A 230686-nucleotide genomic window follows, 5' to 3' on the forward strand; every position below is an offset into this window, starting at 1 on the left:
GCCCGGAATCGCCATCATCCTCATCGTGCTCGCCTTCAACTTCATGGGCGACGGGCTGAGGGACGCCTTCGAGGTCCGGCTCCGGCGCCGCTAGGGGAGTGGGGAAATGAGCGCACCGATCAACTCGACCGCCGCAACCGTGCAGGCGTCCGGCCGGTCCGGTCCGCTGCTGGAACTGCGGCACCTGCGTACCGACATCGCGCTGCGGCGCGGCACGGTGCACGCCCTGGACGACGTCAGCCTGGCGGTCCGGCCGGGGGAGACCCTCGGCATCGTGGGCGAGTCGGGCAGCGGCAAGACGATGACCGCGCTGTCGGTGATGGGCCTGCTGCCCTCCGGCGGCGAGGTGGTCGGCGGGGAGATCCTCTTCGAGGGCCGCGACCTGCGTTCGCTGCCACCCGAGGAGGTACGCCGGATTCGGGGCGTCCGGATGGGCATGGTCTTCCAGGATCCGTTGACCTCGCTGAACCCGACGATGCGGATCGGTGTGCAGGTTGCCGAGCCGCTCCGGGTGCACCAGCGGGTCGGCAAGGCACAGGCCCGGGAACAGGCGATCGACATCCTGCGCCGGGTCGGGATGCCCCGCCCGGACCGGGTGGTCGACAACTATCCGCACGAACTCTCCGGCGGGATGCGCCAGCGGGTCGCCATCGCCATGGCGCTGGTCTGCTCGCCCAAGCTGCTGATCGCGGACGAGCCGACCACCGCGCTCGACGTGACCACCCAGCGGCAGATCCTCGAACTCATCGACGACCTGCGCGAAGAGTTCGGCATGGCGGTCGTGCTGGTCACCCACGACCTGGGCGTGATCGCCGGCCGGGCCGACCGGGTCGCGGTGATGTACGCCGGCCGGGTGGTCGAGACCGCCGCGACGCGGGAGTTGTTCCGGTCGCCCCGGCACCGCTACACCGAGGCGTTGATGGAGGCGCTGCCGGAGTCGGCGACCCGGGAGGAGGGCTCGCGGCTCTACAGCATTCCCGGGCTGCCGCCGGACCTGTCCCGGCCGTTGACCGGCTGCCGGTTCGCCGCCCGCTGCCGGTACGCCACCGACGACTGCCGGACCACCGACGTGACGCTGACCGCCGGCCGCCACCAGTACGCCTGCCTGCACCCGGTCCCCGCCCCGGCAGCCGGCACCTCCGCCGAGCCGGTGCAGCCGGTCGAGGCGATGCGGCCGACCGGGCCGGCGGAGCCGGTTGCGGCGGCGGAGCGGATCGGGCCGGACGAGTCGATCGGGCCGGACGAGGGGGCCGGTCCGGTCGAGGTGGTGACGCTCCGGGCGGGCGAGCCGGCACCGGCGCCGCGTCCGGGCGGGCCGGTCGGGACAACGAAGTCCCGGCCGGTCTCACCGGCACCGGTCCCGTCGGTCCCGGAGCCGAATCCGGTCCTGTCGGGCCGTGAGCCGGCGCCGATTCTGTCGGTCCGGGAGCCCGCGCCGATCCTGTCGGTCCGGGAGCTGGTCAAGGACTATCCGGCGGGCGGGGGTGGGCTGCTGCGCCGCGCCGCCGGGCAGGTGAGCGCGGTCGCCGGGGTGTCGTTGGACGTCCACCCCGGAGAGACGTTCGGGTTGGTGGGCGAATCCGGGTGCGGCAAGTCCACCGTGGGCCGGCTGGTGGTCGGGCTGGAGCGGCCGACGGCCGGCCGGATCGTGCTGGACGGTACCGACATCTCCACCCTGGACCGGCGGGAACGCCGCCGGATGCACCGGCAGGTCCAGTTGATGTTCCAGGACAGCTACGCGGCGATGAACCCGAGGATGCGGGTCGACGCCATCCTCGCCGAGCCGCTGGAGATCCAGCAGGTCGGCGACGGGTCGGCGCGACGGGCCCGGATCGCGACGCTGCTCGACCAGGTGGGGCTCTCCCGACGGGTACTGGAACGCTATCCGCACGAGTTCTCCGGCGGCCAGTTGCAGCGCATCGGCCTGGCCCGGTCACTGGCGCTGCAACCCCGGCTGATCGTCGGCGACGAGCCGGTGAGCGCACTCGACGTGTCGATCCAGGCACAGGTGCTGAACCTGATGCGGGACCTGCAACGCGAACTCGGCCTGGCGTACGTCTTCATCAGCCACGACCTCTCGGTCGTCGACTACATGTCGGACCGGATCGGGGTGATGTACCTGGGCAAGCTCGTCGAGGTCGGTCCGGCGCACGACGTGGTCCGGTCCGCCCGGCATCCGTACACCCAGGCGCTGATCGACGCGGTGCCGTCGGCCAGCCCCGATGCGGCGGCGGAGCGGGAGAGCGTGACGATCCGGGGCGAGCTGCCGAGTGCGGTCAACCCGCCCACCGGGTGCCGGTTCCGTACCCGGTGCCCGATCGCGGCCGAGATCTGCCGGACGGAGCCGCCGCTGGCCGGCGCCGTGCACCAGGTGGCCTGCCACTTCCCACTACGTCCGGAGTCGAGCGCGGCGAGCGTACCGGCCGGGGCGGCCGGATAGCCCTGGCCGGGTACGTCGGTGCGCCGGGTCAGGGCGTCGGGAAGCCGTACCGGGCGGCGTGCTCGGGGTCGGCCGGGTCGATCTGCCGGATCCCCTCGTCGGCGAGTCGCTTGTTGACCTCGTCGAGTTGGTCGCGGACCAGTCGTGCCTCCTCTTCGGTGACCCGCCCCCGGTGCGGCTTGCCGGCGTGCTCCAGGCTGCTGTAGTCGATCCGTTCCCGACTCGTCTTCGCCGGGCGTACCCGTTCGGCGGTGCGCAGCAGTTGCGCCATCGGCACGTCGGTGGCGAGCGCGTCGAACTCGCTGGCGGTGAGGACGACCCGGCGCGGAGCCTCGCCCGGCTGTCCGTCGTGGATCTCCACGACCGCGACGTCCAACGCCGCGTCGTCGATGTTCTCGACCTCGGTCGGCTCGGCCTCCAACTGCACCGGCCCGGCGACCAGGTCGGGATGGTCCAGCACCACGATCCGGACCACCTTGTCGGCGGAGTGCACCACCTTGCCACTGAAGTCGGAGACGTGAACCGTCCGCTTACCCATGCCTGCGCTATCTCCTGTCCGGGCGGGGCCGCCGGGCGCCGGCTCTTCGGCCGGCGACGGCCAGCATCAGAAATTACCCGACAGGTGTGCGAACCGCCCGGGTGGGGGCGGGCGTGTCCGGGGGCAAACCGTCCGGGCCCGACGCTGCGGCGCCCGGCGTCCCCGGCGGATCTCCCCGGCCTCCCGGGAATATCCGTACACCCTACGTTGTACGATGTAAGGAGTTTAGTTCTACGCCAGGGAGCCGCTTGTGAAGATCACCTCGTCCGCCGTCTCGCTGAACGTGGCGGACGTCGCCGCCTCCAGCCGTTTCCTCAGCCAGCACTTCGGGTTCCGCGAGGAGATGTCCGCCGACGGCTTCTCGTCACTGACCCGCGACGACGCCGGCATGAACGTCATCTTCCTGCGCCAGGGCCTGCCGTCGCTGCCGGCCGACCAGCGCGACGAGCACGCCCGTGGCCTCAGCCTGGCCTTCGTCGTCGACGACCTGGAGGGCGAACTCGCCCGGCTGCGGTCCGAGGGCGTGACCATCACCATGCCGCTCACCGTCGAGGAGTGGGGGGAGCGGGCCTTCCAGGTACGCGACCCCAACGGCGTCATCGTGCAACTCGTCGACTGGAACGGCCCCCGCCAGTAGGCGGTTCCGTCGGCATCCTGGGTGCCGGCGGGGCAACTCGGCCGTGGCCCGCCGGCACCCACGTCGGCGGGCCACGCCGCCCGGCCACTCGTCGGGCCGGCCCCCGTCCCTCAGTCGTCAGCCGCGCGCCGGTGCGGGACGAGCCGGGTGCTGTACAGCCCGCCGCTGGTCAGCCCGTAGAACGGCGGCAGGAGGATGAAGATCGCCAGACCGGCGAGCGGGTTGACCAGGAAGCCGAGCAGCCCGCCCAGCGCGTACAGCACCAGCCCGATCAGGGCGCGGAGCCGTTCGGAGGGGAAGAACCCCGGGGCGACCCCCTCCACCAGCAGTTCACGGTGCGTGGCGAGGTAGTGGTACAGCATCAGCCAACTGATGCAGACCACCACGCCGACCAGCGCGTACAGCACGGTGGCGACGCGTTGGTCCGGCAGGTCGTGTTCCTGGAGCGTCCGGGAGAGTACGGAGGTCGGGAACGGCAGCAGCGCCGTGCTGAACAGCACGAGCAGGTTCGCCCAGTGCAGCCCACGGTCGGCCTCCCGGACCCGGCTGAACGTAGCCTTGTGGTTGAGCCAGATGACGGCGACGTAGAGGTACGACGCGACGTACGCCGCGTAGCTGGGCCACTGCTTCACCAGCCCGGACAGCAGCTCGCCCGGCTCGCCCTCCGGTACCCGCAGCTCCAGTACCAGCAGGGTGATGACGATCGCCAGAACACCGTCGCTGAAGCCCTCGGCACGACCGGTGTCCGTCCGTGCGCCGATCTCGTCGGTTGGCCCACTCACGGCTGCCGGCTACCCGACGGCGGCATGGGTAATCGCGCGGGCCGGGCTACCAGTACGACGGCGGGGCGGACGGCGCGGCGGCCGGTCCGGGCGGGACCGGCCGCCGACTACCGAGCCGGGGTCAGTTGAGCCCGCGCGGGATCCGCCAGAAGGCGAACCCGGCCAGCAACCCGGCGAGTACCAGGTAGAAGCCGAACTCCAGCCACTGGAAGGTCCAGTACCGGTCGGCGGGCTGGTACGACAGCGTCATGTGGAAGCCCTTCGTCTCGATGCACGCCTTGTGCACGCTGGGCTCGCTGTGCGGGCAGCTCTCGATCTGCTCCTGGGTCGCCGGGTTGCCAGCGGCGTCGAACATCTGGGGATTGCTGGTCAGCACCCAGGCGCCCGGTACGGCGAAATTCTCGGTCCGAACCTCGCCCGTCCCATTGATCATCAGGCCCCTGGCGTTGGCGGCGGTCCAGGCGACCGTCTCGGTGACGGCCGGTTGCAGGTGCGGGCGGACCATGGTGGGGACCAGGATCTGTAGCAGGACGAACCCGGCGAGCAGGATGGCCATCGCGGGAACGGTCCGGCGGACCAGCAACCCGACGGTGACCCCGGCGACGACCGCGAAGACGGCGTAGCCGAGCGGGGCGATGTTGCGGGCGGGGAAGAGCAACGGGTCGAACCGGCCGTCGAACAGCTTGTCGTAGGGACTGGCGGCCCAGGTCAGCAGCAGACTGAGCGCGCCGGTGAGGGTCGCGCCGGCCAGCGTGACGAGGCCCAGTTTGACGGCCAGCCAGCGGGTACGGCTGATGCTCTGGTTCCAGACCAGACGGTGGGTACCGGCCTCGAACTCGCGGGCGAGCAGCGGCGCGCCCCAGAACGCCCCGACGATGCCGGGCACCAGTACGACCAGGAATCCGGTCAGCAGCAGTGGGGTGAAATAGGCGTTCTCGAAGACGTCCTTGGCCGTCTCGACGGAGCAGCCGGCGCAGTCGACGTTCACCTCGTACGCGGTGCGGATCCGCAGTCCGAGTACGACAAGGTACGTGGCGAGGGTGGCCAGCACCGCCACGGCGACCAGGGCCTGGCCGCGGAACTGACGCCAGGTCAGCCAGATCATCGGGAGACCTCCAGGGGCTGTCCGGCGTTGGCGGTGGGGACGGGCTCGGCGGCCCGGCCCAGGTAGGCGAGGACCATCTCCTCCAGGTCGAGATGTTCCGCGGCGGGCATGTGGTCGCGGAGCGTACCGGTGGTGTCCCGGACGATCAGCGTGGTCTGCCGGGCGGTGTGGGTCGCCTGGATGACCTCGATCCCCGGCGGCGGCGGATCGAGGTCGCCGCGCGCGGCGACCAGCCGGTAGTGGGCGGTGAGCAGCTCCTCCACGTCCCCGGCGAGCTGGGTCCGGGAGGCGGCCAGCACGATCAGGTGGTCGCAGACCCGTTCCAGGTCGCCGAGCAGGTGGGAGGAGAGCAGGACGCTGACCTCCAGTTCGGCGACGAACTCCATCAGGCTCTGTAGGAAGGTCCGCCGGGCGAGCGGGTCGAGGGCGGCCACCGGCTCGTCGAAGATCAGTAGCTCCGGCCGTTTGGCGGCGGCCAGGGTCAGGGCGAGCTGGGCGCGCTGGCCGCCGGAGAGCCGCCCCGCCTTCTGTGTCGGGTCGAGGCCGACCTGGTTGATCCGCTGCTGCGCCAGCCGGTCGTCCCAACCGGGGTTCAGCCGGGCGCCCAGCCGCAGGTGGTCGCCGACGGAGAGGTTCGGGTAGACGGGGGTGTCCTGCGCGACGAAACCGACCCTGGCCAGTTGTGTCGCGTCGGCGGCGGGCCGGGAACCGAGCACCTCGATGGTGCCGGTGGTCGGCGCGATCATGCCCGAGGCGAGGTTCAGCAGGGTGGACTTGCCGGCGCCGTTCGGCCCGACCAGCCCGACCACCCGTCGGGCGGGGATGCTCAGGGTCACGTTCGTGAGGGCCTGGCGCCGGCCGTAGCGCTTGCCGAGTGCGTCGGTCCGCAGGACCGGGGTCATGGTGTCACCTCTGTGGCCTTTCGAAATGTGGTCATGAAGAGGGCTTCGATGCTGTCGGGATCGAGGCCGGCGTGCTGCGCCCTGGCGAGCCAGGCGACCAGTTCGGTGCGGAGCGACTCGTGCGCGGCGAGAGAGTCGTCGGTCAACGTCCGGGTCACGAACGTCCCCACACCCGGGCGCGGGGAGACCAGACCCTGGTGCTCCAGCTCCCGATACGCCTTGAGGACCGTGTTGGGGTTGATCGCCAACCGCGCCACGACCTCCTTGACCGTCGGGAGCTGGTCGCCGGTGGCCAGCAGGCCGAGCCGCAGCGCCTGCTGGACCTGTTGGACCAGCTGGAGGTACGGAGCGAGGCCCGAGCGGGCGTCCAGGTGGAAATCGATCACTGCTACCTCTATTTATCTAGTCTCCTAGCACTATAGGGGTGCAGCACTACCGGCTGTCAAGAAATGGGGTGGCCGCCGGGCACCGCCGGCCGATGCTCGGGACCGGACGTCCGGAAACCGCCGTTGGTCCGATAGTCACATCTACCAAGGCTGATCTAAGTTCGACGGCAAGTTGCCGCCGCATCCGGATCGTCCTGCTTCGCGGCGGCGGTGGACGGACGCCGGGGGGCGCTCTTGCGGATTCAGCTGCTCGGTCCGGTGCGGGCCTGGCGCGACGGTGAACCGCTCGACCTGGGGCCGGCGGCCCGACGGGTGGTACTGGGACTGCTGGCGCTCGCCGGAGGCAAGCCGCTGCTGCGCGCCGACCTGATGGGTGGACTCTGGTACGACCGGGAGCCGCCGACCAGCGCCGCCAACGTCATCCAGACCCACGTCAAGCACCTGCGCCGGCTGCTGGAGCCGGACCGACGACCCCGGGACGGGGGTACCGTGCTGCGGCTGGTCGGCGACGGCTACGCGCTGCACCTGCCCGCCGCCGGGCTCGACGTCACGCAGTTCCGGCAACGGACGGAGGCGGCCACGACCGCACAGCGGTGCGGGCAACTCGACGTTGCCGCAGAACTGCTCGGCGAGGCGCTGGCGCTCTGGCACGGTCCACCGCTCGCCGACGTACCCGCGCTGGCGACCCATCCGAAGGTGGTCGCGTTGGGCGGCGAGCGGCAGGCCGCCCTCGGCCGGTACGGCGAGGTGATGATCGCCGCCGGTCGGGCCGCCGAGGGGTTGCCGATCCTGGCGGAGGCGGCCGTCGCCGCGCCGCTGGACGAGGCGGCGCACGCCCGGCTGATCCGGGCGTACCACGCGGCGGGGCGGCGGGGGCAGGCGTTCGCCGCGTACCACGAGGTGCGCCGCCGGCTCGCCGACGACCTGGGCGTCGCCCCCGGGCCGGCGCTGGCCGCCGCGCACCGCGCGCTGCTGCACGAGGAGGAACCGCCCAGCCGGCCGGCCGCCCCGGTCACCTCACCCGCACGCCCGGCGGTTCAAGCGGTTTCAGCCCGTCCAGCGGGTCCAGCGGGTCCAGCGGGTTGGTCCGGTCCTGCGGGTCCGTCGGGTCCAGGGAGTCCGTCCGGTCCGGCGGTTCCGGCCCGGGGCTTGCCGAGGCCCGCGCAACTGCCGGCGGATCTGGCGGAGTTCACCGGCCGGACGGCGGAACTGGCCCGGCTCGACGGTCTGCTGGACCGGGCGGGCCGACCCTCGGGGCGGGCCGCGACGGTGATCGCCGTGGTCTCCGGGACGGCCGGGGTCGGCAAGACCACCCTGGCGGTGCACTGGGCGCACCAGGTGGCCCACCGGTTTCCCGACGGCCAGCTCTACGTCAACCTGCGCGGCTTCGACCCGGCCGGCGCGGCGGTGGACCCGGCCGAGGCGGTACGGCAGCTCCTCGACGCCCTCCAGGTGCCCGCCGAGCGGATTCCCGCCGAACTCGACGCCCAGGCCGCGCTGTACCGCAGCGAGATGTTCCACCGGCGGATGCTGGTGCTGCTGGACAACGCCCGGGACGCCGCCCAACTCCGTCCGCTGCTGCCCGGCGGCCCGGGCTGCCTGGTCGTGGCGACCAGCCGGGCCCGGCTGGCGGACCTGGTCGCCATCGAAGGCGCTGCGCCGGTACCCGTCGACCCGCTGCCGGCCCGGGAGGCCCGGGAACTGCTGGTCCGGCGAATCGGCGGGCGCCGGACCGTCGAGGAGCCGCAGGCGACGGCCGAGATCCTGGCCCGGTGCGCCGGACTGCCGTTGGCGCTGGCGATCGTGGCCGCCCGGATCGCCACCAGCCGGAACCTGTCACTGGCCGATCTGGCCGGGCAGCTCCGTCGGGGCGCCGATCGACTCGACGCGTTGAGCACCGGCGACCCGACAACCGACCTGCGGGCGGTCTTCTCCTGGTCGTACCGCAGCCTGAGCCGGGCCGGTGCCCGGCTGTTCCGGCTGCTCGGCCTGCATCCGGGGCCGGACTTCTCGGCTGCGGCGGCGGCCAGTCTCGCCGGACGGCCGGTGACCGAGGTACGGGAGACGCTTACCGAACTCGCCCGGGCGAACCTGCTCGGGCAGCGCCCCGACGGCCGGTACGCCCCGCACGACCTGCTGCGGGCGTACGCCGTCGAACTCGCCGAGCGGAGCGATCCGGAACGGCGGCGCCGGGCTGCCACCGACCGGCTGCTCGACCACTACCTGCACAGCGCATCAGCCGCTGACGCGCTGCTGCGCACCGAAAGCAGTCCGGTCCCGCTCGACCGACCGCGTGCCGGGGTCACCCCGGAGCGTCCCGTCGACCACCAGCGGGCCTTCGAGTGGTTCGCCGCCGAACGCGTGGTGCTGCTGGCCGTGCTGGAAGACGCCGGCAACTCCGGACGGGACGTCCAGACCTGGCAGCTCGGCTGGGCCGTCGGCACCTACCTGGACCGGGCCAGCCACTGGTACGACCTGGTCGCCGCCCAGCGTGCCGCGGTGGCTGCCGCCCGGCGGATGGCCGACCCGGCGGCACAGGCCAGCGCGCACCGCTTCCTCGCCCGCGCCTACACCCGGCTGGCCCGGCTCGACGACGCCGACGCCCAGCTCCGGTACGCCCTGGAGCTGTACCGGACCTCGGGCGACCAGGCCGGGCAGGGCCACACCCACCTCAACCTGTCGCTGATGTGGGAGCGGCGGGGCCGGCTCGCCGATGCACTCGACCACGCCCGACAGGCGCTCGGGCTGTTCGAGACTGCCGGGAACCGGCACGGGCAGGCACGGGCGCTGAACGCGGTCGGCTGGTACCACACCCTGCTGGAGGACCACTCGTCGGCGTTGACCTACTGCGAGCAGGCCCTGGTGTACCTCCAGGAACTCGACGACCGGATGGGCCAGGCCAGCACCTGGGAGAGTCTGGGGCGGGCGCACCACCATCTCGGCGACCGGTCCCGCTCGGTGGGTTGCTACCAGCACGCCCTGCGGCTGTTCCGGGCGGTCGGCGACCGCCACCTGGAGGGGATCACGCTGTCGCACGTCGGCGACACCCACCACGCCTTCGGCGACTCCCGGGCCGCCCAGGACGTCTGGCGGGAGGCGTTGGAACTGCTCAGCGAGGTCGACCAGGTCGAGGCGGGGAAGGTGCGGACGAAACTCGCCACGCTCGAACAGCCGGTCCAGGTGGTCGGGACCGGAATCGGCGCCGACACATCCGCGTCACGTCGCTGGTGAGCGGCCATTCGACGTAGGCCGTCGCTGTCGGGGTGCGGGGGGCCGGGTCCGGCGACGAGCCGGCCCGGCCCCCTGGACGATCTCGCTACCGTCCGGTCAGCGGGGCGCCGGCAGGGTGGTCGTCCACAGTGAACGGCCGTCCTGGTCCCGTAGGTGCACGGTCAGCGCTCCGGAGGGTCCGTCGATGGCCACCTCGCCGAAGTGCTGGAACCCGTCGGCCGGCGAGGTGTTCGCCTGCGGCGGGGCGTGCACGAAGACGGCCCGGGGGCCGAACGTGCCGTCCAGGGCGTTCGGCCCGAACGCACCGGCGTGCGCCGGCCCGGAGACGAACTCCCAGAACGGGGTGAAGTCGGCGACCGCGGCCCGGGCCGGGTCGTAGTGGTGGGCCGCCGTGTAGTGCACGTCGGCGGTGAGGAAGACGATGCCGCGTACGCCGGCCCGGTGCGTGGCGCGGAGGATCTCGGCGAACTCCAGTTCACGCCCGGCCGGGGCCCCGCCGTCGCCCTGGGCGATGCCCTCCTGCGCGGTCGCCCCGTCCGGCACCACCAACCCGATCGGCAGGTCGGCGGCGATCACCTTCCAGGTCGCCTTCGACCGCTTCAGTTCCCGGACCAGCCACTCCCGTTGCTCGCGGCCGAGCAGTCCACGCTTCGGGTCGGCGTACGTGTTGCCGTCGTTGGGGTCTTTGTGGGTCCGCATGTCCAGCAGGAACAGGTCCAGCAGCGGCCCGTACGGCAGCCGCCGGTAGAGCCGCCCGTCGGACGGGGTCGGCACCCACTCGTGGAACGCCTGTCGCGCCCTGGCGGCGAGTACGTCGACCCGCCGCTCGGTGTAACGCGCGTCTTCCAGGATCTCGCCCGGGTACCAGTTGTTCGTCACCTCGTGGTCGTCCCACTGGTTGACCTGCGGCACCTCGGCGACGAACGCCCGGAAGTGCTCGTCGAGCAGGTTGTAGGCGAACTGTCCCCGGTATTCGGTAAGCGTCTCGGCGACCTTGCTCTTCTCCGGAGTGACGATGTTGCGCCAGATCCGCCCGTCGGGCAGCGTCACCGTCTCGGCGAGCGGGCCGTCGGCGTAGACGGTGTCGCCGCTGCACAGGTAGAAGTCGGGGCGTACCTGCCGCATGGCCCGGAAGATGCCCATGCCGCCGAGGTCGGGGGCGATGCCCCAGCCCTGGCCGGCGATGTCACCGGTCCAGACGAACCGGATGTCGTCGCGCCGGTCACCGGGGCCGGGGGCGGTGCGCAGGATGCCGTCGACCGGCTCGCTGAACAGGCCGGGCCGGTCCAGGCTCTCCACCCTGGCCCGGTAGTAGAGCCGTTCTCCGGCGGGCAGGTCGGTCAGGCGTACCTTGCCGGTGAAGTCGCCGCGCGGGTCCAGCACCGGGCCGCGGACCCGGCGGGCCCCGCGCAGGTCGGGACGGCGGCCGATCTCCAGGTGCAGCCGTCCGGACCGGTCGGCCCGGGTCCAGACCACGGCGGAGTGCGCCGTCGCGTCGCCGCTCTGCAGCCCGTGGGTCAGCACCGGGCGTCCGCCGGGCCGCCAACCGGGCGCACCGGACCGCACGGCCCGGTCGGGGGCGGCGGACGCGGCGGCACCGCCGAGCAGGACACCGCCGGCCAGTCCGGCTCCGGTGGTCAGGCCGGCGCGAAGCAGGGTACGCCGATCAAGTGCGGTCATCGGTCCTCCTGAGCTGGGTCAGAACTGATCGCCCCGAGGTCTACCGACCGGACGTTGCCTGACCACCCGGTTTCGGTGACCGCCGGCTCAACCGCACACGAACGACTGCCGGACCGCGTGACCGGCGGGTGTGCCCGGCACGGCGGCGAAGTTTCCGGCAGCGCAGGCCGGGTACGGACTTGCGGCTCTGCCGCCCGCGCGACCGACGCCCACGCGACCGGTGCCTGCGGCAGTGGTGCCGACCGCGTGTGCGGCGCGGTGCCCGGCGCATCCCGTCGGGCCGATCCGGGCAAGGAGGACCGGTGGTGTCGAAGGAGTACCGCAAGGACCCGGAGGCCGTTTCCCGGCTGTCCGAGCAGCAGTACCACGTCACCCAGGAGAGCGGCACGGAACCGCCGTTCCGGAACGCCTACTGGGACAGCAAGGAGCCGGGCATCTACGTCGACGTCGTCTCCGGCGAACCGCTGTTCGCCTCGATCGACAAGTACGACAGCGGTACCGGCTGGCCGAGTTTCACCGCGCCGATCGAACCCGCGAACGTGGTGCAGATCGACGACGTGAGTCTCGGGATGGTCCGTACCGAGGTGCGGTCCGCGCACGGGGACAGTCACCTCGGCCACCTCTTCGACGACGGCCCACGGGACCGGGGCGGGATGCGGTACTGCATGAACTCCGCCGCGATGCGCTTCGTCCCGGTGGCCGACCTCGAACGCGAGGGCTACGGGCAGTACCGCCGACTCTTCGACGGTGCCAAGGGGAGTTGAACCCCGTGGTCAGTGGGTGAGGCTGCTGGCCTTCAGTTCGGCGACGAAGGCGGACCAGGCGTACGGCGGGAACGCGAGTACCGGTCCGCCCTGGTCCTTGCTGTCGCGTACGGCGACGAGGCCGGCCAGGTTGTCGGCGACCTCGACGCACTCGCCCCCGTTGCCTCCGCTGCGAGCGCTCTTGCGCCAGCGCGCGTTGGGCAGGTTAGCCATGCTGCATCTCCCCGATGATTTTGTTGATCAAGCTTCTTGATTGTCCCTCATCAAGTGCGAGTGCATCCAGGCTCGCCCAGACCTTTTTGTAGGCGGCGTATTCGACAGGCCGGTCGAGGTAGAGCGCCCCCGTGAGCGACTCGCAGTAGACGATCGGTGGTTCGGGAGTGCTCCGGTTGCTGGGCGGGAAGTCGAGCATGATGAACGAGCCGGCCAGTGCGCCCCGGTGCTGTCCGGCCGCAAGTGGCAGGACTCGGATGACGACGTTCGGTAGCGCGGAGAGTGTAAGCAGGTGTTCAAGCTGCTCGATCATGACCTGGCGCGCGGAGACGGGCCGGAGCAAGGCGGCCTCGGACAGCACGATCTCCACGTTCGGCGCCGGGGGCAGACGACGGACCAACAGAGCCTGTCGTTGCAGACGCGCCTCGACAGCCCTTTCCCGGCCGTCCTCGTCCATCTCCGGCTGGTCCGTGCGGTACAGCCCGAGCGCGTAGTCACGCGTCTGCACCATGCCGGGAAGCAACGCGTCCTTGAAGAAACGAAGTCGAGATGCGGCCGACTCCAAGCCGACGTACAGCTCGAACCATTCGGGGATGGCGTCGCCGTAGGCGTGCCACCAGCCCTTGGCCTTGGTCTGGCTGGTCAGCCCGACCAGCGCGCCGACCAGGTCCGGCCGGACGTCGTAGAGTCCGCACATCGCCTTGACGTCGAGCGAGCGCACAACACCGAGTCCACTTTCGATCCGCCAGACCTTCTGTCGGCTGCACTCCAGAGCGACGGCCGCCGCGTCCAGGGTCACCCCGGCCTCGGTACGGAGCTGCTTGAGGGTTCGGCCGAGCTGGCGGCGGGGCACTGTCGAACCCATGTCCTCGGTCATCCGGTCACTCCCACGTTCGATTCTGCAACATCCGGCCGTCCCCGCTGAAACGTTCATCTGTTCGCCGGAAGTCAATTCCAGCCCTTTCCTATTTCACAGAAGCCATTTACCGCAATTCATCGAACGCTACAAGACTGCTCCCGGATTGCGATCGTCCCGCGCGGTTCCCGACCGGGCGACCGGCGGCGGAAGTGGCGGACCTGGTAGTGTGCGCCGCCGTGACTCTGCCGAGCGACATGAACCTGGCCTGGTCGGACCCGGTGCTGCAACACGCGGTCGACGCCCTGGCCTCCGGCGATCCGATCCCCGGCTACCAGGCACTGGCAGACAGCGCCGCCGACTTCGACCGCCGTGAGCTGTACACCGACGTGCTCGGCGACCTCGGCGCCCTGCACCTCGGCAGGCTGCGGGCCGAGGCGGAGCAGGCCGCCGACGACCCGCACCGGGCGCTGCTGCTCGGTGCCGCACTGGCCGCCGCCGCGTTCACCGCACGCGGCGCGGCACAGATGAAGGACACCTCGGAGCAACAGGTACGCGGACTGGTCGTGCTGTCCCGGGAGTCCCGCGAGGTGTTGCAACGGGCGGCGGAGCTGACGCCGGACGATCCGGTGGTGTGGACCGTGTGGCAGAGCATCGCCAAGGCGGCTCCGGTCCGCCCCGACGAGCCGCACATGGTCTGGAACAAGCTGCTCGCACTCGCCCCGGACTCGTTTCTCGGCAACCACCAGCGGTTGAGCATCCTGTGCCGCAAGTGGTACGGCAGCACCGACCAGATGCTCGGGTTCGTACGCGAGCGTTCCGCCGTACTGCCGGACGGGCATCCGCTGTGGTCGCTCGTGCCGCAGGCGTACATCGAGGTCTGGGTCGACGGCTGGATGGTCGGCAACCTGCTGGGCCGGCTGTACCGGTTCACTTCCGCCAGTGCGTTGAAGAAGCGTGCCGCCCGGGCCGAGGTCGACGCGGCCTCTGACCGGATCCTCGCCGACCCGGCCGGGTACGCCGATCATCCCTGGCTGATGGTGGCGCACCAGATGTTCGGCGCGTACTACAGCAAGGCGGGGGTGTCCGACCGGGCCCGGATTCACCTGGAGCGCGGCGGCGACCGGGCATCGTCATGGCCCTGGGGTTACTTCGCTGGCGAGGAGCAGGCCGCGTTGATCAGTGCGAGGCGGTCGGCGGGACTCGGCTAGCCCGCGCACGGCGGCGCCGTGGCGGTGACCGACCGGCCACCGCCACGGCGCACGACGGACGTACGCGGGTTGCGCCGCTACTCAGTTCGGGATGCTCGTGAGCACCAGACGGTTCTCACTCCAGCTGTACCTGGGGTTGCCGCCGGAGTTCCAGAAGACGACCACGTCGCCGTTGCTGCGGATCTGCATGAGGTCGTCGCGCCCGTCGGCGTCGAGGTCGGCCATCCGGACCTCGCCGGGGTTCCCCTGGCCGGTCAGCACGACCGCGTTGGTGCTCCAGTTGAAGTTGGGGTTGGCGTTGGTGTTGACGAAGACGACGACGTTGCCGTTGCTGCGCGTCTGCACGATGTCGTCGAGCCCGTCCCCGGTGACGTCACCGACCTGCACCCGGGCCGCCTCCATGGCGGTCAGGACGAGCCGGTTGTTCGACCACGAGAAGCCGCCGTTTCCGGCGTTCCAGAACACGACCGTGTCGCCGTTGTCGCGTACCTGGACGATGTCGTCGAGGCCGTCCGCGTTGAGGTCACCGACCTTGATCTCGTTGGCCGGCACCGCCGTCAGCGCGAGGTGGTTGTTCGACCACGAGAAGGTGCCGCTGCCGTTGTTCCAGAAGATCACGGCGTTGTTGTTCGGACGCAGCTCCAGGATGTCGTCCCGGTTGTCGCCGTTGAAGTCGCCGACCCGGATGGGGTTGCTGATGGCGGTCAGTGCGGCGTGGTTGTAGGAGTACGCGTAGTTGGGGTTGGCGTTGCGGTTCCAGTAGACGACGACCCGCTTGTCCGACCGGCGCTCGACGAGGTCGTCGAGTCCGTCGCCGTTGAGGTCCCCGAACTGCACGACATCCTCGGTAGACCCCCCGCTGCCTCCGCAGTTCGCGCTGGTGACCCGCCGTGCCGGCGATGTGCCGTCGTCGGTGATGCCGGACGCGACGCCGTTGAAGTACGCCTCCGACTTGGCGCCGTCCCGTAGCTGCTCGTAGTGCAGGTGCGGGCCGCTGGAGTCACCGGTGCTGCCGACGCGGCCGATCTGCTGGCCCTGGACGACCCGCTGGCCGGCGGAGACCGGCGGGTTCTCGATCATGTGCAGGTAGAGCGTCTGCCATCCGCTGCCGTGGTCGATCCGGACGCGGTAGCCGCCGCCTTCCGACCAGCCCGCCGCAGCGACGGTACCGCCGTAGGCCGCGAGGATCGGCCGACCCGAGGCCGCGCCGCTGACCGGCGTCATGTCGATGTCGTAGTCGTCGTGCCCGGGGTAGGTCGCGAGCACCCACTGTTCGCCACAGGGGAACGGCAACTGGAACAGGGGACGCGGTCCGGCTGCCTGAGCCGCCGGCGCGGCACCGGCGAGCGTGGCCGCCCCGCCGCCGGTAAGGCCGGCCGCGACTGCGGCAGCCACCCCGGTCAACGCGACGAACACCCGTCGGAAACGGTTCACGAAGGCCTCCAAAAGAGGGGAAGGTCACCGCGTGCTGCGGTGCCTTCCAGAGAGGCTTCGGTATGCCGCTCTATGGATGCCATCCGAACGTCATCTATGGATGATCTTCAAAACGGCGCTGCCACCGGACATTCAGCAATCGGAAGACATACCGCCGTCCACAGTGGCCAAAGGAGCTGAGTCTTCGACGCCGGGAACCCCCACGGGCTAGCGCGGGCGCGGTCCACGGTGGTCGCCCGGCTCTGGATTCCACAGTGTCCACAGGAGCTCGGATGTCGTGCCGGGCGTTCGTCGGCACCGCCGCCGACCGGGCATCGTCGTGGTCCGGGAACGTGGTCCGAGGCTTGCTCGGGGGGTGTGGGCGGGGGGCTTACGTCGGTACGCCGCAGGTCGCGTCGAGCCGGCCGAAGCAGTCGGTGGAGCTGGGGGCGGCCGACCTACCGTGGCCCGGCAGCCCGCTCGCGGGCGTGCTGGCTATCGAACTCCGCCGGACTCGCGGCGGCGGGCTCGCCGGACGGCGAATCCGGCGATCGCCACGAGGGCCAGCAGGATCCCCGCCACCGCACCGACGAAGTTGCCGCTGATCTCCCGGCTCGACTCCGCCGGCCGTTCCCCGTTGACCGCCGTGCCGCCCGGGACGGAGCGAGGAACGGTGCTCGGGGTGGCGGAGGGCTCCGGCCTCGGCTGGTGCGCCGTCGGATAGCGCAACAGCACCGGATCGGCGGCCGAGTCCCCGTCCCCCTTCTCCGAGAGCGTCAGCAGAGTCCTGCCGTCCGGGCTGTAGGCGATCGACTCGCCCTGCGGCTCGTCGGGCAGCGGGACGGTCCTCGGCGTACCCTCGGTGATCGCGCGGACCACGTCGCCGCCGGAGACGTCGAACTCCAGGGCATCGGCGTAGGTGCGTAGTACCACCCGGCTGCCGTCCGGAGCGACCGCGCCGCCGGTGACGAGCTGCCGGCCGAAGATGGAGAACGGGTTGCTGGTCGTGCTCCTGGGCAGGCTGAACTGGCCGACCTTGCGCAGCGGGGTCGTCTGCCCGGTCCGCAGTGCCCGGCTCGGAATGTAGAGACCGGGTGTGCCGGGGTCCTTGGTGACGATGATCGGGGTGCCGTCGGCGGCGAGCAGCAGCGCCTCCGCGTCGTGTGCGCCGTCCGGGTAGCTGACCCGGTGCAGCACGGGAGAATCCGCACCCGGGGCCAGTTTCCAGAGCGCGACAGTCTCGCGTACCCGATCGTTGTCGCCGATGTCGCCGATCCAGATCGTGCCGTCCGGGGCCCGGGTCAGGTCCTCGGTGTCCCGGGGCCGGGACGGGTAGCGGACGGTGCGGTCGACCGCGCAGTCCCGGTCGAGGAAGAAGATCCGCCGCCGGTTGTCCACGTCGGAGCTGTCGTTGACCACGACGTAGCCGTCGTCGGTGGCGGCCAGCCCGGAGACCTCCGGCAGCCGCTTGTCGTCGACGGTGCAGACCGGGGTCCCGGCGGCGGCGCGGAGGCCGGCGGGCACCTGCCCGGGGGGCGGAGCAGCGGCCGGCTCGCCTGCCGACCCGCCCACCGGGAGCGCCAGCACCGCCGCCGCCACGAGGGTCACCAGGCGCCGCATCCGGCAAGTGTGGCACGGGGTTTCACGTTTGCCGGCCGGTACCCGGCGGGAGTCAGCCCATAGCGGGACGCCCGGCCATCACGCCGCCTGCCCTCGACACCGGAGGCATCTCCTCCGCCAGCGCGGGACGCCGGGGCTCCGCGTCGGTCCCGGTTTCTCGGACGAAGTCGACCGCCCGGCGTACGACCTCGGGGTCGGCCAGGATGCGGTTGTGCCCGAGCCCGGTGGTGCGGTGCAGCCGGCCCGGCCAGGCGGTCGCCATGGTGGCGCCGTCGGCGGGGTCGACCTCTCGGTCGTTGCGGTCCTGGAGCACCAGCAGCGGCGGTAGTTCCCCGGCCGGTCGGGCGGCGGCCCGGGTGCCCAGGTCGAAGTCGGCGATCGACCGGCCGACCAGCGACTCCATCATCGTGACGAGCCGGTCGCCGACCACCGGGCCGATGCCGAGCGCCCGTCGGAACGCCCCGATGTAGGGGAGCGGGTCGGCCAGCGGGGCGATCATCACGAGTCGGTTCACCGGCAGCCCGTCGAGGACGGCGAGCCCGGTCGCGCTGGCGCCGAGCGAGTGGGCGATCACGGCGTGCGCGGGGCCGTGCTTCCGGACCACCGCCGTCAGCACGTCGGCGAACTCGCTGAGCGTGGCGCGGTGCGGGCCGAGCGCGCCCGGCCCGGAGCGGCCGTGGCTGAGGGCGTCCCAGGTGACCACCCGGTAGCCGGCGGCCACCAGCGGCGGGACGAATCCGTGCAGTTGGCCGGCGGTGCCGCCCCAGCCGTGGGCCAGGTAGACGAGTGGGCCGCTGCCCCAGGCCCGGCCGTGGACCGTGCCGCCGTCGACGGCGACGGTGAACGCGGCGCCGTCGTACGGGCCGGTGAAGGTGGCGGCGCCACCCGGCCCGGCCGGCGGGGTGGGGGCGGTGGCGCGCCGACGGGGCGGGGTGCACCAGAGCCGTAGCGCGAGCTGGCCGCCGGCTTCGGGGGCGAGGTGTTCGAGGGTACGGAAGACGACTCGCAACGTACCGGTGACGGCGGCGCGGCGAAAAGAACGAACGATCGTGCTTTTTTTGGATCGGGTGTGTCGGCTGGTCATGACGGCTCCTCGGGTTGGGGTGCGCTCAGGCGGACCTATGGTCGGGCAGTGTCCGGCTTCGGTCGAGCGGCGTCGGGCTTCGGTCTGGCAGTGTCCGGCTTCGGGTGGACGGTGTCCGGCTGCGCGCGGATGGCGTCGGGCTTCGGGCGAGCGGCGTCCAATAGGGCCTCGAAGGCCCGCCGGGTCCAGGTCTCGGCGCGCGGGTCGGCCAGCAGGCGTGCCGCGTGGAAGGCGCCGAGCATGACGCTGTGCAGGTCGTGGGCGAACTGATCGGGGTCGGCCGCCTCGTCGAACTGCCCCTCCGCGATCCCGGTGCGGAAGATCTGCGCGATCACGTCGGAGAGGTCCTTGTGGTCGGACACCAGTTGGTCCCGGACCGGGCCGGGCTGGTCGTCGAACTCGGTGGACGCCGAGACGAACAGGCAGGCGGAGGCGAGGCTGACGCTGCGGTACCAGTTCTCGAAGAGCGCCCGCATCCGGGCCTCGCCCCGGGGTGCGCGCAGCGCCGGGCGGACCACCTCGGCGGTGAAGGCGTCCCGGGCGTAGCCGAGCACCTGGAGGTGCAGTGCCTCCTTGGACCGGAAGTGTGCGAAGAGGCCGCTCTTGGACATGTCGACCCGGGCCGCCAGGGAGCCGATGGTGAGGCCGCCGAGACCGAGCCGGCTGGCGATCTCGGTCGCCTCCGCCAGCACCGCCTGCCGGGTGGCCTCACCCTTGCTCACACCGCATTGATAGCACGACCGTTCGCATATCGCCAGGGTCGGTGCCGCGCGTCGGGCGTGACCGCGCGGGGGTCGGGTGCCGGCCGAGTAACCCATAAATCCTACCGTAAAAGTAGGTATTAGGTCAACGAAATCACGTCCCGACGTGCGAAGAACGACATCGAAGGGACCAAACATTGACGCTGCACCCGCCGCCGGGTGAACTCGACTCATGTCCAGCGAGCTGCGGCTGACGATCCGCGGCCACATCGACTTCGGTCGGGTGTGGTCGAGTTCCTGTCTGAGCTGACCGGCTGCCACCACCCTCGCCGTCGCTCCCTACCGGACGCGCGTCGGCCGTGGGGCCCGTTCCGGGCCGTCCGCCGCTCCACCTCATCTTTACCGCCGCCGTAGCGGCTCCGTACGCCACCGTCGACGCCGACCGTGGCGTACCCGTGCATCCCCCTGCTGGACGGGAGACCTCGCCATGCCCGCTACCCGTCGTACCCGGTCGGCCGTGCTGGCCACCCTGACCGCCCTGCTCCTCGGCTCCGCCGGCTGCTCCTCGGGGGCCAGCGGTGAACCCGTCGACGCCGCCGGCCCGCCCCGCTCCGGCGGCACGCTGACCTGGGCGATCGAGACCGAGCCGATCACCCTCAACCCGCACCAGTACGCCCAGGCCAAAGCGCGGCTGCTGGTCTGGAACAGCTTCGAGGCGCTGCTCACGCACGACCGGGACGGCAACCTGGTGCCGTGGCTGGCGACCGGCTACCAGGTCGCGCCGGACGGGCTCTCCTACACCGTCGCGCTGCGCACCGACGTCACCTTTCACGACGGCGAGAAGTTCGACGCCGCAGCGGTGAAGGCCAACGTCGACCAGCTCCGCCAACCCGGCTACGCCCCGGCGGTCGCCGCCGTGCAGCTACGCAACCTCAAGGACGTCGAGGTGGTCGACCCGGCCACCGTACGGTTCGTGCTCACCCGGCCGGACGTGCTGATCCTGGATTTCCTCGCCTCCCCGCAGGGCGCGCAGGTCTCGCCGAGGTCGCTGCGTACCGCCGCCAACCTCAAGGCCGGCGGGACCGACGTGGTCGGCACCGGACCGTTCGTCCTGGACGGCTACGCCCCCGGCCAGGAACTGCGCTACCGGAAGAACCCGGCCTACGACTGGGCACCGCCGACCGCCGGGCACACCGGACCGGCCCACCTGGACCGGATCACCTACCGCTTCCTCAAGGAGTCGTCGGTCCGGGTCGGGGCACTCACCTCCGGCCAGGTCCAGCTTGTCGAGGGCGTACCCGCGACCGACCAGCCGCTGATCGCCGGCAACCCGACGTTGCGGCTGCACCGGGAACTCAACTCCGGCTCGGCGTACTCGTACTACTTCAACGTCTCGCATCCGCCCTTCGACGACGTACGGGTCCGGCGGGCGTTCCGGGACGCGGTGGACGTCGACGCCGTGCTCAGAGCCGTCTACCAGGACACCGCCACCCGGGCCTGGAGTGTGGTCAGCCCGGCCAGCCGCTTCTACGACAAGCGGTTCGAGGGCAGCTACGGCGGCAACCCGGAGCGGGCCAACGCACTCCTCGACCAGGCCGGCTGGACCGGCCGGGACGCCGCCGGCTACCGGACGAAGGACGGCAGGCGGCTCACCGTACGGCTGGTCCAGTCGGCGCCGTTCGTCCGGGACCGGCGGGACATCCTGGCCCAGGCGGTGCAGGCGGCGGTCCGGCAGAGCGCCGGCATCGACCTCGCCGTCTCCGTGGTCGACCAGGGCACCGCGACCGAGGCGCTGAACGGCAACCGGTACGAGGTCTTCGACAACTCCCGCGCCGACACCGACGCCGGAGCGGCCCTCAACCTGCTGCTGCACTCGCAGGGCGCGATCAACCGGGTCCGGAGCCGGGACGCGGAACTCGACCGGCTGCTCGACACCGGCCAGGCGACCGGCGACCCGCAGCGGCGGACCGGCATCTACGCCGACCTCCAGCAGCGGGTGGTGGCCGACCAGGCGTTCGTGCTGCCGCTCTACGCCCCGGCCGACCAGGTCGCCGCCAGCAACCGGGTCGGCGGGGTCGGCTTCGAGCCCACCGCCGGGGTACCGGCCAGCGCCTACGACCTCTGGATCGGGGGCTGAGATGGGACGGGACCCCGCCGACGGCCGGGGCGACCGGGACGGTACCCGGCTGCGGCCGGAGCCGCCCGCCCGGCTACGACGAGTGCCGCGCAACCGGCTGCGGCGAGTGCCGGGTACCCGGCTGCGGCCGGTGCTGCGCCGGCTGGGTACCGGCGCGGTGGTGCTCTGGGCCGCCGCCACCGCGGCGTACCTGGCGCTGCTGGCGGCGCCCGGCGACACCGTGGACAGCATCGTCGGCGACGGTGCGGACAGTCCTCAGATCCGGGCCCAGGTGGTCGCCGAGTGGGGACTCGACCGGCCGGAGGTGGTGCAGTACCTCGACTACCTGTGGCGGCTGGCGCACGGCGACCTCGGCCGGTCGTACCTGTTGCAGCGGCCGGTGGCGGAGGTGGTCGGCGACCAACTCCTGCCGACCCTGAAGCTGGCGCTGGCCGCCGCCGTCCTCGGCGTGGCACTGGCCCTGCTCGCCTCGGCCGGTACCGCCGGAAGCCGCCGGCCGTGGCTGCGCCGGGTCACCTCCACCACCGAACTGGTGCTGGTCTCCACCCCGCCGTTCCTGATCGGCATCGTGCTGCTCAGCCTGCTGTCGTTCCGGTTCGGACTCTTCCCGGTCGCCGGTGACCGGGGGTTCGCCGCCCTGGTGCTGCCGGCGGTGACCCTGGCACTGCCGATCGCCGGCCTGCTCGGCCAGGTACTCCGGGACGGGCTGGACCGGGCCCTGGACGAGCCGTTCGTGGTCACCGCCCGGTCCCGAGGACTGCACGAACGCGCGGTGCTGGTCCGGCACGCGCTGCGGCACGCCCTGCTGCCGGCGGTGACCCTGGCCGGCTGGCTCTTCGGCGTACTGCTGGGCGGGTCGGTGATCGTCGAGCAGGTGTTCGGCCGGCCCGGCCTGGGCCAGGTGACGTTGACGGCGGTGACCGGCAAGGACATGCCAGTGGTACTGGCCGTGGTGGTGCTCTCCGCCGCCGGTTACGTGCTGGTCAGCACCGCCGCCGACCTGGCGTACCTGCTGATCGATCCCCGACTGCGGAGGAGTTGACGATGAGTCTGCTGGTCGACGGCACCTCGGCGGCACCGACCGGAGCACCCGGGCAGCCGGGCGTACTCGCCGCACCGGTCGTCGCCGGGACACGCCGGGGCCGGACGACGTCCGGTCGGCGTACCCGGATCCGGCCCGGCCTGGTCGCTGCCGGCGGCTTCCTGGCGGTGGTGCTGCTCGCGGTGCTCTGGCCGGCAGCGCTTACCGACGTGGACCCGCTCGCTGCCGACCCGTTCGCGGTGCTCCGCCCACCGGACGGGGCACACTGGTTCGGCACCGACCACCTCGGCCGGGACGTCTTCGCCCGGGTCGTGTACGGCGCCCGGCACTCGCTGGCGATCGGGCTGGCGGCGACCGGGCTCGCGGTCACCGCCGGTGTGCTGCTCGGACTGCTCGCCGGCCTGGCGCACCGGATTGCCGACGAGGCGCTGAGCCGGACCTTCGACGCGCTCTCCGCGTTCCCGATGCTGCTGCTGGCGCTGCTCTTCGTCGCGGTCGCCGGGCCGGGCACGGCGAGCCTGATCGTCGCGATCGGCATCGCCACGCTGCCGCACTACGCCCGGGTGGCCCGGGCACAGACCCTGCTCGTCCGGCGGGCCGGGTACGTCCGCCAGGCGGTCGCCTTCGGCTCGTCCCGGTTCCGGCTGGTGCTCCGGCACGTGCTGCCGAACGTGGTCGGGCCGGTGCCGGTGCTCGCGGTGATCGGGCTGGGCGAGGCGATCCTGGTCGCCTCCGGGCTGAGTTTCCTCGGCATGGGACCGCAGCCGCCGTCGCCGGAGTGGGGCGCGATGCTCTCCGAGGCCCGCAACTACCTGCGGGTGGCCTGGTGGGGCGCGATCCTGCCGGGGGTGGCGGTGACGCTGACCGTCGTGTCGCTGACCGTGCTCGGCCGGCATCTACAGCGGCGCTTCGACGGGCGGGACGGCTGATGACAGCGCCGTTCGACCCATCGGACCGGCTCGCGGCGCCGTCGACGTCACCGGCCCGGCCGCCGGTGCTCGCGGTCGAGGACCTGCACGTCACGTTCCGGACCGGCCGGCGGGAGGTGCCGGCGGTCCGCGGGATCAGCTTCGAGGTCGGCCCGGGGGAGTGCCTGGCGATCGTCGGCGAGTCCGGTTCGGGCAAGAGCGTCACCGCCCGGACCCTAGTCGGGCTGGCCGGGCCGGGCGCCGAGGTCCGGGCGGAACGACTCGACCTGGCCGGCGCCGACGTGCGGCGGTACCGCGACCGGGACTGGCGACGGGTACGCGGCCGGCTGGCCGGACTGGTCCTCCAGGACGCACTGGTGTCGCTGGATCCACTCCGGACGGTCGGTGCCGAGATCGGCGAGGTGCTGCGTACCCACGGGATGGTGCGGGCGGGCGAGCGGGCCGGGCGGACGGAGTACCTGCTGGAGCAGGTACACGTGCCCGAGCCGGCGTTGCGGGCCCGGCAGTACCCGCACCAGCTCTCCGGCGGGCTGCGCCAGCGGGCACTGATCGCCAGCGCCATCGCCGGGGAACCGGGACTGCTGATCGCCGACGAGCCGACCACCGCGCTGGACGTGACGGTGCAGGCCCAGATCCTGCGACTGCTCGCCGAGCGTCGGGCGGCCGGTACCAGCCTGCTGCTGATCAGCCACGACCTGGCGGTGGTGGCCCAGCTCGCCGACCGGGTGCTGGTGATGCGGGACGGCGAGATCGTCGAGCGGGGGCGGACGGACCGGCTGCTGCGGGCGCCGGAGCATCCGTACACCCGGGGGTTGCTCGCCGCCGTGCCGTCGGCGCGGTCGCGCGGGCGCCGCCTGGCCACGGAGGTCCGGGACCGGACGGGCGGGTCACCGGCGCTCCGGGCCGAGCTGCCGGCCCGGACCGTGGCGCCGACCGGGACCGTGCTGGAGGCGACCGGCCTGCACAAGCGGTACGGCTCCCGCGAGGTCGTCCGGGACGTGTCGTTGCGGATCGCCCGGGGCGAGACCGTCGGCCTGGTCGGCGAGTCCGGCTCCGGCAAGACCACCGTCGCGCAGCTCCTCTTCGGACTGCTCGACCCGGACGCCGGTACGGTCCGATTCGCCGACCGGCCGTGGTCCAGGGTGCCGGAGCGGGCCCGCCGTCCACTGCGGCGACGGCTTCAACTCATCTCCCAGGACCCACTCGGCTCCTTCGACCCCCGGTACGGCGTCGGCCGGATCGTCGGGGAGGCCCTGGACCCGGCGGTCGACCGGGCCGACCGCCGGGACCGGGTCGTCGCCCTGCTCGACCGGGTCGGACTCGGCGCCGACCTGCTGGACCGGCATCCCCGGCAGCTCTCCGGCGGCCAGCGCCAGCGGGTGGCGATCGCCCGCGCCCTCGCGCCCCGGCCCGACCTGATCGTCTGCGACGAGCCGGTCTCCGCGCTGGACGTCTCGGTGCAGGCCCAGGTGCTCGACCTGCTGGCCGACATCCGGGCCGCCGACGGGACCGCGCTGCTGTTCATCTCGCACGACCTCGGGGTGGTGCACCACCTCAGCGACCGGGTGCTGGTGATGCACGACGGCGCCGTGGTCGAGCAGGGGCCGGTCGGCGACGTCTTCAGCTATCCGCGCCACCCGCACACCCGGGCGCTGCTCGACGCGCTGCCCACCCTCGTCACCGGCTGACCGGCGGAAGGAACCCGATGCCCCACCCACCTCTGCACCTCGCCGTCGCCCTGGACGGCGCCGGCTGGCATCCGGCCGCCTGGCGGGTCGCCGCCGTCGAACCCGGGACGCTCTTCTCCGCCGGCTACTGGGCCGGACTGGTCGCCGAGGCGGAACGCGGGCTGCTCGACTTCGTCACCATCGAGGACTCCCTCGACCTCCAGTCGACCCGGCCGGACGGCCCGGACGGGCGTACCGACCAGGTGCGGGGACGGCTCGACGCGGTGCTGCTGGCCGCCCGGATCGCGCCGCTGACCAGCCACATCGGGCTGATCCCGACCACCAGTACCACGCACACCGAGCCGTTCCACGTCTCGACCGGGATAGCCACCCTCGACCACGTCAGCTCCGGTCGGGCCGGCTGGCGGCCCCGGGTCTCCGCCCGGCGCTCCGAGGCGGCCCACTTCGGCCGCCGCGAGCTGCCCGAACTGCGCCCGGACCGGCTCGACGAGCCCGGGTACGTCCAGCTCGTCGGCGACCTCTTCGCCGAGGCGGCCGACGCGGTGGAGGTGGTGCGGCGGCTCTGGGACAGTTGGCAGGACGACGCGGTGATCCGGGACGTGTCGACGGGGCGCTTCGTCGACCGGGACCGGTTGCACTACGCCGACTTCCGGGGCCGCTGGTTCAGCGTCAAGGGACCGTCGATCGTGCCCCGGCCGCCGCAGGGGCAGCCGGTGGTCGCCGCGCTGGCCCACTCCTCGGTGCCGTACGCCTTCGCGGCCGGCAGCGCGGACGTCGTCTTCGTCACCCCGTCCGACGCGGCGCAGGCCGAGGCGATCGTGACCGAGGTACGGGCGGCGGAGGAGACCGTCGGGCGTACCGGTGCGCCGCTGCGGATCCTGGCCGACCTGACGGTGCTGCTCGACGAGGACGACTCGACGGCCCGACGGTTGCGGGACCGGTTGACCGGGCTGCACGGCGGCGAGTTCGACTCCGACGCGGCGAGCTTCACCGGTACTCCGGGCAGGCTCGCCGAGCAACTCGGGCAGTGGCGGCGGGTCGGCCTGGACGGCTTCCGGCTCCGGCCGGCAGTGCTGCCGCACGACCTCACCGCGATCACCCGGCAACTGGTGCCGGCGCTGCGGGACCGGGGGCTGTTCCGCGACGCGTACCCCGGTGGCACCCTGCGGGACCTGCTGGGCCTGCCCCGACCCGCCAACCGGTACGCCGCCGTGGCGTCCGCCTGACCGTGGAGGAAGCCATGCCCAAGCAGATCATCCTCGCCGCGCACTTTCCCGGGGTGAACAACCAGACGGTGTGGAGCGACCCGGAGTCCGGCAGTCAGATCGACTTCGCCTCCTTCGTGCACCTGGCCCGGACGGCGGAGCGGGGGAAGTTCGACTTCTTCTTCCTGGCCGAGGGGCTGCGGCTGCGGGAACAGCACGGGCAGATCTACGACCTGGACGTGGTCGGCCGGCCGGACAGCCTGACCGTGCTGGCCGCGCTGGCGGCGGTGACCAGCCGGCTCGGGCTGGCCGGGACGATGAACGCGACCTTTCGGGAGCCGTACGAGCTGGCCCGGCAGTTGGCCACCCTGGACCACCTCTCCGCCGGTCGGGCCGGCTGGAACGTGGTGACCTCGTCGGACGCCTTCACCGGGGAGAACTTCCGCCGGGGCGGCTTCCTGGACCATGGGCTGCGCTACGAGCGGGCCGCCGAGTTCGTCCGGGTGGCCCGCCGGCTCTGGGACTCGTGGCCGGCCGGCGCGGTGCTCGGCGACCAGCTCACCGGCCGGTTCGTCCGGGAGCCTGACCCGGGGGCGTTCGCGCACCACGGCGAGCAGTTCGACATCGCCGGGCACTTCACGGTGCCGCGCAGCCCGCAGGGGCATCCGGTGGTGATCCAGGCCGGCGACTCCCCGCAGGGGCGGGAGTTCGCCGCCGCCGAGGCGGACGCGATCTTCTCCCGGCACGGCACCCTGGAGGCCGGTCAGGCGTTCTACGCCGACGTGAAGTCCCGGCTGGTCCGGTACGGCCGCTCGCCCGACGATCTGAAGATCATCCCTGGCGTGACCTTCGTACTCGGCGACACCGACGCCGAGGCGCAGGAGCGGGCCCGGCACATCCGGCGCCAGCAGGTCAGTCCGCAGACCGCGATCCGGCTGCTGGAGCAGGTGTGGAACCGGGACCTCTCCGGGTACGACCCGGACGGGCCGCTGCCGGCCGAGGACCCCGACGTCTCGGACCGGTCCGTCATCGCCGGCCGCACCCGGATGCACGCCGACCCGGTGGACACCGCCCGGAAGTGGCGGGAACTGGCCGAGGCGAAGGGGCTCGGCATCCGGGAGCTGGTCATCGAGGTGACCGGCCGGCAGTCGTTCATCGGCAGCCCGGAGCGGGTGGCCGGGGAACTGGACCACTTCGTGCAGTCCGACGCGGCCGACGGCTTCATCCTGGTGCCGCACCTGACCCCGGGCGGGTTGGACGAGTTCGTCGACCGGGTGGTGCCGTTGCTCCAGGAGCGCGGGGTGTTCCGGACCGAGTACACGACGACGACCCTGCGCGGGCATCTCGGGCTCGGCCCGCCGCGCGCCGGTCGCGTCACCCCCGGCCACGTCGACGCCGCCGGGGCGGCGGCCGGTGCGGGCCGACCGGCGGTGCCGGCATGAAGTTCCTGCTGATCACCCTGATCACCCACCTGCCCGATCCGGTGACGGGGGAGCGGAAGTCGACCACCGACCGGCTCCGCGAGGTGGTCGAGGGCGCGGTGCGGGCCGAGGAGTTGGGCTTCGACGGGTACGGCGTCGGCGAGCGCCACGAGCGGCCGTTCATCTCCTCGTCGCCGCCCGTGGTACTCAGCCACATCGCCGCCCGGACGACCAGGATCCGGCTCTTCACCGCCGTCACCACGCTCAGCCTGCTCGACCCGGTGCGGGCGTACGAGGACTACGCCACCCTGGACCACCTTTCCGGCGGCCGGCTCGAACTGATCATCGGCAAGGGGAACGGTGCGGCGCAGGCGCAGTTGTTCCACGTCACGCCGGAGGACCAGTGGGACCGCAACCGGGAGAGCTACGAGCTGTTCCGACGGCTCTGGCGGGAGGAGAAGGTCACCTGGTCGGGACGGTTCCGCCCGTCGTTGACCGACGCCGAGACCTGGCCCCGGCCACTGCAACGGCCGATCCGGGTCTGGCACGGCAGCGCCACCAGCCGGGACTCGGTCGAGCTGGCGGCACGCTTCGGCGATCCGCTCTTCTCCGCGAACGTGACCAACCCGATCGAGCCGTACGCCGAACTGGTCCGGTACTACCGGGAGCGCTGGGAACACCACGGGCACGATCCGGCCGACGCGCTGGTCGGGGCGGGCAGTGCCGGCTTCTACGCGGCGCGGACCTCGCAGGAGGCGGTGGCGACGTACCGGCCGATCTTCGCGGCGCGGACGGCCGCCTTCCGCCGGCTGGGCGTCGAGCCGGTCTTCACCGATCTCGAGGACGCGATCGCCCGCAGTTCGATCCTGGTCGGCAGCCCGGACCAGATCGTCGAGAAGGTGCTCCGCTACCACCGGCGGTTCGGGCACGAGGTGATGCACCTGCCGGCGGACGGTGACGGGCTGACCGAGCGCCAGCACCGGCGGGCCCTCGAACTGTTCCAGACCGAGATCGCCCCGGTGCTGCGTCGGGAGATCCCCAGCCGTCCCCTGCACCAGCCGTCCGCCGCCACGGTGGCGGCCTGACCGATCCGGAGCACCCATGTCACCGACCCCGCTCTCCGTCCTCGACCTCTCCCCGGTACCGTCCGGCGGCACGGTCGGCGACGCCCTGCGCAACACCGTCGACCTGGCCCGCCGGGCCGAACAGTTCGGCTACCGGCGCTACTGGCTCGCCGAGCACCACTTCGCCGCCGGGGTGGCCAGCGCGGCGCCGGCCGTCCTGATCGGACAGGTGGCCGCCGCCACCAGTGCGCTCCGGGTCGGCTCGGGCGCGGTGCAGCTCGGCCACCAGACGGCGCTGGCGGTGGTCGAGCAGTTCGGCACGCTGGACGCGCTCTTTCCCGGCCGGATCGACCTCGGTCTCGGCCGGTCCGGCCAGCGTCGGGTCGAGGCGGTCCGGGAACTGGCGGCGGGCGGGCCGGAGCCGGCGCACCGGGCCGGGCCGCAGGTCGTCGACGGGCTGCTGATCCCGGCGCCGTTCTCCTTCGCCAAGCTGCTCACCTCGCCGAGGTTCGCGCTCTACTCCGCGCTGTTGCAGCAGCCCGGTGCCGAGTCGCCGGACTTCGCCGACCAGGTCGGCGACATCCTCGCGCTGCTGCGTGGGGAGTACCGCGACGAGTCCGGGCTGGACGCGCACGCGGTGCCGGGGGAGGGGGCCGACCTCCAGGTGTGGCTGCTCGGCAGCAGTGGCGGGCAGAGCGCGCAGCTCGCCGGGGCGCTCGGGTTGCCCTTCGCGGCGAACTACCACGTCAGCCCGGCGACGGTGCTGGAGGCGGTGCGGGCCTACCGGGCGGCGTTCCGGCCGTCGGCGGCGCTGGCCGAGCCGTACGTGGTGGTCTCCGCCGACGTGGTGGTGGCGGCGAAGAACGAGACGGCCCGGGAGTTGGCGGCGCCGTACGGGCTCTGGGTACGCGGTATCCGTACCGGGCAGGGCGCGATTCCGTTCCCCAGCCCGGAGCAGGCTGCCGGGTACGAGTGGAGTGCCGAGGAGCGGGAACTGGTGGCCGATCGGGTGGCGACCCAGTTCGTCGGCGCCCCGGCGACGGTGGCGGCGAAACTGCGCGTCCTGCGGGACGTCACCGGTGCCGACGAGCTGCTGGTCACCACCATCACGCACGAGCACGCGGCCCGGGTCGACTCGTACGCGCTGCTCGCCAAGGAGTGGTTCGGATGAGCCGGTCGGCGCGGCGCCGGCGGCGTCGTACGGCCGGAACGGTGCCGCCGAGATATTTCTTAAACCCCATAGGTCTGATGGGTTATTCCCGGATCGGGGAAAGATCTTGTGCTGCTGGATGTAAACACTCCGCTGACCTGCTGTCGAGTTCAAAATTCGTCGAGCGGGGCCGGCGTTTTCGGAGGTGTGGAACGGGTCGATCTGATCGGAAGAACGCCATGTTCTCACACTGTGGAAGGACGTTGACCTGCTCCGACGAGCCGCCGAGGATGGATCATATGCAGCGGCGATACGAACTCCACCTGGTCAGCCGCCTGCACATCGATCTGGTGCGCCACGCCAGCGCAGGCTGTCCCCGCTGACCTCGACCGCCCGGCCTCCCGCCGGCCGCGTCGTCGGGCCGACGCCCGCTGATCCGCCACACGTCATCCCGCCGCACACCGTCGTGCGGGCGACCTCACCCTGCTGACCCATCCCGCCGGTGCCGGCAACTCCACCCTCCACGGTGGACCGGCAGCGGGGGTGGGCGCTGCCCACCTGCCGCCGTCCGCGGTAGGTCCCGGACGGTTAGGAGAGACGTCATGACCATCACGGACGTGACCCCGATCGACACCCCGGCCGACACCCCGATCGACGCGACCCGGTTCCGGGCGCTGCTGCGCCGGCAGGCCGCCGCGGTGACCGTGGTGACCGCCGCCGGGCAGCCGCCGGTCGGCTTCACCGCGACCTCGTTCACCTCGGTCTCGCTTGACCCGCCGCTGGTCTCCTTCTGCCTGTCCCGGACGTCGTCGAGCTGGCCGACCGTGGCCCGTACCGGGCACGTCGCCGTACACCTGCTGGCGCAGGGGCAGCACGAGGTCGCCCGGACCTTCGCGACCAGCGGCATCGACCGGTTCGCCAGCCACCCCGGATGGCGCCCCGGCCCGTACGGGGTGCCGCTGCTGGACGGTCCGGTCGCCTGGCTCGTCTGCCGGGTCGTCGAACGGGTGGTCGCCGGTGACCACGCGATCGTGCTGGCCGAGCCGTTGACCGGTGAGCACACCGAGGACGGCGACGCGCCACTGCTCTACCACATGGGCCGGTACGCCTCCCTGGCTGCCTGACCCCACTGCCTTCCCCTGATCCGTTCCGCCGGCCCCGCCGGTCCTGTCGTGCAGGAGTCCGCCATGTCACCCTCACCCCCTTCCGCCCGTTCCCGATCGGGACCGCCGCTGCTCCGGCGGCGTACCCTCCTCGGCGCCGCCCTCAGTGTCGCGGCAGCCGGACTCGCCGGCTGTGCCGGCGACGACACCCCCACGGTCCGGCTGGCCTTCGACGCGCCACTTCCGGCGGAGGTGCCGGGCGGCACGGTGCTGCGGGTCGGCGACAAGGAACTCCAGAAGGCGATCGAGTTCTCCGGCGAGGCGGAGAAATTCACCTTCGAGGTCTCCTGGGCGAACATCAGCGGCGGCCCGCAGACCCTGGAGGCGTTCCGGGCCGACGCCCTGGACATCGGCTCGGTCGCCGACATCCCGCCGATCCACGCCGCCTGGACCGGACTGCCCACCCGGATCGTCGCGGCCAAGTTCCGGCAGGACCCGATCAACCACCCGATCTACCAGCTCGGCATCGCACCCGGTGCCGGCGTCGCCAGCCTGGCCGACCTGCGCGGCAAGCGGATCGCCTACAGCCCGGGACAGGCGCAGGGCGCGCTGGTGCTCCGGGTACTGCACCAGGCCGGCCTGACCAAGGGCGACGTCAAGCTGGTCGAACTGGCCAGCACCGGCGACGTGTACCCGACCGCGCTGGCCAGCCGCCAGGTCGACGTGGCGCCGATCGGCGGCATCAACATCAAGCGCTACCTGGCCAAGTACGGCCGGGACGGCGGCACCGCCATCTCGCACGGCCTGCGGGACGACCCCGGCCACCTGTACGCGCCGGAGCGGATTCTCCAGGACTCCGCGAAGGCGGCGGCGATCCGGGAGTACGTGCAGCGCTGGGCGCGGGCCTGGGTGTGGATCGAGCAGAACCCGGACGAGTGGATCGAGCGGTACTACGTCAAGGACCAGGGACTGTCCCGTGAGGACGGTCAGTGGCTGGTCGACAACGCCGGAGTGCCGGACATCCCGGCGGACTGGTCGGAAGTGATCACCCGACACCAGCAGACCATCGACCTGCTCGCCAAGGAGACCGGTAACAAGCCGCTGAACGCGGCCGACCTCTACGACCGGCGCTACGAGCCGCTCGGCGCCGCCGCGTTCGGGGAGGGACCGAAGTGACCACCCAGGTCGATCCGATCACCACCCGACTGACCCCGGCCGCCGCGCGCACCCCGGACCGCGAGCCGCCGAAGCCCGGCGTACGCCGTCCGGACGCCCGCCGCCGACGGCGCCTCGGGCCGGGCCGGCCGATCCCGTTCGGCGCGGCGGTCGGGCCGCTGCTGCTGCTCGCGGTCTGGTCGCTCGGCTCGCTCACCGGTCTGCTCGACGAGCGGACCCTGTCGGCGCCGTGGACCGTGCTGACCACCACCGGGGACCTGATCGCCAGCGGACGGCTCCAGGAGAGCCTGCTGATCTCCACCCAGCGGGCCGGGCTCGGCCTCGCCTTCGGCGTGCTGATCGGCACCGTGCTGGCCCTGGTCGCCGGGCTGAGCCGGTGGGGCGAGGCGATCATCGACGGCCCGGTGCAGATCAAGCGGGCGATTCCCGCGTTGGCGCTGCTCCCGCTGCTGATCCTCTGGCTCGGCATCGACGAGCGGATGAAGGTGGTCACCATCGTGCTCGGCGTCTTCGTACCGGTCTACATCCACACGCACAACGGCCTGCGCAGCATCGACTCGCGCTACGTCGAGCTGGCCGAGTCGCTGCGGCTGAGCCCCGCCCAGTTCGTCCGCCGGGTGGTGCTGCCCGGCGCGCTCCCCGGCTTCCTGCTCGGGCTGCGCTTCGCGGTCGTCTCCGCCTGGCTCGCCCTGGTGGTGGTCGAGCAGATCAACTCGACCAGCGGGATCGGCTACATGATGGAGCTGGCCCGCCAGTACGGCCAGACCGACATCATCATCGTCGGCCTGGTGCTCTACGGCATCCTCGGACTGCTCTCCGACGGCGCCGTCCGGCTCGTGCAGAGGAGGGCACTGTCATGGCGACGCACCCTGGCGGACTGACCGTCGACACCGTGGCCGAGGTCGACACCCGCCCGGTGGTCCGGGTGCGGGAGCTGACCCGGCGGTTCGGCGGGCGTACCGTGCTCGACGGGCTGGACCTGGAGATCCGGGAGAACGAGTTCGTCGCCCTGCTCGGCCGGAGCGGCTCGGGCAAGAGCACCCTGCTGCGGGCGCTGGCCGGACTCGACCCGGACGTGGCCGGGGAGGGCGAGATCGACGTACCGGCGAACTCGTCGGTGATCTTCCAGGACGCCCGGCTGCTGCCCTGGCAGCGGGTACTCGCCAACGTCGTACTCGGTTCGACCGGCGCGGCGGCGTTCCGGCGCGGCGCCGAACGGCTCGCCGAGGTCGGGCTGGCCGGACGGGAGCGGGCCTGGCCCAACCAGCTCTCCGGCGGCGAGCAGCAGCGGGTGGCGCTGGCCCGAGCGCTGGTGAGCGAGCCCCGGTTGCTGCTCGCCGACGAGCCGTTCGGCGCGCTGGACGCACTGACCCGGATCCGGATGCACGGCCTGCTCCGCGAGCTGTGCCAGCGGCACCGGCCGGCGGTACTGCTGGTCACCCACGACGTGGACGAGGCGATCGCGCTCGCCGACCGGGTGCTGGTACTCGACGAGGGCCGGATCACCGTCGACACCGCCATCACGCTGCCGACCCCGCGCGAGCACCGGCACCCGCGTTTCCTGGCGTACCGCGAACGGCTGCTCGCCGCACTCGGCGTCGACCAGCCACCGACGGCGGCCGGCGTCGGTCCGGCATCGGCGTCGCTCGGCGTCGGTCCGGCATCGGCGTCGCTCGGCGTCGGTCCGGCATCGGCGTCGCCCGACGGGCGTATCGCGACCGAGGAGGTTTCCCGATGAGCCGACGACCCGGCACCCTGCACCTGAACGCGTTCCTGATGGGGGTGGGGCACCACGAGGCGGCCTGGCGGCTGCCGGAGAGCGACGCGTTCGCGCACACCGACGTCGGGCACTTCCAGGAGTTGGCCCGGATCGCCGAGCGGGGCAGGCTCGACTCGCTGTTCCTGGCCGACAGCCCGGTGCTGTGGAACAACATCGGCCGCCGCCCGTCCGGCGCGCTGGAGCCGACCGTGCTGCTCACCGCGTTGGCCGGGGTGACCCAGCACATCGGACTGATCGCGACCGCGTCGACCACCTACAACGAGCCGTTCAACCTGGCCCGCCGGTTCGCCTCGGTGGACCACGTCAGCGGCGGCCGGGCCGGCTGGAACATCGTCACCACCGCCGGCGCGGACGCGGCCCGCAACTTCAACCTCGACGACCTGCCGGCACACCGCGACCGGTACGAGCGGGCCGCCGAGTTCATCGAGGTCTCGCGCAAGCTCTGGGACAGTTGGGCCGACGACGCGGCGCTCGGGGACAAGGCGGCCGGAGTCTGGGGCGACCAGAACCGGATCTTCCCGCCCCGGCACGCCGGCCGGCACTTCAAGGTGGCCGGCGCGCTGAACGTGCCCCGGCCACCGCAGGGCTATCCGCTGCTGGTGCAGGCCGGGTCCTCGGAGGACGGCAAGGAGCTGGCCGCCCGGTACGCCGAGGCGGTCTTCACCGCCCAGCAGACGCTGGCCGAGGCGCAGGCGTTCTACACCGACCTGAAGGCGCGTACGGCGGCGCTGGGGCGGGACCCGGACGGGATCAAGATCCTGCCCGGCATCGTGCCGGTGCTCGGCGCAACCGAGGCGGAGGCGCACGCCCTGGCGGACGAGTTGGACCGGCTGATCGTCCCGGAGTACGCCAAACGCCAGCTCGCCACCACGCTCGGCATCTCGCCCGACGACCTCGATCTCGACCGGGAACTGCCGGCCGAACTGCCCGACGAGGAGCAGATCGAGGGGGCGAAGAGCCGCCGTACCCTGATCGTCACGCTGGCCCGCCGGGAGCGGCTGACCGTACGGCAACTCATCGGGCGGCTCGGCGGCGGTCGCGGGCACCGCACCTTCGCCGGTACCCCCGAGCAGGTCGCCGACGCCATCGAGGACTGGTGGGACAACGGGGCCGCCGACGGCTTCAACGTGATGCCGCCGGTGCTCCCCTCCGGCCTGGTCGCCTTCGTCGACCACGTGGTGCCGATCCTGCAACGGCGCGGGCTGTTCCGCACCGAGTACACCGGCCGTACCCTGCGGGACAACTACGGCCTGGCCCGCCCCGCCAACCAGTTCACCGCCGATGCCGTCGAGCCGCCGTCGAGGTCCCGACGACTGCCCGCGGCGTCCGTCTCATAGGAGCGACATGGTCGACTACCGGCCCTTCGGCCGTACCGGAGTCCTGGTCAGCCCGCTGACCCTGGGCGCGATGAACTTCGGTGCCCGGGGCAACCCGGACCACGACGACAGCATCCGGATCATCCACCGGGCGCTGGACGAGGGCATCAACGTGATCGACACCGCCGACGTCTACTCGCAGGGCGAGTCGGAGGAGATCGTCGGCAGGGCGCTCGCCGACGGCCGCCGGGACGAGGTGTTCCTGGCCACCAAGTTCCACGGCCAGATCGGCGACAGCCCGCACCACCGGGGCAACTCGCGGCGGTGGATCGTCCGGGAGGTGGAGCAGAGCCTGCGTCGGCTGCGTACCGACTGGATCGACCTCTACCAGGTGCACCGGCCGGAGCCGGACACCGACTTCGACGAGACCCTCGGCGCGCTCAGCGACCTGGTGCACCAGGGCAAGGTGCGCTACATCGGCACCTCCACCTTCGAGCCGTCGGCGATCGTGGAGGGGCAGTGGATCGCGCAGCGGCGGGGGCGGGAGCGGGTGGTCAGCGAGCAGCCGCCGTACTCGATCCTGGCCCGTGGCGTGGAGCGTGAGGTGCTGCCGGTGGCCCAGCGGTACGGCCTGGCGGTGATCCCGTGGAGTCCGCTGGCCGGCGGCTGGCTGGCCGGCGGGTACCACCCGGGGCTGACCGAGCCGATCTCCCGGCGGGCGGAGCGCTTCCCGGGCCGGTTCGATCCCCGGCTGCCGGCGAACGTGCGCAAGCTGGCGGCGGTGGAGGCGCTCGGCGCGCTCGCCGCCGAGGCCGGGCTATCGCTGATCCACCTGGCCATCGCGTTCGTGCTGGAGCATCCGGCGGTCAGTTCGGCGATCATCGGCCCCCGGACGCTGGAGCATCTGGAGTCCCAGCTCGGTGCCGCGAAGGTGACGCTGTCCCGGGACGTCCTGGACCGGATCGACGAGATCGTGCCGCCCGGCACCACGCTGAACCCGGCCGACGCCGGATACCAGCCACCCTCGCTGGCCGACGCCTCGGCCCGCCGCCGCACGTCCGGCTGATCCCGGTCATCGTGCCTGGACCGGCCCGCCCGGCGCTGTCCGGCCGGGCCGGTCGGCCGGGGCGTGCCAGTCCGGCACCGCCGCGCCGGGCACCGTGAACGAACCGAAGTCGGTGGTCCGGCGGAAGGCCGGCAGGGTGTAGAGGTCCCGCGCGTACGCCCACAGGTGCGGGTAGGTGGCCAGGCCGGGGCAGATCGCCCGGCCGGCGTTGGGGCCGACGTCGAAGCGGACCAGGGTCACCCAGAGCCGGACGTCCGCCTCGGTCAGGCGCGGGCCGAGCAGGTAGCGCCGGTCCGCCAGTCGTTCGTCGAGCCGACCGAACGCGTCGAGCAGGGCGGCACGGGCGGCGGCCCCCGCCGCTCCCGGTCGGCCGGCAGCGTGCACGCCGTGGTTCACCGCCGGGCCGAGCCAGGCGTCGAGTTCCTCGATCTCGTCGCGGTGCTCCTCCGGGTACGTCTCCACGACCGGGACGGCGTGCCGGTGGAACCTGGTGGCGAGGTCGATGCCGATGGTCCGGAAGTCGTTGCTCACCACTGCGGCGGTGGCCCGGTCCCACAGCACCGGCACCGACACGTGGCCGTCGAAGCCCTCCTCGGTCGCCTCGTACGCCTCGCGGAGCAGGGTGAACCCGTTGACGGGATCCGGGCCGTGCGGTTCGCGGAAGGCCCAACCGCGCCCGTCCCGGACATTGTCCACGTAGGAGACGCTGACCACGTCGTCGAGGCCGGCCAGGGCCCGGGTGATGGTGACCCGCTGCGACCAGGGGCAGAACCAGCCGGCGTAGAGGTGGTAACGGCCGGGGCGGGGGGTGAAGCCGGCCCAGCTCTCCTCGGTGACGCGTCCGGTGAACCGGTAGCGCGGGCGGGGGTCGTCGGCCCGCGTGACGACGCGGTACTCGCCGTAGGTGGCGGTGTCGACCGGGCTGGCCAGCCGACTGAAGCGCGACAGTCTCGGCATCGGAGACCTCCGGTGGCTCGGCGTGGGGCCTCGATATATCCTATCGAGTTAATAGGATATGGTCCAGAGTGGCCGGTGCGGCGGCATAATGCGGGGGTGCGAGCTGACCTGGACGCGCTACGGAGCCGACATCCGGTGGCGGTCGCGGCGCCGCGCGGACTGAGACGGTCGACCGCCCGGAATGACCACGCCGCCCGAGCGCCGTCGGCGCGGCGAGCCGCCCGGCGTACGGTGCCGGCGACGGCCGGCCTGCTGACCTGCCTGCTGGTCGCGGCCGGCGGCCCGGTCGCGGCGGCCCCGCCGATCGGGTACGCGGCGGCGGCGCGCTGCGGTCCGTCGGTCACCGACCCCCTCGCCGCCGCACCCTGGCCGCTGACCCGGCTCCGCCCCGACCTCGCCTGGCCACTGAGCACCGGAGTGGGAGTCAGGGTTGCGGTCGTCGACTCCGGCGTCTCCGCCGACCACCCGACCCTGGACGGCAAGGTGCTCCCCGGCCGGGACCTGGTCCCGCCCGACGACGGTGGGGACGACGACGGCGACGGCCAGTGCGACGAGAACGGCCACGGCACCCTGATCGCCGGCATTATCGCCGGCCGGGAGGCGGTGAGCGCCGGATTCCGGTTCTACGGCGTCGCACCCGGCGCCCAGGTCGTGCCGGTACGGGTGCTGCGGGACCAGCGCCGGTCGACCGAGTCCGACCTCTCCGGGCGAATCGCCGAGGCGATCCGGTGGGCGGTGGACCAGGGCGACGCCGACGTCGTCAACCTGTCGCTGACCACGCCACCGACCCGACAGTTGCAGTCGGCCATCGAACACGCCCTCGACCGCCGGGTGGTGGTCGTCGCCGCCGCCGGCAACTCCGGAGAGTCGGGTGTGGAGGCGGGCCAACCCACCTATCCGGCGGCCTATCCGGGCGTGATCGCGGTCGCCGGGGTGAACGCCCAGGACGCGCACGTACAGAGTTCGACTGCCGGGAACTTCGTGGACGTCGCGGCACCGGGCGAGCGGATCGCCGGCCCGGCGGCAGCCGGTGGTGGCTACCTGTTCACCGCCGAGGGCGGTACCAGCTTCGCCACCGGGTACGTCTCCGGGCTCGCCGCGCTGATCCGGGCGTACGACCCGACACTGTCCCCGGACCAGGTGGCGGAACGGATCACCCAGACCGCCGACCACCCCGACGGACTGTGGAACGCGCAGGTCGGCCACGGCGTGGTCAACCCGGTACGGGCGGTCGGCGCACTGCGCCCGGCCGGTGCCGGAGAAGCCGGAGCGGCCGTCAGCGTGCCGCGTCCGGCCGACCGCCCGTCGCCGCTGCGCGGGGTCAGCGCCGCCTCGGGAGTGATCGCCGTGGTCGGAGTCGCGCTCGCACTGCTGCTCCTGGCGGCGGTACCGGTCGTCCGGCGGGGCCGCCGCCGAGGCTGGCGTACGGCCCGGAAGTGACGGGCGGGCCAGCCGGAGCACAGTCCACTTCCGACGGACCGGCTCCGGTCGTCGCGGTGGTGTGCGGGTGTGTCCACGGCCGCCCGTCGCGGTGATAATGTCCCGGCATCGTCGACACGGAGGTTGAGACGTGGCCAGTGGGTTCAGCCGGGTCACGGTGGTAGCGCCGCGCAGTCGCGTCGATCTGGCCCTCCCCTCGGACGTACCCCTGGCCGACCTGCTGCCGACGGTGCTCGGCTACGCGGGCGACCAGTTGGCCGACGATCCGGCGGCCCGTAACGGCTGGACGCTGTCCCGGCTCGGCGGTACGGCGCTGGACAGTTCGCGCAGCCCCGCCCAGCTCGAGGTACGCGACGGCGAGCTGCTCTACCTGCGGCCCCGGGGCGAGGAGGCCCCGCTGCCGGTCTTCGACGACGTGGTGGACGCCGTCGCCACGGCCGCCCGGGAACGCACCGGCCGGTGGAGCCCGGCGGCCACCCGGGCGCTCGGCCTCACCCTCGGAGTGGTGGCCCTGCTCGGTGGCGCGGTCGCGGTGCTGCTGGCCGGCCCACCACAACTGCCCGGCGGCCTGGTCGGGCTGAGCCTCTCCGCCGCGCTGCTGCTCGGCGCGGTGGTGCTGGCCCGCGCGGTCGGCGACGCCCAGAGCGCCACCGTGTTCGCCCTGGTGGCGCTCTGCTACGCGGCCGTGGGCGGCCTGCTGGTGCTGGCCGGCGACCGGACCGTCGATCAGCTCGCCCCGCCGCACGTACTGGTCGCCGCGACCACGGTGGTGCTGGTGGCGGCAGCCGCCGCGATCGGGGTCGGCGACGCCGGGCCGGTCTTCGTCTGCGGCGCCGCCTGCGCGGTGGCGCTGCTGGTCGCCGCGGCGATCCGGGTGCTCTTCGACGTGCGTACCCCGGCTGCGGCGGCGATCACCGTGACGCTGGTCTTCGCCATGCTTCCGCTGCTGCCGATGTTCGCCTACCGGCTCGGCCGGCTGCCCGACCCGTCGGTGCCGACCGAACCCGAACACCTCCGCAAGGACGAGCAGGCGGTCGACGGCCTCCAGACGTTCACCCGCTCCGACCGGGCCGACGCGTTCCTGGCCGGCATGCTGAGCGCGTTGGCGATCATCGGTGCGGCGGCGGCCGTCGCGGTCGCCACCGACGGTGTCCGGGGCCTGGCCCTCTGCGTCGTGCTGGGGCTGACGATGATGGCCCGGGCCCGCTGGTTCCTCAGCCGGACCCAGCGGCTGCCGCTGCTGGGTGCCGGCGCCGTGGCCCTCGCCGCCGCCGCGGTCGCCGCCTACGACGACCTCGGACTGGTGTGGCGACTGACGGCGCTGCTCGGCGTGCTGCTGCTGGTCGCCGCGATCAGCGTCGGCCTCGCGCTCGCTGGCGGACGCCGGCCGAGTTCGCCGGTCTGGGGACGCACCCTCGACATCGTCGAGGTGGTGCTGGTGCTGGCCATCTTCCCGCTGGCGGTCTGGGTCAGCGGCCTGCTCGGCTGGATCCGCGCCATCCGAGGCTGAACCCGCGACGCCACCGGGTGCTGCGCTCCGTTCCCCGGCTGCGGTCCCGGGGCTGTCGCTCGCGGCGGCGCCGCCCGGACCGTACCCGGGAGTCAGCCGAAGAGCTGGCGTTCGACGTGCGTCGGCGCCAGCCAGAAGTACCGGGCGGAGCCGCCGCCGAACGCGGCCACCATCTCGTTGTTCATCGAGGTCAGCGCCATCCAGCGCGCCCTGGGCAGGGCCAGCGTCGAACCGACCAGCGCCGCCTCCGGCTGGGTCAGCCGCTGCACCAGCACCACGTCGGCGGCGGCCAGCACGGGTACGCCGGCCGTCGTCAGCCGGGGCAGCACGGTGAGCTGGGTCTCCCAGGCCCGGGTCGGCGGTCGCCGCTCCGGCCCGTGCACGCCGACGTCACGCAGCCGCAGCAGCGGTCTCCTCGGGTCGGCCGGCTCGTCGCCGCCGGGATAGGCCGAGCGCCACACCCGGTCACCGGCGCCACCGGCGGCCTGGTCCAGCGCGAGCCAGTGCGCCATCGTGGCGATCGTGCCGGCCGCCGCCGGGTTGACCGCGTCCACGGCGTCGACCGCGACCCGCGCGCCGTGGCCGAGACAGCGGAACAGCAGCACCTGGGCGGTCCACCAGTCGCCGACGAACGCCACGGTCAGCGGTTCGGGGCGGAACAGGCGCAGCACCACCGGCTGGTTCGCCCCGGTCCGACCCAACAGCACGCCGATCGCGTCGACGTCGACGGCGAGCCGGTCGAGCAGGTCGCCGACGAGTCGCCGCTCCGGTGCGACGGTCTTCGGATCACCGGTCGGCATCGCTCGCTCCCGTTCGTGCGGGGCCCGGGCGGGCCGGTCGGCGGGCCGGGCTCACCGGGGGACCAGTCCCAGCGTCGCCCCGGTCGGCGCGGTCGCGTACACCCCGGTGGCGTGCTCGCCGTTGAGCCGGACCAGTCGGACCCCGGCAGCGGCGGCGGCAGCCCGCAACTCGCGTACGCACGCGTCGACCGACTCCGGCACGGTGGCGACCCGGACCAGGGTCCGGGCCCTGGCCCGGTCGTCCCGGGGGCGGGACTCGCCGCGCCGGCCGAACACCACCGCGACACTCACGTCGAGCGCGGACGGGACCTGCGTCAGCGCCCGCAACGGATCCACTGTGGTGTTCGCCGGCCAGGCCCGTACCGCGAAGCAGACCTGCACCCGGTGCTGGCCCCGCCAGTGCGACCACCGTTCGTGGCCCGGCCCGGCCGCCGAGCCCCCGTCGACGCCGCACGAGTACGCCAACGCCTGCCGCAGGCCGTCCCCGTCCAGCACGGTGTGTTCGACGTCCAGGTTGGCCAGCCCGGTGCCGACCCGGGTGATCGCGGCGGTCAACGCCCGGTGTACCCCGGCCAGCCCGCCCCCACGGTCCGCCGCCACCGTCGCCGCGTCCCGGGCCGAGAGCCGGGCGGCGATCCAGACGTCGTGGTGCACCGGCACCGACAGCCCCCGGCACAGTTCCAGGTACGACTGCGCGGCGGCGGTACGCGGGTCGACGGCGGCGATCGGCAGTGCCGAGTGCCGCAGCACGATCTGTACGGTGCTGGCCGGCAGCGCCGGGTCGGCGGCCAGTTCGGCGAGCCAGTCCAGCCGCAGCGGTGTGGGGGAGAGCCCGGACAACCCGTCCGGATGCTGCACGGCGATCGCCGCGAACCAGCCCAGCGCGTCCTGGCCCACCCCGATCGTGCCGGACCGGTCGGTGACGGTGCTGGTGCTCGGGCTCGGCGACAGCACCGCCAGCAGCGGGTCGTACCCCCCGGCCCGGCGCAGCGCGCGCAGCCCGGCCCGGCGGCGACGGGCCAGCCGCAGCCGGGCGCCCAGCGCCTCGTACCACCAGCGGCCACCGGACCGGCCGAACGTGCCGACCAGCAGCACGGCGGCGGCGGTGCCGGCCAGCGCACCCGGCAGCGGGGACAGTGCGTAGACGGCGGCGCCGGCCGCGAACAGTCCCAGCTCGACGGCGACGAGTTGGACCGTGCCGAACCGGCCGGTGGGTCGACCGACAGCCATCAACTCCGGCATGGTCCACACCCTACGTGCCGACGCTATGATGTCGCATCGGGCGAGGGCGGGGTGGGGGATGCGCAGCCGTCGGGAACAGGTCCAGGCATACCGGTTCCTCATCCGACGGATCGTCTCCGCGTTGCTGGCCGGCGAGCCCGAGACGAACGAGCTGCCGATGCGGCGGTTCGCCGTCGCGATGCTCGGCGGACTGCTGGCTGCGGTGCTGCTCTTCGCCGGCTTCGCCGTCTACGGGCTGCTCCGGCCCGGCGGCCGGCAGCCGGTGGAGAACGCGATCATCGTGGAGCGCGGCACCGGGGCGAAGTTCGTCTACACCCAGGGCCGACTGCATCCGGTACTGAACTGGACGTCCGCGCTGCTCATCATCGGGCAGCCGAATCCGGCCGTACGGAACATGTCGGAGAGTTCGCTGCGTGCGGTGCCGCGCGGGCTGCCGATCGGGATCCCCGACGCGCCCGATTCGCTGCCGTCGAGGTCGGCCCTGCTGGGCCTGCCGATGACGGTGTGCAGCGCGCCCCGGTCGCTGACCTCGGTCGCCCGGGCCACCCACGTGTTGCTGGGCTGGGCGCCGACCGGTGGCGCGCCGGTCGGCCGGCAGGGGCTGCTGGTGAGTGTGGACGGTGGCGACCGCTATCTGCTGTGGGACGAGCACCGGCTGCGGATCCGGGGCAACGGAGTACTCGCCGCGCTCGGTTGGGCGGGTATTCCACCGGTCGCGGTCGGCGAGGCGTTCCTCAACTCCGTACCACCCGGTCCGGACCTGGTGGCGCTGGCGCTGCCCGGCGCCGGCTCGACCGCCCGGCCGAGGATCGACGGCGAGCGGACCCGGATCGGGCAGTTGTTCCGGGCGGCGGGCAAGTCGTACGTGATGCTGCCGGACGGGCTGGCCCCGGTCGGCGCGGTCAGCGCCCGGCTGCTGGAGGCCGCCGGACGTGCGGTCAACGAGATCTCCGCCCAGCAGGCCGGCCGGTTGATCGTGGACACCCCGGCCGAGCCGCCCGGTTTCCCCGACGAGGTGCCGCAGGTACGCGGCGCGCAGACCCCGACCCCGATGGTGTGCGCGAGTTACCGCGACGACGGCGGCGCGGCGGAGCACCCGGTGACGATCGAAACCTTCGGCGCCGTACCCGGGCAGGTGCCGCCGGTCGAGGAGCAGGCGGCGGGGGCCGGCGCCGACGGCGTACGGCCGGCGGACCGGGTGGCCCTGCCCGGCGGGCACGCGGCCCTGGTCCGCGCCGCGAACCCGATCGGCGCGAACGCCGCCGGCAACGTCTATCTCGTCACCGACCAGGGGCTCAAGTTCCCGCTGTCCCGGCCCAACCTGGAGAAGGTGCAGACGTCGCTCGGCTACGGGGGCGTCCGGCCGGTGCAGGTGCCGGCGAGCATCCTGGCGCTGGTGCCGACGGGAGTGGCCCTCGATCCGGAGGCCGCACTGCGGCTCTCCCCGCTGCCGACGGTCGCCCCGGCCGGCCCCGACGCCGGTCTCGGCGGCCAGGTGCCGGGCCAGACCTCCGGGCCACGCTGACCCGGAGGTGGCCGAGGCGGGCCGGACCGGCTACGCCCCTGGTCGGCGTGGCGGCGTGGTGCGCAGGACCAGCCGGTCGCACTCGGCCACCTCGGGCGGGGTGAGTTCGGCGGCGGCCTGCTCGTACGCCGCACGGGCCCGCTGCTGGGTGGCCTGCAACACCCGGGTCACCACCTCGCCGAGCTTCACGTGGTGGTACTGCTGCAACGCCGCTCCGCGCAGCCGAACCTCGGTGACGACGCCGGCACCGGTCACCCGGACGCTGATCCGGCCGTCCCGGCTGTGCCCCTCGACCTGCGCCGCCGCCAGGCGCTGGAGCGGACCGTCCATGTCGTCCAGTGCGGCGAGCGCCCGGCGGGACAGCTCCTCGTAGCCGGCCTCGTCGTGCGGCGAGTACGCCAACGGTTCGAGGTCCTCGGGATCGTCGTGTCCGGTCACCGGTCGTCCCTTCCCAACACCCCGCCGGTCAACTCCGCTCCGCCGGGCGCCGATCCGGCGGTACGCCAGCCCTCCGCACCGGTCTGCTCTCCGAGCCGTGCCGGTACGGGCGGCAGCACCTCGGCGGCGATCGCGGCGATCGCGTCGCCGAGACGCTGCTGGGCGGCGGCCACCGCGGCCAGCACCGCCTCCTCCACCACGGCGGGGTCGTGCCGAGCGACAGTCTTCACGAAGGTCACCCGGACCACGGTGCCCTGGCCGTCGACCACAGCGGTGACCAGCCGGGCCGGATCACTGCCCTGGTAGGTGTCGGCCGACAGCCGCTGCCACTGCGCCTCGGTGCGGGCGATCGATGCCTCCAGCGCGGCCAGTGCGGCGGCGCCGGACGCGGCGTCGGCCGGGTCGGGATCGTCCGCGGGCATCGCCACCTCCGCAACGTTGGGACCTCGGCCCGACAGGCACTATATTTTACGGAGACCGACTCGATGTTCCTCCATGCCAGGCAGAAGCGACAAACTGGGGAGACGGCGTTGAGCATCCCGGACGATTCCACTTCCGCTGGCGCACCGCTGTTCCAGGCGCAACTGCCGGAGATGCGGGCGGCGGCCAACCAGATCGCGGGCCTGGCCTCCGACTACCGCAGCTCCTTCAAGCCGATTACTGGCGCGGTCGAGGGCACGGTGGCCAGCAATGCGGGTCTGCCGAGCTTCAGCATGCTGGCACAGTTCTTCGCCGTCGCCCTCTCGGCGGCGATCCAGAAGGTCGCCGACGAACTCGACACCCAGGCGGTGAACGTGCGCCAGGCGGCGCAACAGTTCGAGGAGGAGGACCTGGCCCAGCGGCAGCGGGTCGGCACCCTGCACTTCGACGACCGCCTGTTGCCGAGCCGAGGGGTGGCCTGATGGGCACGGTGAGCTTCATGGGCCTGAAGCTGTCGGATCCGGGGGTGGCCCAGGCCATTCTCCTGCCGGTCGTGCAGTCCTTCGTCAGCAGCATGACGAAGACGCAGAGCAACTTCGGCACCGCCGCCGCCCTGCCGAACCTCACCGGCGCGGCCGGAACCGCGCAGCAGGATCGCCGGAGCATCGCGTTGAACGCGCTCCAGCAGGTCATCGGTGGGGTCGTCGGGGCACAGCAGACCACCAGCACCGGCAGCGCCCAGTTGCAGGCCAGCAAGGCCCAACTCGACGCGATCGTCGCCAGCGCGGTCGCGGGCGGCTACCAGGTGCTGCCGACCGGGCAGGTGACGCCGAGCGCGTGGCAGCGGGCGTACTGCAAGGCGACCTGGTCGCACGGCGGTGCCGCCCGATGGGCGATGTACGAGATGCGGGCGGCGCAGTACACGGCGCAGATCGCCGCCACCACCGGGCAGGCGTCGACATTGGACGCCCAACTCACCACCGCGCTGGTGAAGCTGGCCACCGACTACCTAAGCAGCCTGTTCCAGAAGGACTCCGACGCGGGCACCACCTCGGTACCCGCGCTTCCGGACATGCCGCCGCTGTCCCCGTTGCCGGCGCCGACAATCCCGGCACCCGTCGGCAGTGACCTGGGCGGATCGACGCCGAGGCCGTTGCCGACCGGGGTCGGGGTGGATCTCGGCGCCGGTGCGGAGTTGACCGGCACGACGGCACTGGCCGGCGCGGGTGCCGGAGGTCCGCTCGGTGGCGCCGGTGCCCTCGGGGCCGGCCCGGGTGGACTGGGGCTCAGCGGGGCGTCGGCAGGTAGTCCCGCCGTCGCGCTGCCGGGCGGCGTGGCGGGTGTGGGTATGGCCGGGGCCGCTGCGGCCGGCGCAGCCGGTGCGGCGGGTGCCGGCCGGGCCGGCGTCGGCTCGTCCATGATGGGCGTCGGCGGATTCGGCGGTCACGGCGGCGGGGCGGGCGACTCGGGCGAGCACGAGGTCGCGGACTGGCTGGTCGAGGATGGCGAGCCGTTCAGGTCCGGCGACGCGCCGGACGGTGTGATCGGCTGAGGGGGACCACACCCGCCTGGTCACCGGCGACGCGGTCACCGAGATCACTCGGCTCAAGACAGCGGACGCCGCCTCACCGCTACCGCGTCGCTCTCACCTAGCGGTTGGACCGGGGAGAGATGCGTTGCTGGACCGGACGTGGTCCCGGTCCAGCCTGGGATCTCCAGAGAGTCGATCCGCGACAGTCCCACGCCGGGGCGAGGACGGCACCGAAGCCGTCACGCCGGGGCGGGTAGCCAGGGGACACCCTCCCGGCTACCCGAAGACGAGCCGGTGCGACCCGCGCACCGATCACCCACCCGTTGCTGTCAGCGCTTGCTCATCAGTGCCGCCGCCTTGCGGTCGACTTCCTTGAGCGACTCGCTCGCGTCGCTGACGACGGTGCCGGCCTTCAGGACCACCTGGTGGAACTCGTTCCACAGTTGCTCCATCTGCCGCTTCCAGACCTCGAACTCGGCCCGGGCGTCGCTGTCCCACGGGATCTTCGCGAGATCCGCGACGAAGTTCTTGGTGGTGACCTCGATGTTGATGCCGTGCTTCTTGAGCTTCATGGCCGCGGCCTCTGCCTCACCGTGGACCATCCGGATCTGGCTGCTCATGCTTCCTCCGTCTCGAACGGTGCCGAAGTCCAGATGGGCTTCCCCGACCGGGGACCACCCGCCGTTTCGACCGGGCCGGGCTAGCCGGTGCGGGTGATGTCGTACTTGATCGCGTTGACCGACTCGCCCATCGAGGCGTTCGCGTCGGCGAACGAGCGGTTGACCGTCGCCAGGTCGTCCCGCATTTCGGCCATCTTGTCCTGGAGCCGGCGCGCTCCGTCGACCATCTCGCTCGCCACGGCGTAGAACTTGCTGGCCGCCTCGCCCTCCCAGCCTCGGGTCCGGAGCTGGTTCACCGCGAGTTCGATGTTCCTGATCTGCATGTTGATGACCCCGTGCGCCTGATCCACGAGATTAGAGGCGCCCTTGGCGTTGCCCTCTTGGTGGTCGAAGACCTGTGCCACGCTACCCTCCGGAAACTGAGCAGAGGTGGGACGCCCACTCGTCGGCGTCTCTATCCGGCCAGGGTAGCCGATGCCCGCATCGAAAAGCACCGTCGACGATTACCGACCGACGAACCGACGGTTTCGATTCGCCCGGAACCGTCGGCCGACGGCAGTACGGCGTGGTTCACTGTGGATCGAGCCAGGCCGTCTGCACCAGGTTCACCCCGTCGCTGCGCCGGATCAGGGTGCCCCGGCCGGGTGGCTGGGCACTCGGCCGGAGGTGTCCGAGTACGGCGCCCTCGTCCGGGTTGCCGGACATCAGCAGCCCCGGGGTGTTCAGGTCGGTGAGGGTTTGCAGGACCGACTCGTACATCGCCCGGCCGACGCCGCCACACCGCCGGGCCAGGATCAGGTGCAGCCCGATGTCCCGGGCCGCCGGAAGCAGGTCGACCAGCGCGTCCAGCGGGTTTCCGCTGCTGGTGGCGACCATGTCGTAGTCGTCGACCAGGACGTAGATCTCCGGGCCCTGCCACCAGGAGCGGCTGCGGAGCTGCTCGGTGGTCACGTCCGGGCCGGGCAGCCGGGCGGTCATCGCCTGGGCGATCCCGCCCGCCATCCCCGCCGTGGTCTGCGCCGACGGCGTGTAGTCGAGCAGGTGCTCGCCCTCGACCACGCCGAGCAGGGTGCGCCGATAGTCGACGATCACCAGCTTCGCCTCGCCCGGCGAATGACGCTCCACGATGGTCCGTGCGATCAGCCGGAGCAGGTTCGTCTTGCCGCACTCGGCGTCGCCGAGCACGATCAGGTGCGGTTCGGTGTCGAACGCCAGGCGTACCGGGGCCAGGTAGGTCTCGTTTAGGCCGATCGGGATGCCCGGCTCGGCCGTCCCGGCAGCCTCGGACAACTGCGCGGCGGCCAGCATCCGGGGAAGCAGCCGTACCGCCGGGGCCGGCTCGTGCCGCCAGCCGGCCCGGACCCGCGCCACCAGGTCGGCGGCCCCGGCCGGCAGGTCGTCGGCACCGGCCTTGCCGTCGATCCGCGGCACCGCCGCCAGGAACTGGAGCTTGTCGCGGGTCACGCCACGGCCAGGGGTGTTCTCGGGTACGTTCGCCGCGGCCCGCCGGTCGATCTCGGAGTCGCTCGGGTCGCCCAGCCGCAGTTCGAGCCGGGTGCCGAACAGATCCCGCATGTTGTAGCGGACTTCGGACCAGCGGGTCGCGGTGATCACCACGTGGATGCCGAAGCCGAGGCAGCGGGCGGCGAGCTTGGTGATGGTCTCCTCCTGCTGCTCGAACTCCTCCCGCACCGTGCCCCAGCCGTCGACGACGAGGAAGACGTCCCCGAACGGGTCGTCGGTGATCTCGCCGCTGGCCCGCAGCGTCCGGTACGCGTCGATCGACTCGACGCCGAGTTCGGCGAAGCGCGCCTCCCGCTCGTCCAGCAGTACGCTCACCTCGGCGACGGTGCGCCGGATCGCCTCCAGGTTGCGGCGTACCGCGACTCCGGACAGGTGCGGCAGGCCCTCCAGCGAGCGCAGCGTGCCGCCGCCGAAGTCCAGACAGAAGAACTGCACCTCACGCGGGCTGTGGGTGAGCGCGAGCGCGCAGAGCATCGAGCGGAGCAGGGTGCTCTTGCCGGTACGCGGCCCGCCGACGATCACCACGTTTCCGCCGGCTCCGGCCAGGTCGACGAGGAACGGGTCGCGGCGCTGCTCGTACGGGCGGTCCTCGATGCCGACCGGCACGACCAGTCGCCCGACGCCGGGCCAGGTCGCGGTGACCAGGCCCCGGTGCTCGTCGACGACCGGCTCGCCGAGGAGTGCGTCGAGGCTCGGCGCCACGTCCAGCGGGGGCAGCCAGACCTGGTGCGCCGGTGGGCCGTGCCGCAGCCTGTCCACGATCACGTCGAGCATGGTGGTCTGCCGGCCGACGTCGGCGGCGTCCCCGGTCGACCCGGCCGGATCGTCGGGCACCGCCGGCAGCTCCGGCGGGATCGGTACGTGCCCGATGCCGAACGGCACGATCCGACGGCGTACCAGGGCCTGGGCCACCGGGCCGGAGAGCATGGCCGCGCGGTACGGGCCGGAGACGTACGCGGCCCGGAAGCGGAGCATGGTCAACGTGCCGGCCTTCAGGTAGCCGTGCCCGGGAGCGTTCGGCAGTTCGTACGCGTCCGGCACGCCGAGCACCACCCGGCTCTCCATCGCGGAGAAGGTCCGCAACCCGATCCGGTACGACAGGTGGGTGTCCAGCCCGCGCAGCCGTCCCTCCTCCAGCCGTTGACTGGCCAGCAGCAGGTGTACCCCGAGCGAGCGGCCGAGCCGGCCGATGGTGACGAACAGGTCGATGAAGTCGGGCTTGGCCGCCAGCAGTTCGCTGAACTCGTCGCAGATGATCAACAGGCTGGGCAGCGGTGCGAGCGGTTCACCCGCCCGGCGGGCCTTCTCGTACTCGTACCGGGAGACGTAGTTGCCGGCCGCCCGCAACAGCTCCTGCCGGCGGACCAGCTCGCCCGCGACGGCGTCCTCCATCCGGTCCACCATGGCCAGTTCGTCGGCCAGGTTGGTGATCACCGCACTGGTGTGCGGCAGCACGTCCAGCGAGGCGAAGGTGGCGCCGCCCTTGAAGTCGACCAGGACGAGGTTCAGCTCCTCGGAGGAGTGCGTGACGGCCAGCGAGACCACGATCGTGCGGAGCAGTTCGCTCTTGCCGGATCCGGTGGCGCCGATGATCAGCCCGTGCGGGCCCATGCCGTCCTGGGCGGCCTCCTTGAAGTCCAGCTCGACCACCGAGCCGTCGACGCCGATGCCGAGCGGGATGCGCAGCCGGTCCCGGTCCGGGCGGGGCCGCCAGCTCCGGGCCGGGTCGACCGCACCGGCGTCGCCGAAGCCGAGCAGCTCGGGCAGCTCGGTGACCCGTGCGGTGGCCTCCTCGGTCTCCACGTGCCGGGACAGCCGGTGCGGGGCGAGCTGGCGGGCCAGTCCGTTGGCCTGCTCGACACCGAGCCGGTCCGGTACGCCCAGCGGCATGCTCCGGTCGCCCCGGTCGGCCGAGAGCGTCTCCGGGGTGACGTCGAGGCAGAGCAGCCACCGGCCGGCGTCCCGGGGCACCATCCCGGACAGGTCCAACACGGTCGTGCCGAGTACGCCCGCGCCGTGTAGCTGCGAGGTCGCCGGCACCTCGCCGCCGTCGAGTACCACCAGCAGGTGTGCCGCCGTGGTCAGCGGTCGGGCGTCCGGCGAGTGTCGCGGCCGGACGGTGAACTCCTCCTGGAACGCCTCCTCCAGCGCGGCCGTCGACTCGAAGACCAGCCGGGTCGCCCCGGCGCCGTCGCTGATCCGGTCGTCCTGGGCGTGCGGCAGCCACTTGACCCAGTCCCAGTCCGGCTGCCGCTCCGGCGCCGTCACCACGGCGATCCGGACGTCGTCCGGCGAGTGGAACGTCGCGAGCTGGCCGAGCAGCGCCCGGGCGAGGCCGAGCACCGGATCCCGGTCGCCGCGCAGCACCAGCCGGCTGAACGAGCGGAGCTGGATGGCCAGCGGCAGGTCCGGTACCACGGACTGGGCCCGGACGAAACGGCGTAACGCGATCGCGGTCAACGGTTCCAGGTCCTCGATCGGCCTGGTGTCCGGCGGCTTGATCGTCACCGACAGCTTCTGGGTGCCGGACGCGACCCGTACCTCGGCGAAGTCGTCGTCGGTGCTCCGCCGCTCCCACATCCGTCGGGACGCGCCGATCGACCAGAGCGCGTTCGGGGCGGGATGCCGCCACAGCAGGGCGGTGCGCTGCTGTGCCGCCGCGTTGTGGGCCTTTCGCCGGGCCTGCGTCAGATAACGCAGGTAGTCGCGGCGCTGTGCGTCCACCTCGGCCCGGCTGTTGCCGTGTCCGCCGCCCATCGAGGTTGCCGCCATGCCCAGCATGGAGAGTCCGAACAGGCCACCGACCACGTAGGTGAGCGGGCCGCCGCCCCGACCGGAGTAGAGCACGGCCATCGCGGCGACGCCGGCCACCATCGGCACCAGCATCAGCACCTGGGCGAGGCTGCGGGGCAGCGGTTCCGACAGTTCGGGCGGCGACTCCAGCGGGAGTTCCCCCCGGGGCAGCGGTGGTGACGGCTGGCGGGGTGGCCGGCGGAACAGGACGGTGCCCGCGGCACCTTCGCGGGCGCCGGGAAGGCGAGACTGGGCCTCGGTGACCTCCACGAACCGGGATACTATACGGAGAGCTTCCCGATACTCTCCGCTTCGTTGGCTAGACTTGCCGTCACCCCCGTCTCGGCGCTTGGAAGGGCTGCGATGGCCGCCGATGAGTTCGCCGTCAATCTCCTGTCGCTGCAAGACTTCCAACACCGGCTTCAGCCCCGGATCGAGTCGGCGTACGCCGCGCTCACCGCGTTGACCACCGCGCCCGGCAACGAACGGCCCGCGCTGGGCGGGTTCCACGACGCGCAGCGCACCGCCGACCGGCACCAGGAACTGCACGACGAGTACGTCGCCCGGCTGCGCCGCCTGGTCACCGCGTTGACGGTGGCGCAGGCCGCCACCGCCCAGGTCATCGAGATCTACCGGACCGTCGACGAGATCAGCGGCAGGAACGCCGGACAGATCGCAGGCGCCCTCGGCGCGGTGAGTGAGGCTCTGCATGGTGGCCGACGCGATGGTTGACGAGTACCACGAGCGCTACCGGCAGCAGACCCACGAGGAGCTCTACCGACTGCTGATGGAGGGGAAGCCGGCGCAGGTCGACGGCATCGCCGACACCTGGCACGCCGTCGAGGGGCGGCTCGGGGCGATCGCGACGGGGCTGCACGAGGACCTCTCCCGGATACTTCCGGAGTGGACCGGGCCGGGCAGCCGGGATTTCCAGTACCGGTTGGGTCTGATCATCAGTTACGCCGGGAAGCTGGCCGAGGAGGCAGCGGCGCTGCGTACCGGGCTGACCGTGATGTCGGGCTCGCTTGCCGAGGCGCAGCGCCAGGTGGAGGCGGACCGCCCCGAGCTGGCGCAGGCGGGGTACGACGACTTCTCCCCGGTACTCGGCCACACGCTGTCCGAAGAGGAGCGTGCCAAGGCGCGCGAGCGGGTCTCCGCCCAGGTGGCCCGGCTCGCCGCCGAGTACGCGGTCACCGACCACCGGAGCTGGCCGGCGACGATCCCGGTCGAGCCCGGCGACCTGCCGGTGGTCGGCGGACTGGTCGGCAACCTGGACCTGCCGGCGGGGGTCACGGTCACCGATCCGTCGCCGATCGCCACGGAGGTGCCGGCCGCCGGCACCGCGCTCGCCGGTGCGGGTTCCTTCGGCGACGCGCCGCCGGGGGTCGGCCCGCTGGCCGCCGCTCCGTTGTCGTCGCCGTCGACCCAGCCGACCGGTTCGCTGAGCGGAGCCGGGCCGGTGCTGGCCGGCGGCGGCAGCCACCTGATCAGTCGCGCGGGCAGTGTCGAGGGCCGCCCCGGTGCCGGCGTCGCGGCTTCGGGGGCGGCTGCCGGCGCGGGCGCGATGCCGATGATGGGTGGGGCGGGCGCCGTCGGCGCCGGGGCTCCCGGCGGCGGCTATCCGATGACCGATCCCCGGCTCGCCAGCGACGGCACGGCATGGTCCGACGACGGCACGCTGGAGTGGAGCGACGAGGCGGACGCGCCGCCGTCGATCCTCGGTCACGACGGCTAGCCGGTGGTCCGACGGCCCGGCCCGGTGGGGTCAGGGCCGTCGGGTCTCGGGCGCCGACGATACCTCCACGTCCCCGCAACCTGTCACGTCGGGTAAGGGGACGGTTGCTGTCCGCCCGGCCGATCGGAGCGGATCGCCCGGATCCGGGCTCCGGCGCAGGTCGCGGCGGTGAGATCCGTCATCCCGGTTAGGTGCGGCGAAACACGAACCGTAAGGTTAGCCGAACCTAATTCGAGGGGTACGGAGAAACGACGTGACGACGGTAGCGGCCGGGGTGACCAGCCCCGGCACCCGACCGGGTCGCCGGGGCGGCCGGCGCGTCGCGGTCACCGGCGCGGTGGCCGTACTGCTGGTGCTGACGGTGCTGGCCAGCCTCGCACTCGGCAGCAAGCCGCTCGCGCCCGCCCAGGTGTGGTACGCGCTGGTCGCGCCGGACGGCGGCGAGGCGAGCACCATCGTCCGGGAACTGCGGGTGCCGCGTACCCTGCTCGGGCTCGTCGTCGGCCCGGCACTCGCACTGGCCGGGGTACTCCTCCAGGCGCTGACCCGCAACCCGCTGGCCGAGCCGCGCATCCTCGGGATCAGTGCCGGTGCCTCCCTCGGCGTGGTACTCGCGATCGCGGTGTTCGGGGTCGGCACGCTGGCCGGGTACGTCTGGTTCGGTGTCGTCGGCGCCCTCCTCGCCGGCCTGCTCGTCTTCGGCATCGCCAACCGGGCCCGCGAGGGTGCCAGTCCGGTGACGCTGGCGCTGGTCGGCGTGGCCCTGGACGCCAGCCTCGGCGCGATGGTCATCGCCCTGCTCACCACCGACGCCCGCACCTTCGAGGAGTACCGGTTCTGGGTGGTCGGCGGTCTGACCGGCCGGGACACCGCCGTCGCCGGCCAGGTCGCGCCGTTCGTGATCGCCGGCATCCTGCTGGCCGCCTTCGCCGCCCGTGGCCTGGACGCGCTCGCCCTCGGCGACGACGTCGCCCAGGGGTTGGGCCACCGGATCGGGCTGGTCCGGCTCTCCGGGGGCGCGGGTGCCGTGCTGCTCGTCGGGGCGGCCGTCGCGGCGGCCGGGCCGATCGCGTTCGTCGGGCTCGCCGTGCCGCACCTGGCCCGGGCCCTGGTCGGCACCGACCACCGCTGGACGCTCGGGCTGGCGGCGCTGCTCGGGCCGGTACTGCTGCTCGCCGCCGACATCATCGGCCGGCTGGTCGCGCCGCCCGGAGAGGTGCCGGCCGGCATCGTCACCGCGCTGCTCGGCGCACCGCTGCTGGTCCTGCTGATCCGGCGCGCCCGGGTGGTGACCGCATGACCGGGCGGCGAGCGGCCGTGACCGGGCGACGTGCGGCCGTGGTGGCCGGGCGAGGCGTCGCCGTGGCCGGGCTATCTGCGGCGCTGACCGGGCGACGCGGGCGAGGTGCGCCCGTCGGCGGGGGTACGGAGGAGGTGCGATGACCTCGGTGCCGATGGGCCGTACCCTGGTCCGGCTCGGCCCCACCCGGCTGGTCGTCCGGCACCGGCCGGTGATGGTCGGCGCGGTACTCGTCGTCCTGCTCGCCGCCGCCGTGGTGCTGGCCCTCTGCGTCGGCACCCCGTACGTCGCACCGCAGGACGTGCTCCGGTCGCTCACCGGCGCCGGCACCCGGTACGACCTGGTCGTGCTCGACCTGCGGCTGCCCCGGGTCGTGCTGGCGGTGGCGGTCGGGGCGGTCTTCGGCATCGCCGGCACACTGATCCAGAGCGTCGCCCGCAACCCGCTGGCCAGTCCCGACGTGGTCGGCGTGAGCCAGGGGGCGGGACTGGCCGCCACGGTGGCGCTGACCAGCGGGGCGAGTGCCGCGCTGATCGCCCCGGCCGCGCTCGCCGGCGGCCTGCTCGCGGCGGTCGCGGTGCTGCTGCTCGGCCTGCGACACGGACTGGCCGCGCAGCGGTTCGTGCTGGCCGGTGTCGCCGTCGCGGTGGCGCTGCGGGCGCTGACCGAGGTGGTGATGCTCTCCGCCGACCCGATCGAGGGGGTCCGGGCACAGATCTGGCTGGTCGGCACGCTGGCCGGCAAGGGCTGGCAGGAGGCGGCGTACCTCGGCGCGACCCTGCTGGTGCTGCTGCCGGTGCTGCTCTGGGCCGGCTGGGCGCTGAACGGCAGCGCGCTCGACGACGACACCGCCCGGGGGATCGGGCTGCGTCCGGTGGCCCGCCGGATCGGCCTGGCCACCACCGGGGTACTGGCCGCCGCGATGGTGACCGCGCAGGTCGGGGCGGTGGACTTCGTGGCGCTCGCCGCCCCGCAACTGGCCCGTCGGCTGGTCCGGGCGGAACGCCCGCCGCTGTTCTGCGCCGCCCTGGTCGGTGCGCTGCTGGTGGTCCTGGCCGACCTGGCCGGGCGCCGGCTGTTCGCCCCCACCCAGCTACCGGCCGGGGTACTCACCGCCGCGCTCGGCGGGCCGTACCTGATCTACCTGCTGCTCCGTGGCCGACGGAAGGTCTCCTAGATGCTCTCCACGCGCGATCTCGCGGTCGGGTACGAGGACCGCACGGTCATCGACGGGCTCGACCTGGAGTTGCCGGCCGACGCGTTCACCGTCATCGTCGGGCCGAACGCCTGCGGCAAGTCGACCCTGCTCCGGACCATGGCCCGGCTGCTCACCCCGCGCCGGGGCACCGTACTCCTCGACGGGGCGGCGATCCGGGACCTGCCGACCCGCGCGGTCGCCCGCCGGCTCGGCGTACTGCCGCAGAGCCCGCTGGTGCCCGAAGGAGTGACCGTCGTCGACCTGGTCGGCCGGGGGCGGCAGCCGTACCAGCGGTGGTGGCGGCAGTGGTCGCCGGAGGACGAGGTCGCGGTCCGCGAGGCGATGACGCTGGCCGACGTCGAGACGCTGGCCGAGCGGCCCGTCGACACCCTCTCCGGCGGGCAGCGGCAGCGGGTCTGGATCGCCATGACGCTGGCCCAGGACACCGAGGCGCTGCTGCTCGACGAGCCGACCACCTTCCTCGACCTGGCCCACCAGGTGGAGGTGCTCGACCTGCTGCACCGGCTGCGTGCCGAGCGCGGCCGGACCGTCGTCGCCGTCCTGCACGACCTGAACCAGGCCGCCCGGTACGCCGACCACCTGATCGCGATGCGGGACGGCGCGGTGGTCGCCGCCGGGCCGCCCCGCGAGATCCTCACCGCGGACCTGGTCCGCGACGTGTTCGGGCTCGACTGCGTCGTCGTGCCCTGTCCGGTGACCGGGGCGCCGCTGGTGGTCCCGGCATTCGGCACGCTGTCCCTGAAGAAAGGTTCGTCATGCGCCGCACAGTCATAACCCTTCTCGCCGTCACCGCGCTCGGCGCCGGCCTGGCCGGCTGCACCAGCAGTGATCCGGTGGCCGGGGAGGGCGCCGGGGAGCAGACCCGGACGATCACCCACGCGATGGGTACCACCGAGGTCCCGGCGCAGCCGAAGCGGGTGGTGGTGCTCGACTCCGACAAGATCGACAGCGCGCTGTCGCTCGGCGTCGTACCCGTCGGGGCCGCGCAGGCCGGCGAGGTCGCCGGCTGGCCGTCGTACTTCGGTGCGGACAGGGTCGCCGGGATCAAGCAGGTCGGCCTGCTCACCGAGCCCGACCTGGAGGCGATCACCGCGCTCCAGCCGGACCTGATCCTGGGCAGCAAGTTCCGCCAGGAGAAGTTCTACGACGAGCTGTCCGCTATCGCCCCCACCGTCTTCACCGAGCGGGTCGGCATCACCTGGAAGGAGAACTTCCTCCTCGACGGCCAGGCGCTCGGCAAGGAGCAGGAGGCCAAGGACCTGCTGGCCGGGTACGAGAAGCGGGCCAAGGACCTCGGCACCAGGCTCGGCGACGCCGCCGCCCGGAAGATCTCGATCGTCCGCTTCCGGCCCACCGAGATCCGGGTGTACGGCCCGGATTCCTTCTCCGGTCTCGTCCTCGGTGACGTCGGGCTGGGCCGGCCGGAGCGCCAGTTGCTGGCGAACAAGGAGGACAAGCGGTTCGACAAGGTGAGCCCGGAGCGGATCTCCGAGGTCGACGGGGACATCATCTTCGTCACCGCGTTCGGCGAGAAGGCCGCCGCCGAGCAGGCCAAGGTGACCGGCGGCAACCTGTGGAAGAACCTCTCGGCGGTCAAGGCCGGCAAGGCGTACGTGGTCGCCGACGAGACCTGGATGACCGGGATCGGCGTCACCGCCGCCGGCAAGATCCTCGACGACCTGGAGAAGTTCGTCCCGACCGCCTGACGGCACCGGCTCCGCCGCCCGGGCGGGCTCGCGACCGGCGAGCCGCCCGGGCGGCGCCTTCGGCGGGGGCCGGTGCGGTCAGCAGTTCCGCGATCGAAGCAGTCGGAGCCTTCCGTTCGGCTTCACCGGCCCGCGCCCGTACGTCGTCCTCGTGCGACCCGGGCGCGACAGGTCAGCGCTTGCGGGCGATGCCGCCGGCCATCAGGCGCTCGGCCACGGTCAGCTCGTGGCCGAGCGGAGTCTCCGGCCGCCATTCCGGCAGGGACACCAGGCCCGGCTCGACCATTTCGAGGTCTCCGAAGAACCCCTGAAGTTCGTCCAGGGTACGGAACCGGCCGGTGCCCAGCACGCTCAGGTAGGTCTCCTCGAGCGCGGCGGCCTCGGGGAAGGACGCGCAGAAGCTGGTCATGAACAGATGACTGCCGGAGGGCACCGCGTCCATGTACGCCTTGGCGACGCCCTGCGGGTCCTCGCTGTCGTGCAGGTGGTGCAGGATGCCGACGAGCAGTACCCCGACCGGCTGGGAGAAGTCGATGAAGCTCCGCACCTCGGGGTTGGCGAGCACGGCCTCCGGGTCCCGCAGGTCGGCGGTGACCACGGTGGTGTTCTCGTTCTCGACCAGCAGCGCCCGGCCGTGTGCCAGCACGATCGGGTCGTTGTCGACGTAGACGACCCGGGCCTCGGGCGCCGACCGCTGCGCCACCTGGTGGGTGTTCTCCCGGGTCGGCAGTCCGGAGCCCAGATCCATGAACTGGCGGATGCCCGCCTCTTCGACCAGGTAGCGGACACCTCGGCTGAGGATCTGCCGGTTGTAGGCCGCCACCTCGGGAAGCTGCGGCACGATCTTGAGCATCTCGCCGACGACGGCGCGGTCGATCGCGAAGTTGTCCTTACCGCCGAGGACGACGTCGTAGGCGCGCGCGATGCTCGGTTTCGAGGTGTCGATACCGACGGGAGTCGGTCGGTCCTGCTCCGTCATTGATCCTTCTTCCGGAGGGTCTCACCCGTGTCCCGGTGGATCCTATAGGACATCTCGGGCCGGCACGGACGGGCGTCCGGCCATCATGGACGGTGGACGGGCTGCGGGGCGCCGGGGCTGGGAGATCACCGACGGGTCGCCTCCGCCGGCCGGTCCCAACGCCTGGCCAGCCGCCGAAGCCTCGGAACTCGAAGCCGGGTGATGTGGGGCCGGCACGCCCGCCGACGGACCGCTCCGGACCGACGCGGCGCGGCTGGCGGGCCGGGGCGCTCTGTCCGCCGGGACGGGCGTCGGCTCGGCGGGGGCGGTGTGCTCTGTCCGCCGAGGTGTCGGCCTGAACTCGCCAGGGCGGGGCGCAGCCGTGGAAGGAGTTCCGAAGTTTTCCGGTCGGCGGATGTCACATCCGGCGGGCCGGCGGTGCTTGAAAGATGTGGAGGAAGATGTGGAACTCGTCGGGCACGGTGTGACGGCACTGGCCGCCGTCGCCAGCGCGCTGCCGTCCCGGGGCGGCAGCAGGGCGGCCGGGCGAGCCGGACGGAAGGATGCCGTGGCAGTGTCGACTCCTGCGGGACGGAACGCCATCCGACCTGATCTCGAACGGGTCTTCCGGGCCGCCTATCCACGGGTGGTCGGGGTCGCCGCCCGGGTACTCGGCTCCCGGGACCAGGCCGACGACGTGGCGCAGGAGGTGTTCCTGGCGTTCGGCCGCTCCTCGGTGCCGGCGGCGGAGGCGGTCGGGTGGCTCTGTGTCGCCGCTGCGCACACCGCGCTCAACCATCTCCGTACCGGCCGGCGTCGCGCCTCCCGGGAGGAGGCGGTAAGTGGCGCTGCCCCTGTCAGTCCTGACGTCGCCGACCTGGTGGTGACCCTCGACGAACGGCGCCGGGTGCGGGCGGCACTGGCCCGGTTACCCCGCCGGCAGGCCGTAGCCCTGGTACTGCGGCACAGCGGCCTGAGCTACGCCGAGGTGGCCGCCGCTCTCGATCTGTCCCCCGGCAGCGTGGGCACCGTGGTGCGCCGCGCCGAGTCCGCCCTACGCAAGGAGTTGAACCGGCATGCGTCATCCGACTGACGGCACGCTGCGCCGGCTGGTGGACGAGCCAGCCGGCGTCGCCGACGCCGACCGCGAGCACGTCACGGGCTGCCCGCAGTGCCTGTCCGGGCTCGCCACCGCCCGCCGGGACGCGGCGGTCACCAGCGCGGTACTCGACGTCGAGGTCACCGCCGACGTCGAGGCCGGCTGGCAGCGCCTGTCCCACGCCGTCGCCACGGCCGAGCCCCGGCGAACGGCGATCACCGCCCGCGTCCCGCGCTGGGGTACGGCACTGCGCCGCCCGGTGATCGCCGGTGTCGCCGTCGTCGCGCTGCTGACCGGGGCCACCGCCGCCGCTGCCGCGAACTGGCTGCCGATTTTCCGTACCGAGCGGATCGCCCCGATCACCGTCACCCATGCCGACCTGCTGAGCCTGCCCGACCTCTCCGCCTACGGCGAGGCCAAGGTGACCGAGGTCGCCGACGTCCGCGCCGTCGCCGACGCCGCTGCGGCGCAGAAGGTCACCGGTCTCACCGCCCCGAGGGTGGCCAAGCTGCCCCGTGGCGTGACCGGGCAGCCGACGTACCACGTCGGCAACCGGGTGAGCGCCACGTTCACCTTCTCGACGGCGACGGCGGCGCAAACTGCGGCGTCCGCCGGCAAGCCGCTGCCGCCGCCCCCGCCGGGCCTCGACGGCAGCCCGTTCCGGATGACCGCCGGTCCGGGCCTCGCCGCGGTCTGGTCGCAGTCGCAGGGCAGGCCCGCCATGATCGTCGGCCGGGTGGTCGCGCCGACCGTCTACTCCTCGGGCATCCCGTTCGAGACGGCCCGCGACTACCTGCTCTCGCTGCCCGGCCTGCCGGCGGACGTGGCGTCGCAACTGCGCGGCTTCACCGACACCGGTACGACGCTGCCCCTGATCGTGAAGACCGGTCGGGAGACCAGCTTCTCCGCCGAGGTCGACGGCGCACCGGCCACCGTACTGCACACCCGGGACGGCGCCCTCGCGGCCGTGTTCTGGGTCAAGGACGGCATCGTCAACGCGGTGGCCGGCTCGCTGAGCACTGACGAGGTGCTGTCGGTGGCCCGGGGGCTGCGGTGGGACCGATGATGACCGGCCCCACCGCCCGGCCGGGCGGCACCCCTTCCCCCGACGTCTCCTCCCGGGGCCGCTCTTCCGCCGACGTCTCCTCCTCCGACGTCCCGTCCCGTGCCGTCTCCTCCTCCGACGTCCCGTCCCGTGACATCCCCTCCTCCGACGTCCCGTCGCGTGACACCCCCTCCTCCGACGTCCCGTCGCGTGACACCCCTGCGGCTGAGGTCTCGGCTCTCGACTCCGCGCAGCGGCTCGTCGCCGACCTGTCCCCGTCACCGGCGGTCTGGTGCTCGGGTCTGCGCAAGCGGTACCGGCGACGGACGGCGGTCGACGACGTGTCGCTCACCGTCGGTCGGGGCGAGGTGGTGGGCCTGCTCGGGCCCAACGGAGCCGGCAAGACCTCCGTGATCAAGATGCTGCTCGGCCTCGTCCGGCCGGACGCCGGCGAAGTGCTGCTGCTCGGGCGACCGGGGCGGGACCCGTCCTCCCGGGCCCGCGTCGGCTACCTGCCGGAACTCTTCCGTTACCAGCCATGGCTGTCCGCCGCCGAGGTGCTGGCGCTGCACGTCCGGCTCACCGGTCTCACCGTGCCGGCCGAGGAGCGGCAGGAATGCCTGGCCACGGTCGGCCTCGCCGACCGCGCCACCGACCGGGTCGGCGGCTTCTCCAAGGGCATGCAGCAGCGCCTCGGGCTGGCCGTCGCGCTCGTGGCCCGCCCCGAACTCGTCATCCTCGACGAGCCGACGAGCGCCCTCGACCCGGTCGGTCGGGCCGACGTGCGGGACCTGGTGCTCGCCCTCAAGGCCCGTGGGGTCGCGGTCCTGCTCAACTCGCACCTCATCGGCGAGGTCGAGCGGGTCTGCGACCGGGTCGTCATCCTCGACAAGGGCCGGGTCGTCGCCTCCGGCACCCTTGCCGAGCTGCTCGGTCAGCGCGAACTGCGGCTCCGCCTGGACGGGGTGGACGCGCAGGCGGAAGCCCGGCTGGCCGCCGCCGGCCCGCTCACCCGTACCGGGGACACGTTCACCGTCACGCTCCCCGGTGAGCAGGACGGCGGCATCGTACCCGAGCTGGTGGCGGACCTGGTCCGGCTCGGGGTACGCGTACACGCCGTCGAGCCGGGGCGGATCAGCCTCGAGGAGCGGCTGCTCGACATCCTCCGTACCGGTCCCACCGAGGAGCACCGATGACCGCCCGTACCGTGTTCACCGTCGCCGCGCTCACCATCCGGGAGGCCGCACGTCGCCGGGTACTGCTGGCGCTCGTCGCCCTGACGGTCGTGCTGCTCGGGCTCAGCGCCTTCGGTTTCTCCCGGATCGACGCCGAGTTCGGCGGGCTCACCAGCGGCGAGGCCCGGTTGGTCGCCGCCCTGGTCCTCAACCTGGTGATGTTCGGCCTGAGCCTGACCGCCGCGCTCGGCACGGCGTTCCTCGCCGGCCCCACCCTGGCCGGCGAGACCGAGACCGGGATCGCGCTGGCGGTGCTGGCCCGTCCGGTCCGCCGCGCGGCGGTACTGGTGGGCAAGTGGCTGGGCCTGGTGACCTTCGGCTGCGGCTTCGTGGCCGTGGCCGGACTCACCCAGCTCCTGATCGTCGTGGTCACCACGGGCTACTGGCCACCACGGCCGGTGACCGGTCTGGGGCTGCTGGCCGCGCAGACCGCCGTCCTGCTCACCCTCGGCCTGCTGCTCTCCACCGCCGTCTCGCCGATGGCGTCGGGCATCGTGGCGGTCGGTCTCTTCGGCGCCACCTGGATCAGCGGGGTGGTCGGCGCGTTCGGCGAGGCGCTCGGCAACGACAGTGTCGCCCGGATCGGCACCGTCTCCCGGATGCTGCTGCCGACCGACGGCCTGTGGCGCGGAGCCATGAACGCCTTCCAGGACCCGAGCCTGCTGGTCCAGTTCCAGGAGGCGTTCAAGGGACACCCGTTCCTGAGCGAGTCGGCGCTCACTCCCACCTACCTCGCCTGGACCGGTCTCTGGGTCGTGCTCGCCCTCGGGCTGGCGGCAATCTCCTTCCAGCGCCGGGACCTCTGACCGGACCGTCCCGACCCTGCCGAGAGACCTTTGGACGACCCTGCCGGGACCTGGGAGTCGCCTGTTCCTACCTCGCCGGCAGACCTGTGGACCACCCGTTCCCACCCTTCCGGCAGGTCGCGCCGGCGCCCACCCGGCAGACTTGTCGACGGGATACCCGGCGGGCGGGGAGGGATCTGGCATGTGGGAGAACAAGGCGGAGCTGGACGCGGCGCAGCGCCGGGTGGGTGCCTGGCAGGCGTCGTTCGCCGACCGTGCCGACCGGACGGCCGAGCTGTCCCGCCAACTGACCGGGTTGCGGGTGACCACGTGCAACCCGGACGGGCTGGTGGAGGTGACGCTCGACCCGTCCGGGATCCTCGTCGACCTCCGGTTGGACGAGCGGACCCGGCAATGGCCGGCGGCCCGGGTGGCGGCGGAGATCCTGGCCACCGTCCGGGCCGCCGGGACGGAGTTGCTGCGCGAGGTGACCGAGGCGACGGTACGGTCGCTCGGCGCCGAGGACCCGGCCGGCCAGGCGCTCATCGACTCGTACCGCAGCCGGCTGGCGCCGCCGGACGCCGGCCGGGACGGTCCGGTCGACTGAGGTGACCGCACGGGTCCCGGGCTCACCCCGGCGATCCGCGTTGACGGGCGGGCGGTCAGGCTTCGAGCGCCGGTCGGGCTCGGGCCGCCGCGACCAGGCGGTTCAGTTGGTTGGGCGGTAGTGGCCGGTGAGCCGGCCGAGTTTCAGCGCCAGGTGCAGGCAGAGCCGTTCGTTGCCGTCCTTGAGATCGGTCTCGGCGAGCTGCTCCACCCGGTGCAGCCGGTAGTAGAGCGTGGTGCGGTGCAGCCGGAGCTGCTCGGCCGTGGCGTGCGCGTTCCCGGCCAGGTCGAGGTACGCCTCCAGGGTCTCCAACAGCACCTGGTTGGAGTCGTCGCGCAGCAGCCGGTCCAGCCCCGGATGCACGCCCGCGACGTCGAGGTGCTGGCCGTTCATCCGGGACAGCATCCGGTAGATGCCGAGGTTGGACCAGGAGATGATCGGGCCGAGCGCGGAGAGCTGCCCACCCACCCGGGCCGACTGGAGCGCCTCGTCGTAGGCGTGCACGACGTCGGCAAGCCGGGAGCGGGGCTCGCCGATGCCGACCACCACCCGGGCCACCGAGGGCAGGCTCCGGGTCGCCTTGTGCAGCGCGTCGCTCAGGTGCTTGGCGGTCGCCTCGGCGGACGGACGGCCGGCGCCCTGGCCGCCGCAGATCAGGAGTACGCCCTGGTCGTGCCGGATCAGGTGCAGCGCCTCGCGGATCCCGACCCAACGGCGGGTGGCCACCAGCATCTGCTCCAGGGCGATCCGGGCCACCTCGTCGAGTACCTGTCCCCGGGCCGGGACGAGCTGCGCCACCACCGCGTTCGCCGACCCGTCGGCGGCGACCACCCCCTCGGCGAGCAGTGAACGGACCGCCTCGGTGCGGATCTCGGGACTGTCCACAAGCAGCGCCCGGGCCGCCTCCGCCTCCCGCTGCGAGGCCAGCTCGCCGAGCAGGTTCTCCCGGTACAGGGCAAGGGACAGGTCGGACATCGCCCTGGTCACGGTCTCGATGTCGCCGTCGGTCATGCCGCCGTCGGCGTCGATGAACCAGACGAACCCGAGCAGCAGGTCGTGGTGGGTGATCGGCACGCAGAGCCGGGGCAGCAGGTCCAGTTCGGGGCAGGCCGGGGTGCGGACCGGAGTCCGGGCCTTCATGATGCCGACGTCGTGGAACCACGAGATGACCTCGGGCGTGGTGTGCCGGCGCAGGATGGAGGTCCGGCGTACGTCGTCCATCAGGCCGGTGTGCTCGCTGTACACGACCACCCGCTGCCGGCGGTCCTCGATCAGCGCCGGCCGGCCCACCCGGGCCGCCACCGCGTCGACGATGCGTTGCAGCTCCGCGTGCATGCCTTCCCCTGATCCTCCTCGTGGCCGGTGGGCGGCCCGCACCGCCGGGGCACCGACGTCGGGCACCGCCGGTCCTTACCCTCCGACGGCACCGGCCCGGTACGCAAGAGGTTCGGGGCGTACGGCACAAGTCCCGACAGAAGTCCTGATCCACCCAGCGGGCTTCCTGCATCTGTCCGAAGACCTGGAAACGTCGATGTCCTTACCGTGCTTGCGACATGCCGCGACCGTGGCGCCACCCCCGCGCCCCCGGACCGCGCACGTTCCCGAGCAGTCGAGCCCCCTCGAACACCCGAACACCAGAGCAGTCGAGCCCCCCGAACACCAGAGCAGTCGAGCGGTCGAGCCGATCAGCACCCCGAGCGGTCGAGCACCGCAGCACCGCAGCACCGCAGCACCGCAGCACCGACCCGAGTTTCCGACCCGAAGGAGATGCGTTGCGCCGCGCTAACCGCACACACCAGCTCCGCAGGGCGTTCACCGCGGCCGTCGCGGTCGTCGCCGCGACCGCCCTGCTCAGCGGACCCGGGATCGGACCGGCGCAGGCCGGACCGGGCACCCGGGCCGCGGCACTGGACCCGGTCGACCCGCAGACCTGGCAGGACCAGGAGACGATGACCTGGGACGACTACCGGGCGGTACCCGGCGCGAACTGGGCCGACCCGACCCGGCAGCCGAGCCAGCGCAAGCTCCGGATCGCCCTGGTCGCCGCCGACTATCCCGACCAGCCGTTCGTGATCACCCAGAACCGTGGCTCCGACCTGTTCCGCAACCCGCAGGTCGCGCCGGTCGCCCGGGCCGACGTGTCCCGGTTCTACGCCGACTTCTGGGGCAGGCCGAGCACGCTCAACCACGGGCACACCGTGCACGAGTACTGGATGGAGCAGACCAACGGGCGGATCGGGGCCGAGTTCACCCCGTTCGGGCCGTACCGGCTGCCGCGCAAGCAGTTCGAGTACGGGCTCAACGACATCGGGCAGAACGGTGGCGGCTGCCCGGCCGGCTCCACCTGCAACGGCAACCTGGACGCGGACGTGGACACGCTCTGGCGGGCCGCCGAGGGCTCCGACGTGCGCAACCGGTTCGACCTGGTGCTGCGGGTCTACGCCGGTTACGACGAGACGTCGGTCTGGCAGGAGTTCGGCGAGATGATGTTCCAGACCAAGGAGGACGTACCGGACGCCTGGGGGCCGCCGGACCCGAACCTGCCGAACTGGGTACGGTCCCGCTACGTCGACTGGACCTCCTGGAAGGCCGGCTCCCAGCTCTGGGGCTCGTCCAGCATGCGGCAGGGCGAAAGCTCCGGCACCATCACGCACGAGATCGCGCACACCTTCGGGATCGCCGACAACAACAACAATCCGTACGTGTCGCCGTACCGGCGGGTGGGTTCGGGCACCTGGGACGTGATGGACCGGGGCTCGTTCAACGGGCCGGGTGGCCCGCACAACCGCTGGGTGGTACCGGCCGCCCAGGGCGCGGCGATGCCGGCCGGGCAGACCCTGCGCAGCAAGCTGAAGCTCGGGCACATCGCCGAGGCGCAGGTGCTCCGGCTCTCCCGGGAGGCGCTGCGGACCTCCGGCGTCGCGGTGGTGACCGTGAAGGCGCGTACGGCGGTGCCGGCGGCCCGGGACATCCAGGGTGTCCGGATCGGCATGGACCGGGACCTCACCCCGGCCTGTGACATCAACACCAACCCGCTCTGTCCGGGCAGCCCGGTCTACAACTGGTACAGCCTGGAGACCGTGCAGCGGATCGGCGCGGACTCGTTCACCCCGGACAACGGGGTGCTGCTGGCCAAGAACAAGGACGCCGAGACGAACACCTGCGGCTACACCTGCTTCACCTGGGTCGTCGACGCCAACCCGCAGGACATCGACATGGTCGACTACTACCGGCCGGACGGCACCCCGGTGAAGCGGACGATCGCCGACTACCGGCAGCTCAACGACGCGCTGTTCCACGCCGGCACCCGCTCCGGCAGCGAGTACGAGTACGTCGACACCGCCAACCGGCTGCACTTCTACGTGATCGACCGGCGGGTCGGCGCCGACGGGGTGCTGTCGTACACCCTGGGGGTGCGGCACCTGGACGGGTCCGGAAACTCGGTACGCGGCGTCACGGCGGCCACCTCCGGCAGCCCCACCGGCAGCCCGACCAACGGGGGCGCGACCTGCACCTTCGCCGTCAACAACACCGGCCGGTACGTGGCCGGCGGCCAGGCCCACCCGGAGGACGCGTCGGCGTACCTGCGTGCGGACGTCTACCGGCTCTCCGCCACGGTCGCCGGGCAGGGCTGGACGGTCACCCTGCCCAACGCGCTGACCACGGCCGAGTTCGGCCGGACCGTGAACGTCAGGGCGGTGGCCACGGCCACCAGCGGTGCGACCCAGACCGGCCGGGTCACCCTGACCGCGAGGTCGGAGAGCGATCCGAGCCGGACGGCGACGGCCACCTGCCAGGTGGCCCGGTAGCGGAACGGACCGCTGGACCACCTCCACGCGCCGGCCGGTGCGCGGAGGTGGTCCAGCCGGCTGAAGGAGGGAAGGGCATGGCGGGCAGTTTCGACGTGGTGGTGGTCGGCGCCGGCATCGTCGGTGCGGCCTGCGCGTACGCCTGTGCCCGCCGGGGGTTGACGGTGGCGGTACTGGAGCGGGCCGGCCTGGTCGCCGGGGCCACCGGGTCCGGCGAGGGGAACCTGCTGGTGTCGGACAAACTGCCCGGCCCGGAGCTGGAGCTGGCGCTGTTCAGCAACGGACTCTGGCGGCGCTGGGCGACCGAACTCGGCGACCGGTACGGCGACATCGAGCTGGAGGCCAAGGGCGGCCTGGTGGTCACCGGCGTCGGCCCCGGCGCCGACGGCGCGGCCGGGCTGGCCGGGCTGCGGGCGACCGCCCGGGCACAGGCGGCGGCCGGCGTACTGGTCGAGTCGCTGGATCCGGCCGGCGTGCGTGAGCGCGAGCCGGCGATCACCCCGGAGCTGGCCGGCGGCCTCTTCTATCCGCAGGACATGCAGCTCATGCCGGCCAAGGCCACCGCCGCCCTACTGGCCGCCGCCCGGGCCGACGGCGCCGAGGTGCGGCTGCGGACCGAGGTCACCGGGCTGAGCCGGGACGCCGGCGGCCGGGTGGTCGGGGTGCGGACCGGTGCCGGCCCGGTCGCCGCCGGGCACGTGGTGAACGCGGCCGGCGCCTGGGCCGGCGCGCTCGCCGGACTGGCCGGCGCCGACACCCCGGTCGCGCCGCGCCGGGGCTTCATCCTGGTCACCGAGCCGGTACCGCCGCTGGTCCGGCACAAGGTCTACTCGGCCGACTACCTGGACAACGTGGCCAGCGGCGACGCCGGGTTGCAGAGTTCGACAGTCGTCGAGGGCACCCCGGCCGGCACCATCCTGATCGGTGCGACCCGGGAGCTGGTGGACTTCGACCACCGGTACAACGCCGAGGCGGTACGCCGGCTCGCCGAGGGCGCCGTACGGCTCTTCCCACCGCTGGCGGCGGTCCGGGCGATGCGCGTCTACCACGGTTTCCGGCCGTTCTCCCCGGACCACCTGCCGGTGATCGGCGCCGACTCGCGGGTACCGGGGCTGGTGCACGCGCACGGGCACGAGGGGGCCGGGATCGGGCTCGCACCGGCCACCGCGCACCTGGTGGCGCAGGTGGTGAGCGGTGAGCGGCCCGACCTGGCGCTGGGCCCGTTCGACCCGGCCCGGTTCCGTACCGAGGTGGAGGCCGCCCGTGCCGCCGCCTGAGCCCGGTACCGCCGACGGCTTCACCATCACCGTCGACGGTGCAGCGGTGCCCGTGCGGGCCGGGCAGACCCTGGCGGCGGCACTGTTGGCCGCCGGTCGACGGTCGACCCGGCGTACCCGGTTCGCCGGTTCGTCGCGCGGCGTCTTCTGCGGCATCGGGATCTGCTTCGACTGCCTGGTGGTCTGCAACGGCGAGCCGAACGTGCGGGCCTGCCTGCGCCCGGCCGCGGCCGGCGACACCGTCGAGACCGGTCAGCGGCCCGGGACGACCGCCGACTCCGGCCGTGGTGGGGCCGGGGTCGGCGGTCCGGACGCCGGCGAGGGAGTCCGATGAGCAGCGGTGCGCCGGACCGCCGGTCGGAGCACCGCCGAGGCGCGGCGCGGCTGGCCGTGGTCGGTGCCGGCCCGGCCGGACTCGCCGCCGCCGTAGCGGCGGCGGAGACCGGGGCCGAGGTCACCGTGGTCGACCTCGGCCAGCGGCCCGGCGGGCAGTACCTGCGCCAGCCCACCGTGGCCGGCGTCCGGCCGGACCCGCATCCCGGTCGGGCCGGCGACCTGCTGCGCCAGGCCGGCGGGCATCCCCGGATCACCTTCCGGTCCGGGCACCAGGTCTGGTCGGCCGAGCCGGCCGGCGACGACCCGAGCGAGACGTGGCCTTCGAGCCGTCGGCACTCGTCCAGCGGCGGGCCCGCCGGTGCGGTGACGCTGCGGCTGTTCGGTCCGGCCGGCCCGGACACCCTGACGGCGCCCGTCGTGGTGCTGGCCCCCGGCGGGTACGACCGCGTGGTGCCGTTTCCCGGCTGGGACCTGCCGGGAGTGGTCACCGCCGGGGGCGCCCAGGCGCTCGCCAAGGGCCAGGGCGTGCTGGTCGGCCGGCGGGTACTGGTGGCCGGCACCGGCCCGTTCCTGCTCGTCGTCGCGGCCGGACTGGCCTCGGCCGGCGCCCAGGTCGCCGGGGTGGTGGAGGCCGCACCGCTGCACCGCTGGTCCCGCCATCCGCTGGCGGTCGCAGGTCAGCCGGGCAAGCTCGCCGAGGCGGCCCGGCACTTCGCGGCGCTGCGCCGACACCGGATCCCGCTCTGGCGTGCCCAGGCGGTGACCGAGGTGGTCGAGGACGGCGCCGGACTGCGTGCCACGGTGCGCCGGGTCGACGCCGACTGGCGGCCCGGCGAGGTGACCCGGACCGTTCCGGTCGACGCCGTCTGCGTCGGGTACGGCTTCACCCCGTCGGTCGAGTTGGCCGTCGCGCTCGGCTGCGCCACCCGGATCGACCCGGCCGACGGCAGCCTGGTGGTCACCGTGGACGAGCTGGGTCGCAGCAGCGTACCGGGGGTGCTGGTGGCGGGCGAGGCGACCGGGGTCGGTGGGGCGGGGCTGGCCGTCGACGAGGGGCGGCTGGCCGGACTCGCCGCCGCGCACCGGCTGGGGCTGCTCGACGACGCCGGGCTGGGCCGGGCCGCCGCGCCGGTGTTGCGCCGGGCCGCCCGGCAACGCCGGTTCGCCGCCGCCATGCACCGGGTGCACCGGGTGCCGGACGGCTGGACGGAGTGGCTGCGCCCCGACACCGTGGTCTGCCGGTGCGAGGAGGTCACCGCCGGCCGGCTCCGCGCCGACGTGACCGGGTACGGCCTCGACGACATCCGGGCGCTGAAACTCGTCACCCGGGTCGGGATGGGGCTGTGCCAGGGCCGGGTCTGCGGCCGGGCCGCCGCCTGCCTGCTCGCCGCCGCGTCCGGCCGGGACCAGCCGCTCGAAGACTTCGCCAAGCGTCAGATCGTCATGCCGGTGCCGCTGGGTGCCGTCGCCGAGGAAGGACCACCCCAGTGAACTCTCGCAAACCATGGCAGGGTGTCGTCGTCGCCATCCCCACGCCGTTCCGCGACGACCTCTCCGTCGACTTCGACCGGCTCCAGGAGCACGTCCGGTGGCTGGCCGAGGAGGGCTGCCACGGGGTGACCCCGTGCGGTTCGCTGGGGGAGTACCAGAACCTCTCCGACACCGAGCGGGCCGACGTGGTGCGGGCCACCGCCGAGGCGGCCCCGGAGGGCTTCTCGGTGGTGCCGGGTGTCGGCGGGTACGGCAGCCGGCAGTCCCGGCACTGGGCCGAGCAGGCGCAGGCGGCCGGCGCGCACGCCGTACTGGCGCTGCCGCCGAACACCTACGCGGCCCGGGACATCGACGTGCTCGCGCACTACCGGGAGGTGGCCGCGGTCGGACTGCCGGTGGTGGCGTACAACAACCCGTTCGACACCAAGGTGGACCTCACCCCGGAACTGCTGGCCACGGTCGCCGAGACCGACGGGGTGGTGGCGGTGAAGGAGTTCAGCGGGGACGTACGCCGACTGCACCGCATCCGCGACCTCGCCCCGCACCTGGACGTGCTGGCCGGCGCCGACGACGTACTCCTGGAACTGGTGGTCTGCGGGGCGACCGGCTGGATCGCCGGCTTCCCGAACGCGCTGCCCAAGCTCTCGGTACGCCTCTACGAGCTGTGCCGGGCCGGCGACCTGGCGGCGGCGCTGCCGCTCTACACCGAACTGCACCCGATCTTCGGCTGGGACTCGAAGCCGGAGTTCGTCCAGGCCATCAAGCTCGGCATGGAACTCGCCGGCCGGTACGGCGGTCCGTGCCGGCCGCCCCGGGGTGCCCTCGCCGAGCCGGTCCGGATCCAGGTGACCAAGGACATGGAGCGGGCGTTGAAGGCCGACGCCGATGCGTAGCCGGCTCGTCCTTTCCGCCGTCGACTCGCACACCGAGGGAATGCCGACCCGGGTGATCACCGGCGGCGTCGGCGTGCTGCCCGGCGACACGATGCTGGACCGCAAGCGGCTCTTCGAGCGGGACCGGGACGGGCTGCGCCGGCTGCTGATGTTCGAGCCGCGCGGCCACTCGGCGATGTCCGGGGCGATCCTCCAGCCGCCCACCCGACCGGACGCCGACGTCGGGGTGCTGTTCATCGAGGTCTCCGGCTGCCTGCCGATGTGCGGGCACGGCACCATCGGGGTGGCGACGGTGCTGGTCGAGACCGGGATGGTGCCGGTGGTGGAGCCGGTCACCACCATCCGGCTGGACACCCCGGCCGGGCTGGTCAGCGTCGACGTGGCGGTCCGGGACGGCCGGGCCACCGGGGTGACGCTACGCAACGTGCCGTCGTTCCTGCTCGCCGCCGACCGGAAAGTCGAGGTGGGCGGGGAGATCGGCACCATCCGCTACGACATGGCGTTCGGCGGCAACTTCTACGCCATCGTGGACGCCACCGACCTCGGGTTGCCGGTCGAGCCGGCGGCGGTGCCGGAGCTGATCCGGCGCGGGCTGCGGGTGATGGACGCGATCAACGAGCAGGCGCCGCCCCGGCACCCGACGATCCCGGCGATCGACGACTGCCGGCACGTGCAGGTGGTGCAGGACGGCACCGACGGCGCCGACGCCCGCAACGCCGTGGTGATCCACCCCGGCTGGGTGGACCGTTCGCCGTGCGGCACCGGCACGTCGGCCCGGATGGCCCAGCGGTACGCCCGGGGCCTGCTCGACCTGGACACGCCGTTCGTGAACGAGTCGGTGATCGGGACCAGGTTCACCGGTCGGCTGGTCGAGACCACTGTGGTCGGCGACCTGCCGGCGGTGGTACCGACGGTGACCGGCCGGGCCTGGATCACCGGCACCGCCCAGTACCTGCTCGACCCCGAGGACCCGTTTCCCGAGGGCTTCCAGATCTGAATCTTCGCGGTCCGGGCCGTTGGCTTCGGGTGGCTCGTCCGGTCCGGGGCGTCCGATCTGGTCGGTCCGGGGCGGAGGGCTTCGGCAGGTGTCGGAACCGGTCGGGGTACCGGCCGACATCTGTAGGGTGACGCCGCGGGTCGTGCCGCATAGATTCGCGTCGGCGTGATCATGGATGATCATGCCGAGGTGTCGGGACAGGCTTCCCTGCTGGCCCACCGACCGGACGGAGCCGGCCCGCGCACCGCTGTGGAAGCGCCGCCGGCGTTCCCGAACCGAACGAGAGGTGACTGGATGCACCTACTGTCCAATAGACGCGTGGCCTGGCGCTCGGCGCTGGCCGCGACCCTCGCGGCGGCGCTGGTCGCCGGCGTCGCCACGACCCCGGCCGCCGCCGCACCCGGCAACCCGGCCGGCGGTACCGGCCCGTTCGACGTACTCGACCCGCAGTCCTGGGTGAACCCGGACGGGATGACCTGGGACGACTACGTCACGCCGCCGAACACGAACTGGGCCGACCCGACCGTCTCCGGATCGGTCCGCAACTTCAAGATCGCTCTGGTCACCCTCGACTACCCGGACCAGCCGTTCGTGGTCACCCAGCGGGCCCGTTCGACGGTCTTCGGCAACCCCCAGTCGACGGCGGCGAACATCCCGCGTGACCAGGTCTCGACCTTCTACACCGACTTCCTCAACAGGCCGAACGACCTGAACAAGGGTCACACCCTGCACGAGTACTGGATGCAGGACTCGAACGGCCGGTACGGGGTGGACCTGACCGGCTTCGGCCCGTACGAGATGCCGGCCAAGTCCTACCAGTACGGCATCGACAACGGCTTCAACCCGGGCGCCTGCCCGAGCGGCGAGCAGTGCGCCAAGAACATCCGTACCGACGGGCTGGGCGCCTGGCGGGCGGCGGTCGGCGAGGAGGTGGCCAACTCGTTCGAGCTGGTCTTCATCCTCTCCGCCGGGCAGGACGAGTCGTCCACCTGGCAGGAGTTCGGCCAGATGATGTTCCAGACCAAGGAGGACGTGCCGGACGCGTGGGGTCCGCCGGACCCGAACCTGCCGAACTACGCGAGTACCCGGTACGTCCCGTGGACCTCCTGGAAGGCGGCGTCGACCATCTGGCCGAACGCCGGAGGCGGCTCCTCGACCCAGGCCGAGAGTTCCGGCATGGGCGTGTACGCGCACGAGCTGAGCCACCTGCTCAGCATCGGCGACAACTACAACAACCCGTACGGCACCCCGTTGCGGCGGGCGTACACCGGCATCTGGAGCATGATGTCGCGTGGCTCGTTCAACGGGCCCGGCGGTCCGCACACCCGGTGGCAGATCCCGCCGGTCAACGGCGGCTCGATGGGTTCGCTGCACACCGTGCGGGACAAGATGAAGATCGGTCTGCTCGGTGAGGAGCACCTGCTCCGGCTGAGCCGGGAGGCGCTGGCCACCTCCGGCATGGTGGTGGCGACGGTGACCGCCCGGGCGGTGGACGCCGGTCCGAAGGGGCTCACCGGGATCAACATCGCGATGAACCGGGACCGGTCGCCGGCCTGCGACACCAGCACCGACCCGCTCTGCGACGGCGGCAGCTACAACAACTACACCGTCGAGGTCGTGGACCGGATGGGTGCGGACTCGTTCACCCCGGACAGCGGCGTGCTGGTGTCCAAGACGAAGAACGCCGACAGCGCTCCCTTCGTCTGGGTGGTCGACGCCAACCCGCAGGACATCGACATGATCGACTTCTACCAGCCGAACGGCACCCCGCAGAAGATCACCATGGGGGACTACCGGCAGCTCTCCGACGCGCTGTTCCACGCCGGCACCCGGTCGGGCAGCGAGTACGAGTACGTGGACGAGGCCAACCGGCTGCACTTCTACGTACTCGACCTGAAGCGCAACGCCGACGGTGAGCTGTCGTACACGGTGGCGGTGCGCTCGCTCGACGGCGCCGGCCAGAGCAGCCGAGGCGTTGCCCTGTCCAACGGCGAGGTGAGCACCGCGACCCGGCCCACCAACCGGGGCGTGACCTGCTCGTTCACCCTGACCAACACGGGCGCGTACGCGGCCGGCGGTCAGGCGCACCCGGAGAACGCGACGGCCTACCTCAAGTCCGACGTGTACCGGCTCTCCGCCGAGGTGAACGGCAGCGGCTGGCGGGTGGAGGTGCCGAACGCGCTGGCCACGGCCGGGTTCGGCAAGTCCACCACGGTACGGGTCTCGGTCGGGGCCACCCCGTCCGCGACCCAGACGGGCGTCGTCAAGCTCACCGCGAAGTCGGAGAGCGACCCGACGAAGACCGTGACCAAGCAGTGCCGCGTCCAGAAGTCCTGACGCGCTCGGCGGGACGCCCGGGAGGTGGCGCGCACGGCGCCGCCTCCCGGGCACCTCGCTCCGACCACCCCGGAGGGAAGATGCGGCAGGTCCGCCACGGCCGCCTGATCGCGGTACTGCCGCTGCTGCTGCTCGGGCCGCTGGCCGGCTGCGGCGGCGACGAGGAGCCGCGCGCCGCGATGACCGTCCGGGTGCTGGTGCGGGACATCAACATCCGGCCCGAGGGCGTCGAGTGCGCCGGCACCGGGCCGTACACCTACTTCCACAACAAGGCCGGGTACCGGGTGGTGGACGGCGACGGCGAGACGCTTGCCGAGGGAGAACTGCCGCCCGGCAAGTCGGTCCGCACCTTCGAGGAGGACCTGGAAGTGCCGCGCATCCCGACCTTCTGCGAGTTCGCCGTACCGGTCTCGGTGGCCGACCGGAAGGCGTACCGGCTGATCGTGGACGACCGCCGGCCGATCCCGCTGACCAGGGACGACAGCGAAGGACCCGCGCTGGTCGCGGTGGTGCCGTCGTGACCGCCGCATCCTCGGCCGACGGGTCGACGCCCGGGCGGACGTACCGGCCGGCTCCGGTGTGGCCTGGCGCCGACGCATGCGCCGAGGAGGCGTGATGGGCCGACGACCGCTCGCCGTACTGGCCGCCGGGATCGCCGTGGCGGTCGCGCTGGGTACCGCCGGCTGCACCGGCGACGGCGGGGACGGCGGGGACGCGCGACCGGCGGCCCCGGTGGCCGGTGGTGCGGAGGTACTGCCCGGACCGGTGCCGAGCGGCCTCGCCCTGCGACCCGCGCCGACCGACTCGCCGGCCGCGCCGAAGGTCACCGGTACGCTCACCGACGGCAGTTCGCTCGCCGTGGCGGAGCTGTGGGGCGACCGGCCGGTGGTGCTGACCTTCTTCACCTCCTGGTGCAACACCTGCGCCGAGCGGCAGGACGGTTTCAGCGAGCTGTCCCGGAGCTACCGTGACAGGGTGGTCTTCGTCGGGGTGGCCGGCGAGGACGAGCCGGACGGCCTACAGGAGTACCTGCGCCAGCACCGGGTGGAATATCCGGTACTGGTCGACGCCGGCCAGCAGATCGCGCGGTCGTACGCGGTCCGCGAGCCACCGGCGGTGATCCTGGTCGCCAAGGGCGGCTCGCTGCTGCGCGGCTGGCCCGGCGGAGTGGACGCCGCCACCCTCGACGACGCGCTGCGGAAACTGGTAATCGCCCCGTGACCCCGATCGCACCCGTGGAGACTGGCATGGACGTCGACCAGCCGATGAACCCCTACACCGGTGAGCCGGTCGGTGATCCGGTGCCGCACACCGGCACCGACGGGTTGGACGCGGTCTGCCGGGTGGTGGCCGCCGCCGCCCCGGCGTACGCGGCACTGCCGTTGGGCACCCGGGCCGACCTGCTGCGCCGGATCGGCGCCGCGCTTGAGGGTTCCCGGGCGGAGATCGTCGCGCTCGGCGACGCCGAGACCGGACTCGGGGTACCCCGGCTGAACACCGAGCTGACCCGGACCCGGGTGCAGTTGGAGATGTTCGCGGACGCCGTACTCGAAGGATCGTTCCTGGAGGCGGTGATCGACCTGCCCGATCCGGACGCGTTGCCGGCACCCCGGCCGGACCTGCGCCGGATGCTGGTCCCGGTCGGTCCGGTGGCGGTCTACGCCGCGTCGAACTTTCCGCTCGCCTTCTCGGTGCCCGGCGGCGACACGGCGAGCGCGCTGGCCGCCGGCTGCCCGGTGGTGGTGAAGGCGCACCCCGGTCATCCGGGACTCTCCGACCTGTGCGGTGCGCTGGTCACCAACGCGCTCGCCGAGGGCGGCGCACCGGTCGGCACGTTCGCGGTGGTCCGGGGCATGGCGGCCGGTCGGGCCCTGATCACCCATCCGGCCATCGCGGCCGGGGCGTTCACCGGCTCCGCCGCCGGTGGCGCGGCCCTGGCCGAACTGGCCGCGGGCCGCCCCGACCCGATCCCGTTCTACGGCGAACTCGGCTCTCTGAACCCGACAGTGGTCACCCCGGCGGCGCTCGCCGCCCGGGGCAACGCGATCGCCGAGGCGTTCGTCGGCTCGGTCACCCTCGGCTCCGGCCAGTTCTGCACCAAGCCCGGCCTGCTCTTCGTGCCCGCCGGACACCACCTGGACGGGGTACTCGGCAAGGCGGTCGGCGCCGCCTCCTTCGGCCCGCTGCTGAACGCCCGGATCCGGGACGCCTACCAGGAGGGTGCGGCCACCCTGGCGGCGGTGCCCGGGGTACGGACCGTCGTCCCGCCCGCCCCGGTCGACCAGCCCGGCTACCGGGCCGGCGCCCAGTTGCTGGCGGTCTCGGCCGGTGACCTCGTCCGGCACGCCGACCAGTTGCTGGAGGAGTGCTTCGGCCCGGCCGCCCTGCTGGTCGAGTACGCCGACCAGGCGGAACTGCTGGCGGCGCTGGCCGTCGTACCCGGAGCGTTGACCGCCACCGTGCACGGCGAGGGGGCCGACGACCCGGTGGCGGCCCGGGTGGTCGACCTCGTCGCCCGGCGGGCCGGCCGGGTGATCTGGAACGGCTGGCCGACCGGGGTGGCGGTGACCTGGGCGATGCAGCACGGCGGGCCGTGGCCGGCGACCACCGGTTCGCTGCACACCTCGGTCGGGGTCACCGCGCTGCGCCGGTTCCTGCGCCCGGTCGCCTACCAGGGACTTCCCGACGAACTACTGCCGGCGGCGCTGCGCGCGGCCAACCCCCTCGGCATCCCCCGCCGGGTCAACGGCGAGCTGCGGGCCTGACCGGCCGCCGCACACCGTGCCCCGCCGACGGCGGGCTGTGGGTCCGACCGGACCGGCAGCTCGCCGTCCCCGACGGAACCCGGCTGCCGGGTCTCCCGTTCGACCCGGCAGCCCGCCGGCACTGTCACCTACCGCGCGTCGTCACTGTCACCTACCGCGTCGTCACTTCGACCTACCCCGCGTCGGCACCGTCACCTACCGCGTGTCGTCACCGCGCGGCGGCGGGGGACTGGACGGCCCCGAGCGCCGCCCGGAGATTGGGCAGCGGTCCGATCCGCTGTGCGGTGTTGCCGCCCTGCGGGGTACCGGTGCTCTTCAACAGGTTGCTCACCGCCGTGGCGGTCAGCACCGGCCGGCCGGTCGCCTTCAGGTACGACTGGATCGCCACCACGGCGCCGGTGACGATCGGGCCGGCGCCGGAGGTACCGCCGAACGACCGGGTGTACCGGATGTTGCGGTTGGCGGCGCTGGTACCACCCTGGAGGTTGCCGTTGCTGCCGGTGGTGGTGATGTTGTTGCCCCAGCCCTGCACGTCCACCCGGGAGCCGTAGACCGAGAAGCTCAGCCGGGACCGGTCGGTACTGGCGCCGGCGCCGACCACGATCGCCCCGGAGTCGCGTACCGACCGGTTGAAGCGACCCTGGAACTCGGGGGCGTCGAGGTTCTCGCCGCCGTTGCCGCCGGTGGCGACCACCACCACGCCGAGCTGGGTGAGCAGCCGGGTCGCGTCGAAGACCGACTGCACCCACTCCGCCGGGACGTACCGGGTGCCGCCGTTCGGGCCCGTCGTCTGCTGCTCGATCAGCAGCGCGTCACCGGCGCCGAGGAACTGGGCGACGTGCGTCATCGCCGCCGCCGGCCGGTAGCTGGCCCCGCCGCTGCTGGTCCGCTGCATCGGCGAGATGCCGAACATGTCGGCGTCCGGTACGCCGCCGGTCACCCCGTAGCCGTTCGGCTGGGCGACCAGTTCGCCGAAGACCGCCGTGCCGTGTTCGTCGGCGAAGCTGGTGTTCCGGGGAAACTGGGTGCCGCCGAGGTCGCTGGTCCAGTCGAGCTGGAGGTCCTCGTGGAACGGGTTCCAGTCGTATTCGAGGTCGACGATGCGGATCCCGGCACCCCGGGCGCGCGGGTCCTGCCGGGCGAAGTCGGCGTCGACGCCCTGCGGTGCCGGCCGCTGGTAGCCCTGCATCGAGGTGAAGTCGGGGGTGGCCGGCGGTGGCGCCGCCTCGGGCGCCGGATAGGCGTACGCCACGTCGGGCAGGGCCCGGAGGTCGCGCAGCGCGGCCGACACGTCCGCCCCGGCGGGCAGGGTCAGGTGATACCAGGAGGCCATGTCGGGGACGGCCCGGCCGGCCCGGGCGGTCGCGGTCGCGGCGAGCCCGGAGAGCCGGGACAGCGTCTGCTCGGGCAGCAGCGGTTCGAGCCGTACGGCGCGGTGCCGGTCGAGGACGCTCCGGACCGGGCCCAGGTCCCGGCCACGGTCGCTGCGCAGCGCGCGGTCCGCGCCGCGTACCGCCGAGGTCTCGGCGAACTTCACTTCGAGTACGACGTCGGGCGTCACCGCGTCCGAGCCGCGTACCAGCCGGCCGTCGGGCAGTTGGCCGGAGACGGTCAGTCCGGTGGTGGCGGCGTCGAGGTGGCCGGCGGTGCGCAGCGCCTCCTTGTCGAAGTACAGCCGCAGGTCCGACCGGCCGTCGGAGTTCGCGTCGGTGACGGTGCTGAGTAGTCCGCCGCCGACCCATCGGGCGACCGGGGCACCGTTGCGGGCGTCGGCCATCGTGTTCCGGCCGAGCCGGACGGTGTCGGGGTCGATTCTGCTGGCGTCCACCGTGGCCGTGCTGAACAGTGTTACCGCCAATTGCCCCTGACCGGCGAGATTGGGGGCGTCGGGTGCGTCCAACGGAATGCCGACGGTGCTGGCGGGGAGTGTTCCGGCGGATGCCGGAGCGGTGCCGACCACGGAACCTGTGGTGACGAGGGCGCCCAGTGCGAGTAGGGCGGTTAACCGCCTGGACATGTCTGACCTCCAGAGTAGACCGACGGTGGGGCGGCAGTGAACCTTTTCCAACCTGAACCGCGGCGCTCAGGCGAAGCGTCCGACCCTGCGGCCCGTCGGACCGCGAGGGGAGGTTGAGAAAGGTTCAGTGGAAAGCTACTGATCCCAGTGAAACCGGTCTATCTGCATGTGTCGTGAAAACGACGATCCGGCGTCGAACTCCTGTTGTACGTACCCGCTTCCGACCTCAGGCGGTCCCGGCCGGTGCCGGTCCGGTCGACTCGCGGACCGTGAGGTGGGTGGGCAGCACCACGCAGCGGCGGGGCGGATGCGGCGTGCTCCGCTCGGCTAGCCCGGAGAGCAGCATCGCCACCGCGACCCGGCCGGCCTGGTCGATCGGGGCGGTGAGGGTGGTCAGCGGCGGATTGCAGAAGTCGGCGCCGAAGATGTCGTCGCAGCCGACGACGCTGAGGTCCTCGGGCACCCGGACGCCCCGGTCCCGCAGTCGGGTGAGCATGCCGATGGCGAGCAGGTCGTTGAAGGCGATGCAGGCGGTCGCCCCGGTGTTGACCACCGCGTCGGCGGCGGCGGTTCCGGAGGGCCGCTCCGGCGGGAAGGGCCCGACCCGGCGTACCTGGAGGCCGTGGCTTGCCGCCGTGGCCCGCATCCGGTGCCACCGGGCCTCGTTGGGCCAGGACCGCTCCGGGCCGGAGACGTAGACGATGTCGCGGTGGCCGAGCGAGATCAGGTGCTCGACGGCCTGACCGATCCCGGCCGGGGTGTCGATCACCACGCTCGGTACGCCACGCGCGTCCCGGTTGATGGTGACCAGCGGGATCTCGGCGGCGAGGCCGACCAGTTCCCGCTCGGAGAGCCGGGACGCGGCCAGGATGGCGCCGTCGAGGGACTGCCGCATCCGGTGCAGCATCTGGGTTTCGAGTTCGCCGGAGTCCTCGACGTCGATGAGCAGGTGGGCGTAGCCGGCGGCCTTCAACTCCTGCTGGGTACCGCGGATGATGCCGAAGTAGAACGGGTTGGTGACGCCGGAGACGAGTACGGCGATCGTCCTGGTCCGGCCGGAGGTCAGCGCCCGGGCCTGCGAGTTCGGTACGTAGTTGAGCTCCCGGGCGGCGGCCTCGATCCGCTCCCGGGTGGCCTGGTTGACCCGGGCCGGCCGGGTGAGCGCCCGGGAGACGGTGGACGGTGCCACTCCGGTGAGTGCGGCGATGTCGGTGATGGTGACCGGGCGGGGGCGGTCGGGTTGCCGAGGGCTGTCCACGAGGCACAGAGAAGCACAGGTGGCAAAAGTTGGCAAACGATTGCCACCAGATTGCCAGACTGTTACGGTCCCCCTTAGTCCGCGATCAATGTGATGCCTGAATGCCAACCGTTCGCCCCACCCGGCATTCGCTATCTGCATTTCCTCCCGAGGAGCAGGCACATGACAGCGAAACGAGTCGTCAGCGCGCTGTCCGGCGCGATTCTCCTTGCCTCGACGCTGGCCGGCTGTGGTTCCGACAGCGGTTCGACCGGTGGGGGAGAGACCCTCAACGTCCTCATCGGAGCCAACACGATCTACCCCGAAGAGCAGCGGAAATGGTTCGACGACATCTCCGCCCGGTTCGAGCGGGAGTCCGGAGCCACGGTGCGCTTCGAGACATTCGCCACGCCCAATGACGAACTGACGAAGATACAGACGTCGGTGCTCTCGGGTCAGGGTCCGGACATCTACGCCATCGGCACCACCTTCACCCCGACCGTCTACGCCACCGGCGCGTTCCTCGAACTGACCCCGGACGACTGGACCAAGCTCGGCGGCCGGGACAGGTTCCTGCCGGCGACGCTCGGCATCTCCGGCCCGGACCGGGAGCACGAGGTCGGGGTACCGTTCACCACCCGGCCGTTCGTGATGGCGTACAACCGGGAACTGCTGGCGGCGGCCGGGATCGACAAGCCGGCCGAGAGTTGGGACGGGCTGCGCGAGCAGGCGAAGCGGCTCACCACCGGCGGCCGGTACGGGATGGCGGTCGCCTACGCCGACAGCTTCGACCCGTGGAAGTTCGTCTGGGCGATGAGCCTCCAGGCGGGCAACCCGCTGGTCAGCGACGGCAAGGCCCGACTCGACGAGCCGACGGTGCGGGACGCGTACCGGACGTACCTGGGCTGGCTGGCGACCGACAGGGTGGTCGACCCGGCCGCCGTCGGCTGGAAGAACGCCCAGGCGATCGCGGCCTTCGGCGCCGGCCGGGCGGCGTACCTGCCGATGGTCTCGGCGACCTCGAAGGTCACCCTCGACGCCTCCGCCGTCGCCGGCAAGTACGGCTACGCCGTCATGCCGACCGTCCCGCCCGGCGCCACCGCCCGACCCGCCGGCGGCCAGGACGCCACCAGCATCCTCTCCGGGGACAACCTGGTGGTGGCGAAGTACACCAAGCACCGCGACCTCGCCCTCGTGCTGGTCAAGCTGCTCACCAGCCCGGACCAGCAGCGGACCTACTACGAGACGTTCGGCGAGCTGCCCACCGACGCGAGCGCGGCCACCGCACTCCAGGCCGACCCGGCGCTGGCCGCGATGGTCGACTCGTCCGCGCGGTCGGTGGCGACGCCGTTCAGCGGGGCGTGGAGCCAGGTGCAGTTGGCGCTGGTCAACGTCGTGGTGCAGTCCGTGCCGGGGCTGTCGGCCGGCCGGGTCGACGAGTCCCGACTGTCGACACTGCTGGCGCAGGCGCAGTCGTCCGCCCAGGCGGCCCTCGACAAGGCGAAGTGATGCCCGGACGACACCGTCCGCTGTGGCTGCTCGCGCCCGGCGCGGTGCTCACCGTACTGGTGATCGTGGTGCCGCTGGCGGTGGCCCTGCACATCTCGCTGCTCGACCTCGACCAGTACTCGTTCCGGCAGTGGGTGCGGGCGCCCTTCGTCGGGCTGGCCAACTACACCGAGGCGGTACGCGCCTCCGGGGCGGTGCACGCGATCGTGCTCAGCACCTCGTACGCGGCCATCGTCACGGTGGTGACCCTGCCGATCGGGGTCGCCGCCGCGCTCGCCACCCAGGACCGGTTCCGGGGGCGGGGACTCGTCCGCTCGGTCTTCCTCGTCCCGTACGTGCTGCCGGCGTTCGTCGTCGGCACCGTCTGGCGGATCATCCTCCAACCCGACGGGGTGGCGAACGGGCTGCTGGCCCGGCTCGGCATCGACGGCGGGTTGTGGCTGAACGGCCGGCAGAGCTTCTGGGCGCTGGTCGTGGTGCAGATCTGGGCCAGTTGGCCACTGCTCTACCTGCTCGCCCTCGCCGGCCTACAGTCGGTCGACCCGGTGTTGCACGAGGCCGCCGCCCTGGACGGCGCCGGCTGGTGGGACAAGCTGCGCTACGTGATCTTCCCGCACCTGCGCGGACCGGTCGGCCTAGCCGTGATCATCGCCTTCCTGCACAACATCAACAACTTCACCCTGCCGTTCGTGCTCTTCGGGGTGCCGAGTCCCCGGGACGTGGAGGTGCTGCCGGTGCTGACCTACGTGGAGAGCTTCCAGAACTTCCGGTTCGGGCTGAGTGCGGCGATGGCGGTGCTGTCCCTGGTGCTGATCGCCATCCCGCTCGCCGGCTACCTGCGCGCGGTCCGGCTCGACGTGGGCCAGGACGGCGTGGACCAGGGCAGCCGGGCATGACCGGGTCGACGCGCCGACGCACCGGGAGTGGGACCGGCCCGGTCACCCGGCTGCTGCCGGGCCCGCTGCGGGTGCTCGTCATCGGCGTACTCCTGGTGGTGGTCCTCGCCCCGGTGCTCTACATGGTCTTCGCCTCGGTCAACTCCGACCTCTCCGTCGCCGAGGGCGCGTTCCTGCCCACCAGCCTCGATCTCGGCAACTACCTGCGGATCTGGTCGACAGTCGAGCTGGGCCGGGGACTGGCGAACAGCCTGCTGGTCGCCGGCACGGTGGCGGCCGGGTGCGCGTTCGTCGCGCTCGGCAGCGCGTACGTCCTGGTCCGGTACGCCTTCCGGGGCCGGCTGGCCATCCTGCGCGGGCTGCTCGCGCTACAGAGCATCCCGGGCACCCTGATGCTGCTGCCGGTCTTCGTGCTCTTCGCCAGTGCGGCGCAACTGCTCGGGATACCGGTCATCGGCACCCGGTGGGCGCTCTTCGTCACCTACCTGACCTTCGCGCTGCCGTTCTCCACCTGGGTCATGGTGACCTACCTGCGCGGCCTGCCACCCGAACTGGACGAGGCCGCCCGGGTCGACGGCGCGTCCGCCTGGCAGGTGCTGACCCGGGTGATCCTGCCGCTGAGCTGGCCCGGTCTCGTCGTCGCCGGCATCTTCGCCCTGCTGCTCGGCTGGAACGACGTGCTCTTCGCGTCGGTGCTGACCAACCCGGACAGCCGGACGGCGGCGGTGGCGTTGCAGGTGTTCGGGGCGACCCAGGAGGGCGGCGCCATCCCGGTGTACGGCCAGCTCATGGCCGCCGCGCTGGTCTGCGCCGCCCCGGTCGTCGTGCTCTACCTCGTCTTCCAGCGCTACCTGATCAGCGGACTCACGGCAGGAGGCGTCAAGTGACGAGCAGGCGTACCGGGAACGACCCGGAACCGACCCCGGGCGCCGCGCCGATCCCGGTCGCCATCGTCGGCGGCGGCGTCATCGGCCAGCACCACGCCACCGCCGTCCTCCGGCATCCCCGGCTCCGGCTCGGCTGCGTCGTCGACCCGGCCCCGCTGGCCGCCCGGGACCTCGCCGAACGGGTGGCGGCGCAGACCGGCGCCCCGCCACCGGCCCGGTACGAGACCCTGACCGACGCCCTCGCCAAGCAGGAGATCGGCCTGGTCGTCATCTGCACCCCCAGCGGTACGCACGCCGGCCTCACCGAGGAGGCGCTGCACGCGGGGCGGCACGTCGTCGTCGAGAAGCCGCTGGACGTCTCGCTGACCCGGGCCCGGGAACTCGCGCGGCTGGCCGCCGACGCCGAAGCCCGGGGCATCGTCTGCTCGGTGATCAGCCAACACCGCTTCGACCCGGCCAGCCTCGCGGTGCACCGGGCCGTGACGGCGGGCCGGCTCGGCCGGATCACCTCCGCCGTCGCCTCCGTCGCCTGGTGGCGCAGCCAGCGCTACTACGACTCCGCCGACTGGCGCGGCAGTTGGGCGCTGGACGGCGGCGGCGCGCTGATGAACCAGGCGGTGCACACCGTGGACCTGCTGCTCTGGCTGCTCGGTCGGCCGACCGAGGTGTTCGGGTACACGTCGCGGCTGGCGCACGAGCGGATCGAGGTGGAGGACGTGGCGGTCGCCACCGTCCGGTTCGCCTCCGGTGCGCTGGCGGTGCTGCACGCCAGCACGGGCGCCTATCCGGGGCTGTCGGCCCGGCTCCAGATCCACGGCACCCGGGGCTCGGCGATCCTCGACGACGACCAGTTGGAGTACCTGCACGCGGCCGGCGGGACCGGCGCGGACGACCCGACCGATCCGGCCAACCAGGCGGCCGAGGTGTTGCCGGCGGCGGAACTGCGCGGCGCGGCGAAGCCGCCGGACAGCTTCCTCCTCGGCCACCTGCGCCAGTACGCCGACATCGTGACCGCCATCGACGCCGGGCGCCCGCCGAGCATCCGGGTCGAGGACGGGTTCGCCGCGCTCGCCCTCGTCAGGGCGGTCTACCTGGCCGCCACCCTGGGCCGGCCGATCTCCGTCGACGAGGTCCGGCGGGGCGCCTTCGACGACGTGTCGGTGCTGACGGGACCGCCGGGCGGGCCGGTGGCGAAAGAGCAGGAGCGGGAGAGCCGGCGATGAGGTTTTCGGTCTTCACCGCCTCGACGCCGGAGTGGACGCCGGCCGAGGTGACGGCGATCCTGGCGTACCAGGGCTGGGACGGCGTCGAGTGGCGGATCACGGACCAGGAGGAGGCGCCCGACCCCGGCTTCTGGGCCGGCAACCGGGCGACCTGGCCGCTGACCGGACTGGAGGAGAGCCTGCCGGCGATCGCCCGGCTCACCCGGGAGGCGGGGCTGGACTTCTCCGGCATCGGCGGGTACGTCCCCTGTCACGACCGGCCCGGCGTCGAGCGGATGTTGGCCGCGACCGCGCGGCTCGGAGCAGGGCGGGTCCGGGTGACCATGCCCGCGCTGTCCCGGGGCGACTACCGCGAGCTGTTCGAGACCACCCGACGGGACCTGGAGTGGGTCGCCGGGCGGGCGGCCCGGCACGGCGTGACCGCGCTCGTCGAACTGCACCACCGCACCCTGGTCGCCTCGGCCTCCGCCGCGATCCGGCTGGTCGACGGGCTCGATCCGGCCGCCGTCGGCGTGATCCACGACGTCGGCAACCTGGTCGTCGAGGGCCGCGAGGACTATCTCGCCGGCTTCCAGATGCTCGGCCCCTACCTCGCGCACGTACACGTGAAGAACGCCGCCTGGCACCGTACCGGCTACACCCCGGACGGTTCGTCGATCTGGACCGAGGAGTGGGCGACGCTGCGCGACGGGCAGGCGGACGTCGAGGCGTACCTGCGGGCGCTGCACCGACACGGCTACGACGGCTGGGTGACCGTGGAGGACTTCTCCACCGTGCTGCCGCTGGAGGACCGGCTGCGGGACAACCTCGCCTACCTGCAAGCGATCCGACAGCGTCTCGGCTGACCACACCCGACCCGGCGGCGCGCTCCTATTAGGATCGACAGTCGGGTTCTTCCCCGGCCCCACGTCCTCGATGCGGGCCGTTTTCGCGTGTCGACGTCCCCGACGAATCCGATCGATCCTTCCAGGCACCGCCACAACGGCCCGATCGGGCATTTCACCGATTCCTGGGACATCTACCGAGATGGACATCTACCATCTTTGTCACCGGCTCGGCGCCGCCCTGGCCGCCGGCCGAACCCCTCGGCACAACGACTCACCTGACCGCGCTGTCAGGCTCGACGAGGGGTTCCCGATGCAGTCCACTACAACGACCGAACCGCGCATGCCCGTACTGCGGGACCGCTACCTACCGGAACGCAACGCGTTCGGGCTGCTCCGGCTGGCCCTGGCGGTCGGGGTCCTGGTGGCACACGCCTGGCCGCTCGGGCTCGGGCAGCCGAGCCCCGGCTGGTACGCCACCTCCGGGCAGAGCAACCTCGGCATGTTCTCGATGCAGGGCCTGTTCGTCATCTCCGGCTTCCTGGTCGCCGGCAGCGGACTGCGCCACTCCGCCGTCCGGTTCGGCTGGCACCGGGCCCTGCGGATCTTCCCAGCCCTGTGGGCCTGTCTGCTGGTCACCGCACTCGTCTTCGCGCCGCTGGCGGCGTACCGGGAGCGCGGCAGCCTCGACGGCTTCTGGAGCCACCCGGACGGCCCGCTGGACTACCTGCTGACCAACTGGTTCGGCTCGATGGAGCAGTACCCGATCTCCGGCCTGCTCGCCGACACCCCGTTCGGGCGGATGGTCGGTGCACCGGCCGCCTTCGACGGCTCACTGTGGAGCCTGCGGTACGAGCTGGCCTGCTACGCCGTGGTCGGTACGCTGGCCGCGACCGCAGTGCTCCGTCGGGCACCCCGGGCGGTGCTCCTGCTGCTGCTGGGCCTCTACGCGATCATCCTCCGGGACCTGCTGACCGCACCGGACTGGACGGTCTGGCCCCCGCAGCACGGCGTGGTGGGTCCGTTCCCGCTGATCGGGTCCTTCGCCGCCGACCACGTCGTCTATCTCGGGTTCCTCTTCCTGCTGGGCACGGCGGCCCGGCTCTACCTGCACCGGGTACCGATGACCGGCGCGATGGCCTCGCTGGCCGCCGTACTGGTCGTCGGGTCGCTGTGGCAGGGCGGGTACATCGCCGTCGGGCTCCCCGCGTACGCCTACCTGCTGCTCTATCTCGGCGTCGCGTTGCCGGGCCGGCTGGCGGTACTCGGTCCGCACCGCGACTACTCCTACGGCACCTACCTGTACGCCTTCCCCCTGCAACAGCTGATCGCCCTGTTCGGCGGCGCCCGGTACGGCCTGCTCGGCTACCTGCTGCTGTCGCTGGCCAGCACCCTCCTCTTCGCCGTCGCCTCGTGGCACCTGGTCGAGCGACCCGCCCTGCGACTCAGGCAGTACGGTGGCTGGCCGCCCCGGTACACCGGCCCGACCCGGTGGCGTCCGAGCCACCGCGCCTCCGCCCGCTCGCCGCGCAGCCCTCTGCCGCCGGCAACGCCCGCCGCTCCCGCGCAGCTCGCCAGCCCGGCGTTCATGCGGATCCGGTCCATCGCGGCGGCAGGTGGCCGGCCCGCCGGCCCGGCCACCTGCCCGCCGGAGCCGCAGGACGCCGGAGACACGCCGGGGGTGGCCGCACCGGCGCTGTCCTGACCGGCTTCGCGGTGCGCGAGCACCCGGCCGGCCCTCCGGACCACCGCGCGATTCTCCAGCCCACCGCGCGATCCTCCGGCAAACGCCCGATGCACCGGCATACCACCCGATGCACCGGCTAACGCCCGATCCTCCGGCTCGACCCTCCGGTCTACCGCCCGATGCTCCGGCCTACCGCTGTTCGGCGGTAGGCCGGAGGCGCATCCACCAGGGATCGGATCAGTGGAGTCCCTGTTCGGGCGGGGCGATCCGTGGCGCGCCCGGCCCGGTTCGGCGGGCGCGGTGTGCACCCACCGGGCGCCGCCCGCGCCGCCGCAACCGCAGGCCGAGCAGCACGAGTACGCCGAGCAGCGCCCCCGTCGCCGCCAGAATCAGGATCATCGACGGCCCGTCGTCCTTCGTGACCACCAGCGAGCTGGGCCGGGGTTCGGGCAGGCTGAGCGTCGCCTTGGACTCCCGCAGTACCGCCCCGTCGGCGACGGCGAGTTCGGCGTTCCACGGTCCGGCCGGCAGCCGCCCGTAGAGCGGTACCGTCATCGACCCGGAGCTCTGCGGGGCGATGGTGACCCCGCCCAGCGCGGTGAACGGGCCGAGCGCCGCCGGGCTGGACGCCGTCGACAGCCGGAGGGTGCCGTGCGGATCGAGGGCCCGGGGACCGGTGTTGCGGACCTGGGCGACCACCACCGGGACGCCCCGGGCGGTCTGTTCGGCCCGCATGCCGACGATCTCGAAGGCGGGCTGGGGTTCCGCTCCGGTGCCGACGTTCAGGTAGACCCGCAGGCCGGTACGGCGGGCCGGCGGCGCCTTGCCGGCCCGTTTCGGCGACTTCGGTGCCGCTGCGGCGATCTGCGCCCAGATCACGGCGTACCGCTCGCCCGGTGCGGCCGATGCCGGAACGGTGAGCCTGATCCGCACCGGCTTCTTCGCCCTCGGCTCCAGCCGGAAGGTCGACGACGGGACGCGGGTCCAGCGGCTCAGTTCGTTGCCGGTGCGCCCCTCGGCATAGCTGAAGGTGTCGTTGCGGATGGTCGCCCCGGCCGGATAGACGGTGACGTGTTGCCGGAGCCGGGACGGGTTGACCACCTCGATCCAACGGTCGACGACGTCGCCCGGCCGGGCGTGCGCCGCCAGCCGGGTCAGGTCGGCATCGCTCGGCTTGTCGCCCGGTGGGACGGCGACGCGTACCTCCAGCGCGCCGCCGCTGTCGACGGCGGCCGATGCCGCCACCGTCGCCGGGGTCAGTTGCAGGGTCAGGCCGGCGGTGACGGCGACGAGGCCCAGCCGGCGCAGTGATGTGTGCACGCGCATTGCGATCGGAACTTTCTGTCGACACCCGTGACCCGGGTACCCCCGTCGCCGGGGTCACGAGCACTCGCGGCCGGCGGCGTCGGACAGCGCTGACGAGCCGGCCGCGAGTGTTGGTGGTTGCGGACTTATCGGGTCGGTGAGAGCACCGGCCGGGGCGGGCCGGCCCGTTGCACGAGCCGGCGGACCAGGTCGAGGTCGTCGACCTCGGAGCCGTTGGGGTCCACCGCGACGGGGTCGACTTCGACGCCCGTCGTCGCCGGCAGGTCGGCCCGGGCGGCCGACGGCTCCGGCCGGGACACCGGGATGAGCAGGTCGGCCAGGGCCGCGACGGCGCGGGTGGCCGACCGGCCGTCCCCGAACGGGGAGGACATCGTCGGTACCGGTTCCGAGCGGAGATGTTCGACGACCGCCTGGGCGATCCGCTCCGGGCGGGTACCGACCAGCCGACCCCGGCCGGCGGCGAGTACCTCCGGACGTTCGGTCCGGTCCCGGGTCACCAGTACCGGCGCCCCGATCGTCACCGCCTCCTCCTGGATGCCGCCGGAGTCGGTCAGTACGACGTCGGCGACGAGCAGCAGGCCGATCATCTCCGGGTACGGCAGTGCGGGCAGGACCCGCACGGACGGTACGCCGGTCAGTGCGGTCCTGATCTCCGCCCCGAGCGCCGGGTTGGGGTGCAGGACCACGATCACCTGCGCGTCGGGGCGTACCTCGCCGAGCTTCACCAGTCCCGCGCAGATGTCGCGTACTCCCTGGCCCCAGTTCTCCCGGCGGTGCATCGTCGCGACCACGACCGGTCGGCCGTGGTCCAGCCAGTCCGGCGGCCGGGCCAGGTCGTGGTCGACCAGGTGGTCGAGGGCGTCGACCACGGTGTTCCCGGTGAGCACGATGCGCTCCGCTGCCACCCCCTCGGCGAGCAGGTGGCGTCGCGCGGTGTCGGTCGGTGCGAGGTGGAGGTCGGCGATCCGGGCCAGGAGGGCCCGGTTCGCCTCCTCCGGGAACGGTTCCCGCAGGTTGTGTGTGCGCAGGCCGGCTTCCAGGTGTACGACGGGGATGCCGCGCCAGAACGCGACCAGTCCGCCGGCCAGTGCGGTCAGGGTGTCGCCCTGCACCACCACGGCGGCCGGGTTCCGCCGGCCGAGCGCGGCGTCCACGGCGGACAGCAGTGCGACGGCGAGTTCGGCGAGCGAGCCGTCCCGGCGGACCGGGATCAACACCTCGTCGGGGGCCAGACCGAAGGGAGCCAGGGTTTCGGCCACCTGGTCGGGCTGTTGCCCGCTGTCGATCAGCGTCGTCGTGAAGCGACCGTCCCGACCCAGTTCCAACGCCAGCGGCGCCAGTTTTATCCCCTCCGGACGGGTACCCGCCAGCAGGACGATCTCCGGTTGGTCGAAGTTCCTGTCTCCCATGCTGGCTCCCTAGGACCGGATCGCGGCTTCGCGGCGGCTGCGGTGGCGCAGGAACCCACCGACGGCGACGAGCCCGAGCGTGCCGGCGGCGATCGGCGCACCGGCGAGCGGGATGACCGGGATCGGCGGCGCGATCGCGTTCGGTCCGCAGACCACGTTGCCCACGTCGAGCGAGACCAGCAGCCCGGAGATCGCCTCGATCTGCAACGCCGTCACGTCGATCTGGCCCGGCCCGGAGCTGGTCTGCGCGTTGAGCACGACGTTGAGCAGTCCCGGCAGGGTGAGCCCGGTGTTCTGTGCCGGGTTGGGCGACAGGTTGAGCAGGGTGGTCTCGATGCCCAGGACGGTCGAGGTGATCCGCGCGTTCACCAGGGAGGCGGCGCCGTCGGCGGTCGGCGCGCTGGTCGCCTCGCAGGTGGCGTAGATCGCGTCCGCGGTCAGCGCGATGGTCGCACCGGCCACGACACCCAGCACCAGGTCGACCTCGGCGCCGTTGTCGACGGTGCAGGTGCCGTCGGCACCGACCACGAACTCGCCACCGGTGCCGAGCAGTCCGGCACAGCCACGGGAGACGCCGCCGAACAGCGCGGTACCGTACTGGCCGAGTACGCCGGCCGTGATGACGTTCTGACTGCCCAACACGCTCAGCAGTGGACTCGAGTCCCCGGTGGTGGTCTCGCTGCCGCCGTCGGTGTTGTTGGCGGTGAACGTGCCCGAACTGGCCACCGAGCCGCCGAGCAGGGTGATGTTCAGCGCGGACGCCGAGACCTGCGAGGTGTCGGCCAGCGCCGGCGATGCGGCGAGTAGGGCGGCGGTGCAGCCCGCGGCCGCCGCCACAGCCAACCGCCCGAACGGTAAGCACTTTTTCGTCATGTTTGAACCGCTCCTTGTTTTTCTTGGATCTGGACTGGGGGTGGAACCCTGCACGGAGTTCCGCACCGGGGGAGGTTCAGGGATGCGGCGTTGCCGCGCCGCGCGTCAACACGACCCGGACGAGGTCCTGGGAGCGCGCGGTCTTCTGCCAGTCGGACCGGGCGGTGAGCAGGCGGAGGAACGCCCACCAGACGGCCACGCACTGGACGTAGCTGTTCAGCCAGTGGCCGAGGCCGAGCCCGATTGCGGCCGGCACGCTCAGGCTCCGGTCGCAGCGGGCCCGGTAGATCAGCCCCCAGGCGGCGAACGGGAGGATGCCGAAGACCACGATCAGCGGCAGTACGCCCCAGCCGCCGTGCGACCACCAGCCGACCAGGCCGGACGGGGTCTGCCAGATGTAGTAGCCGAGCACTGCCGAGCAGGCCAGGTAGACCAGGGTTCCGCCGAGCTGGGTCCACGGCGCGGAGAGGAAGTGGGCGATCTCCACGGCGGCGGTGTTCCGGATGTGTCGGGAGGTCAGCACGGCCCAGGCGTACCGGGCGCACTGCATGGAGCCCTGTGCCCAGCGGGTACGCTGCCGGATCAGCAGTCGGAGCCTGACCAGCGCCTCCTGGGCGACCCAGGTCTCCGGGCAGTACTCGGTCCGGCCGCCGGCGAGCAGCACGTGCAGGCCGAGTTCGAAGTCCTCCAGCAGCGCGCCGTGCCAGGGCGTGCCCTGGGACTCGGCGATCCGGTCCAGCATGTCCAGCCGGGTGAACTGCCCGTTGCCGCCCATGCCCACGCTGCCGGTCCGGCGCCGCAGTTCCTGCATCGCGGCGATCGGGCCCCGGAACTCCATGTCCTGCAACCGGATGAGCAGTTGGCTCCACCGCCGCCGGCCGACCCGGGAGCGGGCCCGCCCACAGTCGAGCATCCGTACCTCGATCTGCACGGCGGAGATCCGGGACCGGCCGAAGTAGCGCCGGCCGGCGAGCGCGGTCAGGCAGTTCGGGTCGAGGCGGCTGTCGGCGTCGACCACCCCGACGAGGATCCGGCTCCGGTCGGCGTCGGCCGGTACGCCGGCCCGGATCGCCCGCCAGCCTGCGTTGAGGGCGGCACCCTTGCCCTGCCGCGCCTCCGGCAGCACCCGGTGCACCACCCGGACGCGCGGGTCGGCCGCGAGAGTGTGGAGCAGTTCGCCGGTGCCGTCCGTGGACGCGTCGTCGACGCACCAGATCGTCGCCTCCGGGCAGGCACGCCGTAGGGCGCGTACCGTCTCGGCGATCACCGAGGATTCGTCGCGGCAGGGTACGAGGAGGTGCCATTCGAATCCGGCGGGATCGCCGCCGGTGCTCCGGTCGTTCCGCAGGAAGATGACCATGATGCCGACCACGTAGGCGCAGAAGGTCACGCAGAGCAGGAACGCCAGGGTGTTCAGCAGTTCCAGGGCGCTGAGTTCAAGTGACATGATCGGCGTTCCGAACTGCTCGGCCCCGGGTCAGCAGCACGACGAACAGGATCGCGCTGCCGACCACCCCGAGGGTGGTGATCACCGATCCGATCAGTACGTGGCTGCGTTCGTAGCCCTGCTCGAATCCCCAGAGCCGCATCGAGCCGACGACCGCGGCGAGCCGGAGCTGGTTGACGGCGACCAGCAGGACCGCGGTGACCGCGCAGCACACGGTCGCCCGGGACACGCTGACCCGTCCGACGAACATGAGGAAGGCGGCCAGGGCCACCGGCGGGATCAGCAGCAGCCCGACCGAGCAGCCGAGCGTCACCATGAAGCCGACCCACCGCTCGTCCAGCGGAAAGATCACGGTCGAGTAGCTGGAGCGCGCCTCGGCGAGTCCGAGCCCGTCCACGAAGCGTGCGCTCAACCAGGCTTCGCCGCCGGCGATCCAGCGGAGGTTCGCGGCCACCGCACCGGCCGCACCGACGCCGACCAGGGCGGCGAGCACGAGGCGGAGCCGGGAGGGCCGGCCGGCCGGCGGGCGGGCATTCGGCCGCCGGGCCGCCACGGGACTCCGGTGGATGCTCCGCAGGTGGGTACCGGTCACTGGGACCGCTTCTGCAACACCAGCAGCACCATCGCCGCACCCAGGATGACCAGGCCCAACCCGGCCAGTAGCCAGGACTGCAACGCCACCCCGGTCAGGGCCAGCCCGCCGCCGGTCGGTGGCCCCTTGGGACCGTACATGACCATCACCCCCGTCTTGCTTCGCTCCGGTCAGCAGTAACATTAGGGGCGAAACACCCCAGTGTTCGCAGCTATCCCTAAAAACCCCTTATCGGTCATAATTCATCGAGTACCGGCGATGGCCGTGCGCAAGGACTCTCGCGTTCGGTGGTGGCGCCACGCCGGACCGTCGGGCGGGAGGTGTCGGTGGGTATTTACGTCGTTTATCGGTATTAGTCCTTTTAGGGCGTTTAAGGTATGTCCAACCATGAATCGAATGTGTTGAGCGATTCAGATTTGTCCACCACCCGAAACCGGAAGCCCCACGACGTTGAGCATCGACCAGACGCAACTCGTCCCGTCCGCGCCGCCCGGCGCCGAGGCCGGCGCGGACCGCCGTACCGGCACCGGAGCGCGCCGGACCGGTGCGCGACACGCCGTCGTCCCGAGCCCGCCCCGCCGGCCCGGGCGGCACCGACGCGGCCGGAACAGCACCGCCGGCCGCCGGTCCGCGCCGGCCCGCAGGGGCGTCCGGGCACTGGTACTGGAGCCGCGTACCGGCGACGCCACCCCCGACCGACTGGCCGACGAGTTCCACGTCGCCGCCCGCCTGCCACTGCCGGAGCGGATGGAACAGCTCGACGAGGCACTGCTGCGGTGGCGGCCGAAGCTGCTGCTCTGCAAGCACCCGCTGGACAGCCTCGACGCCCGGCTCGCCGCCGTCTGCCTGGCCCACGACGTCGAGATCTTCGTACTCGCCCACCCGGTCTACGGGCTGCTGCAACCCGCCCGGCTGCGTCGGTTCGGCGGACTGCCGTGGCTGCGGCTCCGGCCCGGCCGGTCGGGGGAGGAGAAGGTGAAGCGCGCCCTCGACGTGGCGGTGACCCTGCTCGGCGCCCCGCTGGTGGTACCACTCATGCTGGTCGTCGCGGCGGCGGTGAGCCTCAGCGGGCCGCCGCTCTACCGCCAGGAACGGGTGGGTGCCGGCGGGCACCGGTTCCACATGGTCAAGTTCAGGACCATGCGTGCCGACGCCGAGCGGCACACCGGACCGGCGCTGGCCAGCGTGGACGACGCCCGGGTGACCCGGGTCGGCCGGGTGCTGCGGCGGTTCCGGCTCGACGAACTCCCGCAACTGTGGAACGTGGTCCGCGGCGACATGAGCCTGGTCGGCCCGCGCCCGGAGCGCCCCGAGTTCGTCGCCACCTTCCGGGAACTTCCGCACTACGAGCTGCGGCACCGGATCCGGCCCGGGATGACCGGGATCGCCCAGCTCACCGGCGGCTACGCCGCGACGGTCGAGGAGAAGCTCCGCTGCGACCTGCTCTATCTGCACTGCCGGTCGCTGCGGCTGGACCTGCTGCTGGTGGTGCTGACCATCGTCGAGCTGTTCCGGGGGTTCCCCCGTGGCTAGCTCTGCCTCCGGCTCCTCCACCGGCCGCCGGCTGACCCGCAACTCCGCCAGCCTGATCACCGCCCGGATCGTGATGGCCGTGGCCGGACTGGGCTCTTTGCCGGTTCTCTACGACCAGCTCGGCGCGGCGCGCTTCGGGGTGTGGGCACTGCTCGGCGGCCTGGTGGCGATCGTCGCCCTGGTCGACCTCGGACTCGGGTCCGCGCTGGTACGACAGGTCGCCGGAGCGCTGACCGAGCCGCTGCACCGGTCGGCGCGTACGGCGCTCGGTGTCGGCCTGGTCTGGGGCGTACTCCTCTGGTTGCTCGCCTCCGCCGGCACCCTGGTCGGCTGGCCGTGGCTGGCCCGGCTGCTCCAGTTGGGCGAGCTGGCCGGCGAGGCCCGCCAGGCGGCGCTCACTCTGCTGCTCGGGCTGCTCTGCGACGGTGTCGCGCTGCCCTGGCGGGCGGTGCTGGAAGGTACCCAGCGGTACACCGCGTTGGCCTGGGCCAGCGGCGGTACGGCGGTGCTCGGCGCGGCGCTGGCGGTACTCGTCGTACGCCTCGGCGGTGGCCTGCTGGCGCTGGCCGCCTCCATGGCCGCGACCTGTGCGGTCCGGGCCGCCCTGGTGGTGGCCGCCGCCAGCCGCTGGCAGCCCCGACTGCGCCCGAGCCTGCGCGCCCCCGGCCCCGGCGAGCTGCGCCACCTTCTCGGGTACGGGCTGCAGGTGCAGGGCACCGGTGCGGCCGGGGCGACGAACCTGGAACTGGACCGCTTCATCCTGAGCGGCACTGCCGGACCCACCGTGGCCGGTGGCTTCGAACTCGGCAACCGGCTGCTCAACATGCTGCGGCTGCCGCCCACCATCGTGCTGCTGACGATGTTCCCGATGGCGGTGTCCCGGGCGGCGACCGAGGGGCCGGCCTGGCTCGACCGGTTCCACCTCACCGCGACGAAGCATCTCACCGCGTTCGCCGCGGTCAGCAGCGCGCTGCTGGTGGTCTGCGCCGACCCGCTCGTCCGGCTCTGGCTCGGTCAGCCGGTCTGGTGGGCGACGGTCGGCATCGTCGTGCTGGCCCCGAGCTACGCGCTGAACCTCGCCGCCGGGGCGACCGCGATCGTGCTCCGGGTCGAGGGCCGGCCCGGGCAGGAGACCGGGTACGCGCTGCTCTCCGTCCTGCTCAACCTCGCCCTGACCTGGCCGCTGCTGCACCTGGTCGGCCCGGCCGGCGTTCCGCTGGCCACCTCGATCGGGGTCGCCCTCGGCACCGCCTACTTCATCGCGCGCTTCCACCGCACCAGCGCACGCCCGATCGGTCCGGTACTGCGGGCCGTCCGGCCCTCCGTACTGGCCGGCGCGGTCGCCGGTCTCGGCGGTGGACTCGCGGCCCGACTGCTGCCGGACGGCCCCGGGCGGCTGGACGCCGCCCTCGCGGTGCTGACCCGCTCCGGCGTGGTACTGCTGCTCGCCGTCGGCGTGCTGCTGGCCGCCGGTTTCCTGGCCCCGGCCGACCGGACCCGGCTCGCCCGACTGCTCCGGCGGCCCGGGTCACCGGCCCTGGCTCCGGACGGTGTCGTCCGGTGAGCGTCTCGGTGGACTGCGACCGCTGCCTGCTCTGTGGTCGGGTCGGTGGGCACGGTGTGGCGTTCGCAGGTGTGGTGCGGCGTTGTGGGGGGTGTGGTTTTTCGTGGACGGTCGGTGAGTTTCCGTCGCTGTCGGAGTTGTATGACGAGTCGTATTTCTCCGGTGCGGGTTACGAGGATTACTTCCTGCCGGCGCCTCGGCGGTTCGAGTCGGGTCGTCGGTTGCGGTGGTTGTTGTCGGTGACGCGGCCGGGTTCGTTGGTGGAGGCGGGTTCGGCGGGCGGGTTTTTCGTCGAGGCGGCGTTGCGGGCGGGTATTGCGGCGGAGGGTGTGGAGGTTTCGGCTGCGGCGGCGCGGTTTGCCCGGGAGCGGTTGGGTGTGCCGGTGCGGCACGGGTTTTTCGAGTCGGATGTTTCGTCTCGTCTGGTGGACGCGGTGTGTGCGTTCCATGTGTTGGAGCACGTGGAGGATCCGCGTGTGTTCCTGTCGGCGGCGCGGGAGCGGTTGGCGCCCCGGGGTTGGCTGGCGTTGGAGGTCCCGAACATCGCCTCCGGGGCCGCCGGCCGGCTGGGGCAGGCGTGGCCGGGACTGCAACCCCGCTACCACCGCTGGCACTTCGACCCGGACTCGCTGATCCGACTCGTCACCCGGAGCGGATTCGACGTCGTGCGCTGCGACACGGCGGTCTTCCGTTACTACATGCCGGTGACGTACCGGCTTCGACACGTACGTCGACTGTTGCCGTCCGACTGGCGGGGAACCGGCTCGCTCCGGCTGACCCAGCCCAGGCGGGGCGATCTGCTGCGGCTGATCGCGCGCCTGCCTCGGGGCGTTCGAAGGGAGGAATCGTGACCGCTCAACTGGAGGCCACCACCTGCCCGCGACGGAGGCAGCGATGAACCGGCCCACCCTGTCGGTGCTGCTGGTGAGCTGGAACACCCGGGACGAGACCCGCCGGTGCCTGGCCGCACTGCGTACCGCCGGGAACGTCGACTACGAGGTGGTGGCCGTCGACAACGCCTCGGCGGACGGCTCCGCCGAACTGCTCGCCGCCGACTCCCGGGTACGACTGATCCGCAATCCGCGCAACGTCGGGTTCGCCGCAGCGGTGAACCAGGCGTACCGGCAGGCGACCGGGGAGCTGGTCCTGCTGCTCAACAGCGACGTCAGGTTCCATCCCGGCGCCCTGGACACCATGGTCGAGTTTCTCCGGGACCGGCCGGACGCCGCCGGGGTGAGCCCGCTGTACCTCAACCCGGACGGCAGCTTCCAACAGCACTACGTGCAACTGCCGACCTTTCCGGCCGCACTCACCATGTACACCGCGCTGCGCCGGCTGCCCGGGTTCCGGTCCGCGCTGCACCGGTTCCAGTTACGTGGCGAGGACTTCTCCCGGCCCCGGGAACTCGCCTCGGGAAGCTGCATGCTGCTCCGGCGTCGGGTGCTCGAACCGGAGCGGATCTTCGACGAGCGCCTCCCGATCTACTGGAACGACGCCGTGCTCACCCGTACGTTGCAGGCCGCCGGGCACCGGCTCTGGATGATCCCGCAGGCCGTGGTCACCCACACCCGGGGCGCGTCGTGCCGGCTGCTCGGCACCCCGTCCCGGACCCGACACCTCGTCGGCGGGCTGGTCTGCTATCTCCGGCTCACCCAGCCCCGATACCGGCTTGGCGTGTTCCGGCTGGTACTCCTCGCGGACCACGCCGTCAAGCGGCTCTTCCGGCGTACGACCGGCATCGGCCTGCGGGACCTGACCGCCGCGCTGCGCGGCGACGTCGGCGCGCTGCCCGACGGAGACCTGCGGGAATGGTCGGTACTCTCCGGCGACGGCCAGTGGGCCGCCGAGCACTACTTCCGGACCCTGGTCGGCGAGCGCGTCGACGACCAGCGGATCCTGCTGGTGGACCGGCCACGCCGGCTGCGCGGCCGACGACTGCGGGTCCGGTTCGACGGCGGGTCGGTCTGGCGGGCCACCCCGCCGGCACTGCTGCCGGTCGGCTGGCGGCTGCCTCCGGTACGCGCGCTGAACGCCTGGTTCGCCGCTGCCGCCGTACGACGCTGGCTGGACGACCGGCCCGGTGTCCGGGTGCTGCGGCTCGACGACACCAGCCGTTACCTGGTCGGCCGGATCGACGAGGACGAGGTCGTGCCGGTGGCGACCGGCACGCCCTCCCTGGAGCTGTCCCGTGGCTAGCACCGCCCCTCCCCGGACGGGCTCCCGAAGTGGTCCGGTCGCGGCCGTCGGCGGCGTCGGGCGTACCGGACCGGGCTGGGTGCTGATGTTCAGCGGCAGCCCGTGGCGGGCCGCCGCACACCGGCAGCACGCGCTGGCCCGGGAGTTGGCCGCCGACTGGCGGGTGGTCTTCGTCGACCCGCCCGGGAACCGGCCGCGCTGGCGGTGGACGGTACGCCGGGTCGACGACTCGCTCTGGCACGCCGTGCCGCCGGCCGTCCTCCCGTTCGGCCGGCACCTGCCGGCGGTCAACCGGCTGACCCGCCGGGTCGAGGCGGCGCTGCTGGACCACTGGCTGCGGCATCGGGCCCACGGCCCGGCCGGCGAGCCGTCCGGCGCCCGGATCGTCTGGCTCGACGAGGACCTGGCCTGGCCGGTACCGGCCCGGCTCGACCCGACGGTGGTGGTCTACGACGCCACCGACCTGGACTGGACCTTCACCCGACGGTGGAACCGCGCGCACCTGCATCGGGCGTTGCGGGCCGCGGTCGGCGCCGCCGACCTGGTCCTGGCCTCCTCCTCGGCGCTCCCCGAACGGCTGCCGGCGGCCCGCCGCCCGCCCGTGGTGATCGCCAACGGCTGCGATCCGCACCGGTTCACCGCCGACGGGCCGGTCGCGGCCGGGCTGACCGGGCTGCCCCGGCCGATCCTCGGCTACCTCGGTGCGGTGGACACCCGGGCGTTCGACGCCGAGCTGGTCGCCACCGTCGCACGGCGCCGTCCGGAGTGGACGTTCGCGCTCGTCGGTCCGTCGACCCGGGCCGGCCGGGCACCGCTGGCCGGACTGCCCAACGTCCGGCTGAGCCCGCCGGTGCCGTTCGCCGACGCCCCGGCGCTGGTCCGGGGCTTCGACGTCGGCATCATCCCGTACCGGACCGGTGGGCTGGTCGACTACGTGCATCCCAAGAAGTGCTTCGAGTACCTGTCCGCCGGTCGGCCGGTGGTCGCCACCGCGCTGCCGGCGCTGCGGGACCTCGGTGCGCCGATCCGACTGGCGGCGACCGCCGGGCAGTTCGAGGCGGCCGTCGAGGACGAACTCCGTACCGCCTGGTGCCCGGAGGCGGTCGACCTGCGGCGTGCCGTCGCCGCCCGGCACAGTTGGGCCGCCCGTGGTACGCGGCTGCGGAAACTGCTCGCGGAAGTGCCGGCCCTCCGGTGAGCGCGGTGTCGGTGTCGACCGTCGCGATCGCGGCCGTGGCCGGCACCACGGTGGCGGTGTCGGCGGCTGTCCTGCCGGGCCAGCTCGGCATCGCCGCCGCCGGTACGGTGCTGTGCGGGCTGGGTTTCGTCGTCTGGCCGTGGGCGGTGCTGCCGATGGGCATCATCGGCGGGTCGATCGCCAGCGGTCTGCTCGGGGTGGCCGACGTGCAGACCTTCGTCCTCCTGCACACCCTGCCGCTGGTGGCCGGCTGCGCGGCGCTGGTCGTACGGCGGATGCTGCTGCCGGCCGTGGCCGTGGGCCGGCCGTCGACCAGCACCGTCGCGATGGCGGGACTCTCCGTCGCCACCGCCGTCGCCGCCGTCTACGGCCTCGCCCTCGGCAACCAGCCCTGGAACGTCCTCGTCGCCGCCTACCAGGTGGCGGTGATCCCGGCGTACTACTTCCTCGCCACCTACACCCTGGACACCCCCCGACGACTACGGGCCGGTGCGGTCTGCTACCTCTCCGTCGTCGGCGTACTCACCGCCATCGAGATCGCCACCCCGGGCCGGCACGGTGGACTGCTCTCCGCACTGGCGGTACCCCCGCTGATGGTCCTCGCCGGCCGCGCCCACGGCTGGTACCGAGCCGGCCTGATCCTCCTGACCGCTCTGTTCCTCACCGACGTCGTGCTCGCCTCCTACCGGGGAATCTGGCTCGCCGCCGGCACCGCCATGCTGATCATGCTCGTCCGGGGCGGGCGCGTCGTCCGGTACGGAGTACTCGCCGCCGTGGCCGGCGCGATCCTGGTCCTCGGCGCGAGCAGCCTGCACTCCGGAGTACGCGAACGCTCCTCCGTCGTCAGCCTGGCGTTCCAGCGCGACTCCGGACACCGTGTCCCGGAGAGCACCGTCGGACTCGACGCGTTCGCCGCCGCGCCCCTACTCGGCGCCGGACTCGGCCAGTCCAGCCCGCAGGTCTACGTCAAGGGCTTCACCGTCACCGACGTCGGACCCGTCTACCACGCCTTCTGGGTGATGATCCTGGCCAACCTCGGCCTGCTCGGACTCGTCGCCGTGCTCTGGCCGGTGGCCCGGACGCTGCGCGCCGGACTCACCCGACACAACGACCTCGCCCTGGCCTTCGCCGCGCTCACCTGCGGCTTCCTCGCCGCCGCCTTCTTCGCCGGCCCGACCGACGGGCACTGGGAACTCGGCCTGCTCCCGGCGCTGACCATGCTCGCCGCCCGGATACCGGCGGAGGTGCGGTCATGACCGCGCGGACACCGGCGGAGGTGGGGTCGTGACCGCGCGGGCGGGCTACGGCGCGACCAGGCCGAGCGGGCCGGGGCCGGCCGGCGCGGCGGTGCCGCCCAGCGGCACGGTGGCGACCGCCGTGCTGGTGACGTACAACTCGGCCCGGCACATCGCCGCCGCGCTGACCCCGCTGCTCCGGGCCGGCCTGGCCGTCCGGGTCGTCGACAACGCCTCCCAGGACGGCACGGTCGCGCTGCTGGCCCGGGAGTTCCCCGACGTCGAGGTGACCGCCAACCGGCGCAACGTCGGCTTCGCCGCTGCGGTCAACCAGGCGCTCGCCGGCTGCGAGTCGGAGGTCGTGCTGCTGGTCAACCCGGACTGCGTACTGCCGGTCGGCGCCGCGTGGGCACTGCTCGGCTACCTCGACGGCCACCCCGAGGTGGGCGTCGTCGGGCCGCGACTCGTCGACGCCGCCGGACGGGTGGCGATCAGTGCCCACCCCTTCGAGAACCTGACCAGCGTCCTGCTGTCCCGGTTCGGCGGCAGTCTGGTCCCGGTACCGCTGCGCCGGCTGGTCAGCGGGGGCCGGCGCCGGTCGGCGTACGACGCGTGCCGGGCACCGTCCGGGCCGGTCAGCGTCGACTGGCTCTCCGGCGCCTGCCTCGCGGTCCGGCGTTCCCTGCTGACCGAGGTCGGCGGCCTCGACGAGAACTACTTCATGTACTACGAGGACGAGGAGCTGTGCCTCCAGGTGCATCGGCGGGGTGCCGACGTGGTCCTGCTGCCGGCCGTGTCGGCGACGCACACCGGTGGCGGCAGCAGCGCCGATCCGAACTGGATCTGGCCGCACCTCTACCGGAGCATGCTGCACTTCTTCGCCCGGCACCGCCGCTCGACGTACCAGGCGGTCCGGTTGGCGGTGCTGCTCCGGGCACTGCTCGGGATCGGCCTGGCCGCCGTACGCCTGACCGTGTCACCCCGGTCCGGCACCGCCCGGGCCCGCGCCTGGTACTCCGTCGCCCGGACTGCGGCCACCGCCACCTCGACGGCCCCGGAAAGGCAACCCGCATGCACATCCTGATCACGGCGGTGGGCCAGCGCACCGAGCACTGGACCGACCTGTTCACCCTGTTCTGCGCCCGGCCCGAGCTGTCCCTGACCATCGTCGCCGCCGACGTCTCGGCCGGCACCGACAGCACTTTGCGGGCGCTGGCCGAAGAGGTGCCACGGCTGCGGTACCACCGGGTGCCGCACCTGCTGGGCGAGGACCGGACCGGGCACATGGCGTCGGTGCTGTTCCGGCGCCGACAGCTACGGCAGGTCCTGCCGGCCCGGCCCGACGTACTGCACGTGATCGGCGAGGCCGCCTATCTGAGCACCTGGCAGGCGCTCGGCGTACGGCGCCGGCGCTGGCCCCGGCTGCCGGTGACGCTGTACGCCGCGCAGAACGTCGTCACCCGGTTCCCGACACCGTTCCCGCAGCTCGAACGGCGGGCGTTCGACACCGTCACGCACGCCTTCCCGATCACCCCGGCGGCGCTCGGAGTCCTGCGGACGAAGGGGTACCGGGGACCGGCGACGGTCGTACCGCTGGGTGTGGACACCCGGCTGTTCGCGCCCGCGTCGCGGCCACGGCGCCGGCAGCCCTTCACCGTCGGCTTCGTCGGCCGGCTGGAGCCGCACAAGGGCGTCGCGGACCTGCTGCGCGCGGTCGAACTCGTCGACGCCGACCTGCTGGCCGTCGGCCGGGGCAGCCTGGCCGACGCGGTGACCCGGGCGGCGGCCCGCCGCCCCGGCCGGGTACGGCTGCACGACTGGGCCGACCACGCCGCGCTGCCCGGCCTGCTCCGCCGGATGGACGTGCTGGTCCTGCCGTCGATCGAGGTCGTGCAACGGAACGTGCTGCCCTGGGTGGGCATACCGCTGCGGGAACAGTTCGGCCGGGTACTCGTCGAGGCGATGGCCTGCGGCGTACCGGTCGTCGGCAGCGACGTGGGGGAGATCCCGCACATCCTCGGGGACGCCGGGCTGAGCTATCCGGCCGGCAACGTGCTGGCCCTGGCCGACCGGTTGACCCGGCTGCGGAACGACGCCGGCCTGTCCGGCCGGCTCCGGGAGCGGGGCCTGCGCCGCGCCGCGGAGTTCGGCTGGGACCGGGCGGCCGACACGATGTGCGAGGTCTGGCAGCGGCTGCTGTGGTCCAGCCGCGCCGACAATCCGGCCTGGTGCGCGGCACCCCGGCCGGCAATGGCGGAGATGTCCGATCCGGACACGGGGAAGGCGAGAACGACATGAGGACCCGGACCAGGGTACGGAAGGCGCTGCGCACCGTACGGCAGCACGCGGCGATCCCGGTGCTCGCCCTGCTGGCCGGCGCGGCCGGTGCCTATGCGGTGACCATCTCGGTGCCACCGACGTACGAGGCGGTCGCCTCGGTGATGGTGGTACCCGCGAAGGCGGCCGACGGCGGGGCCCCGAACGGCGTCGACATCAGCGTCGCGCAGAACCTCGCCCCCACGATCGCCCGGCTGGCGGAGTCCCGGCAGGTGGCCACCGACGCGGCGGCCGCGCTCGGGCTCGCCGAGGAACTGGTGGTGGGGCGGGTGAGCGGTGCCTCCGAACCCGGTCTCCAGATCGTGACGATCCGTGCGACGGCCCGTACCGGCGCCCAGGCGGCGGCGATCACGAACGCGGTGACCGAGGCGCTGAGCCGCGAGGTCGGTGCGATGCGGATCGGCGGCGACTCCCCGGTTACCGCCGAGCCCTTCGACCGGGCGGCGCCGCCGCTCACCCCGGAAACGCCGAAGCCGCAGCTCAACCTGTTGCTCGGCGGGTTCGCCGGGCTGCTCGCCGGACTGGCTCTCGCCTCGCTGCGCAACCGGCTCGACGACCGGCTGCGCCGGCTCGGTCAGACCGAGGAGTACCTCCGCCTGCCGGTGGTCGGCGTGCTGCCGCAACTGCCGCGCCGGGGCACGGCCAGGGCCGGCGAGACGTACGCCCGCCCGGACGTCGCCGGCACCGTCAAGGGAGCCGTGGCGGCGCTGAGTGTGCTGACCGCGCCCAGCCCCCGCTGCCGGGTTCTGGTCGTCGGGGTGCACGACACCACCACCGTCGACCTGGTCGCCGGGATCCTGGCACTCGGCCTGGCCGAGCAACTGCACCGGGCGACCCTGCTGGAGGGCGAGATCGGCCAGCCGACCCTGGCCGAGGTCTTTCCCGGTTCGGAGCGGTGCACCGTGCAACAGGTAATCGCCGGGGAGCGCCGACCGGAGCCGCTGGCCGGCTGCGGGTCGCTGTCGGTCGTCCCGGCGGACCCGATCCGGCGTACCTTCGGCGCGGCGCCGCCCCGTGCGGAGCGGATCGGCACGCTGCTGGACGAACTCGCGGAGGGCGGCGGCGCCGTGGTGGCGACCGCCCCGCCGGTGCTGACCGGTGCCGACCTGCCGGCGCTCGCCCGGCACGCCGACGCGGTACTGCTGGTCGTGCACGCCAACCGGACCCGCAAGAGCGCGGCGAAGCGGGCGACGCTGCTGCTGCAACGGCTCGACGTACCCCTGGTCGGAGTGCTCCTGGTGGGCGGTGCCGACGAGTCGGACAACCCGGTCTCCTCGGCCTGGCCGGCGGTGCGGGCGGCGCGGCCGGTACCGCACCACGACCCTGCCCCCGATCCGGCGGGCACGCCGACCCGCCGGCCACGCCCGGCCCGCACGCCGCTCGCGCCGGTACCGGCGCCGGCCGGTCGGACGGCTTCCGTCGCACGCCCGGCCGCGCCGGCCGGTGGCCCGGCTCCGGGCACCACTCGCCCGGTCGTACCGGCCGGCGGGCGCGATCCGGCCGTCACCGGTCCGGACCGGGTTGCCCCGGTTCCGGTCGGAACTGCCATCGGTCCGGATGGGGTTGCCCCGGTTCCGGTCGGAGCTCCCGCCGGTTCGGGCCGGGTTGCCCCGGTTCCGGTCGGAGCTTCCGCCGGCCCCGACGATCACATGCCGGACCAGGGCTGGCCGGAACCCTCGTCCGCCTTCGACGCGGACCTGCCGATCCTGGCCAGGTTCCGGGCGGCCATGCAGCGGCAACCGTCGTCAGCGGTGCTTCCGTGGGTCGGCTCCCCGGGGCCGACCGTGCCGCACACGTCCCGACGTCCCAACCGAGATCTGGAGAAACCATGAGCGAGACCCTGGTGCCGACCCAACCGTCGGGCCGTACCCTCGACGATCCGCGAGAGCTCTACAGCGACCTGTTGAAGAAGGCCCTCACCAGGTACGCCTTCGGCGAGACGTGGCAGCCGTTCACGCCCCGCCCCGGCCGGCTGCGAAGCGTGCTGTTCCGCCAGGGACAGCGGCTGCTGCGTCGACGCGGACTGGATCTGGTGTGCCGGTTCCCGTTCGACCCGGAGGCCCGGGCCAACGGCCGCGACTGGCCGCCGGACGCGGAGACCATGGTCGGGCTGCGCCGCCTCGACAACGTCGAACGGTGCGTCCTGGACGTCCTCCGGCAGCAGGTGCCCGGTGACCTGATCGAGACCGGGGTCTGGCGGGGCGGCACCACCATCTTCATGCGTGCGCTGCTGGCCGCGTACGGCGACCGGGAGCGGGTGGTGTGGGTCGCCGACTCGTTCCGGGGCCTGCCCCGGCCGCAGGCGCACCGGACCGAGGACGTCGAGGACGCGTTGTGGCAGGTGCCCTTCCTCGCGGTACCGCTGCACCAGGTGCAGGAGAACTTCCGCCGCTACGGACTCCTCGACGACCAGGTCAGGTTCCTGCCGGGGTGGTTCGAGGACACCCTGCCGGACGCACCGGTCCAGCGGATCGCGGTGATGCGGCTCGACGGGGACCTCTACGACTCCACAAGCGTGGCGCTGCGGTCCCTGTATCCCAAGCTGTCGGTCGGCGGGTACGTGATCGTCGACGACTACCACGCCGTACGCGGCTGCCGGCAGGCGGTCGACGACTTCCGGGCCGAGTACGGCATCACCGACGAACTGGTCTCGGTGGACTGGACCTGCCGCTACTGGCAGCGCACCCGCTGACGGCCCCCGTATTGCTGGGCGGCAGCGCCGACCGGTGCCGCCGCCCAGGCTCCGTGCGGTCCGGCCAGTCCTGATCCGGCTGCCGGTCCGTCGAGTCCCTTTTCAGCCGTCCGGCGCACCCGCACCGACCACCGTGTCACCTCTACCACCACGTCGCACTGTATGGTTTGCAGATCTGGCCGGCGGTCCCGCGTCGGCGGGCCGAGACGTCGAGGGTGACATGGAGTTCTTGAGCAGTCCCGAGCTGTGGGTCGCGTTCGCGACGCTGCTGCTGCTGGAAGTCGTGCTGGGCATCGACAACGTCGTGTTCATCTCGATCCTGGCCGGCCGGCTGCCCGAGCACCAGCAGGCCCGGGCCCGCACCATCGGCCTGTCGTTGGCCCTGATAACCCGGCTGCTGTTGCTGGCGTCACTGTCCTGGGTGATCGGGCTGACCGCGCCGCTGTTCACGGTCTGGGGACAGGAGATCTCCGGCCGTGACCTGATCCTGTTACTGGGCGGCCTGTTCCTGCTCGGCAAGGCGACCTACGAGATCCACGAGCATCTGGAGGGCGCCGAACATGGCTCCTCCGGCCGGGCGACGGCGTCGTTCGCCGGGGTGATCGCCCAGATCCTCGTCCTCGACATCGTCTTCTCGCTCGACTCCGTGATCACTGCCGTGGGCATGGTGGACGAGCTGTTCATCATGGTGGCCGCCGTCGTGGTGGCGATGGTGATCATGCTGGTGTCGGCCGGTACGGTGAGCCGGTTCGTCAACACACATCCGACGGTCAAGATGCTGGCCCTGTCGTTCCTGCTCCTCATCGGCGCCAGCCTGATCGCCGAGGGCTTCGACCAGCACATCCCCAAGGGCTACGTGTACGGCCCGATCGCGTTCTCGATCTTCGTCGAGTTCCTCAACCTCCGGGTACGGGCCCGCCAGCAGCGGCGCGCGGCGCAGCCCGTGCACCTGCACCCCACGTACGTCAAGTCCCGGCAGACGACGACCGACACCCCGGCCGAGCCGCCGACCGAGAACCCCACCGAGAGCGCGGCCGAGCCGCCGACCGAGAGCGCGACCGCTTCGCGCGACTGAGTCCGCCACAGCCGCACCGAAGCCCGGTCCCGGCCCGGCGGACGCTGTCCGGCGAGCCGGGTTCCGGCTCGCCGGACCGGTGGTCGAAGGACGCGGGACAGCGGTACGTGCGGCTGTAAAGTTCCGGGAGGGGAGCCCGGCCGAGGCAGGGAGGTGGACCATCGACCAGACCGTGCTGCGCATCGGGGAGGTGGCCGCCCAGGCGGGCGTGTCGCCGCGCACCGTCGACTTCTACACCAGTCTCGGCCTGATCACCCCGGCGGCCCGCACCGGCGGCAACTACCGGCTCTACAGCCCCGAGGTGGTCGAGCGGATCGCCACGATCCGTACCTTGGAGAGCCACGGCGTGCCGTTGCAGGAGATCGCGGCGGCGCTGCGGCAACCGGTCGGCGAGGATCTCGACGCCAAGCTCGGCCAGCTCGACGACGCCCTGCACGCACTCCAGGCCGCCGCCCGGCACAGTGACGAGCACGCCAACGGCCTGCTGACCGCGATCACCGCCCGGGCCCACGCGCTCATCACCACCGCCCTGGACCTCACCGCCGGACTACCGCCACCCGGCTGACAACGGCTCCGTGCTTCCGCGCACCTCGGGACGAACGGATGCCCATCCGCGCGCCGAGACCGAAGGGTGCGGTCCGGCCCGCAGCAGGGCCGGACCGGGGAGGACAGCGTCGGGCTCAGTCTCCTGGCTGGGCCGAGCCGGCCTCCCAGTCGGTGTACGTGTAGGGGTCTTCGCCCACCTTCGTCTCTGGCACGTGCGGGTTCATGCCCTTCGTCCAGACGTCCCGGCCCATCGTCTCGACCAGGTACTCGGCGGTCCGTTCCACCTCGCGGCGGGCCCGTCCCAGGTCGACGCCGACCAGCCGGTGCTCGTGCTTGACCAGTCGGCCGTCGACCAGGACGGTCTGCACGTCGGCGCGCTGCGCCTGGAAAGCCACGTGGCGGAATTGTGAGTGACGCTTCGTCCGTCCAACGGACGGTGCCGGGACGCAGATCCGAGCGGTGCCGTGCGTGGGCCGGTTCCTCCGGGAAGCTACAGCGGACATTCCGGAGCTGGAAGGTCAAGCCACGGCCTGCGGCGTGCTGGCCGTGTACGCTGCCCCCAGCCTTCGAATCATCGCGCACCACCGCCGTCGGCCTATCGCCATGGAGGCATGATCTTGCAAACGAAAGTGAATAAAATCGTCGTACTTGATCTCTAGGGCCGCAGGTCAAGAAGTCTGCTCCCCGCGCACGCGGGGGTGATCCCCGCCCGGGACAGGCTTCGGGACATCTGCTTGCCCTGCTCCCCGCGCACGCGGGGGTGATCCCGGCGTCTGCCTCCTGGAGCTGCCCGAGGCGGACTGCTCCCCGCGCACGCGGGGGTGATCCGGCTGGGCGCTTCACCCGGTGGTCTGCGGCCCCCTGCTCCCCGCGCACGCGGGGTTGATCCGTCCCCCTCTGCACCCTCGGCCAGCAGCCAGCGCTGCTCCCCGCGCACGCGGGGTTGATCCGAGGCGTCCACGTCTCGGCTGGCCGCGACCGCCCTGCTCCCCGCGCACGCGGGGTTGATCCTGCCGAGCGTCCGGAAGACCGCGCGGACCTGCTCTGCTCCCCGCGCACGCGGGGTTGATCCGATTCAGAAGGGGGCGCGCGTTGGCAACCACCGCTCGCGGGGTTGATCCTCGTGCTCGGCACACCCCTGGAGGCAGACGACACTGCTCCCCGCGCACGCGGGGTTGATCCGTAGTGCGCGCTGACTTCGCGCGGGCTAACGAACTGCTCCCCGCGCACGCGGGGTTGATCCCTGTACGAGCGCACCTCAGCCTGTTGGTGCTGGCTGTTCCCCGCGCACGCGGGGTTGATCCCGAAACCCGAACCGAGGAGACGGACACCGTCACCTGCTCCCCGCGCACGCGGGGTTGATCCCAACAGCATGTTGGACTGCCACCAGGTGGTGGACTGCTCCCCGCGCACGCGGGGTTGATCCGATCGGCTGGTCGCGACGGATCTCCCGCGCCGCCTGCTCCCCGCGCACGCGGGGTTGATCCCCGGGATCCGCAGACCGGGCACCAGTGCCGGTCCTGCTCCCCGCGCACGCGGGGTTGATCCCTGCCGACCGTGGTCACCGGCGCGGCCGTCGTCCTGCTCCCCGCGCACGCGGGGTTGATCCCGGCGGCAGCGGCGCGGACATCGCCGCTGGCGTCTGCTCCCCGCGCACGCGGGGTTGATCCCCGGGTGCGACAGTCGCATGAGGACTGGGTGCACTGCTCCCCGCGCACGCGGGAATGATCCAGGGTGCCCCGGACCTGTCGAAGCTGCTCCGCTCGTGCGCCCGTGTCCGTGGGGATGATCCGGTGGCGGAGTACGGGGCGGCGAGGCATCCGGCGTGCTTCCCGCCAATACCAGGATCGTCGCCCGCCCCGGATCGGGGAGGCGATCCGGGGCGGGTGGGGGCGATAAGGCAAGTCAGCGACGGCGGGGAAGCCAGTACAGGATCTGTCCGGCGATCAGCGCTGCATGGGTGTCGGGCAGTTCTTCCAGCGCGCGGGCCAGGTGCGCGCCGAGGTAGACCATCAGCCCAACCCGGTCACCCCGGAAAGAGGTCAGGAGTGCCAGGCGGGCGTGCCGGCACGGCCAGGGGGCGGCGCAGGCGTGGCAGGCGTACGCCCGCGTCGGGAGATGGTGTGCGCTCCGGGCGTGCTTCCGCCGTACGTGTCGGTACCAACGCTCCTGTGGGCCTATCACCAGTCATGCCCGTTCACCATGCCGGGCGCGGTGCGTCTGCGCCGAGGCGAGTGTTCCCGCACGCGCGTTCGCCAGATGTGGGCGGGTCGACGCGTCCCAACTGAGTCGTTGATTGGTCACAGCCGCGCGGGTCGGCAGGGGAGGGGCCTCCGGCGCCAGCGTTTGGATCTCGGCTCGCTCCTTCTCGGTCAGTTCCACCGGCGGCGTCGCGCGGGTAGCGACCCGGTACTTCCGGCGGGTGAGCCGTGGCACGGGCGATGGCTGGTAGGGCATGGGTATGCGCCCGACCGAGTCCGGACAGCGCCAGCGAAAACCGCAGCGACAGTACCGCCAGAGCCGCCACCACGCGCGGCGATGGTGAGATTTGGCCTTGCGGCTGAGTTTCATGATGCCTCCCTTCGACGAACGAACGTGGTCGGCGCAGCAACCCAGACTCGGGCTCGGGTGGCTCCGCCCGATGGGCGCCTCCGGTAGCGGTGGAGGGTCGGCCTGTCGGGGCGCCCGAGTCCACTCTGCTCAGAGTTGTGTTCCAAACACACTCCGTTGCAATATGGATTAGGGACGTTCTGGATGTTCTGATGGGAGCAAATGATGAATCGGGCGTTTTTGGAAGCGATGACCGAGGCAGGTGAGACCCCCGAGAGTCTGGCCGAGCAAGTTGGTGTGGACCCGAAAACGGCAGCCCGGTGGGTGAGCCCCGGACGAATCCCGCAGTCGCGGCACAGGGCGAAGATCGCTGACTTGGTGGGCCGGGACGTTGCAGATCTCTGGCCGGACGTATTGAAACGACGGGATCCTGTTTGGTTTCGACCGTGGGCCGACACCGAGCACGAAGCCGTGTCGCTCCGCTGGTACGAACCGGCGTGGGTACCGGGTGTTCTCCAGACCGAGGCGTACGCGCGGGCGACCCTCGCAGGCGAGATGCTGACCGCCGAGGAGGTCGACCGCCTCGTGGCCGCACGTCTCCGGCGGCAGTCCATCCTGACCGGGGACCGTCCGCCGCTGCTCGTGGCGGTCTTGGACGAAGCCGTCATACGGCGGCTTCGTGAAGGTCCGGCCGGGCTCTGCGCCGAACAACTAGAGCGGCTGATCGAGCGTGCTGCGCTGCCCAACGTGGAAATCCACATTGTTCCGACCGGCATCGGCCTGTATCCGGGGCTGGGCGGCCAGTTCATCATTGCCGAACTGAGCGATGGGCTACGCGCCGGGTACGCCGACAGTCAGGTGGCTGCGCACATCGTTGAGGGAGTCGAGGACGTTGCTACGCTGGCGGGTAGATGGGAGAGAATCCGCAGCTTTGCGCTCCCGAGCTCCGCCTCACTGGCACTCATAAAGGAAGCAGCCCAGCATGGATGACCTGGCCGGCGCCCACTGGCGCAAGAGCACCCGCAGTGGCAACAACGGCGGCGCCTGTGTCGAGGTTGCCGATAACCTTCCCGGCAGAGTGCTAGTTCGGGACAGTAAGGACCGCGAGGGCGGCTCCCTCGCATTCGACTCGGGCGCGTGGCGGGCGTTCGTGGACGGCGTGGCTCGCCGCCAGTAGTCGGGCCAAACGATGTGTCGCGCCCTTGCTCGCGAGCTCGGAATGATCTTGGGGACACTAGTGAACAAGATTGACGTACTTGATCTATAGGGCCGCAGGTCAAGAAGTCTGCTCCCCGCGCACGCGGGGGTGATCCCGCTAGTCGGCTCGGTAGTGCCGACCGGAGCCACTGCTCCCCGCGCACGCGGGGGTGATCCCGGTTCGCGCAGCCAGCAGAGAGCCGACCCACCCTGCTCCCCGCGCACGCGGGGGTGATCCGTCCTGCGAGGCGAGTAGTCGAGGGGGTGCATGCTGCTCCCCGCGCACGCGGGGGTGATCCCTGGAAGGCGCTCGGCTACGACTCGTGGGACTCCTGCTCCCCGCGCACGCGGGGGTGATCCCCCACACCCGGCCGTCGAGTCGAACGCCTACGCCTGCTCGCCGCGCACGCGGGGGTGATCCCGAGGTGTCGGTGACGGCGATCGAGTAGCCGGCCTGCTCCCCGCGCACGCGGGGGTGATCCCGCGTGCGCAGCCGACCCCGACGACGATCCGTGCTGCTCCCCGTGCACGCGGGGTGATCCCCTCGGTCCAGCTGTACGCAACCTCAAGCCCGGACTGCTCCCAGCGCACGCGCAGGTGATCCGATTCATCACGTCACCCTTGACATCCTGGCCGGACGGGCACGGCAAGTCAGGCTTCTACTCTCCGCGCGCCGATGGGGTAATCCCGCCGTACAGACTGGTTATCTCGTCATCGACGCCAGGTCGCCTCGCCATCGGTCACTGACCAACCGCCGACCCCGACCTGGGCGCCGGTCGCCAGACGGGTGGCAAGCTCGTGCCCGGCAGCCCCCGTCACCAGCAACAGGACGAGCGCGACCGCGACCAGTAGATCGACGCATGCGACGGTGTCTACTCCGCTCAAGCAACGGGGCGGCGTAGCAGGTACGTGTCCATGATCCAGCCTTTACGCTCCCGCGCGGCCCGGCGTACCTCGACGATCTCGGGGCCGACCTCGGCGAGCGGTCCAGCGACCAGGATTTCGTCCGGGGTACCCAGGTAGGCGCCCCAGTAGATCAGCACGTCCGGCTCGGTCACGGTGGTGAACGTGCAGTGCGCGTCGAGCATCACCACCAAATCGTCCACTCCGGACGGCCAGCCCTCGGCCAGTAGCCGTCCCGTGGTCACCTGGAACGGCCGGCCGACCCGGTTCAGTCCGATCCGGTGCCGGGCGGCAAGCGTCGACACACTGCTCACCCCGGGAATCACCGCGTACTCGAAGTCGACCGTTCCGTCCGCCAGCATCTCCTCCAGCACCCCGAGCGTGCTGTCGTACAGGGCAGGATCGCCCCAGACCAGCATGGCGCCGCAACCGTCCGCCGGAACTTCGTCCCGGACCAGGTCCCGCAGCAGCTCGGCGCGGCGCCGACGCCACTGGTCCACCGCGTCCACATAGGCCGCCGCACTCCGGTCCCGGTCCGGATCCCGTAACTCCACCACCCGGTGACCCGGCTTCGTCGGGTGTCGGCGCAGGATCTCCTGCCGCAGCCCGACCAGATCCTGCTTCACGCTGCCCTTGTCGAGTACGAAGAAGACGTCGACCTCGGCGATCGCCCGTACCGCCTCCAGGGTCAACTGCTCGGGGTCGCCCGCCCCGATCCCGATGACCAGGATCTTCCGCATGCTCAGCCGTCCCGTTTCGCCGACCGGTCCCGGCCGGCCGAGTAGAGGTAACTGTCCGGAAAGCCTTCGGCAGCCAGTACCCGCCCGACGACGATCACTGCGGTCCGGCGTACCCCGGCCTGTTCGACCTGGTCGGCGATGTCGGCGAGGGTGCCGCGCAGCACCACCTCGTCGGGGCGGCTGGCCCTGGCGACCACCGCGACGGGGCAGTCGGCGCCGTAGTGCGGTACGAGCTGTTCGGCCAGTTCCCGGGTCCGGCCGACCGCCAGGTGCAGCACCAGCGTCGCCCGGCTCGCCCCGAGTACGGCGAGGTCCTCGGTCTCCGGCATCACCGTCGAGCGGGCCCGAGCCCGGGTCAGGATGACCGTCTGGCCGACCGTCGGCACGGTCAGTTCCCGACCCAGCGTCGCGGCGGCGGCGGCAAACGCCGGAACACCGGGCACGATCTCGTACGGCACGCCGGCCTCGTCGAGCCGGCGCAACTGCTCGGCCACCGCGCTGTAGATCGACGGGTCGCCGGAGCAGAGCCGGGCCACCTCGTGCCCGGCCCGGTGCGCGTCGACCATCCGGGCGACGATTTCGTCCAACGTCAGGTCGGCGGTGTCCACCAGGTCAGCATCGGGCGGACACGATTCGAGCAGCTCCGCCGGGACCAGACTGCCGGCGTAGAGGCAGACCTGGGCGCGGGCCAGCACCCGCTGGCCGCGTACCGTGATCAGGTCGGCGGCGCCCGGTCCGGCGCCGATGAAGGTCACCGGCACGGCTTGCTCACCGCCCACTGCACCAGGGCCCGGGCCGGCTTCCACGAAGTGAAGCCGCCGAGCGGCGCGGCCCGCTCGACGCCGAGCCGGGTCAGGTCACCGCCGAGCTGCGCGGCACGGATGGTCAACTCGCGTTCCCCCTCGATCGTCACCGCGTGCGCCACCAGCCGGCCGCCCGGGGCCAGCGCCGCCCAGCACGCGTCCAACACGCCCTCGGTGGCCAGGCCGCCGCCGACGAAAACCGCGTCCGGCGCCGGCAGCCCGGCCAACACTGCCGGAGCCCGACCGACCACCACATCCAATTCGGGTACGCCGAGCGTGCTCGCATTGCCGGCGATCCGCTCGGCCCGGTCCGGTCGGGCCTCGACCGCCACCGCCCGGCAGGTCGGCTCGGCCCGCAGCCACTCGATCCCGATGCTGCCCGAACCGGCGCCGACGTCCCAGAGCAGCTCGTCAGGCGCCGGGGCGAGCCTGGCCAGCGCCAGTGCCCGGGCCTCCCGCTTGGTCAGCGCCCCGTCGTGCTCGTACGCCTCGTCGGGCAAGCCTGGCACGCTCGACCGGAGTACGGCGTCCGGTCCGGCGGTGGCGTGCACCGCGACGACGTTCAACGGGTCACCGGGCGGGTGCGGCCAGTTCCCGGCGGTGCCGTCGCGCCGCTGCTCCTGCCCGGAGCCGAGTGACTCCAGAACGGTCAGTGAACTCGCCGAATAGCCGGCGTCGGTGAGCAGGCCGGCGAGTGCCGACGGTGTCGACGCGTCGACGCTGAGTACCAGAATCCGCCGGTTGGGGGCGAGCACCCGGCGTACCCGGGCCAGGTCGCGGCCGACGGCGCTGACCACGGTGACCCGCTCGACCGGCCAGCCGAGTCGGGCACAGGCCAGCGCGATCGACGACGGGTGCGGCAGCACCTCCACCCGGTCCGGGCCGACGAGTTCGACGATCCGGCCTCCGATCCCGAACCACATCGGATCGCCACTGGCGAGTACGCAGAGCCGCCGGTCGGCATGCGTGTCGAGCAGGCCGGGCAGCGCCGGGAGCAGCGGGGACGGCCAGCTCATCCGCTGCGCGGGCAGGTCTTCGGGTAGGAGGTCGAGCTGTCGGCGACCGGCGACGACGACCTCGGCCGCGCGCAGTGCCCGCCGGCCGGCCTCGCCGAGCCCGGCCCAACCGTCCGCGCCGATGCCGACCACGGTCAGCCCTGGTCTGGCACTCGTCCCAGGTCGGGCACTCGTCGCGGTCACGAGCCGGAACGTTAGCCGACCTGCCGCCGCCGATGCCCGTCCGGGTGAGCCGAGTCATCGGCAGCCTCGTGCCCTGCCTCGGCGGACTGCCGACGCCGGCGCAGCCGCACTCGGACCAGATGGCGCGTCCAAGCCAACCGCGTCGGCGCCGGCCGGGTGGGCTGAGTCGGCGCCGGTCGGGTCGGCTGTGTCATCATCGGCGGCGACGGTGCGGCGAGGAACACCGGTGGGTCGGTCCGACAGGACCGGCGACTCCGGGGCGGTCCCGCCACTGTGACCGGCCGACGACGGCCGGGAGCCAGACACTCCGCCCCCGTCCCGGGTCGGCCCTCCGGGCGGCCCGGTACCGGACCGGTCGCGGGCGTGGACACCCGCGGGGTAGGAGGTTGACCCGTGCGGTCGTACCCGTTCTCCGCCGTCGTCGGGATGGACGACATGGCACTCGCGCTCACCCTCAGCGCCGTCTCGCCGGGCATCGGCGGGGTGCTGATCCGGGGCGAGAAGGGCACCGCGAAGTCCACCATCGTCCGGGCGCTGACCGGACTCCTGCCACCGGTGACCGTCGTCACCGACTGCCGGTTCTCCTGTGACCCGGCTACCCCCGACCCCGACTGCCCGGACGGGCCGCACGATCCGGCCGCGCCAACGACGACCCGAGCCGCCCGGCTGGTCGAGCTGCCGGTCGGCGCGACCGAGGATCGGGTACTCGGCGCCATGCACCTGGAACGGGCGCTGCGCGACGGCGTGACCGCGTACGAGCCGGGGCTGCTCGCCTCGGCACACCGTGGACTGCTCTACGTCGACGAGGTCAACCTGCTGCACGACCACCTGGTCGACGTACTGCTCGACGCGGCGGCGATGGGTCGGGCCACGGTGGAGCGGGAGGGCGTCTCGGTCGCACACGCGGCCCGGTTCGTACTCGTCGGCACGATGAACCCGGAGGAGGGTGAACTCCGCCCGCAACTGCTGGACCGGTTCGGGCTGACCGTCGAGGTGGCGGCCAGCCGGGACCCGGCGGTACGGGCCGAGGTGACCCGGCGCCGGCTCGGTTACGAGGCCGACCCGGACGGGTTCGCCGCCCGGTACGCGGCGACGGATGCCGAGCGCGCCGCGCGGATCGCCGCCGCCCGTCGACTGTTGCCCGAGGTCCGGCTCGACGACGACACCCTGTACCGGATCGCCACCGTCTGCGCCTCGTTCGAGGTCGACGGGATGCGTGCCGACCTGGTGACGGCGCGTACCGCGATGGCGCATGCCGCCTGGTGCGGACGTACCACGGTCACCGCGACGGACATCCGGGCGGCGGCCCGGCTCGCGTTGCCGCACCGGCGTCGGCGCGACCCGTTCGATCCGCCCGGCATCGAACAGGACCGGCTCGACCAGGCGCTCGCCGACGCCGGCCTGGACCAGCCCGAGCCACCGCCGGGCAGCGGTCCGGGGCCGGACGGCGCCGGCCCGGACGAGCCCGATCCGGGCGGGCCGGGCGGCGGAGCGCCAGCACCCGACGACAGCGGCCCCGTGCCGGGACAGACCCCTTCGGCGACCGACACCGATCCCGGCAACGGCGGGTCGCGGCCAAACGGCACGGGCGACAAAGCCGGCACGGAGGGCACGGACGGCACGGACCAGATGCCGGTACCGGCCGCACCGCACGGCTCGGCGGACCCGGGGCCGGTCGGTCCGGACACCACCTCCGGCAGCGGGAGCCGGACGTTGACCGCCGACCGGCCGTACCGGGCGCGGTTGCTGGTGGTGCCGGGGATCGGGGCGGGCGTCGCGGGTCGCCGGTCACCGGCGGTCACCACCGTCGGGCAGACGATCCGGACCACTGCGCCCGGGGCGGGGCCGGGAAACCGGCCGCATCTGGTCGCCACGCTCTGGGCGGCAGCCCCGCACCAGCGGGCCCGTGGCCGGCGGGGCGTCGGGCTGGAGCTGCGGGCGCAGGACGTACGGGTGCCGGTCCGGCAGGGCCGGGAGGGCAACCTGATCCTGTTCTGCGTCGACGCGTCCGGCTCGATGGCCGCCCGGCAGCGGATGCGGGAGGTGAAGACGGCCGTACTCTCGCTGCTGCTCGACGCGTACCAGCGGCGGGACAAGGTCGGCCTGGTCACCTTCCGGGGCACTGCCGCCGAACTCGTGCTGCCGCCGACGTCCAGTGTGGACGTTGCCGCGACCCGGCTCGCCGAGTTGCCGACCGGTGGGCGTACCCCGCTGGCCGAGGGGCTGGTGCGGGCCGGCGCGGTGCTGCGGGTGGAACGGATCCGGGATCCGCGCCGCCGTCCGCTGCTGGTGGTGCTGACCGACGGTCGGGCCACCGCCGGCCCGGACGCGGTGTCCCGCTCCCGGTACGCCGCCCGACTGCTCGCCGCCGACGGGGTCCGGTCGGTGGTGGTCGACTGCGAGGCGGGACGGATTCGGCTCGGTCTGGCCGTCGAGCTGGCCGCCGCACTCGGTGCCGAACACCTGCCACTGGAGCAGGTCGCCGCCGGCACCCTGACCAGCGCGGTACGCACCCGCACCGACAGCCGTACCCGCAGCGGCCCCGACCCGGCCGCCCGGACCGGCACGGCGATCCAGGCCACGGGCACCGGTCACCGTACCGGCGCGGTCGGGTCGAGCACGGGGTCGAACAGCTCCGGCCGCAGCCTCGTACGCCGGGGGAGGGCCGCCTGATGCCGCAGGGACAGCCGGAGGTCGTACCCGAGGACGGGCTGACCACCCGGCAGCGCCGCAACCGGCCGCTGCTGATGGTGCACACCGGCCCGATGAAGGGCAAGTCGACCGCCGCGTTCGGGCTGGCCATGCGCGGCTGGAACCAGGGCTGGTCGATCGCCGTCTTCCAGTTCGTCAAGTCGGCCCGGTGGCGGGTCGGCGAGGAGGCCGGGCTGCTCGCGCTCGGCCGGCTGCACGAGCAGACCGGCGAGGGCGGTCCGGTCGAGTGGCACAAGATGGGCTCCGGCTGGAGCTGGAGCCGCAAGTCGGGCAGCGAGGCCGACCACGCCGCCGACGCCCTGGAAGGCTGGCGGGAGATCCAGCGTCGGCTCGCCGGGCGGCGGCACCAGCTCTACGTACTCGACGAGTTCACCTATCCGATGAAGTGGGGCTGGGTCGACGTGGCCGAGGTCGTCGACACCCTGCGGAACCGGCCCGACGGCCAGCACGTGGTGGTCACCGGCCGGGACGCCGACCCCCGGCTGGTCGAGGCCGCCGACCTGGTGGTCGAGATGACCAAGGTGAAGCACCCGATGGACTCTGGCCAGAAGGGACAGCGGGGGATCGAGTGGTGAGCCGGCTGCCCCGGGTGGTGATCGCCGCGCCCGGCTCCGGACAGGGCAAGACCACCGTGGCGACCGGGCTGATGGCGGCACTGCGGGCCCGGGGCCTGACGGTCAGCGGGCACAAGGTCGGCCCGGACTACATCGACCCCGGCTACCACGCCCTGGCGACCGGTCGACCGGGGCGCAACCTCGACCCGCACCTACAGGGCGAGGAGCGGATCGTCCCGTTGCTGCGGCACGGCGCGACGGTGCCGTCCCCGGCCGACGTCGCGGTGGTCGAGGGCGTGATGGGGCTGCACGACGGTGCCGTCGGTCGGGAGGGCTTCGCCTCCACCGCGCACGTCGCCCGGCTCACCCGCAGTCCGGTGCTGCTGGTGGTGGACGTCTCCGGCAGCTCCCGGAGCGTCGGCGCGCTGGTGCACGGGTTCGCCAACTTCGACCCGGAGCTGACCCTGGCCGGGGTGATCCTGAACAAGGTCGGCTCGGAGACCCACGAGTCGGAGGTGCGGCAGGCGGTCGCCCGAACCGGCGTACCGGTGCTCGGGGCGCTGCGCCGGGACGCGTCGCTGGACACCCCGAGCCGGCACCTCGGGCTCGTGCCGGCCGCCGAGCGTGGGGCCGACGCCCGGCGTACCGTCGAATCGCTCGCCGGGCACCTGGCCCGGGCGGTGGACCTGGACGCGGTGCTCGCCGTCGCCCGCCGGGCGCCGGAACTGCCCGCCGGGCAGTGGCGTCCCTCCGACGAGGTGCCCCGGCTCGCTCCGACGACGGTCGCGGTCGCCGGTGGGTCGGCCTTCACCTTCCGGTACGCCGAGACCGACGAACTCCTCGCGGCTTCCGGCGCGCACGTCGTACCCGTCGATCCGCTGCACGACGAGGAGCTGCCGCCCGACTGCGCGGGTCTCTACCTCGGCGGCGGCTTCCCGGAGGTGTATGCGGCGCAACTCTCCGCCAACGCCCGGCTGCGCGGCGCGGTCGCCCGGGCGGCCCGGGCCGGGATGCCGATCGTCGCCGAGTGCGCGGGGCTGCTCTACCTCTGCCGCGACCTCGACGGGCATCCGATGAGCGGGGTGTTGGACGCCTCGGCTCGGATGACCGGAAAGCTCACCCTCGGCTACCGGGAGGGGGTCGCGGTCGGCGCCGGCCCGCTGGTCGAGCCCGGCATGGCGGTGACCGGGCACGAGTTCCACCGCACCCAGGTCGAGTATGCCGACGGCCGCCTGTCGGCGTGGCGCTTCCGCCCCCGGCCGTCCCGCCCGCACGGGCTGGACGCGGCGGTCGAGGAGGGCGTGGTCGCCGGGGTCGGCGGCAGCGTGCACGCCTCCTACCTGCACGTGCACTGGGCCGGTCATCCCGGTCTGGCCAGCCGGTTCACCGCCTCGGCCTCCCGCTACTCCGCCGGGGTGCGGTGTTAGCGGAGAACCCGGGCAGGCGGCACCGAGACCGGCCCGTGCGGTGCGGCGGGCGCGCCCGGCGGGAACACCGGACCGGGGGCGGCACCGGACCGGTGCCACCCCCGTCGCGACCACTGCCGTCCGAAAGCTACGGCAACTACCGCTATCTGGAGCTACAGCTCAGCGTCGGTGCGGCGTTCGTGCCGCTCCACGAGCCGTTGAACCCGAAGCTCGTCGAGGCGTTGGCGCTCAACGCCCCGTTGTGACCGACGTTCGTGGCGGTCACCGACGACCCGCTCGAACTTATCGTCGTGTTCCACGAGCTGGTGATGCTCTGGCCGTTGGGCCAGGTCCAGCGCACCGTCCAGCCGGAGATGGCGGCGTTGCCGGCCCGGACCGTGACCTGGGCGCCGAAGCCGCCGCCCCACTCGCTGGTCTTCGTGTACGTCGCGGTGCAGGCACCGTTGCCGGCCGGGGGAGTGGTCGGCGGGGTCGTCGGTGGCACGGTCGGCGGCGGGGTGGTCGGCGGCGGAGTGGTCGGGTTGCCGCCACCGCCGAAGATCACGTCACTGCACAGGTAGTACGGCTGGTCGAGGTGGCTCGCCTGCCAGATCGTGTAGACGACGTGCCGCCCGGTCCGGTTGCCCGCGTTCACCTGTGCCTCGTACAGGCCGGTGGTGGGGTAGCTGCCGGTGCGTAGCACCAGGTCGAGGCTGCCCCAGGTGAGCGGCTGGGTGGCCGGGTCGAAGCCCTGCTTGGTGATGTAGATCAGCATGTAGTCGGCGCCGTGCCGGGCCCCGTCGGTCAGGGTCAGCGTGAAGTTGTTCGGCATCGGCTTGGCCACCCAGGCCCCGACCGCGTCGAGCGAGGCGTACAGCCCGCCCTGGGTACGGCCGCCGCTACAGAGTTGGCCGTCCGGAACGGCGGCCTGGTGGTTGCCGCCGACGTTCTCGCGGTACAGGCCGTTCCAGTTCCACATCGTGTTCGGGTTGGCCTGCCAGGCCTGGGCGCACATCGGGTCGGTCTGCGCCATGTTGGGGTTGAGGTGGTCGCTGCCCCAGCGCTCCCAGCAGCCGTAGTTGCGGGACGGCGGGTTGGTGACGGACCCGTGTGCGGACGCCGGACCGGGCTGGCCGACGACGACCATGGTGAACCCGGTGACGACGAGGGCGACCGCGGCGAGTACCAGCCGGCGGGCGGTTCGTGAGACTCTCATCAATGCTCCAACGTTCCACCGACGCCTGTGACGCTCGGCGGGATGCCCTGGCCCGCGAGGAAGCACGCGTCGGTCATGACGGACCTCGGAAGGGCAGGCGGTGCTGCCTGCGGTGGCTTGCTGGCTCCCGCGACGATGCTACTGCACGCATTCATCTAAGTGAATCTGAAGTTCGGCCGACAGGTCGGCGGTACGGCCGGCCGGCCGGGAACCGGGCGGGCCGGGGGCCGCCGGAGTGAACCGGAGCCGGCGTCGTCCCGTGTAACCGAAGAAGGTCGAGGTCGGCTCCGCCCCGGCAGGTCCGACACGGCGGCGAGGGCGGACGTGACGCAACGGTGGGCTCGTCGGCCGACGACCACCTGGCGCGGAGGGGAGAGGGCGATGACCACTACGAGGCACTACCCGACGAAATCGTTCGCGCCGCCCGGGACGCTGGCCCTGGGTACGCTGCTGGCCGTCGTACTGGCAAACCTGCTGGTCGTGGAGGCGTTCTTCGTCAGCGCCGGGCCGGGGAAGAACTCCCTGCTCACCGTCGCGAAGTTCGTCGGAGTGCACGTCGCGCTGGTCATGATGGTGCAGCTCGTCCTGGTGGCCCGGCTGCCGTGGCTGGACCGCAGGATCGGCATGGACCGACTGACCGTCTGGCACCGCTGGACCGGGTTCACGCTGTTCTGGGCCGTACTCGTGCACGCGACCCTCGTCGTGGTCGGGTACGCGACGCTGGACGACGCGCCCGTACCGAAGACGTTCCTGGCCCTGGCGGGGGTACCCGCCTCGCTGTTCGGGATGATCGCCGCGTCGATCATCGTCGGAACGGCGGCCGTCTCGGTCCGGTACGCCCGGCGCCGCCTCTCCTACGAGACCTGGCACGCGCTGCACCTCCTCCTCTACGCCGCCGTCGCGTTCGGACTGGTCCACCAGTTCCTCGAAACCACCACCTTCACCTCCTCCGGCTGGGCGACGGCCTACTGGTCGCTGCTCTGGATCGCGGTCGGCGTGGCGTTCGTCGGCGGTCGGGTGGTGCTTCCGTTGTGGCGCAACGCCTATCACCGGTTCCGGGTCGCGGCGGTGGTGCCGGAGTCCGACGACGTGGTGTCGGTGCACGTCACCGGGCGGCATCTCGACCGGCTGCCGGCCCGGCCCGGGCAGTTCTTCATCTGGCGGTTCCTCGGCCACGGCCGCTGGTGGCAGGCGAACCCGTTCTCGCTCTCGGCGGCTCCCGACGGCCGATCGCTGCGCCTCACCGCGAAGGCGGTCGGTTCGGCGAGCGCCGCGCTGCGGCACGTCCCGGTCGGAACCCGGGTCTTCGCCGAGGGCCCGTATGGCGCTTTCACCACGTTGCACCAGGTCAAGGACGCCATGCTGCTCGTCGCCGGTGGCGTCGGCGTCACGCCCGTCCGGGCGCTGCTGGAGGAGGCGACCGGACCGGTCGTGGTGCTCTACCGGGTGCGTACCGAGGCCGAGGCCGCGCTGCTGACCGAGTTGGAGGGGTTGGTACGGGCCCGTGGCGCGCAACTGCACGTGTTGACCGGCCGCACCGGGGCCGGATCGCCGCCGAACAACCCGTTCGACCCGGATCAGCTCGTCGCCCTGGTACCCGACATCCGGGAGCGGGACGTCTACGTCTGTGGTCCGCCGGCGATGACCTCGGCGGTGCTGCGCAGCCTGCGCGCCCTCCGGGTGCCCCGCCGCCAGGTGCACGCGGAACGCTTCAGCCTCGCCTGACCGGCTCAAGCTCAAGTAATGCTCAAGATCCGGTTCGCGCGGCCCCTCGATGCAAAAATGCGCTTACGCTCACCGCACCCAGCTCGCTCACAGCCGCACCACCACCTGGTACGACGGCGACCGTCGTCGTGCCGGGCGCACCGTGGGCGAGCCCTGTTCGACCGTCCTGAACAGACCGGTTCGGCCCGCACCCGGGCCGGCCACTGCATCATCCACAGGCCGCAAACAGAAGGAGGGGAGCATGCGACGCAGACGACTGCGTACCGCGCTTGTCGCGTTGCCCGCCCTGGTGGGGACAGTCCTCATGGCGACGACGCCGGCCGGGGCGGATCCCACGGGGTCCGGCACGGCCGCGTCCGCGCGATCCCAGCTTGAGGACCGGGAGTCGGTACGGCTGGTACGCATCCAGCTCACCGGCGCCGACATGCTGGACAAGGTGACCGCCGCCGGCTTCGACCTCGAACACGGCCTCCGGCGGGTGCCGAACGGCATCGAGGGCGAGGCGGTGGTGACCGCCGAGCAGCTCGCCGACCTGACGGCGATGGGTGTCCGGACCCTCGGCGACGACGAGGGTTTCGCCTGGAGCGACCAGGCCGACGGCGGTCTCCAGGCCACCCTCGGCGCACGGTCCGTCCAGCCGCTCAACCACGAGCAGACCGTACGGGTCGTCCGCGCCGACTGGTTCACCACCAAGGGCCAGGGCTTCCTGTACGTCGAGGCGCGGACCACCGAGGGACAGCAGGCGGAACCGGTCGTCGGGATGCAGCTCGAAAACGACTCGGGCCGGGGTACGCCGTTCGGCTTCGCCCGCACGATGAGCCGGTTCGTCGACTCCGGGCAGTACATGTTCCACCGGAACCTGTTCAAGCTCGACGTGCGCCCGAAGCAGATCCGGGTGACCAGCTCGACCGGCGGGGTCACCACCGGCGAGGTCTCCGACTGGCTGGAGGACGCCCCGCCGCCGCTGACGGACAACCCGCGCTACAAGTGGGACTTCATCGACGGCTACATGCACCCGCAGCAGCTCTACGCGCGGGCGAAGGAGATCGCCCGCCAGTACCCGGGCATCGCCGAGATCGTGTACCTGCCGAACAAGACCAACGGCTACCAGCGCAAGGCGCAGGCCACCATCGGCGGTACCGGTCAGGAGGCGGTCGTCGTCAGCTCGGCGGCCTGGGGCCACGAGGGCGGCAACGACATCACCGTCGAGTTCGTGGACCGGCCGGGGGCGAACCTCCCGCTCGGCGTCGAGGTCACCGGCAAGGCGGTCCGGGTACTCCTCGGCAAGGACGCCTCCGGCGCGCTGGCGAGTACGGCGGCCCAGGTGGCGACGGCGTTGGAGAGCGGCTCACAGGGGCTGATCGACCGGGCGCACCCGTACCGCACCAACGCGGGTACCGGCATCGTCGCACCGACGGCCGCTCCGGTCGCGCTGACCGACTTCCTCGACCAGAAGCGGGTCGGCGCACCCGAGGGTGAGGTGCCGCGCGGTCCGGCGACGATCCCGGTGCTGCGGATCGGCAAGCACCGGGACGGCAAGAAGCCGGGCGTGCTGATCCAGGCGCAGGACCACGCCCGCGAGTGGGTGCCCGCGACGACCTCGCTGGAGGCGGCCGAGCGGCTGGTGCACAACTACCGGTCCGACCGGGAGACGAAGGACATCGTCGACAACACCGAGGTCTTCTTCATCCTCTCCAACAACCCGGACGGGGCGAACTACAGCTTCTACAACTTCGCCTCGCAGCGCCGGAACATGACGAACCACTGTCCGGACGAGAACGCCGATCCGGCCCGCCGGAACTCGTGGGGTGTCGACCTGAACCGGAACTACCGGGTCGGTTCGGGCCACGACGGGTACTCGGGCGCGTCGACGAGCTGTGTCAGCGACACGTTCCAGGGGCCGGCGGAGCTGTCCGAGCCCGAGTCGAAGAACATCATCTGGCTGGTCGAGAAGTACCGGAACATCAAGTTCATGATGTCGGTGCACTCCAACGGCGGCCAGTTGTTCTGGCAGCCGGGTGCCTACATCGCGGACGGGCGGATCACCACGCCCCGGCCGCCGCTGGGTGACGAGGCGTTCTACTGGCAGTCGGCGGCCAGGATCCTGTCGCAGGTCAAGGCGCACCGGGAGACCGTCGTGACGCCGGAGAACGTCGGCGGCTCGTCCGACGTCCTCTACTCCTCGGCCGGCAACGTGCGGGAGGATCTCTACCACACGTACGGGATCTACGCCTTCGGCTGGGAGGTCGGCGGCTCGATCTACAACCCGGCCACCGGCAACTGGCAGGGCGGCTCGTTCCAGCCGGTCTGGGAGGGCGACCCGAACCTGGTCAGCGGCCACGCCGAGACGATGGAGTACGCCAACGGGATCATGGAGATGTTCCGGGTTGCGGCGGACTGGGGCAAGGACAAGAAGGACCCGACGTCCAAGCTCGTCCCCGGTGCCGGGACGTACCGCGACCCCGTCGACGTGCGGTTCGAGACGAACGAGCCGGCCACCATCTACTACACCACGGACGGCAGCCGGCCCACCCTCGAGTCGCCGCGCTACGAGGCGACCGAGTTCCGGGAGCCGGGCGAGGTGTTCCACGTGACGGAGACGACGACGTTCCGGTGGTTCTCCATCGACGCCGCCGGCAACATCGAGAACAACTACGACCCGACGAAGCGGGACCGGCGCGACAAGTACCGCACGGCGACGATCACCATCAGGAAGTAGTCCCGTCCGGTAGATACCGCCCCGCCGGCGTGGCTCCACGCGCACCGGCGGGGCGGTTGGATTTCCGGCTCTCGACGAGCGGGCACGGGCGGCGATTTCGTCGGCCCGTGCCCGTGCCCGCGTCCACGACCGGTCGTCGTGGACCCCGGGACCACGACGAGACGGCTGTCCGGTCGTCGCGGACCCCGGGAGCACGACGGGACCGCTAACCGGGCGGTGTCGACCCCGGGACCGCGCCTGCGGCGACCGCTGGGGCTGCCTGGGCCGCCCACTCCTCGTCGGCGGCCCGCTTCCGGGCCAGCCCGTCCCGCCCGTCGTAGCGCATGAACGCCGGCAGGGCCGCCGCCAGCGCCAGCGTGCCGACGACACAGAGCACGCCGCCGGAGACGATCGACCCGCCGATGCCCATGAACCGCGCGGCGACGCCGGAGCGGAGCTGACCGAGCAGCGGTCCGGTGGCGTACGAGAGCATCTCGATGCCGGCCAGCCGGCCACGCAGGTGATCGGGGATCGTCTGGTTCCAGATGGTCATCCGGAAGATGCCCGAGACCATGTCCGCCGCCCCGGCGAACGCGAGAAAGACCAGCGCCAGCCAGAGCCAGTCGGCGAGGCCGAAGCCGATGATCCCCACGCCCCACAGCCCGGCCGCGACCACCACCATCAGCCCGTGCCGGTGCACTCGTCCGGTCCACCCGGAGGTCACCGTCGCCAGCAGCGACCCGACGGCGGGCGCGGCGTAGAGCAGCCCGAGCACCGCCGGGCCGCCGAGCTTGCTCGCCATGAACGGATAGAGCGCCTGCGGCATCCCGAAGAACATCGCGTTGATGTCCACGAGATAGGTGCCGAGCAGCTCGGGCCGGCTCCGCGCGTACCGCAGGCCGGTCACCACCGAACGCAGCGACGGACGCTCGGCGGCCGGCGGTGGCGGCACGGCCCTGACCAGACACAGGCAGACCAGGGAGAACGCGAACGTGGCGAGGTCGACCGCGTACACCCACGGCATGTCGACCGTTGCGATCAGCAGGCCGGCCACGGCCGGACCGCCGAGCTGCGCTATCTGCATCCGCAGGGCGTTGAGCGCGCTGGCGGCCGGGATCTCGTCCAGCGTGACGACGCGCGGGGTCAGCCCCTCCAACGCCGGCCGCTGGATGCCGTCGATCGCGGCGGTGAGCGCGGCGATCACGTAGAGCAGCCAGAGGTGCGGCCGGTCGAAGAGCGAGTTGACCAGCAGTACGCCGCAGAGCACGGTGAACGCGACCTCCGCGCCCAGCACCAGTGCGCGGCGGTCGAGGTAGTCGGCCAGGGCACCGCCGACGAAGGCCATCACCAGCAGGGGTACGAGTTCGCAGACGCCGAGGAGGCCGACCAGCAGCGGATCGTCGGTCAGCGCGTACACCTGGAAGGGGATCGTGACGTAGGTGATGAACGAGCCGAACCCTGACACGCCGCTCGCCGTGAACAGCAGCCGGAAGTCCCGCGAGGTGCGTAGCGGCGTGACGTCGAGCGCCATCCGGCGGAGCAGGCGTTTCACGAACCGTGATGGTGCCCCAGTGCCGGGTCGGTGTCGACCGGGTTTCCCGGTCGGGGCAGCAGGTCGGTGCGGCCGACCGTCAACCGGGTGAGGCGGTCTTGGAGACGGGCGTGCCGGAACTGGTAGACGCCGCCAGCTCGGCGCAGTACGCCACGCCGGTGGGCGTCGTCGAGGAACCGCATGAGCCGCCACGGCAGGTCACCACGCGACGCGAGCCACACCCGGGCCACCGCGAACCGGAGCCACGCCGAGTTGACACTCGCCGCCAGGCCGAACGCCAACCCGTAGGTGAGCCCGACCCTCGCCGCGTACCCGAACGCGGCCAGATCCATGCTCTCGCCGGTGAACCGCGCCACGAGCCAGGTGTTCAGCGCGTCGGACATCCCGGCGGCCGCCATGAAGGCCAGTACCTGTACCACGGTTGCGTTCCGGTCGCTGAGCAGCAGCGATCGGGGTGTGGTGGCGTCCTGGTCGTCCACCGGCAACACCACCGCCTCGGAGATGCCGAACACCAGACTGAGGGTGAGCCCGAAGGTCAGCCCGGTCGTGAGCCCCACGTAGTTGGCCGGGTAGGTGGCCTCGAACACCAGCCCGAACAGCAGGCCGGCGCCGAGCCCGACCGGCAGGGCCCGGGCGGTCGCCCGGACGAGCCGGGCGACGCTGAGCCGGACCTGCCGTGGTCGCCGGCTGACGGGACGGCCCCGCCAACTCGCCAGACCGATGCCCAGTCCGGCGACGAATCCCGCCTCGACCCCGAGTTCGAACGCGGACTCGAGGCCGACCCCGAGGCCGTCCGTCGAGTACTCCCACACGCCCGCGACGAGACCGCCGGTCAGGCCGGCGACGAGACCCGCGACCGGCCCGGCGGCGCGGCCACGCCCGGTGGCCGACCCGACGGAGACCGCCAGGGCGAGGCCGAGGGCGAGTCCGAACACCGGCCCGTACCCGACGGTGAACGCGATGCCGACGGTGGTGCCGACCACGAGTCCGAACAGGAGCCCGAACCGGGGAATCGTCTCGGGCAGGCGCCACCAGGCGAAGTCCCGGACGTTCCCGTCGGCCGTCCGGGTGGCGACGAACGTGAGCCAGTTACGGGCCCGGTCCGCCGGGTAGTCGTACCCGGTCGCCGGGCGGTCTTCCGGTGCTGCGGGTGGTGCGCCGGTCGGGGCGTACACCGCCGGCAGGTAGCCGTCGAGGAGATGGTTCTCGATCTGTTCCGGGGTGGTGTGCCCCGGTGAGTCGCACAGTTCACCGGGATCCCGGTCCGGTGAGGTGTAGATCGTGCGGCTCAGGTACACCATCAGGGGAGTTGCCAGCGCCTGTGCCAGCGGGCCGTGCGGATCGGCGTGCAGCCGCGCGACGACGGGCGCCCACCGCCGCCGGCCCTCGAACTGTCCGGCCGGCAGATAGGTCGCCGCGTCGGTGGCCTCGACCGGCTCCACCTCCACCACGGCCGCACGCCCCAGCGTCGTCCCGGTCATCGCGACCGCCGCCCGGTACTCCTCGGCGCGGCAGGTCACCACCAGTGGACTCCCGCCGCCCACCGCGTTGTTCAGGCCGGTGATCGCCGCGGTCCGCAGCGGCTGCGGCATCTCGTCCAGCCCGTCCAGCAGGGGCAGCAGCGCGCCGCCGCGCACCAGTCCGGCGACCGCGTCCGGTCCGTACCGACCGTGGTTGCCCAGCGCCGGGTACTCCTCGACCAGCCGCCGGGCGAGCCAGGTGTGCAGGTGCTCGCGCTTCGGGTGCCAGGACGAGAGGGTCAGCAGGACCGGTACCGGCCGACCGGGCGACCACCGGCGGAGCAGGCCCAACATCAGCAGCAGTACCAGCACCGACTTGCCGGCGCCGGGCCGCCCGAGGACCACCATCTGGCGGTGCGGCAGTTGGTCGTACCTGTCGATCAGCTCGGGCACGTCACCGTGCAGCCGCAGGGACGGCGTGTCGCAGCCCGACGCGCCGGCACCGAGCACCTCCGCAGGCGTCGGGGCGAGCGGCCCGCACGTCGACGACCAGCGCACCCGTAGCGGCTCCGGGCGGTCGAGCAGTCGGGTGGTCGCCTCCTGGCGCCACTGCCGTTCGACCGAGCGGGCGAGGTCCCGGGCCGCGCGGTCGCGCAGCACCTCGTGGTCGATCCCGGCGGGTGCGGCCCGCCAGGACACCCACAACGTGACCACGCTGACCGCCGCGGAGACCACGGCGACCAGACCGCCCACCACACCGAACAGCTTGTCGCTGCGATCCAGTAGTTCACTTGAGCCGGACCAGACGAAGACCGCGACACCGGCGACGGCCAACAGCAACGCCGTCCAGCTCACCCACCACCAGGTTGGTTGCTCGGAGCCACCGTTCCGTCGCACCAAGCCATCATCGGCCAGTGTTCGCATTCCCGGCAACGGCCGAGCGGCCGACGCGGGATGGACTCGTTCGGCCCGGAAGGTGGCACCGGTTTACCGACGCCGGGCCGGAGCGGGCCTTCTCCGGCTACGGCGTCCAGCGCCTACCCGCGTGACGCGGAACCCTCAGCGACCGGCCTTCGCGTGGTACTCGTCGACGATCTCCTGCGGAATACGGCCACGATCCGAAATCTCCCGGCCCTCTTTCTTGGCCCAGGCGCGGATGGCCTTGTTCTGTTCCCGGTCGGCGGTCGCACTGCCCCGGTTACGTGCGGCGCGACCGCCGACGACCACGGCGCCGCGACCGACCTTGGTCCCCGACGCGGTGTACGGGGCGAATAGGTCCCGCAGCTTTCCGGCGTTTTTCGTGGAGAGGTCGATTTCGTACTGCACTCCGTCGAGGGAGAACTTTACGGTCTCGTCGGCGTCGCCGCCGTCCAGGTCGTCTACCAGCTTGTGAATAACCTGCTTGGCCACAGTGGATGCTCCTTCGAGTGGGTGTCGCCTCGACAGGAGCACATTAGCGTGTATGCCCGCCGTCGCGCCAAACGGATGCCCCCGGTAGGTAACAGGCCGACTGAGAAACTCGGCACCGACCGGCGGGCGGGAAGTCAGTTCCGGACTCGGCACGGGTTACGGTTCCGGCAGATGTGACACCCAGTCCCGTGTCGATTGCGTCGAGTTCCCGGCCGCGCTCGGGTGCCCGGTGCGGGTGCCCGATCCAGGCGTGGTCGACACGCTCGTCCCGTCGCCGGTGTCTCGTATTCTTGCCGCGTGACGACTGTGCTTTGTGTGCCCCAGTGGCAAGGGTCGGCCTCGGATGCGGCACCGCGTCTCATGACCGGTGCCCGCCGCGCCGCAGGGCTCGTTCCGGCCGAGACGGTGGTGACCGTGCCGGTAGCCGAGACGGGTGGGGAGAAGGTCGACGGAATTCGCGCGCTCGACGTACTCGTGCAGAACCGGCGGCTGACCCAGCAGGCCCTGGCCGGTGTCGACGACTTCGTGCTAACTGTGGGCGGCGACTGCGCGGTCGACATCGCGCCGATCGCCGCCGCGCGGGCCCGCTACGGTAACGCGCTGACGGTGCTGTGGATCGACGCGCACCCGGACGTGTACAGCCCGCAGACCCTTCCGTCGGGCGCCTTCCACGGCATGGTGGTACGCGCGTTGCTCGGCGACGGGCCGGCCGGACTCGTCCCGGAACAGCCGCTCTCGCCGGAGCAGGTGATCATCGCCGGGGAACGGGCGGGCGCCGCGTCCGAGCACGAGTACCTCGCGAAGACCGGGCTGCGCAGGTACGGCGTCGACGACCTGGAGCGGGTGCTGGACGGTCTGCGCGGCCCGGTGTACGTGCACGTCGACCTCGACGTGCTGGAGCCGACGGCCTTCGGCGCGACCTGCTACCCCGAGCCGGACGGCGTACCGCCGCAGCGGCTGGTCGACCTGGTCTCCCAGGTGGACGACATCGTCGGTGCGGCGATCACCGAACACGCGCCGTCGGGTGACGAGGTCGACGCCGGCGAGGCCGAGGTGATCCGCCGGCTGGGCGCCGCCCTGCTGCGCTGACTGTGAGGCTGGCCGGGAGTCCCGTTCGCCCCTCCCGGCGACGACCACGGGCGTGCCGTCGGGAGGGGCTGCGAAAAGGCAGGTCAGGAGAGGGAGGGGCAGTTCAGGAGAGGGAGTTGAGGAACGGCTCGTGTGCGTTCCGGAACTCCCAGCCGTAGTAGCGGTCCCAGTTGATCGACCAGGTCATCAGGCCGCGGAAGTTCGGGTTGGTGCCGCTGCGCGGGGTGTAGCCGCCGCAGGAGGTGCCCCGGACCAGGCAGGTCACCGCCTGCTGCACGCCGGCCGGTGCCACGTACCCGTTGCCGGCGCTGGTGGCGGCCGGCGTGCCGAAAGCGATCTGGTCCTCGCGCAGCGGCGGGAAGACGTTGGCGGCGTTGCCGGCGACGGGGAAGCCGGCCAGCAGCATGTCGGTCATGGCGATGTGGAAGTCCGCGCCGCCCATGGTGTGGTACTGGTTGTCCAGGCCCATGATCGGTCCGGAATTGTAGTCCTGGACGTGCAGCACCGTGATGTCGTTACGCAGCGCGTGGATCACCGGCAGGTACGACCCGGCGCGCGGGTCCTGCCCGCCCCAGGGACCGGAGCCGTAGTACTGGTAGCCGAGCTGGACGAAGAAGGTCTCCGGCGCCATGGTGAGGACGAAGCCGGCTCCGTAGCGCTGCTTCAGGGACCGGATCGCCGAGATCAGGTTCACGATCACCGGGGTGGTCGGGTTCCGGAAGTCGGTGTCACCGGTGTTCAGCGACAGGGAGTGCCCCTCGAAGTCGATGTCCAGCCCGTCCAGTCCGTACCGGTCGATGATGGCACTGACCGAGCTGACGAACCGGTCCCGGGCCGCCGTGGTGGTCAACTGCACCTGGCCGTTCTGCCCACCGATCGAGATGAGCACCTTCTTGCCCTGCTGCTGCTTGGCCCGGATCGCCGCGACGAACGCCGCCTCGGTCTCCACCCCGGGGCATTCGGTGGTCGGGCAGAGCTGGAAGCGGATGTCTCCGGAGGTGACCGAGGTCGGCTCCCCGAAGGCGAGGTTGATGATGTCCCAGTCGCTTGGTACGTCGGCCATCCGCAGGTAGCCGGAGCCGTTGGCGAAGCTGGCGTGCAGGTACCCGATCAGTGCCCGCTTCGGCAGCCCGCCGGTCGGCGGAGTCGTCGGCGGCGGGGTGGTCGGCGGTGGGGTGGTCGGCGGTGGGGTGGTCGGCGGTGGGGTGGTCGGCGGTGGGGTGCTCGGCGGTGGGGTGGTGGTCGGCGGGGTGGTCGGCGGTCTGGTGGTCGGCGGCGCGGTGGTGGGCGGCGTGCCGGTGCCGCCGCAGGCGGCGCCGTTGAGGGTGCAGTTGGCGGGCAGGCCGGCGCCGGTGACGAGGAAGCCGAACGACGCGGACGCGCCCGGCGCGAGGGTGCCGTTCCAGGACCGGTTGGTGAAGGTGTACCGCTGGCCGGAGGAGGTCAGCAACGCGTCCCAGTAGCTGCCGACGGTGCTGCCCGCCGGCAGGTCGAAGGCTACGGACCACGAGGTCAGCGTGCTGGTGCCGCCGTTGCTGACGGTGTACTTCCCCTCCCAGCCGGTTCCCCAGTCGGCGGTCCTGGTGAACGTGGCGGTGGGCCCGGCGGCGAACGCGGGCAGCGCGACGGCGATGGCGCCGCTGGTCGCCAGCATCGCGGCGACGGCGGTGAGCAGCAGTGTTCGGGAGCGTGTCATGGGGGTCCTCCGGAGACGTCACTGGGCATCCACGGCCGTCGACAGGGGACCTAATTATTAGGACTATTAACAGTTCTTGTCCAGACCCCGGCCGACCGGCGTCGTCCCGTCCGGTGGACCGGTAAACGAGGAAACCGGGCGGAGGTCGCCGTCATGATTCCGCCAGATCGCGCAGCGGTGCTCTTGAATCCGTCGGCGTACGATCGGCGGCGGCACCGGCGCGGCTTCGACCGTTTGCCCGCCGGGTGCCACAGCGGGCGTTAGCATCGGCACGCAAAGTGGCAAACCGGACAGCCTCTTTCTGTGGAGGCGTCAGCCCACTAGCCTACGCAAATCGCCATCCATGTCGACGAGCATGATTGAGTCGGGTGCACCCCGACGGCTGACAGGGGGAATGCGTGCTCGACCGCGCCGAAGCCTCGCACGAGGTGAAGACCGAGGACGGACGCGTCCTCGCGGCCTCGATCGCGGGCCCCGCGCGCGGCTGGCCGGTCTTCCTCCTGCACGGCACGCCCGGCAGCCGCACCGGTCCGCGACCCCGGGCCACTGTGCTGTTCCGACGCGGTGTGCGGCTGATCTCCTACGACCGGCCGGGCTACGGCGGTTCGAGCCGGAAACCGGACCGTCGGGTCGCCGACGCCGTCGCCGACGTGGCCGCGATCGCCGACGACCTGGGGCTCGCGCGGTTCTCGGTGGTCGGCCGCTCGGGCGGCGGCCCGCACGCCCTCGCCTGCGCAGCGCTGCTGCCCGACCGGATCCACCGGGTGGCCACCCTCGTCGGGATGGCCCCCGACGTCCCCGAGATCGACTGGTTTTCCGGGATGACGCCGGAAAACGTCTCCGAGTTCGCCAAGGCGAGCGAGGCCGACGCGTCCGCGATCAACGAACGACTGCTGTTGAAGGCCCTGCGTACGGCCACCAACCCGCGCAGCCTGCTCGACCACCTGCTGCCGCAGATGACCGCCGCCGACCGGCTCGTGCTCAACGACGCGACGATCCGGGTCCTGCTGGTCGACGCCTACGAGGAGGCCGTGCGCAGCGGACCGTACGGGTGGATCGACGACGTGCTGGCGCTGCGCCGCGACTGGGGCTTCCGGCTCGGTGCGATCACGGTGCCGGTCCGGGTCTGGCACGGCGTCGACGACAACTTCGCACCGGTCGCCCACGCGCGCTGGCTCGCGGGGCAGATTCCCGGCGCCCTGCTCGACCTGCAACCCGACTCCGCCCACTTCAGCGCGATCGAGGTGCTGCCGGACATGCTGACCTGGCTGTCCAGCGACGTGCCGGCCCGGCCGGCGCCGGTCGACGCCGACCGGCAACGGTCAGACGGGCAGTGGTCAGAAGGGCTGCGGTCAGACGGGCAATGGTCAGAAGGGCAGCGGGTCGATGACGCGCGGCAGGAGCCGATTCTGCTTGATTGCTAGCACCGACGGATGGGCCACGCCCACCCGGTCGGCGAGCTGCTGGCCGACCTCCTGCACGACGCCCTGGTCGGCGCGCCCGGCCCGCACCTTGGTCAGTGCGATGTTGGCCAGGCAGCAGAGCGCGTCCGGGTGGTTGGCGCCGAGCGTCCGGGCGAAGCGCTCGACCGTACGCGTCAGGATCTCCAGCGCCTGCTCGGTCGACCCGCACTCGGCGGTGCAGATCCCGAGGTTCGTCTCGGCGGCCAGCGTGTAGGGATGGTCCACCCCGACGGCCTCGGCGAAGTCACGCGCGGCCTCCTCGGCCAGCTTGCGCGCCTGGTGCGGCTCGCCCCCGCCCAGCACCGCCATCGCCATGTTGTTCAGGCAGACCAGCGTGTGCGGATGCTTCGCGCCGAAGTTGCTCCGGTAGGCGTCGTACACCGCCCGCAGTTCCGAGGTGGCGAGGTCGTTGCCGAGTCCGAGCAGCGTGATGGAGCGACTCAACCGGCAGGCCAGGGTGTCGGGGGCGTACGGGAACTTGTCGCTGAGCCGGTCGTAGGCGTGGTCGAAGAGTTCGTTCGCCTCGTCCAGGTGGCCGGAGCTGCGCAGCGAGATGGCCAGGTTCACCTCGGCGTTCAGCGTGCCCCGGGATTCCGCGGACAGTTCCTCGGCGTAGAGGTTGGCGACCATCCGCAGCAGGTGCACGGAGCGCTCGTACTCGCCGCCCTCGCGCAGGTCGCGGCCGACGGCGCCGAGCGAGTGCAGGGTGTTCGGATGCCGTTCGCCGAGGACGCCCTGACGTCCCTTGTGTGCCTGGTCGTCGAGCTTGAGCGCCTGCCGGTAGTCCCCGATCAGCCGGTACGACGTGGCGAGGTTGTTCAGCGCGGCCAACGTCCGGGCGTGCCGCTCGCCGAAGAGGTCCTGCCAGGCCGCGTAGGTGACCTGGTCGCGCTTGAGCGCGTCGTGGTAGTGCCCCAGCCCGCGCAGGTCACCGGCGACGCTGCCGGCGGTGATCAACGTTAGCGGATGGTCCGCGCCGAGGAGTTCCTGCTGTTCGGCGAGGACCTGCTCGTCGAGCGTGCGGGACTTCTCGAAGTCACCCATGCTGCGCAGCAGGTTTGCCATGTTGAAGCGCAGGTGCAGCAGTTGGCCGCGCAACGTCTGGCGTACGTCGTCGAGGGTCTGGTCGTCGGCCTCCATCCGGGTCAGCCGGTCGACCCACACCTGCTCGGTCTGGCGGGCACGTTCCAGACCACGGTGGAAGTCGCCGTTCACCCAGAGGTAGCGCACCCGGTCGATCAGCAACTGCCGGACCGCCGGATCCTCGCACTCGACCGCGCCGGACCGTTCCAGGTGCGGCCACAGGATGCGGAACCGGGGCCAGGTTTCCGGGTCCTCGACCTCGCCGCCGGGCCGGGACCGGGCCAGGATGAGGTGTACCTGGTGCCGGGCCTCCCGGACGTCCTCTTCGGACATTCGGGACCGGACGACGTACTGCACGAGTCGGTGCACCGAGATCCGGCCGCCGGAGATCTCGCCGCCGGGCCGCTCGGCGCGCGGTTCGACCCGGGCGAGGGCGAGGCGGTTGATCTCCTGCACCATCCGGCCCCGGAGCAGCCGTTCGGTGAGGCTCGGGTCGTACGGGGTCAGGGCCTGCGCCATCTCCTCGCCGTAGATGAGGTCGAGGGCGACCGCCGTGTCCATCAGGGAACAGAGTTGCAGCAGCCGGTACGCGGCGATCGACCGCTCCCTCAGCCGGTTCAGCGAGACGTCCCAGATGACCTGCACCGACCGTGCCTGGACCTGCTCGTCCGACGCATGTTCCGCGCCGGACTGTGCCGGCAGCGGGATCTTCTCCGGGCCGCGTTCCTCGATGTCCTGCACCAGCGAGGCGACCGGGTAGTTCGTCTCGGCGAGGAAGGCCGCCGCGGCGGCGACCACGATGGGCAGGTCGCCGAGCAGTTCGGCGAGTCGGTTCGCCTCCGGCGTCGACATCGTCGGGGTACGGCTGCGGAAGTGCGCGATGCTCTCACGCCGCTCGAAGACGTCGACCGGAATCGTCCGGGCCCGGTCGCCCCAGGACGGAACCCGCGAGGTGACCAGGACATGGCCCGGTCCGGTGGGCAGGAACTGCCCGACCCGGTCGAGGTCCTCCGCGTTGTCGAAGACCAGCAACCACCGCTTGTGCGGCATGCCCCGGTTCAGCGCGTCGAGCACCGCCCGGGCGTTCTCCGGCGCGGCGGCGCTCAGCGGTACGCCGAGCCGTCGGCCGAGGTCGTGCAGATGCTGGTCGATGAAGGTCACCGGCTCGGCGGTGATCCACCAGATCAGGTCGTACGCGGAGCGGAACCGGTGCGCGTACTCCAGGGCGATCTGGGTCTTGCCGATCCCGCCCATGCCCTGGAGGGTGACCGGCTGCGCGCCGGAGAGGACGATCGCACCACCGCTGCCCAGTTGCCGGCGTAGCGTGCGGAGTTCGTTCTCGCGACCGGTGAACCGGGTGTTGCGGGGTTCGAGGTTGGACACGATCGGCTCGTCGGCCGGAAATCGCGGTGCGCCCTGGTGCACCTGCGGGGCCAGGCTGACCTCCGACCGGCCGACGAGTCGCAGTACCGCCTCGACGGCGACGGACTCGGTGAGACCGGAGATGAAGATCGACTGGTTCGTGGAGACGCGCTGGACCGGCGGGATGTCCGCCACGTACACCGCCAAAGCGCTGCGCGGTGCGCCCAGCGGTGACAACTGGAGGGTGGCGTCGGCGGTGGCCCAGTCCGACATGATCAGCAGGTCGCGGCAGCCCGACGTGTCGGCCCGGGGATCGGCGGTCGGGTCGACGACCCGTACGCCCGCCGCGTTGAGCACGTGGCCGAGCCATTCCGCCCACACGGCGTCCTCGTCCGTGTACCGCAGCGCGATGTCCGACTCGGCCACCACGATCCGACGCTCGAACTGAGCGTTGACGGCGCGCCGCAGCGACGGTTCGATGGGCGGCATCTCGGTGACCACGCCCTCGGTCAGCTCCGCCGTCAACAACTCGTACGCGGCGAGCAGCGTGCCGGGGGTGTGCGGCGAGTCGCCGAACGTCGCGAGCACCTCCTCGTAGGCGTAGTACGCCTGGTAGGGCACGTGGACGCGGCTCCAGTACCGGTCCCGCTCGGTCTGGCTGCCGAACGTCGGGATGTCGCCGAACCGCTGCTGGGCCACCGTCCGCCCGGCCTCGGCCTTGACCTTCTCCGCCGGGTCCAGCCGCATCGGCACGGGCAGGATGCGGATCTCCGGTTTCTGCGCCAGGACGAGTTGGGCGACCGTGGCGGCACCGTCGATGCCCTGCTCGTTGAGGGTGAAGCAGTCGACGAGGACGTCGGGCAGCTCGATGGTGCAGATGTCGGCGACGTCGCTGTAGCCGGTGCGGCTGTCGATCAGGGTGTAGTCGTACTGCTCCTTCATCGCGGTACGGAGGGCGTGGAAGAACGCCTCACCGCCCTGCTTCTCGTAGAAGTCGTCCCAGTCGACCCCGGCGAGCAACTTGGCGTAGTCCTTGCTCAGTTTGCCCGCCGGCAGGAGATCGAGTTTCCCGCCGTCCGGGAACGCCGGCCACTCCAGCGTGATGACCCGGTCCGTGAGGTCGACGTACTCGGCGACGTCGGGCTCGGGCCGGCCGCCGAGCTGGCGCATCTTCGCGTTCTGGAAATCCTGGATCAGCCCGATCACGCCCCGGTTCGTCCGGATGTCCCGCCGGCCGGCGAACAGTGCGAAGTATCGGTGCAGGCCCGGTGATTCGAGGTCCCAGTCCACCGCCAGGACACGCTTGCCGCTCGACGCGAGGATCCAGGCCACGTTGGCCAGCGCCATGGTGCGCCCGGTGCCGCCCTTGAACGAGTAGAACGTGACGACCTTGCCGGTCGGTTCTTCAGTCATCGGTCATCGCCTTCCATCGCGGAATGGCTGGGTTCGCTACCGCCCAGCCGCCGCCGGCCCGGATAGGTGCTGGGCATCTCGTTGAAGAAACGGCGCCGGGCCCGGGCCACGAGCGTGGGCATGACGTCCATGAACCGGTCGAATCCTTCGGCCGCCGCGACTGCCGGGTCGGCCCCGGCGTCGATGAGCATAGCGACGGCTGCCGCCCGCGCCGCCGCGGCGCGCGTTGCCGTCGTCCCGTCGTCCCGGTCGGTGACCGCCAGCGGGACGACCCAGGGCGGCATCCGCTTGAGCAGAGCCAGCAGGGCCGCCGCGCCGCGCCGGTCGGCCGCCAGCCACGCGTCGACCAGCAGGATGGCCGGCTTGTGCTGCCACAGGTACCGGACGGCGGGTACGGCGGTCACCGTCGCGTTGACGTCGAGCCGCTCGGTCACGTACGTCGCCTGCCGGGCGATCGGAACGGGGCGGGTCGAGGCGAACGGTGCCCAGCCGACGGCCTCGCTCGCGTACGCGGCCGGATCGCCGCCCGGTGGCGCCTGCTCGGCGTTCGGGGCGAACACGGCGATCACGAAATCCGCGGTCTCCGGTGCGACCGGATCCGACTCCGCCGGGCCCGACACCGCCGACGGCCCGATCGGCGACCGCTCCGCCACCTCGACGATCCGCTGGGCCAGTCGCTCCACCACCCGTTCGTACGCCGCGCGGTACTCCGACACCCCGTCGCCGTCGTCGGCCTCGTCGGCCCGGACCACGTCGCAGAGCGCGCCCAGCCCCATCGCCTCGTACTCGGGGATCTCCGCGCCGAGATCCTCGACACCGTCGGCCGGCGGCGGCATGCCGGCCGGGAACGGCATCCAGAGCACCGGCTGGATGTGCCGCGCCGGATCGGCGTGCGCGGCGCGGATCCGCTCCTCGAAGGACCGGTGTTCGCGCCGGGTGAACAACCCGGTGACATAGCGCGGCGAGTAGAGGGCCACCAGCACCTCGGCCTCGCCGAGGGCGCGGCCGACCGCGGTCGCCCAGTCCCGTCCGGGCTCCAGGGTCTTGTCGTAGAGGCCGATCCGGCGGGTGGCGTCGGTGGCGTGCCGGCCGACCCCGGCGACCAGGTCGGCGAAGAAGCGGTCGACCAGCGGATCGCTCCGGGAGGGGCCGCCCTCGGCCGGCGGGACCTGTGCGTAGCTGACGAAGAAGTAGGCACCGGACGAGCCGGAGCCGGCCGGCGCGGTCATGACGCGTCGTCCGCGAACGACCGGCGCAGGTCCGCCGTTGACGTGTCGGTCGTGGGGCTCACCCGCAGGGCGGCGCAGGTGTCCTGGATCTGGCGGGCCAGCGCCCACACCACCGCCCGGTACGCGCCCGGATTGACGTCCGACATCCCCAGGATCCCTTCGGACTCGTAGAGCTGGATGTGCTCCCGGGGCACCACGGGTGACGGGGTGAACCGCTGCACCTTGGACACCGTCGACGGCCCCGGTTCGTCGATCGGCGTCCACAGCACCGGGATGATCGCGGTGGCGAACGGCCCCCGGGCCGACCCGGGATGTTGACTGACCGTCCGGCGGGCGAAGAAGTCCCATTCCATCGGGCACCACTCGCTGCGTTCCAGGTAGGGCGGCGACAGCAGTGCGACGAACGCCCGCGCCCGGCCGAGGTTGCGCAGCAGTTCGTCGCTCCACAGGTGCCCGGCCTCCATGCGGATGTCCATGAAGCCCGCCTCCTCGCCGGCCCGCAACGGCAGCATCTGCCGTACCCGGTCGCTCAGGTCGGCGTACAACTGCCGGACTCCGCTGTTCGGGTCGGTCAGGCCACCGCCGGAACGTGGCGACGGTGCCTTGGCACGGGCGTAGCTGAGGAAGAAGGCCGGGCCGGACTGCGGGCCGATCTCCGCCGGATGGGCGGCCGCGACCGGACTCAGGGACCGCTGCGGGTTCGCATCCGTACGCGGCGGACTCGACCACCACCGTCGCCGGTTCATCCGGCCGCCCCGGCGTCGGCCGGGCCCGATCCGGGCCGGTAGCGCCTCATCCAGCGGGCGGCGAAGTCGACGGCCGCCCGGATCGGGAACGCCATCGCCCGAGCGGCACCGACCCGGCCGTCGGCGACGACGGTCTCCCGGGTGAAGTCCGCGCCGAGCGCCTCGAAGTCACCGTCGTCGAGCCGGATGTCGGTGAACCGGAGCGGCTGCCGGCCGGAGGACCCCTGGACGAAGCAGTCGTACTCGCGGACCGGCACGGACCCGCCCATCCGGTATTCGCCGAGGTGGAAGGCGGTGCACCGGTCGAACCCGACACCGAGGAGCAGCACCTGGGCGCCGGCCGCGTAGAGGGCCTGGAGTGGAGACCGCTCGCCGAGGTGGCAGTCGGAGTCGTGCACCGCCATCCAGCCGGCGGCGGCCGGGCCGACAGCCGCGAACGAGGTCTGCGGATGTGTCGACCGGACCGAGTCCGGCCTGCGGCGGACGTACTCGGCAAAGACGCCCATGCCGTTCGACGGCGTCTCCGCCGGATCGAAGCCGGGCATTTTCCGGATGTGCCGTTCGACGCCGGCCCGGTCCAGCCCCGCCGTCGCGGTGACGAAATCGCGGCTGCTCAGTGAATTGTTCGCGGTGTGCGTCGGTACGACCACGGTGGTGTGTGGACCGGCCGCGCTACGGATGGCGGAGAACAGCGTCGCCGCGCCGTCGGGCAGGTGGCCGAGCTGTCGGAGGGAGGAGTGAACCAGAATGCCCGGCGTGTCGGCGATTCCCAGCCGGCCGAGGTCTGCGGCTAACCCGGCAGCGTCCGGTCCACTGCGATCCGATGCCATTGTCCCGCCATCCTGACCGGCATGAGCGCAATTCACCGCTGCGCGCGTCCCTACAGATCGTTTTGCTGGATTCACCGATAGTACTGAGCCGTGTCACGAGTGTCACTCGTGTGAACAGCGTCCCGGAGCTGCCCACCGGCCAGCCACTCGGCCAGTTCCTCCGGCGGCGGTGCGGTCGGTGCGGCGGGATCGTCGCGGTAGGCGAGCAGTACCGCCCGGACGAGTTCCGGTCGTTCCGCGAGCACTGTCGCCGCCGGTGCGTTGCGCAGCCGACCCGCGTAGTGCGCCAGCCCGGGCCAGGCCTCGTCGTCCGACGGGTCGTCCGCGACGCGCCGACGGTAACCGGCCAGCTTCTCGCCGTCGTCCGTGCCCGGTGAACTGTCGTCGGAGAGCTGACGTACGGCCCGTCGGCGGATGGCCGCGGCGATCCGGGTGTGCCGGGCCGGTGTCGGCGCGGTGGCCAGCACCTCGGACGCCGGCAGGGCGGGACAGTCTGCCCCTCGGGCGTACGCGTCGCGCAGCAGCGGGGCAAGGCCGGGCACCGGCCGGCAGTTCCTGACCCGCCACAGTACGGCGTCGGCGGCGGTGACCTGTCGGGCCGCGAGTACGAGCGGACGCGGCGGATCCTCCCGCCACCAGTCGGCGGCGGCCCGCCACATCCCGTCCACCAGGCGCCGGCCGGTTCGGGTGAGTTCTGTCGACCGTCGCAGTGTGCCGATCGCCGTCGTGGTCGCCTCCCGCCAGTACGCGAACTCGAAGCCGGCCTGCCCGGCCGCGCCGCGCCGCCAGCGGACCCGCCAGTAGTCGGTCACGGCGGAGTGCGCGTACGCGCCCTGAAGCAGCGAGCGCGGCGGCCGTGGATCGAGCCGCCACGGCGCGTGGTGCAGCTCGCGTCCGGGCTCCCGTACGAGACCGGCCAGGTCGAGGACGGCGCCGAGGACGTTGTGCTGCGTCTCGTGCATGATCAGCAGGGCCGCCGTCTCCGGGGACACCGACGGCGTCATCGCGATGCAACCGAAGGCAAGTTCGGACGAGGCGCTCGCGACACGGTCGCCAGCGCCGGCCCCGCCGCCTTCGCCGACCGCGCTGGCCGCGTCGCCCTCGTCGCCTTCGCTGGCGGCGTCGCCTTCGCCGAGCGCGCCGGCCGTGCCACCTTGGCCGACCGCGTCGCCTTCGCCGATCGCGCCGGCCTCGCCGCCTTTGCCGAGCGCGCTGGCCGCGCCACCCTCGCCGCCCGCGTCGATCGGGTCGCCTTCGGCGGTCGCGTCGCCCGGGCCGGGCGGTTCCGGCGTCGGGGCGAGCGGCACGACGGATCGGAGGCAGGCCCGGGCGACCCGGGCGTATTCGGGATGGTCGGCGGCCAACAGCCGCCAGCCGCCGTTCACGGCGGCCCGGACGGCGTCGACCGACGCGGCGTCGAGCGGTCCGGCGGGACGGTGGTCGAAGCAGTCGCGGGCCGGATCCTGGTCCTCCAACTCGACCGACCAGGGCGGCTCGCCGTCCACCGGAATGGCCTGCCGGGGACGCCAGTGCGGACCCGACGATCCGGGGACGTCCAGGTGCGGGCAGCCGACCGAGAAGCCGCCCCGGTCTCCGGTGACGGTGACCGTGGCGCAGTGCAGGCCGTGCGCGGTGCCCACCTCCGGAAGGAACAGGGATCCGCCGGGCGCCGGGACGTCGACCTCGAACGGCAGGCCCGCCCGGATCGCCGTGGCGGCGGCCAGGGCGCGGGCGTACCCGATAGCGGTGGTCGTCGCCGGACCCGCCGGCCGCCCAGGCTCGGCCGCCTCGCGCGGGCCGCGCGGACGGGTCCGCAGCTCACGCAGGGACCGGACCGCCGAGGCGGCGGCGAGCGGCCGGGTGACGACGCGTTCGACCAGGTCCGGCGCGGTCGCGGCGGCGCGGGCGAGCAGGTCGAAGGTTTCGGGTACGCCCTCCGCCCGCGCCTCGGTCAGCTCCTGCCGCAGCGCCAGCAGCAGCAGTCGACGCCGCGACGCCTGACCTGCACGGATCAGTCGAAGGGTGTCGTCGCCCGGCCGGCGGAACGCCAACTCGTCGATCTGGTCGTCCGACAACCGCAGCACCGGCAGGCTCATCCGGACACCCTCGCCGCACTGGCTCGCAGATCCGCCGTCAACCGGCCCTGGATGTGCTCGATCAGCCGGCGGAGGTCTCCGCTGTAGACGGACGGGTGCGTGAAGGTGCCGTCCGGCGCGTAGCGGTGCGCGTAGAGGCCGCCGCCGCAGACGTCCACCACCGGGCAGCGTCGGCACTGGGCGTCCAGGCCGGCGAGGCCGCGCCGGGCCCCGGCGACCACGGGGTGCCGGAGGACGTCGTCCAGCGAGTCGGCGAACACCGACAGGCCGGTCGAGCCGCCGGCCGGTCCGGTGGTCTTGAGCGCGTCGCTACCCTCGAACGTGCCGTCGCTCTCGACGACGACGGCCGCCGGTGCGGCGAGCCCGAGAACCTCTGTCCGGCTCGTCCCGCCGAGCAGCAGGGACATGATCGACTCGAACATCCGGATGCCGGTCTCCGGCGGGCGGGCGTCGTACCAGCGGTCGAAGACGGAGATCAGCCAGTCCGCGTACGGCGTCGGCCGGTCGTCGCCGACCTCAGGGTCCAGCCCCGGCGGCGGATGTGCCCAGTTGCCGTGCGGCAACAGGAAGTCGATGCGTGGTGGCTCGTGGTCGAGCAGCGCCTCGAAGGTCCGGACGGGATCGTTGCGCAGGTCGACGGTGCAGAGCAGGCCACGGTAGATGCGTCGGTTCCGTGCCGACCGCAACGCCTGGATGCCGGCCACGGTCGAGGTGTAGGAACTGCGGCCGGTGGCGTACCGGCGGTGGCGGTCGTTGGCCGCCCGGTCACCGTCAAGGCTCACCCCGACCCCGACGTCGAACCTGCGGAACAGGTCGAGGAACCGCTCGTCGAGCAGGATCCCGTTGGTCTGTACGGCGAAACTCACCCGGCTGCCCGGCGGGAGCGCGGCCCGGAAGGACAGCATCGCGCGTTCGATCGTGGCGGGACCGGCCAGCAGGGGTTCACCGCCGTGGAAGACGACCCGGACGCTGCCGAGGCGGTGCCGCCGGGCGTGTTCCCCGAGCCGGAACGCGGCCCGGTCGACGGTCTCGTCCGCCATCCGGGTCGGACGCCGCCGCCAGCCCTGGTCGGCGGCCTCGTACATGTAGCAGTGGTCGCAGGCTATGTTGCACCGCTCGTGCAGCTTGACGACCAGTTCGCGGACCGGGGCGACGGCGTCGTCGAGGCTTTCGGTCGACCCTTTCCGCATCGGTCAGAGCGCGGAGTTGAACGGGGAGACCGTCTGCTTTTCGGGTTGCGCCATCTCGTCCTGCAACAGTTGTCGCAGCACTGTTTTGAGCGCGGAGTTGGGCGTCGATGCCAACAACTCCGCCAGTGACCGTCCCGTGGTGTCGACCAGGCCGTCACGGGGTGGACGTGCCGTGGGTTCATCCATCGCATCCGCCTTCCTGGACCGGCGCCGGGGCCGTGTTGTCACGTGACCGTCGCCGACGTCCGCGCAGGCAGAGTGCCGGTCATCGCCAGAACTGATCGGGGACCGGACTGTGCCTCCATCGAATGGATCGACAACGGTGAGCCGCAGAGAAGTTGGCCAGCCTTGATCAATTGCCGGACGGCAATGTCGAATGTGGTGAGCATACACTGACCCCGGCGCCAAACCAGTGCGGCAGTCAATTGATCACGCGGTATTTACCGCTCGACCTGCCGAGCCCGGATCGCCATACGTCGCAAGGAATGCGAGGTCCGGCAAAGGGAGGCCGGCTCTCCTTGAGAGCCGGCCTCCGCGCCCGTCCCGGTGACGGTCCACCCGAGACGTCGGGTTCCCGTCAGTACGCCGCCCGGCGGGCCCGTACCCAGGGCCGGTTCCTCAGGTCGCCGCCCGTCGACCACGTCGGCGGGCGGCGTACGGCAGGACGAACAGGCGCAGGCCGGTGAGCAGCAGCAGGCCGAGCGGGAGCAGCGGCAGGTACGACACCCAGACGGCGGGATCGTCCTGCGCCAGGGCGACGAAGGTGGCGACGACGCTCGCCGTGAAGATGACGGCCAGCCAGCGGTGGGTCTGCCGAACCAAGTTGTTCCAGTTCACGGGATCTCCTGATGGTGGAGGGTGCTCAGCGGTCCTGGAGCAGTCCGAGCACGTTGCCGTCGGGATCGGTGACGGTGGCCACCAGCCGACCGCCGCCGACGTCGCGTACCGGGTCCTGCACGGTCGCGCCCGCGGCGGTCACCTCGGCGAGTTTCGCCTCGATGTCCGGTACGTGCCAGTACGCGACCGGCGAGGTCATGCCCTGCGGGCCGCCGCCGGGCACCAGCCCGATCTGCTGGCCCTCGACCTCGAAGCCGACATAGTAGGACGAGTCAGTCTGCGGGGCGACGCCGAGCAGGGCGGCGTACACGTCCCTGGCCCTGGCCAGGTCGGAGACGGGATGCAGGACGGTCTTGATCCCCTGGGTGGCGGAACCGGTCATGGTGCACTCCTGAGGTCGTCGGATCGGTTCGGAACGTGGCCGGTGACGACCACGGATAGAGCCTGCGCCGGCTACCACCTCCGCTACATCCGTGCTGACCACGGGGTCGCCCACGGAGTCGTACCCGGATGCGGAAGGATGGGCTCCGTGGCGGCGGCTCAGGCGGGGATCTCGGCCCGGGAGGCGGAGGTGCTGTCCCTGCTCGGCGAGCACCTGAGCAACGCCGAGATCGCGGCGCGGCTGTTCATCTCCGTCCGTACCGTCGAGACCCACGTCTCGTCGCTGCTGCGCAAGCTCGACGCGTCGGACCGGCGGGCCCTCGCACAGCTCGCCGCCGAGTGGAGCCGGGCGGCGCGCGGAGGCGACGCCGCAGCCGGGCTGCCGGCGCCGGTGACGTCGTTCGTCGGCCGGGTACGGGAGCGCGCGGCGCTGGCCGAGGCGGTCGGCGCGCACCGGCAGGTGAGCCTGGTCGGGCCGGGCGGGGTGGGCAAGACGCGGCTGGCGCTGGCGGTCGCGGCGGACGCGGCCGGCGACTTCGCCGACGGCGTGTGGTTCGTCGACCTGGTCCCGATCACCGACCCGGCGATGGTCGGCGCGGCGGTGGCCGGGGCGGTCGGCATCGGTGAGCAGCAGGGCCGGGGCATCGACGAGTCCGTGGCCGCCGCGCTGGCCGACCGGCACGCCCTGCTCGTCCTCGACAACTGTGAGCACGTCCGCGACGGCGTGGCGCCGTTCCTGGAGCGGCTGCTCACCGCCTGCCCGCGACTGACCGTACTGGCCACCAGCCGGGCCCGGTTGATGGTGCCGTTCGAGCGGGTCCATCCCGTGCCACCCCTGTCGCTGAACGGCGACGGCGAATCGGAGGCGGTGGCGCTGTTCCTCGACCGGGCGGCGGCGGTGGGCTGGCCGCTCGCCCCGGAGCAGCGCGACCAGGCCGCCGAGATCTGCCGAGGGCTGGACGGCGTGGCCCTGGCGATCGAGCTGGCCGCCGCCCGGTTGCCCACGCTCGGCCTGGACGGTCTCACCGACGTGCTGCCGGACCAGCTCCGGCTGCTGACCGGGGGCGCCCGGGCCGACGACCGGCACCGGTCGGTGCGGGCGATGCTGGACTGGAGCGACGCCCTCCTGGAGCCGGCCGACCGTACGCTGCTGCACCGGATCGCGGTGTTCGTGGCGCCGTTCACGGTGGACGCCGCCGGGCAGGTGGCCGGGTTCGCGCCGCTCGAACCGTCCTCGGTGGTCGACGGGCTGGCCCGGCTCACCGAGCAGAGCCTGCTGACGGCCGCCCCGTCCACCGGCGGTACCCGCTACCGCACGCTCGAGCCCGTGCGCCAGTACGGCGTACAGCGGCTGGCCACCGCCGGTGCGCTCGCCGAGGTCCGGTCCCGGCACCTGCGCTGGTGCCTGTCGGGCGCGATCGACCTGGCGGCGGGGGTGCGCGCGGTGGACGGGCCCTGGCGGGCCCGCTTCGACGTGGTGGCCGACGACCTGCGGGCCGCGCTCGGCTGGGCGGCCGGTGTTCCCGAGCAGCACGCCGACGCCCACCGGTTGGCCGTCGCCCTGGCCGAACTGGCCTTCGCCCGCAACCTGGTCGGCGAGTCGCAGCAGCGGTACGAGCAGGCGGCGACGCTCACCGGCGAAGCCGCCGCCACCGCCGAGGCGCTGCGGCACGCGGCGGCGGTGGCCGGCTGTCGGCTGCTCGGCGACGAGATGTACCGGCTGCACCGTGCCGCCGCCGACGCCGCCGAGCGGGCCGGGGACAAGGCCGGCGCCGCCCGCGACCTGGCGACGGCGGCCACCGTCGCGTACCGGTTCTCCGGTGCGTTCGTCCGGGTTCCGCCACCGGCGGAGCCGATGGAGCTGTTGACCGCGGCCCGCGAGCTGACCGGCGACGACCCGGGTGACGCCGCCGTGGCGCTGGCCGAGGCCGCGGTGCTCACCGACGCGTTCGGCTCCGACCAGGGCCCGGCGGAGAACATGGTCGCCGACACGCTCGCCGCCGCCGCGCGGGCGGTCGAGCTGGCCCGCCGGACGGACGATCCGCTGACCGGATCCGCAGCGCTCGACGCGCTGGCCGGTGCGCAGAGCTGGGCGGGGGACAGCTTCGCTGCCTCGGCCACGGCACGGCGCCGGGTCGAACTGCTCTCCTCGATGCCGGTGACCCCGGCCACCCGGCTCGAACTGACCGACGCGCTGGTCTCGGGCACCGACACCAGTCTCGGCGTGGGGGACCTGCCGACGGCCCGCCGGTGGGCCCGGCAGCTCGCCGACCTGCCGCTGCTGGCCGAGGTGGGGCACTACGCCACGTCCTGGCTGTTGACGGTCGACGCGCTCGCCGGCGACGGGAACTCGGTGCTCGCGTTGAGCGGGCGGTTCCTGGAGGCGTGGCAGCGCACCGGCCGGGTCCGGGCACCGCGTCTCGGCGCCGCCGCCGCTGCGGTCGCGATGATCCACGGACTGCGGGGCGACGACGGCGCGCGGCGGGAGTGGCTCTCCGTCGCCGAAGAGCTGGGCTCCACACCGGACCGCAGCGCCGGCTACGGCGCCGTCTACGACGCGATCGTCCAACTTCAGCACGGCGAGGCGGAGGCGGCGCTGGCGCGGTTGGCCGCCGAGCCGGAGGACATCTGGAAGTGGGTCACCTGGATCTGGCTGCACTGGTATGTGGCGCTGCGTGCCGAGGCGGCGGCGCTGACCGGGCACCCCGACGCGCGTCGTCGGATCGCCGCCGGCCGGGCGATCGTGGCCGGCAATCCGGTCGCCGCCGCCCAACTGGACCGGGCGGAGGCGATGCTCGACGGCGACCGGAACCGGCTGCTCGCCGCCGCGACGGCGTTCGATGCCGCCGGCTGCCGCTACCAGTGGGCCCGGACGCTGGTACTCCTCGGCGGGGAGCATGCCGTGACCGGCGCGTCGGCCCTGGCCGACCTCGGCGTCGCCGCCGAGGGAGCGGGCCGGTGACCGCACCGACCGCTACGGCGCGGGCGCCGCAGCTCGGGCCGGCTCCGACCTCATCGGTCTGGTCGTTCCTTCTCGACCTCGTCGGTCTAGGGATGCAGGCGCCCGGGATCCTGTAGCACGGTCTCCGCCAGACGGCGCGGGAACATCCGCCGTACGCTCGCCGCGTAGCCGGCACCGTCGGCGGGTTCGGTGACCTGGTCCTCGTCCACCCGCACCGGTACGGAGACGCCCTGCGCCGGACCGTCGGCGGTGGGCGCCGTCTCGCAGATCGCCCAGGCGAACGACGACGAGCCCGCACTGCCGAGCAGTCGTACCCGGCAGGTGCCGGAGGCGCCGAGCAGTGTGTCGGGCAGCAGCGCGGCCAGGCGCTTCTCCTCGTCCCGCACGGCAGCCGTGTCACGGTCCGGCAGTGGGTACGGTGACTCGGTGCAGCCGGTGACGAGCCCGGCCAGCAGTCCGACGGCGACGACATGTCGACGAAGCATGCCTGCGATCGTGCCATCTCCGGACCAGGGCGGGCCCCGGGCGCCGCGATCAGGAGCGGCTGTCCGAGTCCGCCTCCTCGATGTCGGGCAGCGAGACCTTCGGGGGGAGCCGGCTCTGTCGGTCGGCCTCGGTGAGGAGCCGCCACTCCGACGGCGTGCACCCGTACTGCTGCTTGAACACGCGGGAGAAGGAGGAGTGGTCGGGGTACCCGGACGTCCGGGCGATGGTCGCGACCGACACCAGTGCGTTGGCGGGGTTGGCGAGTTCCCGGGCGGCCCGGTTGAGCCGCTCCGTCCTGATCCACTCGCCGAGCGAGATGTTCATCCGGGCGAGCACCGTGTAGAGGTACCGCTTCGAGATGCCGAAGTGCGCGGCGAGCTTGTCGGCGTTGAGTTCCGGGTCGCGCGCGTGGGCCCGTAGGTGCAGCATGATCCGTGTGCCCAGCGTCTGGCTGAGTGGCTGCCGGCTGAGGAACTCGTCGCCGGCCGCGGTCGTCAACAGGGCGCGGAGCAGGTCGATCGTCGGGTACGCGAGCGCGGCGGCCTGGGCCTGGGAGAGTTCGGGCAGCGCGGCCAACTCGGTCAGGTACCTGCCGACCAGCGGCCCGAGCGGGCTGCGCCCGACGTTGCGGACCATCACGTCGCGGAGGAGGAGGTAGGGCAGCCCCAACTCCTCCATCGTCACGGTGACGGACCAGGCGAGGACGGGCTCCTCCGACTGGAGCCTGAGGGCGTCCCGACTCCAGTACGGCACCATCGAGCCGGACCGTTGCCGATCCACCCGGTCGTTCTGGGCGATCGTGTAGGGCCCGGTGGTGACGGTCAGGACCAGCCGGGCCGCCGAATCCCGCCGGGCGAGGCTGGCCGACCGGTAGCCAAGGAAGTTGTCGAGCGTGGTCCGGGTGACGTTGATCCCGCCGAAGTAGCGGTCCATGTGCTGGAACCTGACCGTACGGCCACGGTCGGCCGGACGGGCCCGGAACGGCACGGAGCAGGTGCGGGCCGCCTCGTCGAGGATGTCGACCCGGGAGGAGGGCTCGCAGTCGGTCAGGTTGAAGTAGCGCATCCCGTGGGCCTCCGGTTGCCACTCAAGGCGACATCAGCCGCTCCACCACACGCGAAGAGTAGCGCCACGCCGGCTCCGTTCGCGCCGGCCGGACGTGCATCTTGCTGTGCCGGGCGTGCACATCCGGGCGCCCTGAGCAGGTGGCCCGGAATCCGGTGCACCGGACGCACAGCACGACGCACTACCGGTTAAAGCGGCGGACCGGGTCCCGCGCCTAGGGTCTCGGCCAAGGGTGCGAGCACCTGATCGGCGACTCAGGGATCCGGTCGACGGCGACCTCCCCGCGTCCTGGTTTCCTGACTGTTTCCGAAGGGACTTGTCTGATGGCTCCGGACACGATCGTCCTGGTGCACGGCTTCTGGGTCACCCCACGTAGCTGGGAGCACTGGATCAGCCACTACGAGCAGAAGGGGTTCCGGGTGATCGCCCCCGGCTACCCGGGCTTCGAGGTCGAGGTGGAGGCGTTGAACGCCGACCCCGACATCATCACCTCGGTCACGGTCAAGGGCATCATCGACAAGATCGAGAAGATCATCCAGGGGCTGGGGCAGCAGCCGATCATCATGGGGCACTCCGCAGGCGGGGCGTTCACCCAGATCCTGCTCGACCACGGGTACGGCGCGGCCGGCGTCGCGCTCAACTCGGCGCCCACCGAGGGCGTACGGGTGGTGCCGCTGTCGCAGGTCAAGTCCACGTTCCCGGTGTTGAAATCGCCGGCGAACCGGCACCGGGCGGTCGGCCTCTCCCTGGAGGAGTGGACGTACGCCTTCACCAACACCTTCACCCCGGAGGAGTCGAAGGCGCTGTACGAGCGCTACCACATCCCCGCCAACGGCGGCATCCTGTGGGGCAGCGTGCTGGCCAACTTCCAGCCCGGCCACCAGGACACCTGGGTCGACTACCACAACGACGACCGGGCGCCGCTGCTGTTCGTCTCCGGCGGTGAGGACCACATCATGCCGCCGGCGATCCAGCAGTCGAACCACCGGCACTACAAGTCGGACACCGTCACCGAGATCCGGGAGTACCCCGGCTACGCCCACCTGTTGCCGGCGCAGCAGGGCTGGGAGGCGATCGCGGACGAGGTACTCGACTGGGCGCTGCGGCACGCCCGTACCGGCCCGGTGCCGAGCGCCGGTTGACCGACGTCCGGCGCGCTGCTCCTGGCGGCGTGGTCGACCGGCCGGCGGGGTAGGCCCACGGGTGGAAGTGTGGTCAACCCGCCGGGCGGGGCGACGGTTGCTATCGTGCGGGCGTGGGTTCCAACAGCGGCCAGACGCTGACCGTCACCGCCCGCGAGGTGGTCGACCGGAAGTTCGACCCGTCCAGTTATCCCTACCGGCATCTCGCCGTGGTGCAGGTCGCCAAGATCGGCACGCCGGACAGCCAGATTCCGCTTGTCATGGGCGCGGTGGAGACGCTCGGCCAGATCGGCTGGGAACTCGCCGCCTTCACCATGGCGAACCGGACCGTCGTGGCGGTCATGCGCCGGCGTTAGCTTCCGCCTTCACCATGGCGAACCGGACCGTCGTGGCGGTCATGCGCCGGCGTTAGCTTCGGGTGGCGACGGCCCGTCGGCCCGCCAGGACGCGAAGCCGTCCGCCGTTGGTTGTCACGGCTCCTGCCGCCACAACGGCGTGACGTCGGCACGGGTGAAGCGCCAGCCCTCGGCGGTGCGGAGGGCGCCGAACGCGTAGCGCAGGCCGACGAGCCGCAGCGCCGACGGGAACGTCTGCCCCGAGGGGAAGAACGCGACGAGCAGGTTCGCCGTCACGTCGGCGCGGTCTCCGTCCAGGTCGACGAGTACGTCGGTGGCCAGGTGCTGGGTGCGCTCGGCGTCGTCGCTGGTCCGCGCCACGTACGCGACGATCTCGGCTATCCCGGTGGCGGTGCCGCGCGGGCTGTGCACCACCGCGTCCCGGTGGTAGATCCGCCGTGCGGTCTCGTCGTCGTCGCCGTTGTCCAGCCACCGCCCGAGGCGACCGACCAGGGCGGTGAGTTCGGCTCGGTCGATCTGGTCCGTCAACTCGGCCACGGCAGGTCCTCCGGTTCGATGTGTGGGCGCCGGAGAAGTCTCCGACCTCAACCTCGCTTCAAGTCAACCCCCGGCCCGTACCAGGCGGGCGCGGCAGCGCGCTGACCCGGTCCGCCAACTCCGCGCTCCGCGTTGGAGCCAGGCCGTCGACGGGGTCGGTGGCGGACCGGCGCGGATGAGCGGTACCGCGCGGCGGCAGGCATCGTCCGACGCGGCGACGCGTGCGGTCGGAGCGTCCCGTCGCGACCTGGCCGGAACCGGGAGACGGCGTTCGGGTTGCGCCGGGCGGACACGGTGCGGACCGACCGTCGTGTGTACGGTGTCGCCACCGTGATGGCATCGGGGCGGTGGAGGTCGGTCGTGCGGGAACGGGTGGCGCTCTACGGGCTGGCGGCGGCGATCTGCGTCGCCGTGCTCGCCCCGCTCGCCGCGCCCGGTTACGTACTCGCCTTCGACATGGTCTTCGTTCCCCGGCAGCCGTTGCGGTGGGACCTGGTGGCGCCGGCCGACGTTCTGCCCCGGTCGGTGCCGCTCGACGCGGTCGTCTCGCTGGTCACCCAGGTCGTGCCGGGCTGGCTGGTACAGCGGTTCGCCCTCGTCGCCGTCCTGGCGGTCGCCGCCGTCGGGGCAGGGCGCCTGGTGCCGGCCGACCGGTTGCCGATCCGGTTGGGGGCGGCCCTCGGGTACGCCTGGACGCCGTACCTCGCCGAGCGGCTGCTGATCGGGCACTGGGCGTTGCTGCTCGGGTACGCGGCACTGCCCTGGCTGGTGCAGGCCGTGCTCCGGTTGCGGGCGGGCCGTCCCGGGGCGCTCGCCAGGGTGGTGCTGGCCGCCGCGCCGGCCGTACTCACCCCGACGGGTGGGCTCATCGCGTTCGGCGTCACGGCCGCGCTGGTCCCCGGTCGCGGCGTGCCCAGACGTCCCGCGATCCTCGCCGTCCTCGCGGTGGCGGCGCTCAACCTGCCGTGGCTGGTCGCCTCGGTCACCACCACGGCGGGCGGCAGCTCGGACCCGCTCGGCGTGCCGGCGTTCGCGGCCCGGGCCGAGAACTGGAGCGGGGTGCTCGGCGCGCTCGCCGGTACCGGCGGCATCTGGAACGCCCAGACCACGCCCGGCAGCCGGGCGTCCGGGCTCGTCCCGGTGGCCACCCTGGCGCTGCTGGCCCTGGCCGTGGCCGGGTACCCGGTGCTGCGGCGGCGCTGGGCCGGTGTCGCGGCAGGTCGGTACGCGAACGGCGACGACGCCCCGGATGTCGGGGTGGGCGGGGGAGTGGCGGGCAGGTTCGCCGGGATCGCCGCCGTCGGTTTCCTGCTCGCCTCGGCCGGCGCGCTGCCGGTACTCCGGGACGGGCTGGCCTGGTTGGTCGTGGCCGTACCCGGGGCCGGCCTGCTCCGCGACGGGCAGAAGTTCCTGATGCCGTACGCGTTGTTCCTGGTGCTCTGTGCGGCGCTCGGCGCGCAGCGGCTGGCCGGCCGGCTGGCGGCGGTGCCGGCGGCGGCCGGCGCGGTGCTGCTCGGGTTTCTCCTGCTGCCGGTGGCCACGCTGCCCGATCTGGGCTACGGCGTGGCCGGGCGGCTCCGGCCGGTGCACTACCCGGCGGACTGGGACATCGTCGCCGCCCGGGTGGCCGAGCAGCCGGGCCCGGTGCTCTCGCTGCCGCTGAGCGCCTACCGGAACTATCCGTGGAACCCGGGGTCGGTGGTGCTCGACCCGCTGCCGAGGTACCTGCCGGCGGAGGTGGTCGTGGACGACACCCTGGTCGTCGGCGACCTGGCGGTGGCCGGGGAGAACTCCCGGGCGGGCGGCATCCGCCGGCTGGTCGGCAGCGGGGCACCGGTGGCCCGGTCCGGCGTCCGGTGGGTGGTGGTGCAGCGGGACGCCGCCGGACCGGTCGCCGGGGAGACCCTGGCCGGACTCCACGTCGTCTACAGTGGACCCGAGCTGACCCTCTACGCCAACCCGCAGTTCGGGCTCGACGACACGTCGCCGGCCCGGGCGGACCGGTCCGTCTGGACCTGGCGGCGTTGGCTCGCCGCCGGTGCGGGAACGCTCGCCCTGGGCATCACGTTGGCCGCCCTGGTGGCCCTGGGGATCAGGGCCGTTTCGCGCCTGGGCCGGCACCCTACTCCGTGGTAACGTGCACGCCACGTCACATGGCGATGTCATGGTCGACAGTCGTGGTTCGGCGGTCCGTGGGAGGGATCTGACATGCGCAGGACGCTTCCGGTGCTGGTGGTGGGACTGGTCGCGGCGTTGCTGGGCGTGGTCGGCGTCGCCGGCGTGGCCTCGGCGATCAGCACGACGCCCGAGCAGGCCGCCAAGCAGGAGGCCGAGAACCTGAGGGAGGCGGCCGAGCCCGGCCGCCCGCCGCAGTTGGCGCCCAGGCCGCAGGGCTACGGCACCCGCTGACACCTGCCGGATCCGAGGAGTGGCCCGACGGTGGCCGCCCCTCGGTCCGCGCGTTCAGACCGCCACCGGCGTCCCGACGCCCGCCGTCTGCCGGACCAGGGCGTCGAACTTCTCGCCCGCCGCGCTCCAGGTGAAGCTCTCGGCGTAGGCCCGCGCGGCGGCACCCATCGCGGTCCGCCGTGCGTCGTCGGCGAGCAGTGCCCGGGTGTACGCGGTGAACTCCTCCTCCCCGTCGGCGAGCAGTCCGGTGCGGCCGTGCACGATCGCCTCGGCGACGCCACCGGCACTGCGGAACGCCACCGTCGGCGTACCCCGGCCGCCGGCCTCCACGATGGTGAGTCCCCAGCCCTCCTTCAACGAGGGCGTCAACGCCACCCAGGCCGACGAGAGCAGCGCGTCCCGCTCGGCGTCGCTCACGAAACCCGTGAACAGCACCCGGTCACCGACCTCCAGCTCCGCCGCGTACTCACGGAGTCTCGGCTCCCACCAGCCCTGGCCGGCGATCACCACCGACAGGGTCGGCCACTGCGGCGCGAGCCGGGCGAGTACCCGCAGCGCCACCTCGACCTGCTTGTGCGGCACGAGCCGGCCCAGCACCACAAGCGTCGGCTCGACGCTCTCCGGGCCGGCAGCGGTGACCGACTCCGGGGTGCCGTTGTGCACCACGGTCACCCGTTCCGGGTCGACGCCGAGCGTCGCCAACTCGCGCCGGGTCGCGGCGGAGACCGTCACGTACCGGCAGCGGCGGTAGACGTGGACCGCCAGCGACGACTCGATCCACCAGCCCAACCGGGCCGCCCACGGCGGCAGGACGACCGGCCACTGCTCGCGGTGTACGTGGTGGACCAGCATGATCACCGGACGTCGGGACCACAGTGGCGACAGGAAGGGCAGCCCGTTGCAGACGTCGACGATGAGGTCGGGTCGACCTCGTCCGGCCACACCGCGCCGGAGCCGGCCCAGCCCGAACCAGCCGGCGAGGTAGGTCAGCGCGGCGCGCATGTAGACGGTGTGTCGACCGCCGCGCCGGATGATCCGTACGCCGGCCGGGTTGGTCTCCTCGGCCGGTCCGGCCGGATGCGCGGCGCAGAACAGCGTGGCGGCGTGGCCGCGCGCCACCAGCTCGGCCGCGATGCGCTCGACATACACTTCCGAGCCGCCGCCGTGCGGGTTGCGGGTGTCACGCCAATTGAGGAACAGGACGTGCCGGGGTGTGGCATCGTACGACTCCACGCGCGCTCCTACTGGCGAGTAGTGTTCGCGATCGCGCCAGACTACGGTCTGGCGTAGCGCTGTCGCAATGGGCTGAAGAGGGAGGCCGTATGACGCGGGGACCAGCCACCGGTTCCGATCGGGCACCGCTGGTGAGCCCCGCCGCCGGAGCCGACGGTCCGTCCGACGACACCGCCGGGGCGAGCCCGGACGCCGCCACCCGGACCGGTTCCGGCGGAACGGACGAGCCGGTCGCCGGACGGGCGCGCGTCGTCTGGCGACTGCGGCACGCCGCCGTCTGCGTACTGCTCGGTGCCCTGGCGTTCCTCCAGGACCCGGGCATGATGGTGGTCGACACGAAGGTGGACCTGGCGGTCAACCCGCTCGGCTGGCTGGAACGGTCGTTGCACGTCTGGGACCCGGCCGGCACCTTCGGCCAACTCCAGAACCAGGCGTACGGCTACCTGTGGCCGATGGGGCCGTTCTTCCTCGCGGGCGACCTGGCGGGCGTACCGATGTGGGCCGTCCAACGGCTCTGGTGGACGCTGCTGCTCTGCGTCGGCTACCTCGGCGTGGTCACCCTGGCCGGGCGGCTGCACATCGGCACCCCGGTCGCCCGGCTGGTCGCCGGGGTCGCGTTCGCACTCTCACCACGGCTGGTCACCGAGATCGGTCCGGTCTCGGTGGAAGCCTGGCCGAGCGCCGTCGCCCCCTGGGTGCTGGTACCGCTGGTCGGCCTGGCCCGCAACCCGTCCACCCCGCTACGCCGTGCCGTCACCCTCTCCGCGCTCGCCGTCGCCTGTGCCGGCGGTGTCAACGCGACGGCGGTACTGGCGGTCGTCCCGCTCGCCGCCCTGTGGCTGTGCACCCTGCGACCGCTGCGCCGCAGGGTCGTCGCGCTCGTCGCCTGGGGTACGGCGGTGGCCGCCGCCACCGCCTGGTGGCTGGTTCCGCTGCTGCTGCTCGGCCGCTACAGCCCGCCGTTCCTGGACTACATCGAGACCGCCGAGGTCACCACCCGACCCACCGACGTCGTTTCGGTGCTGCGCGGCACCGCGCACTGGCACGCGTACCTGACCGACGCGCACGGGCCGCTCTGGCCGGGCGGCTGGCGGTTGGCCACCGTGGCACCGCTGGTCGTCGCCACCCTGGTCGTCGCCGGAACGGGCCTGGTCGGCCTGGCCCGGCGCGGGATGCCGCACCGGCGGTTCCTGCTGACCGGGCTGCTCGTCGGGTTGGCGCTGGTCGGCCTCGGTCACGTCGCGGCCGGCCCGCTCGGCGGCGCGGTGACCGGCAGCGGGCTCTTCGCCGACGCGGCACGGACGTTCCTCGACGGTGCCGGGGCACCGCTGCGCAACGTGCACAAGTTCGACGTCGTCCTGCGGCTGCCGCTGGTGCTCGGGCTCGCCCACCTGCTCGGCCTCGTCGGCCGGGCCGCCACCGTCACCGCCGGCCCCTGGCGCCCGCCACCGCGCCGTCGCACCGCCGCAGCCCGTGCGGTCGGCGCCGGTGCGACGGCCGAGGACTGGCCGGTAGAGGTCGGTCCGGCCCGCCCCCCGGTTGCCGCAGCCGGCGCGACCGCCGAGGACCGGTCAGCGGTCGACGGCGGCCCCGCATCCCGTCCGGTAACCACAGTCGGTGCGGCGCGCACCATGGTGGACCCGGTGCCTCCGCCGCCGTACGTTCCGGCGCTGAGCCTGACCCGGTTGCGTGCGGTGACGGTCACCGTGCTGGTACTGGCCGGTGTCGTCGGGGTCGGCACCCCGGCCGTCACCGGACACCTGGCCGCACCCGGCAGCTTCTTCAACGTGCCCGGCTACTGGCGGGAGGCCGCCGGCTGGCTGGACCAGCGCCTCGACCATGAGCGGGTACTGGTCGTCCCGGCGGCCCGCTTTCCCCGCTACCTGTGGGGCAATCCGTCGGACGAGATCACCCAGCCGCTGCTGGACGCCCCCTGGGCGGTACGCAGCTCGATCCCGCTCACCCCGACCATGACCATCCGGCTGCTCGACGCCGTCGAGTCGGTGGTCGCGACCGGGCAGGGCTCGGCCGGTCTGGCCCAGGTGCTGTCCCGGTCCGGCGTCCGCTACCTGCTCGTCCGGTCCGATCTCGACTACGGGCAGGCCCGCAGTGCCCGACCGCTCGCGGTCCGGCAGGCGCTCGCCCGGTCGCCCGGGATCAGCCGGGTGGCGTCGTTCGGCCCGACCGTAGGCGGCGGCTTCCTGCCCGGGACGTTCAACGACCGGGGACTCGACGTCGCCGTCCCGGCCGTGGAGATCTTCGAGGTCGACGGGGCCGTCCAGCCGGTGGTGGCCTACGACGCGGCCGACGTGACAACGGTGGTCGGCGGGCCGGAGTCGCTGCTGGACCTGGCCGCGGTGGACCGGCTTCCCGCCGCGCCGACCGTGCTGGCCGTGGACCGGCCACCGGACTGGCCGGCGGGTGCACCGGTCACTCTGACCGACGGGCTGCGGCGCCGGGAGACGGCGTTCGGACTGTTGCAGGACAACAGCTCCGCCACCATGGCGCGGTGGGACGAGTGGCGGTTGTCGGCACCGGCCCACGACTACCTCTCCCCGGCGGCGACCGAGCACACCACGATGGTGCGGTACGAGGGCATCGCGGGCGTACGCGCGTCGTCCTCGTGGGCCGACGCCCAGCCGTTGCACGGTTCGCGGCCGGCGCACCACCCGTACGCCGCGCTCGACGGTGACCCCGGCACGTCGTGGCGTACGCCGCCGCAGACGGTCTCCGAGGGCCAGTGGCTGGAGGTCGAGTTGCTCCGGCCACAACCGGTCGCCGAGGTGGCGCTCGACTTCGACCTCGGCGCCGACACACTGCCGACCCGGGTGACGGTTGCCGCCGGGGTCGACGTGCGGACGGTCGAGACCTTCGGCGCGGGTGTGGTGGTCCGGCTCTCCGGTGCGGCGTCGACAAAACGGGTGTTGGTCCGGATCGACGGGGTGGTCGACGTCCGGAAGGGCGGCGGCGGGGTGGGGCTGGCCGAGGTGCGGATTCCCGACGTGCGGGCGGAGCGGAGCCTGTTGGTCCGGCCGGTGCCGGAACAGCGGTCGGCGGGCGAGGTCGGTACGGCGGCGGACGGGGCCGCGACGTCGCCCACCGTCGTACTCACCGTCGCGCCGTCGGTGCCGGCCTGTCTGTTCGACGAGGGGCGCCCGCGCTGCGTACGGAGTCTGGCGCGGGCTTCGGAGGACGCCGACCTGCTGGACCGCACGCTGACCCTGCCCGGGACGTCGGACACCGGGTACCTGCCGTCGGTCTGGGCCCGCCCGCGCCCGGGGCCCGCGCTGGACGCGGTCCTCGACCGTTCCCGTGCCGAGCCGGAGGTCACCGCGTCGAGCACCGGGGTCGAGGACCCGGCGGCCCGGCCCGGGGTGGTGGTCGACGGGAACCCGGCCACCAGTTGGTCCCCGGCGACCGACGACGGGCACCCGTGGCTGCGGTTGGCGTTCCCGGCCCGACGGCTCGTCACCGGCCTGCGCTTCGCCGTCGACCCGTCGGTCGCCGGGGCGCGCCCCTGGACGATAACCGCGATCGGCGACGACGGCGTACGCGGCGGGTTGGTCGCCGAGGACGGCACGGTGACCTTCGGCGAACCGCTCGACACCGACGACCTGTCGGTGCTGATCACCGACACGGCGGCGGCCCGCACACACGACCCGTACCTCGACTTCTGGGAACCGCTGCCGGTCGCGGTCGGCGAACTCAGCGCGCTGCCGGCCGAGGCGATCATCCCGGCCGATCCGGCGGAGCGGATCACGCTGCCCTGCGGCAGCGGCCCGAAGGTCGAGGTGGCCGGGACGACCCTCCTGACCAAGATCGGCGGGACCCGGCAGGAACTGCTGGAACTCCGGGAGTTGCCGGCCACGGTGTGCCAGGTGGAGGGTGGCCGGACGGCGCCGGATGCCCGGCTGGTGCTGCCGGCGGGCGAGTCGCGGGTCCGGGCCACCCCGACCACGCTGGCGACACCCACCCGGGTGGTACTCGACCCGACACCGTCGAAGCCCGCCTCGTCGAAGCCTGCACAGTCGAAGCCCGCACCCTCGGAACCCGCATCGTCGGCGACCGCATCGTCGACGGCGGTGGAGATCCGGTCCTGGTCACCGGCGGAACGACGGCTGCTGCTGACTACGCACGGCGTGGACCGGGTGCTGGCGATGCGGGAGAACGCCAATCCCGGCTGGCGGGCCAGCATCGGTGGTCGGCAGCTCACCCCGGTCACCCTGGACGGGTGGCAGCAGGGCTTCGTCGTACCGGCCGGGGTGGACGGGACCGTGCTGGTCCGGTTCGCGTCCGCCGGGGCGTACCGGACGGGGTTGCTGGTCGGGGCCGGACTGCTCGCCGTACTTGCGCTGGTCGCGGTGCTTCCCGGTCGGCGCCGGGGACCGGTTCGGGGAGCGCGGAGTGGCGGTGACGCCGGGGCGCCGCTGTCCCGGCGTCGGGGCTGGCTGCTCGTGGCCGGCGTCGGCGGGACCGCGCTGGTCGCCACCGGCGGGTACGCCGCGATCGGGCTCACCGCACTCGCGCTGGCGGCGGTGCTGGTCTACTGGGCGCTGCTACCGCAGCTCTGCGGGCCGGACCGGCGTGCGGTACTGCGTACCGTCCGGGCCGCCGCCCGGTGGCTGCCGCCGGTCTGTTTCGCCGTCGCCGGCTGGTTGGCCTGGCGGGCGGCGGGCGACCCGGCCGGCGCCACCGGCACGACGATGATCGCCGCTCAGCTCTTCGGACTGACCAGTGTGGTCGCGCTCTGGCTGTCGGCGGTGCTGCCGAGCCGGCGGCCGAACCGACCCGACCAGCGGCCGGTACGGCCGGTTCCGGCCGGGCGAGCGGACCCGCCGCCGCGACCCGACCTGCCCGGCCAGCGGGCGGCGACCCGCAGCAACGGCCGCTCCACCAGCGCGTAGCTGAGCGTGCCGAGCAACAGTCCACCGAGCAGGGTCAGCGTGAACGTCGTCAGGAGGTCCCCGGTGAACGTCGGCCGACCGGTGCCGAGGTAGATCGACTCCAGGACCAGGGGGTGCCAGAGGAACAGCCCGTACGAAACCGCGCCGAGTCCCCGGGCGAGCGGCAGGCTGACCGCGTCCCGGACCGCCGTACCCGGGCCGAAGGCGAGCGGGAGCATCAGCAGCACCGCGATCGCGAGGTACAGCATCAGTTTGGTGCCGAACTCGCCGGCGGTCGGCTCGGCGAGGTCACGCGGCCCGGCCAGCGGTGTGGTCGCCACCGCGAACAGACCGAGCGCGACGGACCAGCAGGCCAGCGGTGCCGCGCCGAGGTCGTCGAGAAGCCGCCACCCGGGCGGCGCCGTACCGGTACGCAGCGCCACGTGCACCACCGCGAGCGCCATGCCGCCACCGAACCAGCCCCCGTACGCGGGCAGCCACATGGTGTGCAGCCCGAGGTCCAGCCAACCCGCCGCCATTGCGGCGATCCAGGCGGCGGTGACCGCGATGCCGGCGGCGGTGACCACCACCGCCCGCACCGGACGCCACCGCCGGCGGCCCAACGCCAGCCCGGCCAGGGCCGGCAGCAGCAGGTAGAACGCCACCTCGGTGGCGAGGCTCCAGGTCTGGGCGAGTCCGGCCCGCAACTGCCCCGGCTGGTAGATCTGGGTGAACGTCAGGTGCCGCAGCCAGTCGGCGAGCGGGGCGGGGCCGCGCGGTGCCAGCAGCAGCAGGCACACGCCGACCGCGAGCCAGTACGCCGGCAGGATCCGCACTGCCCGCCGCCAGAGGTACCGGGAGGTGGCCGGGCGACGTTCCCCCGTTGCGGCGGCCAACGCGTACGGGCGGAACAGCAGGAACCCGGAGAGGAGGAAGAAGAGCGCCACTCCCACGTCGAGCCGGGCGAGCCAGCCACCCCAGCCGGCGTTCACGGTCACCCCCGTGGCGAAGCCGACGTGGTGGCCGACGACTCCGGCCGCACCGACGGCACGCAGCACGTCGAGCGCGGGAAGCCGCGATGTCGTCGGCGGATTGGCGGAGGCAGACATCAACCGTCCAGGGGGCTCGCGCTGAATGTGACCGGGGAGTAACCTGCCGCCATGCTATGGACGGGACGAGCGGTGCAACAGGTCCCTGCCGAATTCTGTTGAGGAGGCACGAGTGAGGTTTCGGATTGGCGCCGCTCTCTTCGGGCTGGGCGTCCTGCTGCTGGTCTTCGCCGTCGGGCTGGCGTTCTACGTGGCGCCCAGGGTCACCAAGCTCCCGTACGACCTGGCAGCGTCCACTTCGGTGGCCGAGGCGCCGAACGCCAGGTTCATGCAGATCAAGCGGGTCGGCGACGAGGTGTCCATCGAGATCCGCGAGGGCACCCTGGTGTCGACCATCGAGGTCGTGCCGCAGGCTCAGGGCACCAACACGAAGCTCCCGGCCGAACTGCGCGACGACGCCGTCGCGTGGGAGGTGTACCAGACCGTGAACTGGAAGGAGCGGCAGGAACTGATCAACGCGTACGCCACCGGCCTCGCACTGGACCGGGTCTCCGGCGAAGCGGTCGACTGGGACGAGCAGTGGCTCGACGACTCCGACCAGAAGTTCGACCCACGCGCCGACAAGGAGCGACCGTCGGCGGTCGACGTCGACTACGCGGGGCAGACCTACAAGTTCCCGTTCGGTACCGAGCAGAAGACCTACCGGTACTTCGACCGGGACCTGCGGCAGGCGCTGCCGATCGAGTTCAAGGGTGTCGAGACGATCCTCGGCACCGAGGTCTACCGGTTCGAGCAGGTGATCGACAAGCAGCCGCAGCAGGTGCCCGCCGACCGCGTCCAGCCGCTGCTGAACCGCTTCGCGGCCGGCGCCACCAGCGGTCGGATCGAGTACAGCAACACCCGTACTCTCTGGGTCGAGCCGAACACCGGCCAGTACCTGAAGGTACGCGAGCAGCAGCACAAGGAGCTGGTGCCGAACACCGGCAACCCGACGGTGCTGCTGGACGCGACGTTCACGTACACGGACCAGACGGTCGAAGAGGCCGCCGAGCGGGCGGACGAGAACGGCTCCCGTCTTGCCCTGGTGGGCCGGCAGGGGCCGATCGGCCTGGGCGTGCTCGGCCTGCTGGCCGTGATCGGCGGGCTGGTGCTGGTGATCCGGGGCAACGGCGGTGGCGGCGGCGCGCACCGGGCGGGCGACGACGTTCCGCGTACCGGTGACGGCGCCGGCCAGCAGGGCGACGGTGCCGTGACGGAACAGGAGTCGTACCCGGACGGGCCGATGACGGACACGGTGCCGGCGGCCTCGGACAGGTGGCGCAGGGAGACGACCCCGAGCCGCCGTCCGGACGACGACGAGAGCGGCCGAGCTGACCCCAGAAACTAACTGACTCCGGGGCCGAGCTGACCCAGTCTGGCTGACTGACTGGCTGACTGGCTGGCTGGCTGGCTCCGGAGGCTAGCGGACGACGGCGGGCACGGCGGTGGCGGCGGGACCGATCCCGCCCTGGTTGAACGCGGCGACGGTGACCTCGTAGGTGTGGCCGCTGGTGAGCAGGATCCGGTTGGTCGAGGTGCCCAGGGTCGGCACCTCGTCCCGGACGAACGTGGCCTGCCCGGCCGTGACGTCCCGGATGGACACCCAGTAGCCGAGGGCACCGGCGGTCGGCTTCCAGTCGACGGCGAGTTCTCCCGGCCCGGCGCCCGGCACCACCCGTAGCCCGGTCGGCGCCGTCGCCGGTGCGGCGTAGCGGCTGCGGGCGAGCACCGGTGCCGACGCCCGTCCGGGGCCGCCCTGGTTGACGGCGCGCACCACGAACTCGTACTCGTGGTCGTGCTCCAGCAGGCGGGCGGTGTACTCGGTTCCGCCGCCACCGGGCGAGACCAGCGTGAAGGCGGTCTCCCCGGCGGTCAGGTCGCGCCGGTGGACCTGGTACGACAGGCCCGGCGCGACCGGCCGCCAGGACAACCGGATCGTGCCGTCCTCGGCGGCCACGGCGGTCGGCCTGTCGGGCGGTTCCGGCGGTGCGACGAAGGCGGTGGCCGGCACGGGGGCGGACGGCGGACCGGTACCGCCGCCGCCCACCGCGACCACGGTGAACTCGTACCGGTGGCCGTGCCGCAGCGAGGCTATCCGGGCGGAGGTGCCGGTGAACGAGCCGGCCAGTGTCGGTTTCCGCTGCATCGAGGTCCGGTCCCGGTAGAAGACCTGGAAGACCTGCACCAGCGGGATCTCCGCCCAGTGCACGACGACGTCACCCCTGGTGCCGGCCACCGCGCGGACGTTCGCCGGGGCCGGCGGAGGCGGTACGGTAGCGGTCGCGGTGGCCGTGTTCGAGGCCGGTCCCTCGCCGGCACCGTTCGCCGCGCTCACCCGGAATTCGTAGGTATGCCCGTTCACCAGGAAGTCGGCGCTGAAACTGGTCGCCGACGTCGACTGCGGCAGTCGGACGAAGTGGCTCTGCCCGGCGGTCACGTCCCGACGGTGGATTCGGTACTCGTGCCCGGCCCCGGCCGGCGCCTGCCAGTTGAGCACCGCGTTGCCCGCCCCCTGCGACTCGGCCCGCAATTCGGTGGGCGCCGCCGGCAGCACCCGGGGATCCGGCTCCGGTCGGGGCCAGTCGACCTCGACGAACCGGGGCCGGTAGATCCGCGTGTCGGTGTACGCCGACTCGACGTCCAGGCTGTTGACGTTGTACGAGACGAGCAGCCGACCCGGCCGGGCCAGCTCGGGATGCAGGTGTGCGTCGTAGACGATGTTGCCGGCGTCGGTCTCCGGCGCCCGGAACAGGGGTACGGGGCCCTCGAACGGTCCGGCCGGCGAGCTGGCGGTGTAGGCCACGAACTCGGGACTGAAGACCAGGTTGTTCTCCTGGGTCAGCAGTACGTAACGGTCGCCGACCCGCTGCACCCCGTACGCCGTGCCGACCCCGCTGAGCAACCTGTGCGAGGCCGCCTCGCGGCCCGACCAGCCGGTGCCGGTCCAGAACTCCCACGCGCCGCCGAGGTCGGTCCCGGGTACCCGGGCGAGGTGGGCGAACTTCATCCCGTCCACCGGCTCGGAGCCGTAGACGTAGGTGTAGCCGCCGTCGGTCAGCAGGTCCGAGCCCCAGGCGACACGGTCCGACAACGGCAGTGGCCGTACCTCGGTCAGGTGCAGGCCCGGCAGCGCGAACGTGGCCATCGCCGAGCCGAGCAGCGCGAAGTCGAGCGGGCCGGAACCGGTCCGGCGGTAGCGGTTGTAAACGGCCCGCACGTTCGCGCCGTCCACGACCGCGTCGCCGACCCAGTAGAACTCACCGGCGACACCGGTCGGCACCAGCGACGTCGGCTGCTCCGGCGTACCGCCGTGCACCGTCCGTTCGAGTTGTCGCCCGCGCTGCACCACGGCGGAGTTGTTGATGAACGGCGAGTCGCGGGGTCGGGCGTGGTTCGCGTCCACGGTGCCGAGGAACGTGTCGGAGAAGAGCCACAGCAGGCGGTCGTCCGGCAGCGCCACCGAAGCGGTCCGGTCCGCGCCGCTCCACCGGCCGGAGGTGTTCCCGTAGCTGCTGAAGAGGGCGGTGAGTTCGGCGGCGGCCATGCCGGGGCCGGCGGCAACCGTCTGCGCCGACCGGCGAAGGAACGGGGCGCCGAACCTGACCACCACCAGACTGCCGGCCAGCAGCACCACGAGTGCGACGAGCGCGACCCAGATCCGCCGGGCGGGTCGTCCGCCCGTCGTGCCGCGAAACCAGCCGTTCGTGCCCCGGTCCACAGAGACCCCCCGCGTGCAACAGAGACCCCGCGCGTGCAGCGGACGACGGCTCACAGACTATCGGATCCGCCCCGGCTCTCGGCCCGTCGACGTCCGGCCGGGGACGTCCCGGCGATTGCCGCGGCGTCGGGCGTCCGGCGGCTGGCTATGCTGACCGCCGAACGTCCGAGCGCCGGGACGGCCCGGGCGACAGGACCGGGGCGAGCTGGGCGGGCATGACACGGACGACGGGCAACCGGACCGTACGGCGGGTGGGCCGGGCCGGCGCGGCCGTGACGGTGGGCAGCGTGCTGACGAACCTGCTGGCCTACCTGGTACCGATGCTCGGGGCCCGGCAACTGTCGGCCGCCGACCTGAGCGTACTCGCCACCGTGCTGGCCCTCGGCGCCGTCGCCGGTGTGCCCGGGATGGGCCTGCAACTCGCGGTCGCCGTGCACCGGGCCCGGTACGGTCCGACCTCGACGACCCGACTGACCCTGCTCACCACCGCCGTCACCACCGGCGTGCTGGTCACCGTCTCGCCGCTGATCGTCGCGGTGCTGCGGCTGCCCGTCGAGATCGCCGCACTGCTCACCGCGATGACCGTACCGGTCGTGCTGGCTGGCCGGTGGCTGGGCGAGTTGCAGGGTGAGCAACGGTTCGTCCGGCTCGCGGCCGGGCTGGTCCTGCTCTCCGTCGGGCGGTACGCGGGCGTGATCGCGGGTCTGCTGCTCGGTGCCGGTCTGCTGCGCTCGCTGCTCGCCGGGGCCGTGCTGGGGTACCTCGTGCTGCCCCTGCTGGCCCGGCTGGCCGCCGCGACCGCCCGGCCGGACCCGACCGTCGCACCGGATCAGGTCGTCGCAGGGGACCCGACTGTCACATCGGATCAGGTCGTGGCGCCGGACCCGATGGTCGCGCCGGACCCGATGGTCGCGCCGGGTCAGGTCGCCGCGCCCGATCAGGTCGCACTGCGGGAGCAGGACGGACCACCGGCGCAGGAGGTAGCGCGGGAGCGGGCCGCATCGCCGGCGCGGGCAGTGCTGCCGGCGGCGGTCGGTTCGGGGGTCCGGCGGGTGGTGACGGCGAGCAGTGCCACGCTGGCCATGCTCGCGATCTCCTACGCCGACCTGATCCTGGCCCGTCAACTGCTGCCGCCCGCCGAGTCCGGCGCGTACGCGGTGGGTAGCGTGCTCACCAAGGGCGCGATCTGGGCGCCGGCGGTGGTGACCGTACTGGCCCTGCCCCGACTGGCCCGGGGCGACCGGCGTACCCGGGCCGTCGCCCTGGCACTGGTGGCGACGTTCGGCGGAGTGCTGGTCACCGCGTCGGCGCTGGCCGGTGAGCTGGCGATCCGACTCGTCGGCGGTGCCGAGTACGTCCACCTGGCCGGGCAGGCGCCGTACTTCGCGGCGGTCGGTGCGCTCTACGCCGTGGCGTTCGTACTGGTCAACGCCGAGGTGGCGGCCGGCGGCCGACATCCGGCCGGGCCGCTCTGGGCCGGCATCGCCGCCATGCTGGCCGGGGGCTGGTTCGTCGCACCGCACACCCTTCCCGGGGTATTGGGCACCGCGCTGGCCGTCGCGGCGCTCACCACCGCAGTGCTGGGCTTGCGGGCGGTCCGGGGACGGTCAGCGGTGCGGGAACCGTCGCCCGGTCGTCCGTGACGGGAGCAGCCCGCCACGCTCAGCGGGTCGCGCGGGTGCGTCGGGCGGCGACGTAGCGGCGGATCTTCTCGGTGGTTCCGCAGTCGTCCATGCTGCACCAGCGGCGACTGCGGTTCTTGCTCTCGTCGTTGAAGACGAAGCGGCAGCCTCCGCAAACCTTGATCCGGTCCAGCGCGCCCGTGGTGAGGAGCTGGACCGCCGCGTGCACCACCGGTCGTAGCGGCCGGGCGAGCGTGCGGTCGTCCCGCCAGGTCCACCCGAACGTGCCTGCCCGGTCGAGCTGTGCGTGCCCGAGTGCGTCCGCCTCGTCGTCCCGCAGCCGGGCCAGCACGGACCTGCTCGGGCTCCGACCGGCGGCCAGCGACCGGAAGATCTCGTCGAGGTAGTCGCGCGTGTGCCGCGCTCGGCTGTGGGTCGCCCGGGCGCCGGCCGGATCGTCGCGGGCCAGCCGGCGCAGTGCCGTGGCCTCGGCCTGGGTGAGCGCGCCCGCGTGGACGCCCCAGGCGGTCAGCTCGGGGTAGCCGGTGAGCACGTCGTCGTCCGGCGGGCCGACGGGTGGACCGCTGCGGGTGTTGACGAAGTCCAGGGCGAGATCGCCGCCCACCAGGCGCATCCGCGTGACGTCCTCGACTGTTTCCATCGAAACCGACTTTACCAGTTGACCCTCGGCGGAGCCGCCAATAGCATGTTGCCGTCATAACAAATTTAGCCGGAAACAGGGGGGCGAGGCGGATGGGTCGCGGCCGGGCGGTAGGGGCGTTGATCGGACTGTCGGGCGGGACGTTCCTCTACACCACCGCCGAGGCGCTGCCGATCGGGCTGCTGCTTCCGATGGCCGGCGACCTGGCCGTCCCGCCGTCGCAGGTGGGCATGCTGGTCACGGCGTACGGCGCGGTGGTGATGGTCGCCTCGGTCCCGTTGACGGCGCTGGTCCGGCGGGTACCCCGTCGACGGTTGCTGTCGGCGCTGCTGGCCGGCTTCGTCGTCAGCACCGCGTCGACGGTCCTCGCCGACACGTTCGCGCTGATGCTGGCGGCCAGGATGGCGACCGCGGCGACACATGCGTTGTTCTGGGCCGTGGTGGTGCCGGCGGCGGCCGAACTGTTCCGACCCGCACTACGCGGGCGGGTGGTCGCGATCGTGTTCGCCGGCGGCAACGTCGCGCTGACCCTGGGCGTACCCGCCGGCACCTGGCTGGGGGAGCGTGCCGGCTGGCGGGCGTCGTTCCTGGCGGTGGCCGGGCTCGGTGCGATCGTGCTCGTCGTGGTGGCCGCGCTGCTGCCCTCGACGCGGCCCGACCAGGGACACGCCGCCCGTGGCGCCACCCCCGACGCCCGCCGGTTCTGGCTGCTGGTCGCGGTGGCCGTCCTGGCGACCGCCGGTGCCATCGCCGGCTACACCTATGTAGCCCTCTTCGTCACCGAGGTCAGCGGGTTCGCCGCCGCCTCGGTCGGGGCCGTCCTGTTGGCGCGCGGCGTCGCCAGCGTGCTCGGCATCATCGCCGTCGGGGTGGTGGTGGACCGCAGCCCGTGGCTCGCCCTGGTCGTGACCGTCGCGGTGCAGTCGGCGGCGCTGCTCGGGCTGTACGCGTTCGGCCATCGGCCGGCGGCGGCCGTCGTCCTGATCGCGCTGGCCGGGCTGGCGTTCGCCGCGTTCACCGCAGTGCTCGGCGGCCTCGTGTTGCGGGTGGCGCCCGGCCGCTCCGACCTCGCCGCCGCCACAGTCTCCGCCGCCGTCAACGTCGGCATCACCGCCGGCGCCTTCCTCGGCGGCCTGGTGCTGCCGGGCCACGGCGTGCGGAGCACGGTGCTGCTCGGCGGGCTGCTCGGTGTCGTCGCCCTGGCAATCGCCCTCGGTGAACGACTCGTCCGGCCGGCCGTCGTCGGTGCCGGCGGATCGGCCTCGGTGGACGGTGCTGCGGCACCGCCCGGCCGGGCTCGGCGCCGCCGGCTCGCCGCGCCTCACGCCACACCTACCCGCAAGCCCGCCGGTCGGTCGGCCGGCAGGTGAGTGGGCGAGGTCGGGAGGCACGCCCCCGCGATCCCGCCCACGCTCACTCCGCCAGTTGTCGTTCCACCGCCGCGTCGTCACTCGGCCGGTGGGCGATCTCGTTCCGGTGTAGGGCGTCGACCGGAAGCGGCAGGCGGTTGTCGGTCTGCTGCCGCGTCGTCACTCGGCCGGTGGGCGATCTCGTTCCGCTGCACGGCGTCGACCGGAAGCGGCAGGGTGGGCCAGGCCGCGAGATCGTGGAGCATCTGACGGTCGTGGGTGGCCACCACTACCGCCGCCGGAGTCTCGACCAGGGCGGCGGTCAGGTCGTCGACCAGGGGCGCCGACAGGTGGTTGGTGGGCTCGTCGAGGATCAGCAGGTCGGGGCGTTCGGCCAGCCGCAGCGCGAGGTTCAGCCTGCGTTGCTGGCCCTGGGACATCCGCCCGACGGGCGTACGGAGGGCCTCCCGGTCGAGGAGGTTGGTCGCGGTCAACGGCAGGAGGTCCCGGTCGCCGAGGCGCCCCGTGGAGCGGAGCCGGCCGACGTGCTGGTCGTACAGGTCGTGGGCGAGCACGGTCGGTGGCCAGTCCGGCACCTCCTGTCCCAGGTACGCCACCCGCGCCCCGGAGAGCCGCCGGACGTCCCCGGTCGACGGTTCGAGATCCTGTGCCAGCACCGCGAGCAGCGTCGACTTGCCCGCCCCGTTGGGGCCGGTCACCAGCAGGCGGTCCGCACCGTCGAGGGTGAGCGTGACCGGCCGGTGCAGGCGCCCGGCCACGGTCACGTTATGGCAGCGCAGGATCGGTAGCCCGGGACGCGTACCGAGGCCGGGCCAGCGCAGCGGCATCGGTGGCTCGGGCACGGTGATCCGGTGTGCCTCCAGCGACTCCTGCCGGCGCCGGAGTGCCTGGACGAGACCGGGGGCGCGGGACTGGCGCTGGTGTTTGCCGTGCCCCTTCTCCGGTCGCCATCCGGTGCTGAGTCGGCCCTGTGCCTCGGTCACCGCGTCGGCGAGCCGCTGGTGCTCGGCCTGTTGTGCCTCGTGGTCCCGTACCCAGCGCTCGCGCTCCCGCCGACGACCGTCCTGCCAGCCGGCGTAGCCGCCGACGTACAGGCGGGGTCGCCCGTCCTCGCTCGGATCGAGGTCCAGGAACTCCCCGGCCACGTCGCGCAGCAGGGCACGGTCGTGGGTCACCACCACCACGCCGCCCGGATGTTGACGGAGCCGTACGGTGAGGAACGCCAGGCCGTCGGCGTCGAGGTGGTTGGTCGGCTCGTCCAGCATCAGCAGGTCGTAGCGCGCCCCCAGCAGGCACGCCAGGCGGACCCGGTAGCGTTGGCCGACCGAGAGCGTCGCCAGTGGACGCCGCCGGTCGGTGCAGGCGTCGAGTCCGGCCAACGCCACGTCGACGCGGCGCTCCGCGTCCCAGGCGTCCAGCCGGGTGGCCGCGTCGAGCGCGGCGGCGTACGCCGTCTCTGCGCCCGCCCTGCCGCCGGCCAACGCGGTCGCGGCGTCGTCGAGCGCCTGCAACGCGCGTCTGGACTCCCGGGTGGCGCCCCGCACGAGGGTGCCGACCGTCTCGCCGTCGCGCGCTTCCAGCGCCTGCCGGGCCACCCCGATCGTGCCGATCCGGGCCACCGTGCCCTGGTCGGGCTGGATCATGCCGGTCAGTACGTGCAACAGCGTCGTCTTGCCCCGGCCGTTTTCGCCGACGATCGCCAGGCGGGAGCCCGCCGAGACGGTCACGCTGACCTCGGAGAGCACGACGCGCCCACCGAGTACGACCCGGACGCCGTCGGCCCGGACGTGTGCCAGGTCCCCGGCCGGCAACGGGCCGCCCCAGGCGAGGTCGGGCCCCGCCGTCAGATCCTGAGATGAAATCCGTGCAGAATTATTCATTGTGTGCTCTTCGGCTCGTCTTGGAGCCGGGCAGCACGAACGCGCCGCCCGACGGGAACGCCAGGACGGCGGAGCAGAGTTAGGTCAGAGGAAGTCGGTCAACCCTGCCGCCGTCAGCGGAGGGACCAGGGCTTCATCGTCACGTTGCCTGAATACATGGCCCGACCGTACCCGATCGGCCGGCCGCGTCCCCAGCGCATTTCCCGGCGGCGGGTCGCGGCCTGCGGGTGGGTGCCCGCCAGCCCGTGGGACGGGCCGGGTTCCTCGCCGCCGCGATGGCCGCGCCCACCGTCGACCCGACTGGCGCGGTGGGCGGAGTCCCGGAGGGCGGGCCCGCCGACGTCAGGATCGACGGGTATAGCCTGCGCGGATGCCCGAAGACGACTTCACGGTGAAGCTCACCAGGGACCAGGCGTTCGTGCTGTCGGACTGGCTCTACCGGATGATGGGCACCGCCGCCTTCGACGGCCTGGTGAACCAGGACCGTGCCGTCTGGTCACCGCTGCACACGATTGCCGGCACCTTGGAGACCTCGCTGGCGGAAATCTTCGCGCCGGACTACGCGATTCGGCTGGAGAAGGCCCGCGAACGGCTCCTCGACGGGCTGGGCGAGGTGGGCCTGCCAGGCCCCGACCAGCGGACGACAGCGGACCGCGACGAGGTTCCACCGCCGTCCTGAATGGTGTGGCGCTCGCGCGGGCTGATGGTCGGCGTACCTCCGGACCTGAGTGGTCGGTCAACGGACGATTAGTCACAACTGCTGACCGTACGGCTTTTTTCGGCTCCTGGAACGGTCTCGTCGCACGGGTTTCCCGGTAGCCGATCCGACTATTTCGCATTGCCTCTGGTCAATGCCGAACGTCGATGCTATGAATTGGTGGGTTGTTGACGACCTACCACGGGCAATGCCGCCTCCACCGCTCAAGTATCGACGTCATTCGGGAGAGAACAGTACATGAACGAAGATCAACATGGTTCGCTGCGGGCTCGGTGGCGGCGGTCGGCGAGCACCCTTCTCGCCACGGTGGCGGCGTCCGTCGGAATCGCGGTGTTCGCCGTCGGAGCAACGACGGGCGCCACTGCCGCCGGTCTGAGTGCCGCCGAACGCGGCTCGTCGAACACCGCGTCGGCCGCTCCGGCGGTCGCCAGCGTCGCCGCCGGCTACGCGCACACGTGCGCGGTCGGTACCGACGGCACGCTCTGGTGCTGGGGTACCAACGGTGCCGGCCAGCTCGGTGACGGCAGCACCACCAACCGGACCCTCCCGGTGCGGGTCGGCGACGCCACCACCTGGGCCAGTGTGGGCGCCGGCACCAGTTACGCCTGTGCGATCCGCACCGACGGCACGCTCTGGTGCTGGGGTGCCAACAACGGCAGCCAGCTCGGCGACGGCACCACCACCAACCGGAGCACCCCGACCCGGGTCGGCGACGCCACCACCTGGGCCAGCGTCAGCGCCGGCAACCGGCACACCTGCGGCATCCGGACCGACCGCACGCTGTGGTGCTGGGGCCTCAACCGCAACGGGCAACTGGGTACGGGCAGCGCCCTCGCCAACGCCACCACCCCGGTACGGGTCGACACGGCGACCAACTGGGCGAGCGTCACGACCGGGTACGCGCACACCTGCGGCACCCGCACCGACGGCACCCTGTGGTGCTGGGGCGACAGTTCGAACGGACAGCTCGGTATCGGCACCCTGAGCTACCGGACGAGTCCGGCGCAGGTCGGTACCGCGACCACGTGGTCCGGGGTGGCCGCCGGCTACGCCTTCACCTGCGCGGTCCGCACCGACCGGACCCTGTGGTGCTTCGGCGAGAACGGGTACGGGCAACTGGGTATCACCGGCCCCCACCAGACCGCACCGGTCCGGGTCGGCGACAACAGTACGTGGACGAGGGTCAACGCGGGTGAGGACTCGTCGTGCGCGGCCCGTGCCGACGGCAGCCTGTGGTGCTGGGGCAACAACACCACGGGACAGCTCGGCGACGGCACCACCACCCACCGGTACGCCCCGACCCGGGTCGGCAACGCCACCACCTGGACCAACGGCTCCGTCGTCGGCTACCACAACTGCGCGGTACGCACCGACGGCGGCCTGTGGTGCTGGGGCAACAACACGGCCGGGCAACTGGGCGACGGCACCACCACCCAGCGGTCGACTCCGGCGCAGGTGACCCTGCCGGGCTGACCGCAGCCACCGAGCCTCGCGCTCAGCGGCCCGCTCTCGGTCAGCGGCGCGGAGCCCTTCCACGCCCATGCCGTCGACCGGTCCCGCCGACACGTCGGCGGCGACCAGGTCGGCGGCATGGGCGCGAACCTCGACACGGGCCGATGTCCGGAGGAACCGCGGTTCGGCGGCCGGACTTCCGTCGTCGGCCGGAGCTTGGATAGCATCCATTCACATCGATGCTGCGGACGGGGGACCGCGCCGCGCGGTACACCCGGCTGTTGGCCTCGATCGCCTGACGGTCGGCAACTCCGGCGCCGCGACGGGCGCCCGCGCCGCCAGGTCGGGTACGCGAACCGCGGGCGAGGTCTTCCGGCGCCGCGACGTACGCCTGTGCCGCTGATGCCGCGATCGCGGATCGCGGGCGAGGTCTGCCGGCCCGTGCCGGTCGGCGAGTTGCACCGCGCCGGTCGGCGCCGCGCGCCGACGGAACGTGAACCACTCGCATTACCGGGAAAGTGGTCGGATCGGTCATCCAGTCGCCGTTCAGCCGCCGTCCAGTCGCGCCTGGGATGGTCGGTTGATCCGACGACGTTGAGTGGGTTCTCGTGATGTTGATGCGGGATTCCAATGCGGCATCTCCGCACAAAGAGATCGAACGGACTGAGTCAATCGGTCGGTCCGAGTTCGACACCGCCGCGCCCCGGACTCCTGGCCGTCGTCGGCGTCGATCCGCCTGGGGGGCGCGTATCGCCGCTGGTAGCAGCCGTACCCGACGAGGCCGGCTGCTGATTCGCCGTACGTGGCGTCCGGTCGTCGTACCGGCCGAGGACGTGATCCATTACCACGAATATTGGCCGCCGAATGCCGCGCCGGGGCTTCCCGATGGATGATCGTGGCACATTCGTCATCGGTCACCGACGTGCCGCAATTCGGGTACGTCGGCGGAAGGTCGCCATCGAAATGATCGACGGCTCTCCGTAGGCACCGAAACGAGCCGGTTTTCGACCGGCACCTGCCGACATTTCCCGGATGTCGGCACCCACGGCAGGAGGGGGCAGCCGTGAACCGTATCCAGACACCGCTGGTGGCACGGTCCAGTCTGGTCCAGCAGGTCCTCACCGCGGTGACCACCGATCGTGGCGCCGTGGTGGTGGGACAGCGGGGGACCGGGCGTACGACGCTCGTCGAACTCGTCACCCGGCATCTGTCGGCCGACCGCTACGCCGTCACCCGTACCACCGCCACCGAGGCGGCACGTCCGATCCCGTTCGGCCTGTTCGGCCAGCTCTTTCCGGTGAGCGGCGACCCGGCACTGGTGCCCGGTCGGATCCGCGCCGAGCTGGTGCGACGTGGCCGGTCGCGTACGCCCCTGCTGGTGGTCGAGGACGCGCACTGGATCGACGACCGGTCGGCGAACACCCTGCTGGGCCTCGCCCACGACGGTCGCGTCCGGTTGATGGTCACCACGCGCTCGGACACGGCGACGCCGGACGCCGTCGTGGCGCTGTGGAAGGACCGGCATCTGCGCCGGGTCGACCTGCCACCGCTGGACCCGACCGAGACGGCGACCCTGACGCAGGCGATGCTCGGCCACGCCGTGGCGTCGACCACCGCACAGTTGGTGTACCAGTGGACCGGAGGCAACCCACGGCTGGCGACCGAGCTGGTGCGGCACGGCTCCGTCACCGGTCGGATGGTCCACGACCGGGGACTGTGGTGGTGGCGAGGGCAGCTCAGCGTGCCACCACACCTGGTCGAGCTGTTCCTGCCCGAACCCAACCGGCTCACCCCGGCACACCGGGACGCGCTGGCGGCGGTCGCGGTGAGCGACGACCTGCCGATCGAGCTGGTCGACCGGATCGCCCCGGACGCCGTAGAGGAACTGGAGGACCTGAACCTGCTGCGTACCACCGACACCGACGACGGTGTGGCGGTGGGGTTCGGTCATCCGCTGCTCCAGGCGATCGTCTGGTCGCAGGTGTCGCCGGCCCGGCGGCGTCGGGTCGCGTCGGCCCTCGTCGAAGCGGCGCACCAGTCCGGCCACACCACACCGGATCCGGCCACCGTCGCCCGCTGGCAGTTGGCCGTGGGTGCGCCGGTCGCCACGAGGGCGTTGACGGACGCCGCCCGCCAGCTCCGACCGCACGCGCCGGAGCAGGCGCTCCGGCTGGCCCGGGTCGCGTTCGGTCGGGACCGGTCCGCGCGGGCCGCCGTACTGCTGGCCGACGCCCTCGCCGAGGTCGGCTCCGGCCGCGAGGCCCAGTCGGTACTCCACCAGGCGACCGCCTCCGACCGGTCGCCCACCGGACGTGTGCTGCTCTCGGCCGCGCTCGCCCTGCACCGGTGTGTGACGGAGCGTGACCCGGCGTCGGCCCACGCCGACCTGCGGGCGCTCCGCGCCGTGGCGTCGACCACCGGACACGACGCCATCGACGGCGCCGACGCGACGGTCCTGTTGATCGGGCAGCGCCCGGCCGACGCCGCGCGGGTCGCCGACCGGCTGCTGCACCGGCTCCCCGACGCCGGAGCCGTCAGCCACTCCGCACTACGGTGCCGGATCGTCCGGACGATGGCGCTGGCCCTGCTCGGCCGTACCGACGAGGCGGCCGTCGCGGGCGCGGCGGTACTGGCGGATGCCCGGGGTCAGCACGCCCGACCCCCGGACACCGCGGGCCTGGCCTCGGCCGTGCTGTCCCTGATCGGGTTGTGGCGGGACGGCAGCGCACCGCCGACGGTCACCGATCCGGTCCTCGGACGCTGGCCGAGGCTACCGGGGAAGGTACCCGGGACCGGCCTACGTGCCGTCGACTGGCCGCTGCTGGCCGGGTACGCCCGGCTGCTCCGGGGCGAATACCCGGCCGCGATCCCGCCGCTGCGCGAGGCACTGGCGCAACAGTCCGTCGGGTTCCGGCTGTTCCGGTCGGAGGCGTCGGCCTGGCTCGCCGTCTCGCTCGCCGCAACGGGGCGCCCGGACGACGCGCAGCAGGTGCTGGACGCCGACCCGCCCGATCGGCTGGCGGTGTTGCCGGGCCTCCGGCCGTGGGCCGACGGTGCGGTGGCCGCCGCCCGAGGCGACACCCGGTCCGCCGGGCGCCGGCTGGAGGCGGCGGTGGCGGCGGCACACGCGGCGGGCTGCTGGAGCATCGAGCTGCAGTACCTGACCTGGGCGGCACAGCTTCCGCCGGCCGACCAGCCGGTCGCGCTGGCGGACCGGCTCACCCGCTGCATCCGGCACGTCGAGGCGGGGCGGCTGGTGGCCGAGGCACGCGGCGAACTGGCGCTGTCCGACTCCGACCCGACCGGGCTGCTGCAGCAGGCCACCCGGCTCGCCGAGCTGGGCCTGCCCCGGCGGGCCTGGCGGCTGGCCGAGGCTGCCGCCGCGAGGGCGTCACCCGGCCGCGACCAGGACCACGCCGCAGCCGTCGCGCTCGCCGGTCGGCTCCGTACCGCGCTCGGCGTGCCGGCACCGAATCCGGCCTCACCGGCCCTGACGATCCGGGAGACCGAGGTCGCGGCCCTCGCCGCCAGCGGTCTGGCCAACCGGGAGATCGCGACCCGGCTGGTCGTGTCGGCCCGGACGGTGGAGAGCCATCTGGCCCGGGTGTACCGGAAGCTCGGCATCGGTTCCCGTCGGGACCTGCGGACGCACTGGTTCGACAGCCTCCCGGTCGGCGGCGGCCCGGGATCGAGGACGACCCCGGGCAACTACCCGGTCTGACCCTCAGGCCAGGACCGAGCCACGAGCTGCCGGCGGAGACGACGGCGACGCGGGAGACGACGGCGACGCGGGAGACGACGGGGTCGACGGAGACGCCGGGGTCGGCGGCCCGGCGGCGTACGCGGCGGCGTGTAGCGCGTACATCGCTGCGTAGCGGCCCGCCCGGTCGACCAACTCGGCGTGCGGGCCGCACTCGACCACCCGGCCGTCGTGCAGGACCACGATCAGGTCCGCGTCGCGTACCGTGGTGAGGCGGTGCGACACGACGACGGTGATCGGTGCGTCGGCGGTCGACCGGGTCGGCGCGAGATACCGGCGCAGCAGTTCGGCCTCGCTGTCCGGGTCGAGACTGGCCGCCGGCTCGTCGAGCAGCACCACCTCGGGTGTGGTCCGCATCCGGCCCCGGGCGAGTGCGAGCTTCTGCCACTGGCCGGCGGAAAGGTCCGTACCGTCGGGGAACGTCCGACCGAGACGGCTGTCGAGGCCGGCGGGCAGTTGGGCCACCATGGTCGCCGCGCCGGCCGATTCCAGCGCCGCGCCCACGGCCTCCCGGTCGTCGATCGCGCTCAGCCGGCCGACCCCGACCGACTCCCTGGCCAGCAACTCGAACCGGCAGAAGTCCTGGAACACCGCAGTGACCCGGCCCCGCCACTCGGCCGGGTCCACCCGCGCCAGATCCGTACCGCCGAAGGTGATGCGCCCGGACGACGGCGGGTAGAGACCGGCCAGCAGGGCCACCAGGGTGGACTTGCCGGCACCGTTGTCGCCGACGACCGCGACGGTGGCACCGGCGGGCAGCCGGAGGTCGATCGGGCCCAGGGCCGGGGTCGCCTCGCCGGGGTACCGGAAGCTGACGCCGTCGAGGACGAGGTCGCCGCGCCGGGGCAGATCCCGGCTCCGGCCGCCGTTGGTTGCGCCGGCTCCGCTGGTTCGTCTTGTGCCGTTGGCGCTGTCGGCTCCGTCGGTCCCGTCGGCTCCCTCGATCCCGTTCGCACCGTCCGTTCCGCTGGCGCCCTCCGTCCCGTTGGCGCCGTCGGTTCGGTTGGCGCCGTCGGTCCGGTTGGTGGCGTCGGTTCCGTTGGTGGCGTTGGCGCCGCTGACTGGATGGTCGGCCAGGCGCTGGTAGAGCGCGACGGTGTGCAGCGACCGACGCAGCCATCCGATCAGCCAGCTCAGGCCGGTCGTGGCGCCGACCAGCCGGGTGCCGAGCAGCAGGACCAGCACCGCCTCCCCGGCCGACGCGGTGCCGGAGAGGGCGGACCGGGTGACGACGTACAGCCCGCCGACGAGGGCGGCGCAGAACAGCAGCCAGCCGGCCGCCACCGCGACGGCGCCGCGAGCCCGGGCCGTTTCCCGGCGGCGCGCCGAGACGGTGAAGGCGGCCCGGTGCCGGGCGGCGATCTCGTCGCCCAGCCGGTAGAGCCGGACCTCCGGAGCGGCGGCCGGATCGGTGGCCAGGGTCAGCAGGGCGGCGCGTTGACGGTCGGCCTCGGCACCGGCCACCTCGGCGGCGGCGACGGCGTTCGCCTGCCAGCGGATGGCGACGGCCAGCGGCACGATGCACAGCGGCAGCAGGGCAAGCGTCGGGCTGACGGTGGCCATCAGCGCCACCGCGCCGACGAACCGGGCCAACAGGCCGGCGTTCTCGACCAGCGCGGCGAACGCGCCGCCGAACTCGGTCCGACGCTGCCGGACCAGCTCGGCCGTGTCGAGGAACTTCGGGTCGTGGTAGTGGCTGACGTGGGCGGGACCGGCGCACAGGTTCATCAACCGGCGGTCGAATTCGAGTCCGACCCGCTGCTGGAGCACCTGCCGGAGATCGGTGGCGACCGCGCTCGCCTGGTGGACGAAGACGGTGACGAGGACGAGGACCAGCGCACCGGTCAGCGCCTCGGTGAACTGCTCGGCGACCGCGCCGTCGACCATCCAGCGGAGCCCCAGCGCCTGCGTCGCCGCGACGATGTTGAACAGCGGGACGAACACCATGACCAGTACCGCGCGCCGGGGATCCGCCCGAACGGCGACGCCCACCACCAGGCGGGCGGCGCCCAGCCAGCTACGCATGACGGCCTCCTGCGGACTCGGTGAAGGGCGCAGACTGCACCCGGAACATCTGGGCGTACCGGCCGTCGGCGGCCAGCAGCTCGTCGTGGCTGCCGTACTCGCTGACCCGGCCGTCCCGCACCACGGCGATCCGTTCGGCGAGCCGGACCGTGGCGAACCGGTGCGACACCAGGATCGTGGTGATGCCGGCGGTGATCTCCAGGAACCGCGAGTACAGCTCGTACTCCGCCTCGATGTCCAGGTGTGCGGTGGGTTCGTCCAGGACGAGGACTTTGGCACCCTGGCGCACCGCGTAGAGCGCCCGGCTCAGCGCCAGCCGCTGCCACTGGCCGCCGGACAGTTCCGTCCCGCCCGTGTAGGCGTTGGTGAGCAGGGTGTCCCAGCCGTCGGCCAGCCCCTGCTCGACACCGAGGAAGCCGCCGAGCCGGGCCGCCTCGGTCACCGCCTCCCCGGTGGCGGTCGTCTCGACCGCGCCGAACGCGATGTTGTCGCGTACGGAGAACGGGTACCGGCCGAAGTCCTGGAACACCACGGCCAGTTGCCGGCGCCAACTGGCGAGGTCGTGGTCGTGCAGGTCGTGGCCGTCGACCCGGACCAGACCGGAATCCGGCCGGTACAGCCCGGCCAGCAGCTTGGTGATGGTGCTCTTGCCGGCGCCGTTGTCCCCGACGATCGCCAGCGAGGAACCGGCCGGAATGACGAGGTCCAGGCTGTCCAGCACCGGTCGGCGGTCGCCGGGGTACCCGAACGACACCCGCTCGAACCGGATCTCGCGGCGCGGCAGACCGGTCGCCTCGCTCCCGGCGACGGTGCTCGCCGACGTGCCCAGCGCACCCACGGCGAGCGCCGGCGGTACCGCCGCGCTGGCCAGGTGCAGCCGCCGTTGCAGGTCGCCGGTGAACCCCAGGGCGAAGAGCCCGAGCAGCGCCTGTAGCGCGACGGTGAGCTGGCCGACCGGCGGGTCGCCGTTGCTGGCGCCGTAGGCCAGCGGCACCACCACGACGACGTGTGCCGCCAGCAGGAGCGAACTCGCCGCCAGGTGCCGCCGCCCGTCGGTGGTCCTGCGGCGCATCTCGACGATGCCGTCCCACCACTCCCGGGTGAAGCGTTCGACGAGCCAGTGGTGCAGGCCGAACAGGCGCAGCTCCTTGGCCGACGGTGCGGTGACCGCGACGTCGCGCAGGTACGCCGCGTGCCGGAGCTGGACGGTTCGCGCGGTGTTGGCCACGACGGCGCGGGCCATCTCCTGCTCCTGCCACCGGCCGGTGACGATCCAGGCGGCGCCGAGCACCACCGGCATCCACCACTGTCCGGCCCAGCCGAGCAGGACGGCGGACGCCAACCCGGTGAGCCGGAGCGGGACCAGCGCGGCCAGCGCGTTGACCGCCTGTCCGGGGGCGTGCGCGCCGACGCCGACCCCACGGGCCTGCTCGATCTGGTCGGCGACCCCGGCGTCGTCGAGGTGCGCGACCCCGGGCGGACGCAGCGCGCCCTCGACGGTACGTTGGGCCAGGGCGCCGTCCACCGCAGTACTCAACTTCGCGGTGACCATGGTGCGGATCGGTTCGAGGGCGATGTCCAGCACGAGCGCCAGCGCCAGGAGGGTGAGCCCGGACCACGCGTGCCGGGCCGCCGTCGGGTCACCGTCGCCGGCCGCCAGCGCCGTGACCAGTCGCCCGATCGCCAGTGGCAGCAGCACGACGCCCGCGACCTGTCCGGCGACGAGCGCGACGAGCAGCATGGTGAGCGGGGCGTCGATGCGCGGCAGTTCGCGGACGAGCGCCCGTACGCTGCCACGGCGGTGGGTCACGCCGGCTGTCGTTGAGGTCGACACGGTGGCACACTCCTTGCGACGTCGACGGTTTCGGTCCTCCGCTGCCGGGCCCGCGGTGGCCACCCGCACGGGGTGACCACCGCTGTCAGGCACCTGCCCCTCAGGCGGGGTCGACCGGCGGGTAAGCGGACATGATTCACCTCCTGCGCTGGCGACGAGCAGCGAACCGTGGCGGCTGCCACGCCAGAACGCTAGGCGCCGAGGTGGACCGGGGAATCGGTAGTCGGGTACGCAACGGCGCCGCCGGGACTACCGAGGAGCGACCGTCGGGTACGCGTCACCGGGGCGTCAGACCTGCGTAGCCGGTCGCGGTGCTTGCGTACCCGACGCCGATGTCCCGGTCGGTGCGGCGCTCGTAGGGTTCCGGCGACCGCACTGCCGATCCCGCCGGGAGATCCGTCTCATGACTGTCGACGCAGGTCCGAACGTCCTCATCTGGGACGTCACGTTCGCCTGTCCGCTGCGATGCTCGCACTGCTACACCGAGTCGGGCCGGCGCCGTCCGCAGAATCTCAGCCACGAGGAGATGCTGCGGGTGGCGGACGCGCTCATCACCTTCCGGCCCGTCATGATCACGCTCTGCGGGGGTGAACCGCTCACCGTGCCACGCATCGTGGAGGTGGTGGAACACTTCGCCAGGGCCGGCGTGCGGGTCTTCCTGTACACCAGTGGATGGTCGATGCCGGAGCAGACCGTCCGGGACCTGGCCGGCATCGTTGCCAAGATCGTGGTCAGCGTCGACGGCGCCACTGCGGAGGTGCACGACCGGATCCGTGGCCGGGCCGGTTCCTTCGACCGGGCGATGGCCGCGTTGGCCCTGCTCGACGCGGAGAGTGCCCGGCGGGTCGCGGCGGGGGAGTCGCCGCTCCGGTTCGGCATCGACAACGTGGTGGTCCGCAGCAACTACCACCAGCTCGACGAGATGTGCACCTCGGTCGCACCCCGGTTCCCGCACCTGAGCGAGGTCGCGTTCGGCGCGGTGGTGCCCACCGGTCTGGCCAGTCGAGTGTCGTACGGCGAGCACGAGATGCTCTCCGACGAGCAGGTCGCGGCCCTGGTCGACGAGGAGACGCGGCAGCGGCTCCAGCGCGCCGCCCCCGGATCGGTCACCGTCAGCACGACGGACAACTTCGGTGTGCAGATGCATCCCGACTACATCGCCAGCCATCCCGACTTCCGGCCGTTGGAGATCGAGCCGGACGGCGGGGTACGGGCGATGCCGATCTACGAGGGCACCGTCGGGAACCTGCTGACCGAGGACCCGTACGTCCTGTGGGAACGGTCCCGGAGCCGGTGGCAGGACCCGTTCGTGCTGGAGTGTCTGCGCGGCATCCGGAGCAGGCGGGACTGGGCCGAGGCGGTACGCCGCATCGACTACCGGTTCGGCTCGGACGAGGTGCGGGCGCGGATCGACCGCCGCCGGGTCTTCGAGCCGGGCCAGGCACCCCGGCAGATCGCACTGCGACCGGTCGGCGGCTGACCCGCTGCCCCGTCCGCCCACGCGCGGCCGGTGCTGGTCGGACCCGGTCCTGACGTCGGTGGCCGTCGCCCGGCTGGCGTCGACGATCGCCTGACCTGTCACCTGGTCGGGCCCGGTCCGGTGTCGAGCAGGCCGGTGCTGGTCGGGCGCGGGTCCTGGCGTCGGTGCCGAGCGGGCCGGTGACGGTGTGCGGCGCCGCCGGACCGCCCACGGGCGGGGTCAGACGGGGGCGGGAGCGGAAGCGGGCGAGGGTCGGGTCATGGTGAAGCGCCGCAGTGGTGGGACGAGGGCGGTGATCAGTGCCAGTCCCGAGAGGCAGGTGACCCCGCCGACGACGAGCGCCGTACCGGCGGAGGTCTCGGCTCCGACCAGCCCGGCGCGGAGGCCACCGGCGTGCGGTCCGGCCACCCCGACGATGTGTTCGAGTGCGGCGACGCGTCCCCGGTGGGAGTCCGGTGTCGACGACTGCACGATGGTGCCTCGGGCCACGACGGACCAGGTGTCGGCGGCGCCGGCCAGGGCGAGCAGGGCGAGTACGACCGGAAGTTGACCGCTCACCCCGACTCCGGCGAGCGACACCGCCCACCCGGCGCCGCAGCCCAGCAGTACGAGGCCGGGACGGCGGGACCGGGTGACCGTACCGGACAGCGCGGACGCGAGGATTCCGCCGAGCGCGACCGCCGAGGTGAGCAGGCCGAGGACCTCCGGCGACCCGCCGAACCGCTCCTGGTTGACGACCGGAAACAGGGCCATCGGCATGGCCAGCACCGTGGCGCACAGGTCCACCATGAATGCACCTCGGATCGCGGGCGTACGCGCGACGAACGCTATGCCCGCCCAGACCGCGCCCGCGCCGGCCCGGCCGGCCGCCGCGGCCGGCTTCGTCGGCGGCAGTCCGGCGATTCCGATCAGGGCAGCCACGCAGAGCAGCGCGTTGCCCACGAAACACACGGTGGTGCCCCACCGCGCGGTGAGCACCCCGGCGAGGGCCGGGCCGAGCAGCAGCGCCATCTGGAAGGACAGGTGGTTCAGGGCCAGCCCGCCGGCGAGCCGGTCGGTGGGGAGCAGCCGGGGGACGAAGGTACGCCGGGCGGGGCCGCCGACCGCCGAGAAGCCTCCCGCGACACCGACCAGCGCGAGCATGGCCCACACCCCGTCGTCGGACCGGACGGCCACGGCGGCCATCAGCAGGCTGGTGAGGATCTGCCCCCAGGTGGTGACCAGGGCCAGGCGGCGTCGGTCGACGTGGTCGAGGAAAGCGCTGCCGATCAGGGCGAACGCGACCAGCGGGGCGGCGGCGAAGGCGCCGATCAGCCCGACCTTCACCGGGTCGTGGGTGTGTTCCCAGACGTAGAGCGTGACGGCGAAGACGCTCATTTGGCCACCGAATCCGGCGGCGGTGGTGCCCAGCCAGAGGCGGCGGAAGGCGGGGTACTCGCGTAGCGGGCGGACGTCGACCAGGGCGCCGAGGAGTTTCATCGCAGACGTCCGTCGAGGGCCTTGGCGAGGTTGTCGTCGAGGCGCTGCCGGAACGAACGGGTGGCCAGGGCGGCGTTGACGTCCTCGACGGCCCGGCTGAGTGCGTAGGGGATCTCCTCCTCCAACTCCCGTACCGTCGCCTCGGTCGCCCGCCACTCCGCCTCCAGCAGCGGCAGGATCTCCCGGCCCCGGTCGCTGAGCCGGATCCGTCGGGTCCGACCGTCACCGCCCTCGGCGCTCTCGACGAACCCGGCCGTACGCATCGCGGCGGCCGTCTGGCTCATCGCCGAGTGGGTCACCTCCACGGCGGTGGCCAGTTCCTGGATCGTCATCGACTCGTGCCGGGAGAGCTGGATCAGCGGACCCACGAACCGGGGGCGCAGGCCGGGCAGGCCCGCCTGCCGGTAGAGCGTGGCGATGTCCTGGTCCATCTCGCCGAGCATCCGCCAGAGGGGACGCCAGTGGCTGCTGTCCAGTAGGTCCTGGCGGCTCGCCTGATTCTGCTGATCGGCCATGCCAGTAAAGTAACAGAACTTATATAAGAACTGTTACTTCGGTCCCGGCGGCGGCCCCGGCCCGACGCTGACGGGTACCCCGGCAGCCGACCCGGGCTGGGTGCCGGCGCCGCTGGCCGTGCGCGATCCGCAGGGCGGGCCGACGTGATCCCGCTCGGGCTACCCGGCCACCGCCAGGGCCTGGGGCGCGGCCTGCTTCATCCGGGTACGCGGCCAGGCGAGCCGGACGGCCGCCTCGCCGCACGCGGATACGGCAGTGGCAGCGGCGGGCCCGACGGTTCAGGTCACCAGACCACGGCGGTAGGCGTACACCACCGCCTGCACGCGGTCGCGCAGGTCGAGCTTGGTGAGGATGCGCGACACGTACGTCTTGACGGTCTCCTGGCTGATCACCAGCGTCGCCGCGATCTCGCTGTTGGACCGGCCGTCCGCGATGAGGCGCAGCACCTCCAACTCGCGCGGGGTCAGCGGAACCTCCGGGGCGTCCCCGGCCGGCCGGATCCGCGCGGCGTACCTGCCCACGAGTTGCCGGGTCACCTCGGGGGCCAGCAGCGACACCCCGGTGGCGACGGTCCGGATCCCGTGCAGCAACTGGGCCGGCGGCGCGTCCTTGAGCAGGAACCCGCTCGCCCCCGCGCGCAGCGCCTCGTAGACGTACTCGTCGAGGTTGAACGTCGTGACCACGAGCACCTTGACCGGATCAGTGACCCCGACGCCGGCCAGCAGGCGGGTCGCCTCGATGCCGTCCAGGACCGGCATCCGTACGTCCATCACCACCACGTCCGGGCGCAACCGGCGGGCGAGGTCGACCGCAGCGCGCCCGTCCCCGCACTCGCCCACCACCTCGAGGTCGGCCTGGGCGTCGATGATCGTCGCGAACCCGGTGCGGATCAGCGCCTGGTCGTCGCAGACCAGTACCCGGACCGGAGCGCTCACCCGGGGTTCCCGCCGGGGATGCGGGCCCGCACCACGAACCCGCCGTCCGGACGCCCGCCCGCGCTGAACTCACCACCGAGTACGCCGACCCGTTCGCGGAGCCCGCGCAGGCCCCGCCCGCTCCCGCCGGGAGACCCGGCCGGCGAACCCGGAGCGTCGGTACTGACCTCCACGGTGATCTCCCTCGCGCCGTGCTGCACGTGGACCACGGTGCGGCTGCCGTGAGCGTACTTGAGGGCGTTCGTCAGAGCCTCCTGCACGACCCGGTACGCGGCGGCCTGCGCGCTGCCGACCGTCTCCCGTGGACCGCCCTCCTCGGTGAACTCCACCGGTTGGCCGGCCCGCCGGGTCTGGTCCACCAGCGCGTGCAACTCGCCGACGGACGGCGACACCGGTTCGGTGCCGTGGTCCGGGTTGAGCAGGTCGAGCAGGTGCCGCAGGTCCGTGATGGCCCGCCGACCCGTGTCGGTGACGGCGGTCAGGGTCTGGTCGAGGCGTTCGGGGACGGCGGTCAGGTACCGCGCCGCCTCGGCCTGTACGACCATCGCCGTCACGTGGTGGGTCACCACGTCGTGCAGCTCGCGGGCGATGCGGGTGCGTTCGGCGGCGCGGCTGGTCTCGGCGACGTGGCGGCGGCGTTCCGCCTCGGCGGCCCGGGTGGAGCGCAGCCACGCCCCGATGCCCCAGGCGACGGCCAGGGCCAGGTAGAACGTCACGAAGCCGACCGGCCGCTCCGGCGCGCCGGCCCGGTCCAGTGCCACCGCCAACGGCACGTACGCCACGGAGAGAGCGATCGCGGTGGCGTGTCGGTGGCGGTCCAGGTGCAGGCCCGCGCTCAGCAGCGCGATCGGCAGGGCGGTGCCCGCGAACGCGTGGTAGCCGCGGAGCTGGTCGACGGCGAAACCGAGGCAGACCAGGGCGAGGCAGACCGCCGGCCACCGGCGGCGCAGGGCGAGCGGAAGGCATTCGAGCGCGACCGCCGCGACGGCCAGCGCGTCGAAGGGGCGGTTCGGCAGGTCGCCGACCCGGGTTCCGTAACCGTGCAACGCCGGAAGCAGCGACCCGACGACGAGCAGCAGCGCGAGCGGGAGATCCCGGACCGTGACGTCGTACCGTCGCCACCGGTCCGGGAGCCGCCGCCAGAGGTCGGTCACGGCGTGAGCGTAGCGACCGCGTCGGCCGGGGTGTCGCCCCGTCGCCGCCGGCGCACCACGTGGCCGCGCCGGTGGGCCAGCCGCATGAACACGGCGGTCAGCAGCACGCCGGCCAGTACCGCCGACAGGCTCGCCTCCGGCCCGAAGTCGCCGCCGCTGAGCAGGGTCGGGCCGGACGTGACGCCGGCCAGCAGCCCGTCCAGTCCGTCCTTGCCGGAGACGGTGGCGCCGAAGATGCCGGCCCCGGCGAAGTTCCAGCCGAAGTGCAGGCCGATCGGCAGCCACAGGGTGCGGGTGGCGGCGTAGGCGGCGGCGAGCATCCCGCCGGCCTCGACCGCGATGGCGAGCGCACCCCAGAGGCTGGCGTGCGGGTTGAGCAGATGTACCAGGCCGAACAGCAGGCCGGTCAGCACCAGCGCGCCCCAGGTGCCGGCCCGCTCCTCAACGATCCGGAACAGGATGCCACGGAAGATCAGCTCCTCCGTCACGGCGGCGGCGGCCATGAAGCCGAACAGCGCGGTCATGCCCGTCAGCGAGCCCACGCCGTCCACCCGGTACCCGCCGAACAGGGCGATCACCGCGATGACGACCGCGAACATCCCGGTACCGACCAACACCCCCCGACCGGTCGCGGCGCCGGCCCCGGACCGGCCCACCTCCACGACCGCGCGGCGCTCGGTCCGCCGCACCACCCAGCCGTAGGTGAGCAGCGCGAGTACGGCGGTCGCGATGCCGAGGACGAGCGTGAGCAGCGGGTTCCCGTCCATCGCGGCGACGGCCTGGCCGCCGACGAAGGCGATCACCGCCACGGCACCGAGCTGCTTCAACAGTCGCATGACGACTCCTCCTGCGAGACTGCGCGGCCGGAGCGCCGCGACGACGTCGACGCTATGGATCTCGCGGCCCGGAATCGTCACCGCACGGTGGACACCTGGCGGTAGCTCGCACGGGGGACGGCGGCAGCCGGGAAGCGGGTACGCCGGCAGAGATGTCCTGCCCGGGGCACGCCAGTGCGGACGGGCCTTCCCACAGTCGACGTGGAAAGGCCCGTCGCCGGCTGGACGGGTACCTTCGCCGGACGACCGGATGCCGGCGGTCAAGGGGCAGGCGTACCCGACCCCGGTGCTAGTACGTGAAGGTCCAGAGGAAGTAGTAACCGGGGCCGGTGGGGCCGTACTGGCGGTACTCGCAGTAGTACCAGCTCCACAGGCCGGTCCGGGCACCCTCGCTGCCGTAGCTGTTGCAGAACTGGCCGTCGTAGTAGACACCGCGCAGCGTGCCGCCCGGCGGGTCTGCGGCAGCCGGAGCGGCGCCGGTCCCGACCAGGCCGCCCAGGGCGAGCGTCACCGCTGCCACCAGGGTCGCCCATCTGCGTCCGCGCATGAAGCCTCCTCCCGATACCGTCCACAGTGCATAGACTCCCCGTCGAGCCGGGCCCTGGGACATCGATGATGATGAAAGTAAGGCTCACACGGGTACGCCCGGCCCGGCTCACGACAACGGGCGGTACTGCGACGACGAACCGTCAGCGGGGTCTCCGTCGAACGGGCATCCGCCCTGCCGGGTCGCCGGATCGGCGCCGGGCGACTTCGGCGTCGTCCCACCGGCACGGCGGCCGGGACACGGATTCGTCCCGACCGGGTCGGGCCACCGCGCTCGCCCACGAGGTCGTGGTCATGGTCGTGATCCGTCGGGCCGGACGTGCGGGCCGACGGCGGCAGGCACGTCGCCTCGACCGCGCCGTTCCGGGTCGTCCCACCACCGCAGGACGGTGGTCGCGAGGAACGTCAGCCACTTCGAGGGCTCCCCGGCGGCGGCGTCGACCTCGAACCAGACCCGGCCGGGCTGCCGCCCCGCCTGGAGCCAGACACCGTCCGGCTGACGGGCGGCGCGGATCCGCTCGACCGCCTCCGCCATCCGCCGGTCCGGCCCGGTGCCGTCGTGCAGCGATGCCGCCCGGAAGTAGCAGGCCGCGTTGAGCACGCTGTAGGTCCAACGGAACGGGTACCCGAAACGCAGTGCCCAGGGCCCGACCGGCTGACCCGTCGACAGCCTGCGGTACAGCCCGCGCGCGAGTAGGTAGTCCTCGCCGGAGCGGCGCGCCTCGCGTACCCGCTCGCGGTCGCCGGTCGCCCGCTCGTAGTCGAGCAGACCCTTGAGCGCGTTGAGGGTGGAGTGGAACGAGGACTTCGTCGCCCCGTCGACCCACTCGCAGTTCCAGCCGCCGTCGGACAGCCGGTGGGCGAGGAACCAGTCGACGATGCCGTCCACGTCGGCACCGAGCCAGAGACCGTTCGAGAGCGTCCACGAGTTGACGCAGCAGTCGACCTCGCCGCCCCAGTACGGCAGGTCGTCGTACTCCCAACGGCTGTTCGCCGCGAGTTTCTCCGCCGTACCGGCGAGCGCGTCGGCGTCCAGCCCCCACTCGCGCAGCGTGTTCAGCGTCCAGGTGGTCGCCGTCCACGGCTGGCCGCCCTCCTGCGCCTCCGGGCCGTGCCAGTCGAAGTCGGCCGGGAAGAATGCGCCCCCGGCCCACTGCCCGTCGGGATCCTGTAGCGCCAGCAGCCGTGCGCCGAACCCCTCGGTCCCGACCCGGGCCCTCGTCGCCGCCCACACCTCCGCCGGCAGCCGCAGCAGGTCCCGCTCGACCTGCCAGCGCAGGGCGGGGTCGGAGTCCAGTAGCCAGTCGGTGAGCGAGCTGCCAACCATCACCGCAGGGTAGCGCCGACCGGACCCACGCGTGGGGGGCCGGTGCGGGGCCGAACCCGAATCGGACGGTGGCTGACAGCCTGCGGACAGTGATCTGAAAGGGGTGCCCGGATAACGTCCGGCTCTCACCCTTGGAGGATGCCGTGGTCCTGTCGCGCGGTCTTGTCGCCTCGCTCGCACTGCTGGTGCTGGTGCCGACCGGTCTGGCGGTCACCGGGCCGACGCCCACCGTCGCGGCACCGGCCACTCCGCAGGCGCCGGGCCCGGACGGACCACAGGGGCGCGGGTCGGAAGCGGGTGCACCGGACGGGACCGGACAGGGGGCGCGCGCCGACGGCGACAACGGCTCACCGGCCGCCGTGGCGCGCGCCTCCGGGCGACGTGTCGAGATCATGGCCGAGCGGTCCGAGACGCGACAGGTGTTCGCCAACCCGGACGGCACGGTCACGGCAGAGCTGACCGTCGAGCCGGTCCGGGTCAGGCGCGGCACCGACTGGGTACCCGTGGACACCTCGCTGCGGGCGGGCCCGGACGGCCTGCTCAGCCCGGCCGCCTCGGCGGTGTCGCTGGCCTTCTCCGGCGGCGGGGCCGCACCCCTGGTACGGCTGGCGGACGGTGACCGGCGCATCGAGCTGCGCTGGCCGGGCGACCTGCCCCGGCCCGTGGTCGACGGCGACACCGCCAGCTATCCGGAGGTGCTGCCCGGGGTGGACCTGCGGATGAGGGCCACCAGCCGGGGCTACGCCCAGGTGCTGGTGGTCAAGACCCGGGAGGCGGCCCGGAACCCACGGCTGGCCAGGCTCCAGTTCGGACTCTCCAGCCGGGGTGTGACGCTGGCGGCGGAAAGATCGGGTGCACTGACGGCGAAGGATCCCGACGGGCAGGTCGTCTTCCAGGCGCCGCCGCCCCGGATGTGGGACTCGCCGAGCGGCGGCCCTCGGCTACCGATGCCGTCGGACCCGCCGGTCGAGCCGGCCGACGGGAACAGGTCGTCGGGTGCCCGGACGGCCACGGCCGGAGCCGACGGCGGCGCGGCGCGGGCCGAGCACCGGGCCCAGGGCCGGGTCGAGCTGTCGAGGAGCAGCCTCGCCGTGATCCCGGACCCGCGACTGCTGCGCGACCCGTCGACGAACTTTCCGCTCTTCGTCGACCCCGACTTCGGCGCGGGGCTCAGCGGCTGGGGCGAGGTGCTGGAACAGCATCCCGGCCAGTCGTACTGGGGCGGGGACGGGGACCCGGTCGCCAAGGTCGGCTTCTCCGACTGGGAGGTCCCGACGGTCCGGTACCGGTCGTACTTCCTCTTCGACATCGCCTGGCTGCGGGACCGGAACGTCACCGTGAGCTGGGCCAAGTTCAACGCCCGGGCGGTCTACTCGGCGTCGTGCAGCCCGCGCTGGGTCGACCTCTACCACGTGGGACCGATCGGCCCCGGCCTGAGCTGGAACACCCAGCCCTGGGCGACCTACCTCGGCGGGCAGAACGTCGCGCACGGCTACAGCGCCGCCTGCGGCCCGAACTGGGTGGGCTGGGACGCCCTCGGCGGGGTACGGAGCGCGCTCGGCGGGCGCTCCCCGGCGGTGGCGTTCATGCTGCGGGCCGGCGACGAGGGTGACCGGATCGCCTGGAAGAAGTTCGAGACCAACCCGAACCTGACGATCACCTACAACCAGGTCCCGACCGTGCCGACCGGGCTGTCCGGAGAGCACCGGGCCTGCGCGGCGGAGCCGAACGAGGCGTACGTCTACACGGCGGCACCGGTGTTGCGGGCGACCGGCAGCGATCCGGACGGCCACCAGGTGAAGCTGCGGTTCGAGTGGTGGAACCGGGGCACCAACACCCTGGTCGGCTCGACGACGACGCTGGGCCAGTCCTCGGGTACCCCGTTCGCGGTGACCGTCCCGTCCGGCGCGTTCCAGGACGGCAGCAAGATCCGCTGGCGGGCCCGGGCGCTCGACGACCGCGACGAGTCACCCTGGACCGGCTGGTGCGACCTCACCGTGGACCAGGTGGCGCCGGACCGGGCACCGCTGGTCTCCTCCACCGACTATCCGGAGCAGGACCTCGGTGGCGGGCTCGGCCGGACCGGCACCTTCACGTTCACCGCCAACGGGGTGCCGGACGTGGCCCGCTACCGGTACTGGCTCGGCAACTCGCCGCCGCACGTCGTCGACGCGGCGAACGTCGGTGGAGCGGCGACGGCCCGGCTGACGCCGACCGACTGGGGACCGACGGACCTGTACGTGCAGAGCCTCGACCGGGCCGGGAACCCCAGCCCCAACATCACGAACTACCACTTCAGGGTCGGCCGGGGCACCGGGCCGGTCGGGTACTGGCGGTTGGACGGGAAGGGTGCCGAGACGAGCGCCCTGGACGGGTCGGGCCACGGGCACCACGGCACCGTCAGCAACTCCGGGTCGACACCCGTCGGTGCCGCCTGGACCCTGGGCCGGAACGCGGACGCGCTGCGCTTCGACGGCACTGCCGGGCACGTCAGCACCGGCAACGGCTCGACGGTACGCACCGACGCCACCTTCACGGTCGCGGCCTGGGTACGGCTGGACGACGCCGACGGCAACTGGCACACGGCGGTGAGCCAGGACGGCAACCGGGGCAGCGGTTTCTACCTCCAGTACGTGCCGATGTCCCGGAGTTGGGCCTTCGCCATGCTGCGCTCGGACGTCGACGCCGCCCTCGCCGACCGCGCCGTGGCTGCCACCCCGGCACCCGTCGGAGTCTGGACCCACCTCGCCGGGGTGTACGACGTGGCGACCGCGACGATGCGGCTGTACGTCGACGGCGTACCGGTGGCGTCCACCACGCACGGCACCCCGTGGCACCACGACGGCGGCACCGTGCAGATCGGGCGGGCCCGGCACAACGGCGCGCCGGTCGACCACTGGACGGGCGCCGTCGACGAGGTACGGGTCTTCGACCGGCTGCTCGTCGACGAGGAGATCCGCGAGCTGGCCTCGTCTCCGGCGAACGACGAGGGACTCTGGCCGATGGAGGAGGGGCAGGGCGGCACGGCCGGCGACGTCTCGGGCAACTTCCGCACGGCGACGGCGACCGGCGGGGTGACCTGGGCATCGGGTGCGGTGGGCGCCGGTTCGGTCCGGCTCGACGGCACCGGTCACCTGTCGACCGCGAAGCCGGCGCTGCGTACCGACGGCAGCTTCACGGCAGCCGCCTGGGTGCTGCTGGATCCGGCGGGCATGGACGGCACCCGGGCGATCCTCACCCAGGACGGCAACCGGGCCAGCGGCTTCGGCCTGAAGTACCGCGTCGACAGTCGCAAGTGGAGCATCAGCGTCCCGTCCGGGGACATCGACGGACCGTCCTTCGTCCGCGCCGAGTCGGCGGACCCGGCCCGTCCCGGCGAGTGGACGCAGTTGGTGGCGGTACGCGACGTCGCGGCCCGACAACTCCGGCTGTACGTCAACGGCAGCATCGTCGGCACCACCCCGTTCGACGGCGGCTGGCACGCGACCGGCGGGTTGCAGATCGGCCGGTCGAAGATCGCCGGGCGGCCGGCCGAGTTCTTCACCGGCCAGATCGACAACGTGCACGTCTTCACCGGGGTACTCACCGACGACCAGATCCGCGAGGAGTTCGGCAACCCGCCGACGACCGCGTACACCCCGTTCGCCGGCCAGTTCAGCCGGTACACCAACCACGACGGGGATCATCTGACCGGGATCGGTGCGGTCCCGCCCGGCTACCGGGTGGAGGGATCGCTCGGGTTCCCGGCAGCGGCCGGGGCGGCGAACACCCGGCTGCTCTACGCCTGCCTGCTCGGCGAGACCGACGGGTTCACCTCCGCCGACCCGAACTGCGAGGGGCAGCGCCGGCTGGGCGTACTCGGGTCGGTCTACCAGAGTCCGCCACCGGACGTGCCGAGCACGCCGATCTGGCGCTGCCGGGTCGGTGCCGCCGGCGAGCGCTTCGACAGCGGCGACCCGAACTGCGAGGGCGCGACGGTGGACGGGCCGGTCCTCGGGTACGCCCGCGCCTACGCCCACCTGGTCCGGCACCAACATCGCGACGACCACGCGGCCGACACCGGAATGCTGCCCGGCAGCTACCGGCCGGAGGGCGGTCTCGGCCTGGTGGCGCTGTACGCCGAGCCGAACACGGTCAGGCTGCTGCGCTGCCGCAGCGGCACCGACGAGTTCCTCTCCACGCAGGCCGGCTGCGAGGGCGCGACCGAGGTCAAGATGGCCGGCTACCTGTGGACCGCCGCGCCGCCGGGCTGGTCGGCCAGGCAGCTCCACCGCTGCCGGACCAGGGCGGGCGGAGAACTCTTCGAGTCGCTCGATCCCGCCTGCGAGGGGCAGGTGGCGGTCCGGCCGCTCGGATACGTCGTCACAACACTGGGGGAGTGACACCATGCCTGCTGGACCGAAACCTCGACCGAGACGGGCGGGTCTTGCCGCCGGCACCGTGCTCGTGCTGCTGGCCTCGTTCGCGGTGGCGACGCCACCGGCGTACGCGGAGCCCACCCGCCGTGGTCCGAGCCTGCCGCAGCAGGAGCCGGTCGTGCCGGTGCGGACGATGGTGGTGCCGCCCGCCGAGGAACCGGCGATGCCCACCCTGCGCGGCACCCCTGCGGTCACCTGGCCGGCACCGGCCGCCGCCGACGTCACCCTGCCGGCGGTCGCCGGGCAGCGGTCCGGCTCGACGGCCCCGACCCCGGCCCGCGCCGGTGACCTGCCGGTCTGGGTCGGTCGCCCGAGCACGGCCGGACGGGCCGCCGCCGACACCGCCCCGACGAAGGTCCGGGTGGAACTCCTGGACCGGGCCGCCGCGACCACGGCCGGCGTGACCGGGCTGCTGCTGCGGGTGCGGCGCGGCGACGGCCGGCCGGATGCCGGACCGGTCACGCTCACCGTCGACTACTCCCGATTCCGGCACGCCTACGGCGGCGACTGGGCGTCCCGGCTGCGGCTGACCCGACTGCCGGACTGTGCGGCGACCACCCCGGACCGGGCCGAGTGCCGGCAGCCGACCGCCCTGCCGACCCGCAACGACCCCGGCGCCGGACACCTCGTCGCCGAGGTTCCGGTCACCGGGACGGACCGGACCTTCGCGGTCGCCGCCGCACCTGCCGGCGGGACGGGCGACTACACCGCCACCTCGCTCTCCCCGGCCGGCTCCTGGGACGTCTCCGTGCAGACCGGCGACTTCTCCTGGTCGTACCCGATGCGGACCCCGCCGGTGCCCGGCGGGCTGGTACCCGAGCTGACCGCCGCGTACGCCTCCGGCGGCACCGACGGGCGGGTGGCCAGCACCAACAACCAGACCTCGTGGCTCGGCGAGGGCTGGAACCTGTGGTCAGGGTCGATCGAGCGGCGGTACAGGTCCTGCCTCGACGACACGGCGGGCGGCAGCCCGAGGACCGGTGACCTCTGCTGGGGCACCGAGAACGCCACGATGTCGTTCGCCGGCCGCTCGACCGAGCTGGTCCACGCGGGTCCGGGCAGATGGCGACCGAAGAAGGACGACGGCTCCCGGGTGGAGCAGCTCTTCGGCCCCGCCACCCCGGACGAGGACAACGGCGAGCACTGGCGGGTCACCACGACCGACGGCACGCAGTACTACTTCGGGTCCCGCCCGGAGAGCCAGTCCACCTGGGGGGTGCCGGTCTTCGGCAACGACCCGGGCGAGCCCTGCCACGGCACGACGTTCGCCACCTCCCGCTGCAACCAGGGCTGGCGGTGGAACCTGGACCGGGTCGTCGACCCGCGCGGCAACACCATCACCTACGGCTACCTGAAGGAGACCAACGCCTACGGGGTGAACATGGCCGCCGACAGGGCCACCTACACCCGGGGCGGCACCCTGGACCGGATCGAGTACGGCACCCGGGACGGCTCGGCGGACCAGGCCCCGGCCCGGGTGGTCTTCGGCACCGCCGACCGGTGCGTGCCCGGCGCGAACTGCACCGTCCGGACCCCGGCGAGCTGGCCGGACGTGCCGTGGGACCAGAACTGCGACACCGCCACCTGCGCCAACCGTTTCTCGCCGACGTTCTGGACGACGAAGCGGCTGACGTCGGTCACCACCCAGGTCTGGGGCGGCGCCGACTACCGGGACGTGGACCGGTGGAGCTTCACCCAGGAGTACCCGAACCCGGGCGACAACACCACCGCGGCCCTGTGGCTGCGCGGCATCACCCAGACCGGACTGGTCGGCGGCAGCGTCCCCACCCCGCCGGTGACCTTCAACGGCGTCGCCATGCAGAACAGGGTGGTTTCCGCCACCGACTGCTGCCTGCCGATGAACAAGTACCGGATCGGCGCGGTCAACACCGGGGCCGGTGGCGTGCTCGGCGTCCGGTACGCCCCGGCGGACTGCACCCCGTCGACCCTGCCGCCGGTGCAGGGCAACGGGAAACGCTGCTTCCCGGTCCGCTGGACGCCGCAGGGCGGCCAGACGTTCGACGACTGGTTCCACCGGTACGTCGTGGAGACCGTCTCCGAGGTCGACCGGGTCGGCGGCAACCGGACGCAGTTCACCAACTACGACTACGAGGGCGCGGCGGCCTGGGCGTACCGGGACGACCCGCTGGTCAAGCCGGAGTACCGCACCTGGTCGCAGTGGCGCGGGTACGAGAAGGTGCGGGTGCGCCGGGGTGACCCGCAGGATCCCGGCAGCCCGGCGCAGTCCAGCACCCGCTACCACTACTTCCGGGGCATGGGCGGCAGGCCGGTCGTCGACTCCCAGGGCGTCTCGCACGACGACCCCGAGCAACTCGCCGGCTTCCTCCGCGAGGAGATCACCTACAACGGGGTCGACGCCTCGGGCGTGGACGGACCGGTGGTCAGCGGCGAGATCAACGATCCGTGGCAGCGCGGCCCGACGGCCGTGCAGGGCTCGGCAAAGGCGTACCAGGTGCAGGTCGGCAGGACGGCCACCCGGACCGCGCTCGGCGTCGGCGCCACCGGCGGCTGGCGGCGGACCGAGACGGTGACCACCTTCGAGAACGACCACGGCACGCCGGTCAGCGTGGACGAGCGCGGTGACCTGTCGACGAACACCGACGACCGGTGCACCCGCACCAGCTACGCCCGGAACACCGACCGCTGGATGCTGGTCACCGCGAGTCGGGTGTGGACGATGGGGGTGCCCTGCGGCACCGAGCCGGTACTGCCCGACCACGCGATCTCGGACGTGCTTACCTACTACGACGGCGGCGAGCTGGGCGCCGCGCCCTCGGCCGGCAACGTGACAAAGGTCGAGGAGCTTTCCGGGTACGCGGACGGCGAGCCGAGCTACGTCACCACGGCCCGTACGGTCTACGACCGGTACGGCCGGGCGACCGAGGCGTACGACGCGCTCGACAACGTGACCCGCACCGAATATCTTCCGGCGACCGGGCTGCCGAACACGACGGTGTCGACCAACGCGCTCGGCCACCGGAGCACCACCACGCTGGAGCCGGCCTGGAACCTGCCGGTGACCGTGGTGGACGCCAACGACCGGCGTACCGACATCGGCTACGACGCGCTGGGCCGGGTGACCGGGGTGTGGCTGCCCGGCCGGTCCCGGGCGGCCAACCAGGGCCCGCAGCACCGCTACGACTACGACCTGCGCGACGACCGGGCCACCTCGGTCGCCACCGGCACGCTGCGGGCCAACGGCAACTACGTCACCAGCTACGCGCTCTTCGACGGGTTCCTCCGGGCCCGGCAGACCCAGGCACCGAGCTGGGGCGGCGGCCGGGCGGTCACCGACACCTACCACGACGCGCGGGGACTGGTGGTCAGGACCAACAACCTGTACAAGACCGACGCGACCGCGCCCGGCGGCACGCTGCTGACCCCGGTCGACGAGACGCTGATCCCGAGCCAGACGGTGCACCGGTACGACGGTGCGGGCCGGGTGGTCCGGTCGGCGCTGGAGAAGTTCAACCAGGAGATGTGGGCCACCGTCACCACGTACCACGGTGACCATGTCGAGGTGACGCCGCCGAGCGGCGGGACACCGACGGCGACCTACACCGACGCGCTGGGGCAGACCACCGAGCTGCGGCAGTTCGGTGCCGCCAGGCCGGAGGGCGAATACCGGTCCACCCGGTACCGGTACACCGGGGCCGGTGACCTGGCCGTGCTGGTCGACCCCGCCGGCAACGAGTGGCGCTACCGCTACGACCTGCGCCGCCGGCCGGTCGAGGCGGTGGACCCGGACAAGGGCCGGACCCGGACGACGTACGACCTGCTGGGCCGGAAGACGACCAGCACGGACGCCCGGGGTCAGGTGGTGGCCACCAGCTACGACGCGCTCGGTCGGCGTACCGCCACCCACCAGGACTCGCCGACCGGGCCGAAGCTGTCCGGCTGGGTCTACGACACCGTGGCCAAGGGTCAGCTCGCCTCGGCCACCCGGTACGTCGGCACCGACGCCTACACCAGCACGGTCACCGGCTACGACCCCGGCTACCGCCCGACGGCCGTCACGCTGACCGTCCCCGCAGCCCAAGGCGCGCTGGCCGGCAGCTACGAGACGACCATGACCTACCGGGTCGACGGCAGTCCCGCCTCGGTCGGGCTGCCCCCGCTCGGCGACCTGACCGAGCGCGAGACGGTCGTCTACACCTACGACGACCTCGGCGCGCTGAGCACCGTCGCCGGCACGGAGAAGTACGTCAACAAGACCGTCTACAGCGAGTTCGGCGAACCGGCGCAGTACTGGTTCGGCGAGCCCGAGAACCCGCAACTGTGGCACTCGCTCTACTACGGCCAGGCGACCCGACGGCTGGACCGGTCCCTCGTGGAGCGGGAGACGTCCGGTGCCGCCGTCGACGACACCGGCTACACCTACGACCCGGCCGGGAACATCACCGCCCGCGACGGCAGTACCGCCGGCAGCACCCGTGATCTCCAGTGCCTCCGGTACGACGCCTTCCGGCAGCTCACCGACGCCTGGACGGCCGGCGCGAACTGCTCCGGCCAGCCCGGCAGCTCGATCGGCGGCCCGGCCCCGTACTGGTCGAGCTACCGCTACGACAGCATCGGCAACCGTACCCGGGAGGTCCGGCACGGCCTCGGCGGTGCCGCCGACACCGTGCACACCAGCAGCTATCCCACTCCCGGTGCCGACGCCGTACGCCCGCACGCCGCGACCGGCGTCGCGGTCTCCGGTCCGGCCGGGGCGCGCAGCTACAGCTACCGGCACGACGCCGCCGGCAACACGGTACGCCGGCAGGGTGCCGACGCCGACCAGACCATCGGCTGGAGCCCGGACGGCCTGATGACCTCGGTGACCGTCGGCGGCACGAGCACCAGCCGGACCTACACCCCGGACGCCGAACTGCTGGTCAGCCGGGACTCCACCAGCGCGACCCTCTACCTGCCGAGCGGGCAGGTCCGGCTGGACACCGCTACCGGCAAGCTCTCCGGCACCCGTTACTACCGACACGGAAAGGTCGACGTGGCGAGCCGGACCAGCGCCGGGGTCGACTTCCTCGTGCACGACCACCACGGCACCACCGACCTCGCCGTCGACGCCGGCACACTCGCGGCGACCAAACGGCGCTTCGACCCGTTCGGCGCCCCGCGCGGCGCCCGGCCGGCGGGCTGGCCCGGTGACCGGGGCTTCGTCGACGGCACCACCGAGGGAAGCACCGGGCTGACCCGGCTCGGCGTCCGCGACTACGACCCGGCGACCGGCACCTTCCTCTCGGTCGACCAGGTCCTCGATCCGGCCAACCCGATGCAGTTGAACGCCTACGGGTACGGCTTCAACAACCCGGTCACGTTCAGCGACCCGTCCGGGCTGGCCCCGTGTTCCGGCCCGGACGGCATCGACTGTGGTCACAAGGTGAGCAAGCAGGGCTTCGGCGACCAGCGGGATCCGGCGAACTACCAGCGGTGGCGGTCGTACCGACAGCGGTGGCGGGACAACTCGAAGGCGGCGCAGACCAGGGCGGTCGAACGCTGGTGGCGGCAGACCGGGCGGGACCTGCGGCGTGGCGACGTACGGTGTGCCGACGGTGCGCGGCAGTGCCCGCCGGCCGCCGGCGAGCCGGCAAAGCGGGCGGCCCGGGAGGCGCTGCGGGCTGCCGAGGAGATCCGGAAGATCCAGGAGATGGGCAGGCCCGGGAACTGGTCGGGCGCGCTCTGCGTCAGCGGCGACGTGCAGGCCGGTGTCGGCCGGTCGCACGAGATGTGCCTGGCCGTGGACGGCAAGGGGATCGGGTGGACCACGGGCACGAAGACGTACTTCGGCGCGGGCAGCGCGGTCAGCGGCAACGTCGGCGTCAAGGGTGCCAACACGGACATCCCGGGACTGGCCGGCGGCGAGACGGCGGTGGGCGGGGACGTGAAGCTCGGCAACTACGAGGGCGGCGTCGAGGTGGCGGTCAGCGACGACCGTACGGTCTCCGTCGGGGTGTCGGGCGGACCGAGCTTCGGCGAACGGGGCGTCTCCGTGTACGGCGGGCGCGGCCACTCGGAGAGCGGCTACTACGCGCAGTGGAACCAGGGACCGACCCCGGTCCAGTCCTATCTGGACTATGCCGACTGCCTCGACACCGGGGGCGCGGCCTCCTGCGCGGTCAGCGTGTCGGGGGCCGGCGCGGGTTCGGACTGAGCCGGACCGGCGTACGGGTTCGCGGAGTCCGGGCGTCCCGCCCTCGCGGTGCCGAGGTGCGGGACGCCCGCAGGTCCGACAGACCGGGACGCGGCGTCGGTCAGCCGAAGGCCGGCATCAACTCGTCGTGGATCAGGCGTAGCTGGCTGTCGACGTCGGCGACCCCGGGTACGTCGCGGCCGGTGAAGGCCCGCACCAGGCTGGCGTCGGTGATGGCGCAGATCATGTGGTTGACCCCGGTGGGCGCGATGTCCCGCTCGATCTTCGCCCGTACCTCGTCCGGAGTGCCGGCCAGGGAGAGCTTCTCGGTGATCTCCGGAGTGGTCAGCTCGATGCCCCGGGCGAGGTCGCCCTTTGCGATGGCATCGACGATCGGCGCCATCTCCCCGGGGTGGACGCCGTTGCGTTCGAGTTGTTCGGCGGGCATCGCCGAGGCGTACAGCCCGACCATGCTCCGGGCCGCTTCCCTGGCCGCGGCCGGGTCCGGTCCGACCGCGAAGACGACCCACGCGCCGATGTCCAGGGACCGCCAGTCCCGGCCCGCGCGTTCCGCACCGATCCGGAAGTGCTCGACCGCGTACTCGTACGCGCCGCGCGAGTAGCTGAGCGCGTGGTGCACCCCGTCGGAGAGTTCACCGGCCGCCTGGAACGACTTCGGCCCCCGCATCGCCCCGATCTTGACCGGCAGGTGCCGCTGCACCGGGCGGGCGAAGGTGAACAGGCCGTCGTACGAGTAGAACTCGCCGTCCCGGGTGATGGTCCCCTCGTCCAGCAGCGTGCGGACGACCCCGACCGCCTCCCTGACCCGGCTGAGCGGCTTGGTGGTGGTCCAGTCGATCTTGTATTGGGCCAGTACGCCGAAGTTGCCGCTGCCCAGCACGACCTCGGCGCGACCGTCGGTGAGTTCGTCCAGGGTCGCGGCGGCCTGCGCGATCAGGCTCGGTTCGCGCAGCGTGACGGCGGACACGCTCGGGCCCATCCGGATCCGCGAGGTCTGCGCCGCGGCGGCGGCGAACAGCAGCCACATGTCCTTGTGCCACGGCTCGTCCGCCGCGTAGACGGCGTGGAAGCCGAGTTCGTCCGCCAACCTGATCGAGGCCAGCGACTCGCCGAGCGGATAGTCGGGGAGCATGGCGTAGCTGAACTTCATGGTGGTGCCTCCTGACCGTGGGCGTCACAGGTAGGGGGAAGCAGAGCAGTTGAAGTAGGTGCCATTCACCCCTTACTAGCATGACTGGGGTCGATGTGTCGATAATTCACACCTGGGTACGCGTCCACTGCTGGTTGGTGCCGCTGCCGCAGGCGTACTGGGCGATGTCGGTGCCGTCGGCGGTGCCGCCGCTGACCACGTCGAGACACTTGCCGCTGTGCCGGGCGCGCAACTGGAAGTAGCTGCCGGTGGCGACCCACTGCCACTGCTGGTTGGTCCCGCCGCCGCAGGTGTACTGGATGACGTTCGCGCTGTCGGCGGTCGACGCGGATGCCACGTCGAGACACTTGCCGCTGTTCTGGTTGACGATCCGGACGTAGCCGCTGCCGGCGTCCTGGAACTCCCACTTCTGGTTCCCGCCGCCGTTCCAGGCGTACTGCTTGACCTCCGCGTTGTTCGCCGTGGAGTTGCCGACCACGTCCACGACCCTGCCACTGTGCCGGGCGGTGATCCGGTGGTAGGGCGGCGCCTGGCCGGTGATCGTGCCGGTGGCGGCGTCGATGGTGATCGACGGGTACCAGTTCAGGCTCATGCTGGTGCTGGAGGGGAAGGTGATCGGCAGCCAGACGTACTGCGAGTCGTTGACGGGCCCGTTCCAGGCGCCGGCCCAGCGGTCGCCCAGGTAGAGGTAGCTGGTGGTGGAGCTGCCCTGGATCGGGAGTACGAACGTCGGCTGGGACCGGAACGTGGTCGAGTCGCCGACGTTGGTCCAGCCGGTCCAGGGTCCGGAGATGCTCGACGCGGTGGCGTACCTGGCCTGGTTGGGGTTCCATCCGGTCGCCGCCGAGGTGAGCAGGAAGTACGTGCTGCCCCGCTTGAACATCGCGGGCGCCTCCCGGTGGGCGTCGTTCCAGAAGTTGCCGACCAGGGTGGAGATGTTGAGGAAGTCCGCCGTGAGCCGGTAGATGTGCAGGTCGTAGTTCTCGTCGGCGGCCGAGATCATGTACGCGGTGCCGTTGTCGTTGTAGAGCGTGATGTCCCGGGACATGTGCTGGCCGAGCGGCCGGAAGCTGCCGTGGTAGGTGTAGTTGCCGTCGACGGTGGCCGACGAGGCGACGGCGGCGCGGGCCTCGCCGTAGTCGGACCCGTTCTCCTTGTGCATCCACATCACGTACCGGCCGGTGCTGGCGTTGTAGACGACCTTCGGCCGCTCGATGTTGGCGACCTGTAGCTCGGACGCGGACGACTGGGTGAGGACGTTGCCGCGGAACTCCCAGTCGCGCAGGTTGGTGGAGCGGTACACCGAGACCGCCCGGAACGTGTTGTCCGGGTTGCGGTTCTCGCCGAACCAGTAGTAGTGGTCGCCGACCTTGAGCATGCCGCCGCCGTGGGCCTGGAGCAGGTTGCCGCTGGTGTCCCTGAACTGGGTGCCGTTGGTGATGGTGACCGGTGCCGCCTGAGCGGGCGTGCCCGTCCCGGCCACCGCCGTCATGGTCGCCGCTGCGGTGACGGCGAGCGACAGCCCGAGCGATAGGAACCGCCTGTTCCTGATCACCTTTCTGTCCTCTCTGTTCGGTCCTGCGCGATCGCGCGTGGGCGGACGGGCCCGCTGGTGCCGCCCTGGCGCACCGCCGACCCGGCTCTCGGGCGATGTCGCCGGCCTCCGGCAGGCCAACCCTCCGGACCGCAGGTGGTGGTGGTCCGGCACCATCTTGGTAGTCGAGGGTGCGGCGACGCGCCAGATCTCGAACAGATTCATACACGGACATCAATTAATGAACATCGGCGGTTGCGGCGGGCCGTGGCGCCGGTACTAGGATTCTCTGCCCGGTGCGGTGCGGCGGACGACCGCCGAGACCGGGGAGGTCAGCAGACCCAGCAGTAGACCGAGCCTCCGGCCCGGACGGCGCTCACCGACAGCGCCGCCACCTCGCCGACGAGGTCGTGGGCCAGTTCCTCCTCGATGGTCTCGCCCTCCTCGGCCCGCAGCCGGATCCACTGCTCCGCCGTGGTGGCGAGGGTCCGGTCGTCGGCCTCGGCCAACGCCGTGGTGAGCGCGGGGGACGCGACCAGCACGAGCGGGCCCTCCCCGTCGCCGACCACCACGTCCTGCTCCCCGTCGCTGATGACGTCGTCGAGGCTCCGATTCGTCAGGACGCTCTCCCACTTCTCCAGGGTGGACCAGACGTCGAAGTTGCCGTACTCCGCCGTTTCGAACTCGTCCCCCGGCCCGCCCTCGCCGACGCCGGCCGCGACGGTGTGGTCGGCGGCGACGAAGAACGTGATTATCTTGCTCATCCGGCGATGGTAGGCGGCCCGTCCGTCACTTCCGTGCTCCGAGCCGCACCGGGCGGCCGGCGTCAGTCCGGGAGTTGCGCGGCGAGCAGCTCCGCGTAACTCAGGTTGGCGTGCAGGGTGCGACCCGCGTTGTGCGGGGTGTGTACGACGTTGTGCCGGCCGAGCAGCGGGTCGTCGAGCGGCAGCGGCTCGACGTCGAAGACGTCGGCGGCGAGACTCAGCTCGTCGGCGAGTACCCGGCGGCGCAGTTCCGGCACGTCGCAGATGGTCGCGCGGGTGACCAGCACGACGAGGCAGCCCTTCGGCAGGGCCCGGACGTGCTCGGCGGTGACCAGCCCCTCGGTGCCGGAATTCAACGGCACCATCGGGGCGAAGATCTCCGCGTCGGCGAGCAGCCGCGTCAGGTGCCACTCCCGGCGCGCGCCGGACCGGTGGAACGACGGCTCGGTCGCGTACGGGTCCCAGGCGGCGACGTCCGCACCGAGCATGTGCGTCCAACTGGCGTACCGGCTGGCGATGTTGCCGGCGCCGACGATCCGGACCCGCTTGCCGGCGACCGTGCCGTGGCTGAACGCGGGATCGTCGCCGAACTGCCCGTACGCGTACTGCCAGGGCGAGTCGTCGGAGACGATGGCGGCGTGCTGCTGCGGGATCCGGCGCAGTCCGCAGATCGTGAGGCCGAGGGCGTACTCCGCGACGGACTGTGCCCAGTATCCCTCGGACGGCTGCCGGAGCCGACGCACACCGTGCCGCCCGAGCCGCTCGTCGAGCTCCGCCGACGGCGGCCACGAGTCGGCGACGAACGCCTCGGCGAGCGCCGGCAGCCCGTCGAGGTCGGCGTCGGTCGGCTCGACCCCGAGCGAGAACAGCCGTTCGACGGTGTCCGGGTCGGCGCCGCCCGCGCCGACGGCCGCCGGCAGTGCTACGACCTCGGTGGTCGACAGCCGGGTGAACGAGACGTCGGTGCGGGGTCGGAGCAGCCGGTGCAGGTGGTCGGCCACGAACGGCCAGGACCGTTCGAAGTCGGGGTGCACCACGATCGCTGTCTTCATGCCGCCTCTCCGGGTACCGCCGTCGTGAACGCCTGCCACGCCTGCTCGATCTCCGGCGTTCCGACCGGGGCGCCGAAGACCACGACGTTGTGGTGGAACCGCCGTTCCTGCCCGGCGGGGAGCTGCCAGGCGCCGCCGATGCTGGGACTCGGGCCGACCCCGAGTTCGTTGTCGATCCGCCACGGCACCGGATGGCGGAAGTTGCCGGGATGGTCCATCACGACGACCAGCGGCGGATCGTCGTCCGGGCCGGCGTCGAGCAGCGGCATCCGCACCGCCACCCACCGCGCGGGCTGCTGCTCGGCCTCCGTACCGGCCTGCCCCTCGCTGTTGTACGCCGTGCCGCCGGACTCGGGCCGGTAGGGCATCCGCAGGAACAGCCCGCCGTACGGGTACCGACCGAACGTCAGGTCCCGGGCCGCCCGGAATCCGAGGGCGAGCCCGAGTTCGTAGCGGTCCCCGTGGTCGGTGAGCGTCCACGCCTGCGTCTCGTGCAGCAGCGGCTCACCGCCCGGGGCGCGCAGCTCGGTGCGTACCTCCCAGCTCGCCCGGTTGCCTTCGGTGGACGGCTCGCCGGCCAGCACCGGGTGGAACGTGCCGTCCCGCAGGTGCTTGGAATGCAGACCCTCGTGCCAGAAACCGACACCGTTGACGTCGTTGAGGCCGACGGAGAGGCCGTGCTGCCACGGGTGGTGGTCCGGCGCGTCCTCGGTGACGGTGCCGACCCCGGTCGGCGAGACGATCGGATGGATGTAGGGCCGGGTGTGCGGTCGCGCCTGCTGGGTCAGGATGGGTGTGCCGGATCCGGCCCGGAACACCCGGACCAGGCCCAGCTCCTCGTGCACGGTCAGGTCAGGCATCGACGGCCACCTCCGAACGGGAGAACAGGGGAAGCGTGATCTCCGCGCCGCCGCGCAGCGCCGACTCGTGCGCGCAGATGCCGGCGCTGGTCCAGTTCGCCGAGGCGTACACGTCGGGGAACGGCGCGCGGCCCTCGACGATGGCCGCCACGAACTCGTGGGCCAGGTGGGGGTGTGAACCACCGTGTCCGCTGCCCTGGGTGAATGACAGGTGCCGGTTCTCGTCCGCGTCGTACACGCCGCGCGTGGTGTATTCGCGGATTTCGGCGGGAAGTCGGTCGGCGTAATCGGGGATATCCACCCGCCGGCCGTCCTCGCCGGTGAACACGACGGGGCTGTCCCGTTCGAGCTGCTGCCATTCGTACGCCATTTTGTCGCCGTACACGTCGAAGCTCTCGACGTATTCCCGAGCGACGTCGAACAGTGATCGGGTGACCTCGGCGGCGAGGTCGGAGTCGCGGAGGCGGAACAGGGCGGTCTCGACGGCGAACGGCGGCCCGCCGCGCGTGGCGGCGTGGTCGACGCGGCCGGAGCCGAGGCAGCGCACCGACTCCGCCTCCCGCTCGGCGAGGGCGAGCAGCGGCGCGACGGCGTGCGTGGCGTAGTGCATCGGGGGCAGGTCGAGCCAGTAGTCCGGCCAGCCGGCCATCTCCTGCATGTGGGCGCCACGGAGGAACTGGATCCTCCCGAGTTGTCCGCTGTCGCGAAGGTCCTTGGCGTACAGGAACTCGCGGGTGTAGACAGCGGTCTCCATCATCATGTAGGACTTGCAAGAGTCCTGCTGGGCCCGGACGATTCGCGCGCAGTCCGCCACCGAGGTCGCCATCGGTACGGTGCACGCGACGTGTTTTCCTGCGTTCAGTGCGGCAATAGAATGCTCGGCGTGCGCTGCGATTGGTGAATTTATGTGAACGGCATCGATATCCGGGTCCTCCAGCATCGATTCGACACTCGTGTGGCGGCCGGCGATCCCGAAATGGTCGGCGATCCGGTGCAGCGAGTCCTCGGTGCGCTGGCACACCGCGACGAGTTCGGCGTGCGGGTGAGCCTGGTAGATCGGGATGAACTCGGCGCCGAAACCTAGCCCAATGATCCCGATCCGTACCTTCTGCCTCATGCGTGTACCTTTCTTCGTTACGAACCAAAGGTACGGACGGCGGTTCGGAACCTCCATGAACTATCCCGCTGCAACCCTTAGAAATTCCCCCGTCGCGGCGGGCCCCTGAAAGCGAGCACAGACCCGTGGACACAGCGATCGCGCACACCGCCACCCCCGTCCGAAGCAGCGGCACCCGGCATGTGGCCCTGCTGGTCGAGACCTCCAACGCCTATGCCCGCGGCCTGCTCGTCGGGATCAGGAAATATCTGGTCAGCCACCCTGGCTGGTCGATCTACCTGGCCGAGCACTCCCGGCACGAAACCGACCTGTCGTGGCTCGACGGCTGGCGCGGGGACGGCGTCATCGCCCGGATCGAGAACCAGGAGACGGCAGAGCGGGTACGGCGACTGCGGGTGCCCGCCGTCGACCTCAGCGCCGCGTACCTCACGCCGGAACTGCCGTGCGTCGAGACCGACGACGCGACGATCGCCCGCTGGGCGACGGAGCACTTCGCGGAGCGGGGGCTGCGCAACTTCGCCTACTGCGGAGACGCCCGGTTCGGCTGGTCCGTCAAGCGCGGTGACCACTACGCGGCCGAGGTGCGGCGGCTGGGGCACGAGCCGCACGAGTTCCGGATGGAGCCGTCCGGGACACTGGCCGGCGATCGGCTCGCGCTGGCGAGCTGGCTGCTCGACCTGCCCAAGCCGGTCGGCGTCCTGACCTGCTACGACATCGCCGGGCAGGAGGTCCTCGAGGCGTGCAAGATCGCCGGGCTGGCGGTGCCGGACAGCGTCGCCGTGCTGGGCGTCGACAACGACGAGCTGATGTGCAACCTGACCACGCCGGCACTGTCGAGCATCCAGCCCGACACCACCCGTACCGGCTTCCTCGCCGCGTCGCTGCTCGACCAGATGATGTCCGGCCAGGCCCTCGACCCCTGCCTGCACCTGATCCCGCCGCTGCGGGTGGAGACCCGGCAGTCCTCCGACATCCTCGCGGTCGCCGACCCGGTCGTCGCGCGGGCGTTGCAGCTCATCCGGGACCGGGTCGACGAGGGCATCCCGGTTTCGGCGGTCCAGCGGCACGTCGGACTCTCCCGCCGCGCGCTGGACTACCGCTTCCTGCGGGTGCTGGGCCGCACCGTGCACGAGGAGATCACCCGGGTACGCATGGAACGCCTGGCCGACCTGCTCATCCGCACCGACTGGACGCTGCCCCGGCTCGCCGAACGGCTCAACTTCAGCCACGCCGAGTACATGGGCGTGGCGTTCAAGAAGTACAGCGGCAAGTCACCCGGCGAGTACCGCCGGGCCAACCGCTCCCCGCTGCCCGGCTGACCTGCGGGCATCGGGAAGCGGTTGGACATCGCCTCGCGGTCTGTCGACCTCGGGCCGGTGCCGGGACGCCGTCGTCCGGGACCTGGCGGCGGTGCCGCTCACCGCGCTTGAGGCGCCGGGACACCTGCGGCGGTGCCGCTCACCGCTTGAGGAGCCGGGACACCCGAGGCAGGACGTCGGCCGGTTCGCCGCTGAGCCCGCATTCCATCGCGAGCCAGCCGTCGTACCCGATCTCCTCCAGCGCGGTCAGCGTCTCGTCCCAGTCGTAGTGGCCCGCCCCCGGTTCGAGCCGGTTGCTGTCACCGAGCTGGACGTGCGCGATCCGCTGACCCGCCGCGCGGATGGCCGCACCGATGTCGGCCTCCTCGATCGACATGTGGAAGGTGTCGGCGATTACCCGTACCGCCGGCGACGCGACATCGTCGACCACCCGCGACGCCTGCTCCAGGGTGTTGACCAGGTAGTCCTCGAAGCGGTTCAGGGGTTCGAGGAACACGGCGGTGCCGTGCTCCTCGCCGACGGCGGCCACCTCGCGCAGCGCCGCCACGAGCAGCCGCCGGGACTCGTCGTCGTCCCGGGGCGCGGCGAACGGAGGGAGCCGCTTCGAGAAGACGCCGAACGAGTTGGGGGAGACGATCCCGGCCGCCCCGGCGTGCGGCAGGGTCCGCAGCAGTTCGCCGAGTTCGGAGATCCCCTGCTGCCTGCGCTCGGCGTCGAAGTCGCCGAGGAACGGGACCTGGGCGACCACGGCGCTCGGCATCACCACCCCGTTGGCGCGAGCCCGCCGCAGCTCGTCCGCCCGGGCCGCGAACACGCCGTCACCCCGGCCGGACAGCTCGATGCCGTCGAAGCCCACCGAGAGCGCGAAGGCGAACTTCTCTTCCAGGGTGTCGCCGTCGAGCATCCGCTCCTGGGCGGCCAGTCGGAACGTCATAGCTCGGTCTCCGGTCGGTCGTTGGTGTGCATGATGTCCTTTCCGGCGCCTGCGCGCCGATCTAGTGCCGTGCAACGGTGTCCACGACCGAGCTCCGCCGGCCGTGGGCGCTGGTCATCCCTTGCTGCCGCTCGCGGCGAGGCCCGCGATGAAGCGGCGCTGCATGAGCAGGAAGAGGACGATGAGCGGGAGCACGATGATCACGCCCGCCGCGTTGACCAGGTTGTACAACTGGCTGTAGCCCTGGCTGAACTGGAAGAACGAGGTCGCCACCGGCATCTTCTCCACGTCGATGAGGAAGGTGACCGCGAACAGCAGTTCCGAGTACGCGCCGAGCCCCGAGACCAGACCGACGGTCATGAAGCCGGGCCAGCTCAGCGGCAGGATGACCCGGGTCGCCACCTGCCACTCGTTCGCGCCGTCGAGCCGGGCCGCCTCGTCGAGTTCCTTCGGGATGCCGACCAGGAACGTGCGGAGCAGCAGCACCGAGAACGGGGTGTTCAGCGCGACGTAGATGACGACGAGCCCGACGAGCGTGTTGATCAGACCGAGCTTCACCCAGAGGAAGAACAGCGGGACGATGAACATCTGCACGGGCAGCGAGATGACGACGAAGAGGTAGGTCTCGATCTTCCGTTTGCCCGGCAGGTTGAGCCTCGCCAGCGAGTACGCCGCGGCCCCGGCCACCAGCCAGGTGCCGAGGATCGTCCCGGCGACGAGGAACGCGGTGTTGGCGAAGCCGCGGGCCATGTTGCCCCGCCTCCACGCCGCCGCGAAGTTGGAGAGGTCGAGGGTGGCGGGCAGACCGAGCGGGTTGGCGCCGATCTCGAGGCTCGACTTGAACGAGTTGAAGACGAGCACCAGCACCGGAAGGATCGCGAACAGACCGAGGACGACGAGCACCGAGTACGAGACCGGCGTGCGGCCGAGACCGCCCGGCGGCCGGTTCACGGGTCGTTCACGTCGACGATCGCGGACGGTCGCCAGGATCGACATCAGACCTCCTCCTCACGACGACGCAGGAAGCCGAACAGGACCAGGAAGATCGCGCTCAGCACGGAGAGCGCGAGCGCGATGGCCGAGCCGTAACCGGCGTCCCGCGCGAGGAAGGCGGTGCGGTTGACCATGAGCGAGGCGACGTCGGTGGCGCCCGCCGGCCCGCCACCGGTGAGGATGAACGGGTAGTCGTAGACGAGCAGGCTGCCGATCGCGACGATGGTCAGCGCGAAGGTCAACGTCGGCCGGATGCCCGGCAACACGATGTGCCAGAACTCCTGCCAGGCGTTCGCGCCGTCGATGCGCGCGGCCTCGTACTGGCCCGCGTCGATTCCCTGCATCGCCGCGAGGAAGAGCACGACGAGGAAACCCCAGAAGTGCCAGTTGTCGACGAACGCGACGCTGTAGAGCGCGAATCTCCCGTCGGCGAAGAAGTAGACCTCGTCGAGCCAGTGGATGCCGACGTCGTTCAACGCCGAGGCGAGACCGAACTCGGGGTCGAGGATGTTCCGCCAGATCTGCGCGGTGATCACGCTGACCAGCAGGTACGGGATGAAGTAGAGCACCCGGAAGAGCGCGGCTCCGCGCCGGATCCGGGAGAGCATGAACGCACCGACCAGACCCATCGCCATCGGTACGGTCAGGAAGATCAGCAGGTAGACGAAGTTGTTGCCGATGGCGTTCCAGAACGCTTCGTCGCCGACCAGCCGTCTCCAGTTCTCCAGTCCGACGAACTCCGGCGTGGTGATGCCGTTCCAGTCGGTGAACGAGTACCCGATGCTGCTGACCGTCGGCCCGCCGATCACCAGAAGGTTGAGGGCGAGCGCCGGCAGTACGAATGCGATGGCGACGAGACGAGAATTCCTGCGGCGTCGAACACGACGACGGGGCGGCACCCGTGCCTCCCGTGCGCCCTGTTCCGCCGGCGCCGATGTGGGTGCTGCGGTCATCGGGCTGCGCAGCGATTGGCTCGAATGGTCATCTGGACTCCGTGGTCGTCTTTCCGGGTCCGCGGCCTTCGCCGTGGCAGTCGTCACGTTATGTCTGGACCCGGGGGTGGGGCCATGCGGTATCTTCTCTGCTTCCTGAGTTTTCTTACACCCAGGCGAAATCGGCGGTACCGCTGGGAGAATTGGGGTTGCGGAGCTTCCTGTAAAGAACAACGCCGGGGCCGGCCGACCGGGAACGAGATCGTCCTTCCCGGTCGGCCGGCCCCGACCCACCCACCCCGGCGGGCTACCTCGCCGCCGTCTCGAAAGCCGGCGGAATGAGACCCTCGTCGTGATCCTTCTTGAAGGCCTTGTTGACGTTTTCGAGGAAGTCCCGGGCGGAGAGGTCGCCGGTGAGCAGCCGATCCTCGTTTTCCAGCAGATAACTCTCCGCCGCAGCGCCGAACGACACCCACGTCACGTACCCCACCTGCTTCTTCAGGGATGCGTCGCTGATGGCGGTGTACTGCGAGAGGAACCGCGGGTCGATGCCCTCCGGCGCCCCGGAGGCGTCGAACTTCACCGGTAGGGGCAGGTCGCCGACCTCCTTGATCGCCTGCCACCGCGCCTCGGTGTCGGAGAACTTCCACTTCAGGTATGCCTTCGCGGCGGGGAGGTTCTTGCTCGCCGCGTTGACCGCCATGGCGTCACCGATCGCGAGCGGGAAGACGTTGCCGGGCACTCCGGGCGCGAGGGACGGCAGCGGAGCCCAGTCCCATTCGTTCCCGCTCTCCTTGAAGTACTCGTTCATCCCGCCGATTTCCCAGCTTCCGGAGAGGAACATGCCGGTACTGCCGTTGGCGAGCTTGGCCATCTTCTGCGTGTCAGGCGTCGAGAAGTACTGCTTGACGCCGCCGTTGAAGTAGCCCTTCCGGAAGTAGTCGACCATCATCTCGACCGAGTCAACGAACGCCTGGTCGGTGAACGGGATCTTGCCGTTCAGGGCATCGTTGATCTTACCGGGGCCCGCGACCATGTTGAGGAAGCACGAGAGTACGTGTTCGGTGGCGCCCACGTAGTCCGCGTTGGCGTTCGCGAACGGTGTGATCCCGGCCGCCGTCATCTTCGCGATGACGTCCTCGAGCATGGCCCGGTCGGTCGGCACCTGCCACCCCTTCTTCTCGAAGAGGGTCTTGTTGTAGAAGAGCACCATGGTTTCGTAGCTCACCGGCATCACGACGAGTTTGTCGTTGACGACCCCGATGTCCATCGCCCAGGGGAAGATCTTCTCCTTCCAGTTCTCCTGCTCGGCGACGCCGCCGAGGTCGGCGAGGTAGCCGGCCTCGGCGAACGGGATGGCGACCGACGAGTTCAGCGGGATGATGTCCGGGCCCTGGCCGGCGGCGAGCGCCGTCTGGACCTTCGCGGTGAGGCCCTCGTTGTTCTGCGGGCTGAGCTTGAACTCGACGTTCGGGTACTGCTTCTGGAACGGCTCGATGTAAAGCCGCTTGTACTCGGCCATCGTGGCGTCGTCGACGGTGTCCAGACCGACCCACATGTTGAGGGTGCCGCCGATCTCGCCGGGGGGCACGTTCTCCTCGACGTCGGCTGCCGTGCAGCCGGCGAGCAGCACCGGTACGGCGGTGAGCGCCGCGACCGCGCTCGTCCAGTGCGTCCGGCGGTGCGGTCTATGTGCGCTGCGGTGAAACAGATTGATCATCCTGACTCCGCTGTATTCGCTGTATGCCGCCGCGGACGGGTGCGGCGATTCCAAAAAGCTAGGTCGCCCGACCTGCGGGAACCATGCGATATCGTGCTGCTCTCCTGATGTTTCTTACGTTCGCTCGCGGTCGGGAATTCCGGCGAGGCGTCCGGCGAGGTTCAGGGATTCGCCTGGAGCACGACCTGGAGGACATCCTGCGACGCCCCGTCGAGCAGTTCGAACGCCTCGGCCGCGCGTTCCAGCGGAAACGTGTGACTGATGAGATCGGTTACCCGCAGGGCGCCCGAGGCGGCGAGGGAGATCGCCGTGCTGTCCAGTCGGAAACGATTCCAGCGGTGCTGCAACGCGGGCGCCACCCCGGAGATCTGGGTCGAGACGACCTGGACCCGGTTGTGGTGGAACTCCTCGCCCAGGCGGAGCCCCACGCCGTCGCCCTGCATGAACCCGGCCGCGCAGACCCGGGAGCTGTAGGCCACGGACCGGATGGCCTCGTGCAGCGCCGCGTAGTTGCCGGTCACCTCGAGGCACACGTCCGCACCCCGGCCGTCGGTGCGGGCCCGGATCTGCTCGGCGATCTCACCGTCCGCAGGATCGAGCGCCTCCGCCGCGCCGAGCTTGAGGGCCAGCTCACGACGGGAGGCGACACCGTCGACCGCGATCACCCGCCCGCCGTTGAGTCGGGCGAGTTGGGCGACCAACTGACCGGGTACCCCGAGCCCGAACACGGCGACGGTCTCCCCGACGTGGATGTCGGCGTCGAGTACGACGTTGAGCGCGATGCCGCCGATCTGCGAGAACATCCCGACCCGCGGGTCCACCTCCGGGGCCAGTACGCGGTCGCGGGCGTACTCGGCGGTGACGACCGTGCCGCTCCGGTGCCCCCAGGTGCCCCAGATGCGGTCACCGACCGACACCGTGTCGACGCCACCGCCGATCTCGACGACCTCGCCGACCTCCTCGTAGCCCCAGCCGAGCAGGGGATACTCCCGGGAGGCGGTGCCGTCGACGAACAGCCGACGGTCGTTGTCCCACCGCTTCGACAGGTAGGGGTTGGTCCCTCGGTAGGCAGTCAGTTCCGTACCCGCCGAGATGCCGGAGAACAGCGTTCGCAGCCGTACGTCCTGCTCGGTCAGCGGCCGCGCCGGCTCGTCCACCACCTCGGCCGCTCGCGGACCCGTGAAGCTCACCACTCTGGGCATGTCACCCTCCCTATGGGCGTCGGATGATCGCGCGTACCCGACGATTGAAAATCGATCTCGATTCGAGGCTAGTAACGCGTCCGCCCGGCAACCATGCGTCGTTTCGCACGGCTCCGGAGATATTTCGACAAGGCGAATTCCCCGGCGGAATCCCGGCGGGAAATGGTCTCGACGCGGCGCGAGCAGTTCCCAGGAGGCGTAGAGCTGTCGGGTCAGCGGGACGACAGCGCGAACTCGGCCGTCGGATGCCCGGCCGGCATCAGGCGAACAGGTTTCGGCAGCCGCCGCAGAACGCTCGGCCGGGAGGTCCCGGATCGAGCGCTTCCGGAACCGGAAAGGTACCGATCGAACACGCCCGGCAGCGGTGCGTCCCGGTCGGGCGCTTCCTGTATCGGAGTGTTCGGGCTCCGCGAACGTCGCGGCGGTCAGTCGTGCCAGTCGGCGCGCGGCGTCTTGACCGCGCGGGCCGGGGCCACCACCGGGGCGCCGGGCATCGCCCAGCGGACGGCGTTGGCGAGGACCCGCTGGATCTGCGGATGACGGTAGACCGGGTACGCCTCGTCGCCGGGACTGAAGTAGAAGACGCGGCCCCGGCCGCGCCGGAACGTCACGCCGGACCGGAACACCTCGCCGCCGGCGAAGGAGCTGATGAAGACGACCTCGTCGGGGCTCGGGATGTCGAACGGCTCGCCGTACATCTCCTGCTCGCCGATGACGATGGGCTGGTCCACCCCGGCCGCGATCGGGTGGCTCGGATCGGTCGTCCAGACGAGTTCACGCTCGCCCTCGTTGCGCCAGGCGAGCGAGCAGGTCGTACCCATGAGCTTCCGGAAGACCTTCGAGTAGTGTCCGGAGTGGAGCACGAGCAGGCCCATCCCGCCCAGCACACGGGCCGCGATCCGGTCGACCAGCCCGTCCTCGACCTGCTCGTGCGCCCGGTGCCCCCACCAGAGCAGCACCTCGGTCCGATCGAGCAGCTCGGGGGGAAGTCCCTGGTGCGGCTCGTCCAACGTTCCGGTCCGGACCTCGGCGTCCGGCAGGGCCGAGCGGAGCGCGTCGGCGATCGCGCCGTGGATGCCGTCCGGATAGATTTCGGCCATCTCCGGCTTGGCGCGCTCGTGGAGACCTTCGTTCCACACTGTGACCTGCACGGCGATCATCCTTCGGGGAGACGAGCCCGCCGGCCGACCTGGACCGGCGAGCCGGCGGAGCTGACCCGGCGATCGGGGTCGCAGCCGTACGGGAGGCATGGGCGACAGCTTCGCGGTCTGACGCTACCGTCCGGCCGGGCGGGGACCATGCGCTTTTCCGCACGACTCCTGTGGTTTATCCCCGCCGGGGTGTCGGATCCAGGTCAGAGCCTCGGCTGCGGGTGCTACGGATCGGCACCCGCCCTCCGGAACCAGGGGCGGGCCTCGCGGACGGTACGGCGCGTCCTTCCGACAGTGCGTCGGTGTTCGTGCGTGCGGCTCGTCCGGCTATCGTCTCCCTACCGCTGGCGGGGGGCGCCGTGGCGAGGGGGGATTTCGATATGAGCGTGCCGCTGCTGCCGGGGGAGCGGACCCGGCTCGGCAGGTATGAACTGCTGGGCCGGTTGGGTGAGGGCGGTATGGGCACCGTCTATCTCGGTCAGGACCGGGACGGGCGCCGGGTGGCCATCAAGATGGTCCGGTCGGAGTACTCCGCCGATGCCGAGTTCCGGGGGCGGTTTCGCAGCGAGGTCAACCGGGCCCGCCAGGTGCCGCCGTTCTCCACAGCCGAGGTCCTCGACGCCGACCCGGACCACGACCCGCCCTACCTCGTGGTCGAGTACGTCGACGGCCCCAGTCTGGCCACTGTGATCAAGGAGCGGGGACCGCTGGCCGGGTCCGCGCTGCACGGGGTGGCCGTCGGCATCGCCACCGCCCTGACCGCGATCCACGGCGCCGGGGTGATCCACCGCGATCTCAAGCCGGGCAACGTGCTGTTCGCCATGGGCGGCATCAAGGTGATCGACTTCGGTATAGCCCGAGCCTTCGAGGCGACCAGCCAGCACACCCGTACCGACCAGATCGTCGGCACGGTCGCGTACATGGCGCCGGAACGCTTCGACTCGGAGAGCGGCCGGCAGGTGACCACCGCTGCGGACATCTTCGCCTGGGGCGTGGTGGTGGCGTACGCCGCGACCGGGCGTACGCCGTTCGCCGCCGACTCCGCGCCGGCCACCGCGATGCGCATCCTCACCCAGCCGCCCGACCTCTCCGGGCTGCCCAGGTCGCTGCACGATCTCGTCGGTCGGGCCCTGGTCAAGGATCCCGCCGAACGCCCGACGGCGCGCGAACTGCTCGACGTGCTGCTCGCCGGCGACACCCCGCAGCCGGAGGTCACCACAATGGTCGCCAGGGCGGCCCTGACCGCCCGCGACGGAGTCCAGGCGACGGGCGGCGGTCCCGGCAAGGTGCCGACCGAGACCCGGCCGGGAAGCACGCGTCGCCGGCGGCTGTTGGGTGTCGGCGCCGCCGCTGCCGTCCTCGTCGTGCTGCTCGGCGTGGGCAGCCTCGCCGCTCTGGACGTCCTCGACCGTGGCGGCGGTGACCCGGCCGGCTCCCCGGCGACGTCCGCGCCGGCCGGCGCGAGCCCGACGACCGCCGGCGCCACCTCGGCGGCGCCGGACGCGGACACCCTGATATTCCAGGGCAACCGGCGTACGCTGATCCACCTGGCGGAGATCGACCGGGATCTGGCCCTGGACTACCACTCGTACGAGGTGGCGGCCTCCGACGGCACCGGCATGAAGTCCCAGTTCGTCCTGGTGCCGACGGGCGTGGATTACCTGATCAGGTCGTTGCGTGGCGAGGGTCGCGCCGACAATCCGGAGACCTGCCTCGGTGTCAAGATCACGCCGGACGTGGGAGGGTCGCTGGTCGCCGCCGACTGCATCCCGACCCAGGCGACGCTCTTCTCGTTGTCCGCGACCGGCGCCCGGGACGACAAGAACCGGCGCACCTACCACATCTACAACGAGAGGTACGGCTTCGTGCAGTGGAGCGCCGAGCGCAGGGCGGTGTACGTCGAGCAGGTCGGCGATGCCACCCCGACCGCGAGCTTCAGCTTCGTCGACCGGGGAGCGCTCTGAGAGCTGACGTCGAGCGCTTCCGCACCTTCCAGGGGCATCGCCAACCTGTCGTCAGGCATCCGGCCATAGCGGCCAGAAAGTGACCGCTATCGGCCGTAGCGTCGAGGTTGCCAGCACGACGAGGCGACCTCGAGACGAAGGATGACGACCATGGTGACCACCTTGCAGAACACGGTGACCGGCGAGCGGGCCGACCTGCTGGCCTCGCTGGGCCAGGCCCGGTTCTTCCTGCGCTTCACCGCGCGGGAACTCACCGACGAGCAGGCGGCCACCCGCAGCACGGTCAGCGAGCTGTGCATCGGTGGGCTGATCAAACACGTCACGGCGGGCGAGCGGCAGTGGACCCGGTTCATCGTCGAGGGGGCCTCGGCGATGCCCTCCTTCGACGATCCGGCGACGTACGAGACGCACGCGACCGGGTTCCGGATGCTGCCGGGGGAGACCCTGGCCGGGCTGCTGGCGGAGTACGAGGAGGTCGCGCGGCGTACGGACGAGCTGGTGCGTACGCTGCCCGATCTCGACGCCGATCACGAACTGCCGCCCGCGCCGTGGTTCGAGCCGGGGGTGCGGTGGAGTGCGCGGCGGGTGTTGCAGCACATCGTCGCCGAGACGGCACAGCACGCCGGGCACGCCGACATCGTCCGGGAGGCCATCGACGGCGGCAAGTCGATGGGCTGATCCGGCAACGGGCCGCACCCTCGCCGTCGACTCTTCCGACCAGCACCGCCCAGCGCACCGCGCCTGTGCCCTCGACCGCGGACGACCTGCGATTTCATCGCCACCGAAACATCACCGAAGCCCCGACCGCGACCGTGGTCGCAGTTGCCCGGACCGATCGCCGGTCCGGAACGAGAGGGGAACAGGAAGATGAAGCGCAGGAACCGTTGGTTCGGCCTGGCCGGAGCCGCCGTGACCGTCGTGGCGGCCCAGGCCGGGATCCAACTCGTCGACACCGCTCCGGCCGCCGCGGTGACCGGCATCGAGCGGACGTCGGAACTGTCGGCGACCGACTCGCGTACGGCGCGTACCGTCCGGGCGTTCTGCCCGGTCGGTACGTGGGTGATCGGCGGCGGGGGCTGGGCCTTCGCCGTCGCCGCTGCCGACAGTGCCAAGGTGGCGCTGGTGCAGCTCGTCCCGGAGCACCGCACGGACGGTACCCGGGACAGCTTCCTGGTGACCGGCACCGAGACCACGACGGCGATGACCGGGAACTGGTGGCTGGAGGCGTACGCCATCTGCGCCAGCCCGTCCGGGCTCGCCGGCTACCAGGTGGTGGGCACCCAGAACCAGGCCACCTCGTCACCTGTCGAGGCCGCCGCGTCGGCCGGCTGCGGCACCAGACGGGCCCTCGGCGGCGGCGCCGAGATCGTCAACTCGGGCGGGCAGGTCGCCCTGCACGTCGCCAGGGCCTCGGCCAGCGGTGACATCTTCCGGGGCGCGGCACACGAGGACGCGGACGGCTACTCCGGCAACTGGACCGTCAACGCGTACGCGGTCTGCGTGAACACCCCCGCCGGGTACACCGTCGTGACGGAGCCGTCGGCGCAGAGCGACTCGGAGGCGGAGAAGTTCGCGCTCGCCAACTGCCCGAGCGGCACCCGGGTGCACGGGGCGGGAGCGGCGATCTCCGACACCGCGCCCGGTGGCGTGGCGCTACAGGTGGCGTACCCGTCCAGCCTGCTCGGCTACGTGCAGGCGTTCGCGGTGGAGAACACCCCGGTCGGCCAGGACTGGGACTTCATCGTCGCCCAGGCGATCTGCGCGGCCTGACCTGGAGCGGACGACACCGCACCGCACCGGCCGGTCGGCACCCACGGGAGCCGACCGGCCGTTCCGTCATCGGGCGTACCGGCTGGCGGAGCCGCCGGAAGAGTGTGGTCATGCCCTCGGCGGCGGATTTGCGATGACCTTTCTTGCGGCACACGTATTTCGATTCTGTGTAAAAGACACTGGTAATGCCGATGCGCCGCCGGGAGTGTAAGGCGCAGCTAAATAGGAAGGTGTCGCGAATGGTCGTCCGTCGAGTATGGTCGGGCCGCAGGAACGCCATGCCATTGCCGCCGTGTCACCACTCGGGAGAGCCATGAGCACTGAGATAGACATCCGGACCGAGGCCGGAGGACTTCCGGACCCGGCGTACGAGACCGTCGACTTCGGCAAGCCCGAACTGCTGGCGCGTGGAATTCACCGGGAGGCGGTGGGTGGCTACTGGGACGAACTCGGTGAACTCCAGTTCGAGTTTCTCAGGCAGCAGGGGCTCAAGCCCGACAACCGGTTCCTCGACGTCGGATGCGGCTCGCTGCGCGCCGGCCGCCTGATCGCCGCCCACCTCGACCCGGGCAACTACTACGGCATCGACATCAACCACAGCCTGCTGACCACGGGGTACGACCACGAACTCGACGACGCGGGCCGGGCGCGGCTGCCGAGGACGAACCTCCGGGCCACGGACCGGTTCGACGCCGACTTCGGAGTTCCGTTCGACATGGCGATCGCCCAGTCCGTCTTCACCCACATCTCGCTCAACTGGCTGCGGCTCTGCCTCTACCGGGTCGCGAAGGTCATGCCGCCGGGCGGCAGGTTCTACGTGACCTTCTTCGAGCAGCCGGAGGGCTTCCCGATCGACGGCATCGGCTGGTCCGGTCGGCTGTTCACCGAGCGCAACGCCTTCTGGTACTACCAGGACGACATGCGCTGGGCGGCCAGCCGCAGCCCGTGGTCCTTCCGGTACATGGGCGACTGGGGACATCCCCGGGACCAGCGGATGGTCGAGTACACGCGTCTCGACGGAGAGGTCGGGGGCAGCCCGAACTAGCGCGACCGGCCCGGTGGCAACACCGCCGGGCCACGGCTCAACGCGGCGGTTCCGCGCCCGTCTGCTCGCTCACCATGAACGCCGCGTACCAGTCGGGCCAGTTCGGGTCGCTCGCGCCGGTCCGCTTCTCGTGCTCGTCGTGCGCGGCGGCGGCGCGTCGTAGTGCGCCGGCCAGGTCGCTCGCCGAGTCGAACGACGTCTGGCCGGCCTCGACGCGCCCGGGCAGCCGGTTCGTGATCTCCTGGAGCACCCAACTGTTGCCGTCCAGGTCCTGGAACATGGCGCGCGAGGAGTAGCTGGACCGCTCGGGATCCGGTCCGTCGACCGGACCATCCGGGCCGAGATGGAAGATGGCGTCCACCTCGACACCGGCGGCGACCAGCGTGTCCCGGGCCGCCCGGAGGTCGGAGACGACCAGGTACGACTCGGCCGAGCCGGGCGCCGCCGACGTGAGCCCCTGGCCGAACTGCACCGAGCATCCGGAGCCGTGCGGCGTGTACTGGACCACGCCGGGCGGGGTCCGGTCGAGGCGCCAGCCGAGGCGTCCGTAGAACTCCTTGGCGCGGTCGACGTCCGAGACGGGCACGACGACCACCTCGAGCTTCATGTCGACGTTCTCGACGCTCGTCGTCGCGGTCGCGCCGCTGCGGGTATCCGTCCTGGTCATCGCCGCCTCCCTGACCTCACCCTACTGGTCCCACCCGAGCCGGACGCCTCGTTCCCGACAACAGCCGACCGCCGTCCGGTCGTGCCCCTGCCGAGCTGTTCGGGTGCTCCGGGGTGGGTCAGCCGGCCCGGTCCGGCACCGCCAGGGCGCCGCCGTCGAGCTTGGCGCGCACCTCGGCCGCGTCGGGATGGTCGAGTTCGGTGAGGATGTCCAGCGCCTCCCGCCAGACCCGGTCGGCGCCGCCGAGGTCGCCGGAGGCGGCGAACAGGTCGCCGAGGCGGGTCAGGGTACGCGTCTCGTAGTAGCGGCTGCCGGCCCCCCGGTGCAGTTCGACCGCCCGCCGGTAGTGCTCGACAGCCTTCTCGTCCTCGCCGAGCTGGTGGTAGGTGTAGCCGAGACTGTCACAGGCGTTGGCCCGGTACGCGTCGTCGTCGTACTCGTTGCACAGCACGAGGCTCTCGTGGCAGTACCGGAGCGCCTCGGAGTAGTTGCCGAGCCGGGCGTGGGTCCAGCCGACGCTGTTCAGCGTGGCGGCCAGGCCGGCGAGGTCGGCGATCCGGCGGTACAGCGCCAGCGCCTCCAGCGAGTGGTGCAGCGACGTCTCGTGGTCGCCCTGCCGGTCGCAGACCCAGGCGAGCCCGTGGTGGACGTCGGCCCGCTGCACGGGGTCGGCCAACTCGGCGAAGAGGTCCAGGGCGAGCACGAGGTGCCGGTGCGCGTCGTCGTAGCGCAGCATGCCGGCGTACGCGACGCCGAGCCCGCGCTGCATGTGCGCCTCGCCGGCCCGGTCGCCGAGCCGGCGGGCCGCCTCCAGCGCCGCCCGGTGTGCGGCGATCTTGCCGTGCCAGTACCCGCCGCGCCGCAGGAACGTGGCCAGGGTCCAGGCCAACTGCCAGGAGTGGCCGTCGAAGCCGTTCCTCGCCGCGTACTCGACGGCGGTCAGCAGCGTCGCCCGCTCGTCGGTGAACCAGGCCAGCGCCTGCTGCTTGTCGCCGAGCCGTTCACCCGCCACGTCGGGCGCGACGTCGGGCAGCGTGATGGACATCCGGTACGGGTACAGCATCCGGTTGGCCCGGTGTGCGGTGTGCAGGTAGTGGTCGAGCAGCCGGTGCACCGCCGCCCGCCGGGCCGGTTCGGGCTCGTGACCGTCGACGAGTTCCCTGGCGTACGCCCGGAGCAGGTCGTGCATCCCGTACCGGCCGGGCGTCGGCTCGGTGATCAGGTGTGCCCTGGCCAACTCCGTCAACAGCGGACGTACCCGCTCGGCCGGCACCCCGGCCAGGCTGGCCGCCCCCGCCGCCGTGCCGATGCCGCCGGGGTGCAGGCCGAGCAGCCGGAACAGCCGTTGGCTCGGCGGGCCGAGCGTGCGGTACGACCAGGAGAACGCCGCCCGCACGTCGGTGGCCCGGTCTCCGTCGTCGAACACGTCGAGGTTGCCCCGCGCCTCGCCGAGTTCGGCGGCGATGGCGGCCAGCCGGAACTCCGGGTTGGTGGCGGCCCGGGCGGCGACGATGGCGAGGGCGAGCGGGAGCCGGGCGCAGTGCCCGACGATCCGGTCCAGCGCCTCCGGTTCGGCGGCGAGCCGGTGCGGCGCCAGCCGGGCGGCGAGCAGCTCGCGGGACTCGGCGGCGGTGAGCAGGTCCACCCGGACCGGCTGCGCGCCCTCGGCGGTGACCAGGCTGGTCAGCCGGTTCCGGCTGGTCACCACCACCAGGCTGGCGGAGGCACCCGGCAGCAGCGGCCGGATCTGCTCGGCGTCCCGGGCGTTGTCCAGCACGATCAGGACCCGTCGGTCGGCGAGCAGGCTGCGGTAGAGGCCGGTCTGTGCGGTCAGCCCGAGCGGTATCCGCCCGGCCGGCGCGGGCAGGGCGTCCAGGAAGCCCTGGATCGCCTCACCCGGGCTCGTCGGTGCGGCACCCGGATCGAAGCCGCGCAGGTTGACGTAGAGCTGCCCGTCCGGGAACCGGTGCCGGATCCGATGGGCCCAGTGCACCGCCAGGGTGGTCTTGCCGATCCCGGCGGTGCCGGTCAGGCTCACCACCAACGGGGCGGACGGGCGACCGGACCAGGCCGCCACCAGCCCGTCGAGCTGGTCCAGGTACGACGTACGGCCGACGAAGCTGGGCAGGTCGGTCGGCAACTGCGCGGGTACCACCGGCTGCACCGCCAGCGGCGTGGGCCGGAGGTTCGCCGTCGCCGCGACCCGGGGCACGAGGTGTTCGACGGTGCCGTTCAGGATCGCCACGTGCAGGTCACGTAGCTCCCGGCCGGGGTCGAGGCCGAGGTCCTCGCGGAGGAGTTGGCGGCCCGCCTCGAACACCGACAGCGCCTCCGCCTGCCGCCCGCAGCGGTACAGGGCGATCATGAGCTGGCCCCGCAGCCGCTCCCGCAGCGGATGCTCGGCAAGCAGTTGGGCGGCCTCGCCCGCGACCTGCCGGTGCGCGCCGGCCCGGAGCAGCGCGTCCAACCGGGCTTCGGTGGCGACGATCCGTTCCTCCCCGAGCGCGGCGCTGAGCCGCTGGCCCCGGGCAGTCCCGGTCAGCTCGGCCAGGGCCGGCCCGCGCCAGAGGTCCAGCGCCTCGGCGAGCAGCCGGGCGGTGGCGTCCGGATCGGCGGACCCGGGCGGTGCGGCGGCGGCCCGTGCGGCGATGTCCCGGAACCGCCGCAGGTCGAGGGCGTCGGCGGGAACGTCCAGCCGGTACCCGTGCCGGGAAGCGCGGACGGCGACCTGGGGAACGTCGGCGAAGAGTTGGCGGAGTTTCGACATGTAGACCTGGACGGCCTTGCGGGCGGTCGGCGGCGCCTCGTTCTCCCGCCAGAGCAGGTCCATCAGGCTCTCGACGGAGACGAACTGGTTCGCGTTCAGCAGCAGGGCGGTGAGCAGTTGCCGGGGGCGGCCGTCCGGGACCGCGACGGCGGCACCGGCGATCCGCACCTCCAGCGGTCCCAGCACCCCGAACCAGATCTCCGGCATCCGCAGCTTCCTTCCCCCGGCCAGCCAGGGGATTTACCGCAGACCAGGCTCCGATTTACCCCAGGACCAAAGATGAATTGTGGTCGATCTTGGCTCGGTGCACCACCACCGACCTTCGTCGACCTGGACAGCGCGGCGCGCGCGTCCCGACCTCCTCCTGCGGTCCCCCGACCGCAGGAGGAGGTCGCAAAAGATCCACCGCGCCGACAACCGTCTGATGAGGAGCGTGTGATGGCTACTCGGCTGTGGCGCGGGTCGGGATCGACCCCGTGGGGGTGTCGCGGTCGGCGGCCGGTCGCGACCGGATCCGTGCTGGCGATGCTGGTCGGCGCGGTCTGCGTCGCCACCTCGCCGGCCACGGCGGCGCCGGTCCGGTCCGGTGCGGAACTGGACGAGGCGGCGGCCCGGTCGGCGGCGGTGACCTCCGGGCGGCAGGTCGAGGTGACCGCGCTGGGCGACGAGCGGCAGCGCGTCGTGGCGAACCCGGACGGCACCTTCACGCTCACCCAGACGGTGGTGCCGACCCGGGTACGCCGGGACGACGGCTGGACGCCGGTCGACACCACCCTCCGGTTCACCGCCGACGGGCAGGTGGCGCCGGCCGCCACCCCGCTGGCGATGACCTTCTCCGGGGGCGGTACGGCGCCGCTGGCCCGGCTGCGCCGCGACGGCACGGAACTGGCGCTGGGCTGGCCCGCCCCGTTGCCGAGGCCGGTGCTCACCGGCGACACGGCGACGTACCCGGAGGTGCTGCCCGGGGTCGACCTGACCGTACGGGCCGCCGTGGAGGGCTTCTCCGAACTGCTCGTGGTCAAGTCGGCGCAGGCCGCGGCGAACCCTGCGCTGGCCCGGCTCCGGCTGGCCACCTCGACCACGGGACTCTCGGTGCGCAGGGCGGTGGACGGCAGCCTGGCCGCCGTCGACGCGGCGGGTCGGGCGGTCTTCGAGGCGCCCGCGCCGTACATGTGGGACTCCAGCGGCACCGGGCGGCACAGCGTGCCGGGTGGCCAGGTGCGGCCGATCGAGGCCACCGTCGGGGCCGGCGAGGTGACCCTGACCCCGGACCGGCACCTGCTGACCGGGAAGACGACCCGCTACCCGGTCTACATCGACCCGTCCTGGTCCGGCTCGCGTACCGCCTGGACGCAGGTGTGGAGCAACCTGTCGACGACGTCGTTCTGGAACGGCGCCAACGACGCCGAGGACGAGGCCCGGGTCGGGTACGACGCGACCGACGGCAAGACCACCCGGTCCTTCTTCAAGTTCAACGTGAGCGGTGTCAAGAAGAAGCACATCCTGAGCGCCACCCTCCAGACCCACGAATTGTGGTCGCGCTCCTGCACCGCCCGTGAGGTGCAGGTCTGGGAGACCGGCAGCATCTCGTCGTCGACGACCTGGAAGAACCAGCCGAGCTGGATCACCAAGCTCGCGGCGAAGAGCGTGGCGAAGGGGTACTCGTCGAGCTGCCCGGCCGGCGGCGTCGAGTTCAACGTCACCGCGCACGTGGTCAAGGCGGCGGCGGCCGGCCGGGACACCCTCGACCAGGGCCTGCGGGCGTCGGCCACCGCGGAGAAGAACAAGGACACGCTCTCCTGGAAGCGGTTCCGGAACAACCCGTCCATCACCATCACCTACAACACGGCGCCCGGGGTGCCGACCAACCTGACCACCGACAGCGCCAGCGTCTGCAAGACCGGCACCGGACGCCTGGTGATCGGCACGGTCACCCCGACCCTGCGGGCCACGGTCAGCGACTCGGACAACTCGGTGAAGGCCCGGTTCCAGTGGTGGACCCTCGACGGGACCGCGCCGGTCGGGGAGTTCCTCTCCGCCTCGGTGGCCGGCAAGACCCCGACGATCGTCGCCAAGCAGATCCCGGCCGGGGCGTTCAGCAACGGCGCGACCGGCAGATGGCGGGTACGCGCCGAGGACGGTACGGACACCAGCGCCTGGGGTCCCTGGTGCGAGTTCCAGGTGGACACCAGCCGCCCGCCGATCCCGGCGCTGAGTTCGAGCGCGTTCCCGGACGGCGCCGAGGGGAACGCGGTGATGGGCCGCGGCGTGCCCGTCACCTTCGCCCCGAACGGCGGCACGGACGTCGCCGCGTACGAGTACGTCCTCAACGGCGACTCGACCGCGCTGCCCGGCCGGGCCACCCCGACCGCCGACGGTTCGGCGACCGTCTCCGTCACCCCGGACCGGTTCGTGAACTGGCTCCACGTCCGGGCGGTGGACCGGGCGTCGAACAGGTCCACGGTGGCGACGGTGGTCTTCTACGCGGCCTCGCCGTCCGGCCCGGTCGCCGACTGGACGATGGACGAGTCCGGTGACGGCACGACGGCACCGGACTCGACCGGCAACGGCTGGGACGCCACCCTGGGCGGCACGGCCGCCTGGGCCGACGGGGTGACCGGCGGCGCGCTGGACCTGGACGGGGTGAGCGGGTACGCCAGCACCGCCGGGCCGGTGCTGGACACCATGCGGTCGTTCTCGGTGAGCGCCTGGACCCGGCTCGACGACCTGTCCCGCAACTCGGTGCTGTTCACCCAGCCCGGTACCCGGGCCAGCGCGTTCGCGCTCTACTACTCCAGCTCGTACAACCGGTGGATCTTCAACCGGACGACGGCGGACGTCGACAAGCCGACCTTCGTCCGGGCCATCTCCAGCACCGTCCCGGCGGCGAACACCTGGCTGCACCTGGCCGGCGTCTACGACGCGTCGGCGCAGCGGATCCGGCTCTACGTCAACGGCGTGCTGGAGGCGGAGACGGCGTTCACCACCCCGTGGAGCGGCACCGACGCGTTCCAGGTAGGGCGGTCGAAGCTGGCCGGCGTCTGGAGCGAGTACTGGCCGGGCGACGTCGACGCGGTACGGGTGTACGACCGGGTGCTGCTGCCCGGCGAGATGCAGCAGGTGCCCCGGCTGGCCGGCCACTGGAAGCTCGACGAGACCACCGGCACGAGCGCGGCGGACGCCGCCGGCACGCACCCGGCGACCTGGTCGTCGACCGGCGTGACCCGGACCAGCGGGGTCAGCGGCAACGCGGTCGCGGTCAACGGCAGCACCGGGGTACTGACCGCCACCGGTCCGGCGGTGCGTACCGACGCCAGCTACACCGTCACCGCCTGGGCCCGGCCGGACGCGCTGACCAAGAACGGCATCGTGGTCAGCCAGCTCGGTACCGCCGTCGGCGGGTTCAACCTCGGCTACTCGTGGAACGACGACTACGCGGCCTACCTGTGGTCGGTACGCAGTTCGGCCACCGACGCCTCCGGAGCCGAACTGCGGCAGGCCGAGGACCTGATCACCGTCCCGACAGTCGGCGAGTGGACCCATCTGGCGGCGGTCTACGACGCCCAGGCGCACCGGCTGCGGCTGTACGTGAACGGCCAGATGGCGGACGAGACGTACCACGCCGGTTCGTGGCACGCCGGTGGCGCGCTGCTCATCGGCCGGGGCCAGGTCTCGAACGTGACCTTCTCGCAGTACTTCACCGGTGGCGTCGACGACGTCCGGGCGTACGCGGGAGTCCTCTCCGACCAGGAGGTCTTCGACCTCTACAGCGTCATCGCCAACCCCAGCTAGCGTCCGAGGGCAGGAGAGACTCGTGCAGACCCAACAGTGGAACCCCCGGACGGCCGTACTGGCGGGGCTGACCGCAGTGGCGGTGGCGGCCGGCGTCCTGGTCGTACCCGCGCCGCCGGCCTCGGCCGCCCCGGCGTTCCGGCCCCCCGACACCCAGGTGGAGCGCTCGGTCCCGGGCACCGACTTCGTGCCGCCGCAGACCGCGTCGGCCGACCGTACGGCCGCCGCCCGGGTACAGCGGGAACCGGCGACGGTGCGCTGGCCGGCGGGGAGCGCGGAGACGGCGGTACCGGCCGGCAGCCGGGCCCCGGCCGGCGACCTGCCGGTGCGGGTCGGCGCGCTGCCGGCCCGGCCGGGTGCGGACGAGACGGGCCGGGCACCCGGCCGGGCCCGGGTACAGGTGCTGGACCGGAGCGCCACCGAGCGGGCCGGGGTTGCCGGACTGCTCCTCACGGTGACACCGGACCGGGCCGGACCACTGTCGGTGGAGGTCGACTACTCCTCGTTCCGGTCGGCGTACGGCGGCGACTGGGCCTCCCGGCTGCGGCTGGTCCGGATGCCGGCCTGTGTGCTGGCCACCCCGGAACGCGCCGCCTGCCAGGCGGGAACCCCGCTGGCCACCAGCAACTCGGTCCGCGACGCGCGGCTGCGCTCCGACGTGTCGGCGGGTGCCGAGCCGACGGTGCTGGCGGTGACCGCCGCCCCGGCCGGCAGCGCCGGGGACTACCGGGCGACGAAGTTGTCCGCGTCGTCGTCCTGGCAGGCCGGCGGCTCGGCCGGTGACTTCACCTGGTCGTACGCCATGGACGCGCCGCCCGCGTTCGGCGGCCCGACCCCCGACCTCGACCTGGTGTACTCGTCCGGCAGCGTGGACGGCCGCACGGCGTCGACGAACAACCAGTCGTCCTGGGTCGGCGAGGGCTGGGACCTCAGCGAGGGCTTCATCGAGCGGCGCTACAAGTCCTGCTCCGACGAGGTGACCAGCACTCCCAAGCCGCACGACCTGTGCTGGGAGACCGACAACGCGTTCCTGTCCACCGGCGGCCGGACCGTCGAACTGGTCCTGGACGCCACCACCGGCACCTGGCGGCTGCGCAACGACGACGGGTCCCGGGTGGAGCGGCTGACCGGGGCGACGAACGGCGACAACGACGGCGAGCACTGGCGGATCACCGCCCGGGACGGCACCCAGTACCACTACGGTATGCAGCGGCTGCCGGGCTGGACCAGCGGCGCCGAGGTGACGAACTCGACCTGGACCGCACCGGTCTTCGGCAACGACGACAAGGAACCGTGCCACGGGAGCACCTTCGCCACGTCGTACTGCACCCAGGCGTGGCGGTGGAACCTCGACTACGTCGTGGACCCCAACGGCAACGCGATGTCGTACTTCTACGAGACCGAGACGAACCACTACGGCCGGAACCTCAGCGCGAGCGCCGGTACGGCGTACGTGCGCTCCGGACATCTCAAGCGGATCGACTACGGGCAGCGGTCGGACAGCATGTACTCGGCGTCCGCGCCGATGCGGGTGGTCTTCGACACCGAGGAGCGCTGTGCGGCGGGCGCCACCTGCGGCACCGGCGCGATCACCAAGGACACCGCGAAGAACTGGCCGGACGTGCCGTACGACCAGGCGTGCGCCTCGGGCGCGACCTGCAAGGACCTGTTCGCGCCGACGTTCTGGAGCCGCAAGCGGCTGGCGACCGTGACGACCCGGGTACTCACCTCCGGCAGCACCTACCGGGACGTGGACTCGTGGACGTTCGGCTACCAGTTCCGGGAGCCCGGCGACGGCACCTCGCAGTCGCTCTGGCTCGCCACCGTCACCAACACCGGCAAGGTGGGCGGCAACCTCGCCCTGCCGGCGGTGCGGTTCGAGGGCGTCCAACTGGAGAACCGGGTGGATGCCGAGGAGGGCATCCCGCCGATGTACAAGTGGCGGCTCAGCGACGTGTACGACGAGTCCGGCGGGCACGTCCGGGTGAACTACTCGAAGAAGGAGTGCGTCCGGTCGGCGACACCGACCCCGGACGCGAACACCTCCCGCTGCTTCCCGCAGTACTGGGTGCCGGACGGGGCGCTGTCGCCGAAACTGGACTGGTTCCACAAGTACGTCGCGGTGCAGGTGTTGGCGGACGACCAGTCCGGGCTCGCCGGCATCGAGCAGACCGACTACGAGTACCTGGGCGGCGCGGCCTGGCACTACGACGACAACGAGCTGACCCCGGCGAAGTACCGGACCTGGAGCGAGTGGCGTGGCTACGCGCGGGTCCGGACCACCCGTGGTGCACCCGACGGGGTGCGGTCGCAGCAGGAGGAGCTGTACCTGCGCGGCATGGACGGCGACAGGACGAGCAACGGCACCCGCAGCGCCTCGGTGACCGACTCGGAGGGGGTGGCGATCGCCGACCATCCGGCGCTGGCCGGGTTCCTCCGGGAGGAGACGACCTACAACGGTGCCGGCGGTGCCGTCGTGGACGGCGAGATCCGCGACCCGTGGGTGTCGGCGGCGACGGCCACGCGCGGCAGCACCCGGGCGTACCTGACCGGGATCACCAAGGAACGCAGCCGGCTCGCGCTGGCCGACGGCGGGTGGCGGCGGACCGAGACCCAGACCAGCTTCGACGGGTACGGGATGCCGACCCAGGTCGACGACCTCGGCGACCTGTCCACCACCGCCGACGACGAGTGCAACCGCACCAGCTACGCCCGGAACACCGACACCTGGCTGCTGGAGTTCGTCGCCCGGCAGGAGCGGGTCGCGGTGCCCTGTTCCGCCACCCCGTCGCGGCCCCGGGACGTCATCTCCGACCTGCGGACCTTCTACGACGGCTCGACCACACTCGGCACCGCGCCGACCCGGGGTGACGTGACGCTGACCCAGGAGCTGGCCGGCTACAACGGCACGACCCCGGTCTACGCGCAGGCGACCCGGGCCCGGTACGACGGCTACGGCCGGACGGTCGAGGCGTACGACGCGCTGGACCGGAAGACCGCGACCGCGTTCACCCCGCCCAGCGGTGGCCCGACCACCGGCACCACCGTCACCAACGCGCTCGGGCACACGGTCACCACCACCCTGGAACCGGCCTGGGGCGAGGAGACGTCGATCGTCGACGCCAACGGCCGCCGGGTCGACCAGACGTACGACCCGCTCGGCCGGGCCACCGCCGTCTGGTTCGCCGACCGGTCGAAGGCGGGCGGGGCGAGCCCGAACCAGAAGTACTCCTACCTGGTCCGGACCGACGCGCCGAACGTCGTCACCACGCAGACCCTGCGCGACGACGGCGGGTACGAGTCGACGTACGAGTTCTACGACGGCCAGTTGCGGGAACGCCAGACGCAGGCGCCGGCACCGGACGGCGGTCGGACCGTCACCGACACCTTCTACGACTCGCGCGGGCTGGTGTCGAAGGAGAACGGCGCCTACTGGAACGAGGACCCGGCCGGCAGCACCCTGCTGGTCGTCGCCGACAACACGGTCCCGGCCCAGACCAGGTACGTGCACGACGGCGTCGACCGGGAGACCACCGAGATCCTGGTCTCGTACGGCACCGAGAAGTGGCGTACCACCAGCTCGTACGGCGGGGACCGGACGAACGTGACCCCGCCGGCCGGCGGTACCGCCACCACCACCGTCTTCGACGCCGACGGACGCACCACCGAGCTGCGCCAGTACCACGCGGCGACGGCGTCGGGCGGCTACGACGCGACGAGGTACACGTACGCCCGGGACGGGCAGCTCACGTCGGTGACCGACGCGATGGGCAACGTCTGGCGGTACGGCTACGACCTGCGCGGCCGGAAGGTCGAGGAGCAGGACCCGGACAAGGGCACCACCCGTTACACCTACGACGACGCCGACCAGGTGCTCACCACCACCGACGCCCGTGGCGTCACCCTCGCGTACGCCTACGACCCGCTGGGCCGCAAGACCGGCCTGTTCGAGGGTTCGACCGCCGGCGCCAAGCGGGCCGAGTGGAGCTACGACCGGCTGGTCAACGGCACGACGGTGCGGGGTCAACTGACCAGCTCCACCCGGTACGTCGACGGCAACGCCTACGTCGTCTCGACCAACGGCTACGACACCCGCTACCGGTCGCTCGGTACCACGGTGACGGTGCCGGCGTCGGAGGGGAGCCTGGCCGGCAGCTACCGGATGGACAGCGGCTACACCGACACCGGGCTGGACCTGACCACCGGTTATCCGGCGGCCGGCGGGCTCGCGGCGGAGACCCTGCGCTACGGCTACGACGACCACGGCCGGTTGCGGTCCGCCCAGTCCGGGCTCGGCACCCAGCTCGTCGCGGCCAGCTACACCCCGTACGACGAGGTGTCGCAATACACCCTCCAGGAGGCCAGCGGCAAGCAGCTCGTCCAGACGTTCTTCTACGACGACGCCACCCGGCAACTCAGCCGGGCGCTGGTCGACCGGAGCGTGTCGCCGAACCGGCTGGCCGACGTCACCTACGGCTACGACGCGGCCGGCAACGTCACGAAGGTCGCCGACCGGCCGACGGCCGGGGCCGGGGACACCCAGTGCCTGCGCTACGACCACCTCCGTCGGCTGCGCGAGGCGTGGACGGCCACCGACGACTGTGCCGCCGCACCGACCCCGGCCGTGCTCGGCGGCCCGGCACCGTACTGGCAGTCCTGGGAGTACGACAAGACCGGGAACCGGCTGGCCGAGACCAACCGCAGCCCCAGTACCGGTGCCGGGGTCACCAGCACCTCGACGTACCCGGCGGCCGGTGCCGCCCAGCCGCACGCGCTCGCCTCGGTGACCACCGGCAGCCGGACCGACCGGTACCGCTACGACGCCGTCGGCAACACCACCGAGCGGACCGTGGCCGGCGCGACCCAGGTGCTGACCTGGGACGCCGAGGGCCAGCTCGACAAGGTCACCGAGGGCGGCAAGGTCACCGAGTTCCTGTACGACGCCGACGGCGAGCGGCTGATCCGCCGCGATCCCGCCTCGGTGACCCTCTACCTGGCCAACTCGGAGCTGA

At 72.4% G+C, this 230686-nt stretch carries 173 protein-coding genes, 1 pseudogene and 3 CRISPR repeat arrays (2 of these 177 cut by a window edge); of the genes and pseudogenes, 95 read left to right on the forward strand and 79 right to left on the reverse strand.

Annotation, left to right across the window (positions count from 1 at the left end):
- Both Pen02_RS16555 and Pen02_RS41810 read left to right on the forward strand, forming a co-directional pair.
- On the forward strand, positions 1-94 hold the end of the coding sequence (locus Pen02_RS16555) for an ABC transporter permease (protein ID WP_203866946.1). It extends 830 nt beyond the left edge of the window; the window shows 94 of its 924 coding nt (coding positions 831-924); the start codon falls outside the window, past its left edge; the stop codon is at positions 92-94.
- Positions 95-106: 12 nt separating this feature from the next.
- Positions 107-2440: a dipeptide ABC transporter ATP-binding protein gene (locus tag Pen02_RS41810; protein WP_239140847.1), complete on the forward strand. Its 2334-nt coding sequence runs from the start codon at positions 107-109 to the stop codon at positions 2438-2440.
- A gap of 28 nt (positions 2441-2468) precedes the next feature.
- Here Pen02_RS41810 and Pen02_RS16570 read toward each other — a convergent pair whose 3' ends face one another.
- Positions 2469-2978, reverse strand: coding sequence for a hypothetical protein (locus tag Pen02_RS16570; protein ID WP_203866947.1), 510 nt, complete (start codon positions 2976-2978; stop codon positions 2469-2471).
- Between the two features lie 250 nt (positions 2979-3228).
- On the opposite strand from Pen02_RS16570, the gene Pen02_RS16575 reads away from it, so the two are divergent.
- Entirely contained in the window at positions 3229-3615 is a 387-nt protein-coding gene (locus tag Pen02_RS16575) for a VOC family protein (RefSeq protein ID WP_203866948.1), read from the forward strand.
- 110 nt (positions 3616-3725) lie between these two features.
- On the opposite strand, the gene Pen02_RS16580 is transcribed toward Pen02_RS16575, so the two are convergent.
- The 4 genes from Pen02_RS16580 to Pen02_RS16595 form a co-directional block, all read right to left on the reverse strand.
- On the reverse strand, positions 3726-4397 hold the full coding sequence (locus Pen02_RS16580; protein WP_203866949.1) for a TMEM175 family protein: 672 nt from the start codon (positions 4395-4397) through the stop codon (positions 3726-3728).
- A 121-nt stretch (positions 4398-4518) separates the two neighbouring features.
- A complete protein-coding gene (locus Pen02_RS16585) occupies positions 4519-5502 on the reverse strand; it encodes an ABC-2 membrane transporter-related protein (RefSeq protein WP_203866950.1) in 984 nt (327 codons plus the stop codon).
- Positions 5499-6404, reverse strand: coding sequence for an ABC transporter ATP-binding protein (locus Pen02_RS16590; RefSeq protein WP_203866951.1), 906 nt, complete (start codon positions 6402-6404; stop codon positions 5499-5501). The genes Pen02_RS16585 and Pen02_RS16590 overlap by 4 nt, the downstream gene beginning before the upstream one ends.
- A complete protein-coding gene (locus Pen02_RS16595; protein ID WP_203866952.1) occupies positions 6401-6790 on the reverse strand; it encodes a GntR family transcriptional regulator in 390 nt (129 codons plus the stop codon). The genes Pen02_RS16590 and Pen02_RS16595 overlap by 4 nt, the downstream gene beginning before the upstream one ends.
- Before the next feature lie 234 nt (positions 6791-7024).
- On the opposite strand from Pen02_RS16595, the gene Pen02_RS16600 reads away from it, so the two are divergent.
- Positions 7025-10021 carry an AfsR/SARP family transcriptional regulator gene (locus tag Pen02_RS16600; RefSeq protein WP_203866953.1) on the forward strand — a complete coding sequence of 999 codons (2997 nt, stop codon included), beginning with the start codon at positions 7025-7027 and terminating at the stop codon, positions 10019-10021.
- 96 nt (positions 10022-10117) lie between these two features.
- On the opposite strand, the gene Pen02_RS16605 is transcribed toward Pen02_RS16600, so the two are convergent.
- Positions 10118-11701 (reverse strand): alkaline phosphatase D family protein, encoded by a 1584-nt coding sequence (locus Pen02_RS16605; protein ID WP_203866954.1) that lies wholly within the window; start codon positions 11699-11701, stop codon positions 10118-10120.
- A 302-nt stretch (positions 11702-12003) separates the two neighbouring features.
- On the opposite strand from Pen02_RS16605, the gene msrB reads away from it, so the two are divergent.
- Positions 12004-12465, forward strand: a complete 462-nt coding sequence (gene msrB / locus Pen02_RS16610) for a peptide-methionine (R)-S-oxide reductase MsrB (RefSeq protein WP_203866955.1) — start codon at positions 12004-12006, stop codon at positions 12463-12465.
- 9 nt (positions 12466-12474) lie between these two features.
- Here the strand turns inward: msrB and Pen02_RS16615 are convergent, their stop codons facing one another.
- Positions 12475-12678 carry a DUF397 domain-containing protein gene (locus Pen02_RS16615; protein WP_203866956.1) on the reverse strand — a complete coding sequence of 68 codons (204 nt, stop codon included), beginning with the start codon at positions 12676-12678 and terminating at the stop codon, positions 12475-12477.
- Positions 12671-13555, reverse strand: coding sequence for a helix-turn-helix domain-containing protein (locus tag Pen02_RS16620; protein WP_203866957.1), 885 nt, complete (start codon positions 13553-13555; stop codon positions 12671-12673). The genes Pen02_RS16615 and Pen02_RS16620 overlap by 8 nt, the downstream gene beginning before the upstream one ends.
- Before the next feature lie 218 nt (positions 13556-13773).
- On the opposite strand from Pen02_RS16620, the gene Pen02_RS16625 reads away from it, so the two are divergent.
- Positions 13774-14745: a hypothetical protein gene (locus tag Pen02_RS16625; RefSeq protein ID WP_203866958.1), complete on the forward strand. Its 972-nt coding sequence runs from the start codon at positions 13774-13776 to the stop codon at positions 14743-14745.
- An 81-nt stretch (positions 14746-14826) separates the two neighbouring features.
- Here the strand turns inward: Pen02_RS16625 and Pen02_RS16630 are convergent, their stop codons facing one another.
- The 4 genes from Pen02_RS16630 to Pen02_RS16645 all read right to left on the reverse strand — a co-directional run bounded on the left by Pen02_RS16630 (position 14827) and on the right by Pen02_RS16645 (position 19584).
- Positions 14827-16179, reverse strand: coding sequence for a VCBS repeat domain-containing M23 family metallopeptidase (locus tag Pen02_RS16630; protein ID WP_203866959.1), 1353 nt, complete (start codon positions 16177-16179; stop codon positions 14827-14829).
- 474 nt (positions 16180-16653) lie between these two features.
- Entirely contained in the window at positions 16654-17778 is a 1125-nt protein-coding gene (locus Pen02_RS16635; protein ID WP_239140849.1) for an SdiA-regulated/phytase-like domain-containing protein, read from the reverse strand.
- 52 nt (positions 17779-17830) lie between these two features.
- A complete protein-coding gene (locus Pen02_RS16640; RefSeq protein ID WP_203866960.1) occupies positions 17831-18862 on the reverse strand; it encodes an alpha/beta fold hydrolase in 1032 nt (343 codons plus the stop codon).
- Positions 18863-18897: 35 nt separating this feature from the next.
- Entirely contained in the window at positions 18898-19584 is a 687-nt protein-coding gene (locus tag Pen02_RS16645) for a TetR/AcrR family transcriptional regulator (RefSeq protein WP_239140850.1), read from the reverse strand.
- A gap of 466 nt (positions 19585-20050) precedes the next feature.
- On the opposite strand from Pen02_RS16645, the gene Pen02_RS16650 reads away from it, so the two are divergent.
- The 14 genes from Pen02_RS16650 (at position 20051) to Pen02_RS16715 (ending at position 36640) form a co-directional block, all read left to right on the forward strand.
- Positions 20051-21700: an ABC transporter substrate-binding protein gene (locus Pen02_RS16650; protein ID WP_203866962.1), complete on the forward strand. Its 1650-nt coding sequence runs from the start codon at positions 20051-20053 to the stop codon at positions 21698-21700.
- Between the two features lies 1 nt (position 21701).
- Positions 21702-22742 carry an ABC transporter permease gene (locus Pen02_RS16655; protein ID WP_203866963.1) on the forward strand — a complete coding sequence of 347 codons (1041 nt, stop codon included), beginning with the start codon at positions 21702-21704 and terminating at the stop codon, positions 22740-22742.
- Positions 22743-22744: 2 nt separating this feature from the next.
- Positions 22745-23671, forward strand: coding sequence for an ABC transporter permease (locus Pen02_RS16660; protein ID WP_203866964.1), 927 nt, complete (start codon positions 22745-22747; stop codon positions 23669-23671).
- Positions 23671-25359, forward strand: coding sequence for a dipeptide ABC transporter ATP-binding protein (locus Pen02_RS16665; RefSeq protein ID WP_203866965.1), 1689 nt, complete (start codon positions 23671-23673; stop codon positions 25357-25359). The genes Pen02_RS16660 and Pen02_RS16665 overlap by 1 nt, the downstream gene beginning before the upstream one ends.
- 17 nt (positions 25360-25376) lie before the next feature.
- The gene (locus Pen02_RS16670) at positions 25377-26585 is read left to right on the forward strand and encodes an LLM class flavin-dependent oxidoreductase (protein WP_203866966.1); all 1209 of its coding nucleotides are present in this window, start codon (positions 25377-25379) and stop codon (positions 26583-26585) included.
- A 14-nt stretch (positions 26586-26599) separates the two neighbouring features.
- Entirely contained in the window at positions 26600-28006 is a 1407-nt protein-coding gene (locus Pen02_RS16675) for an NtaA/DmoA family FMN-dependent monooxygenase (protein ID WP_203866967.1), read from the forward strand.
- Positions 28003-29070, forward strand: coding sequence for an LLM class flavin-dependent oxidoreductase (locus Pen02_RS16680; RefSeq protein WP_203866968.1), 1068 nt, complete (start codon positions 28003-28005; stop codon positions 29068-29070). The genes Pen02_RS16675 and Pen02_RS16680 overlap by 4 nt, the downstream gene beginning before the upstream one ends.
- Before the next feature lie 16 nt (positions 29071-29086).
- Positions 29087-30220 carry an MsnO8 family LLM class oxidoreductase gene (locus Pen02_RS16685; protein ID WP_203866969.1) on the forward strand — a complete coding sequence of 378 codons (1134 nt, stop codon included), beginning with the start codon at positions 29087-29089 and terminating at the stop codon, positions 30218-30220.
- Positions 30221-30801: 581 nt separating this feature from the next.
- Positions 30802-31323 carry a flavin reductase family protein gene (locus tag Pen02_RS16690; protein ID WP_203866970.1) on the forward strand — a complete coding sequence of 174 codons (522 nt, stop codon included), beginning with the start codon at positions 30802-30804 and terminating at the stop codon, positions 31321-31323.
- 63 nt (positions 31324-31386) lie between these two features.
- Positions 31387-32478 (forward strand): ABC transporter substrate-binding protein, encoded by a 1092-nt coding sequence (locus tag Pen02_RS16695; RefSeq protein ID WP_203866971.1) that lies wholly within the window; start codon positions 31387-31389, stop codon positions 32476-32478.
- Entirely contained in the window at positions 32475-33359 is an 885-nt protein-coding gene (locus Pen02_RS16700; RefSeq protein ID WP_239140851.1) for an ABC transporter permease, read from the forward strand. The genes Pen02_RS16695 and Pen02_RS16700 overlap by 4 nt, the downstream gene beginning before the upstream one ends.
- Positions 33335-34216 carry an ABC transporter ATP-binding protein gene (locus Pen02_RS16705; RefSeq protein ID WP_203866972.1) on the forward strand — a complete coding sequence of 294 codons (882 nt, stop codon included), beginning with the start codon at positions 33335-33337 and terminating at the stop codon, positions 34214-34216. The genes Pen02_RS16700 and Pen02_RS16705 overlap by 25 nt, the downstream gene beginning before the upstream one ends.
- Positions 34213-35595, forward strand: a complete 1383-nt coding sequence (locus Pen02_RS16710) for an LLM class flavin-dependent oxidoreductase (protein WP_203866973.1) — start codon at positions 34213-34215, stop codon at positions 35593-35595. Before Pen02_RS16705 ends, Pen02_RS16710 begins: the two co-directional genes overlap by 4 nt.
- Positions 35596-35602: 7 nt before the next feature.
- Positions 35603-36640: an aldo/keto reductase gene (locus Pen02_RS16715; protein ID WP_203866974.1), complete on the forward strand. Its 1038-nt coding sequence runs from the start codon at positions 35603-35605 to the stop codon at positions 36638-36640.
- Positions 36641-36646: 6 nt separating this feature from the next.
- Here Pen02_RS16715 and Pen02_RS16720 read toward each other — a convergent pair whose 3' ends face one another.
- Positions 36647-37597, reverse strand: a complete 951-nt coding sequence (locus Pen02_RS16720; RefSeq protein WP_203866975.1) for a glutathione S-transferase C-terminal domain-containing protein — start codon at positions 37595-37597, stop codon at positions 36647-36649.
- 96 nt (positions 37598-37693) lie between these two features.
- On the opposite strand from Pen02_RS16720, the gene mycP reads away from it, so the two are divergent.
- Together mycP and eccD are read left to right on the forward strand one after the other, a co-directional pair.
- The gene (mycP, locus tag Pen02_RS16725; protein ID WP_203866976.1) at positions 37694-39037 is read left to right on the forward strand and encodes a type VII secretion-associated serine protease mycosin; all 1344 of its coding nucleotides are present in this window, start codon (positions 37694-37696) and stop codon (positions 39035-39037) included.
- A gap of 130 nt (positions 39038-39167) precedes the next feature.
- The gene (gene eccD, locus Pen02_RS16730) at positions 39168-40547 is read left to right on the forward strand and encodes a type VII secretion integral membrane protein EccD (protein ID WP_203866977.1); all 1380 of its coding nucleotides are present in this window, start codon (positions 39168-39170) and stop codon (positions 40545-40547) included.
- 92 nt (positions 40548-40639) lie between these two features.
- On the opposite strand, the gene Pen02_RS16735 is transcribed toward eccD, so the two are convergent.
- Positions 40640-41347 carry a hypothetical protein gene (locus tag Pen02_RS16735; protein WP_203866978.1) on the reverse strand — a complete coding sequence of 236 codons (708 nt, stop codon included), beginning with the start codon at positions 41345-41347 and terminating at the stop codon, positions 40640-40642.
- A gap of 51 nt (positions 41348-41398) precedes the next feature.
- Positions 41399-42589: a type VII secretion protein EccE gene (locus Pen02_RS16740; protein WP_203866979.1), complete on the reverse strand. Its 1191-nt coding sequence runs from the start codon at positions 42587-42589 to the stop codon at positions 41399-41401.
- A 58-nt stretch (positions 42590-42647) separates the two neighbouring features.
- Here Pen02_RS16740 and eccB point away from each other — a divergent pair, with 58 nt between their 5' ends.
- The gene (gene eccB, locus Pen02_RS16745; RefSeq protein WP_203866980.1) at positions 42648-44114 is read left to right on the forward strand and encodes a type VII secretion protein EccB; all 1467 of its coding nucleotides are present in this window, start codon (positions 42648-42650) and stop codon (positions 44112-44114) included.
- Positions 44115-44144: 30 nt separating this feature from the next.
- Here the strand turns inward: eccB and Pen02_RS16750 are convergent, their stop codons facing one another.
- A complete protein-coding gene (locus Pen02_RS16750) occupies positions 44145-44552 on the reverse strand; it encodes a YbaB/EbfC family nucleoid-associated protein (RefSeq protein ID WP_203866981.1) in 408 nt (135 codons plus the stop codon).
- Positions 44549-44974 carry a YbaB/EbfC family nucleoid-associated protein gene (locus Pen02_RS16755; RefSeq protein WP_239140927.1) on the reverse strand — a complete coding sequence of 142 codons (426 nt, stop codon included), beginning with the start codon at positions 44972-44974 and terminating at the stop codon, positions 44549-44551. Before Pen02_RS16755 ends, Pen02_RS16750 begins: the two co-directional genes overlap by 4 nt.
- A gap of 108 nt (positions 44975-45082) precedes the next feature.
- Between Pen02_RS16755 and Pen02_RS16760 the strand changes: the two genes are divergently transcribed.
- Together Pen02_RS16760 and Pen02_RS16765 are read left to right on the forward strand one after the other, a co-directional pair.
- Positions 45083-45454: a hypothetical protein gene (locus Pen02_RS16760; RefSeq protein ID WP_203866983.1), complete on the forward strand. Its 372-nt coding sequence runs from the start codon at positions 45083-45085 to the stop codon at positions 45452-45454.
- Positions 45454-46524, forward strand: a complete 1071-nt coding sequence (locus Pen02_RS16765) for a hypothetical protein (RefSeq protein ID WP_203866984.1) — start codon at positions 45454-45456, stop codon at positions 46522-46524. Before Pen02_RS16760 ends, Pen02_RS16765 begins: the two co-directional genes overlap by 1 nt.
- Positions 46525-46832: 308 nt before the next feature.
- On the opposite strand, the gene Pen02_RS16770 is transcribed toward Pen02_RS16765, so the two are convergent.
- The 3 genes from Pen02_RS16770 to eccCa all read right to left on the reverse strand — a co-directional run bounded on the left by Pen02_RS16770 (position 46833) and on the right by eccCa (position 51710).
- Positions 46833-47123 (reverse strand): hypothetical protein, encoded by a 291-nt coding sequence (locus Pen02_RS16770; RefSeq protein WP_203866985.1) that lies wholly within the window; start codon positions 47121-47123, stop codon positions 46833-46835.
- Positions 47124-47203: 80 nt separating this feature from the next.
- On the reverse strand, positions 47204-47527 hold the full coding sequence (locus Pen02_RS16775) for a WXG100 family type VII secretion target (RefSeq protein ID WP_203866986.1): 324 nt from the start codon (positions 47525-47527) through the stop codon (positions 47204-47206).
- A gap of 166 nt (positions 47528-47693) precedes the next feature.
- Positions 47694-51710 (reverse strand): type VII secretion protein EccCa, encoded by a 4017-nt coding sequence (eccCa, locus tag Pen02_RS16780; RefSeq protein WP_239140853.1) that lies wholly within the window; start codon positions 51708-51710, stop codon positions 47694-47696.
- A 93-nt stretch (positions 51711-51803) separates the two neighbouring features.
- Here eccCa and Pen02_RS41815 point away from each other — a divergent pair, with 93 nt between their 5' ends.
- The 6 genes from Pen02_RS41815 to Pen02_RS16805 all read left to right on the forward strand — a co-directional run bounded on the left by Pen02_RS41815 (position 51804) and on the right by Pen02_RS16805 (position 57400).
- Positions 51804-52172, forward strand: coding sequence for a hypothetical protein (locus tag Pen02_RS41815; RefSeq protein ID WP_239140855.1), 369 nt, complete (start codon positions 51804-51806; stop codon positions 52170-52172).
- Complete coding sequence (locus tag Pen02_RS16785; protein WP_203866988.1) at positions 52165-53175, forward strand: WXG100 family type VII secretion target; 1011 nt, start codon at positions 52165-52167, stop codon at positions 53173-53175. The genes Pen02_RS41815 and Pen02_RS16785 overlap by 8 nt, the downstream gene beginning before the upstream one ends.
- 253 nt (positions 53176-53428) lie before the next feature.
- Positions 53429-54475 (forward strand): FecCD family ABC transporter permease, encoded by a 1047-nt coding sequence (locus tag Pen02_RS16790; RefSeq protein ID WP_203866989.1) that lies wholly within the window; start codon positions 53429-53431, stop codon positions 54473-54475.
- Between the two features lie 139 nt (positions 54476-54614).
- Positions 54615-55652 (forward strand): FecCD family ABC transporter permease, encoded by a 1038-nt coding sequence (locus Pen02_RS16795; protein WP_239140857.1) that lies wholly within the window; start codon positions 54615-54617, stop codon positions 55650-55652.
- A complete protein-coding gene (locus Pen02_RS16800; protein WP_203866990.1) occupies positions 55653-56468 on the forward strand; it encodes an ABC transporter ATP-binding protein in 816 nt (271 codons plus the stop codon).
- Positions 56450-57400 (forward strand): ABC transporter substrate-binding protein, encoded by a 951-nt coding sequence (locus Pen02_RS16805; RefSeq protein WP_203866991.1) that lies wholly within the window; start codon positions 56450-56452, stop codon positions 57398-57400. The genes Pen02_RS16800 and Pen02_RS16805 overlap by 19 nt, the downstream gene beginning before the upstream one ends.
- Before the next feature lie 172 nt (positions 57401-57572).
- Here Pen02_RS16805 and Pen02_RS16810 read toward each other — a convergent pair whose 3' ends face one another.
- Positions 57573-58379: an SAM-dependent methyltransferase gene (locus Pen02_RS16810; RefSeq protein ID WP_203866992.1), complete on the reverse strand. Its 807-nt coding sequence runs from the start codon at positions 58377-58379 to the stop codon at positions 57573-57575.
- Between the two features lie 430 nt (positions 58380-58809).
- On the opposite strand from Pen02_RS16810, the gene Pen02_RS16815 reads away from it, so the two are divergent.
- The 5 genes from Pen02_RS16815 (at position 58810) to Pen02_RS16835 (ending at position 63129) form a co-directional block, all read left to right on the forward strand.
- Positions 58810-59451 (forward strand): sigma-70 family RNA polymerase sigma factor, encoded by a 642-nt coding sequence (locus tag Pen02_RS16815; RefSeq protein WP_239140859.1) that lies wholly within the window; start codon positions 58810-58812, stop codon positions 59449-59451.
- Positions 59435-60523: a hypothetical protein gene (locus Pen02_RS16820; protein ID WP_203866994.1), complete on the forward strand. Its 1089-nt coding sequence runs from the start codon at positions 59435-59437 to the stop codon at positions 60521-60523. Before Pen02_RS16815 ends, Pen02_RS16820 begins: the two co-directional genes overlap by 17 nt.
- Positions 60520-61698 carry an ABC transporter ATP-binding protein gene (locus Pen02_RS16825; protein WP_239140860.1) on the forward strand — a complete coding sequence of 393 codons (1179 nt, stop codon included), beginning with the start codon at positions 60520-60522 and terminating at the stop codon, positions 61696-61698. The genes Pen02_RS16820 and Pen02_RS16825 overlap by 4 nt, the downstream gene beginning before the upstream one ends.
- The gene (locus tag Pen02_RS16830; RefSeq protein ID WP_203866995.1) at positions 61695-62543 is read left to right on the forward strand and encodes an ABC transporter permease; all 849 of its coding nucleotides are present in this window, start codon (positions 61695-61697) and stop codon (positions 62541-62543) included. The genes Pen02_RS16825 and Pen02_RS16830 overlap by 4 nt, the downstream gene beginning before the upstream one ends.
- Positions 62544-62724: 181 nt before the next feature.
- Positions 62725-63129: a YbaB/EbfC family nucleoid-associated protein gene (locus Pen02_RS16835; RefSeq protein ID WP_203866996.1), complete on the forward strand. Its 405-nt coding sequence runs from the start codon at positions 62725-62727 to the stop codon at positions 63127-63129.
- Between the two features lie 102 nt (positions 63130-63231).
- Here the strand turns inward: Pen02_RS16835 and Pen02_RS16840 are convergent, their stop codons facing one another.
- Positions 63232-64464 carry a PucR family transcriptional regulator gene (locus Pen02_RS16840; RefSeq protein WP_203866997.1) on the reverse strand — a complete coding sequence of 411 codons (1233 nt, stop codon included), beginning with the start codon at positions 64462-64464 and terminating at the stop codon, positions 63232-63234.
- Between the two features lie 437 nt (positions 64465-64901).
- On the opposite strand from Pen02_RS16840, the gene Pen02_RS16845 reads away from it, so the two are divergent.
- From Pen02_RS16845 to Pen02_RS16890, 10 genes are all read left to right on the forward strand, one after another.
- On the forward strand, positions 64902-66938 hold the full coding sequence (locus Pen02_RS16845) for a metallopeptidase domain-containing protein (RefSeq protein ID WP_203866998.1): 2037 nt from the start codon (positions 64902-64904) through the stop codon (positions 66936-66938).
- A 77-nt stretch (positions 66939-67015) separates the two neighbouring features.
- Positions 67016-68215 (forward strand): NAD(P)/FAD-dependent oxidoreductase, encoded by a 1200-nt coding sequence (locus tag Pen02_RS16850; protein WP_203866999.1) that lies wholly within the window; start codon positions 67016-67018, stop codon positions 68213-68215.
- Entirely contained in the window at positions 68202-68549 is a 348-nt protein-coding gene (locus Pen02_RS16855) for a (2Fe-2S)-binding protein (RefSeq protein WP_239140862.1), read from the forward strand. The genes Pen02_RS16850 and Pen02_RS16855 overlap by 14 nt, the downstream gene beginning before the upstream one ends.
- Positions 68546-70042 (forward strand): FAD/NAD(P)-dependent oxidoreductase, encoded by a 1497-nt coding sequence (locus Pen02_RS16860; RefSeq protein WP_203867000.1) that lies wholly within the window; start codon positions 68546-68548, stop codon positions 70040-70042. Before Pen02_RS16855 ends, Pen02_RS16860 begins: the two co-directional genes overlap by 4 nt.
- Positions 70039-70935 carry a dihydrodipicolinate synthase family protein gene (locus Pen02_RS16865; RefSeq protein ID WP_203867001.1) on the forward strand — a complete coding sequence of 299 codons (897 nt, stop codon included), beginning with the start codon at positions 70039-70041 and terminating at the stop codon, positions 70933-70935. Before Pen02_RS16860 ends, Pen02_RS16865 begins: the two co-directional genes overlap by 4 nt.
- Positions 70928-71932, forward strand: a complete 1005-nt coding sequence (locus tag Pen02_RS16870) for a proline racemase family protein (protein ID WP_203867002.1) — start codon at positions 70928-70930, stop codon at positions 71930-71932. The genes Pen02_RS16865 and Pen02_RS16870 overlap by 8 nt, the downstream gene beginning before the upstream one ends.
- A gap of 294 nt (positions 71933-72226) precedes the next feature.
- A complete protein-coding gene (locus Pen02_RS16875; protein WP_203867003.1) occupies positions 72227-74269 on the forward strand; it encodes a M6 family metalloprotease domain-containing protein in 2043 nt (680 codons plus the stop codon).
- A gap of 80 nt (positions 74270-74349) precedes the next feature.
- Entirely contained in the window at positions 74350-74790 is a 441-nt protein-coding gene (locus tag Pen02_RS16880) for a hypothetical protein (protein ID WP_203867004.1), read from the forward strand.
- A gap of 94 nt (positions 74791-74884) precedes the next feature.
- Entirely contained in the window at positions 74885-75490 is a 606-nt protein-coding gene (locus Pen02_RS16885; RefSeq protein ID WP_203867005.1) for a TlpA family protein disulfide reductase, read from the forward strand.
- 26 nt (positions 75491-75516) lie between these two features.
- Complete coding sequence (locus tag Pen02_RS16890; protein WP_239140864.1) at positions 75517-77034, forward strand: aldehyde dehydrogenase (NADP(+)); 1518 nt, start codon at positions 75517-75519, stop codon at positions 77032-77034.
- A 208-nt stretch (positions 77035-77242) separates the two neighbouring features.
- Here Pen02_RS16890 and Pen02_RS16895 read toward each other — a convergent pair whose 3' ends face one another.
- Both Pen02_RS16895 and Pen02_RS16900 read right to left on the reverse strand, forming a co-directional pair.
- On the reverse strand, positions 77243-79051 hold the full coding sequence (locus Pen02_RS16895) for a S8 family serine peptidase (RefSeq protein ID WP_203867006.1): 1809 nt from the start codon (positions 79049-79051) through the stop codon (positions 77243-77245).
- A 226-nt stretch (positions 79052-79277) separates the two neighbouring features.
- Positions 79278-80309, reverse strand: a complete 1032-nt coding sequence (locus Pen02_RS16900; protein WP_203867007.1) for a LacI family DNA-binding transcriptional regulator — start codon at positions 80307-80309, stop codon at positions 79278-79280.
- Between the two features lie 162 nt (positions 80310-80471).
- Here Pen02_RS16900 and Pen02_RS16905 point away from each other — a divergent pair, with 162 nt between their 5' ends.
- The 6 genes from Pen02_RS16905 (at position 80472) to Pen02_RS16930 (ending at position 87332) form a co-directional block, all read left to right on the forward strand.
- Positions 80472-81797, forward strand: coding sequence for an ABC transporter substrate-binding protein (locus Pen02_RS16905; protein WP_203867008.1), 1326 nt, complete (start codon positions 80472-80474; stop codon positions 81795-81797).
- Entirely contained in the window at positions 81797-82693 is an 897-nt protein-coding gene (locus Pen02_RS16910) for a carbohydrate ABC transporter permease (protein WP_203867009.1), read from the forward strand. Before Pen02_RS16905 ends, Pen02_RS16910 begins: the two co-directional genes overlap by 1 nt.
- Positions 82690-83580 carry a carbohydrate ABC transporter permease gene (locus Pen02_RS16915; protein ID WP_203867010.1) on the forward strand — a complete coding sequence of 297 codons (891 nt, stop codon included), beginning with the start codon at positions 82690-82692 and terminating at the stop codon, positions 83578-83580. The genes Pen02_RS16910 and Pen02_RS16915 overlap by 4 nt, the downstream gene beginning before the upstream one ends.
- Positions 83577-84803 (forward strand): Gfo/Idh/MocA family protein, encoded by a 1227-nt coding sequence (locus Pen02_RS16920; RefSeq protein ID WP_239140866.1) that lies wholly within the window; start codon positions 83577-83579, stop codon positions 84801-84803. The genes Pen02_RS16915 and Pen02_RS16920 overlap by 4 nt, the downstream gene beginning before the upstream one ends.
- Positions 84800-85648 (forward strand): sugar phosphate isomerase/epimerase family protein, encoded by an 849-nt coding sequence (locus Pen02_RS16925; protein ID WP_203867011.1) that lies wholly within the window; start codon positions 84800-84802, stop codon positions 85646-85648. Before Pen02_RS16920 ends, Pen02_RS16925 begins: the two co-directional genes overlap by 4 nt.
- A gap of 292 nt (positions 85649-85940) precedes the next feature.
- Entirely contained in the window at positions 85941-87332 is a 1392-nt protein-coding gene (locus Pen02_RS16930) for an acyltransferase family protein (protein ID WP_203867012.1), read from the forward strand.
- A 219-nt stretch (positions 87333-87551) separates the two neighbouring features.
- Here Pen02_RS16930 and Pen02_RS16935 read toward each other — a convergent pair whose 3' ends face one another.
- The 6 genes from Pen02_RS16935 to Pen02_RS16960 all read right to left on the reverse strand — a co-directional run bounded on the left by Pen02_RS16935 (position 87552) and on the right by Pen02_RS16960 (position 93101).
- The gene (locus Pen02_RS16935; RefSeq protein WP_203867013.1) at positions 87552-88640 is read right to left on the reverse strand and encodes a hypothetical protein; all 1089 of its coding nucleotides are present in this window, start codon (positions 88638-88640) and stop codon (positions 87552-87554) included.
- Between the two features lie 125 nt (positions 88641-88765).
- Positions 88766-90049: a non-hydrolyzing UDP-N-acetylglucosamine 2-epimerase gene (gene wecB, locus Pen02_RS16940; RefSeq protein WP_203867014.1), complete on the reverse strand. Its 1284-nt coding sequence runs from the start codon at positions 90047-90049 to the stop codon at positions 88766-88768.
- 9 nt (positions 90050-90058) lie between these two features.
- Positions 90059-90886: a choice-of-anchor P family protein gene (locus tag Pen02_RS16945; protein ID WP_275413585.1), complete on the reverse strand. Its 828-nt coding sequence runs from the start codon at positions 90884-90886 to the stop codon at positions 90059-90061.
- A gap of 112 nt (positions 90887-90998) precedes the next feature.
- Entirely contained in the window at positions 90999-92369 is a 1371-nt protein-coding gene (locus tag Pen02_RS16950; RefSeq protein WP_203867016.1) for a glycosyltransferase family 2 protein, read from the reverse strand.
- A complete protein-coding gene (locus tag Pen02_RS16955; protein ID WP_203867017.1) occupies positions 92359-92961 on the reverse strand; it encodes a hypothetical protein in 603 nt (200 codons plus the stop codon). The genes Pen02_RS16950 and Pen02_RS16955 overlap by 11 nt, the downstream gene beginning before the upstream one ends.
- Positions 92958-93101, reverse strand: coding sequence for a hypothetical protein (locus tag Pen02_RS16960; protein ID WP_203867018.1), 144 nt, complete (start codon positions 93099-93101; stop codon positions 92958-92960). The genes Pen02_RS16955 and Pen02_RS16960 overlap by 4 nt, the downstream gene beginning before the upstream one ends.
- 310 nt (positions 93102-93411) lie before the next feature.
- Between Pen02_RS16960 and Pen02_RS16965 the strand changes: the two genes are divergently transcribed.
- From Pen02_RS16965 to Pen02_RS17020, 12 genes are all read left to right on the forward strand, one after another.
- Positions 93412-94494, forward strand: coding sequence for a sugar transferase (locus Pen02_RS16965; RefSeq protein WP_203867019.1), 1083 nt, complete (start codon positions 93412-93414; stop codon positions 94492-94494).
- Positions 94487-96058, forward strand: a complete 1572-nt coding sequence (locus tag Pen02_RS16970) for a lipopolysaccharide biosynthesis protein (protein ID WP_203867020.1) — start codon at positions 94487-94489, stop codon at positions 96056-96058. The genes Pen02_RS16965 and Pen02_RS16970 overlap by 8 nt, the downstream gene beginning before the upstream one ends.
- On the forward strand, positions 96055-96909 hold the full coding sequence (locus Pen02_RS16975) for a class I SAM-dependent methyltransferase (RefSeq protein ID WP_203867021.1): 855 nt from the start codon (positions 96055-96057) through the stop codon (positions 96907-96909). The genes Pen02_RS16970 and Pen02_RS16975 overlap by 4 nt, the downstream gene beginning before the upstream one ends.
- Before the next feature lie 43 nt (positions 96910-96952).
- A complete protein-coding gene (locus tag Pen02_RS16980; RefSeq protein WP_203867022.1) occupies positions 96953-98254 on the forward strand; it encodes a glycosyltransferase family 2 protein in 1302 nt (433 codons plus the stop codon).
- Positions 98247-99452 carry a glycosyltransferase gene (locus Pen02_RS16985; protein WP_203867023.1) on the forward strand — a complete coding sequence of 402 codons (1206 nt, stop codon included), beginning with the start codon at positions 98247-98249 and terminating at the stop codon, positions 99450-99452. Before Pen02_RS16980 ends, Pen02_RS16985 begins: the two co-directional genes overlap by 8 nt.
- Positions 99449-100708 carry an O-antigen ligase family protein gene (locus Pen02_RS16990; protein ID WP_203867024.1) on the forward strand — a complete coding sequence of 420 codons (1260 nt, stop codon included), beginning with the start codon at positions 99449-99451 and terminating at the stop codon, positions 100706-100708. Before Pen02_RS16985 ends, Pen02_RS16990 begins: the two co-directional genes overlap by 4 nt.
- Before the next feature lie 28 nt (positions 100709-100736).
- The gene (locus Pen02_RS16995; protein ID WP_203867025.1) at positions 100737-101771 is read left to right on the forward strand and encodes a glycosyltransferase family 2 protein; all 1035 of its coding nucleotides are present in this window, start codon (positions 100737-100739) and stop codon (positions 101769-101771) included.
- Positions 101759-102985 (forward strand): glycosyltransferase, encoded by a 1227-nt coding sequence (locus tag Pen02_RS17000; RefSeq protein ID WP_203867026.1) that lies wholly within the window; start codon positions 101759-101761, stop codon positions 102983-102985. The genes Pen02_RS16995 and Pen02_RS17000 overlap by 13 nt, the downstream gene beginning before the upstream one ends.
- Positions 102982-104856, forward strand: a complete 1875-nt coding sequence (locus tag Pen02_RS17005; RefSeq protein ID WP_203867027.1) for a hypothetical protein — start codon at positions 102982-102984, stop codon at positions 104854-104856. The genes Pen02_RS17000 and Pen02_RS17005 overlap by 4 nt, the downstream gene beginning before the upstream one ends.
- Positions 104853-105716: a TylF/MycF/NovP-related O-methyltransferase gene (locus Pen02_RS17010; RefSeq protein ID WP_203867028.1), complete on the forward strand. Its 864-nt coding sequence runs from the start codon at positions 104853-104855 to the stop codon at positions 105714-105716. Before Pen02_RS17005 ends, Pen02_RS17010 begins: the two co-directional genes overlap by 4 nt.
- Before the next feature lie 220 nt (positions 105717-105936).
- Positions 105937-106791: a TerC family protein gene (locus Pen02_RS17015; protein ID WP_203867029.1), complete on the forward strand. Its 855-nt coding sequence runs from the start codon at positions 105937-105939 to the stop codon at positions 106789-106791.
- Positions 106792-106963: 172 nt separating this feature from the next.
- Positions 106964-107356: a helix-turn-helix domain-containing protein gene (locus Pen02_RS17020; protein WP_203867030.1), complete on the forward strand. Its 393-nt coding sequence runs from the start codon at positions 106964-106966 to the stop codon at positions 107354-107356.
- A gap of 115 nt (positions 107357-107471) precedes the next feature.
- Here the strand turns inward: Pen02_RS17020 and Pen02_RS17025 are convergent, their stop codons facing one another.
- Entirely contained in the window at positions 107472-107732 is a 261-nt protein-coding gene (locus tag Pen02_RS17025; protein ID WP_203867031.1) for a hypothetical protein, read from the reverse strand.
- Between the two features lie 282 nt (positions 107733-108014).
- A CRISPR array of direct repeats spans positions 108015-108410; the repeat unit is 28 nt; unit sequence CTGCTCCCCGCGCACGCGGGGTTGATCC.
- A gap of 81 nt (positions 108411-108491) precedes the next feature.
- A CRISPR array of direct repeats spans positions 108492-109068; the repeat unit is 28 nt; unit sequence CTGCTCCCCGCGCACGCGGGGTTGATCC.
- Positions 109069-110112: 1044 nt separating this feature from the next.
- Between Pen02_RS17025 and Pen02_RS17035 the strand changes: the two genes are divergently transcribed.
- Both Pen02_RS17035 and Pen02_RS17040 read left to right on the forward strand, forming a co-directional pair.
- Positions 110113-110877, forward strand: coding sequence for a DUF5753 domain-containing protein (locus Pen02_RS17035; RefSeq protein WP_203867032.1), 765 nt, complete (start codon positions 110113-110115; stop codon positions 110875-110877).
- Positions 110870-111064: a DUF397 domain-containing protein gene (locus Pen02_RS17040; RefSeq protein ID WP_203867033.1), complete on the forward strand. Its 195-nt coding sequence runs from the start codon at positions 110870-110872 to the stop codon at positions 111062-111064. The genes Pen02_RS17035 and Pen02_RS17040 overlap by 8 nt, the downstream gene beginning before the upstream one ends.
- Positions 111065-111172: 108 nt before the next feature.
- A CRISPR array of direct repeats spans positions 111173-111566; the repeat unit is 28 nt; unit sequence CTGCTCCCCGCGCACGCGGGGGTGATCC.
- A 399-nt stretch (positions 111567-111965) separates the two neighbouring features.
- On the opposite strand, the gene cobF is transcribed toward Pen02_RS17040, so the two are convergent.
- From cobF to cbiE, 3 genes are read right to left on the reverse strand one after another with little or no spacing between them, the layout of a single operon-like run.
- Positions 111966-112727, reverse strand: coding sequence for a precorrin-6A synthase (deacetylating) (gene cobF / locus Pen02_RS17045; protein WP_203867034.1), 762 nt, complete (start codon positions 112725-112727; stop codon positions 111966-111968).
- 2 nt (positions 112728-112729) lie between these two features.
- The gene (gene cobM / locus Pen02_RS17050) at positions 112730-113482 is read right to left on the reverse strand and encodes a precorrin-4 C(11)-methyltransferase (RefSeq protein ID WP_239140868.1); all 753 of its coding nucleotides are present in this window, start codon (positions 113480-113482) and stop codon (positions 112730-112732) included.
- A complete protein-coding gene (gene cbiE / locus Pen02_RS17055) occupies positions 113479-114729 on the reverse strand; it encodes a precorrin-6y C5,15-methyltransferase (decarboxylating) subunit CbiE (protein WP_203867036.1) in 1251 nt (416 codons plus the stop codon). The genes cobM and cbiE overlap by 4 nt, the downstream gene beginning before the upstream one ends.
- Positions 114730-115155: 426 nt before the next feature.
- On the opposite strand from cbiE, the gene Pen02_RS17060 reads away from it, so the two are divergent.
- Genes Pen02_RS17060 through Pen02_RS17070 form a run of 3 tightly spaced genes read left to right on the forward strand, consistent with a single transcriptional unit; the run spans position 115156 to position 119422 of the window.
- Positions 115156-117402 carry a magnesium chelatase subunit D family protein gene (locus Pen02_RS17060; protein WP_203867295.1) on the forward strand — a complete coding sequence of 749 codons (2247 nt, stop codon included), beginning with the start codon at positions 115156-115158 and terminating at the stop codon, positions 117400-117402.
- On the forward strand, positions 117402-118016 hold the full coding sequence (gene cobO, locus Pen02_RS17065; protein ID WP_203867037.1) for a cob(I)yrinic acid a,c-diamide adenosyltransferase: 615 nt from the start codon (positions 117402-117404) through the stop codon (positions 118014-118016). The genes Pen02_RS17060 and cobO overlap by 1 nt, the downstream gene beginning before the upstream one ends.
- On the forward strand, positions 118013-119422 hold the full coding sequence (locus Pen02_RS17070; RefSeq protein WP_203867038.1) for a cobyrinic acid a,c-diamide synthase CobB: 1410 nt from the start codon (positions 118013-118015) through the stop codon (positions 119420-119422). The genes cobO and Pen02_RS17070 overlap by 4 nt, the downstream gene beginning before the upstream one ends.
- Positions 119423-119564: 142 nt before the next feature.
- On the opposite strand, the gene Pen02_RS17075 is transcribed toward Pen02_RS17070, so the two are convergent.
- Complete coding sequence (locus Pen02_RS17075) at positions 119565-120617, reverse strand: lytic polysaccharide monooxygenase auxiliary activity family 9 protein (RefSeq protein ID WP_203867039.1); 1053 nt, start codon at positions 120615-120617, stop codon at positions 119565-119567.
- Between the two features lie 381 nt (positions 120618-120998).
- On the opposite strand from Pen02_RS17075, the gene Pen02_RS17080 reads away from it, so the two are divergent.
- Together Pen02_RS17080 and Pen02_RS17085 are read left to right on the forward strand one after the other, a co-directional pair.
- Positions 120999-122342, forward strand: a complete 1344-nt coding sequence (locus Pen02_RS17080) for a ferredoxin reductase family protein (protein WP_203867040.1) — start codon at positions 120999-121001, stop codon at positions 122340-122342.
- A 241-nt stretch (positions 122343-122583) separates the two neighbouring features.
- Positions 122584-125061: a M14 family metallopeptidase gene (locus Pen02_RS17085; protein WP_203867041.1), complete on the forward strand. Its 2478-nt coding sequence runs from the start codon at positions 122584-122586 to the stop codon at positions 125059-125061.
- 205 nt (positions 125062-125266) lie between these two features.
- Here Pen02_RS17085 and Pen02_RS17090 read toward each other — a convergent pair whose 3' ends face one another.
- The 3 genes from Pen02_RS17090 to Pen02_RS17100 form a co-directional block, all read right to left on the reverse strand.
- Positions 125267-126592: an MFS transporter gene (locus Pen02_RS17090; RefSeq protein ID WP_307837717.1), complete on the reverse strand. Its 1326-nt coding sequence runs from the start codon at positions 126590-126592 to the stop codon at positions 125267-125269.
- Positions 126589-128949, reverse strand: a complete 2361-nt coding sequence (locus Pen02_RS17095; protein ID WP_203867042.1) for an NACHT domain-containing protein — start codon at positions 128947-128949, stop codon at positions 126589-126591. Before Pen02_RS17095 ends, Pen02_RS17090 begins: the two co-directional genes overlap by 4 nt.
- Positions 128950-129111: 162 nt before the next feature.
- Entirely contained in the window at positions 129112-129462 is a 351-nt protein-coding gene (locus Pen02_RS17100) for a histone-like nucleoid-structuring protein Lsr2 (protein WP_203867043.1), read from the reverse strand.
- 408 nt (positions 129463-129870) lie between these two features.
- On the opposite strand from Pen02_RS17100, the gene Pen02_RS17105 reads away from it, so the two are divergent.
- Positions 129871-130551: an arginase family protein gene (locus tag Pen02_RS17105; protein ID WP_239140870.1), complete on the forward strand. Its 681-nt coding sequence runs from the start codon at positions 129871-129873 to the stop codon at positions 130549-130551.
- 103 nt (positions 130552-130654) lie between these two features.
- Here Pen02_RS17105 and Pen02_RS17110 read toward each other — a convergent pair whose 3' ends face one another.
- Complete coding sequence (locus tag Pen02_RS17110; protein ID WP_203867045.1) at positions 130655-132247, reverse strand: chitinase; 1593 nt, start codon at positions 132245-132247, stop codon at positions 130655-130657.
- Positions 132248-132645: 398 nt separating this feature from the next.
- Here Pen02_RS17110 and Pen02_RS17115 point away from each other — a divergent pair, with 398 nt between their 5' ends.
- Positions 132646-133671 (forward strand): alpha/beta fold hydrolase, encoded by a 1026-nt coding sequence (locus Pen02_RS17115; protein ID WP_203867046.1) that lies wholly within the window; start codon positions 132646-132648, stop codon positions 133669-133671.
- Here the strand turns inward: Pen02_RS17115 and fxsT are convergent.
- The 9 genes from fxsT to Pen02_RS17160 form a co-directional block, all read right to left on the reverse strand.
- Positions 133615-137568 (reverse strand): FxSxx-COOH system tetratricopeptide repeat protein, encoded by a 3954-nt coding sequence (fxsT, locus tag Pen02_RS17120; RefSeq protein ID WP_203867047.1) that lies wholly within the window; start codon positions 137566-137568, stop codon positions 133615-133617. The two genes, Pen02_RS17115 and fxsT, sit on opposite strands and share 57 nt — an antisense overlap.
- Positions 137565-138797, reverse strand: coding sequence for a TIR-like protein FxsC (locus Pen02_RS17125; RefSeq protein ID WP_203867048.1), 1233 nt, complete (start codon positions 138795-138797; stop codon positions 137565-137567). The genes fxsT and Pen02_RS17125 overlap by 4 nt, the downstream gene beginning before the upstream one ends.
- Positions 138794-139543, reverse strand: coding sequence for a TIR-like protein FxsC (locus tag Pen02_RS17130; protein ID WP_203867049.1), 750 nt, complete (start codon positions 139541-139543; stop codon positions 138794-138796). The genes Pen02_RS17125 and Pen02_RS17130 overlap by 4 nt, the downstream gene beginning before the upstream one ends.
- On the reverse strand, positions 139540-140373 hold the full coding sequence (locus tag Pen02_RS17135; protein WP_203867050.1) for an AAC(3) family N-acetyltransferase: 834 nt from the start codon (positions 140371-140373) through the stop codon (positions 139540-139542). The genes Pen02_RS17130 and Pen02_RS17135 overlap by 4 nt, the downstream gene beginning before the upstream one ends.
- Before the next feature lie 71 nt (positions 140374-140444).
- Positions 140445-142469 (reverse strand): aKG-HExxH-type peptide beta-hydroxylase, encoded by a 2025-nt coding sequence (locus tag Pen02_RS17140; protein ID WP_203867051.1) that lies wholly within the window; start codon positions 142467-142469, stop codon positions 140445-140447.
- Entirely contained in the window at positions 142466-143659 is a 1194-nt protein-coding gene (locus tag Pen02_RS17145) for an FxsB family cyclophane-forming radical SAM/SPASM peptide maturase (RefSeq protein ID WP_203867052.1), read from the reverse strand. Before Pen02_RS17145 ends, Pen02_RS17140 begins: the two co-directional genes overlap by 4 nt.
- Positions 143660-143662: 3 nt before the next feature.
- Complete coding sequence (locus tag Pen02_RS17150; RefSeq protein ID WP_203867053.1) at positions 143663-143845, reverse strand: FxSxx-COOH-like cyclophane-containing RiPP peptide; 183 nt, start codon at positions 143843-143845, stop codon at positions 143663-143665.
- 432 nt (positions 143846-144277) lie between these two features.
- Positions 144278-144496, reverse strand: a complete 219-nt coding sequence (locus tag Pen02_RS17155; RefSeq protein ID WP_203867054.1) for a hypothetical protein — start codon at positions 144494-144496, stop codon at positions 144278-144280.
- A gap of 25 nt (positions 144497-144521) precedes the next feature.
- Entirely contained in the window at positions 144522-144878 is a 357-nt protein-coding gene (locus Pen02_RS17160) for a VOC family protein (RefSeq protein WP_203867055.1), read from the reverse strand.
- Positions 144879-145025: 147 nt separating this feature from the next.
- On the opposite strand from Pen02_RS17160, the gene Pen02_RS17165 reads away from it, so the two are divergent.
- Complete coding sequence (locus tag Pen02_RS17165; protein ID WP_239140871.1) at positions 145026-147839, forward strand: ATP-binding protein; 2814 nt, start codon at positions 145026-145028, stop codon at positions 147837-147839.
- 86 nt (positions 147840-147925) lie between these two features.
- Here Pen02_RS17165 and Pen02_RS17170 read toward each other — a convergent pair whose 3' ends face one another.
- Positions 147926-148324: a hypothetical protein gene (locus Pen02_RS17170; protein WP_203867057.1), complete on the reverse strand. Its 399-nt coding sequence runs from the start codon at positions 148322-148324 to the stop codon at positions 147926-147928.
- Positions 148325-148373: 49 nt separating this feature from the next.
- On the reverse strand, positions 148374-149390 hold the full coding sequence (locus Pen02_RS17175; RefSeq protein WP_203867058.1) for a helix-turn-helix transcriptional regulator: 1017 nt from the start codon (positions 149388-149390) through the stop codon (positions 148374-148376).
- A 323-nt stretch (positions 149391-149713) separates the two neighbouring features.
- On the opposite strand from Pen02_RS17175, the gene Pen02_RS17180 reads away from it, so the two are divergent.
- Together Pen02_RS17180 and Pen02_RS17185 are read left to right on the forward strand one after the other, a co-directional pair.
- Positions 149714-150532, forward strand: a complete 819-nt coding sequence (locus Pen02_RS17180) for an alpha/beta hydrolase (protein WP_203867059.1) — start codon at positions 149714-149716, stop codon at positions 150530-150532.
- 113 nt (positions 150533-150645) lie between these two features.
- Positions 150646-150888, forward strand: coding sequence for a hypothetical protein (locus Pen02_RS17185; protein ID WP_203867060.1), 243 nt, complete (start codon positions 150646-150648; stop codon positions 150886-150888).
- 114 nt (positions 150889-151002) lie between these two features.
- On the opposite strand, the gene Pen02_RS17190 is transcribed toward Pen02_RS17185, so the two are convergent.
- Positions 151003-151425, reverse strand: a complete 423-nt coding sequence (locus Pen02_RS17190) for a nuclear transport factor 2 family protein (protein ID WP_203867061.1) — start codon at positions 151423-151425, stop codon at positions 151003-151005.
- 333 nt (positions 151426-151758) lie between these two features.
- Between Pen02_RS17190 and Pen02_RS17195 the strand changes: the two genes are divergently transcribed.
- Both Pen02_RS17195 and Pen02_RS17200 read left to right on the forward strand, forming a co-directional pair.
- Complete coding sequence (locus Pen02_RS17195; RefSeq protein ID WP_307837718.1) at positions 151759-153561, forward strand: MmpA family trehalose lipid delivery protein; 1803 nt, start codon at positions 151759-151761, stop codon at positions 153559-153561.
- Positions 153562-153633: 72 nt separating this feature from the next.
- Entirely contained in the window at positions 153634-153834 is a 201-nt protein-coding gene (locus Pen02_RS17200) for a hypothetical protein (RefSeq protein WP_203867063.1), read from the forward strand.
- Positions 153835-153888: 54 nt separating this feature from the next.
- Here the strand turns inward: Pen02_RS17200 and Pen02_RS17205 are convergent, their stop codons facing one another.
- The gene (locus tag Pen02_RS17205) at positions 153889-155067 is read right to left on the reverse strand and encodes a glycosyltransferase family 4 protein (RefSeq protein WP_203867064.1); all 1179 of its coding nucleotides are present in this window, start codon (positions 155065-155067) and stop codon (positions 153889-153891) included.
- 89 nt (positions 155068-155156) lie between these two features.
- On the opposite strand from Pen02_RS17205, the gene Pen02_RS43220 reads away from it, so the two are divergent.
- Positions 155157-159971: an alpha-(1->3)-arabinofuranosyltransferase domain-containing protein gene (locus Pen02_RS43220; RefSeq protein ID WP_443678480.1), complete on the forward strand. Its 4815-nt coding sequence runs from the start codon at positions 155157-155159 to the stop codon at positions 159969-159971.
- Here Pen02_RS43220 and Pen02_RS17220 read toward each other — a convergent pair.
- Positions 159947-161059: pseudogene (locus Pen02_RS17220) on the reverse strand (acyltransferase family protein); the annotation flags it as partial. The gene Pen02_RS43220 and the pseudogene Pen02_RS17220 overlap by 25 nt on opposite strands.
- Positions 161060-161171: 112 nt before the next feature.
- Between Pen02_RS17220 and pgfA the strand changes: the two are divergent.
- A complete protein-coding gene (gene pgfA, locus Pen02_RS17225; RefSeq protein ID WP_203867066.1) occupies positions 161172-162386 on the forward strand; it encodes a cell envelope lipid trafficking protein PgfA in 1215 nt (404 codons plus the stop codon).
- A gap of 72 nt (positions 162387-162458) precedes the next feature.
- On the opposite strand, the gene Pen02_RS17230 is transcribed toward pgfA, so the two are convergent.
- Positions 162459-164756 (reverse strand): DUF5005 domain-containing protein, encoded by a 2298-nt coding sequence (locus Pen02_RS17230; protein WP_203867067.1) that lies wholly within the window; start codon positions 164754-164756, stop codon positions 162459-162461.
- A 215-nt stretch (positions 164757-164971) separates the two neighbouring features.
- On the opposite strand from Pen02_RS17230, the gene Pen02_RS17235 reads away from it, so the two are divergent.
- Positions 164972-166399 (forward strand): polysaccharide biosynthesis protein, encoded by a 1428-nt coding sequence (locus Pen02_RS17235; RefSeq protein WP_203867068.1) that lies wholly within the window; start codon positions 164972-164974, stop codon positions 166397-166399.
- Between the two features lie 19 nt (positions 166400-166418).
- Here Pen02_RS17235 and Pen02_RS17240 read toward each other — a convergent pair whose 3' ends face one another.
- Positions 166419-167039: a CGNR zinc finger domain-containing protein gene (locus Pen02_RS17240; RefSeq protein WP_203867069.1), complete on the reverse strand. Its 621-nt coding sequence runs from the start codon at positions 167037-167039 to the stop codon at positions 166419-166421.
- Between the two features lie 119 nt (positions 167040-167158).
- On the opposite strand from Pen02_RS17240, the gene Pen02_RS17245 reads away from it, so the two are divergent.
- Positions 167159-168409: an MFS transporter gene (locus Pen02_RS17245; protein ID WP_203867070.1), complete on the forward strand. Its 1251-nt coding sequence runs from the start codon at positions 167159-167161 to the stop codon at positions 168407-168409.
- Between the two features lie 77 nt (positions 168410-168486).
- Here the strand turns inward: Pen02_RS17245 and Pen02_RS17250 are convergent, their stop codons facing one another.
- On the reverse strand, positions 168487-170289 hold the full coding sequence (locus Pen02_RS17250) for an ATP-binding cassette domain-containing protein (RefSeq protein WP_239140873.1): 1803 nt from the start codon (positions 170287-170289) through the stop codon (positions 168487-168489).
- Between the two features lie 370 nt (positions 170290-170659).
- On the opposite strand from Pen02_RS17250, the gene Pen02_RS17255 reads away from it, so the two are divergent.
- The 3 genes from Pen02_RS17255 (at position 170660) to Pen02_RS17265 (ending at position 176180) form a co-directional block, all read left to right on the forward strand.
- Positions 170660-170968 carry a hypothetical protein gene (locus Pen02_RS17255; protein ID WP_203867071.1) on the forward strand — a complete coding sequence of 103 codons (309 nt, stop codon included), beginning with the start codon at positions 170660-170662 and terminating at the stop codon, positions 170966-170968.
- A gap of 276 nt (positions 170969-171244) precedes the next feature.
- On the forward strand, positions 171245-172480 hold the full coding sequence (locus Pen02_RS17260; RefSeq protein ID WP_203867072.1) for an RCC1 domain-containing protein: 1236 nt from the start codon (positions 171245-171247) through the stop codon (positions 172478-172480).
- A 1042-nt stretch (positions 172481-173522) separates the two neighbouring features.
- Positions 173523-176180, forward strand: coding sequence for a helix-turn-helix transcriptional regulator (locus tag Pen02_RS17265; RefSeq protein WP_203867073.1), 2658 nt, complete (start codon positions 173523-173525; stop codon positions 176178-176180).
- Between the two features lie 3 nt (positions 176181-176183).
- Here the strand turns inward: Pen02_RS17265 and Pen02_RS42565 are convergent, their stop codons facing one another.
- On the reverse strand, positions 176184-178244 hold the full coding sequence (locus Pen02_RS42565; RefSeq protein ID WP_203867074.1) for an ATP-binding cassette domain-containing protein: 2061 nt from the start codon (positions 178242-178244) through the stop codon (positions 176184-176186).
- Positions 178237-180054, reverse strand: coding sequence for an ABC transporter ATP-binding protein (locus Pen02_RS17275; RefSeq protein ID WP_203867075.1), 1818 nt, complete (start codon positions 180052-180054; stop codon positions 178237-178239). Before Pen02_RS17275 ends, Pen02_RS42565 begins: the two co-directional genes overlap by 8 nt.
- 427 nt (positions 180055-180481) lie before the next feature.
- Between Pen02_RS17275 and Pen02_RS17280 the strand changes: the two genes are divergently transcribed.
- Complete coding sequence (locus Pen02_RS17280; protein ID WP_203867076.1) at positions 180482-181558, forward strand: radical SAM protein; 1077 nt, start codon at positions 180482-180484, stop codon at positions 181556-181558.
- Between the two features lie 219 nt (positions 181559-181777).
- On the opposite strand, the gene Pen02_RS17285 is transcribed toward Pen02_RS17280, so the two are convergent.
- From Pen02_RS17285 to Pen02_RS17315, 7 genes are all read right to left on the reverse strand, one after another.
- Positions 181778-183037 (reverse strand): MFS transporter, encoded by a 1260-nt coding sequence (locus Pen02_RS17285; RefSeq protein WP_203867077.1) that lies wholly within the window; start codon positions 183035-183037, stop codon positions 181778-181780.
- Positions 183034-183552 carry a MarR family transcriptional regulator gene (locus tag Pen02_RS17290; protein ID WP_203867078.1) on the reverse strand — a complete coding sequence of 173 codons (519 nt, stop codon included), beginning with the start codon at positions 183550-183552 and terminating at the stop codon, positions 183034-183036. The genes Pen02_RS17285 and Pen02_RS17290 overlap by 4 nt, the downstream gene beginning before the upstream one ends.
- A gap of 279 nt (positions 183553-183831) precedes the next feature.
- Positions 183832-184488: a response regulator gene (locus Pen02_RS17295; protein ID WP_203867079.1), complete on the reverse strand. Its 657-nt coding sequence runs from the start codon at positions 184486-184488 to the stop codon at positions 183832-183834.
- Positions 184485-185642 carry a sensor histidine kinase gene (locus Pen02_RS17300; protein ID WP_203867080.1) on the reverse strand — a complete coding sequence of 386 codons (1158 nt, stop codon included), beginning with the start codon at positions 185640-185642 and terminating at the stop codon, positions 184485-184487. The genes Pen02_RS17295 and Pen02_RS17300 overlap by 4 nt, the downstream gene beginning before the upstream one ends.
- The gene (locus Pen02_RS17305; RefSeq protein ID WP_203867081.1) at positions 185639-186478 is read right to left on the reverse strand and encodes a CPBP family intramembrane glutamic endopeptidase; all 840 of its coding nucleotides are present in this window, start codon (positions 186476-186478) and stop codon (positions 185639-185641) included. The genes Pen02_RS17300 and Pen02_RS17305 overlap by 4 nt, the downstream gene beginning before the upstream one ends.
- Positions 186479-186767: 289 nt before the next feature.
- Positions 186768-187025 (reverse strand): hypothetical protein, encoded by a 258-nt coding sequence (locus tag Pen02_RS17310; protein WP_203867082.1) that lies wholly within the window; start codon positions 187023-187025, stop codon positions 186768-186770.
- A gap of 291 nt (positions 187026-187316) precedes the next feature.
- Positions 187317-188351, reverse strand: a complete 1035-nt coding sequence (locus tag Pen02_RS17315) for a squalene cyclase (RefSeq protein WP_203867083.1) — start codon at positions 188349-188351, stop codon at positions 187317-187319.
- 143 nt (positions 188352-188494) lie between these two features.
- On the opposite strand from Pen02_RS17315, the gene Pen02_RS17320 reads away from it, so the two are divergent.
- Both Pen02_RS17320 and Pen02_RS17325 read left to right on the forward strand, forming a co-directional pair.
- Positions 188495-192733 (forward strand): LamG-like jellyroll fold domain-containing protein, encoded by a 4239-nt coding sequence (locus Pen02_RS17320; protein ID WP_203867084.1) that lies wholly within the window; start codon positions 188495-188497, stop codon positions 192731-192733.
- A gap of 4 nt (positions 192734-192737) precedes the next feature.
- Positions 192738-198941, forward strand: coding sequence for an RHS repeat-associated core domain-containing protein (locus tag Pen02_RS17325; RefSeq protein WP_203867085.1), 6204 nt, complete (start codon positions 192738-192740; stop codon positions 198939-198941).
- A gap of 100 nt (positions 198942-199041) precedes the next feature.
- On the opposite strand, the gene Pen02_RS17330 is transcribed toward Pen02_RS17325, so the two are convergent.
- The 6 genes from Pen02_RS17330 to Pen02_RS17355 form a co-directional block, all read right to left on the reverse strand.
- Positions 199042-200091, reverse strand: a complete 1050-nt coding sequence (locus tag Pen02_RS17330) for an LLM class flavin-dependent oxidoreductase (RefSeq protein ID WP_203867086.1) — start codon at positions 200089-200091, stop codon at positions 199042-199044.
- Between the two features lie 106 nt (positions 200092-200197).
- Positions 200198-201646: an RICIN domain-containing protein gene (locus tag Pen02_RS17335; RefSeq protein ID WP_239140875.1), complete on the reverse strand. Its 1449-nt coding sequence runs from the start codon at positions 201644-201646 to the stop codon at positions 200198-200200.
- A 311-nt stretch (positions 201647-201957) separates the two neighbouring features.
- Positions 201958-202389, reverse strand: a complete 432-nt coding sequence (locus tag Pen02_RS17340; protein ID WP_203867087.1) for a hypothetical protein — start codon at positions 202387-202389, stop codon at positions 201958-201960.
- Between the two features lie 62 nt (positions 202390-202451).
- Positions 202452-203441 (reverse strand): NAD(P)-dependent oxidoreductase, encoded by a 990-nt coding sequence (locus tag Pen02_RS17345; protein WP_203867088.1) that lies wholly within the window; start codon positions 203439-203441, stop codon positions 202452-202454.
- Positions 203438-204301, reverse strand: a complete 864-nt coding sequence (locus tag Pen02_RS17350; RefSeq protein WP_203867089.1) for a DUF6807 domain-containing protein — start codon at positions 204299-204301, stop codon at positions 203438-203440. Before Pen02_RS17350 ends, Pen02_RS17345 begins: the two co-directional genes overlap by 4 nt.
- On the reverse strand, positions 204294-205418 hold the full coding sequence (locus Pen02_RS17355; protein ID WP_203867090.1) for a Gfo/Idh/MocA family protein: 1125 nt from the start codon (positions 205416-205418) through the stop codon (positions 204294-204296). Before Pen02_RS17355 ends, Pen02_RS17350 begins: the two co-directional genes overlap by 8 nt.
- A 125-nt stretch (positions 205419-205543) precedes the next feature.
- Between Pen02_RS17355 and Pen02_RS17360 the strand changes: the two genes are divergently transcribed.
- Positions 205544-206737, forward strand: a complete 1194-nt coding sequence (locus Pen02_RS17360; RefSeq protein WP_203867091.1) for an AraC family transcriptional regulator — start codon at positions 205544-205546, stop codon at positions 206735-206737.
- Between the two features lie 139 nt (positions 206738-206876).
- Here the strand turns inward: Pen02_RS17360 and Pen02_RS17365 are convergent, their stop codons facing one another.
- The 6 genes from Pen02_RS17365 to Pen02_RS17390 all read right to left on the reverse strand — a co-directional run bounded on the left by Pen02_RS17365 (position 206877) and on the right by Pen02_RS17390 (position 213669).
- Entirely contained in the window at positions 206877-207671 is a 795-nt protein-coding gene (locus Pen02_RS17365; RefSeq protein ID WP_203867092.1) for a sugar phosphate isomerase/epimerase family protein, read from the reverse strand.
- A 114-nt stretch (positions 207672-207785) separates the two neighbouring features.
- Positions 207786-208667: a carbohydrate ABC transporter permease gene (locus tag Pen02_RS17370; protein ID WP_203867093.1), complete on the reverse strand. Its 882-nt coding sequence runs from the start codon at positions 208665-208667 to the stop codon at positions 207786-207788.
- Positions 208667-209563, reverse strand: a complete 897-nt coding sequence (locus tag Pen02_RS17375) for a carbohydrate ABC transporter permease (protein WP_203867094.1) — start codon at positions 209561-209563, stop codon at positions 208667-208669. The genes Pen02_RS17370 and Pen02_RS17375 overlap by 1 nt, the downstream gene beginning before the upstream one ends.
- Before the next feature lie 340 nt (positions 209564-209903).
- A complete protein-coding gene (locus Pen02_RS17380) occupies positions 209904-211316 on the reverse strand; it encodes an ABC transporter substrate-binding protein (RefSeq protein WP_203867095.1) in 1413 nt (470 codons plus the stop codon).
- 161 nt (positions 211317-211477) lie between these two features.
- The gene (locus tag Pen02_RS17385) at positions 211478-212518 is read right to left on the reverse strand and encodes a zinc-binding dehydrogenase (RefSeq protein ID WP_203867096.1); all 1041 of its coding nucleotides are present in this window, start codon (positions 212516-212518) and stop codon (positions 211478-211480) included.
- A gap of 425 nt (positions 212519-212943) precedes the next feature.
- Positions 212944-213669 carry a ThuA domain-containing protein gene (locus Pen02_RS17390; RefSeq protein WP_203867097.1) on the reverse strand — a complete coding sequence of 242 codons (726 nt, stop codon included), beginning with the start codon at positions 213667-213669 and terminating at the stop codon, positions 212944-212946.
- 380 nt (positions 213670-214049) lie between these two features.
- Between Pen02_RS17390 and Pen02_RS17395 the strand changes: the two genes are divergently transcribed.
- From Pen02_RS17395 to Pen02_RS17410, 4 genes are all read left to right on the forward strand, one after another.
- A complete protein-coding gene (locus tag Pen02_RS17395) occupies positions 214050-215633 on the forward strand; it encodes a serine/threonine-protein kinase (protein ID WP_203867098.1) in 1584 nt (527 codons plus the stop codon).
- A gap of 150 nt (positions 215634-215783) precedes the next feature.
- Positions 215784-216311: a DinB family protein gene (locus tag Pen02_RS17400; RefSeq protein WP_203867099.1), complete on the forward strand. Its 528-nt coding sequence runs from the start codon at positions 215784-215786 to the stop codon at positions 216309-216311.
- A 189-nt stretch (positions 216312-216500) separates the two neighbouring features.
- Positions 216501-217403 carry a hypothetical protein gene (locus tag Pen02_RS17405; protein ID WP_203867100.1) on the forward strand — a complete coding sequence of 301 codons (903 nt, stop codon included), beginning with the start codon at positions 216501-216503 and terminating at the stop codon, positions 217401-217403.
- 313 nt (positions 217404-217716) lie between these two features.
- Positions 217717-218448, forward strand: a complete 732-nt coding sequence (locus Pen02_RS17410) for a class I SAM-dependent methyltransferase (protein WP_203867101.1) — start codon at positions 217717-217719, stop codon at positions 218446-218448.
- A gap of 37 nt (positions 218449-218485) precedes the next feature.
- On the opposite strand, the gene Pen02_RS17415 is transcribed toward Pen02_RS17410, so the two are convergent.
- Together Pen02_RS17415 and Pen02_RS17420 are read right to left on the reverse strand one after the other, a co-directional pair.
- Entirely contained in the window at positions 218486-219115 is a 630-nt protein-coding gene (locus Pen02_RS17415) for a VOC family protein (protein WP_239140877.1), read from the reverse strand.
- Positions 219116-219233: 118 nt separating this feature from the next.
- Positions 219234-222089 (reverse strand): AfsR/SARP family transcriptional regulator, encoded by a 2856-nt coding sequence (locus Pen02_RS17420; protein WP_203867102.1) that lies wholly within the window; start codon positions 222087-222089, stop codon positions 219234-219236.
- A 231-nt stretch (positions 222090-222320) separates the two neighbouring features.
- On the opposite strand from Pen02_RS17420, the gene Pen02_RS17425 reads away from it, so the two are divergent.
- Both Pen02_RS17425 and Pen02_RS17430 read left to right on the forward strand, forming a co-directional pair.
- Positions 222321-225674: a LamG-like jellyroll fold domain-containing protein gene (locus Pen02_RS17425; RefSeq protein WP_203867103.1), complete on the forward strand. Its 3354-nt coding sequence runs from the start codon at positions 222321-222323 to the stop codon at positions 225672-225674.
- 22 nt (positions 225675-225696) lie between these two features.
- Positions 225697-230686 carry the 5' portion of an RHS repeat-associated core domain-containing protein gene (locus tag Pen02_RS17430; RefSeq protein WP_203867104.1) on the forward strand. The gene runs 1241 nt beyond the window's last position, so the window shows 4990 of its 6231 coding nt (coding positions 1-4990); its start codon is at positions 225697-225699; the stop codon falls past the right edge of the window.

The organism is Plantactinospora endophytica, assembly GCF_016862915.1.
Lineage (GTDB): Bacteria > Actinomycetota > Actinomycetes > Mycobacteriales > Micromonosporaceae > Plantactinospora > Plantactinospora endophytica.

Excerpts from the sequence above, each read along its gene's own strand:
- Pen02_RS41810 (WP_239140847.1), top strand. The coding sequence starts at position 107 with ATGAGCGCACCGATCAACTCGACCGCCGCAACCGTGCAGGCGTCCGGC.
- Pen02_RS16570 (WP_203866947.1), bottom strand. The coding sequence starts at position 2,978 with ATGGGTAAGCGGACGGTTCACGTCTCCGACTTCAGTGGCAAGGTGGTG.
- Pen02_RS16585 (WP_203866950.1), bottom strand. The coding sequence starts at position 5,502 with ATGATCTGGCTGACCTGGCGTCAGTTCCGCGGCCAGGCCCTGGTCGCC.
- Pen02_RS16590 (WP_203866951.1), bottom strand. The coding sequence starts at position 6,404 with ATGACCCCGGTCCTGCGGACCGACGCACTCGGCAAGCGCTACGGCCGG.
- Pen02_RS16605 (WP_203866954.1), bottom strand. The coding sequence starts at position 11,701 with ATGACCGCACTTGATCGGCGTACCCTGCTTCGCGCCGGCCTGACCACC.
- Pen02_RS16615 (WP_203866956.1), bottom strand. The coding sequence starts at position 12,678 with ATGGCTAACCTGCCCAACGCGCGCTGGCGCAAGAGCGCTCGCAGCGGA.
- Pen02_RS16620 (WP_203866957.1), bottom strand. The coding sequence starts at position 13,555 with ATGACCGAGGACATGGGTTCGACAGTGCCCCGCCGCCAGCTCGGCCGA.
- Pen02_RS16635 (WP_239140849.1), bottom strand. The coding sequence starts at position 17,778 with ATGCGGCGCCTGGTGACCCTCGTGGCGGCGGCGGTGCTGGCGCTCCCG.
- Pen02_RS16640 (WP_203866960.1), bottom strand. The coding sequence starts at position 18,862 with ATGACCAGCCGACACACCCGATCCAAAAAAAGCACGATCGTTCGTTCT.
- Pen02_RS16650 (WP_203866962.1), top strand. The coding sequence starts at position 20,051 with ATGCCCGCTACCCGTCGTACCCGGTCGGCCGTGCTGGCCACCCTGACC.
- Pen02_RS16655 (WP_203866963.1), top strand. The coding sequence starts at position 21,702 with ATGGGACGGGACCCCGCCGACGGCCGGGGCGACCGGGACGGTACCCGG.
- Pen02_RS16660 (WP_203866964.1), top strand. The coding sequence starts at position 22,745 with ATGAGTCTGCTGGTCGACGGCACCTCGGCGGCACCGACCGGAGCACCC.
- Pen02_RS16665 (WP_203866965.1), top strand. The coding sequence starts at position 23,671 with ATGACAGCGCCGTTCGACCCATCGGACCGGCTCGCGGCGCCGTCGACG.
- Pen02_RS16670 (WP_203866966.1), top strand. The coding sequence starts at position 25,377 with ATGCCCCACCCACCTCTGCACCTCGCCGTCGCCCTGGACGGCGCCGGC.
- Pen02_RS16675 (WP_203866967.1), top strand. The coding sequence starts at position 26,600 with ATGCCCAAGCAGATCATCCTCGCCGCGCACTTTCCCGGGGTGAACAAC.
- Pen02_RS16680 (WP_203866968.1), top strand. The coding sequence starts at position 28,003 with ATGAAGTTCCTGCTGATCACCCTGATCACCCACCTGCCCGATCCGGTG.
- Pen02_RS16685 (WP_203866969.1), top strand. The coding sequence starts at position 29,087 with ATGTCACCGACCCCGCTCTCCGTCCTCGACCTCTCCCCGGTACCGTCC.
- Pen02_RS16690 (WP_203866970.1), top strand. The coding sequence starts at position 30,802 with ATGACCATCACGGACGTGACCCCGATCGACACCCCGGCCGACACCCCG.
- Pen02_RS16695 (WP_203866971.1), top strand. The coding sequence starts at position 31,387 with ATGTCACCCTCACCCCCTTCCGCCCGTTCCCGATCGGGACCGCCGCTG.
- Pen02_RS16705 (WP_203866972.1), top strand. The coding sequence starts at position 33,335 with ATGGCGACGCACCCTGGCGGACTGACCGTCGACACCGTGGCCGAGGTC.
- Pen02_RS16710 (WP_203866973.1), top strand. The coding sequence starts at position 34,213 with ATGAGCCGACGACCCGGCACCCTGCACCTGAACGCGTTCCTGATGGGG.
- Pen02_RS16715 (WP_203866974.1), top strand. The coding sequence starts at position 35,603 with ATGGTCGACTACCGGCCCTTCGGCCGTACCGGAGTCCTGGTCAGCCCG.
- Pen02_RS16720 (WP_203866975.1), bottom strand. The coding sequence starts at position 37,597 with ATGCCGAGACTGTCGCGCTTCAGTCGGCTGGCCAGCCCGGTCGACACC.
- Pen02_RS16735 (WP_203866978.1), bottom strand. The coding sequence starts at position 41,347 with ATGCCGACCGGTGATCCGAAGACCGTCGCACCGGAGCGGCGACTCGTC.
- Pen02_RS16740 (WP_203866979.1), bottom strand. The coding sequence starts at position 42,589 with ATGCCGGAGTTGATGGCTGTCGGTCGACCCACCGGCCGGTTCGGCACG.
- eccB (WP_203866980.1), top strand. The coding sequence starts at position 42,648 with ATGCGCAGCCGTCGGGAACAGGTCCAGGCATACCGGTTCCTCATCCGA.
- Pen02_RS16755 (WP_239140927.1), bottom strand. The coding sequence starts at position 44,974 with ATGCCCGCGGACGATCCCGACCCGGCCGACGCCGCGTCCGGCGCCGCC.
- Pen02_RS16765 (WP_203866984.1), top strand. The coding sequence starts at position 45,454 with ATGGGCACGGTGAGCTTCATGGGCCTGAAGCTGTCGGATCCGGGGGTG.
- Pen02_RS16770 (WP_203866985.1), bottom strand. The coding sequence starts at position 47,123 with ATGAGCAGCCAGATCCGGATGGTCCACGGTGAGGCAGAGGCCGCGGCC.
- Pen02_RS41815 (WP_239140855.1), top strand. The coding sequence starts at position 51,804 with ATGGCCGCCGATGAGTTCGCCGTCAATCTCCTGTCGCTGCAAGACTTC.
- Pen02_RS16785 (WP_203866988.1), top strand. The coding sequence starts at position 52,165 with ATGGTTGACGAGTACCACGAGCGCTACCGGCAGCAGACCCACGAGGAG.
- Pen02_RS16795 (WP_239140857.1), top strand. The coding sequence starts at position 54,615 with ATGACCTCGGTGCCGATGGGCCGTACCCTGGTCCGGCTCGGCCCCACC.
- Pen02_RS16800 (WP_203866990.1), top strand. The coding sequence starts at position 55,653 with ATGCTCTCCACGCGCGATCTCGCGGTCGGGTACGAGGACCGCACGGTC.
- Pen02_RS16805 (WP_203866991.1), top strand. The coding sequence starts at position 56,450 with ATGCGCCGCACAGTCATAACCCTTCTCGCCGTCACCGCGCTCGGCGCC.
- Pen02_RS16810 (WP_203866992.1), bottom strand. The coding sequence starts at position 58,379 with ATGACGGAGCAGGACCGACCGACTCCCGTCGGTATCGACACCTCGAAA.
- Pen02_RS16820 (WP_203866994.1), top strand. The coding sequence starts at position 59,435 with ATGCGTCATCCGACTGACGGCACGCTGCGCCGGCTGGTGGACGAGCCA.
- Pen02_RS16825 (WP_239140860.1), top strand. The coding sequence starts at position 60,520 with ATGATGACCGGCCCCACCGCCCGGCCGGGCGGCACCCCTTCCCCCGAC.
- Pen02_RS16830 (WP_203866995.1), top strand. The coding sequence starts at position 61,695 with ATGACCGCCCGTACCGTGTTCACCGTCGCCGCGCTCACCATCCGGGAG.
- Pen02_RS16835 (WP_203866996.1), top strand. The coding sequence starts at position 62,725 with ATGTGGGAGAACAAGGCGGAGCTGGACGCGGCGCAGCGCCGGGTGGGT.
- Pen02_RS16840 (WP_203866997.1), bottom strand. The coding sequence starts at position 64,464 with ATGCACGCGGAGCTGCAACGCATCGTCGACGCGGTGGCGGCCCGGGTG.
- Pen02_RS16850 (WP_203866999.1), top strand. The coding sequence starts at position 67,016 with ATGGCGGGCAGTTTCGACGTGGTGGTGGTCGGCGCCGGCATCGTCGGT.
- Pen02_RS16860 (WP_203867000.1), top strand. The coding sequence starts at position 68,546 with ATGAGCAGCGGTGCGCCGGACCGCCGGTCGGAGCACCGCCGAGGCGCG.
- Pen02_RS16870 (WP_203867002.1), top strand. The coding sequence starts at position 70,928 with ATGCGTAGCCGGCTCGTCCTTTCCGCCGTCGACTCGCACACCGAGGGA.
- Pen02_RS16875 (WP_203867003.1), top strand. The coding sequence starts at position 72,227 with ATGCACCTACTGTCCAATAGACGCGTGGCCTGGCGCTCGGCGCTGGCC.
- Pen02_RS16880 (WP_203867004.1), top strand. The coding sequence starts at position 74,350 with ATGCGGCAGGTCCGCCACGGCCGCCTGATCGCGGTACTGCCGCTGCTG.
- Pen02_RS16885 (WP_203867005.1), top strand. The coding sequence starts at position 74,885 with ATGGGCCGACGACCGCTCGCCGTACTGGCCGCCGGGATCGCCGTGGCG.
- Pen02_RS16890 (WP_239140864.1), top strand. The coding sequence starts at position 75,517 with ATGGACGTCGACCAGCCGATGAACCCCTACACCGGTGAGCCGGTCGGT.
- Pen02_RS16895 (WP_203867006.1), bottom strand. The coding sequence starts at position 79,051 with ATGTCCAGGCGGTTAACCGCCCTACTCGCACTGGGCGCCCTCGTCACC.
- Pen02_RS16905 (WP_203867008.1), top strand. The coding sequence starts at position 80,472 with ATGACAGCGAAACGAGTCGTCAGCGCGCTGTCCGGCGCGATTCTCCTT.
- Pen02_RS16910 (WP_203867009.1), top strand. The coding sequence starts at position 81,797 with ATGCCCGGACGACACCGTCCGCTGTGGCTGCTCGCGCCCGGCGCGGTG.
- Pen02_RS16915 (WP_203867010.1), top strand. The coding sequence starts at position 82,690 with ATGACCGGGTCGACGCGCCGACGCACCGGGAGTGGGACCGGCCCGGTC.
- Pen02_RS16925 (WP_203867011.1), top strand. The coding sequence starts at position 84,800 with ATGAGGTTTTCGGTCTTCACCGCCTCGACGCCGGAGTGGACGCCGGCC.
- Pen02_RS16930 (WP_203867012.1), top strand. The coding sequence starts at position 85,941 with ATGCAGTCCACTACAACGACCGAACCGCGCATGCCCGTACTGCGGGAC.
- Pen02_RS16935 (WP_203867013.1), bottom strand. The coding sequence starts at position 88,640 with ATGCGCGTGCACACATCACTGCGCCGGCTGGGCCTCGTCGCCGTCACC.
- wecB (WP_203867014.1), bottom strand. The coding sequence starts at position 90,049 with ATGGGAGACAGGAACTTCGACCAACCGGAGATCGTCCTGCTGGCGGGT.
- Pen02_RS16950 (WP_203867016.1), bottom strand. The coding sequence starts at position 92,369 with ATGTCACTTGAACTCAGCGCCCTGGAACTGCTGAACACCCTGGCGTTC.
- Pen02_RS16960 (WP_203867018.1), bottom strand. The coding sequence starts at position 93,101 with ATGTACGGTCCCAAGGGGCCACCGACCGGCGGCGGGCTGGCCCTGACC.
- Pen02_RS16980 (WP_203867022.1), top strand. The coding sequence starts at position 96,953 with ATGAACCGGCCCACCCTGTCGGTGCTGCTGGTGAGCTGGAACACCCGG.
- Pen02_RS17000 (WP_203867026.1), top strand. The coding sequence starts at position 101,759 with ATGCACATCCTGATCACGGCGGTGGGCCAGCGCACCGAGCACTGGACC.
- Pen02_RS17005 (WP_203867027.1), top strand. The coding sequence starts at position 102,982 with ATGAGGACCCGGACCAGGGTACGGAAGGCGCTGCGCACCGTACGGCAG.
- Pen02_RS17010 (WP_203867028.1), top strand. The coding sequence starts at position 104,853 with ATGAGCGAGACCCTGGTGCCGACCCAACCGTCGGGCCGTACCCTCGAC.
- Pen02_RS17015 (WP_203867029.1), top strand. The coding sequence starts at position 105,937 with ATGGAGTTCTTGAGCAGTCCCGAGCTGTGGGTCGCGTTCGCGACGCTG.
- Pen02_RS17035 (WP_203867032.1), top strand. The coding sequence starts at position 110,113 with ATGAATCGGGCGTTTTTGGAAGCGATGACCGAGGCAGGTGAGACCCCC.
- Pen02_RS17040 (WP_203867033.1), top strand. The coding sequence starts at position 110,870 with ATGGATGACCTGGCCGGCGCCCACTGGCGCAAGAGCACCCGCAGTGGC.
- cobF (WP_203867034.1), bottom strand. The coding sequence starts at position 112,727 with ATGCGGAAGATCCTGGTCATCGGGATCGGGGCGGGCGACCCCGAGCAG.
- Pen02_RS17060 (WP_203867295.1), top strand. The coding sequence starts at position 115,156 with ATGGACGACATGGCACTCGCGCTCACCCTCAGCGCCGTCTCGCCGGGC.
- cobO (WP_203867037.1), top strand. The coding sequence starts at position 117,402 with ATGCCGCAGGGACAGCCGGAGGTCGTACCCGAGGACGGGCTGACCACC.
- Pen02_RS17075 (WP_203867039.1), bottom strand. The coding sequence starts at position 120,617 with ATGAGAGTCTCACGAACCGCCCGCCGGCTGGTACTCGCCGCGGTCGCC.
- Pen02_RS17080 (WP_203867040.1), top strand. The coding sequence starts at position 120,999 with ATGACCACTACGAGGCACTACCCGACGAAATCGTTCGCGCCGCCCGGG.
- Pen02_RS17085 (WP_203867041.1), top strand. The coding sequence starts at position 122,584 with ATGCGACGCAGACGACTGCGTACCGCGCTTGTCGCGTTGCCCGCCCTG.
- Pen02_RS17110 (WP_203867045.1), bottom strand. The coding sequence starts at position 132,247 with ATGACACGCTCCCGAACACTGCTGCTCACCGCCGTCGCCGCGATGCTG.
- fxsT (WP_203867047.1), bottom strand. The coding sequence starts at position 137,568 with ATGACTGAAGAACCGACCGGCAAGGTCGTCACGTTCTACTCGTTCAAG.
- Pen02_RS17125 (WP_203867048.1), bottom strand. The coding sequence starts at position 138,797 with ATGACCGCGCCGGCCGGCTCCGGCTCGTCCGGTGCCTACTTCTTCGTC.
- Pen02_RS17130 (WP_203867049.1), bottom strand. The coding sequence starts at position 139,543 with ATGAACCGGCGACGGTGGTGGTCGAGTCCGCCGCGTACGGATGCGAAC.
- Pen02_RS17135 (WP_203867050.1), bottom strand. The coding sequence starts at position 140,373 with ATGGCATCGGATCGCAGTGGACCGGACGCTGCCGGGTTAGCCGCAGAC.
- Pen02_RS17140 (WP_203867051.1), bottom strand. The coding sequence starts at position 142,469 with ATGAGCCTGCCGGTGCTGCGGTTGTCGGACGACCAGATCGACGAGTTG.
- Pen02_RS17145 (WP_203867052.1), bottom strand. The coding sequence starts at position 143,659 with ATGCGGAAAGGGTCGACCGAAAGCCTCGACGACGCCGTCGCCCCGGTC.
- Pen02_RS17150 (WP_203867053.1), bottom strand. The coding sequence starts at position 143,845 with ATGGATGAACCCACGGCACGTCCACCCCGTGACGGCCTGGTCGACACC.
- Pen02_RS17160 (WP_203867055.1), bottom strand. The coding sequence starts at position 144,878 with ATGACCGGTTCCGCCACCCAGGGGATCAAGACCGTCCTGCATCCCGTC.
- Pen02_RS17170 (WP_203867057.1), bottom strand. The coding sequence starts at position 148,324 with ATGCTTCGTCGACATGTCGTCGCCGTCGGACTGCTGGCCGGGCTCGTC.
- Pen02_RS17175 (WP_203867058.1), bottom strand. The coding sequence starts at position 149,390 with ATGCGCTACTTCAACCTGACCGACTGCGAGCCCTCCTCCCGGGTCGAC.
- Pen02_RS17180 (WP_203867059.1), top strand. The coding sequence starts at position 149,714 with ATGGCTCCGGACACGATCGTCCTGGTGCACGGCTTCTGGGTCACCCCA.
- Pen02_RS17195 (WP_307837718.1), top strand. The coding sequence starts at position 151,759 with ATGGCATCGGGGCGGTGGAGGTCGGTCGTGCGGGAACGGGTGGCGCTC.
- Pen02_RS17200 (WP_203867063.1), top strand. The coding sequence starts at position 153,634 with ATGCGCAGGACGCTTCCGGTGCTGGTGGTGGGACTGGTCGCGGCGTTG.
- Pen02_RS43220 (WP_443678480.1), top strand. The coding sequence starts at position 155,157 with ATGACGCGGGGACCAGCCACCGGTTCCGATCGGGCACCGCTGGTGAGC.
- Pen02_RS17235 (WP_203867068.1), top strand. The coding sequence starts at position 164,972 with ATGACACGGACGACGGGCAACCGGACCGTACGGCGGGTGGGCCGGGCC.
- Pen02_RS17240 (WP_203867069.1), bottom strand. The coding sequence starts at position 167,039 with ATGGAAACAGTCGAGGACGTCACGCGGATGCGCCTGGTGGGCGGCGAT.
- Pen02_RS17250 (WP_239140873.1), bottom strand. The coding sequence starts at position 170,289 with ATGAATAATTCTGCACGGATTTCATCTCAGGATCTGACGGCGGGGCCC.
- Pen02_RS17255 (WP_203867071.1), top strand. The coding sequence starts at position 170,660 with ATGCCCGAAGACGACTTCACGGTGAAGCTCACCAGGGACCAGGCGTTC.
- Pen02_RS17260 (WP_203867072.1), top strand. The coding sequence starts at position 171,245 with ATGAACGAAGATCAACATGGTTCGCTGCGGGCTCGGTGGCGGCGGTCG.
- Pen02_RS42565 (WP_203867074.1), bottom strand. The coding sequence starts at position 178,244 with ATGCGTAGCTGGCTGGGCGCCGCCCGCCTGGTGGTGGGCGTCGCCGTT.
- Pen02_RS17280 (WP_203867076.1), top strand. The coding sequence starts at position 180,482 with ATGACTGTCGACGCAGGTCCGAACGTCCTCATCTGGGACGTCACGTTC.
- Pen02_RS17285 (WP_203867077.1), bottom strand. The coding sequence starts at position 183,037 with ATGAAACTCCTCGGCGCCCTGGTCGACGTCCGCCCGCTACGCGAGTAC.
- Pen02_RS17290 (WP_203867078.1), bottom strand. The coding sequence starts at position 183,552 with ATGGCCGATCAGCAGAATCAGGCGAGCCGCCAGGACCTACTGGACAGC.
- Pen02_RS17305 (WP_203867081.1), bottom strand. The coding sequence starts at position 186,478 with ATGCGACTGTTGAAGCAGCTCGGTGCCGTGGCGGTGATCGCCTTCGTC.
- Pen02_RS17310 (WP_203867082.1), bottom strand. The coding sequence starts at position 187,025 with ATGCGCGGACGCAGATGGGCGACCCTGGTGGCAGCGGTGACGCTCGCC.
- Pen02_RS17315 (WP_203867083.1), bottom strand. The coding sequence starts at position 188,351 with ATGGTTGGCAGCTCGCTCACCGACTGGCTACTGGACTCCGACCCCGCC.
- Pen02_RS17325 (WP_203867085.1), top strand. The coding sequence starts at position 192,738 with ATGCCTGCTGGACCGAAACCTCGACCGAGACGGGCGGGTCTTGCCGCC.
- Pen02_RS17330 (WP_203867086.1), bottom strand. The coding sequence starts at position 200,091 with ATGAAGTTCAGCTACGCCATGCTCCCCGACTATCCGCTCGGCGAGTCG.
- Pen02_RS17340 (WP_203867087.1), bottom strand. The coding sequence starts at position 202,389 with ATGAGCAAGATAATCACGTTCTTCGTCGCCGCCGACCACACCGTCGCG.
- Pen02_RS17345 (WP_203867088.1), bottom strand. The coding sequence starts at position 203,441 with ATGAAGACAGCGATCGTGGTGCACCCCGACTTCGAACGGTCCTGGCCG.
- Pen02_RS17350 (WP_203867089.1), bottom strand. The coding sequence starts at position 204,301 with ATGCCTGACCTGACCGTGCACGAGGAGCTGGGCCTGGTCCGGGTGTTC.
- Pen02_RS17355 (WP_203867090.1), bottom strand. The coding sequence starts at position 205,418 with ATGAGGCAGAAGGTACGGATCGGGATCATTGGGCTAGGTTTCGGCGCC.
- Pen02_RS17365 (WP_203867092.1), bottom strand. The coding sequence starts at position 207,671 with ATGACGTTCCGACTGGCCGCCCAGGAGCGGATGCTCGACGGCGACACC.
- Pen02_RS17370 (WP_203867093.1), bottom strand. The coding sequence starts at position 208,667 with ATGTCGATCCTGGCGACCGTCCGCGATCGTCGACGTGAACGACCCGTG.
- Pen02_RS17380 (WP_203867095.1), bottom strand. The coding sequence starts at position 211,316 with ATGATCAATCTGTTTCACCGCAGCGCACATAGACCGCACCGCCGGACG.
- Pen02_RS17385 (WP_203867096.1), bottom strand. The coding sequence starts at position 212,518 with ATGCCCAGAGTGGTGAGCTTCACGGGTCCGCGAGCGGCCGAGGTGGTG.
- Pen02_RS17395 (WP_203867098.1), top strand. The coding sequence starts at position 214,050 with ATGAGCGTGCCGCTGCTGCCGGGGGAGCGGACCCGGCTCGGCAGGTAT.
- Pen02_RS17400 (WP_203867099.1), top strand. The coding sequence starts at position 215,784 with ATGGTGACCACCTTGCAGAACACGGTGACCGGCGAGCGGGCCGACCTG.
- Pen02_RS17405 (WP_203867100.1), top strand. The coding sequence starts at position 216,501 with ATGAAGCGCAGGAACCGTTGGTTCGGCCTGGCCGGAGCCGCCGTGACC.
- Pen02_RS17410 (WP_203867101.1), top strand. The coding sequence starts at position 217,717 with ATGAGCACTGAGATAGACATCCGGACCGAGGCCGGAGGACTTCCGGAC.
- Pen02_RS17415 (WP_239140877.1), bottom strand. The coding sequence starts at position 219,115 with ATGACCAGGACGGATACCCGCAGCGGCGCGACCGCGACGACGAGCGTC.
- Pen02_RS17420 (WP_203867102.1), bottom strand. The coding sequence starts at position 222,089 with ATGCCGGAGATCTGGTTCGGGGTGCTGGGACCGCTGGAGGTGCGGATC.
- Pen02_RS17425 (WP_203867103.1), top strand. The coding sequence starts at position 222,321 with ATGGCTACTCGGCTGTGGCGCGGGTCGGGATCGACCCCGTGGGGGTGT.